Origin of the sequence: Dyella sp. A6, from assembly GCF_036320485.1 — a bacterium.
Taxonomy (GTDB): domain Bacteria; phylum Pseudomonadota; class Gammaproteobacteria; order Xanthomonadales; family Rhodanobacteraceae; genus Rhodanobacter_A; species Rhodanobacter_A aluminiiresistens.
Window position 1 is genome coordinate 1486101 of the sequence record NZ_CP132911.1, and the last position, 230686, is coordinate 1716786.

Consider the following 230686-nt stretch of genomic DNA (forward strand, 5'->3'; position numbering starts at 1 on the left):
ACGGTACCGGCCGAGCCGGTGAAGCCCGACACCCACGCGCGTCCCTGCCAGTGTTCGGGCAGGTATTCGGACAGGTGCGGGTCGGCGCTGGGGATGATGCAGGCGCTGACGCCATGCTGGCGCATGGCCTGGCGCAGTGCGGCGAGACGGGTGGGGATCGGTGTGTTCATCCCTGAATGGTAGAGCTCCGGGCACCGGTTCGACTAGGGAGCTCAGCCAATGGGGACGAGCCCACAAGTGTGCTCGGGGGCGCTGGGGAGAGCGTTGATCTGGCTCAATTCGGGGGAGGAAAGCCCTGCAACTGCGACATAGTGTCCCGTGCAGTGTCATTTTTTGCAGTGCAACGTTAAACTTCGCGGGCCGCTCCCCACGGCGATCCCTTCCGATTGTCTTTTCAAGGGCTGTACGTGAACAAGCGAACTCTCGTTTCCGGCTTGCGCTGGATGTGCGCAAGTGCCGCCGTTTTGCTCGGTGGTTGCAATATGGACGTCCTCTCGCCTAAGGGCGCTGTCGGGATGCACGAACGCACTCTGATCCTGGTCGCACTGGGACTGATGTGCGTGGTGGTGGTCCCCACGATCGTCCTGACCCTGGTGTTTGCCTGGCGTTACCGGGCCTCCAACACCAAGGCGACCTACGCGCCGAAATGGTCGCACTCCACCGCCATTGAGGTGGTGATGTGGGCCATTCCCTGCGTGATCATCGTGATTCTGGGTGCCATCACCTGGACATCGACTCATGAGCTCGACCCTTACCGGCCGCTCGAGTCGAGTGTGAAGCCGGTGACCATCGAAGCGGTCGCGCTCGACTGGAAGTGGCTGTTCATCTACCCGGATTACGGCGTCGCCAGCGTCAACCAGATCGCCTTCCCCGAGGGTACCCCGGTGGATTTCAAGATCACCTCGGGCACGGTGATGAACGCATTCTTCATCCCGCAGCTGGGTAGCCAGGTCTATGCGATGTCGGGCATGCAGACCCAGGTTCACCTGATCGCCAATGAGAAGGGCAGTTACGACGGTTTCTCGTCGAACTTCAGTGGTCCTGGCTTCGCCGACATGCACTTTACTGCGCTGGCCACATCGCAGAAGGGCTTCGAGGCCTGGATCGCGAAGGCCAAGGCATCGGCCGGCACGCTCGACGTGAATGCCTACCAGTCGCTGCTGATGCCCAGCCGCAAGGTGCCCGTGTCGTTCTACGGCACCGTGTCGCCGAACATGTTCGGCTACATCATCAAGCATCCGGCAACGAACGGCGCCCCGGCGGCCAGTGCGGCCCCGAGCGTTGCAGCCGTTCCCTCGCATTCCACTCACGCCCAGGCTGCGGAGTAAGTCATGTTCGGAAAACTCTCTTTCTCGGCGATTCCTGTCCATGAGCCGATCATCATGGGGACGCTGCTTGTCGTCTCCATTCTCGGTGCGACCCTGCTGGGTGCAGTGACCTACTTCGGCAAGTGGGGCTATCTGTGGAAGGAGTGGTTCACCACGGTGGACCACAAGAAGATCGGCGTCATGTACGTGATCATGGCGCTGGTGATGCTGCTTCGCGGTTTCGCCGACGCGATCATGATGCGTGCGCAGCAGGCGCTTGCTGCCGGTCATGCCGTCGGTTACCTACCGCCGCATCACTTCGACCAGATCTTCACCGCGCACGGCGACATCATGATTTTCTTCATGGCGATGCCGTTCATCACCGGTCTGATGAACCTGGTGGTGCCGCTGCAGATCGGCGCGCGCGACGTGGCCTATCCGTTCCTGAACTCGCTCAGCTTCTGGCTGACCGCCGGCGGTGTGGTTCTGATCATGCTGTCGATGTTCATCGGCGACTTCGCGGCGACCGGTTGGCTGGCGTATCCGCCGCTGTCGGAGCTGAAGTTCAGCCCGACCGTGGGCGTCGACTACTACATCTGGGCCCTACAGCTTTCCGGCCTGGGTACGACCCTGAGCGGCATCAACTTCATCGTGACCATCCTGCGCATGCGCGTGCCGGGCATGAAGCTGATGCAGATGCCGGTGTTCACCTGGACCGCGCTGGTCACCAACATCCTCATCGTGGCCGCGTTCCCGGTGCTGACCGTGACCCTGGCCCTGCTGGGTGCCGACCGCTACCTGGGCATGCACTTCTTCACGAACGGCTTCGGCGGCAACGCCATGATGTACGTGAACCTGATCTGGATCTGGGGCCACCCAGAGGTATACATCCTGATCCTGCCTTGCTTTGGTGCGTACTCCGAAATCATCGCCACTTTCTGCGGCAAGCCGCTGTTCGGCTACAAGTCGATGGTCTATGCAACCGTGGCGATCGGCGTGCTGTCCTTCCTGGTGTGGCTGCACCACTTCTTCACCATGGGTTCGGGCGCCGACGTGAATGCCTTCTTCGGCATCATGACGATGATCATCTCGATTCCCACCGGGGTGAAGGTATTCAACTGGCTGTTCACCATGTACCGCGGCCGCATCCGCTTCACCGTGCCGGTGCTGTGGACGATCGGCTTCATGGTCACCTTCGTGATTGGCGGTATGACCGGCGTGCTGCTGGCGGTGCCGGGTGCCGACTTCGTGCTGCACAACAGCCTGTTCCTGATTGCCCACTTCCACAACATGATCATCGGTGGCGTGGTGTTCGGCTGCCTGGCGGCCATGAACTACTGGTTCCCGAAAGCGCTGGGCTTCAAGCTTGAGGAGCGCTGGGGCAAGTGGTCGTTCTGGTGCTGGCTGGTCGGCTTCTACGTGGCCTTCATGCCGCTGTACATCCTGGGCTTCATGGGCGCTACCCGCCGCATGCAGCACTACGACAACGTTGCCTGGCAGCCGTACTTCGTGGTGGCCTTCATCGGCGCGGCGATCATCTTCGCGGGTATCGGCTTCACCCTGCTGCAGGTGTTCGTGAGCGTGCGCAACCGTGAGGCGAACCGCGATCTCACCGGTGATCCGTGGGGTGGTCGCACCCTGGAGTGGTCGACCAGCTCGCCGCCGCCGTTCTACAACTTCGCGGTGCTGCCGAAGATCGATTCGCTGGACCAGTTCTGGCACGACAAGGAAGCGGGTACGGCCTACCGTCAGCCGGCCAAGTACGCCGATATCCACATGCCGCGCAACACCGGCGTAGGCGTGATCATGGGTGGTTTCGGCGTGGTGCTTGGCTTTGCCCTGATCTGGCACATCTGGTGGATGGCCATCCTGGGCCTGGTCGGCATGGTCGGCACCTTCCTGACCCGCGCCTATGACCGCGATACCGATTACTACGTGCCGGCCGCCGAGGTCGAGAAGATCGAGCGTGCCCGCATGGTGCCGCTGCAGGGCCTGATCGACCGTGTCGACCCGGCCTCGTCCGAACAGAGGGTTGCCTAAGCCATGACCAGTTCCGTTCTCACTGCCGACAACGGCATCGTCGCCCACGACGACCACGCGCATCACGACGATGGATCCAAGACCCTGCTGGGGTTCTGGATCTACCTGATGAGCGACTGCCTGATCTTCTCGGCACTGTTCGCCACCTTCGCCGTGATGTCGCACGCCTATGCGGGCGGCCCCACCGGCAAGGACATCTTCGACCTCAAGTACGTGCTGGGCGAGACGATGCTGCTGCTGGTCAGCAGCTTCACCTTCGGCATGGCGATGCTGAACATGCATGCCGGCCAGCGCAACAAGGTGCTGGTCTGGATGGCCATCACCTTCCTGTTCGGCGCCGCCTTCGTGGGCATGGAAATCCACGAGTTCGTGCATCTGATCCATGAAGGCACCGGTCCGGATCGCAGCGCGTTCCTGTCGGCCTACTTCACCCTGGTCGGTACCCACGGCCTGCACGTGACCTGCGGCCTGATCTGGATCCTGGTGATGCTGGACATGGTCCGTCGCAACGGCCTGGACGATACGGTCAAGCGTCGCCTGTCCTGCCTCAGCCTGTTCTGGCACTTCCTGGACGTGATCTGGATCTGCGTGTTCACTTTTGTCTATCTGCACGGGGTGCTCTGATGTCCCACGCCAACGAACATGCCGCCCACGGCGGCCACCACGGTTCGCTCAAGACCTACCTGGTCGGTTTCGCGCTGTCGATCCTGCTGACGCTGCTGTCGTTCGGCTGCGTGATGACCGGGATGGTGCCGCACCACCTGATCGTGCCGGCCCTGATGGTGTTCTGCGTGGCGCAGGTGCTGGTCCAGCTGGGTTTCTTCCTGCACATGGGCATTGCGCCCGAGCAGCGCGAGAACCTGATGGTGATGGTATGCGCGCTGATCTTCATCGGCATCGTCATCGTCGGCTCGCTGTGGGTGCTGCACAACATGAACGCCTACATGATGCCATGGATGTCGCATCACTAAGCCTGTCGCGCTTCGGCGTGCACATGACCGGCGGCTCCCGCAAGGGGCCGCCGGTCTGCTTTTGGGGCGGACCTCCCGCCGGGCCAGGCCACTGTTCCGGCCTGGCGGGGGTGACAAGACTGAATTCGAAGCGCGAAGGATCTCGCGGAGAAGGCCGTCTGCCGCTAAAATACAAATTTCCAGCACGGCTGCCTCCCATGACCCCCCTGATTTTCGTCACCGGCGGTGTGGTGTCCTCGCTCGGCAAGGGCATCGCCGCGGCGTCGCTGGCTTCCATCCTGGAAGCGCGTGGCCTCTCGGTCACCATGATGAAGCTCGACCCCTATATCAACGTCGACCCGGGCACCATGAGCCCGTTCCAGCACGGCGAGGTGTACGTTACCGATGACGGTGCGGAAACCGACCTGGATCTGGGACATTACGAGCGTTTCGTCCATACCCGGCTGACCGGCAAAAACTCGATCACCACGGGCAAGATCTACGAATCGGTGATCCGCAAGGAGCGCCGTGGCGACTATCTCGGCGCCACCGTGCAGGTGATTCCGCACATCACCGACGAGATCAAGCACTGCATCCACGAGGCTACCCGCGGTTTCGACGTGGCGCTGGTGGAGATCGGCGGCACCGTCGGCGACATCGAGTCGCTGCCGTTCCTGGAGGCGATCCGCCAGCTGCGCATCGAGCACGGCCCGGAGAAGTGCCTGTTCATGCATCTCACCCTGGTGCCGTACATCAAGGCCGCCGGCGAGATCAAGACCAAGCCGACCCAGCATTCGGTCAAGGAACTGCGTTCGATCGGTATCCAGCCCGATGTGCTGCTGTGCCGCTGCGAGGAGCCGCTGCCGGAGGGCGAGCGCCGCAAGATCGCCCTGTTCACCAATGTGCCGGAAAACGCGGTGATCAGCGCCGCCGACGTGGACATCATCTACAAGCAGCCGCTGTGGCTGCACAAGCAGGGCCTCGACGACATCGTGGTCCGGCGGCTCGGCCTGGATGCCGGCCCGGCAGACCTGTCCGGTTGGCAGCGGACGGTCGAGGCGGTGGAGCACCCGAAGGACGAAATCACCGTCGCCATCGTCGGCAAGTACGTCGAGCACAAGGACGCCTACAAGTCGCTGGGCGAGGCGCTGCGCCACGGCGGCATCAAGCAGCAGACCCGGGTCAACCTGGACTGGATCGATTCTGAGCGGATCGAGGCCGAAGGCGCCGCCAAGGTGCTGGGTGGCGTCGACGCGATCCTGGTGCCGGGTGGCTTCGGCAAGCGTGGCTTCGAGGGCAAGGTGCTGGCGGCCCGTTACGCACGCGAACACGGCGTGCCGTATTTCGGCATCTGCTACGGCATGCATGCGGCGGTTGTCGATTTCGCACGCAGCGTGGCAGGTCTGGCGAACGCCGACTCCAGCGAAAATGACCGCAACACGCCTGATCCGGTGATCGCCTTGATCACCGAGTGGACCACTTCCAGCGGCGAGGTCGAGACGCGCACCGAGCGTTCGGACCTGGGCGGCACCATGCGTCTTGGCGCACAGGAATGCCGCCTCAAGGCGGGCACGCTGGCGCGTGAGCTGTACGGCCAGGACGTGGTGCGCGAGCGTCACCGTCACCGCTACGAGTTCAACAACCGCTATCGGCAGTCGTTCGAGGACCTTGGGCTGGTGATCTCCGGTAAGTCGATGGACGACCTGCTGGTCGAAATCGTCGAGCTGTCGCAGCAGAAGCATCCGTGGTTCCTGGGTTGCCAGGCCCACCCGGAATTCACCTCCACGCCGCGTGACGGCCACCCGCTGTTCATCGGTTTCGTGCGTGCCGCGCGCGAGTACAAGGCAGTGCATGCTGGCGAGAAGCTGGCGCGGGAGGCGACGGCATGAAGCTCTGCGGTTTCGAGGTCGGGCTGGATCGTCCGCTGTTCCTGATCGCCGGCCCCTGCGTGGTCGAGTCGGAGCAGTTGCAGGTGGACACGGCCGGCACACTCAAGGAGATCACCGGCCGACTGGGCGTGAACTTCATCTTCAAGTCCAGCTTTGACAAGGCCAATCGCTCGTCCGGACAGAGCTTCCGCGGGCTGGGCATGGAAGAGGGGCTGCGCATTCTCAGCGAGGTGAAACGCCAGGTCGGCGTGCCGGTGCTCACGGATGTGCACGAATACACCCCGTTTTCCGAGGTGGCTTCGGTGGTCGATGTGTTGCAGACCCCAGCTTTCCTCTGCCGCCAGACCGACTTCATCCAGGCGGTGGCCCGCGCCGGCAAGCCGGTGAACATCAAGAAGGGCCAGTTCCTGGCGCCGTGGGACATGAAGAACGTGGTGGCCAAGGCCAAGGCCGTGGGCAACGACGACATCATGGTCTGCGAGCGCGGCGTCAGCTTCGGCTACAACAACCTGGTGTCGGACATGCGCTCGCTTGGCGTGATGCGCGATACCGGTTGCCCGGTGGTGTTCGATGCCACCCATTCGGTGCAGCTGCCGGGCGGGCAGGGCACCAGTTCGGGTGGTCAGCGCGAGTTCGTGCCGGTACTGGCGCGTGCCGCGGTGGCGGCGGGTATCGCGGGGCTTTTCGCCGAGACCCATCCCGATCCCTCGAAGGCGCTCAGCGACGGCCCCAATGCCTGGCCGCTCGGCAAGATGGAGGCGCTGCTGGAAACCCTGATGGAACTCGATGCCGTCACCAAGCGGCACGGATTCCTGGAGCAATCGATCTGACCGACGCGCAGGCTCGCATTTCGCGCCGCTTTTTGCGTATCTTCAACGTTTAGCCAACCCAACGAACAGGAACGTCATGAGCACAGCCATCACCCGCATCCACGCACGTGAAATCCTCGACTCACGCGGTAATCCCACGCTGGAAGCCGAAGTGACGCTGGCGGGTGGCGGCTTTGGCCGCGCGGCCGTGCCCAGTGGCGCATCCACCGGCACGCGCGAAGCGGTCGAATTGCGTGACGGCGACAAGTCGCGTTACGGCGGCAAGGGCGTGAAGCATGCGGTGGGCAACGTCAACGGTGCGATTGCCAGCGCGCTCAAGGGCTTCGACGCGGCCAACCAGGGCGGCCTGGACGCCACGATGATCAAGCTCGACGGCACGCCGAACAAGGGCACGCTGGGCGCCAATGCCATCCTGGCCGTGTCGATGGCTGCCGCGCATGCTGTCGCCGCGCAGAACAAGCAGCCGCTGTGGCAGTACCTTGCGACCATCAACGGCACCACCGGCGAACCGGGTGCGCTGCCGGTGCCGATGATGAACATCATCAACGGCGGCGCGCATGCCGACAACAACGTCGATGTGCAGGAGTTCATGATCCTGCCCGTCGGTGCTTCCAACTTCGCCGAGGCGCTGCGCACGGGCGCCGAGATCTTCCACGCGCTGAAGGGCGTGCTCAAGGGCAAGGGCCTGAATACCGCGGTGGGCGACGAGGGCGGCTTCGCGCCGAACCTGCGTTCGAACGAGGAAGCCATCGAGACCATCCTCGAAGCCATCGGCAAGGCCGGCTACAAGGCGGGTAGCGAGGTGTTCCTGGGCCTCGATGCCGCCGCTTCGGAGTTCTATCACGACGGCATGTACGACCTGGCCGGCGAAGGCCACAAGTACGATTCGGCGGGCTTCATCGACGTGCTGGCGAGCTGGTGCGACAAGTACCCGATCATCACCATCGAGGACGGCATGGCCGAGCAGGACAATGCCGGCTGGAAGCTGCTGACCGAGCGCCTGGGCAGCAAGGTGCAGCTGGTCGGTGACGACAACTTCGTCACCAACCCGACGATCTTCCGCAAGGGCATCGACGACGGCATCGCCAATGCCATCCTGATCAAGGTGAACCAGATCGGCACGTTGTCCGAGACGTTGGAGACCATCGCGATGGCCAATGCCGCCAAGTATGCGGCGGTGGTTTCGCACCGTTCCGGCGAGACCGAGGACAACACCATCGCCGATATCGCGGTGGCCACCACGGCGACCCAGATCAAGACCGGTTCGCTGTGCCGCAGCGACCGTATCGCCAAGTACAACCAGCTGTTGCGCATCGAAGAGGCGCTGGGCTCGGCTGCACGCTACGCCGGACGCAGCGCTTTCCCGCGTCTGCCCGGCTGAGCCGCGCGACAACCGCGTCCATGCTGCGCTGGGTCGCCGTGCTGTTGCTGCTGTTGCTGATCGGCCTGCAGGTCATGCTGTGGTCGCATCACGGCGGCATGCCCGAGGTGAACAGCCTGCACCAGGCCGTGAAGAAGCAGGCCGACGAGGATGCACGTCTGCTCCAGCGCAACCAGTCGCTGGAAGCCGACGTGCACGACCTCAAGCACGGCAACGAAGCGATCGAGGCGCGCGCCCGTGCCGAGCTGGGCCTGATCAAGCCTGGCGAGACTTTCTACCAGGTGATACCGAAATCGGCGGCCAGCGCTGCCGTGCCGCCAGTCGACGACGGTACGGGGGGGCATTGAGCGGCGCCGGGCTATGGTGCGTCGTCCCCGCCGCGGGACGGGGCACGCGCGTCGGCGGTGACTGCCCCAAGCAGTACCTTCCGCTGGCCGGCAGGCCGATGATCCTGCATACGCTGGAACGGCTTGCCGCCTGCCGGCGCATTGCCGGCCTGCTGGTGGTGCTGGGTGCACACGACGGATTGTGGCCGGGCATCGAATCCCTGCACGGCAAGCCGGTGCGTACCACCACCGGTGGTGCGGAGCGCTGCGACTCGGTGCTGGCCGGCCTCGACGCCTTGCCTGCCAACGTCAGCGCCGATGCCTTCGTGCTGGTGCACGATGCGGCCCGCCCATGCGTGCGTCTTGCCGATATCGAACGGTTGATCGAGCGGGCCGGTGCTGCCGACGGCGGTCTGCTGGGCGCGCCGCTGCGCGACACCTTGAAGTACGCCGATGCACACGGGCAAAGTGAACGCACCGAACCACGCGACCGGCGCTGGCGTGCCTTCACACCACAGATGTTCCGACGCGCCGCACTTGCGGCTGCGCTGCGCGTATCGGCCGCGTCGGGTACTGCTGTCAGTGACGAGGCCATGGCAATGGAGCTTGCCGGTACGGCGCCGCTGCTGGTCGAAGGTGCGGAGGACAACATCAAGGTGACTACGGCGGCGGATTTCGCGCTGGCCGAGTTCCTGCTTTCGAGGACGTCATGATGCGCATAGGCCAGGGGTTCGATGTACATGCGTTCGGCGACGGCGACCATGTCGTGCTGGGCGGAGTGCGGGTGCCGCACCGACGCGGCGTGGTGGCGCATTCCGATGGCGATGTGGTGATCCACGCGCTGTGCGACGCGATTTTTGGTGCGCTGGCACTGGGCGATATCGGCAAGCATTTCCCGCCCTCCGACCCGCGCTGGCGCGATGCAGACAGCCGGCAGTTCCTGCGTCACGCCGCGTCGTTGATGACGCAGCAGGGGTATCGACTGGGCAATGCCGACGTCACCGTGATCGCGGAGGCGCCGAAGGTTGGGCCGCATGCGCAGGCCATGCGCGAAAACCTGGCAGCTGACCTGGGTTGCGGGCCCGATCGCATCAGCATCAAGGCAACCACCACCGAAAAACTGGGCTTCACCGGCCGCGGCGAGGGCATTGCCGCCCAGGCTTGCGTGTTGCTGGAGCGGGTATGAGCGAACCAGACTCGTCCAGCGCGACCCAGCGGGCGCATGCCCAGCTCGAAGCCACGATCCGGCTGCTGCAACGACAGAAGCTGATCGAACGGGTCGCGCATGACCAGCATGGTCCGCGCCAGGAGCGTCTCGAGACCCTGGTGCACCGGCAGAACCGTGCCGAGCTTCAGCACCATCTCGAGCGCCTGCATCCGGCCGATCTTGCCTACATTCTGGAGGCGCTGCCGCTCAACGACCGTCTGGCTGTCTGGCAGCTGGTAAGAGCCGATCGCGACGGCGAGATCCTGCTGGAGGTTTCCGACGCGGTCCGCGAATCGCTGATCGCCGACATGGACGATCACGAGATCCTCGCCGCCGTCGAACCGCTGGATGCGGACGAGCTGGCCGACCTGGTCGAGGATCTGCCGAGCGCCGTGCTGCCCGAGCTGATGGCCAGTCTCGACGTGGAGCAGCGCGAGCGCGTGCAGTCGGCACTGTCCTATCCGGACGATCAGGTCGGCGCGCTGATGGATTTCGAGATGGTCACCATCCGCGAGGACGTGACGCTGGAAGTCGTACTGCGTTACCTGCGTCGTTTCGACGAACTGCCCGAGCAGACCGACAAGTTGTTCGTGATCAACCAGGACAACCTGCTGACCGGGGTGCTGCCCCTGAAGTGGCTGTTGCTCAATGCGCCCGACAAGCGCGTCGGCGAGGTGATGGCGCGTGACGTCAACACCTTTCATCCCGACGACGATGCCTACGAGGCCGCCCAGGCATTCGAACGCTACGACCTGATTTCCGCACCGGTGGTCGACGCTGGCGGCCTGCTGGTCGGTCGCCTCACCATCGATGTCATGGTCGACCTGATTCGCGAGGAGGGCGAGTCGGAGATGTTCGGCCGTGCCGGCCTGCGTGAAGAAGAAGACATCTTCGCCCCGGTGTGGGCGTCGCTGCGCAACCGCTGGAGCTGGCTGGCGATCAACCTGGTGACCGCATTCCTGGCGTCCCGCGTGATCGGGCTGTTCCAGGGATCGATCGAAAAGCTGGTGGTGCTGGCCTCGCTGATGCCCATCGTGGCCAGCATCGGCGGCAGCTCGGGCAACCAGACCATCATCAAGATCGTGCGCGCGGTGGCGATGGAGCAGGTCGGCATGAGCTCCATTCTGGGGCTGTGGCGCAAAGAGCTGGCGGTGGCGTTCTTCAATGGCCTGATCTGGGGCGGGGTGATCGGCATCGTGGTGGCGCTGATGTATCACGATCCGGCACTCGGCGCGGTAATGACCGTGGCGATGGTGCTGGAGCAACTGCTCGCCGCCTTCATGGGTGTGGGCATTCCGATGATGATGGTGCGGCTGGGGCGTGATCCGGCCATGGGTTCCAACATCTTCCTGGTCTTCATGACCGACAGTGGCGGCTTTTTCATCTTCCTCGGACTGGCGACGATGTTCCTCATGCATTGACGGTCCGGCCCAACCGGGCGGACCGAGGCCAGGCCGGTGTCATGCCGTGGGTTGATTGTTCCGCAAGGTGCGCGGCCCGGCTGGCAACCACCATTTCTCATTCCTGACGCAGTATTCCCAATGGACAACCCGCACGACCAACTACCTTTCGCCCACGGCGGCCCTCCGCTGCACGCCGTGCTGCGTGCCACGCCTGACGACTTCCGGGTCGACGAACAACTGGGTTATGTCGCCGACGGCGAGGGCGAGCATGTCCTGTTGACGGTGCGAAAGCGCGGCGCGAACACCGACTGGGTGGCTGGGCAACTGGCGCGCTTTGCCGGCGTCAGCCCGGTGGCGGTGGGTTATGCCGGGCTCAAGGACCGCCACGCGGTCACCACACAGACATTTTCCGTGCAGCTGGCCGGCAAGCCCGAGCCGGACTGGGCCGCGTTCCCGCATGACGAGGTGCAGGTACTGGCCTCGGCCCGGCATCGGCGCAAACTGAAACGCGGCGCGCTGGTCGGCAACCGCTTCGTGCTGGTGCTGCGCGAGGTCAGTGGCGACCGCGAAGCGGCCGAAACGGTGCTTGCGGCGATCGCCGCGCGCGGCGTGCCGAACTATTTCGGTGAGCAGCGCTTTGGCCACGGTGGCGCCAATGTCGAGCGTGCCGAGGCGATGTTCGGCGGGCGTCGGGTCGACCGCAAAACCCGCTCGATGCTGTTGTCGGCGGCGCGCTCGCAGCTGTTCAACGCGGTGCTGGCCGAGCGCGTGCTGGACGGCAGCTGGGATCGTGGACTGCCGGGCGAGATCTGGTCGCTGGCCGGCTCGCGCTCCTGGTTCGGTCCGGAGCCTTTCGATGATGTGCTGGCTGACCGCCTGGTCCGTGGCGACATTCATCCGTCGGGTCCGCTGTGGGGTATCGGCGACACCCCAGCAACCGATGCGGCCGGCCGGTGCGAGCGCCGGGTGGCTGAAGGCGAGCCCGAGCTGGTGGCTGGACTGCAGGCTGCCGACATGGAACAGGAACGTCGCCCGCTGCGGCTGCTGTCACGCGAGCTGACCTGGCACTGGATCGATGCGGCGACGCTGGAAGTCAGCTTCGAGCTGCCTGCCGGCAGCTATGCCACGGTAGTGATGCGGGAGCTGGCGAGAAGTGAGAAGTGAGCGCGCCGGCACGGCTTCACGTACTTCCGCTTTTTGCCACTGACGCTGTCACTGACGTTTGAGCAGTACCACGACCGCGCCGGTACCGCCCTGCGCGGGCCGGGCTGATGCGAAAGCCACTACATCGTCGCGTCGGCGCAGCAGTCTGTCGGTCAGGGCCTTCAGTACCGGGCCCGCTGCCTTCGAACGCAATCCCTTGCCATGCACGATGCGCACACAGCGCAGTTCGTGATCGTGGGCCTCGGCCAGGAACTCGACAATGCTGATCTGGGCGGCTGCGGCATTCATGTGGTGCAGGTCGAGTTCGTCCTGCACACTGAACTGGCCCCGCTTGAGCTGCCGCAACAGACGGGGCGGATAACCGTCGCGCAGGAAGCTCAACTCTTCGCCAACCTCGATCTGGGCCGGATCGAACGCCATGTCCAGTAGCTCCCCGGCAACGGCAGCCTCGTCGGCGGCGAGCATGTGCGCGCGCGGCGCTGGCTTGGGACCGGTCGGCGGTGCAGGAACGGGAGCCAACCGCCGGACCTCGCCGATGGCGTCATGGAAAAGACGGATATCGTCTTCGCTGACCGGGTTGGCAGGGCGGCGCTTCATGTCCCCATGCTATCCAAACCGGCCCGTCTGCACAGCGATTTCCGCACGCTGTGGACGTGAAGTGCCACATGCGGTGAAACCACCTGCTCGCTCCGGTAGACTCCAGTTCATCGAAGATGTGTGCGAGCCGTGGCGGTCGCACGCGGTAACGTTCTTACGGATCATCATGCGAGTTCTTGTCAGCAACGACGATGGCGTGGATGCAGTGGGCATTCGTGTACTCGCCGAACGTCTTGGTGCGGTCGGCGAGGTGACGGTAGTGGCCCCCGACCGGGACCGCTCCGGTGCCAGCAATTCCCTCACGCTCGATGCGCCCATCCGTGCTTCGCGCATGGACAATGGTTACTACCGGGTGGCCGGTACGCCGACCGACTGCGTGCACCTGGCACTATCCGGTCTGCTCGACAACGAGCCGGATATCGTCGTCTCGGGCATCAACAACAGCTCCAACCTCGGCGACGACGTGATCTATTCCGGCACGGTATCGGCCGCGATGGAAGGGCGTTTCCTGGGACTCCCGGCGATCGCGGTGTCGCTGGTCAGCGAGGATCACAAGGGCGTGCATTACGCATCGGCGGCGCAGGCCGTGCTGATGTTGATGCGCCGCCTGCTGGTCGACCCACTACCGGCGGATACCATTCTCAACGTCAATGTGCCGGACCGCCCCTGGGCAGATATCCACGGCTTCGAAGTAACGCGACTGGGACGGCGTCACCGCGCCGAGCCCTGCATCCGCCAGGTCGATCCGCGCGGCCGGCAGATATGGTGGATCGGACCGGCTGGCGATGTGGACGACGCGGGTCCGGGCACGGACTTCAACGCGGTGCAGCGCGGCTATGTCTCGGTAACGCCGATCCACGTCGACCTGACCCGCTTCCAGGCACTGGAGAAGGTCAGTAGCTGGATGGAGTCGCTGGTTGACGACGCGGCCGCGCCCGGTCACAAGGTGGCCTGAGCGATGAACGTGCATCCATTACCCGCATCGGCACTGAAGGGCGAGGGGGTCACGTCGCAGCGCGCCCGTGACCGGCTTGCCGAGCAGCTCAAGGAAAGCGGTATCCGCAATCCGCACGTGATCGATGTCATTCGCAATACGCCCCGCCATCACTTCATCGACCAGGCGCTGCATACGCGGGCCTACGAAAACACCGCGCTGCCGATCGGGCACGGCCAGACGATCTCGCAGCCATGGGTCGTGGCCCGCATGACAGAGGTGCTGCTGGAGCACTTCGAACAGCGCGGTGAAGCTGCGCCACAGAAGGTGCTGGAGATCGGCACCGGTTCGGGTTATCAGGCGGTGGTGCTGGCGGCGCTGGTGGGGCAGGTCTACACGGTGGAGCGGATCGAGGAACTGCTGCGCCAGGCGCGACGTCGTTTCCGCCAGCTGGGCCTGGCCGACATCCGCTCGCGCTATGACGACGGCAAGCTTGGCTGGAGCGACGAGGCCCCGTTCGACGCGATCATCCTGACCGCGGCCGGGGACGCGATTCCAAGCGCACTGCTGGATCAGCTCAGCCCCACCGGCGTACTGGTGGCACCGGTCGGTTCGCCCAGCAGCCAGGTGCTGCTGCGCATGCGTGGCGATGGCAGTGGCGATTTCGAACAGGAGGAACTCGGGCCTGTCAGCTTCGTGCCGCTGCTCGGCGGCATTGGCTGATGCGGCTGTTCGGGCGTCTTTACGCGCGAGTCCTGACCTGGGCGCGTCATCCACGCGCCGTGCATTACCTGTGTGGTCTGAGTTTCGTCGAGGCGTTCATTTTCCCAGTGATGCCGGAAGTGATGCTCGCGCCGATGATGCTGGGCAAGCGGCATCGCGCTTTTTTCTACGCCAACATCAGCCTGCTGTTTTCGCTGGGCGGCTCGCTGGTCGGTTATGCGCTGGGGCACTGGGCGTTCCAGGCACTGACTCCCGCACTGGATGCATTGCACTTGCTGGCGCCCATCGAGCATGGCGTGGAGTATCTGCGCGGACAGATGCACTTGCACTGGGTTGGCCTGATGCTGGTGCTGTTCCTGGCCGCGCTGCAGCCGGTCGTGCCGATGAAGTTCGTGACCTGGGCCGCGGGCATCGTTGGTGTGCCGGTCCTGCCGTTCCTGTTGTGCATCCTGCTCGGACGCGGCAAGCGTGTCTGGTTGCTGGCGCTGCTGGTCCGGCTGTTCGGCGAGCGTGCGGAACTGCTGCTGCACAAACACGTCGAAACAATCGGCTGGGCCGTGTTGGCGCTTCTGCTGGCGCTGGTTCTGTGGTGGTTTGGCTTACGATAGTGCACGAATGAAAACACGGACATCCCCCGGTATGCTGGCGCCCATGAATGGAGCGATTCGATGGTTGGCAGGGGTCGGCACGCTGTGCGTGCTGGCGGCCTGCAGCTCGGTAGTGGTGCAGCCCGCCGCGGGTGCACGCCGTACGTCGCAGGTGTCGCGCGACACTTCCCGACAGCACTCGGGCAGTTACCGCGTGGTCAGGGGCGACACGCTGTATTCGATCGCTTTCCGCAACGGGCTCGATTTTCGCGATCTCGCCCGTTGGAACGGTATCAGCGCGCCTTACACGATCTGGCCGGGGCAGGTGCTGCAGCTATCGCCCGGACACGGCACGGCGACTGCACGGCGCCCACCGGTACGGCATGCTGCTGCCTCCACTGCATCGCATGTTTCGTCCGGAGTCGGTTTCGAGACGGTGAAGCCTGCCGGACATTCCATAGCCGTAGCGGGTGAGGCCGCCAGTGGAGCGCGCATGCCGGCGCATGCCACTTCATCGGCCGTGCCGGCATCCAGCGGGTCTGCAGTGTCGCCGCCCGCGGCACCGGTGTCGGTGGCCTCGACGGGTGGCAGCCGCTCGGTCGGCGGGATCGTCTGGCACTGGCCGACCAGCGGTTCGGTGATCAAGGGATTCCAGAACAGCGATGCGATTCCGGGCATCGAGATCGCCGGCACGGCCGGTGAGCCGGTGCGTGCTGCGGCCGATGGTGTCGTGGTCTACAGCGGTAACGGCCTGGTGGGTTACGGCGAACTGATCATCATCAAGCACAACGACAGTTTCCTGTCCGCGTATGGCCACAACCGCGAGCGGCTGGTGACCGAGGGACAGCACGTGAAGGCTGGGCAGGTGATCGCCAGGATGGGGTCCAGCGGTACCTCGCGCGACGAGCTGGAGTTCCAGATCCGTCGGGACGGCAATCCGGTGGACCCGCTGGACTATCTGCCCAAGCGCTGATCAGGCTTCGGGCAGGATGAAGGCGGCAACGACATGTCGCCCTTCGCCGGCCAGCAGGTCATAGGTGCGCGCGGCTGCCGCGTTGTCCATCACCTCGATGCCGACACCCTTGCGCAGGAACCCGGCCATGAACGCCGCGGCCGGAAAGACCTGGCGGGAACCGGTGCCCAGGACGACCAGTTCCGGCTCCAGCGCCAGCAGTGCATCGACATGGCTGGCATCCAGCATGCCGGCATCGGTCACTGGCCAGTTCTCGACGGCCTGGCGCGGGGTCAGCAGGAAGCTGCCGGTAAGATCGCGGTCGACCACGGTAATAGCGTGCTCGCTCACGCGGCGCACGAACAGGATGTCGTCGGGACGTTCCAGCGAAAGATCCACGTGCGGATCCTCGTCAGCGCGGCAGGGCGAGTTTGGGCTCGTCCTCGTTGCGGCGGAACAGCACCAGGGTGTGGCCGATCTGCTGGACGTTCTCGGCGTGGGTGCCTTCGGCCAGGTAGGCAATTTGTGCTTCGCGTTCTTCCTTGTCGCCGCCGGACAGCTTCACCTTGACCAGCTCGTGATGACTCAAGGCGCCGTCGAGTTCCTTCAGCACGGCCTCCGTTGCGCCCTTGGCGCCCAGCAGGACCACCGGGCTGAGATCGTGCGCGAGGCTGCGAAGGTAGCGCCGCTGGGAAGGGGATAGGGCCATGCGTTCAGTCTCGGATTCGCGGTCGGTGGACTGCAAAGGGTATCATGGGCCCTTGTCCCCCGTATCTGTGGCCGTTGCCGACCCATGTCCCGCAGCAAAAGCAGTTCCCGCTGGCTGCGGGAGCATTTCGACGATGTCTATGTGAAGAAGGCGCAGGCCGAAGGCCTGCGTTCGCGTGCGGTATTCAAGCTGGAGGAGCTGCTCGAGCGCGACCGCCTGCTGAAACCCGGCATGCGGGTGGTGGATCTTGGCGCGGCCCCCGGGGGCTGGTCGCAGCTGGTGCGGCAGCAACTCGGCGACAGCGGTACGGTCGTGGCGCTGGACATCCTGCCGATGCAGGGTATTGCCGGGGTGGACTTCCTGCAGGGCGATTTCCGCGAGGAGAGCGTGCTGCGGGAGCTGGAAGCCCGGCTGGACGGACAGAAACTGGATCTTGTGCTGTCGGACATGGCCCCCAATATGAGTGGTGTGGCGCTGGCGGACCAGATCCGGGCAATGGATCTGGCCGAGCTGGCACTGGATTTTTCCCGGCAGTGGCTGAAGCCGGGCGGCGCTTTCCTGATCAAGTTGTTCCAGGGGGCGGGCTTCGACGATTACCTGCGCACCTTGCGCGCGGACTTCGCGCGCGTGACTATGCGTAAACCCAAGGCCTCCCGCGCGCGTTCGCGTGAGGTGTACGCGCTTGCTACGGGCCGAAAGGCTCCCGGCGGGCACAATGGCGAGAACCGCGCATGAACGAAACAGTCAAAACCTTGCTGCTCTGGGTGGTCATCGCGATCGTCCTGGTCATGGTGTTCCAGAGCTTCAACCCGCATGGCGCCGGCTCATCGGACCTGCCTTACAGCAGCTTTGTGCAGAGCGTGGACAACGGCAATGTGGCTACCGCCACGATCAGTGCCGAAAACCCCGCCACGATCAGCGGCAAGCTGAAGGACGGCAGCAGTTACCGTACCGTCGCTCCCGTGCTGGGCTTTTCCACCAACGGCGTGGTCAAGGACATGCAGAACAAGGGGGTCACGGTAAGCCAGGACTCCTCCAGCGGTTTCTCGCTGATCAACCTGCTGGTGAGCTGGCTGCCGATCATCCTGTTCGTCGGCATCATGATCTGGTTCATGCGCCAGATGCAGCAAGGCGGCGGTGGCCGTGGCGCGATGAGCTTCGGCCGTTCGCGTGCCAAGCTGCAGGGCGAAGACCAGATCAAGGTCAATTTCAGCGATGTGGCCGGTTGCGACGAGGCCAAGGAAGAAGTCGGCGAGCTGGTCGAGTTCCTGCGCGACCCGGGCAAGTTCCAGAAGCTCGGCGGCAAGATTCCGCGTGGCGTGCTGATGGTCGGCCCGCCCGGTACCGGCAAGACCCTGCTGGCCAAGGCCATTGCGGGTGAGGCGAAAGTGCCGTTCTTCTCCATTTCCGGTTCGGACTTCGTGGAAATGTTCGTGGGCGTGGGCGCCAGCCGCGTGCGCGACATGTTCGAACAGGCCAAGAAGCACGCCCCATGCATCATCTTCATCGACGAGATCGATGCCGTCGGCCGCCACCGTGGCGCCGGACTGGGCGGTGGTCATGACGAGCGCGAGCAGACCCTGAACCAGTTGCTGGTGGAGATGGACGGTTTCGAAGGCAGCGAGGGCATCATCGTCATTGCCGCGACCAACCGTCCGGACGTACTCGATCCCGCGCTGCTGCGCCCGGGTCGCTTCGACCGCCAGGTGACGGTCGGCCTGCCCGACGTGAAGGGCCGTGAACAGATCCTCAAGGTCCACCTGCGCAAGGTGCCGGTGTCCAGCGACGTCAATGCGATGAACATCGCGCGCGGTACGCCGGGCTTTTCGGGTGCCGACCTTGCCAACCTGGTCAACGAGGCGGCGCTGTTCGCCGCGCGCGAGAACGCGCGCGAAGTGCGCATGAGCCACCTGGAAAAGGCCAAGGACAAGATCCTGATGGGCAGCGAGCGTCGCTCGATGGCGATGAGCGAGGACGAGAAGAAGCTCACGGCCTATCACGAGGCGGGGCATGCGATCGTTGGTCGCCTAGTTCCCGAGCATGACCCGGTCTACAAGGTCACCATCATTCCGCGTGGCCGCGCACTCGGCGTGACCATGTACCTGCCCGAGGGCGACAAGTACAGCATGAACAAGGTGGCGATCGAGTCGCAGCTTTGCTCGCTGTATGGCGGGCGCGTGGCCGAGGAGCTGATCTTCGGTGCCGAAAAGGTAACCACGGGCGCTTCCAACGACATCGAGCGGGCCACCAAGATGGCGCGCAACATGGCGACCAAGTGGGGGCTTTCCGACAAACTTGGCCCAGTCACCTACGGCGAGGACGAGGACGAGGTATTCCTTGGACGTTCCGTGACCCAGCACAAGAATGTGTCCAACGAAACCGCGCGCAAGATCGACGAGGTGGTGCGCGAGATTCTCGACACGGCTTACGGCCGCACCCGCAAACTGCTGACGGACAACATCGACAAGCTGCATGTGATGGCGGACGCGTTGCTGCAGTACGAGACCATCGACGCGCGCCAGATCGACGAGATCATGGCCGGCAGCATGCCAGGGCCGCCGGACGACTGGAGCAAGTCGCCCACGACTGGCGGCAGCACGCCGCCGCCACCGCCGCCGCGTGGTGATGCGGGCGCCAAGGTCGGTGACCCGGCGACGCAGAGTCATCTCTGATCCGGCAGCACGGTCGATCAGCACAGAAAGCAAAAGGGCCACCTCGCGGTGGCCCTTTTGCTTGATACCCGATACAGATACGCGGGGCGATGGATGCCTCGCGCATTGCGCCGGCAGTCAGAGGATGGCGAGGATCGCCTCGGGCGGTCGTCCAATGACGGCACGTCCGTTCGCACAGACGATCGGGCGCTGGATCAGCTTCGGATGCGTCACCATGGCCGCGATCAGTGCATCGTCGTCGACAGCCGGATCACCGAGTCCCAGCGTCTTGTAGGCCTCTTCGCCGGTACGCAGCAACGATCGCGCGTCGATGTTCAGCAGATCGAGCAGTTTGCGGATCTGCCCGGCATCAAGCGGTGTGTCGAGGTAGTGGATCACCTCGAACGATGCGCCATGCTGCTCGAGCAGGGACAAGGCTGCCCGGGACTTGGAGCAGCGGTTGTTGTGGTAGATGCGGATCATCGCGTCAGGCACCGCTGTATCAGCGGTTACCCGAACGGTTGCCGCCACGCCCGCCGCCGCCGCCGTGCGGCCGTCCGCTGCCCTGTTTCTGCGGGCGCTTGCCGGCGGGGCGGCCGGCCGTATTCTGGCCGGGACGCTTGTTGTTGCTGTTGGCACGGTTGCCGCCAAAGCCGCCGCCGGCGCCGGCGCCGCGCTTGCCGAACGGCTTGTCGCCGCTGCCGCCACGATTGCCCTCACGGCTGTCGCCGGCGAACCAGGTGCGCACGGAAGGCAGTTCCTGGCCCGGTGCCACGCCACGCTTGTTCTTGCGCTTGCCGTTGCCCGGCGCGCGCTCGGGGCGGGCGATGTTGCCGTTGACTTCCTTGCCCGGGCGGCGCTGCTTCTGGCGGCCGCGTGCGGGTTCTTCCCGAATCCGGTCGAATGCACGCAGTTCACGCGCTTCGTCGTGATAGGCGCCGCTCCATGCCGCTGGTGCCTGGTCGCCCGGACGGTATTCGGTGACATTGCGGTTCGCGCGGCGCTGGTGCAGCACCGGGCTCAGCGTGAGCACGGGCTGCGCCGGGCCAAGGCCGCTGACCTGGCGCAACTGCTTCACGGCATCTTCGCCCAGCGATTCGCAGTCGCCCCGGCGCAGCATGCGCGGCAGTTCGATGTTGCCGTAACGGATGCGCTTGAGCCGGCTGACCAGATAGCCCTGCGAGTCCCACAGGCGACGGACTTCGCGGTTGCGACCTTCGCGGATCACGACACGGAACCAGCTGTGGCTGCCGCCGCGGCTGATCACGGCGATCTCGTCGAAACGGGCCGGACCATCTTCCAGCTCTACGCCGGCCTTGAGCTTCTCGATCACCTCGTCGGGCACTTCGCCGTGCACACGGCACAGGTATTCGCGCTCCAGACCGCTCTTGGGATGCATCAGGGCGTTGGCCAGTTCACCGTCGGTGGTCAGCAGAAGCAGGCCGGTCGTGTTGATGTCCAGTCGGCCCACGGCGACCCAGCGCGCGCCCTTGAGGCGCGGCAGCTGTTCGAACACGGTGGGACGGCCTTCCGGATCGTCACGGGTGGTCATCACGCCTTCGGGCTTATGGTAGATCAGCACCTCGGCGCTGTCCCGGCTGTCGGTGGCGACCACGAACTGCTTGCCGTCCACGACCACGCGGTCGCCGGCATGGACGCTTGCGCCGATGCCGGCGGGCGTACCGTTGAGTTCGACCTCGCCAGCCTGGATACGCTGTTCGAGCATACGGCGGGAGCCCAGTCCGGCATTGGCCAGCACCTTGTGCAGACGTTCTTCCAGGGGGGCGGTTTCTTCGTTGCGCACGGAGCGCTTGAGTGTCAGGACGGATTTCTGCGGCGCAGTCATGCGCGTTGCTCCTCGGTATCTTGCTCGGCGGTGCCGTTTCCGGCTTCCGCGCGATCCGCTGCCTCGGCGGCAGTGGGGGGGACGGATGGATGGACGTCGGCTGGGGCCAGTTCGCTGGCGGCTTCGGCGTCGTTGCTTGTTTCAATCGGCCCGGTGTCGACCTGGCTGGCGGTGACGGGGGCGTTGGTCGGTTGGTTATCGGTGTCGGCTTGCAGCAGAGCCTGCAGGTCGTCTGCACTGGCCTGGTCAGCATGGGGGGCCGATGGGCTGGTCGCGTCCGGTGCCGTTTCGCTATCGGCAGTATCGGTGGTGTCTGATTCGTCCGCATCGGGATCGATGGGCAGGTCCTTGATGACACGCGCAGGCAGGGGCGGCTGTTCCAGGCTGAGCTGGGGGTCTTCCATGTCGCGGATTTCCGACAGGGGCGGCAGCTCGTCCAGCGATTTCAAATTGAAGTAGTCCAGGAAAATGCGCGTAGTGCCGAACAGTGCCGGTCTGCCGGGTACGTCGCGGTGGCCGACCACGCGTATCCATTCGCGCTCTTCCAGCGTCTTGATGATGTTGGACGACACGACCACGCCGCGGATCTGCTCGATTTCCGGGCGGGTGATCGGCTGGCGGTAGGCGATCAGCGCCAGGGTTTCCAGCAGGGCACGCGAGTAGCGACTCGGGCGCTCGGTCCACATGCGCGATATCCACGGCTGCAGGTCTTGCCTGACCTGGTAGCGGAAACCGGAAGCGACCTCCCTGAGTTCGACGCCGCGGCCTTCGCATGCCTGGGCCAACTGCTCGAGCGCTCGTGCGATGTCATCGCGCGCCACGGCGTCCTCTTCGTTGAAAAGGTCGCCGAGCTGGGCCAGCGTCAGCGGCTGGCTGGCCGCCAGCAACGCCGCTTCGATAATCGGTTTGAGTTGCTCGATCTGCATGGCCTGTCGTGGATGCGGATACTCGGTGTGAATGGGCTATTCGCCGGCCGCTGCCGGCATGTCGTCTGCGCCTTCAAGCGCGTCTTCGCGGGTTTCGGCCCTTGCCCGGACGTAGATCGGTGCCAATGGCTCTTCCTGCACGATCTCCACCAGCATTTCCTTGGCCAGCTCCAGCATGGCGAGAAAGGTGACCACTACGCCGAGGCGTCCTTCGGTCACGTCGAACAATGTCTCGAAGCGACTGAAATGGCTGTTGTCCAGCCGGCTCAGCAGTTCGCCCATGCGCTGGCGCACGCTGAGTGCTTCGCGCTTGATCGCATGGTGGCCGAACAGTTCCGCGCGGCGCATCACGTCCTTCAGCGCCAGCAGCATTTCTTTCAGGTCCAGTGGTGGCGGCAGCTTGACCACGTTGCGCTCGCCGGTGTCCGCCTGCACGGCGACCGTGTCGCGTTCCAGCCGGGGCAGGGCATCGATGTCCTCGGCGGCCTTCTTGAAACGCTCATATTCCTGCAGCCGTCGTACCAGTTCGGCGCGGGGGTCATCCTCTTGGCCATCTTCCACCGGCGGCCTGGGCAGGAGCAGGCGCGACTTGATCTCGCCCAGAATCGCGGCCATCAGCAGGTATTCCGCCGCAAGCTCCAGCCGCATCACGTCCCGCATCATGTCGATATATTCCATGTATTGCCGGGTTATTTCGGCAATCGGAATATCCAGAATGTCCAGATTCTGTCGGCGGATCAGATAAAGCAGCAGATCCAGCGGTCCCTCGAATGCCTCCAGGATGACTTCCAGCGCATCCGGCGGAATGTACAGATCCTGCGGCATCTGCAAGACGGGTTCGCCACGCACGACCGCCAGCGGCATTTCCTGCTGCTGAGGGACAGGTGCGAAAACACCTTGCGGTTTTTCTACCAGCTGAGACTCTGGCTCAGTGCTCATCGATGCATGTCGTCGGGCCGCACGGTGCGGCAGGCAGTGCGTTCAACACACCCGGAACCTTCCCCCTGGTCGGTCGGGACTTTCAAAGGTCTTCGATTCCGCCTGCAAGGCCGTGCCTGATTGCGTTCCATGCGCAAAGACGGAGTTACGGCGGAGCAGCAGGATGAAGGCGTTGATTACGGCTTCGATCGGGCGGTCTGCCGCAATTTGCCTTTGTCCGGTCCGGGTTGGCAGTCCACGGTACGAGCACAAGGCTTCGCCACGCCTACACGTCGCGAGCGGTTCAAGCGGTCGGTACGGAATCGGTGGGTGCGGCGACTGCCGGCGTTTGTCGGGCAGGAGCGGCTCGCAAGTCCACCTGAAAACGAAGGGTAACGGCTGTTTGTCGGCAAGTCCAGCAGGACGCATCGCAAATTGGGGTGAGCTTCAGCTGCGCCGCTATCCAAACAGGGCGGATGCACCAAGATTGGTGGATGATGCCAGGTCGATCGATCGGACTGCGGCAGCATGTGCCCAGAAAGGTCGGTTACAGGCGAATGACGGCCGCAGGTGCCTGAAAGTCTGTCGGATACGGCTTTCTGTGACGTGGCACACCCTTTGCATATCGGTGCTTGCAAGCGCTGATATATATATACGAAGCGCTCAGGGTGTCGGTGACGCGCGTGGTCGGCCTGAGTTGCATTGACTCTTGCCAAGGCCCGCCGAGCCGGGAAAATACCAGGAGTGCCGCATCGGACTGCGGTACGGGTGGAATTGAGGGTACGAGCATGATCGATGACGATGCCAAGGGTCGTTCCAGTACGGAGCAGCTGCGGCCTGCGCGCATGCGCATTCAGACAACAGTTTTGATGAGTCACGGCAACGAGTCGCATCCGACCGAGCTGGTGGATATATCGGCGACGGGTGTGCTCCTGCGTCGCCCGTTGGGCTGGAACGGCAAGCCGGGGCAGAGCTGGGTGCTCGACATGATTTTCGGCAACGATCTGCATATCCATCTGGAAGCCGAGGTCGCGCGGGTTTCCACGCATCACATCGGCTTTGCCTATACACGGATTCCCGAGGACAAGCAGGTGCCGCTTTGGAATCTGCTGGGCGGCTATGCCGACATTCTGGAGATGTGGCAGGACGAGTGATTTCCCCGGGTTCGCCCATAAGCAAACGCCCGCATCCGCGGGCGTTTGCTTATGGGCTGTGCGGCATGGTTCAGGCGCTGGCCGAAACCTTCGTTTCGTCGCGCAATTCGCGGCGGAGAATCTTGCCGACATTGCTCTTGGGCAGGGTGTCGCGGAACTCGATGATCCTGGGGCGCTTGTAGCCGGTCAGGTTGTCGTGGCAGTACTGCTTGAGCGCCTCTGCTGTGAGGCTGGCGTCCTTGCGCACCACGAACAGTTTCACGACTTCGCCGGAATGCTCGTCAGGCGCGCCGACAGCGGCGACTTCCAGTACCCCGGGGTGCTGCATCACCACGTCTTCGACCTCATTCGGGTAGACGTTGAAGCCGGACACCAGAATCATGTCCTTCTTGCGGTCGACGATATAGAAGTAGCCGTTGGCGTCCATCCTGGCCACGTCGCCGGTATGTAGCCAGCCGCTGTCGTCGAGCACCTTGGCGGTTTCCTCGGGGCGCTGCCAGTAACCCTTCATGACCTGCGGGCCGTGGATCATCAACTCGCCGACCTCGCCCATCGGCAGCGGCTTGTTGTCCTCGGACCAGATCGCGGCATCGGTCGACGGGATGGGCAGGCCGATCGAACCGCTGTAGGCCTTGAGGTCCAGCGGGTTGATGCAGGCGGCGGGCGAGGTTTCCGTGAGGCCGTAGGCTTCCACCAGGGTGCATCCGGTGACCTGCTTCCAGCGCTCGGCCACGGCACGCTGCACGGCCATGCCGCCGCCCAGGGTCAAGTGCAGGCGCGAGAAGTCCAGTTCGGCGAATCCGGGCGTGTTCAGCAGGCCGTTGAACAGGGTATTGACACCGGTCAGCGCAGTGAAGTGGGACTTCTTCAGTTCCTCGACAAAGGCCGGCATGTCGCGGGGGTTGGTGATCAGCCAGTTCAGTCCGCCCAGGCGCATGAAGACCAGGCCGTTCGCGGTCAGCGAGAAGATGTGGTACAGCGGCAAGGCGGTGATGATGACTTCCTCGCCTTCCTTTGCGTTCGTGCCGATCCAGGAGCCGGCCTGCAGCATGTTGGCGACCATGTTGCCGTGGCTGAGCATCGCGCCCTTGGCCACGCCGGTGGTGCCGCCGGTGTACTGCAGGAAGGCCAGGTCGTCGTGGCCCAGCTCGACTTTGGGCATGGAGTGTGCGGAGCCCTGTGCCAGCGCATCGCGGAAGCGCACCGCCTGCGGGAGGTCGTAGGCGGGCACCATCTTCTTGACGTGCTTGAGCGCGAAGTTGATCAGCGCACCCTTGGCGAAGCCGAGCAGGTCGCCGATGCCGGTCGTGACCACATGGGCCACGTCTGTTTCCGCGATGACCTGCTGAAGCGTGTGCGCGAAGTTGTCCAGCACCACGATGGCCTTGGCGCCTGCATCCCGCAGTTGGTGGCGCAGCTCGCGGGCGGTGTACATCGGGTTGGTGTTGACCACGACCAGGCCCGCGCGCAGGGCGCCGAACAGGGCGATCGGGTACTGCAGGACGTTGGGCATCATGATCGCGATGCGATCGCCCTTGGTGAGCTTGAGCTCGCCAGTCAGGTAGCCGGCGAACTGGCGGCTCATCGCATCGACTTCGGCGTAGCTGAGCTCTTTGCCGAAGCTGTGGAATGCGGGCCGTTCACCGAAACGTCCGAAGGCTTCATCGAGGACCGCGACGACCGAGGCGTAGGCATTGATGTCGATCTCTGCGGGTACGCCATCCGGATAGTGATCCAGCCACGGACGTTCGTTGCTCATTGTGTTCCCTGTGTGCGAAGAATGAAGCGTCTTGTCGATGCATCGCCGCATTGGAGCATACGCCGGCGTATAGCGGCAAGCCGCAGTGCGGCGTACGAATGGCGGGATATGGGGCTGACGAAAGGCACAAAAAAAGCCGCCCCGGCATGCGGGGCGGCTTGGTTGCGAGCTAGGCTCGCCGTCGCTCCGGTCAGGCGGCCTTCTTGCTGGCCAGCTGACGCAGCACGTACTGCAGGATACCGCCGTGACGGAAGAACTCGCGTTCCTTCGGCGTCAGCAGCATCACGTTGACCTTGAAGGTCTTGCTGCTGCCGTCGGCAGCGGTGGCGACCACCGTCGCCTCCTTCGCATTGCCGTCTTCCAGACCGGTGATGTCGAAGGTTTCCTTGCCGGTGAGGCCCAGCGACTGTGCGTTCTCGCCGTTCTGGAAGGTGCACGGCAGCACGCCCATGCCGACCAGGTTGGAACGGTGGATGCGCTCGAAGCTCTCCGCGATCACCGCCTTCACGCCCAGCAGCAGGGTGCCCTTGGCTGCCCAGTCGCGCGACGAGCCGGTGCCGTATTCCTTGCCGGCCAGCACGATCAGCGGCGTCTTCTCTTCCTTGTACTTCATCGCGGCGTCATAGATGGCCATCTGCTCGCCCGACGGCACGTGCAGGGTGTAGCCGCCCTCGACACCGTCCAGCATCAGGTTCTTGATGCGGATGTTGGCGAAGGTGCCGCGCACCATCACGTCGTCGTTGCCGCGGCGCGAACCATAGGAGTTGAAGTCCTTCGGGTCGACGCCCTTGGCGATCAGGAAGCGGCCCGCCGGGCTGTCCTTCTTGATCGAGCCGGCCGGCGAGATGTGGTCGGTGGTGATCGAGTCGCCGAACAGGCCCAGGGCGCGGGCGCCGTGGACGTCCTCGACGCGACCCAGTTCCATCGTCATGCCGTCGAAGTAGGGCGGGTTCTTGATGTAGGTCGAGTCGTCCCACTGGTAGACCGCGCCATCGGGCGAGGCGATCTGGTTCCAGCGGCTGTCGCCCTTGAACACGTCCGCGTAGCTCTGCTCGAACATGGCCGGGTTGATCGCGCCGGCGATGGTGTCGGAAATTTCCTTGTTGGTCGGCCAGATGTCCTTGAGGAACACGTCCTTGCCGTCTGCATCCTGGCCGATCGGCTCCTTGGTCAGGTCGATGTCGAGCGTGCCGGCCAGCGCGTAGGCGACCACCAGCGGCGGCGAGGCCAGGTAGTTCATCTTCACTTCCGGATGCACGCGGCCTTCGAAGTTGCGGTTGCCGGACAGCACCGAGGCCACGGCCAGATCGCCTTCGCCGATGCCCTTGCTGATCTCGGCGGGCAGCGGGCCGGAATTGCCGATGCAGGTGGTGCAGCCGTAGCCGACGATGTAGAAGCCGACCTTCTCGAGTTCCTTCAGCAGGCCGGTCTGCTCGAGGTAGTCGGTGACCACCTTGGAGCCCGGCCCGATCGAGGTCTTCACCCAGGGCTTGGCCTTCAGGCCCTTAGCGGCGGCCTTCTTCGCGACCAGGCCGGCACCCAGCATTACCGCCGGATTGGAGGTGTTGGTGCAGGAGGTGATTGCGGCGATCACCACGGAGCCGTCCTTCAGGTCGAAGTCCTGGCCGTCCCGGCTGACCGGGGCCGAACCGTTGCCGCTGGCCTTGCGGTTGGCGGTCAGGCCGCCAACCACGTCATGGAAGCTCTTCTGCACGCCTTCGAGCAGCACGCGGTCCTGCGGGCGCTTCGGGCCGGCCAGCGAGGGCTTCACGTCGGCCAGGTCGAGTTCCAGTGTGGTGGTGAAGGTCGGCTCGACGGCGTTTTCGTCGTGCCACATGCCCTGTGCCCTGGCATAGGCCTCGACCAGCGCGATCTGCTCGTCGCTGCGGCCCGACAGGTGCAGGTAGTTCAACGCTTCCTGGTCGACCGGGAAGATGCCGCAGGTGGCGCCGTACTCGGGGGCCATGTTGGCGATGGTGGCACGGTCGGCCAGCGCGAGGTGCTTCAGGCCGGGGCCGAAGAATTCGACGAACTTGCCTACCACGCCCAGCTTGCGCAGCATCTGGGTGACGGTCAGCACCAGGTCGGTGGCGGTGACGCCCTCGGGCAGCTTGCCGGTGAGCTTGAAGCCGACCACCTGCGGAATCAGCATCGACGAAGGCTGGCCCAGCATGGCGGCCTCGGCCTCGATACCGCCCACACCCCAGCCCAGCACGCCGATGCCGTTGATCATGGTGGTGTGCGAGTCGGTGCCGAACACGGTGTCCGGGTAGGCCCAGCGCGTGCCGTCCTCATCCTTGGTGAACACTACGCGCGCCAGGTGCTCCAGGTTCACCTGGTGCACGATGCCGGTACGCGGCGGCACGACCTTGAAGTTGTTGAACGCCTTCTGGCCCCAGCGCAGGAAGCTGTAACGCTCCTGGTTGCGGTGGAATTCGATTTCGACGTTCTTTTCCAGCGCGTTTTCCGAGCCGAACACGTCGACCTGCACCGAGTGGTCGATGACCAGTTCGGCGGGCGCCAGCGGGTTGATCTGGGTGGCTTCGCCGCCGAGCTTGACCACGGCGTCGCGCATCGCGGCCAGGTCGACCACGCAGGGCACGCCGGTGAAGTCCTGCAGCACGACGCGGGCCGGCATGAAGGCGATCTCGGTGTCCGGCTCCTTCTTCGCGTCCCACTGGGCCACCGCCTCGATTTCCTTCGAGGTGACGTTCACGCCGTCCTCGTGGCGGAGCAGGTTCTCCAGCAGGATCTTCATCGAGTAGGGCAGGCGCTTGATGTCGAAACGCTCGCCCAGCTTGGCCAGGCTGGCGAAGGTGTACTTCGTGCCATTGGCCTCGAACGAGTCGCGTACCGAGAATGAATCTTTCATGGAAAACTCCTGGCTGGATCCTGCGGCTGGGAATGGGGGGCGGTGGCGACACGTTGCCGCCGTGTCGGACCTGAAAAGACCGCAATTATCGCGCAAACGCAGCGCCGCCGTTAAGTATCGGGCCACGATCCGGCCCGGCCATGCTTCGGCGACGTGGACGTCCGGGGCAGCTAGACTGCGTCATCGCGGTGACGTGCGGTGGGTCGCCGCCTAGGATGAAACCCCTGGCCCTCGCGCACAAACGCTTTTGATGACATGCAGCATTCGATGATTTCGTTGAACCTGGCGGCCGTCTCGCTGCGCGACCTCGCGTTGGTGCAGGCGGTGCACCGTCACGGCAGCTTCAACAGTGCGGCGCGGGCCATGCATATCAGTCCGTCGGGGCTGTCGCACCAGGTGCAGAAAGTGGAGCAGGCGCTGGGTGCGCCGCTGTTCGAACGAGGCGGCCGCAGGGTCGTGCCCACGGCTGGCGGCCGGCATCTGCTGCAGCGGATCGACGCGGTGCTGGAGGCGGCCGAGCACCTGCAGCAGGCCGCACGCGCAGGTGCCGTGGCGTTCGGTGGCGAGCTGCGGCTGGGCGTGCCGGCTTCGCTGGGGCCTTACCTGCTGCCGCACCTGATCGCCCCGTTCCCACAGCATTTTCCGGGGGCGCGGCTGAGCCTGTCCGAAGGCAAGCCGAAGGGTCTGTTGCGGCGGTTGCACGAAGGCGAGCTGGATGCCGTGCTGGCGCCGCCGTCGCCGACGCCCAGCGGGATCGTGGTGCGGCCGCTGTTCTTCGAGCCGTGGGAGGTCATGCTGCGCGCCGATCACCCGCTGTCCGGGCGGCGCACGGTGGCGCCGGAGCAGCTCGACAGTGGTGACGCCACCCTGATGTCCGAAAGCCATGCCGAAGGGCTGCCCGGTGAGGGTGCCGAACACGGCCACGTGCAGGACGTCAGCCTGGAAAGTCTGGCCGCGCTGGTGGTTCTGAGGGGCGGATATGCCCTGGTGCCGGCGCTTGCTCATGACCGGCTGGCTTCGATCCCGGATGTAGTCCTGTCCCGCCTGAAAGGACAGATGCAGGGGCGCGAGATCGATCTCTACTGGCGCGAGGCGATGCCATGGCGGCGCGATCTGTCGGCCTTCGGCGACCTGCTGGTGACCCTCGCAGGGCGTCTGACCGGCTTGCGCAAGCTGCCTGGCTGAAAGACAACGTCAGCGATTGTCGAGGGTGGCGCCGGTCAGCAGGCCGCGTGCCAGCATGCTGCAGCGCTTGCGATGCAACAGCAGCTGCCACTGGCGGCCTCCGATCTGCTGCCAGAGCACGGCCGAGCGGACGCCGGCCAGCAGGCTGGCGCGCACCCGCTCGACGATGGCGCTTTGCTGCAGCAACTGCGGGTTGCCCGTCACCATCACCCGTGGCCGTAGCGTGGACAGGGTCGAGGCATAAAGCTCGGCGAGTCGACCGATGACCTGGGGCGAGCCCAGCCCGAAATGGTCGACCTGGCGTTGTGCCGTGACGATGCCCTGCTGCAGTTGGTCCAGCAGGCCGTGGCGCGACGACAGGCTGCGTTCCAGTCTGAGCACGGTGACGGCCATGCGTGTCACGGCCATGTCGCGGCTGTTCTCGTCGAGCTGCGCGATCAGGGTGCGCAGGCCCAGTCGGACATTGCCGACATTGCCGTAGACCCCGACCACGGATGGTGCGTCGATGCGGAACACACTCTGCAAGCTGGCTTCCAGCGCCTGTTCATCGCAGCGGCCCTCGTTGGCCAGCTGCTGGGCCAGGGCGGTGGCCTGGAACAGGCCGGCGAGAGCGAGTACCCGCTCCTCGGTCATGGCAAAGGCATCAAACACCGTCGTTTCGCTCTTGTTTCAAGGGGGAGTGTTTCAAGGGAGGTGGCAGGCCGCCGAAGGCCGCATCGGTGGCAGCGATCACGGCGCCGCCGAGACAGGTCTCGCCGTCGTAAAGCACGACCGACTGCCCGGGCGTCACCGCGCGTTGCGCCGTGTCGAAATGGATCTCCAGGCGATCGGCATGCACCGTGACTTCGCAGTCCTGGTCGGCCTGGCGGTAACGGGTCTTGGCCGTGCAGCGGAATGATGCGGCCGGCGGCTTGCCGGCAACCCAGGTCGGTGTCTCGCTGCGCAGGTGGTGCGAGTCCAGCCAGTGATTCGCGTTGCCCTGGGCCACGTACAGCACGTTGCTGGCGACATCCTTGCCTACCACGTACCAGGGCTCGCCGCTGGCATCCTGACGTCCGCCGATGCCCAGGCCGTTGCGTTGGCCCAGGGTGTAATACATGGCGCCCTGATGCTCGCCGACCAGGACGCCGTCCGGCCTGCGCATCTCGCCGGGGCGAGCCGGAATGTACTGGCTCAGAAACCCGCGGAAGTCCCGCTCGCCGATGAAGCAGATGCCGGTGGAGTCCTTCTTGGCATGCGTCGGCAAACCGGCCTCGCGCGCCATGCCGCGCACCTGCGATTTCTCGATCTCGCCGACCGGGAACAGGGTGGCCGCCAACTGCGACTGGCCCAGTGCATGCAGGAAATAGGTCTGGTCCTTCGAGACGTCCACCGCGCGCAGCAGACGATACATGCCATCACGACAGTCGACGCGGGCGTAGTGACCGGTGGCGATCTTTTCGGCGCCGAGCGAGCGGGCCTCGTCGAGAAAGGTCTTGAACTTGATCTCGCGATTGCAGAGCACGTCCGGGTTGGGCGTGCGACCTGCACGGTATTCGTCGAGGAAATGTGCGAACACGCCATCCCAGTAGGCCGCAGCGAAGTTGCGCGCATGGAACGGGATGCCGAGTTGTCCGCATACGGCCAGGGCATCCTTGCGATCGGCATCGGCAGTACAGGGGCCGTAGCGGTCGTCCTCTTCCCAGTTCTGCATGAACAGGCCTTCGACCTGGTAGCCACGCTGCTGCAACAGCAGGGCGGCGACCGAGGAGTCGACGCCGCCGGAAATGCCCAGCATCACTTTCATGGTGTATCCGGGCCAGGGATCCATCGGAGCGTGTCCAGCGGCAGCCGCGAACCGGCCAGCCAGGCATCGATGCTGAGCAGCACCAGCGGGCTGCGCAGACGGTCGCCCAGTGCCTCGATCTCGTCCCGGGTGAGCCAGAGCGCTTGCCGGATGCCGTCGTCGAGCGGGCGCGCCGGCTCGTGGCTCAGTGCGCGCGCCGCGAAACTGAAACGCATGACAGCCTCGCCGTGCTCGGTGCTGCGCCACTGATGCACGCCCACCAGGGTCGTTATCTCGACGGTCCAGCCGGTTTCTTCCAGTGTTTCCCGGGCGGCGGCGGCGACCAGGCTTTCGCCATCGTCCAGGTGACCGGCAGGCTGGTTGTAGGCAAGGCGGCCGTTCACCTCTTCTTCCACCATCAGATAACGCGCGCCGTCGGTGACGATCGTCGCCACGGTGACATGCGGGCGCCAGCGCTCGTTGGGGGGTGGGGATGGCACGATGCGGAGCAGACGGGACTGGAAAAGTGTGTATTGTGCCATTACCTAGGGGCGCGTGCCTCGGCTGGAATGGTGTTGCCGCGGCGTATAATCGGCATCGAAACCTTCCCCAGAGACGATATGGCGCACGAACCCGAACACGAGCATGGCAACGGTCACGGTCTGGCCGTGGAAACCTCGCGCCCCGAGGTGATGCGGCCGCCGTTGTTCCAAGTGGTGCTGCTGAACGATGATTTCACCCCGATGGACTTCGTGGTCGAAGTACTGCGCAGTTTTTTCGGGCTTGACCAGGAACGTGCGGTGCAGGTGATGCTTCATGTGCATACTCGTGGTAAGGGTGTGTGCGGCGTCTTCACCCGCGAGGTGGCGGAGACCAAAGTGACCCAGGTGAACGAATATTCACGCGCTCATCAGCACCCTTTGTTGTGCACTATGGAAAAGCTCTGAGCGCCCCCATTTCGTAGCAATCGCGGCAGTACCGCACAGCTACCCAAGCGGAGAAGGTCCGGATGTTCAGCAAGGATCTCGAAGTCACCATCGGCCATTGCTACAAGCAGGCCCGTGAGCAACGCCATGAATTCATGACGGTGGAGCACCTGCTGCTGGCGCTCACCGAAAATCAGTCGGCGCTCAGTGCCCTGCGGGCCTGCGGTGTCGATCTGTCGCGCCTGTCGGCCGACCTGGAAAAGATCATTGCCGAGACGGTGCCGGTGCTGCCCCACGGCGACGAGCGCGACACCCAGCCCACGTTGGGTTTCCAGCGCGTGCTGCAGCGGGCGGTCTACCACGTGCAGTCCTCGGGGCGGAAGGAGGTCACCGGCGCCAACGTGCTGGTGGCGATCTTCGGCGAAAAGGATTCGCATGCGGTGTACTTCCTGCACCAGCAGGAGATCACCCGGCTGGACGTGGTCAACTACATTTCCCACGGCATCGCCAAGATCGGCGACGAGCCGGCAGTCGGTGCACCGGGTGCCGCCGAACGCGAAGGCGAAGAGGGCGGCGAAGGCAAGGGCAACCCGCTCAGCGAATACGCCAACAACCTCAACGAGTTGGCGCTGGAAGGCCGGATCGACCCGCTGATCGGTCGCCAGGACGAGATCGAGCGCACCATCCAGGTGCTGTGCCGCCGGCGCAAGAACAACCCGCTGTACGTGGGCGAGGCCGGCGTGGGCAAGACGGCCCTGGCCGAAGGTCTGGCCAAGCGCATCGTGGACGGTGAAGTGCCGGAAGTGCTGGAGAATGCCACGATCTGGGCGCTGGACCTGGGCGCACTGGTGGCCGGGACCAAGTACCGCGGCGACTTCGAAAAGCGCCTGAAGGCGGTGATCGGCCAGCTCAAGAAGCAGCCGGGGTCGATCCTTTTCATCGACGAGATCCACACCATCATCGGTGCCGGTTCGGCGTCGGGCGGAACCATGGATGCCTCGAACCTGATCAAGCCGATGCTGGCCTCGGGCGAGTTGCGCTGCATCGGTTCCACCACCTTCCAGGAGTTCCGCGGCATCTTCGAGAAGGACCGCGCGCTGGCCCGTCGCTTCCAGAAGATCGATGTGGTCGAGCCCTCCGTGGCCGAAAGCATCGAGATACTCAAGGGGCTGCGCAGCCGCTTCGAGGAACACCACAACGTCACCTATACCAACGAGGCGCTGAAGGCCGCGGTCGATCTGTCGGTCAAGCACATCCCGGATCGCCTGCTGCCGGACAAGGCCATCGACGTGATCGACGAGGCGGGCGCACGCCAGCGTCTGCTGCCGGAGGACCAGCGCACCGGCACGGTCGACGTGGCCGAGGTGGAATACATCGTCGCGAAGATGGCGCGGATTCCGGCCAAGCAGGTCTCGGCCTCCGACCGCGATGTCCTGAAGAATCTCGAGCGCAACCTGAAGATGGTGGTGTTTGGCCAGGACGCGGCGATCGAGGCGCTTGCCGCGTCGATCAAGATGGCCCGTTCGGGTCTGGCCGATCCGTCCAAGCCGATCGGCAGTTTCCTGCTGGCCGGTCCCACCGGTGTGGGCAAGACCGAGGTCACCAAGCAGCTGGCGATGCAGCTCGGTATCGAGATGATCCGCTTCGACATGTCCGAGTACATGGAAGCGCACTCGGTATCGCGCCTGGTAGGTGCGCCTCCCGGCTACGTCGGCTTCGACCAGGGTGGCCTGCTTACCGAGGCGGTGACCAAGCATCCGCACGCCGTGCTGCTGCTCGACGAGATCGAGAAGGCGCATCCGGACGTGTTCAACATCCTGCTGCAGGTGATGGACCATGGTGTGCTGACGGACACCAACGGCCGCGAGGCGAATTTCAAGAACGTGGTGCTGGTGATGACCACCAATGCCGGTGCGGCGCATGCGTCGCGGCGCAGTATCGGCTTTGTCGCCCAGAGCCACGTGACCGATGCGATGGAAGTGATCCGTCGCACGTTTACGCCGGAATTCCGCAACCGGCTGGATGCGGTCATCCAGTTCAATGCGCTGGATTTCGAGCACATCCTGCGTGTGGTGGACAAGTTCCTGATCGAGCTGGAAGCCCAGCTGGCCGAGAAGCATGTCGCTCTCGATGTCGACGCCGATGCGCGCCGCTGGCTGGCCGAGCACGGTTTCGACCCGCAGATGGGTGCGCGGCCGATGGCTCGTGTCATTCAGGAAAAGGTGAAGCGCGCGCTGGCCGACGAGCTGCTGTTCGGCAAGCTTGCCGACGGCGGCAAGGTGGCGCTGGGCGTAAAGGATGGCGAACTGCAGGTGGTCACCGAAGCCGCCGAAAAGGTGCCGGCGGTCGTCGAGTAAGCGAGAGGGTGCCGGCTGGCAGTGCCCAGCTGGCACCTGCATCGGGCAAAGCAAAAGGGCCGCGCACAGCGCGGCCCTTTTGCTTGAATCGAGTCCCGCGATTACTTCATGCGGTAGGTGATGCGGCCCTTGGTCAGGTCGTACGGCGTCATCTCGATCTTGACCTTGTCGCCAGTCAGGATGCGGATGTAATGCTTGCGCATGCGGCCGGAAATATGGGCGATCACCACGTGACCGTTTTCCAGTTGCACGCGGAACATGGTGTTGGGCAAGGTCTCGAGGACCGTGCCTTCCATTTCGATGACGTCGTCTTTGGCCATGTGTTCCCAGGGGCTGCGGGCAGCCGTCGTGGCTGCGTAAGCGGGCAATTATGCCACGACCCGACGAATGGTTAAAGATTCATCAGTCCGCTCGTTTCAGCGGAAGTGTTCGTCCAGCTTGCGCTGGATTTCCTGCTCGACCATGCCTTTCAGCGGCGCCAGCATCAGGCCCAGCTCAGCGCTTACCCTGACCTGGTCGGGCGATACGCTGATGCCTCCCTTCACGCCAGGGCGGGAGAACGCGAGGGTGTCGCCCTCCCAGTGGCTTTGCATGCCGAATTTCTCGCGCATGCGTTCGGCCACTTTTTCTACGACCGCACGCGCGTCGGCCAGCGGAAGGGTGTGGGGGCGGCGGATGTCGATGCTGGGCATGTGGGAGTCCTGAAGGCGGGGGCCACATGATACGGGAGACCCGGCTGCAAGATGCCGGGCGTCTGCTAGAGTGCCGGGATCAGAAAGCGGCCCATCCATGCGCATCGAGTTCACCCATTCCGCCCGAGAGAGCTTTTCGTGGACGCAGGCGCGGTTGCGCATCGGCAGCGCCCCGGACAACGACCTGATACTGGCTGCGGATCAGGCCAGCCCGCATCACCTGTGCATCGAGCAGGATTCTCGCGGTCTCGTGCTGCGTGTCCTGCCGCCGGCCGGTCGCATCTACGTGAACGCACGCCCGGTCCGTGAGCGGGCACTGCTCCGTGTCGGCGACATCCTGAGCATTGGCACCTGCCGCATGCAGCTGTGCGCCGATGAGGATCCCGCCGTACGCAAATTGCCGGCAATCGCCCAGCGCCAGCGCTGCACCGTGGCATTGCGTGCCGTGGCCGGCCCGCTGTCGGGCCGTGTCTGGCCGTTGCGCGAACGACTCGAGCTCGGACCCGACGGGACAGTGCCGCTGGAGCTGCCGCAGGGCGAGACCGGTTCCATGCGCATCAGCTGGCGTGACGATGGGCAACTGGTGCTGGATACCGGCAGTCAGGTGTCCTCGCGCTATCCGTTGTACCTCAACGGGTGTTCGCTGAAGCGTCCGCTGCCATTGGCGCCCGGCGACCAGCTTGGCCTGGGCATGCACCGTTTTGTCATCGATGCGCCCGGCATGCAGCCGGAACCGGAGATCGTGCTTGCCGAACCGGTTGCCCGGAAAGCCCTGCCGGAAGATGCGGCCGGCCCGCGGGGCGAAGTCTGGTGGCTGATCGTCACGGCGGCGCTGATCGCATTGATCATCGCATTGCTGCTGGTCGTGCGCTTCTGAAGCAGACGTTGCCGGATGTGCCGAATCGCCATTGACGGCCGAGCGTTGCGGCACGCCATAATGCGGCCAGTGCAATCACGGGAAGCTCAGCGGTGAGTCAGGTCTGGAATTTCAGCGCGGGTCCGGCAGCCTTGCCGCGGCCGGTACTCGAACGTGCGCAGCGCGAGCTGCTGGACTGGGAAAGTAGCGGTGCTTCGGTGATGGAACAGTCGCACCGGGGCAAGCGCTTCATCGCTATGGCCGAGCGGGTCGAGGCCGACCTGCGCAGCCTGCTGGCGATTCCTGACGATTATGCCGTGCTGTTCCTGCAGGGCGGCGCCACCCAGCATTTCGCGCAGATCCCGATGAACCTGGCCGGCGAGGGCGGCTGTGCCGACTATGTGGTCAATGGCCACTGGGGCGCCAAGGCCGCCAGCGAAGCCGCACCCTACGTGCGAGTGAATGTCGCCGCCAGCAGCCAGTCCGATCACTATCTGCGCCTGCCGCCGCGTTCCACCTGGACCCTGGATCCGAACGCGGCCTATGTGCATTACACGCCGAACGAGACGATCCATGGCGTGGAGTATCACGACGTTCCCGATGTCGGAAATGCGCCGCTGGTGGCCGACATGTCCTCCAGCATCCTTTCCGGCCCGCTGGACGTGTCGCGCTTTGGCCTGATCTACGCCGGTGCGCAGAAGAACATCGGGCCGTCGGGGCTGGTGCTGATGATCATCCGCCGTGATCTGCTGCAGCGGGCATCCCGGCCGATGGCCAAGATTTTCCGTTATGCCGAGCATGCGGCTGCCGACTCCATGCTCAACACGCCCAATACCTGGGGGTGGTACCTGGCCGGACTTACCTTCCAGTGGCTGAAGGACCTGGGCGGGCTGGCGGCGATGGGCGAACGCAACCGCATCAAGGCGGAACGCCTGTACGCGGCGATCGACGGCTCGGGCGGCTTTTACCGCAACCCGGTGGATGTGGCCGCACGCTCGCGCATGAATGTGCCGTTCACGCTGCACGACAGTACGCTGGACACAGACTTCCTGCGCGAATCCGAAGCGGCCGGTCTGCTGGCGCTGAAAGGTCACAAGGCGCTGGGCGGCATGCGTGCATCGCTGTACAACGCGGTTCCGCTCGAGGCGGTCGATGCGCTGATCGGCTTCATGCGCGACTTCGCAGCCAGACACGGTTGAAACGGGAGACATCGGGCCTGCTCTCAGGCATCATGACGACTCACTATTTGGACGGCTTTACCGCCAGATAAACGATATGAGCGAAACCAAGACTTCGTTGTCCGATGTGCGCCAGCGCATCGACAGCATCGACCGGCAGATCCAGGAGCTGATCTCCGAACGTGCCAACTGGGCACGCGAGGTGGCCAAGGTGAAGGGCGAGGGCCTGTCGGCCATCGACTATTACCGCCCCGAGCGCGAGGCCCATGTGCTGCGCATGGTGGTGGACCGCAACCAGGGTCCGCTGTCCGATACCGAGATGGTCCGGCTGTTTCGCGAAATCATGTCGTCCTGCCTGGCGCAGGAAGATCCGCTGAAGATCGGCTACCTCGGTCCCGAGGGCACCTTCAGCGAGCAGGCCGTGCGCAAGCATTTCGGCCACGCGGCCTATGGGCTGCCACTGGGCAGCATCGAAGAGGTGTTCCAGGAAGTGGCCGCCGGCCACGCCGACTTCGGCATCGTGCCGGTGGAGAACTCGGGGCAGGGCATGATCCAGATGACCCTGGACATGTTCCTTACCTCGGATGCACGCATTTGCGGAGAGGTGGAACTGCGGGTGCACCAGTGCCTGCACTCCATGGCCGGCCGGCTGGAGGACATCCGGCGTATCTATGCGCACGCGCAGTCGCTGCAGCAATGCAAGACCTGGCTGCGCATGAATTTGCCCGATGTGGCGTGCGAGGCGGTCAGCAGCAATGCCGAGGCCGCCCGGGTGGCGCGTCATGCCGACGACGTGGGCGCCATCGCAGGCGAAACGGCCGGCAAGGTCTACGGGCTGAAGACCCTGGCCACGGGCATCGAGGACCGTGCCGACAATACGACCCGTTTTCTGGTCATCGGGCGCTCGCTGTTCCCGCCTTCGGGCAACGACCGCACATCGCTGCTGGTCACCGTGAACGACAAACCAGGCGCGCTCTATGACGTGCTCAGTCCGTTTGCCAAACATTGCGTCAGCCTCAATCGCATCGAGTCGCGTCCGGCGCACTCGGGCAAGTGGCAATACGCTTTCTTCATCGATATATCCGGTCACATCCAGGACGAGACATTGCAGGCAGCCGTGAAGGAAATCGAGCAATCCGTGGCGCAGCTTCGCGTACTCGGTTCCTACCCTGTGGCGCTGCCGTGAGCGGGCGGCTGGATTGGCGTAGCGGCCCGGCCGGGCCGCTGCAGGGCAGCGTGCGGGTACCGGGCGACAAGTCGGTATCGCATCGCTCGCTGATGCTGTCGGCTCTGGCTGACGGCACCTCACGCATTCATGGCTTCCTGGAGGGCGAGGACACCCGCGCCACCGCAGCCGTGCTGGCCCAGCTTGGCGTGCGCATCGAGACGCCGGCGGAGGGGGAGCGGGTGGTGCATGGGGTGGGCCTGCATGGCCTGCGGGGCAGCAGCGAGGCGCTGGACTGCGGCAATGCCGGCACCGGCATGCGCCTGCTGGCTGGCCTGCTGGCCGGCCAAGCCTTCGACAGTACCCTGATCGGCGATGCCTCGCTTTCGAAGCGGCCGATGCGCCGGGTGACCGATCCGCTGGCCTCGATGGGTGCCAGGATCGACACGCAGGATGGCCTGCCGCCGTTGCATGTACGCGGCGGCCAACCCCTGCATGGCATCCGCTACGAGCTTCCGGTGGCCAGCGCCCAGGTCAAATCCGCGTTGTTGCTGGCGGGTCTGTATGCGCAGGGTGAGACCGAGGTGGTCGAGCCGCATCCGACCCGCGACTACACCGAGCGCATGCTGGCCGCCTTCGGCTGGCCGATCGCATTCGAGCCGGGCCGGGCACGTTTGTCGGGTGGGCATACACTGAAGGCCACCGACGTCGAGGTGCCCGCCGATTTCTCCTCGGCGGCGTTCTTCCTGGTTGCCGCCAGCATCGTGCCGGGGTCCGACCTGAGTCTGCCGGCGGTGGGGCTCAACCCGCGTCGTACCGGCCTGCTCGAAGCGTTGCGATTGATGGGGGCCGACATCCGCATCGAGAACGAACGCAGCAGCGGCGGCGAGCCGGTGGGTGATCTGCGGGTGCGCTACGCGCCACTGCATGGCGTCGAACTCCCGGAGGCGCTGGTGCCCGACATGATCGACGAATTCCCGGCGCTGTTCGTCGCTGCGGCGGTGGCCGAGGGGCGCAGCGTGATCCGCGGCGCGGCCGAGCTGCGGGTCAAGGAATCCGACCGCCTGGCGACCATGGCCACCGGCCTGCGTGCACTCGGTGCCCGTATTGATGAAACACCCGATGGCGCCGTCATCGAGGGTGGGCGATTGAACGGCGGTACGGTGGAAAGCCTGACCGACCATCGCATCGCCATGAGTTTCGCGGTGGCTGGCCTGGTGGCTGCTGGCCCGGTGCGGATCAACGACTGTCGCCATGTCGCGACTTCGTTCCCGGGTTTCATGGCGCTGGCCAACGGATGCGGGTTCGCGCTGCACGAAGCGGGCTGACCGATCTCCCCGGGCGGGTCCCGCTTGCGGGGCGCCCCGGTAACGGTGCGATGCGCTAGGCTGGGCGACCTTGCCACGAGGTCGCCATGTCCAGCATTCCTCCCTTCATTGTTGCCATTCCCGCGCGCTACGGTTCGACGCGCCTGCCGGGTAAGCCATTGCGCGAGATCGACGGCGTGCCGATGGTGGTCCGGGTGGCGCAGCGCGCGTTGCAGGCAGGCGCCTTGCAGGTGGTGGTGGCGGTGGACGACGTCCGCGTAGCCGACGCGCTGCAGGGGCAGGGCGTGGATGTACGAATGACGCGAGCCGACCATGCCTCCGGCAGCGATCGTTTGGCCGAATGTGCAGCATCGTGTGGCTGGGCCGACGACGCCATCGTGGTGAACCTGCAGGGCGACGAGCCGTTCGCGCCCGCCGCGGGCATCCAAGAGGTGGCACGCGCACTGGCCGCGGACGATGCGCCGATGGCCACCCTGGCAGCGCCGATCACGGACGCACATGAACTGTTCGACCCTAATGCAGTGAAGCTGGTACGTGATGCCCGCGGACGTGCGCTGTATTTCAGTCGTGCGCCGCTGCCGTGGGCGCGTGATGCCTTTGCGTCGAACCGCGACGTGCTTCCGGCCGGTATGCCATTTCTGCGCCACATTGGCGTCTATGCCTATCGCGCGGGTTTTCTCGCCCAGTATGCGCAACTGTCGCGTACCGCGCTGGAACAAGCCGAGTCGCTTGAACAGTTGCGTGTGCTCGAGCACGGCTACCCCATCGCGGTAAGGCTGACGCCAGAGCCGTTTCCTGCCGGCATCGATACCGAGTCTGACCTGCAGCGCGCGGAGCGCTGGCTGCGCGAGGGTCGTTGAACGAGCGAGGTCAGCGGCGCCTGCGCAGCAACGCGATGAAGGTGCCGCCCAGGGCCAGGCCCAGCAGCAGTCCGATACCAGCGCCCCACAGCGCGCCGTTGTCGCCGTCCAGTGCGGAGCCGATCAGCACGCCCAGCACGAACAACACCGGTATTGGCAGGCAACCCATGCATTCATCTCCGCAAGCCGTTATCGACGGGCCATGATACGGCTCGCGAGCCATGAACCGGCTAGAATCCGCGCATGCAGCCCACATCGTCGCCGGCCTTCGACGGCAAGGCCTTTGTCCGCACGCTGACCACTTCACCCGGCGTCTACCGCTATTTCGATGCGGAAGGCGAGTTGTTGTATGTCGGCAAGGCAGGCAACCTGAAGAAGCGCGTCAGCAGTTACTTTCTCAAGCCCAACATGCAGCCACGCATCGCCGCGATGGTGGCGCAGATAGCGCGCGCCGAAATCACGGTGACGCGCACCGAAGGCGAGGCGCTGCTGCTGGAATCGCAGCTGATCAAGTCGCTCAAGCCGCGCTACAACATCCTGTTGCGCGACGACAAAAGCTACCCGTACATCTATCTGTCCGGGGGCGAGGATTATCCGCGCCTGGCTTTCCACCGTGGTGCGCGGAATCTGCCGGGGCGTTTCTTCGGGCCCTATCCGAGCACGTTCGCGGTGCGCGAAAGTCTCGGCCTGATGCAGAAGCTGTTCAAGGTGCGCCAGTGCGAGGACAGCTATTTCCGCAACCGTTCGCGCCCTTGCCTGCAGTATCAGATCGGCCGTTGTACCGCGCCATGCGTGGCATTGATCTCGGTGCCGGACTACCGCGACGACGTGCGCCACGCCGAGATGTTCCTGGAGGGCCGCAGCAGCGCGGTGATCGACGAGCTGGCGGCCGCGATGGAGCAGGCCAGTGCCCGACTCGAATTCGAGCGGGCGGCGTCGCTTCGCGATCAGGTGGCGGCATTGCGCAAGCTGCAGGCACAGCATCACGTCCAGGGTGCCAGCGCCGACATGGATGTGATTGCCTGCCGTATCGAGTCGGGAATGGCCTGCGTGAGCGTGCTGTTTTTCCGTGACGGGATCAGCCTGGGAACACGCGATTTCTTTCCCCGCCTGCCACTCGATGCGGAGCCGGCTGATGTACTGGCCCAGTTCGTGGCGCAGTACTACCTGGATCGGCCGGTGCCGCGTGAACTGGTGCTGGGCGAAGCGCTGGCGGAGGAGGGCATGCTGGCCGAGATGCTGGCCCAGCAGAGCGGTCATGGGGTCGAGCTCAAGCACCGAGTCCGCGGCGAGCGCGCACGTTTCCTGCAGATGGCCGAGCGCAACGCGCAGGCTTCGCTGACCCAGCGCCTGGCCAGTCGGCAGACCCTGGGTACCCGTTTCGAGGACCTGCAGAAGCTGCTGGACTTGCCCGAGTCGCCGCGTCGTCTCGAATGTTTCGACATAAGCCACACCCGCGGCGAGTTGACCGTGGCTTCCTGTGTCGTGTTTGGTCCCGAAGGGCCCGAGAAGTCGCACTACCGGCGTTTCAACATCAGCGGCATTACTCCGGGTGACGATTACGCGGCGATGCATCAGGCGCTGACCCGGCGTTTCCGCAAGGTGGCCGAAGGCGAGGGTGCAAAGCCCGACGTGCTGCTGATCGACGGCGGCGACGGGCAGGTGGCGCAGGCGCTCGATGTTCTGGATGAACTGGAGGTCACCGGCATCCATGTCGTGGGCGTGGCCAAGGGGCCGGCCCGGCGCGCAGGCGAGGAGACCCTTATCCTGGCCGACCGGCCACCGGGACATCCTGGACGCGAGCTCCATCCCGGGTCCGCTTCGCCGGCGCTGCATCTGGTGGCCGCTGTGCGCGACGAGTCGCACCGCTTCGCGATCAGCGGTCATCGCAAGCGACGCGAGAAGGCACGCGAACGCAGTGTGCTGGAGGACGTCCCTGGCGTCGGTGCACGTCGTCGCACGGCGCTGCTGCGCACCTTCGGCGGCCTGGCCGGGGTGGAGGCCGCCGGCGTCGAGGAGTTGATGACGGTGAAAGGCATCGATCGCGGCCTGGCCGAACGGATTTACGCTGCATTGCACGGTTGAGATGGACAGTGGTCAGCCAGCCGATGACCAAACCGTGCGACACTGGACGGCGTAACTCGGACGAGAACCATGCGCATCAATCTTCCAACCTGGCTGACCTTGTTCCGCGTGGCCCTGCTGCCGGTGATGGTGGTCGTGTTCTATCTGCCGTTCCATGGACACAACATCACGGCGGCGATCGTGTTCATCCTGGCGGCGGTGACCGACTGGCTCGACGGTTATCTGGCCCGCCGGCTCAAGATGACGTCCGCATTCGGTGCCTTCCTCGATCCGGTGGCCGACAAGCTGATGGTCGCGGTCACACTTTTCCTGCTGGTGGAGGCGCATCGTGGCGGCTGGTCGAGCATCCTGATGGCCGTGACTGCGGCGATCATCGTCGGACGCGAAATCAGCGTTTCGGCTCTGCGCGAGTGGATGGCGGAGATCGGCATGCGGGCAACGGTGAAGGTTGCCTTCATCGGCAAGCTGAAGACCGTGATGCAGATGGTGGCCCTGGTGGTGCTGATCGTGCAGCACGAGAAGGAGGCCAAACTGCTCAGCCTCTACAACATCGGCGAATGGCTGCTGGTGATCGCGGGCATCCTGACGATCTGGTCCGGTCTTTACTATCTGCGTGCGGCCTGGCCGAGCCTGCAGGGCGAAGGGCGCGACGGTGGCGCAAAGTAAAAAGGCGTCATGGGCTTGACGATATGATTTCACGTATTAGAATGCGCGCCTCCGATGCGGGAATAGCTCAGTTGGTAGAGCACGACCTTGCCAAGGTCGGGGTCGCGAGTTCGAGTCTCGTTTCCCGCTCCAGATTCATGTCGAAGCCCTGGCCGATGGCCGGGGCTTCGTCGTTTCCGATGGTCATGATCATCGAACGCCGCGTCGCGACACGGTATGCACGCACCCGCGTTGCCGTTGCGTCGGGGTCGACGAAAAAGCCTTCATCGGGGGCTTCCCATCCGGCATTCTTCTGCTAAGATTACGAGCTCCGATGCGGGAATAGCTCAGTTGGTAGAGCACGACCTTGCCAAGGTCGGGGTCGCGAGTTCGAGTCTCGTTTCCCGCTCCAGTTTTCCGCAAAACCTCGGGCATCCGGGGTTTTGTTTTTTGAGGCAGCGATCATCGGTTGGTTAGTCGACCGGCGACCGCCGCGCGCAATGGCCAGGTGGCAGAGTGGTCATGCAGCGGACTGCAAATCCGCGTACGCCGGTTCGATTCCGACCTTGGCCTCCATTGCAATCAACGACTTAGGCGCCTTCCGGGCGCCTTTTTCGTTTCTGGAATACGTCGAAAAAAGGGCAAAATCGGGCGTTTGCCACCCGTTTTCAGGTGGCAAACTCGCGTAAGCTTGCATGGTTTCCGTGTATGCGAGTTTTCCATGGCGACGAAGCGACGGCGCGGGCAGTCGTGGCATTACACTGCACGATGCACAGGCTTGCTGCCGCGTCTGATCTATCGGAGCTTCGATGATGAAGCCCAAGGCGACGAGTATGTCACGGGCCTTGAGGCGTTGCTCGATCGTGGCGTGGTGCTCGATGGGCGGTATCCATCGAAGCGTGAGGCCGCCGCGTCTCAGCGCCATGGGGTGCGCTGCTATCTTGGCGCCAAGCATGTGTCGGTGGCGATGCATGTTCAAGCCCGGACGGTTTTTATCGGGAATTGGTAATGGGGGATCAGATGGCCGGAATTGGTTTAATTGCGCTTCTCGCGATGTTTATTGCGGGGGCAGCGATTTATTTTCTACCCGCGATTGTCGCCACTTCACGAAAGCACCCAAACGCCACAGCGATATGCGTGCTGGATCTTCTGTTGGGCTGGACACTATTGGGGTGGGTGATTGCACTTGTGTGGGCATTTATGACGCCAGCGCAGGTGGTCGTGAAACGTCAGCTCCCCCCGGTTCCACCGTTAGTTTCTCGAGTGAAAAACTGCCCATTCTGTGCCGAGCCCATACAGGCTGCGGCTGTGAAATGCAAGCACTGTGGGTCAGATCTTGCGGGAACTACCGCCGCGCCGCGTGCCTAGCTTGGCTTGTACTTTCCAATGGCGTCCAGCAACGCAACTAGGCTGCTATCTCGGGCAAGGGTTAAAGCATCCGGCGTGTCGGCCGATAACTGTTACGCACGACCGTGCTTTCTTGTCACTATCCGGAGAATTCCCATGCAGGTTGCTTCTGTCAGCAGTAGCGTTGCAGCTCGCGTTCCGAGCAAGGCGCCCGAGATCAACGCAGGACATGACGGGGATGGTGACGATGGTGCCAGCAAGGCTGCGGCTGCAGCTGCATCGAGTTCTGCATCTGCTCCTGCGGCGACGGTGAATTCGTCCGGGCAGAAGGTCGGCCAGGTGGTCAACGTCAAGGCGTGAGCCTCTCGGGCGAAGCTGACGGGCGGCGAGCCCGGCACGTCGGTCCGTCACACGATGGGTCGTGACGAACCGGTTGATGGGTGCGGATGGTTGGCGCTTTTCATCATCCACAGGCACCGTGCAGCCGGGCTGGCTGATATCGCCCCTGTCAGTTGGCAGCACCTCCGCCGCCGACTGTCTGGTAGAGCTGTTCGGCAGCTGGCTTTTCCGGAAAATCGGTCTTTGTCGCCAGCAGCGACTGAAGAGTTGCGCGTGCGGCTGCCTTGTCGCCCGTGCGTACCTGGGCCACGGCCAGGTGATACTGGATGGTCGCAACTCTGGGGGCAGCCGCGGCGGCTTTCGTGAGGATCGGCAGCGCGCGCGCAGGCTGGTTCGCCGAGATCATGGCCCAGCCGTAGGTATCCGCCACACCGGGAGACTGGGGCGCGAGTTTGTAGGCCTTTTCTGCCAGCTTCATGCCCTCGGGGTTGTGTTGCTGGACGTAGATCCAGGCGAGGTTGTTCAGCGCTGCAAGGTTGGTCGGGAAGCTCTCAAGGACCTTCTTGTACTGGTCTGCAGCTTCCGTGTTCTGGCCTTGGCCAAGGTAATGCTGCCCCAGCAATAGACGGGCGGCGCCATCGTCCGGATGCTTGTTCAGCCAGTCGCGCAATCCGCTTGCGGAATGCCTGGCGCCGCTCTTTTCGAGCGCGATAAAGTTCTTGAGCACGAATTCGCGGCTGTAGTGTGCCTTCAGGCCCTCTTGGTAGGCCTGGGCGGCTTTGCTCCACGCCTTGTGCGCCATGTACAGGTCGCCCTCCAGGCCGAAACCCGCGGCCTGGGTGGCGGGCTGCTTCTGCAGTCCTCGAGCCAGGGCTATTGCGCCGGGCAGATCGTTGTCCTGCGATTTGATGAAGGCGAGCAGGGAGACGGCAGTGAGCTGGCTGGGGTTGGTCTTGAGCACCTCGAGCAGGTTGTCCTTGGCCTGCTTCGTGTCCTTGTTGAGAACCTGCGCGCGCGCAAGGTTGGTCCGGAACAGGGCGACACTGGGCGCAAGACTGACCGCCTGCTTCAGCGGGCCGAGTGCCTGGTTGTAGTTGCCATCGCTGAGTTCCGTTGCACCGAGAACATTGAGTGCCTCCGGGTTGTCCGGGGCGGCCTTTACCAACTGCTTGGCCGTGTTTCCGGCCTCGTCAAGCTGACCGTTGTTGCGGTAGAGAAGCATCAGGCCGAGATATGCGGAGGGCGATTTTGGGGCGGCAGCGATGGCCTGCTTGAAGCGCTTGATGGCGCTGGATTTGTCACCGTTGAGCATGTCGATGCGCCCAAGTGCCGTCAGGGCTTCGGCATTGCCCGGGCTGAGTTTCAACGCCGATTCGTAACGCGTGGTTGCGTCCTTGTAATGGCCCTCCAGTGCGTCAAGGCTGCCCAGGCTCAGCAGGGCGGTGACGTTCGTCGAGTCCAGGTCGTGTGCGTTGGTGAACTGGGTACGGGCCTCCGTGCGTTTGCCGGCTGCGACCAGGGCGGTGCCATATAACAGGTCGGCGGCACTGTCCTTCGGATGCCTGGCAGCAAAGTCGGCGGCTGTCTGGACTGCCAGCTCGGTCTGTTTGCTGCTCAGGTAGGCCATGACCAGCAACGAGATGCGGCTCGCCTCCGTCGGTGCATCGCTCGTATGCATCGACTTGAGCAGGCGGATTGCCTTGGCGCTGTCCCCGCTGATGATGTCCTCACGGGCCTGGGCAAGCTGCGGGTTTTCCGCTGTGCTGCTGTTTCCTGCAGGTCCGTGGGTTTCGTTGCCCCGGATGCCTGTGGTGGCGGCCTTTTGCAGCAGGGCCAGGAGTTGCGTGTCGGACCATTGCTCGGGTGCAACCGTGCGCAGCGTATCGAGCGCCTGATGCGAGCGGCCCTCGCGATAGAACGTGAGGGCCAGCAACTTGCGGGCCTGGACGTTCTTCTGATCCATCCCCATGACGTTGCTCAGGTACATCTCGGCTTGGGCGTAATTTCCCTGTGCATAGTTGACTGCGCCCGAGAGCAGCTGCGCCTGGATGCTGTCGGGCTGAACCTTGAGCACCTGTTGAAGCTGCGAAGTCGCCTGGTCCAGATGCCCCTGGTTGTACAGCACCAAGGCATGCAGATAGTGCGGGTAGGGTTGGCCCGGCCAGCCTTTTTCCAATGTCGATACGGTACTCAGTGTTTTATCAAACTGGCTGAGCTGTGCCTGTGTATCGGCCAGTCGCGTCAAGGCATAGAAGTGTTCCTCCGGTGACCAGCCCGGATGCTTGAAGCTCAGTGCTTTCTGAAAGGCAGTCTCTGCTGTGGCAAGGTCCTTTCGGCCGACAGCGAGGTCGCCCTTGGCCAGCCAGACACGAGGATCCTCGGGCGCCGCTGCCAGAGCCTGTTGCAGGTACTGGTCGGCCGAAGCCATATCGCCCTTGGCGGCCGATACCCGGGCAAGGCCCGACAGTGCGCCGGGCATCCTCGGTTCTTGCTTCAATGCAGTCTGGAACGATTGCGCGGCATGGTCGTATTGATCGAGGCCGAGATAAGCGTCACCGCGCAGCACGTTCACCTGGCTGCTGGTCGTGGGGTCTGTGATTCCAGTGTCGGACACATCCTGCAGCAGGGTGTCGTATTGTCGTGTCGCACGCAGCAGTTGCCCCATGGGGACGACCCATTGGGCTTTCGGTACGCCGTACGTACGGGCACTCTGCAGATCGCTGAGGGCATCCTTCGGATTTCCCAGCATCAGTGATGCCTTACCCAGCAGCAGCCATGCCGCAGCGTTTTTGTCGTCGCGCTGAAGGACCTTCTTGGCCTCGATGTACGCGGCGCGATACTCACCCTGGTCCTGATAGCGGTTACCGGTCGCTACGCTGCCGCGCCCACTGCCTGCACCGCAGCCACCGAGCAGCAGTCCCATGCACAGCAGCGTCAGGACTTGCAGTTTCGTGCACATCTTCAGCCTGATCGAGCACATATCCTTACCCTCGGGTTCATGCGGCAACACGCGCGGTGTCGCCCGACGTCACTCGGCTTTCTTCAAGCCGTATTTATCCAGAAGATCGTAGAGCGTGGGGCGACTGACGCCGAGCAGCGTGGCCGCTTGCGACACATTGCCGTGCGCCTTGGTCAGTGCCCTTTGGATGGCACGCTTCTCGGCATCGGCACGCACCTCGTGCAGAGTCATCACATCCTCGTTGCCGACGGATCCCATGCGCAGGGCTTCCGGCCCGATCTGCTTGCCATCGGACATGATGACCGCGCTGTTGATCGCATTCTCCAGTTGCCGCACGTTGCCCCGCCAGGGATGCGCTTCGATCATCTTCAGCGCCTTGGCCGTGAAGCCCCGCACCGGGCGACCATGGCGACTGGCGGCTTGATCCAGGAAGTGCTGCGCCAACGGGATGACATCGCCGAAGCGTTCACGCAGCGGAGGAAGTTCAATGGTCACCTCGCTGACCCGATAGAAAAGGTCTTCGCGGAAGCGTCCGTCCTGGATCATTTCGGGCAGGTTCTGGTGGGTTGCACAGACGATACGCACGTCCACCGGAATCAATTGCCGTCCGCCGATGCGCTCCACCACGCGTTCCTCGAAGAAGCGCAACAGCTTGCCCTGCAACGGAAGCGCCATGTCGCCGATTTCGTCGAGCATCAGGGTGCCGTTGGCGGCCATCTCGATCTTGCCCTTGGTCTGCTTGTGCGCGCCCGTATACGCACCTTTTTCGTAGCCGAACAGTTCGGCTTCGAGAAGGTTCTCCGGAATGGCGGCGCAATTGATGGCGACGAAAGGTTTGTCCCTGCGCGGGCTGAGGCGGTGGATGGCTCGTGCGAACAACTCCTTGCCGGTGCCCGTTTCCCCGAGCAACAGCACGGTGGCATTGGACGGACTGACTTTCTCGACCAGTCGGCAGGCGTCGAGGATGGCGTCGCTGCTGCCCACGATGCCTTCCAGTGATGCGGTGGACTGGCTTCGCAGCCTGCGGTTTTCGGCCTCCAGCTCATGTACCCGGAATGCGCGGCCCACGATCAGCCGAAGCACGTCCAGGTCCAGTGGTTTGGAGCAGAAGTCGTAGGCGCCGTTTCCGATCGACTTCACCGCGTTGTCGCGATCACCATTGCCGGTGACCACGATGATCTTCGTGTGCGGCGCTTCGCGGAGGATCTCCGTGATGGTGGCGAATCCTTCTTCGGTACCACTGGCATCCGGGGGCAGGCCAAGGTCCTGCAGCACTACCGCGGGCTGGTGCTGGCGCAACCTGTCCAGCGCCTCGGCACGGTTGCCGGCCACGACCACTTCGTAGTCCTCGAAGCTCCAGCGTAACTGACGCTGCAGACCAACGTCGTCCTCGACGATCAAAAGGCAGCGCGGTGTATCACTCATGATGACGTCGTCCTTCGTGCATCAGGCGGGGTTCCGACGCTCGCGGCCTCGGTCAGCGGAAGCTGGACGAAGAACACGGTGCCCTGACCCGGTGTACTGTTCACGCGTATGGTCCCACCCAGTGATTGCACGTATTCGCGCGCCTGGTAGGCGCCGATGCCCATGCCTCTGCTGGCCTTGGTGGTGAAAAAGGGCTGGAACAGTCGGTTGTGCACGAAGTCTTCGTCCATTCCGGGGCCATCGTCTTCGATCATGATTGTCGCATGTCCTGGAGTGCGCTGGACCCTGACCGCCACGTGCCCGTGTGCCGTCGCCGCGTCCTGCGCATTGCGGATCACGTGCGCCAGTATCGTCGCGAGCTGGTCGGGATCCGCCTTGATCCAGGCATCGTCTTCGGGTGCCACATAGTCCGGCGTGGGTGCGTGCACATGGCACGCATCGATGGCTTGCGACAGCGCCGTCGCCAACTGCACCCGGGTCGGGACGACGGGCGCCGCATCTCCACGTAGTTGCTGCAGCAGTCTCGAGATTCGACCGACCGCATTGGCTACCGTCGCGAGCATGTCGTCCACGAAGGCTGGATTGTGTTTGTGACGTTCGGCGTTCTGTAGCAGCAAGGATTGCTGGGCTGCGATGTTCTTGAGGTCGTGCATCAGGAAAGCGGTGAGTCGGTTGAAGCCCTCGAACTGGCGAGCCTCGGCCAGTTGTCGCGCATCGGCGGCCTGTGCCAGTGCACTGGCTACCTGGGTGCCGGCGGCCCGAAGCAGGTCGATGTCTTCCCAATCGAGTGCTCGTCGTGCCCGTGCCTGGGCGAGCACCACGAATCCGACGAGCCGGTCTTCCATGACCAGCGGTGCCACGAGCCATGCATGCGGCAGGCCGGTCAATTCGGCTGGGGCGCGCAGTCGTTCATCGCCCAGGGGCGGTGGCTGGTCCAGGTCGTAGATCCAGCGGCGTTCGCACATGAACTCAAGCGAGGCCGCGTCTGCCGGAATGGCGATTCCTGACGGAGCAGGCATGTTCCATTGCACATTCAACACGAAATCGCCGCTCTCGCCTGGGCCGAACAGTGCGCCCGCCGGGCTGTCCATGGTCTGTGCCATGCCGCGTACCGCGCGCATGGGAAGTTCCATGTCCTTGGCCGACAACGTAGCGGTCAGGCGCAGCCACTGGTCGCGGTAGTCGTGACGAAAGCTGAAAAAGTTCTTGTGCAGGAACACCCGCAGACGCGAGCGTGCCTGGCCGGAGCTTGCGACCAGTATGACGCTCAGCAGCGCAAAACAGACCAGCGTGATTTCTGCGACCCGTCCCCAGTCACCGCCATAGATGCGGACGTAATAGCCCCCGATCGCCGTGGCGATGATGTAGATCGCGACGACCAGCAGGCTGGTCGAATAGAAGACAACGCGACGCGATACGCCGACAGGCAGGGACCAGCTGGGATTTCGCGTTGCCGCGATCAGGAAAAGTGGTACCAGTGATGCATCGATGAAACCGCGCGCTGCCCAGGCACTGATGTTGAATTGGCGGTACAGCACCGCGAACGAATACAGAAAGATGTCGTACGCGAACAGCACACCGAGTGCGATCAAGAGGAACTTGAGAGCCCAGCGCTGTTCCGGAGCCACGTTGCGGTAGATCTGTTCGAGGAACATCACCCCGGTGAGCGCCAGCACCAGGACGCCGACGATCGGTACGTTGACGCTGAAAGACAGTGATGTTCCCAGCAACCCGGTGGCAGGCCAGATGCAATAAATCGCCAACAGAATCCAGAGCGTATGGGCGACGATACGCAGCCCTCGCAGTAGCCCGGACACCGGCCATGCACTGAACAAGGCACTGACGAACATGAGCCAGGCGCCGTAGCGGAGCACCTCGGCCAATAGCAGCCAGTTCACAGCTACCGCGTGTCGATAGGAGGTCCAGGCCAGGAACGCGCCCCATAAGACCATGCCCGATGTCGCCAGCAGCAACAATGCACCCGTGCGCTGACCACGCCATGCGACACCAAGCAGTGCTGTGCCGACCAGAAACGCAGCCGCAGCAATCAGGTAGCTGGCGATGATGATGGTGTGCATATCTGAACGATGCCAGGTGCCTGGTTACATGCCATCCCCTTTTTCAGGCGTTGCCCATGGCCTGTTGCCGGGGTTGCGCCGCACATCCGGTTTCGTCGTGCAAAGGCGGTAGCAGGCGTTGACGAATGTCGGCGGCCACTCGCGCAGCGGCGTGCCCATCCCAGAGGTCGGGCTTGCGCCCGCGTGCCCATTGACCCGCGAGGATGCAGTCAACCGTTTCGCCGAGTTCGGCGGTACCTACCAGCCGGTTGGTGCCCTCGGTGACCGTGATGGGGCGTTCGGTGGTGGTGCGCAGGGTCAGGCAGGGGATGCCCAGATAAGTGGTCTCTTCCTGGACGCCGCCCGAATCCGTGATGATCAGGCGTGCTCCGCAGACGAGGTTCATGAAATCCACGTAGCCCAGTGGCTCGATGACCTGCAGCCCCGGTGCGTCGACCAGTTCGGTCCACAGGTGGAAGGTTTCGAGATTCTTGCGGGTGCGCGGATGAACCGGGAATACCAAAGGCACTCGCGTTGCGATGCTCTTCAATTGGGCGACCAGTTCCGTCAGTTTCGCGGGCTCGTCGACATTGGACGGGCGATGTAGCGTCACCACGCCGTATTCGGTGTCTGCCAACCCGAGTTCCTGTCGGGTTGAGCGCGCCTCGATGCGGTCGCGCATCAGCTCATAGGAGTCGATCATGATGTTGCCGACACGTGTGATCTTCTCCGCGGGCACCCCTTCGGCAGCGAGGTTTTCGTCGCCGTCCGGCGAGGGGGTCCACAGGATATCGGCGATCGCATCCGTCACCAGCCGGTTGATCTCCTCAGGCATGCAGCGGTCGCGGCTGCGCAGACCGGCTTCCAGGTGCGCCACCGTGATATGCAGCTTCGAGCCGACGAGACTGCAGGCCACAGTCGAGTTGACATCGCCCACCACCACGATCAGGTCGGGCCGGTCGGCGACGCATGCGGCCTCGTAGGCAAGCATGACGTTGGCCGTCTGTTCGGCATGACTGCCGCTGCCTACGCCCAGATGCAGGTCAGGTTTGGGCAGGCCGAGGTCATGAAAAAAGGCATCGGACATGTTCTTGTCGTAATGCTGGCCGGTATGGACCAGTCGCAGCTTGCACCACGGTTGTTTATTCAATTCGTGGAACAGTGGCGCGATTTTCATGAAGTTCGGTCGTGCGGCTGCGATCAAATCGATCTTGAGCTGCTGCATGATGGATATTCCCGGTTCCCTGAGGTACCGAGTGTACCAGTGGCATCATTGGGCGTGTCCTGAAGGCGTGCAGCTGTTAATTGATAGCTCACGATGGCCGTGTCATCGGGTATATGCCATCGAACCCGATGGATACGAATGATTGCGATGGTGATGGCAAGGCCATCTCATTCGTTGCACCGTGAAGCCTATTTCCAATCCGATGGCAATCGGAGAATGAGAGTAATCGAACGCGACAATATGACCGCGACAATCCGACACGGATGCCGAGTCCCACCGACAAGGCATTGAGCTGACGTTTGTCGGGATTTTTCCCTGCGATTGTGCCGTTATCGGCGCATGAACCGGCGGCGTGCCACGGACAGGATCAGCCGTTGAAGCGGGTTGTTATTGCCCCCCGGGCGCCAGGTGCGAGCCAGCTTGTTGCGGTAGGCGTCAAAGTGGAGGCCGTGTGGCGCCGCGATGACCTTGCCTCTGCCAAGCAGGATCTTCAATGCCTGGACTCCGGCGATACCTGCACAGATTTCGCAGGCCATGGGGGTTGAAGGTCCCTTGTGATTGGCCAGGTCCACGGCGGACGGATCGACCAGATAGGGCTGATGCAGTACGGCGGGCGCCAGGCCCACCATGAAGCGCAGTTGCTGCTCATCGGTCGAGCGGCCGTCCATTCCAAAATACTGCTCGAATGTCATTCGCCAGGGCAGGAAGGCCAGCACGGCGGCGCCCATGCCCAGCGGCGCGGCGGTAATGGCAGGAATGCCCCGCTCGGCGCACATGGCAAATACCTTGGCGCGGATATCGAGGACGAAAAAATCCAGCCCGTCGATATACAGGTCGACTCCCGACAGGAACTGTTCCATGTTCTCGAAGGTCACGCCGTTTGGAAATACATTGATATCCAGTTCGGGGTTGATGTCCCTGGCCATCCGGGCAACAACGTCGACCTTGGGTTGGCCGATCGTTGACTGGAACGCACCAGCCTGGCGATTCATGTTTTCCATGCCAAACCGATCGAGGTCGGCCAGGTTGAACGCCCCGATCCCGAGTCGCGTCAGCGTCAGCAGGTGGCTGCCACCGACACCCCCCAGCCCGGCGATGGCGACACGCTTGCCGCGAAGGGTGGCCTGTTCGCCACGCGTAATCCAACCGATGGTTCGGCTGAATGCAGTTGCATAGTCGAATGGATCATGGCTGGACGGTGCGTCAGACATGGGGGCGGGCCTATAACTTTAATCTGCGGCGCAAAGCACCAAAGAAACGGCGCCGCTCCGGGAAGCGGCGCCATTTACTCGTCACAGCTCGTCCCCGAGGCGAGAGTGGTATTAAGCCTGCGTGCTGGATTCTTTCCTGCGACGGCGCATGGCGAATGCCAGAAAGCCCAGGCCGAGCCCCAGCATGCCGGCACCGGCCGGCTCCGGCACACTGCTTTTGCCTACCAGCGAACCATTGCCTTCGATCGGGTAGTAGCAGAGGCTGTTCGGGTCGGTCGACACTGACGTACAGCCGCCGGCCGGGAAGTACTGGAACGACGAGTTCAAGCTGAAGTCTGCAAATCCGCCGTGGCCATCCGAAATGCTGTTGGTGTTGAGGTAGGGCGATGCGGCGCCGCCCGACGCGTCCAGCAGGCCGTAGCCGTTGGAGCCACTCAGCGGGTCAGCTACCGTGCCGGTGACCGTGGCGAACAGATCGCCGGTGCTTCCAAACGAAGGATTGTAGAAGCTGTGGCCGGAGAGGGTGAGCCACTCGGTACCATTCATGGCGGTGCTCGGATCCAGCACGTTGTAGCCGCCCGGTGAGGACACGTAGAACTGGAAGCTGCCTCCATCGAAGACGATCGCGTTACCGCTGATGCTGTGTACCGTGTATGAGAACGTAAAGGTCAGATCGCAGTTGCTGCAGAAGTTGTTGTTGCCATTGATCGAACCGATCTGACCATAGCCGGTGAGGGTATCGCCGACTTTTGAGACCGACGATTCACGAAGGTTAATCGACTGGATGGTCAGGTCGAGCGGATTGCTCGTGTTCCAGGTAACCCCATCCACAGTAACCGGGCTTGCGAAGGACGATCCGCTCCAAGCGAAAAGTGCCAGCGCACACGCGGTGAGCCATCCTTTGTATTTCTTGAACATGTTCTTCCCCGCAAGAGTTGGGAGTGAATCGATGTTGGCGCGAAGACAGGGAAGTGAAATGCCCACACTTCGCTCGCCATGGTTAAAGCACACGGCGTGCCATCATTTCAACCAATTGATATTAAAGAAAAGATTTCCATTTTTTGCTCGCGCGAATGTGCTCTTTTGTAAGAAATATCGACACTTGTCCATCGCACGCTGCTGAGCTCATGTGCATGCGCTGATCGGAAATAGGCTGCCGGAGACTTGTAACCCTGGATGCGTCCTCGAGGGCTGTGGCATCAAGCAAGCGAGAGGTTGCGCAGTGTCGCCCGCGCACGTCGCACCAAGTCATCGCCGAGGCGCATGACAGGCAACACAGGGATTCCGTCGGTGTAAGGAGCCTCGACACTCATCGATGGCCGCACGCGTCTTGCCATGTCTTGCCGGCGACAAGGGCGCCCGAGCCAGCCCTGCATGTGGCCTTGATGCTACGGCGCAGTGTCGAAACTTGCGGGCGCCCGTCGACCGCTCCGGTGCTGCGGGGCCGAGCGCGCATAGCCCAGTCGCAGGAATACGAGTCCATGTCCGGGGCCGCAGAGCTTGTCCAGGTCGACTCGCAGTTGCGAGCATGTCTGAAGAAAGGCTGGTTCGACCGGAACGAATCCCAAGCTGAGTACGCCGGGTGCGGCGTACGGCTGAACTGACAAGCCGGCCACAGTGGCTTCGAGCCAGACGCGTTGCAGGGCGCGGCCGCATGCCAGCACATCCTGCCGCTCATCGGATGGCATCACACACACGCACAGGCCTGGCGACAACCTGATGGGCAGGTAGGCCGAACGCCAACCGAGCAGGGTGGCGGTGCCCAGATGATTGAACGCGCGCATTACGGCGGGGTGGCGTAGTGCCTGGAATATCGGTCGCATTGGCGGCTCCACCGCCAGCGTTGCAGGGGCCAGGCCTTCTTCGCAGGTGTTACGCCAGCCTGTCGAGAAGCGGACACTCGAGAACAGTTCGGCGTGCAGCTTCGGACTTTTGAAACGCAGCGTTTCAGCTGTCCGGATGATCCGTAATGCGAGTTTTCGCTCGTATGGTGAAGTCGGCCAGTAGAGTCGTTGCCCCGGAATTTGCCGGGCCTGTGCTGCAAGGCGTTCTCGTGTGTTCGCATCGATCGGACCCCGCCACGGGAATCTCCGGTCGGTGTGACGTTGCTCGATGGCGGTGGCCAATGGCTCGGACCGAGCTGGCACGAGAGCCGGGTGCCAATGGATGTGGGCAACCCATTGTGGGTCGTCCTGGTGCGGAAAGGTCGCCACGTCTGCGTCGAATCCGAGTGATCGGGCATGGATGATCATGTTTTCCATGCACGCGCCAGCGGCCAGGTCGCTCAATACATGACGTGTGTCGGATACGCTTCCGCTGCGGTCTGCATCGATGTGAATGTCCAGATCATCGCCGGACCATGCAAATCGCCATGGCTGGGAATTGTCAGCCGATGGTGCGGCAATACCGGCTCGAAGAATGCTTGCTCTGGCTTCCAGGTCCATGGTCGGCGATTACCCGTGTGTTGAGCCTGACGGGGCTCAAGCTACCGAAGATCGGTTGCTAAGACCAACACATTCTCTGCTGGTCGGATTCACGCAATCTTCGGAGGAGGGCGACAGCCAGTCCCAGGAGTCGGTTCTACTGGCAGCCCGACTCGACAGGATGGAAGACTGTACTGATGGGCGCATGCGATGATGCAGCGCAGCCGATGCTTACGCTGGACATGCTTCAGTGCCGGATGTCCGGTGTGGTTGATGAGTGCCCAGCCAGTCTGATTCGACCTTGATCGACCGGGCTGCCGTGTACGGCCATACCTGATCTGCAGTCATTTCCATCGGAAAGGGAGTTTGTTCATGCGAGTTCTGGTGACAGGTGGCGCCGGCTATATCGGGTCACATACTTGCGTGGCTCTGTGCGAGCACGATTTCGAGCCGATTGTGTTCGATAATTTCTGCAACAGCTCTCCTGAGGCAGTGCGACGGGTCGAGTCCATCGTTGGGCGTCGTATACCGGTCATCGAAGGCGACATGCGTGACCGCGAGGCGCTTCTGGACGTCTTGGAACGCCATGCCATCGAGGCAGTGGTGCACTTCGCGGCGCTGAAAGCGGTCGGCGAGAGCCTCTCCTGCCCGCTGGAGTATTTCGACAACAACATCACCGGCACGATTACGCTACTCCAGGCGATGCAGGCCAAGGCGGTACATCGCCTCGTGTTCAGTTCATCGGCGACGGTTTACGGCGGGGCCGAGACGATTCCCGCCACCGAGGATTCCCCGTTGTCGGTGACCAATCCCTACGGCCGCACGAAGCTGGTCATGGAGCAACTGATCGCCGACGTGTGCGCTGCGGATGCAGGTTTCGCCGCCATGATCCTGCGCTATTTCAACCCGGTCGGTGCGCATCCCAGTGGCCAGATGGGCGAAGACCCCAAGGGCATACCGAACAACCTGATGCCGTACATCGCCCAGGTGGCGGTGGGGCGACGGGACAAGCTCAGAATCTTTGGCAACGATTGGCCGACACCTGACGGCACCGGTATCCGGGACTTCATCCACGTGATGGATCTTGCCCATGCGCATGTGGCGGCATTGCGCGGTCTGCCAAGGCAGGCGGGAGCAACCATGCTCAATATCGGCACGGGCAAAGGTACCTCGGTGCTGGAGCTGGTCCGCGCCTTCGAGATGGCGTCCGGCCGGAACGTTCCATTTGAATTTGTCGGTCGCCGGCCGGGGGATATTGCGGAGCTCTGGGCGGACCCGTCGCTGGCGCAAGAGGTACTCGGCTGGCGCGCCGAATACGACATCGAGCGCATGTGCGAAGACACCTGGCGCTGGCAGTCCGCGTACCCCGATGGCTACGCCTGATCGCTCCAGCGCGACCGTCTTGCGCTATGTCCCGTTGTCAGTGGTGCTGGTGCCGATCACGAACCGATGATGATCAGCGGCCAGGACGAGTGAATTCATGCTTTCGCATTCCGATTACGTCGAGGCGCCATGGAACGGTCGTGTCATGAAACCGACGATTGTGTGAGAATCCACGAGCCCCGGCCTGGCGCCTGGTGGCGAAGGGGGAACCCGAGGGCGGACTGCGTCGACCACTCCAGGCCGACCACGTCAGGCTAAGAAGGATGTGCATGGATTTGCGGTGCCAAGCGTCTCCTTGACTGCCGGATCGTTGCCGCGCATCCCGTTCCATCCACGTATCGACCCAACCAGGATGTCTGTATGCGGAATGTGGAAAGCAGCAAGATCGCCATCGTCGGGCTTGGCTATGTCGGTTTGCCGTTGGCGGTGGAATATGGCAAGCGCTATCCCACCATGGGATACGACATCAACGCCCAGCGAATCGCACGACTCAAGGATGGCCACGACGACACGCTCGAGGTTTCCAGCGAGGAACTGGCTTCATCGGGGAGCTTGGGGTTTACCGCACGCCTTGAGGACATTGCCGACTGCAATGTCTACATCGTGACAGTCCCGACACCGATCGATCGGGCCAAGCGTCCGGACCTTTCTCCCTTGGTCGGTGCCGCGGAGATGATCGGCAAAGTGTTGAGTCCGGGTGATGTCGTGGTCTTCGAGTCGACGGTTTACCCGGGGTGCACGGAAGAAGTCTGCGTGCCCATCCTGGAACGTGGCTCGGGGCTGGTGTTCAACCAGGATTTCTATGTTGGCTACAGTCCCGAGCGGATCAATCCCGGCGACAAGCAGCACCGGGTCACCAACATTCTCAAGGTCACCTCCGGATCCACGCCCGAGGCGGCGGCTTTCGTCGATCGCCTGTACGGATCGATCATCACCGCCGGCACCCATCCTGCAAGCTCGTTGAAAGTGGCGGAGGCGGCCAAGGTCATTGAAAACACGCAGCGCGACCTGAACATCGCCCTGATCAACGATCTGGCCATCCTGTTCAACAAGCTCGGTGTCGACACGCTGGAGGTTTTGGAAGCCGCTGGCACCAAATGGAACTTCCTGCCGTTCCGTCCTGGTCTGGTCGGCGGCCACTGCATCAGTGTCGACCCGTACTATCTGACCTACAAGGCTCAGCAGGTGGGTCATCATCCGGACGTGATCCTTGCCGGTCGTCGGACCAACGACAACATGGGGCCCTACATCGCCAGTGAAGTCATCCGGCTGATGGTGTGCAAGGGCATCAATCCTGTCCATGCGCGTGTACTGATGATGGGGCTGACTTTCAAGGAGAACTGCCCGGACCTGCGCAATACGCGTGTCGTTGATATCGTGCAGGCGCTGAAGTCCTATGGCATCCAGGTCGATGTCCACGATCCCTGGGTGGATACGGCCGAGGCAAAGCATGAATACGGCATGGACCTGATCGCCGAGCCTGGCGAGAGTACCTACGATGCAGTTGTCCTGGCCGTGGGGCATCGCCAGTTTGCCGACCTGGGTGGTGAGGGTATCCGGCGCCTGGGCAAGCCGGTGTCGGTGCTCTACGACGTCAAGTACGTGTTGCCCAGGGATGCGGTCGACGGCCGTCTGTGAAGCAGGAATAGTCGGATATGAAAGTTCTGGTTACCGGAAGCGCGGGTTTCATCGGGTCGGGTGTCGTGCATGCGCTGCTTGAGCGCGGCGATGAAGTGATCGGCCTCGACAATCTCAACGATTACTACGACGTCGAGCTGAAGAAAGCGCGCCTGGCACGATTCGCCGATGATCCGCGGTACGTGCACGTTCATGCGAACTTGGAAGATCGTCGTGCCATGGAGGCCTTGTTTGCGGAGCACGTGCCGCAGCGTGTTGTCCACCTGGCAGCGCAGGCCGGGGTCCGCTATGCCGCCGAAAACCCGCACGCGTACGTGGACAGCAATGTCACGGGATTCCTTCATGTGCTGGAGGGCTGCCGGCATCACGCAGTGGAACATCTGGTCTTCGCGTCCACCAGTTCCGTCTACGGTGCCGATACGGCGATGCCATTTTCCGAGCATCAATCCACCGAGCACCCGTTGACGCTCTACGCCGCGACCAAGAAAGCCAATGAGCAGATGGCGCATTGCTATGCCCACCTCTACGGCATCCCGAGCACGGGCTTGCGCTTCTTTACGGTGTACGGCCCCTGGGGGCGTCCGGACATGGCCTTGTTCCTGTTCACCCGGGCGATCCTTGCCGGAGAGCCGATCAAGGTCTTCAATCACGGCAAGCACAAACGCAGCTTTACCTATGTCGACGACATTGTCGAAGGTGTGTTGCGCAGTCTCGACAGGCCGCCGGTCAAGGATCCGCAGTGGAGCGGCAGGGAGCCCGACCCGGCCAGCAGTGGCGTTGCGCCCTACCGGATCTACAACATCGGCAACGAACATCCGGTCGAGCTGTTGCGCTATATCGAGGTGCTCGAGGAGTGTCTGGGTCGAAAGGCCGAGATGCAGATGCTGCCGCTGCAGCCGGGGGATGTGCCAGACACGGAAGCGGATGTCTCCGATCTGGTTGCGGATGTGGGCTACCGCCCACGGGTTTCAGTGGAAGAGGGTGTGGCAGCGTTCGTGAACTGGTATCGCGAGTATTACGCTGTCTGAAATTCTGCTACGTGGCCCATACGGGATCGCGAGAACATGGTCGAGCAGAACGTGCGCCGGTGGCGCGCGTCCTTGCGCACCGTTTCGGACTCGGGATGGTGGCTGATTACGCCTCGACCAATATGGCCACGTCGTTGCTGCTCTCTGCGTTCACGGTGTCCGGATTCTTCAGCACGGGCATCAGGCTGGGCAAAAGAAGACCGTTTGTCTCGATGCGTTGCTCGATACCGTGACGATCCTTCAGAAAAGCAGCGATCCTGGAACCGTAAAGCTGCTCGGGCAGGAACCCGAAACGGCTGGAGAATGCGCTGCGCGGAACTGGATTGTCACGTGCATCTGCAAGGCCTCGCGGCAAAACGTCCTTCGCCAATCCTTCATGCAGGCGCAGGCGCAATAGAACGACGGGATTGTCGCGAACCAGCGCATAGGTGGTCGGTGGTGCGAATTCCTCGAAACCGTAGCATCGCGTGTAGAACGCGGCGTGCCGCGGGTGCACGCCGATCATGATGTCGGTAACCCCGGTGTGCAGACCGAAGTAAATGGCCCATCGCATCATGTTGAAGAGGGCTTTCATTCCGCGGGCCGCAACTTCGCGGCGGTCTGCAAGCATGCCCACTTCGAGAAGCTGACGGCCTTGGTCGCGCAGCTGATCCAGGTAGGGGCGGTAGACACTGTCCAGTGCCAGTCCCAGAGGGTTGTCACGGAAAAGCGTCATGGTGTAGCCGACATTCGCCCCGTCCGGACCCCAGATCACGCAGGCATGCGGCCCAACGGCGGTGGGGCTGGCATGCAGTCCGTACGGGTTGTCCGCGATCAATCCCGTTTGCGTGTAGCGTCGATAAACCAGGCTCCACGCGGACTCGACTTCCGCAAGGCTGCTCGCGCACATGCATGTGGGCAGGCCCCGACGTTGATCAGAGCTCACTGACCGCGTTGTGACGCCGGCGACGGTCTTGGTCGATGTCATTGAATATGTTGAGTTCATGGTTCCGTTACCGATCCATGTTCCCTGATGTCGGCGTGGGAACTGCTTGCTTGAGCCAATTGAAGATGGGTCTTGTCCCTTTACTGTCTGATAGCAGCGAAACCGGCTATTCGGGGACGACACCAGTCGTTGGTCGCCATTGCCGCCCTGGTCCGGCCTGTCGGTGCTTGCTGCGGGTGGCAGCGAAGTAACCGGGCCCCCGGCGAAGATCCGGGATGCATGTTGGGGGACAGACTCATGGCGGTAACGAAACCTGAAGTAGTCGGGATGCTTGATCAAAATGCCAGGGCGTTGATGTAGTGAAGGCAAAGTCCTGTTTTTTTTGTTGCTTTTGTTATTGCATCCCTTCATGAGGGAATGTAGGGGAAATCTTCCTAGCATAACGTGAACCACGTATCAAGCCAAATATCGGGGGTGTTCGCCTGCTGCAGGCTGACAGCCTACCGGCGACGCAGTCTTGACTTGGTTAGGAGGAGTCTGAATTTTCGATAGTCGAATGGCCGCGATCGGGGAGAAGGTGTGCGGCCTTGTTGTTGTGCTTATTCGAAAGCATGACCGAAAGGGTGTGTTAATTAATATATTAATTTCAGTATCTTATATGTCTTTGCTGGCCCGTTGGCGATGCTTGTGGCGACGGATTCATCGCTCGCCAGACACGATGCGACTCGCTCTTGCGTCTTGTGTCCTTCTCATTGCACCGGCTTATCCAAGGCTTCAGTTGCCGCTCTTGCTTTCTTGTTCAGTCTTTGAAATGAGAACTGTGTCACACTAAATGTCCGTTGGTTGCGTGTAGAGGGGGTGCTCTTACGTAGGCAGGCGACAAAAGTCGCTGAATACCAGGCGTGAGAGCAGGCAGGGATGGCAGATCACCGTTAGGTACAAACAGGGGGCTGTCATGTACCGGGCACTAAGGATCAAGGCCGTGCGCTGGCAATTGTTGCTGGTGCTGGTCGACACAGGGCTCCTCATCGGGAGCGTTTATGCGGCCGAAACCCTCCGCTTCTGGGGGCGTGGCGCAATGAATGGCGAGTTCACCAGCGGCCAGTTCTGGCGTGCGGTGCTGGCGGCATGTGTTCTGAGCCTGGGTATGGCCGCGCTTGGCCTCTATCAGGTGCACATGCGCGCGGGATGGTTGGGGCAGCTCAGTCGCCTCTGCGTCGGTTTCATGCTCGGCGGTGTTTTCCTGGCTGTGCTGTATTACGCCATCCCGGTTGTCTATCTCGGGCGCGGCGTGCTCGGAATCACGCTTGTGATCGGTGCTTTCGCCATCGCCTTCTGGCGAATCATTTTCCTTGGGTTTCTCGATGCCAGTGTGTTGAAGCGACGCATCATCGTATTCGGTGCGGGTGAGCGCGCTGCACAAGTCGCGCGCAAGATGCGCCGCAAGACCGACCAGCGAGGGTTCAAGATTCTGGGGTACGTACCCATAGGCTCGGATACTGTCCACGTTCCGGAAATGCTGATACTGCATCCCGAAGAACCGCTTGCCGATTGGGTGGCGCAACAGGATGTGGATGAGATCGTTGTCGGCCCTGACGAACGTCGCGATACCCTGCCGGTGGATGCACTGATGCAGTGCAAGCTCCAGGGTGTCGAAGTGACCGAAATCTCGGATTTCTTCGAGCGCGAAGCGGGCTCGATCAAGATGGACCTCACCAATCTCTCGTGGCTGGTCTACTCCGGTGGTTTCAAGGTTTCGCCGCTACGGTGCGCGTCCAAACGTGCCTTCGATGTAACGGTAGCCACCCTGGTCGCGTTGTTGGCATGGCCATTCATTCTATTGACTGCATTGGCCATACGGCTGGAGTCGGGGCCCGGTGCGCCTATCCTGTATCGGCAGGAGAGGGTTGGCGCAAATGGTCGGTCCTTCACACTGATCAAGTTCAGGAGCATGCGCGTCGATGCCGAGCGGGACGGGATCGCGCAATGGGCGTCTACGCACGATAAGCGTGTGACGCGTATCGGCCATCTGATCCGTAAGACCCGCCTGGACGAGCTGCCACAGCTTTGGAATGTGCTGTGCGGCAATATGAGCATCATAGGGCCTCGGCCTGAGCGGCCGCAGTTCGTGAAGGACTTCAATGTCCAGATTCCCTACTACCCGTTGCGGCACTCCGTGAAACCGGGGCTGACCGGTTGGGCGCAGCTGCGCTATCCGTATGGCTCGTCTGTCCAAGATGCCGAGGAAAAGCTCAAGTTCGATCTGTTCTACGTGAAGAACCACAATCTGGTTTTCGATCTGGCGATCCTGATCCAGACGGTGGAAGTGGTGCTTTTCGGCCGCGGTGCGCGCTGAAACCAGGGAGATCAAGCCAGTGAAACTATCCACGCGAAATTTCGTATTTCTGTTGATCGTGATGAGCAGTTTGTGGTTGCTGAGTGCTTGCAGCAGCACGCCGGTCGTTCAGGATTCGGTCGCAGCACAGCCGCACACCGAGCGTTACATTATTGGTCCGGGTGATTCGCTGGACATCTTCGTCCGCGATAACCCGAACCTCACCACGACGGTTCCTGTACGGCCGGATGGGCGCATTTCAATACCTTTGGTCCAGTCCATCATGGCCGCGGGCAAGACGCCGGACCAGTTGGCGGGTAATCTCGAGAAGGATCTGGGCCGTTACATCCGGTCGCCCATGGTCACCGTGATCGTGAAGAAGTTCGTGGGTGCCTACAGCCAGCAGGTGCGTGTGGTCGGTCAGGCGACAACGCCCAAGGCTGTTCCCTACCGCAGCGGGATGACCTTGCTGGACGTGATGATCGACGTCGGCGGACTGACCAAATTTGCGGCCGGCAACAACGCCAAGATCATCCGCAAGCTACCTGACGGCCGGGAGCAGACCATCCCGGTCCGCCTTGGCGACCTGATGAACGGCTCAATCAAGAACAACGTCGTCATGCGCCCGGGGGATATCCTGATCATCCCCGAGTCGCTGTTCTGACGTCATGGTGGTGGATAAACGACAATCTTGGCGACATCGGTAAATGGCGATGCAGAATCAACACTTCGATTTGCATGAAATCCTGCAGAACGTGTTGCTGGAGTTTCGTGCCGCCTGGCGCTATCGCTGGCATGCTCTGATCGTCGCATGGTGTCTGATGATTCTGGGAGCGGCGCTTGTATTCAGCCTGCCCAACAAGTATCGGGCCAATGCCCAGGTCTACGCAGATACCGAGGCGTTGACGAATCCATTGCTCAGAGGCGTTGCTGTTCAGCCCAATGTGCAAGAGCGGTTGAAAATCATTACCCATACGCTGCTGACGCGTCCCAACATCCAGGCTGTGGCGGACAACACAGGCCTTTCATCGCGTGCCACGACACCCGAAGCCAGAGAGCAGTTGCTGAGCAGCCTCGGTGACGCAGTACAGGTCAATGAGGCCGGCACCAAGTATCTCTACAACATCAGCTATACCGATCCAGACCGCAAAATGGCGGAAAAGGTGGTCCAGGCGTTCCTGCAGATATTGATGAACGATACGCTGGGAGCGAATACGGCTGCCACGGATACGGCACAAAACTTCCTGCGGCAGCAGGTCGCCGATTACAACCACAAGCTCAACGATGCTGAGAGCAAGCTTGCGGCGTTCCAGGCGGCAAATGTCGGCTATATCCCCAGCCAGGGCGGCAGCGATTATTTCTCGCGGCTGCAGACGGCCGAGACCCAACTGCAGAGCCTGCAGGATCAATACGAAACGGCCGTTGCCAGCCGCGACACGGCCCAACAGCAGATGAAGGCCATGGAAAGCGGCCCGACGTCCGCTGGTGTCGACCCGCGCACCCAGCAGATTGACCAGCAAATCGCCGCCTATCAGCAACAGCTCAGCAAGCTCCTTCTGAGCTACACCGAGCAGTATCCGGACGTGATCTCCACGCGGCGCATGATCGCGGAGCTGAAGAAGCGTCGCGCAGCACTACGTCAGAGCGCCTCGGGGGCTTCCTCGATGGGTGTCGTCTCCGATAATCCGGTCTACCAGGACATGCAGAAGTCCCTCTATGCCACACGACTGCAGATCCAGACGCTGGCGATGAAAATCACTCTGCAGAAGAAGCGGATTGCCGATCTGAAAAGCCAGGCTGACCGGATCACCGGTGTTCAGGCAACGATGCAGAAGCTCACGCGCAATTACCAGACCATCAAGAAGCAGTACGACCAGCTGCTGGCCAGGCTCAATACGGCACAGCTTTCGCAGGATGCGACGCAAAGCGGCATGAACCTCAAGTTCAAGGTGGTCAATCCCCCGGATGCGCCATTGCGTCCGGTGAGTCCCAAGCGCGGCCTGCTGCTCATGCTTGTTTTCGTGCTGTCCTTGGCTGTCGGAGGCGGGTTCGCGTATTTCCTGCACAAGATCAAGCCCGTGTTCGTCAGCCTGCGGGGGTTGAAGCAGATCAGTGGCTATCCGGTGCTGGGCTCGATCAGTCTGGTGGTTTCGCGGGCGCGGCAGGCCGCTCGGCGTCGTGAGGTCATCGGTTTCTGTGCCGGTGGTGGTTTGCTCGCTGCGGTGTTGGTGCTGGTGGTTGTCTTTGACGACCCGCTCACCCGCCTTGTGCAACATTTCTTCATCATGGGTTTCGTATGAGCAGCGTCGAGAAAGCCGCCGATAAACTCAGGGCGCTGCGTTCCGAGCCACAAGTGTCGCCACCAGTCGACGCGGCTTCGATCGCAGTGCCTCATGCCCCTGCGCCAGACGTGGAGCGTTTGCAGGAGCGGCATCGCGTGGCAGAACCTCGGACCGAGGCGTCAGAACCCTGGCATGTGGATCTCATGTTGCTGGAGCGGATGGGCTATCTTCCCGCCAATGATGGCGGAGTAGGACGGCTGAGGGACGAGTTGCGCCGGATCAAGCGGCCGTTGCTGGCCAATGTGATGGGACGAGGCACGAATATCCCGGATCATGCCAACCGCATCGTGGTCACCAGCGCGTCCAGCGGTGAAGGGAAGACCTTCACCACCCTGAATCTGGCCATGAGCATGGCGCGCGAACCTGATTTCGAAGTGCTCCTGGTTGACGGGGACATTCCCCGGTGCAGCATCACCCATGCCCTTGGTCTGAAGGGCCGACCGGGCTTGATGGAGGCTCTAGCCGACGAGCGGCGCGATCCTTCCGAGGTCATCGTGCACACGGATATTCCCAATCTGATGGTGGTGCCCGCCGGCGAGGCTCATCCGTTGACTGCGGAGTTGTTCGGCAGCCGTCGCATGGAAGACGTGCTCAAGGCTTTTTCCGCGCGTAACCGGCGGCGTCTGATTCTTTTCGACTCCTCGCCATTGCTGGCTACGTCCGAATCCCAGGTGCTGGCCTCATATATGGGGCAGGTGGTCGTGGTGGTGGCATCGCGACGTACCCGGCAACAGGCACTCAATGCGGCATTGCAGCTTCTGCACGACTCGCAGTACGTCGCGCTGGTACTCAACATGAGCCAGTTGCCGTCGAGCGAGGACCATTACGACGACGGATATGGCTACTAGTCTCCATGCCCGGAAGGGCCAGCTGGCAACACTGCGTGGACCCAGGTTCTCGCTGCCGTTGCTGCTGCTGTCCTCTGCCACGCTGGTTTGTGCCTCTACGTCGGCATCGGCCCAGGATGTCCCCGAGATGGGTCCGACGACTCCAGTGAGCTCGGTGACCGGGCAGGGGGCCGATACGCCCGTGCCTGTTGGTACCGTCCGGCAGCCCACGGTGGCCGACCCCGGCGTGGTAACGGGTGTCACGCTGGGCGAGCTCTACACCGACAACCTGCAACTTGCAGCTCCCGACAAGCCGCAACAGTCCAGCTGGATCACCGAGGTGGCACCATTCATCAAGGCCGCCACCAACGGACCGCGGTTCTCGGGACTTCTCGACTACAAACTGACCGGATACCTGTACGCGGGGCAGTCCGGCTACAACCAGTTGAGTCAGGACTTCAAGGGACAAGGAACGTTGACGCTCCTCCCGGACCATCTGTTTGTCGACGGTACGGCCTTGTACGGCAGCGAGGTCATCAACAATCAGTCCGTGACCTCTCCCGGCACCTATTTTCTGAGTAACAACCGCGCCAACGTCGCGAGAGGGACCATCAGCCCGTACTGGATCCAGGATCTTGGCCGGGTCGGCATGATGAGCCTGCGCTACAGCTACGGGCGAGTCATATACAACACACGTGGCATTTCCGGGAGTAACACCAATACGTTGTCGGGTATCCCCGATGTCAGCAGCAACGGGGTGCAGTTCGATCTCGTGAGCCCCAAATACGAGACCTGGGGATGGAACCTCCATTATTCGGATCAGCGCATCGAGCCGGATTACGGACAAGGGATCGACTTTGCCGCTGCGCGGGCTGGAACGTCGCTGCAGATCAATCCGTCGACCCGCTTGCTGGCCGACGGCGGAAAGGAGAGCAAGTTCCTTCCAGACGGTACGGTGGACAAGTTCGGCGCAAGTTTCTGGGATGCCGGATTCTCCTGGGCGAATAGCCTGAATCAAGTCAAGTTGCTCGTTGGACATCGCTTCTTCGGGCGCAGCTACCGGTTTTCATGGATTCGCACGGCGGCCTTGCTGACTACGGTCGTCAGCTACACGGAGCGGCCCACCGATATCAACCAGCAGTTGCTGGGGCAGAACCCTGGCGAGCTTATTGGTTCGCCCCTCAATACGCCGAGTCTTCCCTCGCTTGCGGAGCGGCAGCCCTATCTGATGAAGCGCGGCACGCTGTCGGCAACTTACCAGATGCCGACGGGAAGTCTGCGCCTGACGCTGTATGACGAGCGACGCAGCTATTTCACGTTGAGTGACAGCCGGGAGAAGGTCGACGGGGCGCACGCCGACTGGCTGCTCAATATCGGCCCCTTCACCACGTTGACGTCGATGGTGGGCTGGCAGCGTTATCGATTCCGCGACGGCCAGGTTCAACGCAGGACCTTTGAACAAGTTGCACTGGCGCACCAGTTCGACCCCTCCAATTTCGCCACGCTGAAGTTGCGTCATGACTCCGCCAACGTGTCTTCCGTGTTGCCGAGTGCACATGGGTATGGCGTGAATGTCGTCTTTCTCGAATGGACTCACCTGTTCTGAGGCCCGTATGTATCAGGCGTTCTACAACCTGCACGGCAAGCCCTTCCAGTTGACGCCGGATGCGTCGATGCTGTTTCCAAGCAAGAGCCACAAGCGTGGCATGGCCTACCTGCTGTACGGCCTCGAGCAGGGCGAGGGCTTCGTGATGATCACCGGGCCAGTGGGCACCGGCAAGACCCTGCTCATCCAGCGGCTGCTCGGCGACATCGCCGACAGCAACGTCGCCATGGCCAGCATTGCCTCGGCCAATCTCGGCAGCGAGGACATCTTACCGGCGGTGGCATCGGCGTTCGGCTTGCCTTACGAAGGGCATAGCAAGGAAGGTTTGTTGCAGGAGCTGACAAAGCATTTCAAGCGACTTCACGACCGCCAGTCCCATGCGCTGCTGGTGGTGGACGAAGCGCAGACGCTGAGCCCGGCGGCACTGGAAATGCTGCGGATACTGTCCAACCTCGAACACGAGGGACGGGCGCTCATGCAGGTATTCCTGGTCGGCCAGAGCGAGCTGCGGCGGCTGATCATCGACAACCGCATGGAGCAACTGCGTCAGCGTGTGCTCGTGTCTCACAAGCTCGAACCCCTGGGGGACGAGGAAAGCCGTGACTACATCCTGCATCGCCTGCATGCCGTCGGCTGGAACCATGATCCCGCGATCGCGCCGGAAGTATTCACGGCCGTCTATCACGCCAGTCGCGGCATACCGCGCAGGATCAACCTCATCATGGATCGGTTGCTACTGCACGGATATCTGGAAGAGCTTCACGAACTCGACGGCACGGCAGCCAGCACGGTGCTCGACGAAATCCACGACGAAATGCCAGAAATGCCGTCGACGCTGGAGGCCCCCGCGGTACCGGACCATTCCGCACATGCCCACAAGCTGGCATCGCCGCTTGCCGAAGACGATTCGCTAGAGAACCTGGACGGCAATGCCAGCAAGATCCTCCTGCATCTGATGCGGGAGACGATCCGGTTACGGGAGACGCTCCGCGATCACCGCTTCGTGACGTCGGTGTCCGAGGCCGGGGAGACGGTGGATGCCTGGCATCCGGACTCCGCGAAGTCCGACGACGGTGTGAAATGAATGCGGTCATGTCGTCACCCGGGACGGTGACGAATGCCATGACCGTGGATGTCGAAGACTACTTCCAGGTTGCCGCGTTCGAGAAAAGCATTCGTCGCGAGGACTGGCAGCGCTGGCCTCTGCGCGTCGAGGACAATACGCGTCGCGTGCTGGAGTTGTTCGAGCGTCGCCGGGTGAAGGCGACCTTTTTCGTGCTGGGGTGGGTCGCCGAGCGCTGTCCCTCGCTGGTGCGCGATATCGGCGCTGCCGGCCACGAGATCGCAAGCCACGGATTTGGCCATGAGCGCCTGACCACCATCAGCCCGGCCGAATTTCGTGACGGGATCATCCGCACCAAGCACCTGCTGGAGGATCTCGGCGGCGTGCCGGTGACGGGCTATCGTGCGCCCAGTTATTCGATAGGCCCCGGGACACTCTGGGCCTACGATCAATTGCAGGAAGCTGGATACCGTTACAGCTCCAGCATCGTGCCGATCCGGCACGACCTGTACGGCATGCCCTCGGCACCGCGGTTTCCGTTCCGTGTCGCCCGTTCGGGGGTGCTCGAGGTACCGGTGACAACAGCACGGATGTGGGGGCGCAACTGGCCTTGTGGCGGCGGTGGTTATTTCCGCCTGCTGCCCTATGAGCTTTTCAAGCGCGGTCTGCGCCGCGTCAACCATCAGGAGCGGCGCCCGGGCGTGTTCTATTTCCATCCATGGGAGGTGGATCCGGGGCAGCCCCGGGTACCCGGTGTGACGCGCAAGAACCAGGTGCGTCACTACCTCAACCTGGATCGCATGGCGGCCCGGGTCGAGCGGCTGGTGCAGGATTTCCAATTCGACCGCATGGACCGGGTGTTTCCCGCCCCGGAACATGCCGACTACCCCGTAGTGGAGTTGCAGGCGGATGACTTTAGGGAGCGACAACGGAGTGGTGTGCATGCCTGATATCGAGGAAGACAAGCACACCGCGCGCCCCTGTGTCGTCAGGCGTCTCGAATCCGGTGACGAGCCCGGCTGGAATGATTTCGTGGCCGCTGCGCCCGAAGCCACCTTTTTCCATCATGCCGCCTGGCGCGATGTTGTCGAGCAGGGGCTTGGTCACCGTTGTCATTACCTGTACGCCGAGCGGGACGGGCGCGTCACGGGCATCCTTCCGCTTGCCGAGATCCGCAGCCGGCTGTTCGGGCATGCGCTGATCTCGACGCCGTTCTGCGTATATGGCGGTGTGGTGGCAAGCGATGTCGGTAGCGAAGCTGCGCTCGTGCAGTCGGCCGCGGCGCTGGCGGATCAGCTCGGGGTCGATTTCCTCGAACTGCGCAACCGTGAGGCACGCTCGACCGACTGGCCGGTCAAGGATCTCTACGTCAGTTTCCGCAAGGCGATCCATGCCGACGACGAGCAGAACCTGAAGGCCATTCCGCGCAAGCAGCGTGCCATGGTCCGAAAGGGCATGCGCTCCGACCTGCAGGCGCAGCATGGCGGCAGCGTCGACGATTTCTACCGGGTCTATGCCGAGAGCGTGCGAAACCTGGGTACGCCGGTGCTGGCACGCAGCTACTACCAGCGACTGAAGGACACGTTTGGCGACCAGTGCGAAGTCACGGTGATCAGCCACGAAGGCCGTCCCGTCGCTGCCGTGATGAGCTTTTATTTCCGCGATGAAGTCCATCCCTATTACGGCGGAAGCGTGGCGCTGGGCCGTGACCTGGCGGCCAATGACTTCATGTACTGGTCACTGATGCAGCGAGCGGCGGATCGTGGCGCACGCATCTTCGATTTCGGCCGCAGCAAGCAGGGCACGGGTTCCCACGATTTCAAGAAGCACTGGGGCTTCGAACCCGAACCGCTGCACTACGCGTACTACCTGGTGCGGGCATCGCAGATGCCGAACATCAGTCCTACCAACAGCAAGTACGCCCTGTTCATCAAGGCCTGGCAGAAGCTGCCCTTGCCGGTGACCTGTGCGGTCGGCCCGTGGCTCGCCCGGAACCTGGGGTAGGACACGCGTCATGGGTTCTGTTCTTTTTCTCTGCCACCGCATGCCCTGGCCGCCCGACAAGGGCGACAAGATTCGTTCGTACCATGTTTTGCGCCGGCTCGCGGAGCACCACCGCGTGTATCTGGGCACCTTTGTCGATGACCCTGCCGACTGGGCATACCTTGATCAGGTGAAAGCGATCTGTGCTGACGTCTGCGTGTGCCCGTTGACGACGTGGGCGGCGCGGTGGCGGGCGCTCGGTGCGCTGGTGCGCCGCGAACCGTTGACGGTTGGCGTCTACCGCAACCGAGTCATGCGCGGCTGGATCGAACAGCTGATGGTCGAGCACAGGCCAGACGCGGTGCTGTGCTATTCGTCCGGTGTCGCGCCCCTGGCCATGCCGTATGCCGGGCTGCGGCGCGTGATGGATTTCGTCGATGCCGATTCCGACAAGTGGCGGCAGTACGCGCAGGCACGTCGTGGACCGATGGGGGTGATCTACCGGCGCGAGGCGCGGCAGCTGGCCGCGCTGGAACGCACCGTTGCCGAATGCTTCGATGCCAGTGTGTTCGCCTCGGAGGCCGAGGCCGCCTTATTCCGCAAGCAGGCGCCAGCATCGGCAGACAAGGTGCACGGAATTCTCAACGGCGTGGATGCCGACTATTGGGATCCCGGACTCGCTGGGCCCAGTCCGTACGGACCGGGCGAGCGCCCGATCGTGTTTGTCGGTGCGATGGACTACCAGGCCAATGTGGATGCGGCGCAATGGTTCGCGCGCGAGGTGTGGCCGCGCATCCACGCAAGCCGGCAGGACGCACGCTTCTATATCGTCGGCAGCAAACCCGCACCGGCGGTATGGGCGCTTGGCCAGCTCGAGGGCATCAAGGTCACGGGGCGCGTGGACGATGTTCGGCCGTGGCTGGCCCATGCGTATGCCGCTGTCGCCCCGTTGCGTATCGCACGTGGAATCCAGAACAAGGTGCTGGAGGCCATGGCCATGGAAAAGGTCGTTCTGGCGACACCGAGTGCATGGGAAGGCATCGATGATTTCGATGGACGGCAGGGTTGCATCAGCGACCAACCCGGGACGATGGCGGACGAGGCACTGCGCTGGCTGGAACTGCCCCGGCCCGCACGTGCGGCGGCGGCGCGCATCCGGGTTCTGTCCCACTATCAATGGGCGCGCAACCTGGACGTGTACCAACGTGTATTGGTGCCGTCGGCGATGAGTCATGCGGCTGGGTATGCCGGGCATGCCCCGAGTGTTGGAGCCTGTTCGTGAGTCGGGTGATGCCCGTCAAGGGCGGCATCGGCGCGCGTGCGTCCGGCTGGGCGCTCCCGGCGGCAGCGTTAGGACTGGCGGTTATCGTGCTTCTCGCGTGCTATTGGCAGACCGCGCTTTCGCTGGTTCTGGCGTGGGCGCATGACGGTACGTATCAATACGCGTTCCTGATCTTTCCCCTGAGCTTCTGGACTGCGTTCGGCCTGCGTCATCAGGTCATGGCGGGGGTGGCGAAACCCAGTGTGTGGGGCCTCGTGGCGGTCGGCATGCTGGTGCTGGTCTGGTATGCCGGCAACCTGCTCGACATCAACCTTGCCAGGCATGTTGCGCTGGTCGGGCTGTTCCCGGCGCTGGTGCTGGCCTGCTGGGGCTGGCGTGCGACCCGGGTGCTGGCATTTCCGCTGGGCTACCTGTCGGTATTCGCAGTGCCGTGGGGAGACGGGCTGGTCGGGCCGCTGCAGGACTTCACCGCGCGCTTCGCGGTGAATGCGCTGGGGCTGACGGGCACCCCGGCCTTGCTCAATGGCCGGGAGATCCTCACGCCTGCAGCGACCTGGATGGTGGCCGATGCGTGCAGCGGCGTGAAGTTCTTCATTGCTTGCAGCGCGCTCGGCTGTCTGTATGCCTACCTGATGTACCAGCGCTGGTGGAAGCGTGTGAGCTTCGTGGTGTTGTCCGCGGTGGTGCCCGTCATCGCCAATGGCTTCCGGGTCTTTTTCACCGTGCTGATCGGCGACACCTGGGGCCTGCATTACGCCGAAGGTACCGATCACATGATCTTCGGCTGGCAGTTCTTCGGAACGGTGCTAGTGCTTCTGCTGCTGGTGGGGTGGTGGTTTCGCGATCCGCTGCCGGTACAGCAGCAACCGGCAGCACATGCCACGGTGCCGGTGGGGCCACGTGCCGTCATCTGGCTGGGTGTCGTCGTGGTGCTGATTGCCGGTCCGGTGATGGCTTCCGGCAGTAACTTGTCCATGGGGTCGTCTGGTGTCGTGCAGCTGGGTGCCCCCGCGGTTGCCGGCTGGAAGACCCAGCCTGTGGCCGACGGAGACTGGCGGCCGGTGTTCAAGGGTGCGGCGGGCCAGGTCCAGGCGTTGTATGCACCGATCGGGGGAGGCGAGGGCGTTGGGTTGTTCCATGCCCTGTACACCGGCAAGCCGCGTCGCGGACACACCCTGATCACCTATGGAAACGATGTCTATGATCCCGCGCATGCGCGTATTCTGAGCAGCGACAGCCGCATGCTCGATCTGGCAGGTGGCCGGCGCATCCAGGTCGGGGAGCTGCGATTGAGCAGGGCGCGTGGCTCGCGTCTTGTCTGGTACTGGTATTGCGTGGATGGCCGCTGCACGCGATCGCAGGTGCTGGTCAAACTGCTGCAGGCGTGGGACGTGCTTCGCGGGCGGGTGTCGCAATCCTCGGTGTGGGCGCTGTCAGCGCCGACCCGAAATGAAAACCTGGACGAGGTAAGGAACCATCTGCATGCTTTTGCACGAGCATTGCCTCAGTCAGGGCAGCCGGGCATGGCGGCCGATAGCGCCGATGCAGGAGGCACACCGTGAGCGACAAGCCGCTGATCGTGCATGTGCTGTACCGCTTCGATACCGGCGGTATGGAGCAGATCATGCTCTCCATGATCGACCGAACCCGTGAGCGTTACCGTCACGCGGTGATCTGCGTGGCCGGTTACGGGCCGTTGCGCGATCGCCTCGAAGCCGCTTCGGTCCCGTGCCTCTCGCTGGACAAGAAGCCCGGCAAGGATTTCCTGCATTACCTGCGGTTCTGGCGCGCATTGCGCAGCCTGAAGCCGGACCTGGTGCATACCTACAACATCGGGACACTGGATCTGACACCGTTCGCCCGGCTGGCCGGCGTGCGCCGTGTGATCCATGCCGAGCATGGGCGCGACTCGTCGGACCCGCTTGGCGAGATACGAAAATACCGTCGGCTGCGGCGCTGGATGGCGCCGTTCATCAACCGCTACGTACCGGTGTCGGTCGAACTGCGGGACTGGCTCACGCAGCGCGTCGGCATTCGGCCGTCCAAGGTTCTGCACATACCGAACGGGATCGATGTGGACAGGTATGGCATCGCATCGAGTCAGCGTGCGTCGCGCCGGCTGACCGGCAATCTGGCGCCGCCAGGCACGCTGCTGGTAGGCAATGTGGCACGGCTGGACAAGGTCAAGGACCACGCCGCCCTGATTTCGGCCTTCGGGCTGCTGCGTGAACAGGCCGCAAGCCACGATGTCGACTGCCGCCTGGTCATTGCCGGCGACGGGCCGCAGCGTGCGGTGCTGGAACAACAGATCGTGGAGCTTGGCCTGACCGAATCCGTCCATCTGCTCGGCAATCGCGATGATGTGCCGGAACTGCTGGCCGAATGCGACCTGTTTGTCCTTTCCTCCATGGCCGAAGGCATGCCGCTGACCTTGCTGGAAGCCATGGCTGCCGGATTGCCGGTCGTCACGACCCGGGTCGGGGATACGGCATCGATGGTTGAGGCGGACAGGACCGGTGTACTCGTGCCCCCCGGCGATCCGCAGGCGCTGGCCGAGGCCATGCGCATGTATGCCATCGACGAACCGCTGCGTCGGCAACACGGTGAAGCGGGCCGTGCGAGAGTCGTGGCGCGATTCAGTCTCGGTACGATGGTGGCGGCCTACGAAGCGCTTTTCGCGGAATCCTTGGCGCCGGTCGACGGTGCACTGGTATCTCCGGCGTCCGGATTCAGCAAAAGCAGGGGGCACTGACATGTGTGGTCTGGCCGGCATCGTGTTAGGGCGCGGTGGCAACCGCGTGAACGAGCGCATTCTGCTTGCCATGCGGGAGGTGCAGCGGCATCGCGGTCCCGATCAGGGTGGCATGCATCTCGCCGACGGCATCGGCCTGGCGCATCGACGACTGTCCATCATCGACCTCGGGCACGGTCAGCAACCCATGGTCGACGAAGCGGCGGGCCTGGCGCTGATCTACAACGGCGAGCTCTACAACTTCCGCTCGCTCAAGGCCGAGCTGGAAACACTGGGTGCGACCTTCACCAGTCACAGCGATACCGAGGTGCTGTTGCGCGCATGGCAGCATTGGGGCACGGACTGCCTGTCGCGGCTGCGGGGCATGTTCGCGTTCGCCGTGTGGGATGCGCGCGCGGGGCGGATTTTCCTTGTGCGTGACCACATCGGCATCAAGCCGCTGTATTACGGCTTCACGCGCGCTGGTGACCTGGTCTTCGCGTCCGAGCTGAAGGGGCTGATGGTGCATCCCGAAGTGGACCGCACTGTCGATCCCCAGGCGGTCGAGGATTACATGGCACTCGGCTATGTGCCGGACCCGAAAAGCATTTACAAAGGCATCTTCAAGCTGCCTGCGGGCCATTGGCTGAGCTGGCGGGCGGGCGAGCCCGAACCTGCGCCACGCCAGTACTGGGACCTGCCTTTCGCCATCGATCGCGGCATCAGCATGGGGGATGCCACGTCGGAGTTGCGGCGTCTGCTGGACGACGCGGTGAGCAGCCAGATGGTTTCCGACGTTCCGCTGGGCGCCTTCCTGTCAGGCGGTGTGGACTCCAGTGCCGTCGTTTCCAGCATGAGCCGCGTGGCGCAGGGGCCGGTCAACACCTGCTCGATCGGTTTCGACGAGACCGGCTATGACGAGACGGTCTACGCACGACAGGTGGCCGAGCTTCTGCATACGCGGCATTTCGAGGAGCATGTCAGCGCGCGGGACTTCGACCTGGTCGACACGCTCGCCGCCATGTACGACGAACCGTTTGCGGACAGCTCGGCGCTGCCGACCTGGCGGGTGTGCCAATTGGCGCGCAAGCATGTCACGGTAGCGTTGTCGGGCGATGGTGGCGACGAGAACTTTGCCGGTTACCGGCGCTATCGCATGCATGCGTGGGAAAGCGATCTGCGCGCACGCATGCCCGCCGGGTTGCGCAAGCCCCTGTTCGGTCTGCTTGGCAGCGTCTATCCCAAGGCGGACTGGGCGCCGCGCCCGCTGCGTGCCAAGACCACCTTCCAGGGACTCGCCCGCGACGACGTGGAGGCGTACTTCCATGGTGTCAGCATCACGTCGGCAGCCATGCGCCAGCGCCTCTACAGCGCCTCGTTCAAGCGCGAGCTGCAGGGCTATGGTGCGCTCAACGTGTTCCGCGACATAGCCGGGCGTGCGCCCACCGACCATCCGCTGCTGCTGGCCCAGTATCTGGACTTCAAGACCTGGCTGCCCGGCGACATCCTGACCAAGGTGGACCGCGCCAGCATGGCCCACAGTCTGGAAGTGCGCGTGCCCGTGCTCGACCACGTCCTGGTCGAATGGGCCTCCAGTCTGCCGCCAGAGCTGAAACTCCAGCATGGGGAAGGCAAGTACGTGTTCAAGAAAATGCTCGAGCCGCAGCTGCCGCACGACGTTCTGTACCGGAGCAAGATGGGCTTCCGCGTGCCGCTGGCGACATGGTTCCGCGGGACCTTGGGAACCCAGCTTCAACACGCGTTTCGACAGGGAGCGCTGGCCGAGTCCGGTTGTTTCGACGCCGCCGAGGTCGATCGGCTGGTCCGTCAGCATATGGCGGGGCGGCGCGATCACAGCGCGACCCTGTGGAGCATGTTGATGCTGGATTCATTCCTGCGCCGCACGCAGACGGGCATGGCCGATGACGTCTGCGGCACGCAGACGCGCGAAGGGGCTGCCCGCGGGAGGCGTGCGTGACGTCCTGTGTCCTGGTTTTCGGCATGCCTCGCTCCGGCACCACCTGGATCGGCAAGCTGTTCGACAGTCACCCGGATACCCTGTACCGCCACGAGCCGGACAGCATGCGCCGGTTGAGCCTGCCGCTGTATCCGAACATGGACGATGCGCCGGGCTACCAAGACGAGCTTGAGCGATTCGTCGCCATGCTGCCGGCCATGCGTTCGACCGAGGTGGTGGGCAAGCAACCCTTGTTCCCCAAGCACTACCAGTCGGCTGCCGGACTGGCTGCCTACCGGGCAGGCGTGCTTGCCGCGAAAGCCGCAAGCCGCATGCGCCGGCACTTTCCCACGCCGTTTCGTCCCACCGCCTCACGCCATGCGCAACGTTGTCTGGTCTGGAAGTCGATCGAGTCGCCGGGGCGTCTGGGCGTCTGCATGGAGGCACTGCCCGCAGCACGCGGCATCCATCTGATGCGGCATCCGTGCGGTTACGTGGCGTCGGTGCTTCGCGGTGAGGCAGGGCACCAGTTCAGCGGCGAGACTCCGATGGCGGATGATCGCTGGCTGTTCAAGCTGCTGCTGGATACGCCAGCCGCGAAGACGTACGACCTGCACCTGGAAGACATCGAGGCGCTGAGTCCGGAAGAACGGCTCGCATGGCGCTGGGTGCTGATCCAGGAAAAGGTCCTTGCCGATGTTGCCGACTGCGGGCGCGTGCTTACCGTCCGTTACGAGGACGTCTGCGACGACCCGCTTGTCATGACGCAGCGCATGTTCCAGTTCGCGGGCCTGGCCTGGCATCCGCAAACGGAGGCGTTCGTGCGGGCAAGCACGCAGGAAACGCACAGCAATTACTACAGCGTGTTCAAGCATCCGCAGAAATCGGCACAGCGTTGGCGCTCGGACCTGCCGGCTCCGGTCATCGAGCGCATCCTGACGGTCCTGCGCCAGAGTTCGCTCGCCCGGTTCTACCCGGATGAAAGCCAGGCAGCGTCGGTGCCGCAAGAGGCCACCTCATGAATGCCTCGCCCGTCGCCGGCGTGGTCGCGGGAGGAGTTGCTGCGCCGGCGGATACGTCGCCGCATGCGCCATCTGCGGGTGGTGCCCCGGCACCCGCGCGTCCGATCCGCCTGCTGGTCTTCACCACGCTCTATCCGGATGCCGAGCGTCCGCGTCACGGCATTTTCGTGGAGGAGCGTTTGCGCCATCTGGTGGCGTCGGGCCGGATCGAGGCGACCGTGGTGGCGCCGGTGCCATGGTTTCCGCTTCGGCATCGACACTTCGGTGCCTATGCGACGTTTGCCAGGGTGCCCGCGCAGGAGCTACGACATGGCATACGGGTCCTGCATCCGCGTTATCCGGTGATACCGAAAGTGGGCATGAACATCGCGCCGGGCCTGATGTACCGGTCGCTGCTTCCGCTGCTCAGGAGACTGGCCACCGAAGGCTCAGGATTCGATCTGATCGACGCACATTATTTCTACCCGGACGGAGTCGCAGCGGCGCGACTCGGCGAGGTGCTCGGCAAACCGGTGGTGATCACGGCGCGCGGCAGTGACGTGAATGTGATCGCGCATTACCCGCTGCCCGCGCGGCAAATCCGGTGGGCGGCGGAGCGGGCCGGTGCCATCGTGACAGTGTCCGAGGCGTTGAAAAGCAAGGTCGGTGCGATGGGCGTACAGGCCGGCAAGGTCGTCACGCTTCGCAACGGCGTCGACACCGATCGCTTCAGGCCACTGGAGCGTGCGGATATCCGCGCCAGGCTCGATCTTGCCGGTCCGGTCTGGCTGGCGGTGGGCAATCTTGTAGAGCTGAAAGGGGTGCACATCACACTGGCAGCGCTGGCCAGGGCGAACGATGCGACCTTGCTGATCGTGGGTGACGGCCCGGAACGGGCGCGCCTGCAGGGTCAGGTCAGGCAACTGGGCCTGGACGCGCGGGTACGGTTCCTCGGCACCATCGCGCAGGCCCAGCTGGTCGACTTCTACAACGCGGCCGATGTGCTGGTGCTCGCGTCCAGCCGGGAAGGCATGCCCAATGTGGTACTGGAATCGCTTGCCTGCGGCACACCTGTCGTGGCAGCTCCCTTCGACGGCGTCAGCGAATTGCTGACGGCACCAGAAGCCGGCGAAATAGCCGCAGAACGCAGTGCCGAGGCGATCGCGGCAGCATGCTGCCGCCTGCAGGAGCGCGCGCCTGCGCGTGCGGCCACGCGAGCCTTTGCCCAGCAGCTGGGCTGGCGGCCCGTGGTGAAGGCACAGTGCGCGCTGTATGCGAAAGTATTGGCGGAAGATGGCCGCAAAGGCCTGGGGGGATGATGCACGACATCGCGAACCGTCCACGGCAAGGCGCCATGCCCACGGGGCCGGGCGGCCGTCCGCTTCGGGTACTTCATGTACTCGATCATTCGCTGCCGCTGCATAGTGGTTATACCTTCCGCACGCTGTCCATCCTTGGCCAGCAGCGCGCACTGGGCTGGGAAACCCTCCATCTGACCGGCCCCAAGCAGGGCGGGGGCGCGGAGCGCGAGGAGCAGATCGATGAATGGATGTTTCATCGCACTCCTCCCGCGGCTGGCATGCTGGCCAGCCTGCCGGTGCTCCGGCACCGTGCGCTGATGCGTGCGATGCGTACACGTCTTGCCGAGGTCGTGGCGCGTGTGAGGCCGGACATCATCCACGCGCATTCGCCGGTGCTCAACGCGATGCCGGCACTTGCGGTCGGCAAGGAATTCAATGTGCCGGTGGTGTACGAAGTCCGGGCATTCTGGGAAGACGCCGCCGCGGATCACGGCACGGCACGCGAATGGGGCATCCGCTATCGCATGACGCGCGCGATGGAAACGCGGGCGTTGCGCAAGGCACATGCCGTGACCACGATCTGCGAGGGGTTGCGCACGGACATGCTCGGGCGCGGCATTCCCGCGGACAAGATCACCGTGATCCCCAATGCCGTGGACGTGGAGCGGTTTCCCTTCCGCGAGGCGGCCGACCCGGTGCTGATGCAGCAGTACGGACTCACGCCGGGCAAGACGCTGGGGTTCGCCGGGTCCTTCTACGCCTATGAAGGGCTGGACTTGCTGTTGCGGGCCATGCCAGGCGTACTTCAGGCCGAGCCGCTGGCCCGGCTGATGCTGGTGGGTGGCGGTCCCCAGGAAGCGAACCTGAAAGCGCTGGCGAAAGAGCTGGACGTGGAGAGCGCCGTGCACTTCACCGGGCGCGTGCCGCATGCCGAGGTCGAGCGGTATTACAGCGTCATGGATGTGATGGTGTATCCGCGTGTCTCGCGCCGGCTGACCGAACTGGTGACGCCACTCAAGCCGCTCGAGGCGATGGCCATGGGCAAGCTGGTGGCGGCATCGGATGTCGGCGGGCATCGCGAACTGATCGATGACGGTTGCAACGGGCATCTGTTTGCTGCCGATTCGGTCGAGGCCCTTGCGGGTTGCCTGACTCGTCTGCTGGGTGCACCGCAGACGTGGAACGGCGTGATCGACAACGGCCGTGCCTTCGTGGAGCGTGAACGCACCTGGGAGGCCAGCGTGTCCCGCTATCGCGACGTCTACGCCAGGGCGCTCCTGCAGAATCGGTCACGCAACGGAGAAACGCATGGCCGTTGATACGCCTGCCGTGGTCGTCGGTGCCGGGCTCAACGGGCTGGGTGTGGCGCGAAGCCTCGCGCATGCCGGCGTACCGGTCTGGCTGCTGGACAGCGACGGGCAGCGCGCGGAGATGCGCACGCGCGCGGCTACGCCGTTGCAGATCACTTCGCTGCATGGCGACGGGCTGGTCGAAGATCTGCTGCGTCTGGCTACCGGGCGCCTGTCCGGCCTGCGTCCCGTACTGTTCCTTACCCAGGAAGAGAGTGTCAGGACCGTCTCGCATCATCGCGATCGCCTGTTGCCGTTTTACCGTTTCAGCCTGCCGTCGGTGGCACTGGTGGACGCGCTGCAGCACAAGCAGGGATTCCAGCATCTTGCCGAGCAGCTCGGTAGCCCGATCCCGCCACTGGTCCACGTCCGCTCATCCGCGGATCTGGCCGCGCTCGATACGCTGCATTTTCCGGTGGTGGTCAAGCCGGGCGAGCGTCACGCCGAGTACGGCAAGCGTTTCAAGAAGGCGTACCGGGTGGAAGCGCCTGCCGACGCCGTCGAATTGATCCAGCGCATCCTGCCGGTGATGGCGGATATCGTGGTCCAGGAATGGACCGAGGGGCCGGACTCCCATATCTATTTCTGCCTGCAGTATCTGAACGGGCAGGGGCAGTTGGCGGCGTCATTCACCGGGCGCAAGATACGTTCCTGGCCGCCGCAGGTGGGCGGCACGGCGAGCTGCATGCCGGCAGTGCATGCCCATGAGGAGCTGTCTGCATTGACAGCACGCTTCTTTCAGCAGGCTGGCGTCATTGGCATGGCGGGCATGGAGTTCAAGCGCGACATACGCAATGGCGTGTTCCGTATGGTGGAACCGACCATCGGCCGCACCGACTACCAGGCCGAAGTGGCCACGCTCAACGGCGTCAACCTGCCGTACGCGGCCTACTGTTCCGAGCTGGAACGTCCGTACCCCCAACTCGGGCAGTCGAGCCAGGCGCTGGCCTGGCGTGTGCGTTCCGAGGACGAGCAGTCGGCGGCGGCCCAGCATCAGGCTCGCCATGAGGGTTTCGAGGGCCTGGATGGTGTACGCGATGCACTGTGGCGCTGGACGGATCCCGTCCCGTTTCTGGTCGATCAGATGCGGCGTGTCCGGCGTGCACTGTCCAGCCGGACGTCAAGGTTGATACACGGATCTCGTGCGGTGAGGAGCCGCTGATGAATATGTTTGCCAGATGGTTTTCTGCACGCCCGACGGATGTGGACGTCGACCCGCATCGTGGACTGCGCGCTGCCGCCGAATGGCTGGCGCGGGCGCAGGACGCTACCGCCAGTGGTGGCGTCAGTGCCTACTACGACATGGACAAGGGAACCTGGGCGGGTGCCTATCCGGAAACCACCGGCTACATCATCCCGACGTTTTTCCGCTATGCGACGTTCTCCGGTCAGGACGAATACCGCGAACGGGCCATACGCATGGCGGCATGGGAGTCGGACATCCAGCTTGCCGATGGCGGCGTGCGTGCGGGCACGATGGATGCAACCAAGATTGCGCCGACGATCTTCAACACCGGACAGGTGCTGTTCGGATGGCTGGCCGCGTGGCAGGCAACGCAGGACCCGCGGTTCCATGACTCGCTGGTGCGTGCCGCCGACTGGCTGGTCGATGCGCAGGACCCGGATGGCGCCTGGCGGCGTTTCGCATCGCCCTTCGCCAAGCACGGTCTGAATACCTACAACACCCGCGTGGCCTTTGGCCTGGCGCTGGCGGGGCGCGAGCTGCAGAAGCCGGAATACATCGAAGCCGCCGTGCGCAATGTGCAGTGGGCATTGGGCCAGATGCATCCGAACGGCTGGCTGGAGAACAACGACCTGCAGGACAACGAACATCCGCTGACGCATACCATTGCCTACGCGACGCGCGGGATGCTTGAAGTCGGCCTGATCGCGGGTAACGCCGGCTTTGTGGATGCCGCCATCCGGATAGCGCGTTCCGTCGCCCGGACCCAGCGCCCCGACGGTGGGCTTCCGGGACGCCTGGATGCCGACTGGCGTCCGGCGGCGCGCTGGACCTGTGTGACCGGCAACGCACAAATGGCCATTGTCTGGCAGCGCCTTGCGCGAGAGACCGGCGACGCCACCTGGACGCCGGCCGCGGAGCGGGCCAACCGTTTCAATCTGTCGATCCAGGATCTCAAGGCCAAGGACGACGGCGCGCGCGACGGTATACCCGGTTCGTACCCGTTGAAGGGCGGATACATGAAGAACCGCTATCCGAACTGGGCGGCCAAGTTCTTCATGGACGCGCTCATGCTGCAGCTGGAGACGGACCCCCAGCATGCGTGACATTGCCCTCGCCATGTTCATATTCGGGATGATTCCCTTCATCCTCATGCGCCCGTTCATCGGGCTGCTGGTCTGGTCATGGCTGGGCTACATGAACCCGAACCGGTTGTGCTTCGGGTTCGCCGTGAATTTTCCCTGGGTGCAGCTCGTCGCGATCGTGACCCTGGTGTCGCTGTTCATCAGCCGGGAGAAGAAGAAGGTTCCCGTGTCTTCGACCAGCGTACTGTTGCTGCTGTTCCTGGCGTGGACAGGCATCACCACCTACTTTGCAGTCGTGCCCGCGGCAGCGCTGAGCAAGTGGGAAGAATTTGCCAAGATCCTGGTGATGGTGTTCGTCACCTTCATGCTGGTGAACACGCGCGAGCGGATGCGCTGGCTGGTCTGGATGATCGTGGTGTCGATCGGGTTCTACGGACTCAAGGGTGGGGTCTTCACCATCGCGCACGGCGGCAGCTACCACGTGGTCGGACCGGCGAAGAGCTTCATTGCCGACAACAACGCGCTGGCCCTGGCGCTCTGCATCAGCGTTCCGCTGATGCGGTTCCTGCAACTCCACTCGCCGAGCAAATACATTCGCTGGGGGTTGAGCGCGAGCATCCTGCTCACCTGCATTTCCGTGCTCGGTACCTATTCGCGAGGCGGCCTGATCAGCCTGACGATCGTCGCGGGTGCACTGTTTCTCAAGAGCCGGCGCCGGTTGGCCATGGTCGTGGCCGCGATTGTCGTGGGCATGGTCGGCTATCACTTCATGCCGCAGAAGTGGACCGAGCGGATGGATACGCTGCACCATGCCTCTCACACGGACTCCGGCGAGACGCGCATACAGTCCTACGAATTTGCCGCGAACGTGGCCTTGCATCACCCGGTGCTGGGAGGAGGCTTCTTCGTCTACGAAAGCAATGCCATGTGGCAGCGTTACGGACCGGAAGGCGCGATTCCGCGCGCGGTCCACAGCATCTACTTCAGGGTCCTTGGCGAACAGGGTTTCGTTGGCCTGTCCCTGTTCCTCTCGCTGCTTTACGTGAGCTGGAAGAATTGCCGAGTGACACGAAAGCGAACGCGAGACGTTCCCGAGCTGAAGTGGGCCTATGACCTGTCCTCCATGTTGCAGGTCAGCCTGCTAGCTTTCATGACCGCCGGAGCGTTCCTGCCGATGAGCTACTTCGATCTGGCCTACCAGCTGATGGCGCTGTGCGCATTGCTGCTGTTCCATGTGCAGCAGCTGCTTGATCAGCACCCGGATGGCCTTGATCCCGGCCAGTCGCGCGAAGGCTTCGGCTTGCCGACCACGCGCCGCATCCTGGCGGGTTGACCGCGTGAACCGGGTCTTGATGATCGCCTTTCACTTCCCGCCTGTTGCTATGGGCAGCGGGCATCTACGAACTCTCGGTTTCGCGCGCTACTTGCCGGAACATGGCTGGGAACCCACCGTGCTGACTGCGAACGCTACGGCGTACCCCAGGGTGGACGCAGGCAACCTCGCGCTGATTCCGGATGCCTGTCGCGTGCAGCGCTCCTTTGCGCTGGACGTGCGGCGACACCTGTCGATCCGCGGAAGGTACCCGGGGTTCCTGGCCCAGCCCGACCGCTGGTCGACCTGGTGGCCGGCCGCCGTGTGGCAGGGCCTGCGGCTGATCCGGCGTCATCGGATCGATGCGATCTGGTCGACCTATCCCATCATGACCGCGCATGCCATTGCCGGTACCTTGAGCCGCTTGACGGGGCTGCCGTGGATCGCCGATTTCCGGGACCCTGTCGCCAGTTCGGTAGAGGCGGGGAATCCGTACTCCGTCGCTGCGCAGCAGCGTGTCGAACAGCGGGTGCTGAACCGCGCAAGCCGGGTCGTGTTCACCACGCCGGGTGCCATGCGCCGCTATGCCGAACAGTTTCCCGAAGCCGCGCACACCGGCCGCCTCGACGTGATAGCCAACGGCTACGACGAGGCGGCGTTCGCCGGGTTGCCGGCGAGGGCAGACCGTTCGCCACAACGTCCATTGCGCTTGCTGCATAGCGGGATCCTTTACCGTGACGGACGCAATCCGCTGCCCTTCCTCGATGCGCTGGCGAATCTCAGGATGTCCGGGGCATTGACGGAGGCGGACGCCAGCATCGTTCTCCGTGCCAGTGGTTCCGAGGCGATGTATGCGGACGAAATCCGCCGTCGTGGCCTGGACGGCATGGTTACACTGGCGCCGTCGGTGACCAATCGCGAGGCCCTGGTGGAACAAGCTGAAGCCGACGGCCTGTTGCTTTTCCAGGGCGACAAGTTCGACAGTCAGATACCCGCCAAGGTCTACGAATATCTGCGCATCGGTCGCCCGATCTTCGCGCTTGTTGGCGAACAGGGGGACACCGCCGGGATACTGCGCGAGACGGGTGGCGCAACCTGTGTCCCGCTCGATGACGTGTCCGCGATCCAGTCGCGGCTGATGGACTTCGTTTCGGTCCTGCGGGAGGGACATGCGCCTCGGGCGAGTCAGGACGCGATAAGCCGGTATGCCCGAAGCGAGAGTGCCGCGAAGCTGGCCAGGATGCTGGACCGGATCACATCGGAGAAAACAGGGTGAGCGATACGTTCCTCGGTTCATGCGATGCACACGGGCCCATGCAGACAGACGCTGCGCTGCAGGCGCCGTTGTTCCTGACCGGGTTCGCCCGCTCCGGGACCACCTGGATCAACCGGCTGCTGCGCGACTACTTCGATACGGGGCTCGTCAACGAGGGCCAGTTCATCGTGTCGTTCGGCCTGCGGCTGACGCGCTATGGCGACCTGGACCAAAAGGCGCATCGTGAACGCCTGCTGCGGGATCTTCGCGCGGATCCCTTCTTCTCGATCGTTCGCCGCAACTACGGCGTCGAGATCGACTGGCAACAGGTTGCGTCCGCGCAGCCTTCGTTCAGGGCGATCACGCTGGACATCCTTGGCCAGATCGCGGCGCAGACCCACAAGCAGAGGATCGGTTCCAAATACCCCGTGTTCGGTCGTCACCTCGACCTGTTGAATCGTCTTTTCCCGGACTGCCGCGTCGTTCACGTGGTCCGTGATGGTCGCGATTGCGCCCTGTCCCACAAAGGCGTGACCTGGGGTTACCAGAATACGTATTCGGCAGCCGTCCATTGGCAGCAGTACATCGAGGCGGCCCGGCGAAGTTCCGCGGCAATGCCGGGCCGCTACGTCGAGATCCGCTACGAGGACCTGCTGCTCCATCCGGAGCAGAGCATGCGCGCGCTGGAGCACTTCATTACCGGCGACGATTCGTTTCCCGTCACGCAGCGTTTTGTCCAGAATGGCATGGCACTGAAGACCGAAAAGGTCGAGGGCTGGCGTGCCGACATGTCCGCGGCGTCGCAGGCGATCTTCGAGGGCGTTGCGGGTGACGTGCTGGCGCATTGCGGCTATCCGCTGACCGGGGTTGCCCACGTGCCTTCCTTGCTGGAACGTACCGGATACCGTATTCACAACAGGGTGACCCGCGAAGGCTGGCATCTTGCACGCAAAGTGTTCAAGCGTCTTCCCGAGCGCAAATGATGCCGTCAGACCGGAACCCGGGTGGAGCCCCAACACCTTGAAGACCACATTCGTCGTCACCGTGGATGTAGAAAGCAGGTCCAAGGGCGATCCTGCCCAGGACGTGCTGGGCGTCATTCCCGGCTATCAGGGGAACTTCGGTATCGGGCGGATCATGGACTTGATGGAAGCGCACCAGGCGCGTGCGACCTTCTTCGTGAACGTGTACGAGAGCGCGAAGCATGGGGACGAGGCGATGTCCCGCGCTGCCAGAATGATCCATGAGCGGGGGCACGACCTCGAGCTGCATACCCATCCCCGTCCGATGTTCCCTCACTACGGCATGAGCCAGGCGCCGCTCGACGAGCAGGTGGCGATACTCGAAAAAGGTATCTCGCTGCTCGAGGCATGGACGTCCAAGCGCGTGGTTGCGCATCGTTCCGGTGCATTCGCGGCGAACACCGATACCCTGCGCGCGGCGGAGTCCGTTGGCCTGCGGGCTGATTGTTCGTTGTCGCCCGGCAGCCGCGTCGAGGTGCCGCTTGTCGAGGAACTGGGAGCCACGAATGCGGCGCAGCGCGTGGACGGGGTGTGGGAAATACCGATGACCTGTTTCGACCAGATCCGTGTAGGAGCCTGGCATTCCCGGCGCATTCTGGATATCGAGGGCTGTTCGCTCGCTGAAATCAAGCGTGTGACCCGCGATGCCATCCGACAGGGGCTGCCCACCGTGTGCATCCTGATGCACAGCTTCAGTTTCTCGCGGCAGGGCACGCCCAACCGGCGCGCTATTCGGCGGCTGTCGGCCCTGCTTGGCTGGCTTCGCCGGCAGGACGATATCGAGATCGGGACGATCGAGCAGGTCTGTCGCGGGCTGGATGCGATGCCGCCGCCGGTGGGTGCTGCGCGGATACCTCGCACGGGCTTCTGGCTGACCTGGTGCAGGGCGGTGGGCGCGTGGAATGAAGGTGGAAAGAACTTCGTGGTTGCCGCGGCAGGCCTGGGCGGTATTGCGCTGGTGGCGCTTGCTGTTGCCACTGCCGGGTACCGGTTGATCCATCCATGACGAGTGACTGATGACATGAACGTCGATGATCGCATACGACACCTTTATGAAAGTCGGGTCAACGCGGCCATGGAAGAGGCCGAGGCCGTTGCACAGACCGATGCATTCGCCGAGTTCGTGGACGTGGTCCGAAAGGAGACGCCCTGGCGGTTCAAGGGCGTCAACGAGATGGACCGCTACCTGCGCAACATCGATCACCATCTGCGACATTTCGTGCCGAGTCTGCTGAGCTGCCTGGACAGCGATATCCGAACGGTCTTTGATTTCGGTTGCGGGTCGGGGAGCGGGTCGATCGCATTGGCGATGATATTTCCCGAGCTTCGATGCCATGGCGTGGATATAAGCCAGGCCGAAGTGAACATTGCGAGGGCGCGTGCCAGGCTTTACGGCGTGGAGGATCGCTGCCGTTTCGAAGTCATCGGCGAGGGCCGGGAACTGCCTGCTGCCAGCGATGCGTTCGATCTTTGCATCTGCTGTTCGGTGCTGGAATATGTAACCGCTCCTGATGTCAGGCGGCGATGCATCCAGGAAATGGCGCGGGTACTTTTGCCACAGGGCCTGCTGTTCATGAGTGTGCCGAATCGCCTGTATCCGGTCGAGATTCACAGCCGCAAGTTCGGCTGGAACTATTTCCCGCGCCTGCTCAAGGCCACGATCGTGGGAAGCAGCATGTGGGAAGTCAGACGGTTGGCACGGCCCCATGCATTGCGACGGCATCGCACGCCGTTGCGCCGGCTGCTTACTCCCTGGACCAATTTCGGGCTGCAGAAGGTGTCGGGCTAGTGTGGACATTCGCTGCCTGTCCTGATCGGGGCCTGGCGAAAACCTTATCGGTGGCGAAAGCGGAGGATGCGCTGCCGTCGGCAGCATGTTTCCATGTGAGGCGGGTTGCACCGCGCGGCTCTGGATACACGGCATGTTGAATGCACTGACGGTTGTTCTCGCGGAAGGCGACCCAGTCGGCCTGCATCGTGCGAACGATTCCATGCAGCGTCAGGGCTTCGTCGCTGCAGGTCGTCGCCAGTGGAATCGGGGCGAGCTCCGTACATGGAGCCAGCCCGGGCAGGAGCGCGTCGAGCACTTCGAAACAACCACGTCCGAGGGATTTGCCTGCTGTGCCGGACCCGTGTGGTATCGGGGCAGTTTCGGCAACGATGCGTTGCGCCTGATCCTCCGCGATCTTGACGCAACGGGGCGTATCGACGAGCCGGAAATGCGCGGGAACTTCGCGTTGTTCGTACAGACGCCCGTGCATTGCCTGCTGCTGAACGACGTGCTGGGACTGGTGCGGCTTTACGTCAGCCCGGACCGCTTGTTCTACAGCACCAGCTGGCTTGCGACCTGTGCCTATGCGGGGCAGGTGAGGCTGGACGAAACGGCAGCTGCCGAATACGTGTTGCTCGGGGCTTCGCATTCGGAGCGAACGGTTGCCCAAGGCATTTCGACGTTGCGAATTGCACATGCGTTCGACCTTGCGAGCGGTCACGAGCAGGCGCGGCTAAGCGTCGGAGGCTGGCGCGCAGGCAGTGACGCGCCGACATTCGACGCGGCCATAGAACGGCTCAGTGAGCACCTGCGGATCGTTTTCGCCGAGGTCGCTACGGCCTTTCCCGGGCGAATCCGCGCAGCGCTCTCGGGAGGGTTCGACTCGCGCCTGATCTTGGCCGGGCTGCTGGCTGCAGGCCACCGTCCCGAGCTGTTCGTCTACGGGGATGCCGGGGCCGACGACATACGCATCGCGAGCATCGTCGCCGAACAGGCCGGCATCGATCTCGATGTCATCGACAAATCCGCACTGAACAGGCCGGCCGCACGTCCCGGTTTGCAGCAGCTGGTTGAAAGCGCGCTGTTCTTCGATGGACTGCCTAACGACGGTATCGACGATCCGGGCGCAGACCGACAGACCCGCCTGCAACAGACGGCGGGCGGTTACGTCGCGCTGAATGGCGGGGGCGGCGAAATCTTCCGGAATTTCTTCCACCTGCCTGATCGGCGCCGCTATCCGTTGGACGTCGTTCGGACCTTCTATCGAGGGTTCGATACGGGCGTGTTTCGTCGCCCGGGTGGCCTGGCATCCTACGAGGACCATCTGGTGTCTTCGATGGAAGATGCACTGGGTATCGTCAATAAAGCGGGGCGGACGGCATTACGGCGAGAACAGGTGGAACTGCTTTATCCGCTGTTTCGTTGCCATCACTGGATGAGCGTGAACAACAGCGTCGGTATCCGGCATGGCTGCTACGTCACGCCGCTGGTCGATCTGGACATGGTTCGGCTGGCAGCGTCGTTGCCGCTGGACTGGAAAAATGCCGGTCGGCTTGAGGCACGCCTGATTCGCGAACTCGACGCGGGCGTAGCCGGACAGCCCTCGAGCTATGGCTTCCGTTTCAGCGACGGCCCCGACCGTCGCGCACGTCTTGCCGAATGGGCGACCTGCATGCGCCCGGTCGTCGCACGTCCGTTCATCAACGCGGCCCGTCGCCGCCTGCAGAAACTGGGAGCTGCGCGGGAGCTGATCGGCTATTACCGCACACTGCTGCCTGGCGAGTGGCAGCTGGATCCGGTGCTGGATCTCGAGCGCTTGCCCGACAACACGGCCTTTGCCCGGGCGCTCGCAGTCGAGGTAGTGTGGCGCGAGTTGCTGGCCTAGCCGGGCGAGCAGGCGTTCAGGATCGCACATCAGCGCGACACGCCAAGGGCGTGAGCTACCGCCTGTTTGCCGACCTTCAGCGGTAGCCGGCGACCAGCGCCGCGATGCCGAGTACCCAGACAACGCCAACGATCGCCAGAAGCCTCCTGGACGATGTCCGCATCACGCGCCAGGCGATATCGGTGACCAGCAGGCAGACCACCGAAAACACGATGGCGCCGAAGAAAAACCAGCCCAGATGTCCGGCCGACCAGAAGAATGTCGTCATGCCGGTGCTCCTGCGGTGACCAGTGTCTCTCCGGCCCACACGCGCTGACCGGGTTTGACACAGAGCGGGATGGCTTCGGGCAATTCCAGCACCACCGTGCTTCCGAGCAGGATGCGCCCAAGTCGCTGACCACGTTCGACCGTATCACCGTCCGCGTGCCATACCTCGATGCGCCGCGCCGCCAGGCTGGTGATCAAGCGGACTGCGAGTTGTCCGTAACCCGGGCTTTCCAGCACGATGCGGGTTTGCACGGGGCAGTGCTTTTCGCGCAGGAAGGAAAACTCGCGACCCTCGCCGTCCATGAAGGTATCGCCGCCTGGCTCGACGGACGTGATGCGCCCCCCGGCGGGGCTGCGCTGCACGTGCATGTCCCAGAAGCTCAGCGCAATCACCAGGTAACGCGTGTCGCCCTGTACGTCGGCGCTGGTGACCAGTCCATCCGCCGGGGCCACCAGCCCGGGTTCTGCGGGCGCCGTCCTTTCCGGATCGCGGTTGAAGAAGCTCAGGAACTGGCGGTGGAAGCGGCCGTTCCGGAGCCAGTCCCGGATCTGCTGCTCGGGCCAGCGTCGCCGGGGCGGCAGTAACGGACGCAGCCAGGCGGACGGGTAGGGGAACCGGATAGCCCACATCGCAACCAGCACGACGAGGATGACCAGCACGGATATCTGAACGATGAGTGTCGTCATGCCTCAATCTTGCCCAAGGTAGACGTGGAAAGATATGTTCACCCAGGCTCATCCTTGCCCACAACGTTGGTCTTGCCGAAGCGACGGTACGCTGATGGGCCAATGGTCAGTCTTGTCGGTATGTGCAATCCGGCTAGCCGTCAGCGCGTCCACGCGCCAGGGCATAGCGGATGATGGCCCTGAAAAAGCAGGCGTACGTGATGCGGTGTTCGGCGAGCAGGCGACGGCCGAGGGCAAATGTGCTGGCCGCGCGTATACGGGATGCGGCATACATCCAGCCTCTGGCCAGGCGCTTGCGCTCGCTATCGAGTTCGGCGCATTCCTGGGGCGAAAGCTTGAGTCGGCGTTGATCGTCCAGGATTTTCCGCAGGATCAGGTCGGACGCCTCGATGCTCCGGAGGGCGTTGGATGAACCCGACTTGTTCGCTTCGTGTCGTTGCCATGTTCCGAGTGATTCGGCCGCATAGCCGAGCTTTCCCCCGCGCTTGATGAGTTCGAGGAAGAGCAGCCTGTCTTCGTTGAAGATCAGGCTTTCGTCGAAACCGTGCACGGCCTCGAGCTCGGCGCGACGACAGACCATGGTCATGGGAATGAGGCTGCCCGAAAGCATGGTCGAGAACAGCGCATCGTCGGCCAGTTCCATGTAGCCCATGCCTGCGTCTTTCTTCGAGAGTCCCAGGAACTTCGGGTGGTCGAGGTCCTTCGCGATCAGGCGGCCGTCCGGGTCCACGATGTCCCGGTCGCTGAAACACGCGACCCAGTCCGGGTGACGGTCGAGGCCAGTCTCCATGCGCTCCAGAAACCGCGGATACATGATGTCGTCCGCATCCATGAAGGCGATGAAGTTTCCGGTAGCCACGCGAACCGCGTGATTACGCGCTGAAGACGAGCCCTGGTTCACCTGTTGCCGGACAACGAGATTGAGGCCGGAAGACTGCCGGAAGCGCTCGATGCACTGGCCGGTGTCGTCGCTGGAGCCATCGTCCACCACGACCACTTCATCCGGCAGACGCGTCTGGTTTTCAATGCTGGCCAGCGCGCGTGCGATGAATTGCCCAGCGTTGTAGGCAGGCACGATGACGGAGATTCGGGCTTTCAAGTCACACCTCGGTTATGTCCTGCGGAGCGTGGCGGTCAGCGGCGTACCTGAGCTTGCCCATTGGCTACATCGTGTCGGTGGTGCGTGTTCGATGCAAGTCGGCCCGTCGGTGATGGCACGTGCCAGCGATCACCGTGTCCCCCGCAAACTCAGCCCAACCTGGGTGAAGATTTGAATCGCGAACGTAGCTTCGACAGTGCGTTCCGGATCTCGTGCGCTAGCGGGTGCCTGAAGAGATGAATGCCGGCGAGCCACAACAAGCCCGAGCCACTTGCCGCCACGAAGAACGCGGGCACGTAGTGAGCCGAGATGGGGCCAGCCCAGAATGCGAGAACCGCCGCCGGCGCGAGGCTGGTGATCGCGGTCAACGCAGCGCTGGGCGCCAGCGCCGTGACCAGCACACGCAGGCGAAGCGCATGGTAGCCGACGAGTTTGCGGTAATAGAGCGTCACTGCGACCACGTAAACGATGATCTGCGAGGCCGCGACGGCTTCCAGGCTGTGCAGCGCAGCCAGCACTGCCAGCACGATCCGGACGACCTGGTAGCGCAATTCGATACCGGTGACCTCACGATAACGGCCCACCGCGGTCAGCAGTCCATTGACCTGATAGGTAAGTGTGCCGATCATCGCCGCCGCACATAGCCATCGCATCAGTGGTATTGCCGGATCCCACTGATGGCCGAATGCCAGGTGGATGATGGGGTAGGCCATCAATACGGCGAACGCGAAGAATGGCCAGCTCACGCCCGTCAGCAGCACCATCGAGCGTCGGAACAGTGCCGGTGCAGCATCGTTCTCGCGATGCTCCCTGGCGTAAGCGGGAAATGCGACCGAGCCGACTGCGGCGACGAAGCTGGTCCGGAAGATGTTCACGATGCCGTAGCCGCGTGAATAGAAACCGGCCGCCGGCATGCCGAGCATGCGGCCGACCACGATGTTCGCCGATTGCTCCCCGACCTGTTTCGCGACATCGGCGACAGTGCGGTACGAGCCGAAATGGAGCACTCGTCGCCAATCCGTCAGGCCAAGTCCACGAACCCGGTAGCGACCGCCGAACAGTGCGCTGCCGACGACGGCTACGGCGGCCGCTGCGACCGAAGCCCACGCCATGCTCATGTAGGAAAAGCCCAGCCATGCCAGCGCAATGGTGGTGATGCTTCGTACGGCAGTCTCCGTGATCTGGATCTTGATCAGCAGCCCGAAACGCATGTCGCGTTTCATGCATGCCAGGGTCGTCGTTCCGAAAGGCATCAGCACGAATACCAGACTGAGCACCCGCATGACTCTGGCCACGCCGTGATCGCCGTAGAACTTTCCCACCAGATCGCTGAAACCGAACACGAGCATTGCGAGAAACCAGGCGATCGCGACCGTGACGGTGAATACGGTGCGAACCAGCTCGTCGCTCAGGTTCTTCTCCTGAATGATCAGCTCGGTAACGCCGAAGTCCCTCAGCATGTGTACGAGGGAGACGAGTGCAACGGCGACGGAAAACACGCCGACTTCGGCCGGAGTCAGCAGACGGCTGACGATCGTGACCGTCGCGATATTGAACGCGAGGCTGAACAGGGTCCGTGTGAAAGATAGCGAGAGCGCCTTGCGGACGCTCGTTCTTCCTGGCGTCATGGGGCCTGCCCGATTACATGGCCAGAATTGGCTTCCATGCTCCGCCTCGACGATTTCTGTACGGACACGGTTACAGGGTCATGCCATGCAGCCGATCGCATCAGCATGGCGGGGCCCATGCCCGGCGAGGTTTGCCCGGCACCAAAACAGAAGAGCATGTATGGCTGTGCAAGCAACAGATGAGGTCGCGACATCGGCTTCGAAAATGGTGCCCTTCGGTGGCAGCCAGCATGCGAAGACGGACTGCTCCAGTACATGTCACCGTGTATCCTGTGCGCTTCGGCGGGTGGCTGCTGCGTGTATCCGGCGAGTTGTTTTTGGCCATTTTCGTAATGGCCGGTGACTCGCCTGTTGCATTGCGCGGCAAGTATTACATCAGGGGTGCCATGGCGTGAAGCTCTACTATTACAAGGACAGGCACGGCAATTTTGGCGATGACCTGAATCCATGGCTATGGTCGAAACTGCTTCCGGAAATGTTCGATGATGACGATTCCGAGCTCTTCGTGGGCATCGGCACGTTGTTGAACAACAATATTCCGAAACAGCCGCGAAAAGTGGTTTTCGGGTCTGGTGCCGGCTACGGCTCGGCGCTGCCCGATATCGACGACAAATGGACTTTCTATTGCGTCCGTGGCCCGGTTACCGCTGCCAGACTGGGTCTTGCCGAGTCATGTGCCATCACGGATGCGGCCGCCCTGGTATCCACGGTGTACAACGCACACGCCCAGAAGCGGGACGGGGTTGCATTCATTCCTCACCACGTCAGTGCGCGGCACATGGACTGGCAAGCGGTCTGCCGACAGGTCGGTGTCCGTTACATCGACCCAAGGCGGGATGTCGAAACCGTGCTGAGTGAAATTGCCGGTGCTTCGGCCGTGATCACAGAAGCCATGCATGGTGCGATTCTGGCGGACACCTTCAGAATTCCGTGGATGCCGGTTGTTCTGTACGGGCATGTCCTCAAATCCAAATGGGAAGACTGGAGCCAGTCACTGTCTCTTGAATATGAGCCGAGGCAATTGGAAGGCGTATGGGACCCCGACTACAACTTCGGAACCATGGACAGGCTGAAAATCCGTACAAAGCGCAGCTTCGGTCGCATGGGAATATCGCCGGCATCGTGGACGCCGCCGCCGCCCAAAAGCACGAAGAAAGAGATTGACCGGTTCCTGACGGCATTCGAAGGGCTGACCAGAAATCCCTCCTTCCAGCTCAGTCGCGACTCGGTCTTTGACAGTGCGTTGGCACGCCTTGTCGAGAAGCTCGACCAGTTGCGGCGGGACCGCCGTATCGTCGTCTGAATTGCTCGTGTTCGCGGAGGGACGTCAGCGCGCTTTGCCTGCCGCTGCCTTTGGTGACATGGGGAACAACAAGGCGTTCGCCGGCAGGCTTCGCGGTATGACCGCAAAGTTGGGATAGTTGTTGTAGGCCATGCGTCCCGATGGCTTCACGCTGCGCGACTCGAACAGGTTCCATGCAACCTGTGCGTTCGGCAGACCGCTCTCGGCGGCGGATGCGACTCCGATCTGGAAATTGGCCGGGAATCCGGTGGCGGAATAGGGGTACCCCGACATTTTTCCCTTCTGCCATGGTCTCTTGCGCAGCTTTCCCATGGCTTCGACCATCGCGGACGAATTGCAGGCTAGGCCGACCAGGGTTGGGAAGGTTGCCTTGTAGACTGCGGTAAAGGACGGCAGCCATTGACTCGCCGCATCCTTCGTTTCGATGTCGTATGCCGACGCCTGCAGCCAGCAGTAACCTTGCCTCGGCTTGCTTTGCCAGTCGGTCATCAGGCCTATCTCGAACGCGGCAAGCCAGTTGCGGAACCTGGCGGCGCCGGAAAAGCCGAGATCCGCTGCGTGAGCGGCTGACCAGGTCAGGAAATTGTGCTGCCACGGTGCCACGCCATTCCGTTTGCCGCCGTGCAGACTGTAGACGTTGCTGTCGTCGGGTACATGCAGGGGATTGGCGGATGGGTTGTCGCTGTACTCCTTGTTCCACTCGGCCAGTGAATCAGTCACGGCAGCAGTGAACTCGGCCTTCAGCGGATAGTTGTCGGGAAGCAGCCAGGCGGCTTCGGCCATGTCACGCAGGGTCCAGGCCTTGGCGCGTATCGAGTGGTACGCGTCATCTATCAGCAAATGCGAAAACCCCCGGTATTTCTCGTTAGGATTCAGCTCGTTCATCGAGGCGCCGAAGGCCAGTTCCGACATGTAGTAGTAGTCGCCGGTCACCATATAGGGCACGTACGATTCCGCGGGTTGATGTTCGGCGCTCCAGTGAAAGGGATTGCCCGTGCCGTACCAGGATTTGGTGCAGCCCTTGACCACTGCGTTGTTGGTGCACCCCTGGATCAGATCGGCCTTGTACTGTGTGCCTGTCGTGGTGTTTCTCTCGGCTACACGGTTGGCGTATGCCCAGTCCTTGAGGGTGACATGGGGGTGTCGCCGGATGCTTACCGGCCATCCCGTCTGCGGGTCGCGATAGTGGATGCTGTAGGCGCCGAGTGCATCGGTGTTGGCCAGCATCCAGCGATAGGCGCGGATATCCGGATCGACGATGTATAGGCTGCTCCAGCGGGGCAGCGGACCGATACCCGCCTGGGCGCCGGTGTTGTTCATGTTTTTTGTCTGGTCGCAATGATCCAGCGGTGCACAGAACTGGCGTACCCGGTTGAGAAATACCTCATCCGGTTTCAACGCCATGTAGCGGGAGACAGCTTTGCTTGCCTGGATGTATCGGGTGTCCTGTTGTACGTAGAGTTCTGGACGATGGCCGTTCCACCACAGCACGTGGTGCCAGCGCGTATAGGCATATTGGGTCAGCGCCGGGCTGAGGTAGGTGGCGCTTCCCGATGTCATCTCGGCTTTGTATTGCGGCTGGGTCTGCGGCAGAAACGCTGACGTGTTCTCGACGATGATGTCGGTGCGCACGTCGCCGATCCGGCCTGGCGCGGCCCCGGCGTAGGCACGCACCGCGAAATAGATATTCAGACTCGGATTGGAGGTGCCGTCTGCCGCGGTCACTGGTCCGTGGACCACCCATGCGCCGACAAGCGGGCCGTCCAGCCACACGTTGCACTCGGTTCCCCATGCCTTGCAGGTGTGCTTGGCGCTGGCTGACTGCAGCAAGGAACGCGCACTGGCCGTGTAACTTTTGCCGTCGATGCTAACGGATATCCGGGCGTCGTAGGTGGTATCGAGAAGTTGTGCCAGGGTAGGGCTGGCCCCGGTCGCTGCCGAGCCCGGGCCGGTGGCGAGTGTCAGCGCGCCTTTCGCGTCGCCGGGCAGCGATGGAAGCATCGCCGTCAGCACGGCATGACGCAGACTACCGTCGGGGTTGGTTGCTTTGATATCCACCTGCAGGGGTACAAGCCGGCCATCAAAGCGGGCAGCGAGCGCGGTTCCCCTTGGCACGTCGCCGTTCTTGAATACCTGGCCGAACGTAGCCGGGACGTGACTCTGTCCGCGTCCGGAGAGACTGATCAGGTGATCGGTAACCACGATGCCGGCACTTGCCTGAAACGACGCCAGTAGCGCGGTAAGGCCGATACCGGCCAGCATCGTTCGAAGCAGAGCTTGGCCGCATCGATCCGTCTGAGCACTCACCATGATTCTCCACGCGCGTTCGCGACAGCGTTGAATTCGGTTGCCTGAAAGTGTGTTTGTAGATCTGCTGAATCAAACGCCCGCAGCCGAAGTGCAGTGATCCCATTCGGGCGGCTGGCAGCCGGCGTTTCCCTGACGCCGGACGTCAAGCGTACTCCAGGCGCGTATGGTGCGCCGTGCACAGCCGCTGCCGGGTTTATCTGGAGCTTAAAGTGATTGAATATGCCTTGCGCGTCGCGGTGGCACCCGAGTCACGCCGCAGCCGTTTCGTCAGATTCGGTGCCAGGATGAGCATAATGGCCCAAGCGGGTTGTGCCTTCCGGGCTGACCAGATCCACACTGGCGGTCATGCCGGTTCGCTCGTGGTGATCCCGGGCCAGCCTGCGTGCCTCGGTGATGGCTTGTGCCAAGGTGAGGTGGTTCGTCAAACAGAGTTGCCCCTGGCAGATGCACCACATACCGATGGCATCCTCCTGAATTGCGAACAGGACTCTCATCAGGCAACCCTCCATAGAGAAAGGCTCCCTTTCGGGAGCCAGTGAGCCGTGCAACGGGGGGTTACCACGGCTCGGGGCGCCCGGTGCATCGGAGAGGAACCGCCTGACTTCCCGGGCATGCTCAAGTTGCTCCCCATCGAACACGGGCGCCATAGGCGATCGGCAGCAAGTTGTGTAGGAATAATCCGAGTCCACAGAGCACACCCTTGGTGTACTAGAAAACGACAGCCCCGGCGGTAGCCTACAAGTTCGCTAATGACACTGCGTTGACCAAAGGTTGACCAGATCGAGGCTGGCGCAGATCCGTGAACGAAAAAAACTCAAATATTCAATAGCTTAAGTTGTTTGATTGGGGTGGCGGGAGTCATCCCAGGCCACGATCTAACCCCTTGTTCCTGATCGAAAGTGGCACATGCCCAGCCCTTACATGGCACGTAGCCAGCACTACTGCGGCATAGCCTCAACACGCCGCTTCAACGCCAAATTCATCGCGTTCATCTGATTCAGCGTGTCATCCAGAATCGAGCCGGTGAGGTGACCTACCAGCAGCCCCGAAAACCGTTCGCTTTGAACGAAGCGGGTTCCCGTCCCGCTCGCTACAAGCTGAAATCGGTGCTCACCATCGAAGATGCCAGGCATGCCCACATGTCCGAGCCAACGAAGCTCATGGTTGGGCTGCACAACCTGCACGGTGGGGTGAAACACCGCTGCGTTCAACCGGCTTGAGCCAAGATCTATCTCGATGACATTGCCGACGTGGAGGTCTCCCTTGATCCGGAAGATCATCGGGTTCCACGCGGGGTAGGCATTCGTATCAACGAGTACTCGCCAGACGTCAGCCGGTGGGCGATCGATCCATATCGAGGTCGTGACCTCGCGATTTCGGTGCGCCAGAACGACGATCGCTAGCGCCGCAACCAGCAGGAAGGCCAACGACACCGCAGTGAACTTCAAATATCGCATCGCACCTCATTCCTTTGATACCGACACCGGGCGTTGCCAGCGGATCAATCAAGCTGCATCAGTTGAAAGACATTCCCTTCGGGGTCCAGCCCATCGCACATCGAATAGGGAAAGCCGTCGTAGCGCTTGATCGGACGCATCGTCACGCCCACCGAAATCATTCGCTCCCGTGCCGCCATCAGTCCAGAGGCAAGCGAGAAGACGATTTTGCTGTTCGATTGCCCGTGCTCGTCCGCGGGGTGCTCGCGAAAGGCCTTGCCTACCCGATGAAGGGCAAGCTCCATAGCGCCAGCCTTCAACACGGCCCACTCGCCGGCAATCTCCTCAGTCACCTCCAGACCCAGGTGAATCTGGTAGAACTGCTTGAGTCCGTCGACGTCACGGACGTAGAGAATCACTCGGGATATAACAGCTTGCATCGCTTTTCCTTTTCAATGCGCAGAAGAATGACTCGAGGCATCCCATAAGGACATCACGATGAAACGACTCGCCATGCTTCCCCTCGTGGCTGCCGCCGGGCTTCTCGCCCCTTCGGCACGAGCCGGCACGTACTGCTGGGTAGATCATGCCATCCCGCAAGCTAACTCGGTGAAGTTGGAATTTGCCGTGCAACCTCGATACGTGGGCATCACTCACCGCGATGGCAGCCACACCCGGTTCTATGCCGAAACGTCGAAGCCGATGACCGTAAATCTCCACATTGGCGAGGCTATGGAAGTTTCCCAAGGCCTGCACAGCGACTGCCAGATCAAAGCTACGCGTGTCGATGGTCGACTCAGGATCGTCTTCACTTTGGGGGTGGGAATGCCAGGCCTGCCGCCAACCAAGTCCATCGAGGTGTTGGAAGCTGGCGCAGACGGCCGCTTTCATCGGGTGGCCGTGGAGGGCGTCAAATAGGCACCCGAGTCTCCTGCGTCGAGCACCAACTAGGCGCTCGGCAGATGGACTGCGTTGCCGCCGTCAGGCGCTGAGTGCATGGGCGCCTGGCATGGAGGATGCAGGCGTCAGACCTATGCTTCGAGAGCACCACTATCATTCCGATATCGGCGCGCGCATCAGTTTCAAGCACGCAAATAGCGCCCCTCCACTGGAGTCTGCTGCATGACGAAACCAGCTGAACACCAGGATCTCAGACGGGCTGTACTGTTGGTCGCCCTCCTGAACCAGGCTTATTTCGGTGTCGAGTTTGCCGTCGCCTTGCACATCGGCTCCGTCTCGCTGTTCGCCGACAGCGTTGATTTTCTGGAAGACACCGCGGTCAATCTGCTGATCCTGATCGCCCTGGGCTGGAGCATGCGGGCGCGGGCTCGTGTTGGCATGGCCATGGCGAGCGTCCTACTCGTACCGACCGTTGCCATGCTCTGGTCGGTATGGATGAAGATCGGCCACTTCATCCCTCCGGCGCCCATGCCGCTGTCCCTAACGGGTGCTGGTGCACTGGCCGTCAATCTGACCTGTGCGTTCCTGCTGGCCAGATACCGCAAGCATCGCGGCAGCCTTACCAAGGCCGCCTTTCTGTCGGCCCGGAACGACGCCTACGCCAACATTGCGATCATCGCTGCAGGTGTGATCACAACGTTCACCCATTCGGCATGGCCGGACATGGTGGTCGGCCTGGGGATCATGCTGATGAACGCTGATGCAGCCCGGGAGGTCTGGAAGGCTGCGCGCGAGGAGCACCGTCTATCGTCGGCGACCGTCTAGAACCTATCGGCAGTCAGCTGGCCTAGATAGCGCCGGCACTAGCCGGGCGAACGAGGCAAGGATCTACGGGCGGCCATATCGTCCGCCGCAGCGGTGCGGGATTGGCGGGCACAGTGAGGTATCAGCGCTTCCTGCCAGTGACGTACGGATCTAACGCCGTTATCGCATCGGAGAGGTCGTTGGATAGCGCATCGAGGTACGGTCGAATATCCGCCGCTATCTGGACGTTGTCTCTGGATATGCCCCTGACTCGCTCCGCTTCGCGGCTTACGAGTTCTGCCACGCGCAAACACTCTGCATACGCGTGCACGACCTTGGTCGATGTAGGCCGCCCCAGGTCAGGAAGGATGCGAGCAAATCTCTCATGCGTCGGCATCGTCGGCTTTGATAGCCCACGAACCCAGTCAACGAAATGCTGCTCGTGAGTGAGCTTCTTCTGGTCGAAGTCAGACCGACATTGCTCCACCACCTGCCGCCAGGTCGCTAGGTCTGTCTGAAGGGCTTTCGATAGCGCCGCCCTGACGTCGCGCTGGCGACTGCGGTCTTTGCGCCATTGGTAGAGACCTAGCCACAGCGCGACTACTGTGGCACCCATGGTTCCGATCGCGCTCGCGATTTCCCAGCCAGACGTGGTGGCGGCAGGACACATGCAGGCATCTCCTCTTCGATGGTGCGCACGCCGTGCCGTGCTAGTGTCGCGCGAATCCGTTGGCAGGAGCAGCGCCATGTTCCCCTTGACGGAAGAGCACCGCGATATCGAGATTCGATACGGCTACGACATCACGACGGACAGCTGGAGGGCCAACTTCGTGCTACCGGCAAAGCAGACGATGCGTGTTGACTTCCATCGCACTGGCTTCCGCAAACCAATGTCAACACTCGATCCAGGCAAAAACAGCGTCTCCGGCGCCACTGAGGGCGAAGCGCTTGAGCGGGCACGAGCGGAGATCGACAGCTACCTTGTCGACGCGTAGCCCAGAAAGCAGAAGCTCCGCGCTTGGCGAGACGCTGCGGGTGATGCGCGCAGGATTGGCCGCTGTCGAGGGGAGGCCAATGGACGCTACTGGACGACATGAGACAAGAAAAAGGCCGTAACCCTTGCTATTGCTTAGGTTTCCGGCCTTTATTAGACGCCGTTGGACGGCTTTATTGGTGGAGGTGGCGGGAGTCGAACCCGCGTCCGAAGGCGCTTGACGCCCGGTACTACATGCTTAGCTCACCGTTGGATCTCACCCCGGAACAGCACGGTGCGCAAAGCGCATCCCAGGGCCAGCCTGCTTGATTTGGCCAGTTGCCGACAGGCGGCGGCAGTCCAGCGATCCCGTGATGATGACCCTACATCCACGAGCACGAGCACAAGTGGGTTCGGGGCTAGGCCTTAAGCGGCCAGAGCGTAATTGCTGTCGTTGGCAATTATGAGTTTTGCTGCTGGATTAACGAGGAAAGCTGCCCCCTCGGCATGCACCAAGCCATCTCACTACCCCCGTCGAAGCCAGAACACCCCCGGGGAAAAGAAGCTGGATCAGTCGGCCAAGTATATGAGGGCCGTCACCGGCTTATCAATTGTCGGGACGCGCGATTCTTGTGGTGCGATTCCAGCGATGCGGTTCAGGCGGATCGGTTGTGCGCGCGCATGGTGCGCTGCTTCTCGCGTTGCCAGTCGCGTTCCTTGGCGGTGTCGCGCTTGTCGTGCTCCTGCTTGCCGCGGGCGACGCCGATCTCGACCTTGACCTTGTTGCCTTTCCAGTACATCGCAACGGGCACCAGCGTGTAGCCCTTGCGTTCGACGGCGCCGATCAGCTGGTCGATCTCCTGCCGGTGCAGCAGCAGCTTGCGGGTGCGGCGGTCATTGGCGATCACGTGGGTGGAGGCACTGATCAGCGGGGGAATGGATGCGCCCACCAGAAAGATCTCGCCGTCCTGCACGTAGGCATAGCCATCGCCGAAATTGATGCGTCCGGCACGCAGCGACTTCAGCTCCCAGCCCTGCAGGGCGATGCCTGCCTCGTAGCGCTGGTCGATGTGGTATTCGTGTCGGGCACGCTTGTTCAGCGCGATGGTGCTGCTGCCCTTGTTGTCTTTGTCCTTGCTCTTGGCCATGTCCGCTAAACTTCGGGTCTTGTCGCCCTGTGGCCCGTACGGCATCCATGGGGCTTACCGTTCGAGATGGAAATGAGGCTGTCGTGATCGAAATCCGACGAACCGCCCTGGTGAAACATTCGCCGGCTCAGATGTTCGATCTGGTCAATGATGTGGAAGCATACCCAAAGCGCTTCCCCTGGTGTTCCGGTGCCGAGGTACTGGAGCGTGGCGAGAACATGCTGGTGGCGAGACTCGATCTCAAGTTTGCCGGGTTCCATCATAGTTTCACCACGCGCAACACGATGGATCAGCCGCGCCGGTTGCAGGTCAGTCTGGTCAACGGTCCACTTCGTGCGCTCGAGGGTGTCTGGGACTTCACTGCGCTGGGAGATGACGGCTGCAAGATCGCACTGGCGCTGGATTTCGACTATGCCGGCCGGCTTGGTGGTGCGGCGCTCCGGCTGGGTTTCCAGGGGCTGGCAAGCCGCATGGTCGATGACTTCTGTCGCGAGGCCGATCGGGCGTATGGCTGATCGCATGATCGTGGAAGTAGCCTGCGCGTGGCCGGATCGCCAGCTTGTCTACCGTGTCGAGCTGGCGCCGGGGAGCACGGTGATGCAGGCGATCGAAGCGTCGGGGCTGCTGCGTGATGAGCCGTGCCTGGAACTTGACCCGGCCCGGCTGGGCGTCTTCGCCCGGCGCGTGGCGCCGGGCGACATCCTTCGCGATGGTGACCGCGTGGAGATCTACCGCCCGCTGACTGTCGATCCGAAAGAGGCGAGGCGGCGACGGGCTGGACGCTGACCGGAAGCTCAGTTCTGACCGCCGGCAGGCTTGGTGTTGCTGGCGCCAACACTGATGGCCGGCTCGTCCTTCTTGGTCGAGCTCTTGTCGCCCTTGGTCTCGTTGACCGGGTAGCTCACGTGATACTTCTTGTTCTGTTCCAGCAGTTCCTTGGTGTTCTGCGCGAACGGGGTGCCCTCGACGCGCACCAGTGTGCCGTTCTCGAAGTACAGGCTCATGGAATGCAACTGCATTTTTTCGCCGCGATGCGAATACGTCGACACGTAATCCCAGCGGTCGTGGTCGAACGGGGAGGCCACCGAGGGCGTGCCCAGCAGCGCAAGCACCTGTTCCTTGGTCAACCCGGGCTTGAGCTGGTTCACCGCCTTCTGGTCGATCGACTTGGCGAAAAGATTGCCTTGCTGCACGTCGGGGGTATACACGAGATGGCAGCCCGCCAGCGGCAAGGCCAGCATGGCGAAACCCAGCGTGCGAATCAGTTTTTGCATGCGTGTTGCGTCCGGATCGTGAAGGTATCGGATGATACACTAATGCCTTGATCGCACCGTGTATCGGGGGGAATTGGCGATGGAACAGGAATCTCAGGAACTGCGTCGTGCCGGCCTCAAGGTCACGCATCCGCGCATGCGCATCCTGCAGATCTTCGAGGAAGACGGTGCACGCCATCTGTCCGCCGAAGATGTCTACAAGAGGCTGCTTGCCCATGAAGAGGACATCGGACTGGCAACGGTGTATCGCGTGCTGACCCAGTTCGAAGCCGCCGGCATCCTCGTCAAGCACAATTTCGAGGGGGGGCAGGCCGTCTACGAACTCGATCGCGGGCAGCATCACGATCACATGATCGATGTTGACAGCGGAAAGGTCATCGAGTTCGTCAGCGAGGAGATCGAGAAGCTGCAGCACGCGATCGCCGCCAGTCACGGTTACGTCATCGAGGACCACAGCCTGGTCCTGTACGTGCGCCCCAAAAACCGGCACAAGTAGTATCTGGCGGTGGGCCGGCAGGTTTCTGGCTGAGCCGGCAAGCCCGGAGACGGGGCATAAAAAAAACCGCGGGAGGACTCCTGTCCACCCAGCGGTTTATCCGTTGCCGTATGGCGAAGCGTCATACCCGAGTTGCTCGAAGTAAACGCATGTCGCCCTAGACATCGGCGGAACAGCATCCTGCCGTTCTTCGGGTCAACCGTCCCCACGGCCGACCCGGCACACCATCTTGCGATGGCGGCTCCCCCACATCGATGAAAGGATCGTAACGAAGACTTCACGCGGGAGATATTGGAAAATTTCCTATTCCGGGTGGCTGAGGCGAACTGCCGCACGGTTTGGCGTGCTGCTGTGCAGCAGTACTCGCAGGTGTACGCCGGTCGGTCCGCTACGCAGGCGGAAGACGCCGCCAAGCGAAGTCACACGGTCACGCATGCCTTGCAGACCGCGCCCCTCGCTCTCGACGCGTTCGGGCAATCCGCTGCCGTTGTCGCGAATGTCCAGCAGCGCCAGTACCCTGCCTTGGCGCGTGCCGATACGCAGGCGCAGGCGGAACTCGCTGGCGTGCGCGTGTTTCACGGCATTGGTCGCACTTTCCTGTACCAAACGATAGAGCGCGGTGCGGATATCTTCCTCCAGCAGGCGCGGGTCGCCGTGCAGATCGGTGTAATAGCGCATGCAGGCCGTGCTCAACAGCTGCCGGATCGGTCCTTCGTCCAGGGCCCGCAACAGGCCGAATTCGTCCAGCACAGCCGGGCGCAGGTCGTCCAGCAGGCGATGAAGGGTGCGCCGCATGTGCCCGAGTATGTCGTTGATGGCCGAGGCGGTGTCGGTCAGGCCGGCCTGCTGCAGGCGGGTCTGCGCCAGTTTCACGTGGGTCTGGATCGCGGTCAGGTTCTGGCCCAGTTCGTCATGAAGTTCCGCGGCCATGTGCCGGCGGAGGTCTTCCTCAGCCTGCAGGTTGCCGCGTGCGGCGTCGCGCAGCTGGCGGGCCAACTGGTCCAGACGCCGATTCACGGCTGCAAGGTAGGTGTTCTGCTCGGCGACCCGCGCGCTGCTCTGGCGAAGGGCGTCCGTGGCCGAGCCAAGCATCAGGGCGCCGGTGCCGGCTACGGCTAGGAACAGGTGCGCTGAGGCGGCTGGCGCGGCGTGGGTGGTGAAGTGGTCGACGATCGCCATGCCCAGGCTGGAGATCAGCATCGACAGGCTGGCTCCGCGCCAACCGTGCCTGAAAGCAAAGAACAGCACCGGCGCCAGCGACAGGATGCGGGCAAATTCACGCTGGGGGTCGGACTGCTCGGACAGCGCCAGCAGGATCACCAGGGCCGGCAGCATGACCAGCAAGCCATCCATCAGAAGACCACGCAACGCCCGTGGCGATGGCGGTGCCAGCACCAGCATGATCAGCGGCGGAGTCAGCAACAGGGTGCCGACATAGTTGCCCAGCAGGTCCTGACCCATGACCTGCAGCAGCAGGTCGGTGGTCGGCGGTGCGTGGAGGACGGCCAGCATGGCCGTATCCATGGCTGTTGCGGCCAGGACGGTGAACGCCGCCGACAACAGCAGGCGGGAGACGTCCTCCGGGTTCTGCAGACTCGGCTTCAGGTGGGCTCGTCGCAGCAACCACAGGCAGATGGCCACGACCAGGGGTTGCGGCAGGTCGCCAAAGGCGAAAATGGCCCAGCCCATCGGGCTGCCATGGTGCAGGTCGTTCAGGCCGGCAGCGAGCAGTTCGCCGCCAAGCAGCCATGGCCAGTAGCGGAACGGCGCCAGCAGCAACACGCCGAAGCGCAGGCCGAACGGAAGCATCCAGTAGGGATCGGCGATCGACCAGAGGAATGACCAGCACAGGGCATAGCCCAGGCCGAGCAAGGGGCCGCGAAGAAGCGAGGGCAGGTAGGACGAGCGCATCAGCGGATGGTACACGGGGCGTCTCTGCGGAGCGCCAAGGCTGATACAGTGGCACCCATGTACAGCATTGTTCTGGTTGACGACCACGCGATCGTCCGTGAAGGCTTCAAACGGCTCATCGATCTGGAGCCGGACCTCGAGGTCATTGCCGAGTGCCGCAACGCGGACGACGCCGTCGAGGCGATTGCCCAGCATCGCCCGGACCTGGTGGCGCTCGACCTGTCGTTGCCGGACGGCAGCGGTCTGCCGTTGATCGAACATCTGCGCAGTGTGGCGCCGGATACCCGGATCGTGGTGCTGAGCATGCATGACGGCGAGCCTTATGTGTCAGAGGCTCTGCGTCGCGGGGCCAGCGGCTATGTGACCAAGGGGGTGGCGCCGGAGGAACTGGTGGCCGGACTGCGTGCCGTGATGCAGGGCGAGCAGTTCCTGAGCTCCGACCTCCAGCAGCGACGTGCGGATCGGTCGGGTCAGGAGCTTGATCCGTTCGAGCGCCTGACGGCCCGCGAGCGCGAAGTGTTCCTGCTGCTGGCTGCGGGCCTCGCTCCCAAGCAGGTCGCGGCCGAGCTTGGCATCGGCCAGAAGACGGTCTACATCCACCGGGCCAGCCTGATGGGCAAGCTGGGCGCGGGCTCCGAACTCGATCTGTACCGGATCGCCAGCGAACGCGGCCTGCTCGGTGCGACGAGGAGCAGCTCAGGCTGACTGCGCCTGCTCCAGCATCTTCTTGGCGTGGGCCCGGGTTTCGCGGGTGATCTCCACCCCGCCAAGCATGCGGGCCAGTTCGTCACGACGTCCGTCCGCGCCGAGCAGCTCGATCCGGGTGTGGGTGTCGTTTCCGTCGCTGTGCTTGCTGACGCGCAGGTGGGCATGTCCCTGTGCCGCCACCTGGGGCAGGTGGGTCACGCACAGCACCTGCCGCTTCGAACCGAGCGCGCGCAGCTTCTGGCCGACGACTTCGGCCACGGCGCCGCCGATGCCGCTGTCCACCTCGTCGAACACCATGGTGCCGACACTGTCCTTGCCCAGCGTGGCGACCTCGATGGCCAGGCTGATGCGGGCCAGCTCGCCGCCGGACGCGACCTTGCGCAACGGGCGTGGAGGCTGGCCCGGGTTCGCGCTGACCAGCAGCTCGCAACGTTCGTTGCCCTGGCTGTCCGGTGTGTTGGCAGAACTGGCTTCCAGGGCGACTTCGAGCACGCCGCCGGCCATGCCCAGTTCGCCCATCAGCGCGCTGACTTCGCCACCGAGCTGCTGGGCGGCGTCCCTGCGTGCCTGGCTCAGCGCCTCGGCGGCCTGTGTATAGCGGGCATGGACCCGTGCCTGTTCGCTGGTGAGGCGGTCGAGTATGTCGCCGGCGCCCTCCAGTTCGTCGAACTCGGTGCGCAATGCAGCGAGCTTGTCGTGCAGTTCACCAGCCGGCAGGCGGTATCGACGGCCGAGCTCGTGCAGGTGGGCGAGATGGGCGTCGACTTCGGCGAAGCGTTCGGGGTCCAGATCGACGTCCTGTGCGTAACGGTTGAGTCTGTCCGTGGCTTCGCCAAGCTGGATGGATGCGTTGTCGAGCAGTTCCAGCAAGGGGTTCAGCCGGTCGTCGAGGCCGGCCAGCTTTCCGAGTTCGGCATGGGCGCGGCCCAGCGCGCGCTGCAGTGCGAACTCACTGTCGCCATCCAGCAGTTCGACCACGCCCGAGGCGCCTTCGGCCAGGCGCCCGGCATTGGCCAGGCGTTTGTGGCTGGTTTCCAGTTCGGCCAGTTCGCCGGCCGGGAGGGCCCAGCGTTCCAGTTCAGCCAGTTCGTGGCGCAGCAGGTCCAGCCGCTGTTCGCGGTCATCGCCGCCGCTGAGGCGACGGATCTTCTGCCCCAGCTCGCGCCACTCGGTGGCCAGCGTGCGTACCGACTCGACCTGCGCCTCGTTGCCTGCGTAGGCATCGAGCAGCGTCATCTGGTGGCTGCGGGAGAGCAGTGCCTGGTGTTCGTGCTGGCCATGGATTTCCACCAGCAGGGTCGCGAGTTCGCCCAGTTGTCCGGCGTTGACCGGTCGGCCGTTGATCCACGCGCGCGAGCTGCCTTCGGCACGTATCACGCGCCGCAATTGGCAGCTGCCGTCCTCGTCCAGTTCCTCCCGTTCCAGCCAGGTGCGGGCTTCGGGCAGGTTGCTCAGGTCGAACTCCGCAGCCATCTCGGCGCGATCGCTGCCCGTCCGCACCATGCCGCTGTCGGCACGGGCACCGGCGAGCAGCAGCAGGGCATCGACCAGCAGCGATTTGCCGGCGCCGGTCTCCCCGCTGACGACGGTCAATCCGGGGCCGAAACCGATCTCGGCGGCTTCGACGACGGCAAAATGGCGGACGTAGAGCGAGATGAGCATAGATGGGCTGGGTTCAGTCCGGAGGGTTGTCGGGCGATTGTAGCGGCATGCATGTCGCTACAATCGCCAGTGCGATCGGCCGGCGCTTGCATGCTGGCCGCGTAGACCTTATTTCTTTTGTGTCTCACGGATTGCCACAGCGCATGCCATTTCCCACCCATCACGACCTCGATGCCCGTGCCCGCCGCCTGCTGCGTACGCTGATCGCACAGTATCTGGTCGATGGCGAGCCGGTCGGGTCGCGCACGCTGTCGCGTTCGTCCGGGCTCGAGGTCAGTCCGGCGACGATCCGCAACATCATGTCCGACCTCGAGGATGCCGGGCTGGTGGCCTCGCCGCACACCTCGGCCGGCCGGGTGCCGACACCGCGCGGCCTGCGCCTGTTCGTCGACAGCCTGATCGAGCTGCAACCGCTGCCGCACGAGGAAATGGCCCGCCTGCGCCGCGAACTGCCGCCGCAGCCGGCCACCACGCGGGACCTGCTGGGCAATGCGTCGGCACTGTTGTCGGCGATGACCCACTTCGCGGGGGTGGTGACGGTGCCGCGGCAGGCCGACTTCCCCTTGCGACATATCGATTTCGTGCCGCTGCCCGACGCACGGGTGCTGGTCATCCTGGTGTTCTCGGACAACCAGGTGCAGAACCGTATCGTGCAGCTGGCCAAGCCACTGGATGGCCGCGAACTGGAACAGGCGGCCAATTACATCAACGCTCATTTCGTCGGCCTGCGCGTGGACGATATCCGCGCCCACCTGTTGCGCGAACTGCGCGAGGCGGGCAGCGAACTGAACCGGTTGCTGTCCAGCGCGATGGAACTGGCCGCAGCATCGTTCGCACCCGATGCACAGAATGACGACGTGCTGGTCAGCGGACAGACCAACCTGATGGGGTATGCCGAACTGGCCGACCTCGAGCGCCTGCGCGACCTGTTCGAGGCGTTCCAGAAAAAGAACGAACTGCTGCAATTGATGGAAGTCTGCGCGCGGGCGCCGGGCGTACGCCTGTTCATCGGCGAGGAATCGGGGTTTTCCGCGCTGGACGGCTGCAGTGTCGTCACGGCCAGCTATGGCGCCCAGGGCAAGGTGCTGGGCGCCGTGGGTGTGATCGGTCCCACCCGGATGGCCTACGAGCGGGTGATTCCGGTGGTGCAGGCGACGGCCGGCTTGCTCAGCGACGCCTTGAATCGCGCCGCGACGGCCTCATAAGAGGCTCGGGAGGCGGGGTTCCCCGCAGTTTTTGGACGGTCGGCACGTGGTGCCGGCCACGGATGAGGTTTGGAGTCATTCATGCACAACACTGACCCGCAGGCGTCGAACGCGACGCCCGAAGGAAACGCGGCGGACGAGGCCATGAACGCTGATCTGGAAGCACTGAAGGCACGCGTGGCCGAGCTTGAAGCCAGCAACGCGGAATTGCGCGAAACCGTGCTGCGCGAGAAGGCCGAGCTGGAGAACCAGCGCCGCCGCCTGCATCGCGACCTGGAGCAGGCGCGCCGCTTCGCCAACGAGAAGCTGCTGAACGAACTGCTGCCGGTATTCGATGGGCTGGAAAGCGGCCTGGCCGTGGAAGGCGGCGATGTGACCTCGATGCGTGAGGGCCTCAGCCTAACCCTGAAGTCGCTGCTCAAGGTGGGCGAGAACAACGGTCTGACCCAGGTCGACCCTAGGGGCCAGATGCTCGATCCGGAGCGCCATCATGCGGTAAGCATGGTCGATGCGCAGGACGCTGCACCCGGCACCGTGGTCAACGTGCTGCAGAAGGGCTACGTGTTGAACGAGCGCCTGCTGCGCCCGGCGCTGGTCGCCGTGGCGAAGGACTGACCGCGAGGGAGCGGTCGCGCGCGCAGCGACATGGTTGCGCGGCATTGAATCGGGGGGCACGACCCCCATCTGGAAAACATCGCGGCCGCGGGGGCCGCACCAAGCATCTGGAGCACATCACATGGGCAAGATCATCGGTATCGATCTGGGTACGACCAACTCCTGCGTCGCGGTCATGGACGGCAGCACCACCAAGGTCATCGAGAACGCGGAAGGTGATCGCACCACGCCGTCGATCGTGGCCTTCAGCAAGGATGGCGAAGTGCTGGTGGGCGCGCCGGCCAAGCGTCAGGGCGTGACCAATCCGAAGAACACCTTCTACGCGGTGAAGCGCCTGATCGGCCGCAAGTTCACCGACGCCGAAGTGCAGAAAGACCTCGACATCGTGCCTTACGGCATCGTGGCCCACGACAATGGCGACGCCTGGGTCGAGACCAGCGACGGCAAGAAGATGGCGCCGCAGGAAATCTCGGCCAAGGTGCTGATGAAGATGAAGAAGACCGCCGAGGACTATCTCGGCGAGCCGGTCACCGAGGCCGTGATCACGGTGCCTGCCTACTTCAACGACAGCCAGCGCCAGGCGACCAAGGACGCCGGCCGCATCGCCGGCCTGGAAGTCAAGCGCATCATCAACGAGCCGACGGCGGCGGCACTGGCCTACGGCCTGGACAAGAAGGGTGGTGATCGCAAGATCGCGGTGTATGACCTGGGCGGCGGCACCTTCGACGTGTCGATCATCGAGATCGCCGAGGTCGACGGCGAGAAGCAGTTCGAAGTGCTGGCCACCAATGGCGACACCTTCCTCGGCGGCGAAGACTTCGACAAGCGCGTGATCGACTACCTGGTCGAAGAGTTCCAGAAGGACCAGGGCATCGACCTGCGCAAGGATCCGCTGGCACTGCAGCGTCTGAAGGACGCCGCCGAGCGCGCCAAGATCGAGCTGTCGTCGAGCCACCAGACCGAAGTGAACCTGCCGTACGTGACGGCCGACGCCTCCGGTCCGAAGCACCTCAACATCAAGCTCACCCGTGCCAAGCTGGAAGCGCTGGTCGAGGACCTGGTCAAGCGCACCATCGAGCCGTGCCGCACCGCACTCAACGACGCCGGCCTGCGCGTTTCCGACATCGACGAGGTGATCCTGGTTGGTGGTCAGACCCGCATGCCCAAGGTGCAGGAATCGGTGAAGGACTTTTTCGGCAAGGAGCCGCGCAAGGACGTCAACCCGGACGAGGCCGTGGCCGTCGGCGCGGCGATCCAGGGCGGCGTGCTGGGTGGTTCGGTCAAGGACGTGCTGCTGCTCGACGTGACCCCGCTGTCGCTGGGCATCGAGACCATGGGCGGCGTGATGACCAAGCTGATCGAGAAGAACACCACGGTGCCGACCAAGGCTTCGCAGATCTTCTCCACCGCCGACGACAACCAGACCGCGGTGACCGTGCACGTGCTGCAGGGTGAGCGCGAACGCGCCAACGCCAACAAGTCGCTGGGCAAGTTCGACCTGCAGGGTATCGAAGCGGCGCCGCGCGGCATGCCGCAGATCGAGGTCACCTTCGATATCGACGCCAACGGCATCCTGCATGTGTCGGCCAAGGACAAGAAGACCGGCAAGGAACAGAAGATCGAGATCAAGGCCGGCTCGGGCCTGTCCGACGAGGAAATCCAGCGCATGGTCGCGGACGCCGAGGCGAACAAGGAAGAGGACAAGAAGTTCCACGAGCTCGTCGGTGCCCGCAACAAGGCCGATCAGCTGGTGCACGCCACCCGCAGTGCGTTGAAGGAACACGGCGGCAAGGTGCCGGCCGACCAGCTCAGCGCCATCGAAGGTGCACTGTCCGACCTGGAGAAGGTGAAGGACGGCGACGACAAGGCCGCGATCGAGTCGAAGGTCGAGAAGCTCGAGCAGGTGGCGCAGGCGTTGTACGCTGCGGCTCAGGGTGGTGCGACGCCGCCGCCGGCTCCGGGTGAAGACCCGTCTGCCGCGGCTGATGACGTGGTGGATGCCGAGTTCACCGAGGTCAAGGACGACAAGAAGTAATCGTCGACCGTCGGCGTAGCCGATATGACGCAGCCCGCGCCGGAGCCGCTAGCCGGCGTGGGCTGTTTGCTGACCGGGCCTGGTCCGGAGCAGGTTAGGGGGAGTGTGTGATGTTGTGGGTGCATGATGAGCAAGCGTGATTACTACGAGGTCCTGGGTGTCGAACGTACCGTCACCGAGGTCGAGCTGAAGAAGTCCTTCCGTCGGCTGGCGATGAAGTACCACCCGGACCGCTGCCCGGACGACCCGCACGCACAGGAGAAATTCAAGGAGGCCAAGGAAGCCTACGAAGTGCTGTCCGACGCGCAGAAGCGCGGCATGTACGACCAGTACGGTCACGCCGCCTTCGAAGGCGGCATGGGCGGTGGTCGCCCTGGTGGTTTCGGTGACATGGGCGACATCTTCGGCGACATCTTCGGCGACATTTTCGGTGGTGGCCGGGGACGTCCGCGGCGTGGCTCCGATCTGCGCTACATCATGGAGTTGGATCTCGAGGAGGCCGTGTTCGGCATCGAAAAGACCATCGAGATTCCCACCCAGGTCAATTGCCATCACTGCAACGGCAGCGGCTCGGCCGACGGCAAGACGACCACCTGCACGACCTGCAAGGGCCACGGTCGCGTGCGCATGCAGAACGGCATCTTTTCGATCCAGCAGGCCTGCCCTCATTGTGGCGGTAGCGGTCAGGTGGTGGAGAACCCCTGCAAGCCGTGCCATGGCGAGGGCCGCCTGGACGAGCGTCGCACCTTGTCGGTACAGATTCCTGCTGGCGTGGACAATGGCGACCGCATCCGCCTGAGCGGGCAGGGTGAGGCCGGCCCGTCCGGGGCACCGTCCGGCGACCTGTACGTGGAAGTCCACGTACGCGAACACGAGATCTTCCAGCGTGACGGCAACGATCTTTACTGCGAGGTGCCGATCCGTTTTTCGCAGGCCGCGCTGGGTGTCGAATTGCCGGTGCCGACCCTGGAGGGCGAGGTGCCGATCAACATTCCGGCGGAAACCCAGACCGGGCAGCAGTTCCGTCTGCGCGGCCGTGGCGTCAAGTCGGTGCGCAGTGGCCGTACCGGCGACCTGATCTGCCGGGTGGTGGTGGAAACGCCAGTGCACCTGACCAAGCAGCAGCGCGAATTGTTCGAGCAACTGGAAGCCACCTTCGCCGACGGCAAGGCCGAGAAGCACATGCCGCGCGCCAAGACCTGGGTCGATGGCGTGAAGGAATTCTGGTCGCGGGTCACCGCCTGAGTGCACAGACAAGGGCGTCCGGATTCGGGCCCGTCTGCGGCATGCTTCGTCGCGTTAACCTGCCACTTTCGACTTAGGGACATGCCATGACCGCCCCGCTGCGCATTGCCATCAACGGTGCCTCCGGGCGCATGGGAAAAGAACTGCTGGCCTGCCTGCAGGCTGATGCCCGCTTCGAACTGGTCCACGCCGTGGTTTCTGCGGGTTCAGTGCATGATGGTCAGGCATTGTCCGGCACATCGTTGCGCTATGCGCATGACTGGCAGGATGTACCGGCGCCGGATGTCGTAGTGGACTTCAGCGGCCCGGCCGGTCTTTCCGCCGTGCTCGATTACTGTCTGCCGCGTGGCGTGGCGCTGGTCACCGGCACGACCGGGTTCGATGCCGCGCTCGAGGCTCGCCTGGTCGATGCCGCAACGCGTATGCCGCTGCTCCGTGCCGCGAATTTCAGCCTTGGCATCGCCGTACTGACCCGCCTGCTGCGCGAGGCGGCGGCCGCGCTGCGCGACTGGGACCTCGAAATCATCGAGGCACACCATGGCCGCAAGGAAGATGCGCCGTCAGGCACGGCGCTGGCATTGGGCCATGCGGCGGCGGCGGCACGCGGTTCCGGGCTGGCTCGTGACGCGGTATACAGCCGCGAAGGGCGTACCGGGCCACGTCGCGAAGGATCCATCGGTTTTGCCGTGGTGCGCGGCGGCGACATTGTGGGCGAGCATCAGGCACTGCTTATCGGTCACGGCGAGCGGGTGGAACTGGGGCACCGAGCCACTGATCGCTCGATTTTCGCCCGCGGGGCGCTTGAGGCGGCACACTGGGTGGCTGGCAAGGCAGCGGGCCACTACGACCTGGACGCGATGCTGGCCGAGCGTTCCGGCCGCTGAGTCGCGTCGTCGCCGGCATGGTCCGCGCTGCACGAATGCGGTGATCCACCGGGATAGTTGCTTGTCCCTGCCCGGACCGGTCGATACCATCCGGATACTTGTCATTGGGGAGTAGCCATCCTCGCTGCCGGCAGTCGAATGTGCCTGTCGGTATCGGGGAATCCGCGTCAACAGACTTGGAGTGTTCACTCCATGGTGCGGATGGTCGTCGGCAGGACTTTCGGTCCGGCGACGTACCCGGCGAGACCTTTGGCCGCGATGTGCTCACCCCATGGCCGGGCGAGCCGCATCGTCGCGCCATGGGTAATTCGCTCGCCCGGCCTGGATTGGACGCATGCTCACTGCCTTTTATTTCCTGCTTTCGGCCGGGGCGATCTATGTCGCCTGCGAGTATTTCGTCAATGCCGTGGAGTGGCTGGGCCACAAGCTCGGTCTCGGTGCCACCGCCACGGGCACGGTACTGGCTGCGTTCGGTACCGCACTGCCTGAAAGTGCGGTCACGTTTGTCGCCGTGGTATTTGGCGGCACGGCGAAGGCACGTGACATCGGTGTGGGTGCGGCACTGGGTGGTCCGTTGGTGCTGGCCACGCTGGCTTACGCCGTGGTTGGGGGGGCGCTGTGGTTGAATCGACGCCGTCTCGGGCGCAACGACCGCCGGGTACGGGTGGATCATGCGCGGCTGGCCCGCGACCAGGCCTGGTTCCTGGGCATTTTCATCGTCAAGTGCGGGCTGGGCCTTGTCGTGTTTGCCTTCAAGCCGTGGCTGGGCGTGTTGTTCCTGGCGGCTTATGCCGGTTACGTATGGGGTGAAATCCGGGCCGGTGATACGGCGCCGGAAGATGAGCTGCTGGAGCCACTGAAGTTCCAGCCGCATGCACACGACCCCGGCATGGCTCGGGTAATGCTGCAGGCTTCGCTGGCGCTTGCCGTGATCGCGCTGGCCTCGCGGGTGTTCGTGGCGCAGCTCGATGCGATCGGCCTGGCCCTGCATCTGGCGCCGCATGTGGTCGCTCTGCTACTCAGCCCGGTCGCGACCGAGTTGCCCGAGACGGTGAATGCGCTGATCTGGGTACGCCAGGGCAAGGAGCGCTTGGCTCTGGCGAACATTTCGGGGGCGATGATGATCCAGGCAACCGTGCCCAGTGCACTGGCCATCTTTGCCACACCGTGGCACTTCGATACGACACTGCTGGTGGCCGGGGCGCTGACCGCGCTGGCGATCGTCTACCTGTGGCGGCTGTTCCGGCGCGGCAGCGTGGATGCGCTGCAACTGATGCCGGTCAGCCTGCTTTATGGCGTGTTCGCCGGCTGGATGATCTGGCGTTTCGGCGCCTGAGTGGTGCCGGGGCGGATCAGTCCCGGTGCGAGGCACTCCGGTCACGGCCGGCGCCATGCCGGGTGTCCAGCTTGCCGAGAAGTTTCTTGAATGCCCTGGAGAAGTTGCCGCGCTTGGTCTTGCGGCGCTTTTCGTCCTCACTGGTCAGCCAGGCGACCTGGATGACCCGGCGCTCGCCTTCGTAGGGAAGATGGCCGTGGAAGGAGTTTTCACCACGCCTGAATACGGCGAACTCGCCATACAGCGGGGTCAGCTCCGGTGCGGCGATGTCGTCGATGTCGTCGATGCGGTGGAGGAAGCGAAGGCAGCCTTCGCTGGTGTCCGGCCACTGGCTGTTCAGGTAGAGCAGCGCCGTGGCCACCTTCGATTTGCTGTCTGTATGGATGGTTCCATGCCGCCGGTTGAGCATGCGGCAGATCGTGACCAGCGTCGGGTAGTTGCCCAGGTCGTCGATGCCGAGCCGGCGTCCGACGGCATCGGCGAATGGCCGCGATGTCAGGCCGTTCACCAGCGCATTCACGGAGGGTCCGCAGTCGTCCGGATCGTAGGGAAAGAATCCCGCGCTGGTGTAACGCGGAAAGTCCTTGTCGAGCGCGTGCCGCGCATCGTCCGGCAACTGGCCGTGGGCGATCATGAACGGGAACGGGCTTGTGGCAACCAGCGTGTCCGGACGGTCCAGTCGTGCGGGGTCGAGCAAGGTGGCTGCGTTCATGTGGCTCGCGGAGGTGACAGGATATGGAAGTCTAACGCCCTGGCGTCTTGACCGGATGACACGCGTGTATTTTTAGCGTTCCGGCGCGCCGCACCGGTGGACAGGGCGACTCTTCGCGCCTATCATTGCCACCCGCCCGAGACTTCTCATGACCCGATATCCACAAGCCTGCTTCAAGCGGCTTGCGGATATCGCTGTACCCGAAAAAAAGGCGGCCATACCCATGCCCATTCCCGCTCTGCTTGCCCTCGAAGATGGCAGCGTGTTCCACGGTCACGCCGTGGGCGCAAACGGCGAAACCACCGGTGAGGTGGTATTCAACACGGCGATGACGGGCTATCAGGAGATCCTTACCGATCCCTCATATTCCCGGCAGCTCGTCACCCTGACCTACCCGCATATCGGCAATACCGGTTGCAACCCCGAGGACGAAGAGTCCACGGCGGTGCATGCCGCGGGCCTGATCGTGCGCGATGTGCCGCGCCTGGCGAGCAACTGGCGCAATCGCGAGAGCCTGCCTGATTACCTGAAGCGCAATGGCATCGTGGCGATTGCCGGCATCGATACCCGTCGGCTGACCCGCATTCTGCGCGACAAAGGTGCACAGAATGGTTGCATCGTGGCGGGCGACCATATCGACGCCGACGAGGCACTGGCCAAGGCGCGGGCTTTCCCGGGCCTCAATGGCATGGATCTGGCCAAGGTGGTCAGCACGCAGAAGCGCTATGACTGGTGCGAAGGCACCTACGACCTGGATCGCACGGCATTCGGCGAGCCGACCAAGCGCTTCAAGGTGGTGGCCTACGATTTCGGCGTGAAGCGGAACATCCTGCGCCTGCTCGCCGAGCAGGGCTGCGAGATCACCGTGGTGCCGGCGCAGACTCCGGCTGCCGATGTGCTGGCGATGAAGCCGGACGGCATCTTCCTGTCCAACGGCCCTGGCGATCCGGCGGCCTGCGACTACGCCATCGCCGCGACTCGTGCCTTCCTCGATGCCCGGATTCCGCTGTTCGGTATCTGCCTCGGCCACCAGATCATGGGGCTGGCGATCGGTGCCGAGACGCTGAAGATGAAGTTCGGTCACCACGGTGCGAACCACCCGGTGAAGGACCTGGACGACGGCCGCGTGCTGATCACCAGCCAGAACCACGGCTTTGCGGTGGACCCGGCCACGCTGCCGGCCAACGCGCGCGTGACGCATGCGTCGCTGTTCGACGACTCGCTGCAAGGTTTCGCACTGACCGATCGCCCTGCGTTCTGCTTCCAGGGACACCCGGAGGCGAGCCCGGGTCCGCACGACATCGGTTATCTCTTCGACCGTTTTGCCAAGCTTATGCAGGAGGCCCGTTGAGATGGCCAAGCGTACCGACATCAAGAGCATCCTGATCATCGGCGCTGGCCCGATCGTGATCGGTCAGGCCTGCGAGTTCGACTACTCCGGCGCGCAGGCATGCAAGGCGCTGAAGGAAGAGGGTTACCGGGTCATCCTGGTGAACTCGAATCCGGCCACGATCATGACCGACCCGGAGACGGCTGACGCCGTCTACATCGAGCCGATCAACTGGCAGACGGTCGAGCGCATCATCGCCAAGGAGCGCCCGGACGCGGTGCTGCCCACGATGGGCGGCCAGACCGGCCTGAACTGCGCGCTCGATCTCGCCGATCATGGCGTGCTGGACAAGTACGGCGTCGAACTGATCGGTGCTTCGCGCGAGGCCATCCGCATGGCGGAGGACCGCGAGCTGTTCCGCGTGGCGATGGGCGAGATCGGCCTGGAATGCCCCAAGGCCGAAGTGGCCAGGAGCTACGAGCAGGCGGTGGAGATCCAGGCGAAAGTCGGCTTTCCGACCATCATCCGCCCCAGCTTCACCCTGGGTGGCTCGGGTGGCGGCATCGCCTACAACGTCGAGGAATTCGAGGCCATCGTGAAGCGTGGTCTGGATCTCTCACCGGTGCACGAGGTACTGGTGGAAGAGTCCGTGCTGGGCTGGAAGGAATTCGAGATGGAGGTGGTTCGCGACAAGGCGGACAACTGCATCATCGTCTGCTCCATCGAGAACCTCGATCCGATGGGCGTGCACACCGGCGACTCGATCACCGTGGCACCGGCACAGACGCTCACCGACAAGGAATACCAGCGCCTGCGCGATGCTTCCCTGGCGGTGCTGCGCAAGATCGGCGTGGACACCGGCGGCTCCAACGTGCAGTTCGGCATCAATGCCGAAAACGGCCGCGTGGTGGTGATCGAGATGAACCCGCGCGTGTCGCGTTCGTCGGCGCTGGCCTCCAAGGCCACCGGTTTCCCGATTGCCAAGGTCGCGGCCAAGCTGGCCGTCGGCTATACGCTGGACGAGCTTAAGAACGACATCACCGGCGGCCTGACCCCGGCCTCGTTCGAGCCGGCCATCGACTATGTGGTCACCAAGATTCCGCGCTTCGCCTTCGAGAAGTTCCCCTCGGCGGATTCGCGCCTCACCACCCAGATGAAGTCGGTGGGCGAGGTGATGGCGATCGGTCGCAGCTTCCATGAGTCCCTGCAGAAGGCGCTGCGCGGGCTGGAAATCGGCAAGACGGGGCTGAACCCGACCGGGCTGGATCTGGGCAGTGACAACGGCCTGGCCACGCTCAAGCGCGAACTGCGCGAACCGCGTCCCGACCGCGTATTCCATGTGGGCGATGCATTCCGGGCCGGCCTTTCGCTGGAAGAGGTGCACAGCCTCAGCCATATCGACGAGTGGTTCCTGGCGGCGTTCGAAGACATCGTGCTGACCGAAAACGCGGTGCGCGAACAGGGTCTGACTGCGCTGGACATGCCGCGTATGCGCGAACTGAAGCGCATGGGTTTCGCCGACGCGCGCCTGGCCGAGCTGGTCGGCACCGACGAGGCGGCTGTTCGCCATCTGCGCCACACGCTGGGCGTGCGGCCGGTGTACAAGCGGGTGGACTCCTGCGCGGCCGAATTCGCCACCACCACGGCCTACATGTATTCCACCTACGAGGAGGAATGCGAGGCCGAGCCGAGCAGCCGCGACAAGATCGTGGTGCTTGGCGGCGGTCCCAACCGCATCGGCCAAGGCATCGAGTTCGACTATTGCTGCGTGCACGCGGCACTGGCGCTGCGTGAAGACGGGTACGAGACCATCATGGTCAACTGCAACCCGGAAACCGTTTCCACCGACTACGACACCTCCGACCGTCTGTACTTCGAGCCGCTGACGCTGGAGGACGTGCTGGAGATCGTGGCGCTGGAGAAGCCCAAGGGCGTGATCGTGCAATACGGTGGCCAGACGCCGCTGAAGCTTGCGCGCGCACTGGAGGCGGCGGGTGTGCCGATCATCGGAACCTCGCCCGATTCGATCGACCTGGCCGAGGATCGCGAGCGTTTCCAGCAGATGATCAACAAGCTCGGCCTGCGCCAGCCGCCGAACCGCACCGCCCGCAATGCCGACGAGGCCTTGGCGCTGGCGCGTGAAATCGGCTATCCGCTGGTGGTTCGTCCCAGCTACGTGCTGGGTGGCCGTGCCATGGAAGTGGTGTACGACGACGCCGATCTGACGCGTTACATCCGCGAGGCCGTGCAGGTTTCCAACGATTCGCCGGTGCTGCTGGACCGCTTCCTCGACCACGCGGTCGAAGTGGACGTCGACGTCATCGCCGATGCCGAGGGCAACGTGCTGATCGGCGGCATCATGGAGCACATCGAGGAGGCCGGCGTGCATTCGGGCGATTCGTCCTGCTCGCTGCCGCCGTACTCGCTGTCCGCGGACCTGCAGGACGAGATGCGCCGCCAGGTCGCCGCGATGGCGAAGGAGCTCAAGGTCGTCGGCCTGATGAACACCCAGTTCGCGATCCAGGGCGGTACCGTCTTCATCCTCGAGGTGAACCCGCGTGCTTCGCGCACGGTGCCGTTCGTTTCCAAGGCGACCGGTGTGCCGCTGGCCAAGATCGCGGCACGCTGCATGGCCGGGAAGTCGCTGGCCGTGCAGGGCGCCACGCGCGAGGTGATCCCTTCGTATTTCTCGGTGAAGGAAGCGATCTTCCCGTTCCTGAAATTCCAGAACGTGGACCCGATCCTCGGGCCCGAGATGCGCTCGACCGGCGAGGTGATGGGGGTGGGGCGCAGCTTCGGTGCAGCGTTCGCCCGCGGCCACGATGCGGCCGGTATTCGTGCACCCAAGCTCGGCAAGGTTTTCGTGTCGGTGCGCGATGCCGACAAGGACCGCCTGCTTCCGGTGGCCAAGGAAGTGCAGGCCCGCGGTTTCAGCCTGGTGGCGACCGCCGGTACGGCGACCTATCTCAATTCCCATGGTGTGAGCTGCGAGCGCGTGAACAAGGTGCTCGAAGGGCGGCCGCATATCGTCGATCTGATCAAGAACGACGAGATCGTCTACATCGTGAATACGACCGAGGGCAAGCAGGCGATCGCCGATTCGTTCTCGATCCGGCGAGAAGCACTGCAGCGTCGGGTGACCTACTCGACCACGGTCGCAGGAGCACGGGCACTGGTCCATTCGCTGGATTACCATGACAACGAGGACGTCCACAGCCTGCAGCAGTTGCACAAGGAGTTGAGCGCATGAGTCGTGCTCCCATTACCAAGGCCGGCTCGGAACGCTTGCGTTCCGAGCTCGATCGGCTGAAATCGACGGAGCGTCCGCGCATCATTGCGGCGATCGCCGAAGCGCGGGCCCACGGCGACCTCAAGGAGAATGCCGAATACCACGCCGCACGCGAGCAGCAGAGCTTCGTCGAGGGACGTATCGCCGAGCTCGAGGCGGCCTTGTCCACGGCCGAGGTGATCGACGTCAGTCGTCTCAATCCGGGCAACAAGGTGGTCTTTGGTGCCATTGTGGACCTGGCCGACGAGGAGAGCGGTGCCGAGGTGACGTATCAGATCGTGGGCGACCTGGAAGCCGACATCAAGATGCGCCTGATCGCCGTCTCCTCACCGATCGCGCGTGCGTTGATCGGCAAGTGCGAAGGGGACAGCTTCGAGTTCACCGCACCCAATGGCGTGAAGCGCTACGAGATCGTCTGCGTGCGTTACGAGTAAACCGCAGCACGGACGCCATCGGGGTGACCGAAGGCGTCCGGTTCGTGCCGGGTTGACTACGGGGTGCCTAAAAGCAGTGCCTTATCCTGATCCGGAAAAACAAAAAGGGCCGCATGTGCGGCCCTTTTGCGTGGCGTCGCAGCAGCCATGATCAGCGCTGACGAGCCTTGAAACGCGGGTTGCTCTTGCAGATCACGAAAACCTTGCCGCGACGGCGCACAACCTTGCAGTCGCGATGCCGCTGCTTGGCGGACTTCAAAGAGGAAAGCACCTTCACGGCCAGCTCCTGATACCAATTAGGGAAAAATCAAGCCCTAAATTGTAGCGACTCCACGTGGCTGCCGCAAGTCCGTGTCGTGCCTCGCGAAACCGTGTCCAGTCATGCCATGCGCGACCTCGAACCGGGTGTCCGGTCAGGCGACTATGGGCGACTGGTTGGCGGCCTTCAGCTCGTCGATGGTCGCCAGGAACTGAGCCAGCACCGGCGACGTGTCGTCAACCCGGCTGGCCACCGCGAGCAGCAGATAGGCATCCGGATCCATCAGTGGCACGTAACTGACCCCGGCGAGTCGCACCACCCGCATGGTGGCCGGGACGAGGGCCAGCCCGATACCCGCGGCGACCAGCGCCAGCAGGCCGTTGAGCTGCTGCGCGTGCTGGCGGATCTGCGGGTGGAAATCCGATTTGGCCGCCAGTTGCACCAGCCGGTCGTACAGCGTGGCGGCAAGTTCGCGTGGCTGGGCGACGAAGGGCTGGTCGGCCACCTCGCCGAGCCGCAGCCGGCGCCGGGTCGCAAGCGGATGTCCGGAGGGCAGGGCAAGCAACAGTGGCTCACGGTCGATGGTGTCCAGTCGCAGCGCCCGGGCATCCGCCTGGTGTACCGGTTCGCTGCGGACGAAGCCGATATCGATCGCGCCGTTACGCAGTGCAGCGAACTGGGGCTCGCTGTACATCTCGCTGAGTTGCAGGTGGACATTCGGTGCCTTGCGGCCGAAGCGCAACAGCGTCTGCGGCAGCGACGGATGGAAGGAGACCGATACGGTGTAGGCCAGTCGCAGCAGGCCACTGAAGCCCGCGGCGGCGTCAGCAACCTGGCGGCGTGCTTCTTCCGCCTGATTGATGATCTGCCGGGCCTGTTCCAGGAACAGGCGTCCCGGCTCGGTCAGCGACACCTTGCGCTTGTTGCGTTCCAGCAGGCGGACACCAAGATCGGCTTCCAGTGACTGGATCTGCTGGGATAGCGGTGGCTGCGAAATGTGCAGCTGCTGCGCGGCCCGGGTAAAGCTCAGCTCCTCGGCCACGGCTATGAAGTAGCGAAGCTGGCGGAAGTCGAACATATACGAATCACATATAAGTGGGAGTCGAAATATATATTTGATTCTGTATCGCGTCGATCATAAAGTGACGCCCGTCACGTCACCAACCCCCTCCCCCCGGGTGGCGTGACCCTCGCCCCGCAGCGACGCTATCCATGCAGCATCGGCCTCATCCCCCAAAGGGCCTTTGCTGACGCGTCGCTCGCGGGGCGCTTCATTTTCTTCTCCGAAACCTTGGCTTGGCGACCCTTTATCAGGCGGATTCCATCCCTTGCGCCGGGTGGCGGGGCGGCGGACCTTCGCCGCCGCCCTTGCTTCAGAGCTTTAGGGCGAGCCGGGTCCCCTGGTCGATGGCCCGTTTCGCATCCAGTTCGGCCGCCAGGTCCGCGCCGCCGATCACATGCGCGGATACACCGAGCGCGATCAACTCGTCCGCCAGTGTCCGGTTCGGTTCCTGCCCTGCGCAGACGATGACATGGTCGACGTCCAGCACCTGCGTCTTGCCCTCGATGCTGATATGCAGTCCTTCGTTGTCGAAGCGCTGGTAGGTAACGCCACCGAGCATGGTCACGTGTTTGTGTTTGAGCGTGGCACGGTGCACCCAGCCGGTGGTCTTGTTGAGCCGGCTGCCCGGCCGGCCGGCGCTTCGCTGCAACAGCCATAGCTGGCGGTCGCTGGCTTCCGGCATGGCGGGAGTCAAGCCGCCGCGTGCGGACATGGTGGTATCCACGCCCCATTCGCGGCTCCAGCGCGCCACGTCGGTGCTGGGCGATGGCGAGTGTTCGGCAAGGAATTCGGCCACGTCGAAACCAATGCCGCCGGCACCGATGATGGCGACACGCGGCCCCACCGTTGCATCGCGGGCCAGCACGTCCAGATAACCCAGGACGCGTGGGTGGTCGCTGCCGGGGAAATTCACATGGCGCGGCGTCACGCCGGTAGCCACGACCACGTCATCGTATCCGTCGGCCTGCAAGGATTCCGCCGAAGCCGTTTGCCCGAGCTGGACGGTGACGCCCAGGTCGTCCAGGCGGTGCCGGAAGTAGCGCAGGGTCTCATGGAATTCTTCCTTGCCCGGAATCCGCTTGGCGTAATTGAACTGACCGCCGATCTCCTCGCTGCGGTCGATCAGGGTGACTGCATGACCACGCTCGGCCAGCGTGGTCGCGCATGCCAGGCCGGCCGGGCCGGCGCCGATCACGGCCATGCGCTTTGGCTGGCTGGTGCGCTCGATCCGCAATTCGGCCTCGTGGCAGGCACGCGGATTGACCAGGCAGCTGGCACGGCGGTTCTGGAATACGTGGTCGAGGCAGGCCTGGTTGCAGGCGATGCAGGTGTTGATGCGGTCGGCGCGGCCGATCCGGGCCTTGTTCGCCCAATCGGGGTCGGCCAGCAGCGGGCGCGCCATCGAGACCATGTCCGCGCAGCCTTCGGCCAGAACCTGTTCGGCCACCGCTGGCATGTTGATACGATTGGTGGCGATCAGCGGTATCGAAACCTCGCCCCTGAGCTTCTGGGTCACCCATGCAAAGCCGGCGCGCGGCACGCTGGTGACAATGGTGGGAACCCGGGCCTCGTGCCAGCCGATACCGGTGTTGATGATGGAGGCGCCCGCTGCTTCGATGGCCTTCGCCAGTGCGACGACTTCATCCCATGACTGCCCGCCCTCGACCAGGTCGAGCATCGAAAGCCGGTAGATGATGATGAAGTCGCGCCCTACAGCGGCGCGCGTGCGGTGCACGATTTCCACAGGGAAGCGCATGCGCCGCTCGGCATCGCCACCCCAGCTGTCGCTGCGATGGTTCGTGCGGGCCGCGATGAACTGGTTGATCAGGTAGCCCTCGGAACCCATGATCTCGATGCCGTCGTAGCCGGCTTCACGGGCGAGGCTGGCGCTGCGTACGAAATCGCGGATGGTGCGCTCCACGCCGCCAGCGGACAGCTCGCGCGGCGTGAACGGGGTGATCGGTGACTTGATGCGCGACGGGGCGACCGACAGCGGGTGATAGCCATAGCGCCCGGCATGCAGGATCTGCATGCAGATGCGTCCACCCTCGGCGTGCACGGCATCGGTGAGCTTGCGGTGGCGCGGCTTGTGCCAGGGCATGCTCATGCGCCCGCCAAAAGGCTTCAGCCAGCCCCGGGCGCTGGGTGCGATGCCTCCGGTGACCATCAGTCCGACGCCGCCGCGCGCACGCTCGGCGAAGTAGGTGGCCAGCGCGTCGAAATCGCTTGCCTTGTCTTCCAGCCCGGTGTGCATGGAGCCCATCAGGATGCGGTTGGGCAGCGTGACATGCCCCAGGTCGAGCGGCTTGAACAGGTGTGGGTAGTTCATGTGGGCGCACATTCAAACGATCGTATGAATGTGCCGGGACTACGCGGCAAAAGCAAGTCAATACCAGACTTGTGGACCGGTGGGCATGACGACTGTGGAGATTGCAGGTTGCCGGCTGGGCGCGTGAAATGGCTCAGGTCAACAGCTGCCGGGCCAGTTCGATATAGCGCCGCATGGCTTCATCTGCCGGCATGCCGCTGAGCTTTGCCCAGGCTTCGTGCTTGGCGGTGCCGACAAAATCGAAGAACCCCGGACGGTCCTGGCGAATATCGCCTTCGGCGCCTTGCTTATAGAGCGCGTAGAGCTTGAGCAGGGTGTCGTTGTCGGGTCGCTGACCCAATTGCTTGATGTCGGCGACGGCCTGCTCGAATTCGCGGCGGATATCGTTCGTTGGCAACGGTGGCGGCCGGTGGGACGGTTGGATGGGGCGCGCAGGGCGCTTGCCGGTTCAGCGACGGGTTAAGATAGCAGACTCTCTGGATATCGCAGGCCCCGTATGAGTCCGAATGTACCCGCTCCGGTAGTGACCATTGATGGCCCGTCGGGATCGGGAAAAGGGACGGTCAGCCGACTGGTGGCCGATCACCTGGGCTGGCATCTGCTGGATTCGGGAGCGTTGTATCGGGCGGTAGGCTATGTTGCCGGCGCAGAGGGTCTGGACCTGTCGGACGCCGATGCCGCGACGCGTTGCGCGCAGACCATGAAGATACGTTTCATGGCCTCGCCGGATGGCGGGGATACCCGGGTGCTGGTGAACGGTCACGACGCGACCGATGAGCTGCGCACCGAAACTGCCGGTGCGGCAGCCTCGGCGATTGCATCGATTCCTTCGGTGCGTCAAGCACTTGTGGAGCTTCAGCTAGGCTTTCGCAAGGCGCCGGGACTGGTTGCGGACGGGCGCGACATGGGTACCGTGATCTTTCCCGATGCACCGTTCAAGGTCTTCCTCACCGCGAGTGCCGCGGAGCGGGCGCAAAGGCGCTATAAGCAGTTGAAGGGAAAGGGGCTGAGCGTTACACTTGACGGCCTTCGGCGTGAAATTGAAGCGCGTGATGCCCGGGATGCGTCCCGGACGGTCGCGCCGCTGAAGCCGGCTGCGGATGCGGTGCTGGTCGATTCGACCGGCATGTCGATCGCGGACGTGGTCGCCAAGGTTCTTGCTGTCGTGCAGCGGTAGTCGTTGCGCGGCGGTTTCGTGCTTCTGCCGCGGCAGAAGATTGTGGTCAACGGTGCCGAGGTGGTCCCCATGCCGGGGGCTTTTCCGAATCACCCACAACCGGTGGACCGTTCCGCCTGTGCGCATTACATCCGACGGCGCGCATTCGGGTAGACGGTTTTTTCTCATCTGGAATCAACATGACTGAAAGTTTTGCCGAACTGTTTGAACAGAGCCAGCAGGCCATCGCCAAGCTGAAGCCCGGCGCCATCGTCACCGGCATCGTGGTGGAAATCCGCAACGACGTCGTCGTGATCAACGCGGGCCTCAAGAGCGAAGGCATCGTCCCCATCGAGCAGTTCAAGGACGAGAAGGGCGAGTTGGAAGTGCAGGTCGGCGACGAGGTGAAGGTTGCCCTCGACGCCCTGGAAGACGGTTTCGGCGAGACCAAGCTCTCGCGCGAGAAGGCCAAGCGCTCCATGGTGTGGGACAACCTGGAAGAGGCCTTCGACAAGGAAGAGACCGTGACCGGCATGATCTCCGGCAAGGTCAAGGGCGGTTTCACCGTCGATATCAAGGACGTCCGCGCGTTCCTGCCCGGTTCGCTGGTGGACGTGCGCCCGGTGCGCGACCCGGTGTACCTCGAGGGCAAGGAGCTCGAGTTCAAGATCATCAAGCTGGACCGCAAGCGCAACAACGTGGTGGTCAGCCGCCGCGCCGTCGTCGAGACCGAGTTCTCCGAGGAGCGCGAGAAGCTGCTTGAGCGCCTGAACGAGGGTGCGGTGGTCAAGGGTGTGGTGAAGAACCTCACCGATTACGGCGCGTTCGTGGACCTGGGCGGCATCGACGGCCTGCTGCACATCACCGACATGGCGTGGAAGCGCGTGCGTCATCCGTCCGAGGTGGTCAACGTCGGCGACGAGCTGGAAGTGCGCGTGCTGAAGTTCGACCGCGAGCGCAACCGCGTTTCGCTGGGCCTGAAGCAGCTGGGCGACGATCCGTGGGTCAACATCTCGCGTCGTTACCCGGTGGGCTCGCGCCTGTTCGGCAAGGTCTCCAACGTCACCGATTACGGCTGCTTCGTCGAGATCGAGCCGGGCGTCGAAGGTCTGGTGCACGTGTCCGAGATGGACTGGACCAACAAGAACGTCAACCCGGCCAAGGTGGTACAGGTCGGCGACGAGACCGAGGTCATGGTGCTGGACGTGGACGAGGAGCGTCGCCGCATCTCGCTGGGTATCAAGCAGACCCGTTCGAATCCGTGGGAAGCCTTCGCCGCCATGCACAAGAAGGGCGATAAGGTTTCGGGCCAGATCAAGTCCATCACCGACTTTGGCATCTTCATCGGCCTGGACGGCGGTATCGATGGCCTGGTCCACCTGTCGGACATCTCCTGGCAGGCGTCGGGTGAGGACCTGGTGCGCAACTTCAAGAAGGGCGACGAGATCGAGGCCGTGGTGCTGGCCGTGGATCCGGAGCGCGAGCGCATCTCCCTCGGCATCAAGCAGATGGAGCAGGATCCGTTCGGCCAGTTCATGGCCAGCAATCCGCGCGGCACGATCGTCAACGGCACGGTGAAGGAAGTCGACGCCAAGGGCGCCGTGATCGACCTGGGCGATGGTGTGGAGGGTTACCTCCGTGCCAACGATATCGCCAAGGAGCGCATCGACGACGCCACCCAGCACCTGAAGGTGGGCGATGCCGTCGAAGCCAAGTTCACTGGCATGGACCGCAAGGGCCGTCAGCTGGCGCTGTCGATCCGCGCGAAGGACGAGGCCGATCTGCAGGATGCGATGGCCGAGTACGGTTCGGCCTCGGGCGGTGCCACCACGAAGCTGGGTGCGCTGCTCAAGGAACAGCTGAACAAGGCTGACTAAGAGCCATTGCAGTACACGGGGCGGTGCATGCGCCGCCCCGTGTTGTTTCACGTCACGGACATTGGGGACCCATGACCAAATCCGAATTGATCGAGGCGCTTGCACGGCGTCAGACCCATCTTGCGTTTAGCGATGTCGAGCTGGCGGTCAAGAGCGTGATCGAGCAGATGAGCCACGCACTCGCCCATGGCGAACGCATCGAGGTGCGGGGGTTTGGAAGCTTCGCCCTGCATTACCGTCCGCCGCGCATGGGACGCAACCCGAAGACGGGTGATGCGGTGGCACTCCCGGGCAAGCATGTGCCGCATTTCAAGCCGGGCAAGGAATTGCGCGAACGCGTGAACATGAAGCTGGAGCAGTCGTCGGTCTGACGCTGCACCCTCGTACCCGGAACAGGCAAGGCAGGCGGCCACGTGCTGCTCTGCCTTTCTTTTTGTCTGGCCGATATGCCGTCTGACGGCCTGTGGCTTGTGTCGTCCAGCGACGGTATCTGTGCCGCATCATGGCAATCGGTTAAAGTCGGCGGATGCGACCGATTGCGATCATCATCCTGCTGCTTTTCATTGCCGTTGGCGTGGTCCTTGGGGCCCTCAACGCCGGTCTGGTGACCTATGACTTCGGCTTTGCGCAAGTCCATTTGCCGAAGGGTGCGGCGTTGCTCGGCGCCGTCGTGCTGGGCTGGCTGCTGGGTGGATTGACTGCATGGCTGGGCGTGTCGTCGGGTCACCGCCGCAAGCAGCGGTCGCAGGCGCGTCAGCGCGACTCCAGGGCTTCGACTGACGCATGACCGCGATCTACCTGCTGGCGCTCTTGATTCCGGTGGCGTTCGTCAGCGGCTGGCTGACCTCGCGTCGAGCCGGCGCGCGACGCTCGGGAGCGCGGGTCAGCGAGCTTTCGTCGGATTATTTCCGGGGCCTGAACTACCTGTTGAACGAAGAACAGGACAAGGCCATCGAGGTGTTCCTGCGGCTGGCCGAATACAACCGGGACACGGTCGAGACCCACCTGGCGCTGGGAAATCTGTTCCGCCGCCGCGGCGAGGTCGACCGTGCGATCCGCTTGCATCAGTACCTAGTGTCGCGTCCGGGCCTGACCGAAGCCATGAAGACCGTCGCGTTGCTGGAACTGGGCGAGGACTACATGCGCGCCGGGCTGCTCGATCGTGCCGAGACGCTGTTTGCCGACCTGGTCGCTATGAATGCCCACGCGCCTTCCGCATTGCGCCACCTGATCGCGATCTATCAGCACGAACGCGATTGGCACAAGGCGATCGAGCATGCACGCCGGCTGGAGGCGATGACCGGTGAGGACGAGTCCACCATCATCGCGCAGTTCTACTGCGAGCTGGCCGACCAGTCACGTCAGCACGGCGCACGCGCCGAAGCCCGCGACTACCTTCGCCAGGCCTTCGATTGCCAGGTCGACTGCGTTCGGGCATTCATGCTCGAAGGTCGGTTGTACGCCGAGGAGGGCCGTCATGCCGAGGCCGTGGATGCATACGAGCAAGCCGTGAACGCGGACATCGCCTTCGTTCCGGAGATCCTGCCGCCGTTGCTGGACGCCTATGCACGTTCGGGCCAGATGGAACGTGCCGAGCATTTTCTCAGCGATATCCTTGCCCGCTACCATGGCATTTCGCCGGTGCTGGCATTGACCCGGCTTTACCAGCAGCGCGATGGCGAGAAGCCGGCCATCGAGTTCCTGACCTCGCAGTTGAGGCAACGTCCGTCGGTGCGCGGACTGATGGCTCTGATCGACGCGACCATGGACAAGATCCAGGGCGAAGCCCGGGAAAACTTCCTGATCCTGCGGGACCTGACCCGGAAGCTGCTGGAAGGACAGGCCATGTACCGCTGCAGCCGCTGCGGTTTCGGGGCGAAGGCACATCACTGGCAGTGTCCGAGCTGCAAGAGCTGGAGCACGATCCGCCCCATCCACGGCGTCGCCAACGAGTGAGGCCCTGATGTCGTTGCCGCTGGCGGTAGGGATGGTGCTGGCTTCGCTACTCGTGTCGGCCGGCCTGGTACGGGTATCGATCGGATATGCGCACCGGCGTGGCATCCTCGATCATCCGGGTTACCGGCGATCGCATAGCTTGCCCACGCCACGTGGCGGCGGTATCGGTATCGTGCTGGCTGTGCTTGTCACGGTGCCGGCAGCATTGCTGCTGCCGCCTACGCCCTGGTCGCTGGCCATGTCCTTGGGGCTGGCCGTGGCATTGCTGCTGGTCGCGCTAGTCGGCTGGCTGGACGATCATCGGTCGCTGCCGGTCCTGCCACGGTTCGGCGTGCAGTTGCTGGCGGCGTCGCTGTTCTCGGCGCTGCTGCTGCGGACGGGGATGTCCTGGTGGTGGTGGCCGTTCCTGGTCATCGCCGGCGGTTGGAGCGTCAACCTGCACAACTTCATGGATGGCATCGACGGCCTGCTGGCGCAGCAGGGCGTATTCGTGACCGCCACGTTGGCGGTGCTGTCGTATTCGGTCGGGCAGGCCCCGTTGGGACTCGCCTGTGCCTGCTCGGCAGCGGCATGCGCAGGGTTCTGGTTCTACAACCGGTCTCCGGCCAGGATTTTCATGGGTGACGTGGGCAGCGGCAGCGTAGGCCTGCTGATTTTCATGCTGATAGCCATGTTGTGGCAGGTCGATCCGAACCTGCTCTGGCCAGGGCTGATTCTCTGTTCAGCCTTTGTCACTGATGCCAGTCTAACCTTGTTGAGCCGGATGCTGCGTGGGCGCCGCTGGTACACTGCCCATCGTGAGCATCTTTATCAGTGGATGGTGCGGCGGGGGCGGTCGCATAAGCAGGTGGTTACGATCTATCTGGGGTGGAATCTCCTGATAGCGTCACCGTTGGCATTGACCTCCCGCATTGACCCAAGGATGGCTTTGCCGTTCTGCGTCGTGGCCTATCTGGCCGCGGCCGCAACATGGCTGGCCCTGAAGCGCCGTCTGCTGCGGCGTCATGTGCAGGAAGTTCGTCATGTCATTCCGTAAGTCGATCGGCATCGTTCATCCCCGAGCGGCCATCGTGCTGCACGACCTGTTGATGACCGCGCTGGCCTGGTGGATCGCCAAGGAACTGCGCTACGCACTGGACCCCGCAGCGCACCTGCAGTTCGCACGGCTGGAGTTTCCGATCGTGCTGGCGGTGCAGGGTGTCATTTTCGGCTGGACCGGGCTGTACCGGGGGGTCTGGCGTTTCGCCAGCCTGCCGGACCTTTGGAATATCCTGCGTGCCGTGGTCATGGGTGCGGTCGCCATCTATGTGGCCCTGTTCGCCTATGACCGCCTGACGGGCGTGCCGCGCTCGGTCCTGCTGCTCTATCCTTTCGTGCTGGCCATGTGCCTGGGCATGCCTAGGCTGCTGTACCGCGTCTGGAAGGACAGCCGCCTGGCACTGTTCCCCAACCACGGCGGCCAGCGTGTCCTGATCGTCGGCGCGGAAAGCGCGGGCGAGGCGCTGCTACGCGATCTGCAGCGCGACAGCCGCTTTACCGTTGTCGGTTTCGTGGACGACCGGCTCAGTCTGCGCGATGCGCGCATCAACGGAGTCCCGGTACTGGGTACGTTGGACCAATTGCCGGATGTGGCACGCGAAGCCGCGGTGCAGATGCTGCTGATCGCCTTGCCGGCGGCCACCACCACGCAAGTGCGTCGGGTGGTGGAACTGTGTGATGGTACGGGCCTGCCGTACCGGACCATCCCCAAGCTGGAGGACGTGGTCGCCGGCAGGGCGCAGATCAATGAGATCAAGGAAGTGGCCATCGAGGACCTGCTTGGGCGCGATGCGGTCGAGCTGGACTGGAGTGCCATCCGCGAAAACCTCACCGGCCATCGGGTGCTGGTGACCGGCGGCGGCGGGTCGATCGGCTCGGAATTGTGCCGGCAGGTAGCGCGTCTCGGGGCGCACTCGCTGACCGTGGTCGAGTCCTGCGAATACAACCTCTACCGGATTACCCGTGAACTGCGGGCGGCCTACCCGGAGATGATCTTTAACGGCGTGCTGGCCGATTGCGGCGACGGTGTGGCGATGCGGCACCTGTTTGCGCAAACCAAGCCGCAGGTCGTTTTCCACGCGGCGGCCTACAAGCATGTGCCGATGCTGCAGGGGCAGCTGCGCGCCGCCTTCCGCAACAATGTGCTGGCCACCCGCACGATGGCCGACCTGTCCGATCGCAGCGGCGTGGACTGCTTCGTGCTGATCTCTACCGACAAGGCGGTCAACCCGACCAGTGTCATGGGTGCATGCAAGCGCATTGCCGAGATCTGGTGCCAGAACCTGAATGCGCATTCGTCGACGCGCTTCATCACGGTGCGCTTCGGCAATGTGCTGGACTCGGCCGGTTCCGTGGTTCCGCTGTTCCGCGACCAGATCCGCAAGGGCGGGCCGGTCACCATCACCCACCCGGAAATCTCGCGCTATTTCATGACCATTCCGGAAGCGAGCCAGCTGATCCTGCAGTCGGCAGCGCTGGGCCAGGGTGGCGAGATCTTCGCCCTGGACATGGGCGAGCCGATCAAGATCCGCGACCTGGCCGAACAGATGATCCGGCTGGCCGGCAAAAAGCCCGGTAGTGAGATTCCCATCGTCTACACCGGCCTGCGCGCTGGCGAGAAACTATTCGAAGAACTGTTCCACCCGCTGGAAAACTACACCGCGACCCGGCACGCCAAGATCTTCCTGGCGCGATACCGGCAGGTTTCGTGGGAGCTTCTGCAGGCGCAGTTCGTCAAAGCCAACGAAGCCGTGGCCGAGTTCAACGAAGATGCCCTGCGGGATTGCGTTTCAGGTCTGCTGCCATCGTTCCGCTGGAGCGAGACCGCGCAGCCCGACAACGTGGTTTCGATACGACGTCTTGAACCAGGAGGAAGTGTGTGAGTAAGCCGTTACGCAAGGTGGTGTTCCCGGTCGCGGGCCTGGGAACCCGGTTCCTGCCCGCCACCAAGGTCGTTGCCAAGGAAATGCTCCCGGTGCTGGATCGGCCGTTGATCCAGTACGCGGTGGACGAGGCCGTGGATGCGGGTGCGGACACGCTGGTGTTCGTCACCAACCGCTACAAACATGCCATTGCCGATTACTTCGACAAGGCCTACGAACTCGAGGCCAAGCTGCAGGAAAAGGGCAAGGACGAACTGCTGGCGCTGGTGCAGGGCACCTTGCCCCGGCATGTGCGCGCGATCTTCGTGACCCAGCCCGAGGCGCTGGGTCTGGGGCATGCAGTGTTGTGCGCCAAGCCGGTGGTCGGCGATGAGCCGTTCGGCGTGATCCTTCCCGACGACCTGATCTGGAACCGCGGCAAGGGCGCCCTGCGCCAGATGGCCGAATTGGCCGAGACGGAGCAGGCGGGCGTGATCGCGGTCGAGGAAGTCCCGCGCGAGCAGACCGACAAATACGGCATCGTCGATGCGGAGCCGGTCGGTGGACGCAGTGCACGTATCCGCTACATGGTGGAAAAGCCCAAGCCTGCGGATGCCCCGTCGAATCTGGCCGTGGTCGGCCGTTACGTGCTGCCCGGCCGCATCTTCCAGTTGCTCGAGCAGACCACGCCCGGTGCCGGCGGCGAAATCCAGCTGACCGATGCGATCGAAGCCTTGCTGACGGAGCAGGGCAAGGTACTGGCCTACCGCTTCGAGGGAACCCGCTTCGACTGTGGCAACAAGGCAGGCCTGGTGCGTGCCACCATGCACATGGCGATGCAGGACCCGGTACTGGCGGCCACCGTGCGCGAATTCGCCGCCGGACTCTGACTTCCAGTCGCGCGCATGCCGGGTACCCTCATAGCGCCCGGCATGTGCAAGTCGACGTACATCCTCCGAAGGTCGTAGTCGCAGCTTTCATGAAGCAGCCACCGGTCCCTTCCTACTATCGCGCCACGGCCACGCCGTACGAGACGTATGTGCCGCTGCAGGGGCGTCAGGAAGTACGTGTGGCGGTGGTGGGCGGCGGTTATGCCGGTCTCAATGTCGTGCTCGGGTTGGCTGAGCGGGGTGTCCGCGATGTCATGCTGCTCGAGCGCGAGCAGATCGGTTTCGGTGCGTCGGGCCGTAACGGCGGCTTCGTGTTTGCCGGCTATTCGCTGGGCGAGCAGGCCTTGCTGGATCAGCTGGGGGCGGCTCGTGCGCGGTCACTGTTCGGACTCACCACAGCAGCGGTGCAGCGTATCCGCGAACGGGTGGAGCAATACGCGATCGCGTGCGATGTGGTCGACGAGGGCGTGATCTGGGCCAACTGGTTCCGTGATCCGGCCGTGCTGCGCGAACGCCAGCAATTGCTGGCGACGCACTACGACACGCAGTGGGACTGGCTGCCGCAGGACAGTTTGCGCGAACGCGTGAACAGCGGTCGTTACGCGGACGGCCTGTACGAGCGCAATGCCTTGCACCTGCATCCGCTCAATTACGCGATCGGCCTGGCTGCCGCAGCGGCCGGGCAGGGCGTATGCATCCACGAGAACAGCGATGTCTGGCGGCTGCGTCGTGAAGGTGCGCATTGGCGTCTGGACACGGCGCATGGCGTGGTGCTGGCCGAGCAGGTGGTGCTGGCGTGTGGCGGTTATCTGGCCGGACTGCAGCGCAGTATCGATCGTTCCGTGCTGCCGATCGCCACCTACGTGATGACGACCGAGCCACTGGGACCCCGGCTGGATACCTGCCTGCGCACCCGTGCAGCGGTCTACGACTCGCGCTTTGCGTTCGACTACTACCGCCCGCTGGCGGATACGCGCCTGTTGTGGGGCGGCCGCATTGCCATCCGCAACCGGTCCCCGCATGCGGTGAAGCGACTGCTGCGCAAGGACCTGTTGCGGGTATTTCCGCAGCTTGAGGGCGTGAACATCGATTACGCCTGGTCGGGCCTGATGAGCTATGCACGCCACCAGATGCCGCAGCTCGGCAGCGACGGCAATGGCCTGTGGTGGGCCCAGGCATTCGGCGGTCACGGGCTTGCGCCGACCTGCGCGGCGGGTGAACTGCTGGCGGCGGCGATTGCCGAGGACGATCCGGCCTGGCGGCAGTTCGCGGATTACGGCCTGGTCAGCGCCGGCAAGCCGCTGGGCTTTCTGGCCGCACAGGCCAGCTACTGGTGGCAGGAAAGCCGTGACTGGCTGAAGACGCGACTGGAAGGATGAGTGCCGGCATGACGACGCAGGCGGAAACGATCGGCTGGGACGATTTCGAGAAAGTGTTGATCGTTGCCGGCACGGTGACCCGGGTAGAGGCGTTTCCCGAGGCACGCAGACCGGCCTGGAAGGTATGGGTCGATTTCGGTCCGTACGGCGTGAAGAAGACCAGTGCGCAGATCGTGTCGCTGTATCGGGCCGAGGATCTGCTCGGGCGGCAGATCGTGGGCGTGATCAACTTTCCCGAGAAGCAGATCGGACCGTTCCTGTCGCAGTTCCTGCTTACCGGATTCCATACCGACGAGGGCGTCGTGCTGACGGCCCTCGAACGTCCGGTGCCGAACGGCGCACGGCTGGCCTGATTTCGGCCCGCGGCGACATTACTGCCGGGTCTGGTCCAGCCAGACTTCCAGACCCTGCGCGTTCAGTTCGATGTCCATCACCAGCAGGGTGTGCAGGGCTTCACGTCCGCCGGTCCAGCCGTGTGCCGCCGCGCGCCCGGCATACAGGTCGGTGAGGGCTTCGAGCAGCGCCGCATGACGGTCCGGCCGGCCATCGGTCGCGCGGGCGATTCCGACCATCGCGTCGATCTGCGTGTGCAGGTCGCCAGCGAGTCGCTCCACGTCCTCCACCCGCCCGTAGTGGGTGGGATACATCGCTTCCGGATGCAAGGCGACCAGTCGCTCGATCGAGGCATGCAGGGCTTCGGGGTCGAACTGCACCGGTGATGTGGTGGGCAGGATGAACGGACCCTTCGTCGTGTCGAACTCGCGATAGGACAGGCCGAACACGTCGCCGGTGAAACAGACATTGGCCTGACGGTCGTGGATGGCGATGTGGTGTCGGGCGTGCCCGGGCGTATCCAGGCATTGCAGGGGGCGACCGGCCAGTTCGACGACATGCCCATCGTCCGCCTGTACGACCCGTTCGGCGGGGATCGGTCGCAGGTGGCCGTAGTTCTTCTCCATCACCGCTTCGCCATAGACCGCGCTGGCACCGGCCCACAGCTTGCTGGGGTCGATCATGTGGCGGGCGCCGCGCGGGTGCACGACCAGTCTGGCATTCGGCAGTCTGGCCATCAGCTCGCCGGCGCCGCCGGCATGGTCCAGGTGCACATGGGTGAGGATCAGCCAGTCGACCTGGGCCGGCTGCAGTCCTGCGGTTTCCAGCGCGCCCAACATGCGCGGGAGCGAGTGGTTGGTGCCGCAGTCGATGAATGCGCCTCGGCCGTTCTCGACCAGCAGGTAGGCGGCGTCGAAGCGTGGACGAACGAAGCCGGTGTCGATCGTGTGAATGCCGTGGTCCGCGGTCATGCCGGGTCTCCTGGGTGGGGTTGTCGAGCATAACAAGCACCAGCCTCCGCTCCCTGGCATTCCGCCGCGGCCAGGCCGTGGCGAGCACCATGTGCGTCGGATCGCAAAAAATTATGTTGCACATGCGCCTGACTTTTCCCACAGAAACGCGGTATGGTTGGGATGAATTTGGATCGATCCAATTTTATTGGCGTGCATCCGCTCCAAGGGCGCCATCGACACGGCATGGGGGAAGACCAGTGGCGGGAATGTCGGCAGGAAATACGCATCGCTTTATCCGGCGAGGCAGCACATGGCACGGCATGCTGGCAGCGGTATGCCTGCTGGGAAGCGTGGCCTGCAGCGTGGCGGATGCGTCGCCGACCGTCGACCAGACACTGTCCGGTCCTTGGCAGTTCCGCATCCAGCCGGACTCGGCCGAGGCCAGGACGCATGCAGCAACCCGGGCATGGCATGCCGCACAGGTACCGGGCGAGGTGCAGACCGACCTGTTGGCCAACAAGCTGATTCCTGATCCGTTCTACCGCGACAACGAGGCGAAACTGCAGTGGATCGGACTGGCGGACTGGGATTACCGGACCACCTTCCAAGTGACGCCCGGCCTGCTGCGCCACGGCCATTTGGACATGGTGTTCGACGGGCTGGATACCTTTGCCGATGTCGACCTCAACGGCCACCACATTCTTGCCGCCGACAACATGTTCCGGCGCTGGCGCGTGCCGGTGCGGGCCTGGCTGCACCCCGGCGACAACACGCTGACGGTGACCCTGCATTCGCCGATCGCCCGTTTGCTGCCGTGGCTGCTGAAGCAGCCCTATGCCTTGCCGGGTGAATTCGACTCGGCCTTCGGTGACGAGCCCAAGGGCAAGCAGACCGCCAATTACGTGCGCAAGGCGGCCTATCAGTACGGCTGGGACTGGGGTCCTCGCTTCGTGACGGAGGGCATCTGGAAACCGGTGCGGCTAGAAGCGTGGAGCACGCTGAGGATCGCCGACTTCCATATCGCCCAGCCGCAGGTGACCGCGCAGGCCGCGCGCCTGCAGGCGCAGTTCGAGATCCAGGCGGACCAGCCAGGCAAGGCCATGCTGCATGTCGAGTGGTCGGCGCCGGACGGCCATCGCAGCGGCGCCAGGCAGGCGGTCGTGCTGCACCGGGGCGACAACCTTGTGATGGTGCCGATCCGCATCGAGCATCCGCAGCGCTGGTGGCCAGCCGGCTATGGCGCGCAGAACATGTATCGCTTCCATGGCGAAGTGGCGGTGGCCGGGCACGTGCTGGCCAGCGCCGAGCGGGAAACCGGCCTGCGCAGCGTGGTACTGCGTCGTCGCAAGGACAAGTGGGGCCGCAGTTTCGAGTTCGTGGTCAATGGGGTACCGATCTTCGCCAAGGGCGCCGACCTGATTCCCTTCGACAGTTTTCCGACGCGCGTCACACCACGGAAGATGGAGCAGATCCTGAAGTCGGCCCGTGCGGCCAACATGAACATGCTGCGCATGTGGGGCGGCGGTTACTACGAAAGCGACGCGTTCTACACCATGGCCGACCGGCTTGGCCTGATGATCTGGCAGGACTTCATGTTCGGCGGCGCGATCCCGCCCTACGACAAGGCGTTCCGGGACAACACACGGGTCGAGGCGGTACAGCAGGTGAAGCGTCTGCGCGACCATCCGAGTATCGTGTTGTGGTGTGGCAACAACGAGGTACAGACGGGCTGGGATTCCTGGTCCGACCGCAAGAAGTTCAAGCAGGCGGTCGGCCCGGTCGAGACCGCGCGCATCGAGAAGGGTATGCGTGCCTTGTTCGACCACACTCTGCGCGACGTGGTGACGACCTACGATCCGACGGTGCCGTACTGGAGCAGCTCGCCCAGCACCGACGACGAAGGCCCGGCCAATGTGCTGGACAATGGTGACTACCACTTCTGGGACGTGTGGTCGGGTTCGGCACCGATCGGCAAGTACCTGGATGTCACACCGCGCTTCCAGTCCGAATACGGCCTGCAGTCGATGCCGGTGATGGCGACGATCGACAGTTTCACCAGGCCGTCCGACCGATCGCCGGAAACCCCGGTGATGCGTGCGCATCAGAAGTTCGCCAATGGCAACGGCAACCAGCGGCTGCTGTTCTACATACGTGGCTACTACGGCGAGCCGAAGGATTTCGCGTCCTTCGTCTACCTGAGCCAGGTGATGCAGGCCGAGGGTATCGAGCTGGCGGCCGAGCACCTGCGTGCCTCGCGCCCCCATGCCATGGGCTCGCTGTACTGGCAGCTCAATGACGTATGGCCGGGTGCTTCGTGGTCGAGCATCGACTACTACGGTCGCTGGAAGGCGCTGCAGTATCACGCACGACGCTTCTATGCGCCGTTACGGGTGGTGCCGATCCGCAAGGACGGTACGACCCGGGTTTCGGTGGTGTCCGACCGCAGGGCACCGTTCCAGGCGCAGCTGCGGGTGCGGGTGATCGGCATGGACGGCACGCCGGTCTGGTCGCACCTGCAGAATGTCCGGGTTGCCGCGCTGGCCAGCACGCCGGCTGGCGATTTCACTGACGCGCAACTGCTGCATGGCGCCGACCCCAGCCGCAGCGTGGCGGTGTTCGACCTGCTCGATCACGGCAAGCTGCTGAGCCGGCACGTGGTCTACTTCCGGCGGGCCAAATCTCTCGATCTGCCCGATCCGGGCCTGAAGGCGACGTTGTCCGCCGATGGGCGCGAGGTCACCGTCAGCGCGCAGCGCTTCGCGCGCGAGGTCTGGATCGGCTTCGGCGACCTGGATGCCCGGCTCTCCGACAATGCCTTCAATCTGCTGCCCGAACAGAGCGTGACCCTGCAGGTGGACTCCACCGCCGCCCCGGACGCACTGCGCAAGGCCATGCATGTGCGTTCCTTGTACGGTGCGACCGTGGCCACGAACAGTGCGGGAATGCAACCGGGGACGAAACCATGAACCCGGCGCGCCGTTCGATGCTCAGACTGATGGCGTTCGCGGCGGCCGGTGGTGCCGTCGGACGCATGCCGAATGCGTTGGCGACCGGCTCCGGACGTTTCGTTAGCCGTCGCCCGCCGCCGTCCAGGCGCGCCTTCAGCAGCCCGGCGGTGGAGCGCGAGATCGCCCGGGTGAAGGCACGCATCGGCGACCCGGAGCTGGCCTGGCTGTTCGAGAACTGCTATCCGAACACGCTGGATACCACCGTGCATCTGGATACGTTGCGCGGCAAGCCGGATACCTTCGTGGTCACCGGCGACATCGACGCGATGTGGCTGCGCGATTCCTCGGCCCAGGTCTGGCCGTACATACCGCTGGCGGCGAAGGATGCCGCGCTGCGCCGTCTGTTCCGTGGACTGATCCGGCGACAGGCGTTGTGCATCGCCATCGATCCCTACGCCAACGCGTTTCTGCCCGACCCGCACGGGCACACGACGCTGAGCTGGGCCAAGCACGATCTGACCGACATGAAGCCGGGCGTGGCCGAACGCAAATGGGAGATCGATTCGCTGTGCTGGTCAATCCGCATGGCGCATGGCTACTGGCGCGCCACCGGCGACCGCGAACCGTTCGACGACGACTGGCGTGCCTCGATGCAGCGGGTGCTGGCCACCTTCCGCGAGCAGCAGCGCAAGCATGGTCCGGGGCCGTACCACTTCCAGCGCAGTTCGCCCACGCCCACCGACACCGTGCCGCTGGGCGGGTATGGCAACCCGGCCCGTCCGGTCGGCCTGATCTACTCGATGTTCCGTCCCTCGGACGATGCCTGCATCTATCCGTTGTTCGTGCCGGGCAATGCGTTTGCCGTGGTGGCGCTGCACCAGCTGGCGGAGATGTCGCGCGCCCTGCATGGCGACCGCGAGTTCGCCGCCGACTGCGTTGCGCTGGCCGACGAAGTGGAAGCAGCGCTCGCCAAATATGCGGTGATGCAGGACGGGTCCGGCAACGAGGTGTGGGCCTACGAGGTGGACGGCTATGGCAACCAGTTGTTCATGGACGATGCCAACCTGCCCAGCCTGTCCGGGTTGGCTTACCTGGGGTTCTGCAAGCGCGACGATGCGCGTTACCAGCACACCCGTGCATTGGCCTGGAGCGCGCGCAACCCGTATTTCTTCAGCGGCAGCGCGGCACAGGGCATCGGCGGCCCGCATGAAGGACTGCGCATGATCTGGCCGATGTCGATCATGGTGCGTGCCTTCACCAGCCAGAGCGATGCCGAGACCGCGCAGTGCCTGCACTGGCTGAAGACCACACAGGCCGGCACCGGCTTCATGCACGAGGCTTTCGACCAGGACGACCCCAGCCATTTCACCCGTGCCTGGTTCGCGTGGGCCAACTCGCTGTTCGGCGAGCTGATCGTCCACCTTGCGGACCACCACCCCCGATTGTTGCGACGCGCCTGAGCACGCCGCGTTTTTCCACCCGATACGAACTGGATACAGGAGAGCAAGCATGGTCACCCGCAGACGATTCCTGCAAGGCGCAGCCGCATTGGCGCTGCTTGGCGGGCAGGCCCTTCCGCGCCGCGCTCTGGCGGCCGCCATCGGCAGCCGCGCCGCCGGCGACATGCCGGGCATCGCACCACCGCAAGGCGTGTCCCGGCATGTCGATGTCTTCATCGGCACGGGCGGTCACGGGCACACCTATCCGGGCGCGACCATGCCATGGGGCATGGTGCAGCTGAGTCCGGATACCAACGATTCCGGCTGGGATGCCTGTTCCGGTTACCACCAGGCCGACGGCTCGATCATGGGCTTCTCGCACACCCATCTCAGCGGCACTGGTGCCAGCGACATGCTGGACGTGCTGGTGATGCCGGCGCAGGGACCGGTCCTGCTGGACCCGGGCGCGCGCGGCCTGCCGGATGAGAACTACCATTCGCGCTACGACGGTGCGGCGCGCGGGCCACAGCTTTCGCCGGATGTGGTGGCGCACCCGGGGCACGGTTATCGCTCGCGCTACGACAAGGCGTCGGAGTATGCGCAGCCCGGCTACTACCGTGTCCACCTAAGCGATCACGACATCCTCGCCGAGCTGACGGCCACCCTGCGTGCCGGCCTGCATCGCTACACCTTCGGCAAGAAGGGCGCGGGACACTTGCTGGTCGACTTCGCGCACGGTTATCACGATTCGCAGACGGTGCCGTGCAAGGTCACCGATGCCGAGCTGCGACTGGTCGGCAACGACACGCTGGTCGGCGGACGCCGGGTACACCAATGGGCCAACGGCCGTTACATCTATTTCGCCATGAAGCTGTCGCGGCCGTTCACGCGTGCCGAGCTGTATTCCGATGACCAGCCGCTGCATGGAGCCACCCAGGCCAAGGGAACGCACCTGAAGGCCGCGTTGCATCTTGCCGATGCGGGCAGTGCGCCGCTGCTGGTGAAGGTCGGCATCTCGGCGGTGGACATCGATGGCGCGCTGCGCAACCTCGACGAGGAAATTCCGGGTTGGGATTTCGAAGGCGTGCAACACGCGGCGGCGGCAGCGTGGGAGCGCGAGCTCAGCCGTATCCGCATCGAGTCGCCTTCCGAGTCGACCCGGCGGACGTTCTATTCGGCGCTCTACCACACCATGGTCGCCCCCACGCTGTTCAGCGACGCTGACGGTCGCTACCGCGGCATGGACCTGGCCGTGCACCAGTTGCCGGAAGGGCAGAACAACTACAGCACCTACTCGCTGTGGGATACTTACCGTGCGCTGCATCCGCTACTCACGCTGTATCAGCCCGAGCGTGTGCCTGACCTGGTCAACGGCCTGGTGCGCATGTCGCTGGAGAGTCCGGCCGGTCCGCCGGTGTGGCCGCTGCAGGGCGTGGAAACCTATTGCATGATCGGCTACCACTCGATCGTGGTGCTGGCCGAGGCGCATGCGAAGGGCTTCAAGGGCATCGACTACGCCAAGGCCTGGCCGGTGTATCGCAAGGTGGCGATGAGCGAGGACTATCGCGGCCTGCCGTATTACCGCAAGCTCGGCTACATCCCCAGCGACAAGGTGGGCGAGGCGGTCAGCAAGACGCTCGAATACGCCTATGACGACTGGGCGATGTCGCACCTGGCCGAAGCCGTGGGCGCGCATGACGACGCCAGAACATTGCGCGAGCGTTCGCGCAACTACCGTAACGTGTTCGACCGCAAGCTCACCTTCATGCGGCCGCGCGCCGAGGACGGCAAGTGGCTGGAACCGTTCAATCCGCGCGGCATGGGTCACTCCGACAAGTGGCGCGACTTCACCGAGTCGAATGCCTGGGAGGCAACCTTCCTCAACCAGCACGACCTGTACGAGTACATGAAGATGTTCGGCAGCCAGCAGGCGTTCGAGGCCAAGCTCGATCACCTGTTCACCACCAGCTCGAAGCTGCCGGCCGATGCGCCGCCGGATATCGCCGGCATGGTCGGTCAGTACGCCCACGGCAACGAGCCCAGCCATCACGTGGCCTATCTCTATGCCTACACCGGCGCGCACTACAAGACGCAATCGCGTGTGCGCATGCTGATGGAAACCATGTATCGCGATGCACCTGACGGCCTGGCCGGCAACGAGGACTGCGGCCAGATGAGCGCGTGGTACGTGATGAGTGCACTGGGCCTGTATGCGGTTGACCCGGTCAGCGCGCACTACGTGTTCGGCAGCCCCTTGCTCGACCGCGCCGAGGTCGAGGTCGGCCAAGAGCGCAAGCTGGTCGTCGAGGCTCGCGGCAACGGGCAGGGCAAGCCGTACATCCAGTCTGTGACCTGGAACGGCAAGCCCTGGCACCGCAGCTGGATCAGCCATGCCGACCTGGCCCAGGGCGGTACGCTGGTGTTCGAGATGGGGTCGAGCCCGAACAAGCGCTTCGGACAGGCGCCCGCAGATCGGCCGCCGTCGTTCGGCATGAAGGCGATCGGCTGAACGCCGATACCCGCGCCTCGCCGCATTGCGGCGGGGAGCGGGCATGTCGCCGGGGATCTCAGTCCGACCAGGCTAGGACGATTTTCCCGATATGCACGCTCGCTTCCATGTCCGCATGCGCGCGGGCCGCCTCGCGCGCGGGCAGGATCTCGTGGATGATCGGCCGCACCTTGCCGGTCTCGAGCAGCGGCCACACGACGCGATGCAGTTCACGGGCCAGCGCGCCCTTGAAGTCGACCGGCCGGTTGCGCAATGTGGAGCCGGTGAGGGTGAGTCGTCGCCGCATCAGCAGGCCGGCGTCGATCGTTGCCTCTCGGCCCCCCATGGTGGCGATGATCACCAGCCGGCCGCCTTCGGCAAGTGCGTTCATTTCGCGAGGGACATAGTCGCCGGCCACATTGTCGAGGATCACGTCGACGCCACGGCCACCGGTGGCCTGCTTCAACTCGGCCACGAAGTCCTGGGTGCGGTAGTTGATCGCCCGTTCCGCCCCAAGTCGTTCGCAGGCTGCGCATTTTTCGGACGAACCGGCGGTGGCGAACACGCGCTGGCCAAGAGCATGCGCAAGCTGGATTGCGGTGACACCGATACCACCGGCGCCGCCCTGCACCAGCAGGCTCTCGCGCGGAGCACCTTCGCCATGGCCGAGCCGGCCGCGTGCGAACACATTGCTCCACACGGTGAAATAGTTTTCCGGCAAGGCCGCCGCCTCGGCCATCGAGAAGCCCGCTGGTACCGGCAGGCATTGCGCAAGGGGCGCCACGGCGTATTCGGCATAGCCGCCGCCTGTGAGCAAGGCGCATACCGCATCGCCAGGTTTCAGCCCGAATGCGTTGTCGCTGCCGAAATCCCCCTCGACCAGCGTGCCGGCCACCTCCAGCCCCGGCAGGTCCGATGCGCCGGGCGGTGGCGCATAGTGGCCCTGCCGCTGCAGCACGTCGGGCCGATTCACCCCGGCCGCGGCGACCTTGATCAGCACTTCGCCGGGTCCGGGTGAAGGAACCGGTCGCTGCACGGGCTTGAGCACGTCGGGCGCGCCGAAATCCGTGATCTCGATAGCCTGCATGCTGCGGGTCATGTTGGTCTCCTTCTGCTGCGGACGTGACGGACAGTCTTGAAGGCGGACTCTGCGATATCAAGCCAGCGCGACGCCGGTGCCGCACATGCGTCGCGCCAGCGCGAGGTTTATGGCCGGACGTCCACCAGCACCAGCTCGGCGTCCTCCAGTGCCGTGACGCGCAATAGGCTCTCGTCGCGGATCGCCGCACCGTCGCGTGCCTCGAGCGTCACTCCGTTGATCTCCAGCTTGCCGCTGGCCGGTACCAGATAGCCGTAACGCCCGCTCGCCATCGGGTATTCGGCGGTCTCGCCGGCTTTCAGCGTGGCGCCAAGTACCCGCGCATCGGTACGCAGGGGCAGGGCATCGGCGTCGTCCTTGAAGCCGCTGGCCAGGGCCACGAAGCGACCCGAACGTGCGCCTTTCGGGAATGGCTTGGTGCCCCAGGAGGGCGCCTGGCCGTGAGCGTCGGGGATGATCCAGATCTGGAAAATGCGCGTGGCTTCGCTTTCCAGGTTGTATTCGGCATGGGTGATGCCGGTGCCGGCACTCATGACCTGCACGTCGCCCGCCACCGTGCGCCCCGCGTTGCCCAGGCTGTCCTTGTGGCTGATCGCACCGTCGCGCACATAGGTGATGATTTCCATGTCGGCATGCGGGTGCGGCGGAAAGCCGGTCTGCGGTTCGATGGTGTCGTCGTTCCACACGCGCAGCGCACCCCAGCCCATGCGGGCCGGGTCGTGGTAGCCGCCGAACGAGAAGTGGTGTTTGGCGTTGAGCCATCCGTGATCGGCGCCGCCGAGGCGGTCGAAGGGTCTGCGTTCGATCATGAGCGATTCCTCTGGCCAGATGGATGCCGGTCGGTGCCGGCGCTGGCCGACAATGTGGTGCGTTCCAGCGTCGGATGGAACCGCCGTGCGGGAAACAATGCGTTCCACGGGCGAGCGAGGCATCGTCAGCACAGCTGCCCGGGCCTGTTTCGTGCTGGAATGGGCGCCTGCCGCCCCCATATCGGAGGTCGGGCATAGATAGATGCAGGTGGAGGTTCCCATGGCTACCGGTTGGGCCGGCGATGGCGCCGTACAGGATCAGATCGATGCCACCGTCAACGATGCGGTGCAGCGCGCGCGTCGCCAGTTGAAGCAGGGTCCGGGCCTGGCTCGCTGCGAGGAATGCGATGCGCCGATACCGGCGGCACGCCGCAAGGCGGTGCCGGGCGTACGTCTGTGCGTGAGCTGCCAGCAGGCCCAGGACGCAGAACGTACCGCCTCGCTCTATAACCGCCGCGGCAGCAAGGACAGCCAGCTGCGTTGATCGTGTCCGGTGGGTTCAGGCCGCCTCGCCGGCCGAGCGCCCGCCGCGATGTCCAGTCAGTTCGCTGCCTGCGTCGCGGGCGAACTTCAGGTGCCAGCGGGTGGCACACAGCGAAACCAGCGTGACCACCAGGAAAGCCATCGAGAAATCGCGCTGGCCGAGATGCAGATGATGGTCGGCCGCCATGCTCAGCTTCAGCAGGCTGGCGGCGCTGCATACGCCGACCGACAGCATCAGCTGCTGAAGCGTGGTGTAGAAGCTGTTGGCCGCACTCATGCGTGACGCCGGCACGGCCTCGTAGGCAACCGTGTTGTACGCGGCGAACTGGAACGACATGAACGCGCCGCAGCAGAACAGCAGGGCGAACATCAGCGCGAACGGCCAGTTCGGCCGGAACAGCGCGCACACCGCATAACCCAGGCTGGCGAGAATGCCGTTGACGATCATGCCGCGACGGAAGCCGGTGATCCGCAGCAGCCATGGCGTGGCACTGCGGGTGAGCAGGGCGCCCAGCGACGTGGCCAGGATCAGCTGTCCACTGCGCACCGCCGACATGCCAAAACCGATCTGGAACATCAGCGGAAGCAGGAACGGCTGCGCGCCCTGGGTCACCCGCATCAAGGCGCCGGAGATCACCGACAGGCGGAACGAGTCGATCCGCAGCAGCGACAGGTCCAGTACCGGATCGCTGCATCGCCGCGCATGCCATACGTAGGCCAGGCAGGCCACCGCACCGATCGCCAGCAGCGAGACTGCGTGCGGCAGGCTGGCGTTCTGTCCGACCATCTCGAAGCCGAACAGCAGGCAGCCCAGGCCGGCACCGCTCAATGCGAAGCCGCGCAGGTCGAAACGGCCGGAACGCGCGCGCGCCGGCATGTGCGGAATGAAACGGCGTACCAGCCACAAGCCGAGCAGCCCCATCGGCACGTTGATATAGAAGATCCAGCGCCAGTCGAGGTAGGTGACGATGAAACCGCCCAGTGGCGGGCCCGTCAGCGGGCCGAGGAAGGCCGGCACCAGCGTCCACGACATCGCCGAGACCAGATGCTTTCGCTCGACGGCATTCAACAGGATCAAGCGTCCGATCGGAGCCATCATCGCGCCGCCGGCACCTTGCAGCAGGCGCGCGGCGACCATGGCCGGCAGGCTGTGGGTGAGCGAGCACAGGATCGAGCCGAGCACGAACACCACGATCGCGGCGCCGAACACCCGCTTGCTGCCGAAGCGGTCGGCCACCTTGCCGCTGACGGGAATCAGTATCGCCAGCGCCAGCAGGTAGCTGGTCATGGCGATGCTCATGGCGGGGGGGCGGACATGAAAATCGCGGGCCATCGTGGGCAACGCCGTGGCGAGCACGGTGGCGTCCATCTGCTCCATGAAGATGGCGCAGGCGACGATCAGCGAGATCACGCGATAGTCGGGCAGCGCGGGCCTGTCCGGCACGGCTGGGGCCTTTTCGTCGGGGGACGAACTCACGGCGGTTTCCTGCAGCAGGCGCAAGCCACCATCGCCGGCGGGGATGGCCGGCCACGGGCTGGTGCGGTACGTCGCGACGCATGGGGTGGTGCGCCGCAACAATCGCTATTGTCCGCTTCTCGTCGACAGGCGGCAAGCATCGGGAGCTGGCCGGCCGGTTTCGATTCAGCCGCATGGCCCCGACACGTGATACTTGCCTGATTGTGGTTCGGGCATGGTGTTCATGCAGTACCAAGGCCGCTTGGGCGACACTGTGTGACTTTGCAGGACATGATGAGGCGCGTGACATTGCCCGATGCATCTTTTTTCCGTCGTGTAGTACAGGCACTGGCTGTATCGGGTCTGCTTGCCAGCCCATGCATGGCGGGGTCGCCGCCAATGGGTTCCGCTGTGAAGTACGTCCAGGCGAGACGCATGAGCATTCATGTCCGCAGTGATCGCCTGACCGTACGCATGGCCGGTGCGCCGCAGGTGTATCTGTCCGGCACGATCGACAGCGATGCCGTGCAGCGGGTCCGCCGGTTGCTGCAGCGGGGCCGTATCCGCCCCGGTTCGGACGTGTACCTGGACTCGTCCACCGGTGACGTCGCTTCCGGCATGGCGCTGGGTCGGTTGTTCCGATCCGCACGGCTCAGCACGCACCTGGGTACCTGGCGCGGCGATGTACGTTACGGCAAGCCCGGCCGGCCGGCGACCTGTCTCGACGCCTGCGCCTATGCCTATCTCGGTGGTCTGTATCGCTGGTCACCCACGGGCGCCGACCGGATCGGACTGCATCCGTCGCTGTTGCCCGGCGCAAACGGGACACAACCGGGCGAACCCACCCGGCAGGTACTGCGCGACTATCTGGAAGCGATGGATGTGCGCCCGCGCTACCTGGCCCAGGTACTGACCCCGGCAGTCGATGGCGTGGTCTGGTGGAACGCCGACAAGATGGCGCCCTGGCTGGTGTCCAACAACGGACGCCTGCGCCTGATGGCCGATTACCGGGCGACGCCGGGCGCCCCCGAACTGGTGATGACCCAGGTGGTCCGCAACGGACAGAACCAGATCGCGCTGCAATGCAGACCGGGGCAAGTGACCTTCACAGCCCGCTATACGGTGGGACGCCTGCGCGCCCGACGGCTGGCCAGGCATGCTGCCTATGCCTACGTGGAAATCGATCACAAGGCCTGGCAGCCGCGACACGGCGAGCGGCCCGAGGCACGCGGTGATGCAGTGACCTTCACGCGCCAGCTGCCATTCACCACCTTGGCACCGATGCTCGATACGGTCTCGCTGGGCGCGTGGGTCAGGCTGGAACGCAACCCGCTGCGATTCGGCTTTCTGATGGCGCCGGTGGCCGTCAGGCAACAGGCCCGACCGTTCTATGCCGCCTGTCAGGCGGTGCAGCCGAAGTAGGTCGCCAACCGGTGTGGGCGTGTCGGTGACGGTTGCGGTTTCAGAGGTACTGCATCTTCACCGTCATGCCGCCGTCCACCACGAAGTGCTGGCCGGTGATGAAGTCGGATTGCGACGACAGCAGGTAAACCGCCAGCGAGCCGATGTCCAGCGGCGTACCCACCCGGCCTGTGGGGTGTTGTGCATGATCGCCGCGGCTGAGCCTTGGGGCGGCGCGTTCGTCGGGCTTGCGCCAGGCCTCGGTGGCGATCCAGCCGGGCAGGATCGCATTCACCCGAACCGCCGGTCCCGCGCTGACCGCCAGCGCGTGGGTCAACGCCAACAGGCCGCCCTTGCTGGCGGCGTAGGCCTCGGTATCCGGTTCGGACTGCAGGGCACGCGTGGACGCGATGTTGATGACCGCGCCACCGCTTTGGGCCAGCGCGGGCAGGGCGTGCTTGCAGCAAAGAAACGCGCCGGTGAGGTTGACGGCGAGATAGCGGTTCCAGGTGACCAGCGACAGTTTGGCCAGCGGCGGCACGTGCGGATCGGCGATGCCGGCGTTGTTGACCAGTCCGTCGATCTGTCCGAATAGTTTCAGCGCAGCCGCCACCCAGCGGCGCACACTGGCCTCACTGGCCACATCCAGGCGCTTGAAGGCGGCCCGGTCGCCGACCTGCCACTCGGCGAGACAGGCCTGGCCGGCTTCTATGTCCAGATCCCCGAGCATGACTCTGCCGCCGGCAGCCAGTACCGCCTGAGCGATACCGCGGCCGATGCCCTGCGCGCCACCGGTGATCAGGACAACGCGGTCACGCAAGGGATGCGCGTCGATCGGGGTGATGGCTGGCGGCTGGTTGCGCGGTGGGGTCATCGGGGCGGATCCGGGTGGGATTTTGACGGTTGGCCGGTCACGGAATCGGGACCCGGAACAACGAAGGCGCCGTATGGCTACGGCGCCTTCGTTGCAGCGTGTGCTGCGCAGGGACCAGAGCCCCTACGTTACAACGGCTTCAGAGCGCTTCGAAAATGCCCGCCGCGCCCATGCCGGTGCCGATGCACATGGTCACCATGCCGTACTTCTGCTTGTGCCGGCGCAGGCCATGGATCAGGGTGGCGGCGCGGATCGCACCGGTGGCGCCCAGCGGATGGCCCAGCGCGATGGCACCGCCCAGCGGGTTGACCTTGGCCGGATCCAGACCGAGGTCTTTGATCACGGCCAGCGACTGTGCGGCGAAAGCCTCGTTCAGTTCGATCCAGTCCAGCTGGTCCTGGCTGAGGCCGCACTGCTTCAGTGCCTTGGGAATCGCCTCCTTCGGACCGATGCCCATGATCTCGGGCTTCACGCCGGCCACCGAGTAACCCACGAAGCGGGCGATCGGGGTGAGGCCGTAGTCCTTGATCGCCTGTTCGCTGGCCAGCAGCAGCGCACCGGCACCGTCGGACATTTGCGAGGAGTTGCCGGCGGTGACCGTGCCGCCGAAGCGGTCGTTGCGGAAGACCGTGCGCAGCTTGCCCAGCACCTCGGCGGTGCTGCCCGGACGCGGACCTTCGTCGGTGTCGATCACGCGGCTGTCGGTCTTGATGCCGCGGGTGGCCAGGTCGGGATAATGGTCGTCGAGCTGGAACGGCGTGATCTCGTCCTTGAACTCGCCGGCAGCGATGGCCTTGATGGCGCGCTCATGGCTCTGCGCGGCGAAGGCGTCCTGTTCCTGCCGGCTGATCTTCCACTGGGTGGCCACGTTCTCGGCGGTGATACCCATGCCGTAGGCAATGCCGATGTTCTCGTCGGTGAAGATGGCCGGATTCATGGCGATCTTGTGACCCATCATCGGCACCATGCTCATGCTCTCGGTACCGCCGGCGAGCATCAGGTCGGCCTCGCCGAGGCGAATGCGGTCGGCGGCCATCGCGATGGCCTGCACGCCGGAAGAGCAGAAGCGGTTGACGGTGACGCCGGGCACGGTGTCGGGCAGGCCGGCCAGCAGCACGCCGATACGCGCCACGTTCATGCCTTGCTCGGCCTCGGGCATGGCGCAGCCGATGATGGCGTCGCCGATGCGGTGCGGGTCGATGCCCGGCGCCTGCGCCATCACGGCCTTGATGACATGGGCGAGCATGTCGTCGGGGCGGGTGTTGCGGAATACGCCGCGCGGCGCCTTGCCGACCGGGGTACGGGTGGCGGCGACGATGTAGGCGTCCTGGATTTGTTTGCTCATGGTGTTGGCTCCGTGGCATCGCGCGTTACGCGGCGATGCCCAAGTGTTTGATCGTCAAGTCGCTGGGTTCCGGCTCGCGCCGGGATGACGCAGGTTCAATTGCGCAGCGGCTTGCCGGTGGTCATGGTGTGGGCAATGCGTGCCTGGGTTTTTTCGGTCTTCGCCAATTCGACGAAGTGCTTGCGCTCCAGGTCGAGAAGCCACGCCTCGTCCACCAGTGCGCCACGTTCGATCGCACCGCCGCAGAGCGTGTCGGCAATGCGTGAGGCGATGGCCACGTCGTGCTCGGAGGCGAAGTAGCCGGCCTGCAGGTTGGCCAGCGAGGCCTTGAACGTTGCGGTTCCGACATCGCCCGCGACCGGTACGTTGCGCTGGTAGAGCGGCGGACGCCAGCCGGACTCGGCCAGCGAGGTTGCCACCTTCTTCGCCACGTACAGCAGTTCGTAGGCGTTGAACACCACCACGTCGCTGTCGCGCATCAGGCCCATGTTCTTCGCCTCGATCGCGCTTGGCGAGACCTTGGCCATGGCCACCGTTTCGAAGACGTTCTTCAGGGCCTCGAACGGGTCGGCCGGATTGGTCGCGGCAGCGCGGACAGCCAGCTCATGCAGGCCGCCGCCAGCGGGCAGCAGGCCAACGCCGGCCTCGACCAGGCCGATATAGCTTTCCAGCGCGGCGACGGTACGCGCGGAATGCATCTGGAACTCGCAGCCGCCGCCCAGGCACAGGCCGCGCACGGCGGATACCACCGGCACCAGCGCGTGCTTGATGCGCATGCTGGTGCGCTGGAAGTTCGCGACCATCTTCTCGAAGTCGTCGAACTTGCCGTCCTTGAGCAGACCCAGTGCGCCCTTGAGGTCGGCACCGGCGGAGAACGGCTCGCTGGTCTGCCAGATCACGACGGCCTTGAGCTTCTCCTCGGCCACGCCTATGGCGTGCTGCACGCCGTCGAGCACGTGGTCGTTCACCGTGTTCATCTTGGTCTTGAACGAGATGATGCCGACACCGTCGTCGCCCAGCGTCCACAGACGCACGCCATCGTTTTCCCATACCGTGGTGCCACGGTCGAAGGTCTCGCCCAGGATCGGGTCGGGGAACAGCTGGCGCTGGTAGACCGGGTGCGACGAGCGCGGCTTGTAGCTGCCGGACGCGGCCGACCACGAGCCGCTCTTGCCGTGCACGCCGTCTCGGCCATCGAGCACCCAGGCCGGCAACGGAGCCTTGCTCATCGCCTTGCCGGCATCGATGTCTTCCTGCACCCACTTGGCCACCTGCTGCCAGCCGGCAGCCTGCCAGGTTTCGAACGGGCCGAGTTTCCAGCCGTAGCCCCAGCGGATGGCGAAGTCGACATCGCGCGCGGTGTCGGCGATATCGCTCAGGTGGTAGGCGGTGTAGTGGAACAGGTCACGGAAGGTGGCCCAGAGGAACTGCGCCTGCGTGTCCTGCGAAGCACGCAGCTTGGCGAACTTCTCGGCGGGGTCCTTGATCGCGAGGATCGCGGCAACCTCGTCCGAAGCCTTCTGTTCGGACGGGCGATAGTCCTGCTTGGCAAGGTCGAGAACCACGATGTCCTTGCCGACTTTCTTGTAGAAGCCGGCGCCGTTCTTCTGGCCCAGCGCCCCGGCATCGATCAGGCCCTGCAGCCAGCTCGGTGCCTTGAAATGGCTGTGCCACGGATCGTCGGGCAAGGTGTCGGCCATGGTCTTGATGACGTGGGCCATGGTGTCCAGACCGACCACGTCGGCGGTGCGGTAGGTGGCGCTCTTCGGGCGCCCCACGGCCGGGCCGGTCAGCGCGTCGACCACGTCGAAGCCCAGACCGAACTGTTCGGTGTGGTGCATGGTGGCCAGCATCGAGAACACGCCGATGCGGTTGCCGATGAAATTGGGCGTGTCCTTGGCGATCACCACGCCCTTGCCTACGGTGGTGGTCAGGAACGCTTCCAGGCCGTCGATCACCTTCGGGTCGGTCAGCCGGGTCGGTACCAGTTCGACCAGGTGCATGTAGCGCGGCGGGTTGAAGAAGTGCACACCGGTGAAGCGGTGACGCATTTCCTCGGGCAGCGCTTCGGCAAGACCGTTGATCGACAGGCCCGACGTGTTAGAAGCCAGCACCGCGGTCGGCGAGACGTGGGGCGCGATCTTACGGTACAGATCGAGCTTCCAGTCCATCCGCTCGGCGATCGCTTCGATGATCAGGTCACAGCCTTCGAGCAGGTTCAGGTGCTCGTCGTAGTTGGCCGGGATGATCGCGGCGGCCAGGTTCTTGTCAGCCAGGGGTGCGGGCGAGAGCTTCTTCAGGTGTTCGATCGCCTTGAGCGCGATCGCGCTCTTGGGACCTTCCTTGGCGGGCAGGTCGAACAGCACGGTCTCGACACCGGCGTTGGTCAGGTGCGCGGCGATCTGCGCGCCCATGACGCCAGCGCCAAGCACGGCAGCCTTGCGGATGCGCAGTGCCGGGGCGGGGGTGGAGGATGCAGCGGTCATTGGCTTCTCCAAAGTGATGCGGACAGGTGGGGCAAATGGATGGTTATGGAACGCAGCCGATGGTTACCGGCCGGTGAAAGAGGGGTCAGGGGGCGCTCAGGCCTGCAGCGGCAAAGCGCACCAGGTGCGCGACGGTCTGCTCGCGGTGGGCGGATTCGCTGACATCGCCCTTGCGCTGGATCATGCCGAAGCCCGACATGGCATGGGTCAGCGCGCCGGTCACCAGGTCGGTCCGCCAGTACAGTTCGGCTTTGCTCAGGTGCGGCAGTCGCAGGGCGAACTCGGCGGTGAACTGGCGGATGACGTGGCCGTAGTTGTCGGACAGGAACTGGCGCAGATGGTTGTCGTGCTCGGCGAAGGCGCGGGCCAGCACGCGCATGAACAGGCTGCCGTTGCCGTTCTGGCTCATCTCCAGCGCGGGCCTTATGTAGGCCTCGAGCACGTCTTCCAGCGTGGCGGATTCATGGCCGGCGAGGCGGCCCAGTGCCGTCAGTCGGTTTTGGTTCAGGGTGTCGAGACGGCGCCGGAACACTTCTTCGACCAGCCGTTCCTTCGAGCCGAAGTGATAGTTCACCGCGGCCAGATTCACGCCGGCGGCCGCGGTCAGCTGACGTAACGACGCACCGTCGAAGCCGCGTTGTGCGAACAGGGTTTCGGCGGCGGCGAGGATGCGGTCCTTGGTCGAAATGGAACTGTTCACGAGTATCCCCGTCGAAGGCATGGCGGCATGCATAAATCAAACGATCGTTTGAGCATACGCGCGGGGCTTTTGGTGAGTCAAACGATCGTTTGTTGCAAACGCCTGGCGACTTGCGTCTGAGCTAGAATCTGTCAGACTTTCGTGAGCTAAATCCGTATTTCGTGTCGAATTTGGCGCACAATCGGTGCGCCTCGACCGAATCTTCACATTTCCCGACGATTTCCCCGGAGCAGATCGACATGGCGCTGGAGCGCACCCTTTCCATCATCAAACCCGACGCCGTTGCCAAGAACGTGATCGGTGAAATCTACGCTCGCTTCGAGAAGGCCGGCCTGAAGGTCGTGGCCGCCAAGCAGAAGCAACTTTCGCGCGCCGAGGCCGAAGGCTTCTATGCGGTGCACAAGGAGCGTCCGTTCTTCAATGCGCTGGTCGAGTTCATGATCTCCGGCCCAGTGATGATCCAGGTGCTGGAAGGCGAGGGTGCGATCGCGAAGAACCGGGAGCTGATGGGCGCGACCAACCCGAAGGAAGCCGCGCCGGGCACGATCCGCGCCGACTTCGCCGATTCCATCGACGCCAATGCAGTGCACGGCTCCGATGCAGCCGAGACGGCCAAGGTGGAGATCGCCTACTTCTTCGCCGAGACGGAAGTCCACTCGCGGTAATTTTCCATGACGCACGTGGCAACCACTTCCGACGCACCGACCGCCAACGCGGAAAAGGTCAACCTGCTCGATTTCGATCGCCAGGGCCTGCGCGAGTTTTTCGTGCAGATCGGCGAGAAGCCGTATCGTGCCGATCAGGTCATGAAGTGGATCTACCACCGTCTGGAGGATGACTTCGGCAGGATGACCGACGTGGGCAAGGCGCTGCGCGCCAAGCTCGAGGCCACGTGCTACGTCGGTCCGCCCAAGACGCTGTTCGACAAGGCGGCCACCGACGGCACGCACAAGTGGCTGCTCGGCATGGACCGTGGCAACGCCGTCGAGGCGGTGTACATTCCCGAGCCGACCCGCGGCACGCTCTGCGTGTCATCGCAGGTCGGCTGCGGCCTGAATTGCCAGTTCTGCTCGACCGCAACCCAAGGTTTCAACCGCAACCTCGCCACGTCCGAGGTGATCGGGCAGATGTGGGTGGCGGCCAAGTACCTGGGCAACATCACGCACCAGAACCGGCGCATCACCAATGTGGTGATGATGGGCATGGGCGAGCCGCTGCTCAACTTCGACAACGTGACCAAGGCGATGAGCCTGATGCGTGACGACCTGGGCTTCGGCCTGGCTTCCAAGCGCGTCACCCTGTCCACGGCAGGGCTGGTGCCGATGATCGACAAGCTGTCGGACACGCTCGACGTTTCGCTCGCAGTGTCCCTGCATGCGGCCAACGACGAACTGCGCACCGAGCTGGTGCCGCTGAACAAGCGTTATCCGATCGCAGAACTGATGGGGGCCTGCCAGCGCTGGATCGCGCGCCGGCCGCGTACCTCGATCACGTTCGAATACACCTTGATGCGTGGCATCAACGATCAGCCCGAGCACGCGAGGCAGCTGATCAAGCTGATGCGCAAGCTGCCGACCGGCAGCGCCAAGGTGAACCTGATTCCGTTCAACCCGTTCCCCGGCACGCGTTTCGAACGTTCGGACGCGGACGTCATTCGAGCATTCCAGACGCAACTGCTCAATGCCGGTGTGTTGACGATGCTGCGCAGGACTCGCGGCGACGACATCGATGCGGCCTGCGGCCAGCTCAAGGGACAGGTGCTGGATCGCACGCGCCGCCAGGCCGAATTCCGTAAACGACTGGAAGAAGGGGCTTCGCATGCGGCTTGAGCGCGTTTTGCTGGGACTGGGTCTTTGCGCATTGCTGGGTGGTTGTGTCACCACCGGCGGAGGGCCGACCTTACCCACCACCAGCAAGGCCCAGGAAGCGCGAAATGCTGCCCGCGTCCACACCGAGCTGGCCCAGCACTACATGCAGCTCGGCGACCTGCAGTCGGCACTGGAAAAGCTGAAGCTGGCGCTGCAGTTCGACGACAACTACGCGCCTGCCCACACCGTGATCGCGGTCGTCTACGAGCGCATCAAGGACATTCCCGACGCCGAAGAGAACTACCGTCGCGCGGTCGAGCTGGAGCCGAAGAAGGGCGCTCCGAACAACAATCTCGGCGCATTCCTGTGCCGTATCGGCAAATCGGCCGAAGGCTTGCCGTATTTCAAACGTGCGTTGGCGGATCCTTTCTATGCCACGCCGGACGTCGCCTGGCTCAACGACGGCATCTGCCGCATGCAACTGCATGACGTCGCAGGCGCCGAGAACAGCTTCAGGCACGCCATCGCGCTCAATCCGAAGAATCCCGAGGCGCTGTACCAGATGGCTCATGCCAAGTATCTGGAAAACGACGCCTTCCATGCCAGTGCATTCCTGCAACGCTACGAGGCCCTGGGCAAGACCAGCCCGGCGGCACTCAAGCTCGGTTACGAAATCGAGCTTCGTCTGGGTGACATGGACGCCGCTCGCAACTACAACAAACGTCTGCAAAGCCGGTTTCCAGATTCGAAACAGGCGCAGGCCCTCAATGCCACTGCAAGCCCATGACTGTTCAGCCGTCCCGCCCGGGGGACATGACGTCTGAAGCCCCCGATTCGCTCGCTGTCTCCGAGGGGGAGATGCAGCAATCCATCCACGTGCCGGAACCGCAGGCCGGTTTTGGCAGCAGGCTCAGGGCCGCGCGGGAAGCGCGAAGTCTGGGCATCGAAGCCTGTGGCCAGGCGCTGCATCTGCCGGTTCGTGTCCTGCGCCAAATCGAGAACGACGATCGCAGCGGTATCGACTATCAGGTCTACCTGGCCGGCTACCTGCGCAAGTACGGCCGTCACCTGGGTATCGACGATGCCGAAATCGATGCCGAGATCGCGCGCAGCAAGCATAGCCCGGCCATCCAGGAAAGCCCGGCGCTGGTGGCGACCGGCGGCATTTCGCATTCGCGCTACCTGCTCGATCGCTATGCCAGGGCCGCTACCTACGTGGTGCTGACCGTGGTCTTTGCGGTGCCGACCATCTACCTGGGCATGCACGGCACGCTGAACAGCGACATGAGTCATCTTGCCTCGCTGGACGCCAAACCGGTGGCCCAGAAGATCGTGGCGACGCCATCGATCGGCGCGAAGGCTGACAAGCTGCCAGCGGCGACATTGTCGGTTCCCGCAGTCAAGCCGCCGCAGGTCGACCAGCCGCTGATGGCCTCGATGATGCCGGTCCCCAATCTTGCCGGTGACGTCGCTGCCGCTGCACATCCCGCGCCTCCGGTGGCAAGCTCCATCGGCAGTGGCGACCACAGTCTGCAGCTGACGCTGGGCAACACCAGCTGGGTCGAGGTGACCGATGCCGATGGCCAGCGATTGGAGTACGGCCTGTTGCCGGCCGGCACGGTACGCACCTATCACAGCAGCCAGCCGCTGGATGTGCGCATCGGCAATGCCAATGGCGCCCAGGCCAGCATCGACGGACAGGCTGTGTCGCTGGACGACTATCGTCACGCCAATGTCGCGCATTTCCGCGTGAACATACAGGACGGCAAGGCCACGCCTGCCGGCGCCTGATCGACCGACCACGCACGAGCCGTCCCGCGAGGACGGCTCAATCGGTTATGCTTGCCCATCCTTCTGCCGACAGACCGGGCAGACGACAGCGGCCAGGCCCTCAGGTGGCCTCCGCATGGTTCCTTTCATTGCCCGCTGATGGGCTCCCTAGACGGTGATTGCATGGCTTTCGACGCATACGACGATTACGAGCAGAGCGAACGCGTACAGCAGTGGCTGAGACAGAACGGCCTCTCCATCGTGGTTGGCATCGTGATCGGGCTGGTGGCCATCTTCGGCTGGCAGCAGTGGCGCAAGCATCAGGCGAACCACCAGGCCGCCGCCGCGCAGCTGTACCAGGATGTGCGCGCGGCGCAGGCCGGCGGCCAGACCGACCAGGCCAATGCGCTGACCAACCAGCTGATGAAGGACTACGCAGACAGCCCGTATGCCCTGTTCGCAGTGACTGACCGTGCCGTGCAGGACGTGCGCGCGAACCACCTGGACAAGGCACTGGTATCACTGGAGTGGGCGCAGGGGCATGCTCCGAATGGCCTGCTGAAGGCGCTCACCGAGCTGCGTATCGCCCGCGTACAGTTGGCCCAAGGCCATGCGGACAAGACCCTGTCCACGCTGGACCAGATGCCTTCCACCGATTACACGGCGGTCGCTCAGGAACTACGTGGCGATGCGCTGGTCAAGCTGAATCGTCCAGACGACGCGCGCAAGGCCTATTTGGCTGCCAAGGCCGCCTTGGGCAAATCCGAAATGCAGGGCGGTGACCTGCAAATGAAAATCGACGATCTGGCCACGGCCGGGAAGCAGGGTGCATGAAAGCAGGATTCACGAAACGCGCATGTGCGGTCACATTGATGGCCTCCGTGGTGGCCCTGGCGGGCTGTCATTCCTGGAAGAAGGAAAACATCCATCCGCCGACACCGCTTGAAAAGCATTTCACCGCCACGGTGCACGTAACCCGCGTCTGGAAGACCCGTGTGGGCAAGGGTGCCGAGGTGAGCGGTATCCGGCTTGGGCCGACCGTGGTGGATGGCGTGCTTTATGCCGCCAGCACCGACGGCACGATCGCCGCTTACAACGCCGCGACCGGCAAGAAGCTGTGGTCCGATCACTCGCGCCAGCACGCCCTGTTCGGCTGGGGCCACAAGAAGTACAAGGACAGCTACTACGCCGGTGGTCCCTCGGTATCCGGCAACCTTTTGGCGATCGGTACGCTGGACGGTCATGTGTACGGCATGGACGCGAAGGACGGCAAGCAGCTGTGGAGTGCCGAGCTGCCTTCGGAAGTGATCTCCGCGCCCGCGATCTCCAACGGTCTGGTGATCGTGCGTACCCAGGACGGACGCCTGTATGCGCTGGACGCGACCAGTGGCGACCGTCGCTGGGTCTACGACCAGGGCAGCGTGCCTTCGCTGAGCCTGCGCGGCAACGGCAAGGTGCTGGCCGCCAACGGCGTGGTTTTCTACGGCAGCGACGACGGCAAGCTGGTCGCACTGCGTGAGGACAATGGCGAGAAGCTGTGGGAACAGCCGCTGGCCAGCGGCGAAGGCCGAACCGACATCGAGCGCCTTGACGACGCTGACGGCAACATCACGATCGACGGCAACACCCTGTATGCCGCCGCTTACCACGGCAACCTGGTGGCCGTGGATGGCCCGAGTGCGCGTCCGCTGTGGTCGCGTCCGTTCTCCACCTACACCTCGCTTGCGGTGAGCGGCAATGCCGTGTTCGGCGTGGACGATACGGCTCAGGTGTGGGCATTCGACAAGAGCAGCGGCAGTGACATCTGGAAGGACAGCAAGCTGCGTTACCGCTGGTTGAGCGCACCGGCGGTCCAGGGTGATTACGTCGTCGTCGGCGACATGTACGGTTACGTGCACTGGCTGCAGACCGGCGACGGTGCGCTGGCCGCGCGCGAGCGCCTGTCCAAGAAGGCGATCCGTGCTCAGCCCGTCGTGGCCGATGGCCTGGTCTATGTCGAGGACGTGGAGGGCCACATCGGCGCTTACCGTCTCGGTGGGCACTGATCGCTCGCCCGCCTGCAAGGAATGATGTCCTGTCATGCTGCCCGTCGTCGCCCTGGTCGGTCGTCCCAATGTCGGTAAGTCGACCCTCTTCAACGCGCTGACGCGCAGCCGTGACGCCCTGGTGGCCGACCTGCCGGGCGTCACCCGTGACCGTCATTACGGCATCTGTCGCACCGGTGCGCGGCCATTCGTGGTGGTCGATACCGGTGGCCTCTCCGGTGTGGACGATGGCCTCGACGGGCTGACCGCGCGCCAGGTGCGGCTGGCTGTCGAGGAAGCCCAGGTGCTGGTGTTCGTGGTCGATGCGCGCGACGGCCTGCTGCCGCAGGACCGCACCATCCTCGACGAGCTGCGCCGCAGCGGCAAGCCGATCATCGCCGCCGTCAACAAGACCGACGGACTCGACGAGCAGGAGTCGCTGGCCGAATTCGCCGCCTTCGGCATCGCGGCCACGCTGCCGCTGTCGGCGGCGCACAATCGCGGTACCGAAGACTTGGTTTCGGCAGCGTTGCCGCTGCTTCCCGAAGACGCGCACGAAGAGCTCGACGGCGACGAGGATGGTAGCGTGCGGGTGGCCATCGTCGGGCGTCCGAACGCCGGCAAATCCACCCTCATCAATCGCCTGCTTGGCGAGGACCGCCTGATCGTTTCCGATGTGGCGGGCACCACCCGCGACCCGATCCGTGTGCCGCTGGAACGCGACGGTCGCCGCTACACCCTGATCGACACGGCTGGCGTACGACGCCGGGCCCGGGTCGAGGAGGCGGTGGAGAAGTTCAGCGTCATCAAGACCCTGCAGTCGATCGCCGCCGCGCAGGTCGTGGTGGTGATGGTCGACGCGCGCGAGAACCTGGCCGACCAGGACCTTACCCTGATCGGTCATGCGGTGGACGAGGGCAGGGCACTGGTGATCGCGGTGAACAAGTGGGACGGCCTGGATGCCTACCAGCGCGAACAGTGCCAGCGGGCACTGGAACGCCGCCTGCAGTTCGTCGACTGGGCCAAGAACGTATTCATCTCGGCGCTGCACGGCTCCGGTTTGCGCGAACTGATGCGCGCCGTGGTGCGCGCGCATGCTTCGGCGACCAAGGAACTGGGTTCGTCCGACCTGACCCGCACGCTGGAAAAGGCCTACGAGAGCTATCAGCCGCCCCTGGTGCGTGGCCATGCGCCCAAGCTGCGTTTCGCCCATCCCGGTGGCAGCAATCCGCCGACCGTGGTGATCCACGGCAGCCGTACCAAGCACATCGCGCCGGCCTACCGCCGTTACCTCGAGAACTTCTTCCGCAAGCGCTACAAGCTGGAAGGCACGCCGGTCCGCATCGAGTTCCGCGATGGCGAGAATCCGTATGCCGGCCGTCGCAACGTGCTGACCGAGGGACAGCAGCGCAAGCGCCAGCGCATGATTCGCGAGATGAAGCGCCGCAAGAAGTAACTGCCCGCGCCCTTCGTCATGGCACGGCTTTGATGCTTATCCGACAGACGCGAGGTCGGACGGAATCAACCCATAGACTGCGGCGTCATGCGGCTTGTCCCAGGACCATACGCGTTGCCGGGCGATGACTTCGAAACGTGCGCCGATGCGTTCTGCCGTTCGCCGGCTGGCGTGGTTGTCCGGCATGGCCACTATTTCGATACGGATCAGTTGCAACCGGTCGAAGCCGAAATACGCGACATGCCGGGCGGCACGTGCGGCCAGGCCCTCGCCCTGGCGGGACCGGCGTATCCAGTAACCGAGATTGGCGCTGCGATGTTTCGTATTGATCAGGCTCAGGCCGGCGGCACCGATCAGCGATCCCGTGGTGGCATCAAGCACGGCGAAGGAAAACTGCATGCCGCATGTCCACTCATCGTGGCGCTGAGCAAGGTATGACTCGGCATCCGGTTGGCCGTACTCGGGGTGGCACCACGGAAGCCAGCGACCCAAGCTGTCGAGTGACGACTGCACGGCATCAAGCAGGGCCGGCATGTCTTCTTTGCGCCACGGACGGAGGCGCACTTTTTCGTCGCCCAGTTCGACGGTTTCCGGCGGCGTGACGAGCTGCATGACGATTCCTGTTTGTGTGGCTCCCGGCGAGTCGCGATAATAAGCGCCTTTCACCGGCAGACATGATCATGAGCGCACGGATTCTCGACGGCAAACGCATTGCGCAGGAGCTGCTGGCGCGGATCGGCCGCCGCGTGTCGGAGCGCAAGGCGCAGGGGTTGGTTGAGCCCGGCCTGGCCGTGGTGCTGGTGGGCGATGATGCCGCTTCGTCGGTATACGTGCGCAAGAAGCGCGAAGCCTGTCACCAGGTCGGCTTCCGTTCGTTCGATTTCGACCTGCCGTCCAGCACCAGCCAGGACGAACTGTTCGCGCTGATCGATCGCCTGAATGCCGATCCGGCAGTGCACGGCATCCTGGTGCAGTCGCCGCTGCCCAGGCATATCGACGAGGACGCACTGGTCGATCGGATTGCCGCGGAGAAGGACGTGGATGGCTTCCAGGCCGTCAATGTCGGACGTCTGGCATTGCGCCGCTTCGGCCTGCGGCCATGCACGCCCAAGGGCGTGATGACCCTGCTCGGCCACACCGACCGGCCGGTGCGCGGCCAGCATGCGGTGGTGGTGGGCGTGTCCAACCATGTCGGTCGTCCGTTGGCGCTGGAACTGCTGATCGCTGGCTGCACCACCACTTGCTGCCACCGTTTCACCAAGGGGCTGGAAGACTTCGTGCGGCAGGCCGACATCCTGATCGTGGCGGTCGGCAAGCCGGGACTGGTGAAGGGCGAGTGGGTCAAGCCCGGTGCGGTGGTGGTCGATGTGGGCATCAACCGTCTGGAAGACGGTCGACTGGTGGGCGATGTGGAATTCAAACCGGCAGCGGAACGCGCCAGCTGGATCACCCCGGTGCCTGGCGGCGTAGGTCCCATGACGGTGGCGACGCTGCTGGAAAACACACTGGAGGCGGCCGAGTCGCGCAAGGACTGAAGCGGCGCGTGCGGTTTAGTCCATAAGGCTCTCGCCAGCACATCTGCGCTCACGTATAATTCCCTCTTTGCAGGGAACTTTTCGATGCGCATCCTCGCCGAGGCCCTGACCTACGACGACGTTTACCTCGTTCCGGGCCACTCCGTCGTGCTGCCGCGCGACGTCGACACTTCCACTCGCTTCACCCGCGGTCTCCGCCTGAACATCCCCATCGTGTCCGCCGCCATGGACACGGTCACCGAAGCCCGCCTCGCCATCACCATGGCCCAGCAGGGCGGCATCGGCATCATCCACAAGAACATGACGCTCGAGCAGCAGGCCGCCGAAGTGCGCCTGGTCAAGAAGTTCGAGGCCGGCGTGATCCGCAATCCGTTCAGCGTGGGTCCGGACACGTCCATCCGTGAAGTGCTCAGGCTGACCCGCGCGCACAACATCTCCGGCGTGCCGGTGGTCGAGGACGAGAAGCTGGTCGGTATCGTCACCAGCCGCGACATGCGTTTCGAGCGCAAGCCCGACGATCCGGTCCGCAACATCATGACCCGCCAGGACAAGCTGGTCACGGTCAAGGAAGGCGCCAGCCAGGACGAAGTGCTGCAGCTGCTGCACAAGCATCGCATCGAGAAGGTGCTGGTGGTCAACGACGACTTCCAGCTGCGCGGTCTGATCACCGTGAAGGACATCCAGAAGGCGCGCGACAATCCCCGTTCGGTCAAGGACCGCAACGAGGCGCTCTTGGTCGGCGCTGCAGTAGGCGTGGGCGGCGATACCGAGCGCCGCGTCGAAGCCCTGGTCGATGCCGGCGTGGACGTGCTGGTGGTGGATACCGCGCACGGCCATTCGCAGGGCGTGGTCGATCGCGTGGCCTGGGTCAAGAAGACCTACCCGCAGGTACAACTGATTGCCGGCAACATCGTCACCGGCGACGCCGCACTGATGCTGCGCGATGCCGGTGCCGACGCGGTGAAGGTCGGCGTGGGCCCTGGCTCCATCTGCACCACCCGCGTCGTGGCGGGTGTCGGTGTGCCGCAGATCACCGCGATCGACCTGGTCGCCACGGCGCTGAAGGACGACATCCCGCTGATCGCAGACGGCGGCATCCGCTTCTCGGGCGACATTCCCAAGGCGCTGGCGGCGGGTGCATCCTCGGTGATGCTGGGCTCGATGTTCGCCGGCACCGAAGAGTCGCCGGGCGAGGTCGAGCTGTTCCAGGGACGCTCGTACAAGAGCTACCGCGGGATGGGCTCGATCGGTGCGATGCAGCTCGGCTCCAAGGACCGCTATTTCCAGGACGAGGCCGACGCCGACAAGCTGGTGCCCGAGGGCATCGAGGGGCGTGTGCCGTACCGTGGTCCGTTGAGCAACATCATCCACCAGCTGATCGGAGGCCTGCGTGCCTCGATGGGCTACGTGGGGGCGGCCACCATCGAGGACGTGCGCCAGAAGGCGCAGTTCGTGAAGGTGACCTCCGCGGGCGTCACCGAGGCGCACCCGCATGACATCCAGATCACCAAGGAAGCGCCGAACTACCGGCTCAATGCCTGAGGGTGGCCACTGGGCCGGAAGCCGGCTCATGCGCAACCGCGGCGATTGCCTGCACAGGCTCCGCCGCGGTCCAGCCCGCGCGGGTCGCGCTCCCCCCGCCGTTCTCCGAATCCCGCAACCGGTTCCCGTATCAAGCCATGTCCGATCTGCATAGCGACAAAATCCTCATCCTCGACTTCGGTGCGCAATACACGCAGCTGATCGCGCGCCGCGTGCGCGAACTCGGCGTGTACTGCGAAATCTGGGCCTGGGACCACGACCCGGCCGAAATCGCCGCGTTCGCGCCCAAGGGCATCATCCTTTCCGGCGGCCCGGAGTCCACCACCGTGGCCGATGCGCCGCGGGCGCCACAGCAGGTCTTCGATGCCGGCTTGCCGATTCTCGGCATCTGCTACGGCATGCAGACCCTGGCCGCACAGCTTGGTGGGGCGACCGAGGCGGCCGACGCCCGCGAGTTCGGTCATGCCGAAGTGGACATCGTGGCGCAGAGCCGCTTGTTCGATGGGCTGAGCGATCATGCCAATGGACATCGCCTGGACGTGTGGATGAGTCACGGCGACCATGTCAGCCGGGCACCGCCGGGTTTCACCGTCACCGGCAGCACCGAACGCATTCCGGTGGCGGTGATGGAGAACGAGCAGAAGCGCTGGTACGGCGTGCAGTTCCACCCTGAAGTTACGCATACGAAGCAGGGCAGTGCCCTGCTTCGACGCTTCATCACCGACATCTGCGATTGCGACACGCTGTGGACGGCGGCCAACATCATCGACGACCAGATCCAGCGCGTGTGCGAGCAGGTCGGCGACGACCACGTGCTGCTGGGCCTGTCCGGTGGCGTGGACTCCTCGGTGGTGGCGGCATTGCTGCATCGGGCGATCGGCGAGCGGCTGACCTGCGTCTTCGTCGATACCGGCCTGCTGCGCTGGAAGGAAGGCGATCAGGTGATGGCCACCATGGCCGCCGCATCCGATGAGAGCGGCATGGGCGTCAAGGTCATCCGTGTCAACGCTGCGGAGCGCTATTTCAAGGCGCTTGAGGGCGTGGCCGACCCGGAGGCGAAGCGCAAGATCATCGGCCGCCTGTTCGTCGAGATCTTCGACGAGGAGTCGGAGAAGCTGATCGCCCAGGGCGGCAAAGTGAAATGGCTGGCCCAGGGCACGATCTACCCCGACGTGATCGAGTCGGCCGGCAGCAAGACCGGCAAGGCCCACGTGATCAAGAGTCACCACAATGTCGGCGGCCTGCCCGAGCATATGAAGCTCAAGCTGGTGGAGCCGCTGCGCGAGCTGTTCAAGGACGAGGTGCGGCGCATCGGCGTCGAGCTGGGTCTGCCGCGAGAGATGGTCTACCGCCATCCGTTCCCCGGCCCGGGCCTGGGTGTGCGCATCCTGGGCGAGGTGAAGCCGGAATACGCCGAGCTGCTGGCCCGGGCCGACGCTATCTTCATCGACGAGCTGCGCAAGGCGGACCTGTACGACAAGACCAGTCAGGCCTTTGCCGTGTTCCTGCCAGTGAAGTCGGTCGGAGTGGTGGGCGATGCTCGCGCCTACGAATGGGTGATCGCGCTGCGTGCGGTGGAGACCATCGACTTCATGACGGCGCACTGGGTACACCTGCCTTACGACTTCCTTGGCAAGGTTTCAAATAGAATTATCAATGAGATACGTGGTGTATCTCGCGTTGTCTATGACATAAGTGGCAAGCCGCCGGCTACGATCGAGTGGGAGTGATTGAAATCAATCACTTGCGATTCGTCGACTTGGACGAATAATTTCCTTGCTTGTTGAGTTATTCGTTCAAGTTATTGAAATAACGGGTTATCGGGTCGTCGTGGCCGCCTGCGCCAGCCCGTGTTGCGTCGCGGTCCATCAATGCTGCCGAGGGGCCAGTTGTCGGCGCACCGTTTCCATGCCGAAGGAGTGCTGACGTGAGTCCGATGGAAATTGCCGCCAACGTGATCACCGGCGCCTCGATCCTGCTGGCGGGTCGCAACAGCGTGCATACGTGGTGGACCGGCATTGTCGGCTGCAGCCTGTTCGCGTTCGTGTTTTTCGAAAGTCGCCTGTATGCGGATGTGCTGCTGCAGAGCTTTTTCGTGGTTACCAGCGTGGTCGGCTGGTGGCAGTGGCTGCACGGGCGCGGTGGCGAGGAGCTGCGGGTGACCGACCTGCCGTCGTCGAAGCTGCTATGGCAGGTAGTGGCCGGCATACTCGGTGCGGTGCTCTACGGCCTGCTGCTGCGCCGCTTCACCAATGCCTATGCACCGTTTCTCGACTCCACGGTGCTGGCTTTCAGTATCGTGGCGCAGTTGTTGATGATGCGCCGCCACGTACAGAACTGGCCGTTCTGGCTGCTAGTGAATTCCATCGCGGTGCCCCTCTACGCCACGCGCGGCCTCTATCTCACCTCGGCGCTCTACAGCGTGTACTGGATCAATGCACTGGTGTCCTGGCGACACTGGCGACGGCTGCGTGACGCCCCGGCTCCGGTCGTATAAGGCGGCGTGCCGGGGCTTTTGGGCAGAAAGTTTCTGCCCGCGATACCGGGGACATCAGTACCTGATCGACCGTGCGTCGGCGCGTCCCCTCTATTGCGGCAATGACCAGCTGCCGTGGATCGAGAACGGGATGGTCTGCGCGGCATCGCCATTCGGCTGGCCACCGCCGACGAAGATCGCGTAGTCGCCCGGCATCACGCTGCGCTGGCCTGCGGCGTTGACCAGGCTCAGTTGTCGCGCGCCCAGCCTGAAGTGGAGATGGCGTGTCTGCCCGGGTTGCAGCGGGGAGCGGTCGACACCTTCCAGTTCGCGCAGCGGGTTGATCCCGTTCTGCGGCGGGACCGTGTAGACCTCGGTCACCGCATCGCCCGCCCGCGTGCCGGTATTGGTCACGTCGGCATCCACCATCAACGGTTCACCGGCCTTGAGCTGTTGCGCCGAAAGGTGCACGTTGGAGTAGCGGAAGGTGGTGTAGCTGAGGCCGTAGCCGAACGGGAACAGTGGCTTGCCGCGGAAGTAGCGGTAGGTGCGGTTTTTCATTGCGTAATCGGTGAACGGCGGTAACTGCCTGACCGACGTGTAGAAGGTGATTGGCAGCTTGCCGCCCGGGTTGTTAGCGCCGCTGAGGGTCTCGCCGATGGCCTCGCCGCCGGCTTCGCCGGGATACCAGGCTTCCAGAATGGCTGCGACATGCCGGTTGGCCCAGTTCACCGCCAGCGCGCTGCCATTCATCAGTACCAGAACGACGGGCTTGCCGGTCGCCACCAGCGCATGCAGCAAGGCCTGCTGGGTATGCGGCAGGGACAGCCGGGTCCGGTCGCCACCGTCGAAGCCGGGAACCTTCATCGGCATCTCCTCGCCGACGAAGTCCGGCGACAGGCCCATCACCGCCACGACGACGTCGGCATGCCGTGCCGCTGCGACCGCCTGTGCACGCAGCGCCTGCTCCGGCGGATACCAGTTCAGGGTGATGCCGGCGCCGAAGCGGCTGGACGCGTGGGTGTACTGCAGCCGGAAGCTATGCGACCGGGTATCGGCGAAATGCACGGTGAAGCCGGGCAGACGGTCGGGATGGAACATCTGGCCTGGATCGGTTGCGCCGGCACCGACCTGCTTGCCATCCACCCACATGGCGTAGTTTTCGAAGTCGCTGCACGGGTAGCAATGCGCCATGCTCACCTGCAGCCGGTAATCGCCGGCGGCGGGCACCTGCACGGTGCCGGTCCACGCAACACTGAAGTGCCTGGCCGGCACGCCGGGTGCCGGGCTGGCGGCATTCCAGTCGAAGTGAATCTGCTTGTCGATGCGCGTCAGCACGGGTTTGCCGCGGAAACTGGCATTGGCGTAATAGCGCGCTTCCAGCCCCGGCGCGGTGGTGTGTGCGTCGGGATGGAAGCTCGTGCGGGGCATCGGAATCGGCAGCCGGGTGTCGTAGGACGAGCCCTGTGCGTACAGCACCGCGGCATGCGGGAAGGCGGCGGCGATGCCGTCCAGCGGGAACACGGGATGCGACGGCACCCCGTTGTAGTTCCCCTCGAGCGCTGACAGTTCGACCGCGTTCGGCCCGACCACGGCGATGGTGGATGCGGCATGGAGGGGAAGTGTGTGTCCCGCGTTCTTCAGCAGGACCATCGATTCGCGCGCGTCCTGCAGCGCTTGCTCGCGGTGGGCGGCGGAGTCCACCGCGGTCAGCGGAATGCGTGCATACGGCACATCGGCAGGCGGGTCGAACATGCCCAGCTGGAAGCGTGCGGTGAACAGGCGCCGCACGGCGCGGTCGATGGTGGCCTCGGGAATCAGCCCCGCATGTACGGCCTGGATCAAGGCGGCATAGGTATTTCCGCAATCGGTATCGGTACCGGCCTTCACGGCGGATGCCGCGGCATGTGGCGCATCCGGCGAATAGCCGTGGGCACCGGTCTGGTAGAAGTCGGCGATGGCGCCGCAGTCGGACGTGATGAAGCCGTCGAAGCCCCATTGGCGACGCACGACATCGGCCAGCAGCGTATTGGCGCACGATGGCGTTCCGTTCACTGCATTGTAGGAACACATCATGGAGTCGGCATGGCCTTCGACGATGGCCGCGCGGAATGCGGGGAGGTAGCTGTCTTCGAGGTCGTGTCGCGTCACGTGGACATCGATCCGGTCGCGCAGGGGCTCGGGGCCGTTATAGACGGCGAAGTGCTTGGGCGTGGCAATCGCCTTGAAATAGCGCGGGTCGTGGCCTTGCAGACCCTGCACGTAGCGCACGGCCATGGTGCCGGTCAGGAAAGGGTCCTCGCCGTAGGTTTCCTGGCCGCGTCCCCAGCGTGGATCGCGTACCAGGTTGATGTTCGGCGACCACAGCGTGAGGCCGTCGAAGATGCCGTGCCGGTGATGCCGGATCGCCCAAGCATATTTTGCGCGCGCTTCGGTCGCGATGGTGTCGGCCATGTCGCCGACGGCGACAGGGTCGAACGTGGCTGCCATGCCGATGGCCTGCGGAAACACGGTGGCGTATCCGGAGCGGGCGATACCATGCAGGCCCTCGCTCCACCAGTTGTAGGCCGGTACGCCAAGCGCCGGGATCGCCGGCGCATCGTTCATCATCTGCGACACCTTCTGCGCCAGTGTCATGCGTGCAACCAGATCGTGCACGCGCTGCGCGACAGGCAGGTTCGGGTTGTTCCACGGCGCATCGCCGGTGACCTGGGCAAACCCGGTGACCGGCAGCAGGGCGGCAAGGCAGAGCACGGTGGCCATCAAGCGAGTGGAGCGTTCCCTGTCCTGTGTTTTGCGTACGCGACGGATCCCCATGCGACTGCCAGCCTTCCTGTTGTGACCGAAGCGCCCAGTCTGACACGAGCGCGGTCCCTGTTACGGTTGGCATGGCTCGGTGCGGTGGGTTCGGCTGACCGGGCGCCGGTTTGTGTCTGCCCGAGGCGAGCTGCGACCGGGGCGTCATGCGCGCTGGGCGTGGACCCGGTCAGGACGCGGCGACAACCGTCTGCGTACGGGCCAGATCCTGCTCGAACTGGTGCAGGGGCATGGGTTTGCCGAACAGGTAGCCCTGGTAGAGATCGCAGGCCTGTTCCTTCAGAAACAGGAACTGCTCACGGCTTTCAACACCTTCGGCCACCACTTCAAGCCCCATGCCGCGGGCCATGCCGATGATGGTCTGCGCTACATGTGCATCGTTCTGTATGGTCGGCAGGTTCTGCACGAATGATTTGTCGATCTTGAGCTGGTCGAGCGGCAGCCGCGTGAGATAGGACAAGGAAGAGTTGCCGGTGCCGAAGTCATCCACCGAAACACGGATGCCCATGCGTTTCAGTGCATCGAGCTTGACCACGGTGGCGCCGATATCCTCCATCGCCATGCTCTCGGTGATCTCGAGCTTCAGCTTCGAGGTGGCGGCACTGCATCCGGTCATGGTCATTTCCACCTCGTCGACGAAATCGATCCGCCGGAACTGGCGCGGGCTGACATTGACCGACAGCGTGAGCCAGCGTGCCTCGGGCATGGCACTCCAGCGATCCAGTGTGCGGCAGGCCTGTTCCAGAACCCAGGCGCCGAGCGGCTCGATCATGCCGGTCTGCTCCGCGACCGGAATGAACTCGACCGGCGATACCCGGCCGCGGCGCGGGTGATTCCAGCGCAGCAGCGCCTCGGCCCCGACCACGCGGCCCCGCACATCGACCTGCGCCTGGTACTCCAGCGTGAACTGGCCTTTGGCCATGCCGGAGCGCAGGTCGTTGGCCATGGCATTGCGCGCCTCGATCTCCTTCTGCATTTCGGCCGCAAACATGCGTACGGTGTTCTTGCCCGCCCGCTTGGCCTTGAACATGGCCAGCTCGGCCTCGCTGAGCAGGGTGTCGATCGAACGATGTGGGCAGCCGAGCAGGGTGGCGCCGATGCTTGCAGTACAAAGCAGCTCGCCGGTCGTATTGTGGAAATAGGGTTCGGCCAGCGCATCGCACAGCGCCTGCGCAAGGGTCTGTGCAAAATCGGTGGCACGTGCAGCGGCCTGCGGCTTGCCGGTCACCAGCAGGGCGAATTCGTCGCCCGTGATACGTGCGAGCAGGCCCCCATCGGGCGCAAGACGCCGTATGCGCTGGGCCGCCTGCTGCAGGATCTGGTCACCCAGCTTGTGGCCGTGAACCGAATTCAGCTGCGAGAAATCATCAAGGCCGATCAGCAGAAGTGCACCGGAACAAAGCTCATCGTCGCTTTTCGCCTGGGTGATCAGCAGCATGCGTTCTTCCAGCATGATGCGGTTGGGCAGATCGGTCAGCGGGTCGATCTTCTCCAGGCGCTCGGCTCGCGCCGTCGCCTCCATTTCCGTCGTTATGTCGTGCACCGAGCAGACTGTGTGTTGCAACACGCCGCCTTCATCGCGAACGGCGGAAATGGCGATGCGCACGTAGAGCAGTTCGCCATTCTTTTTCCGGTACCAGATTTCGCCGTTCCAGTTGCCGCTGCTGGCAACCGCGCTGTCCATGGCGGCGTAGAACTGCCGGTTGTGGATGCCGGATCGCAACAGCTTTTTCAGCGAAAGCCCGACGGCTTCAGCGGCGGTGTGGCCGGAAAGCCTGGCGAAGGCACTGTTGACGCGCTGGATGATGCCACGGGCGTTGCTGATCACAATGCCGTCCTGGCTCTCGAAGGCCACGGCGGCAATGCGCTGTTCGTTGGCCATGCGTTGGCGCTCGGTAACATCGCGCGCGACCGCCAGTACGCCGGTGATTTCGCCGCTGCGCGCGCGAATGGGCACTTTGACCAGTTCGATGTTCCGCCTTGTGCCGTCGGGGGCATTGAAGATGAATTCGCCGCTCTGCATCGAGCCCGTGGCATAGACGCGGCGATCGATTTCACGGACCTGCATGAGCAACTGGGTGTCCAGCGGAAGGTCGCCATCGCCATGGCCGATGATCGCCTCGCGCGGCAGCCCGACAAGCTCCATAGCGCGTGCGTTGCAGTCGACATAGGTACCGTCACTGCTCTTGAGCCACATCGCATCCGGGCTGCTTTCCACCAGGGTGCGCAGTTGCGCGCGTTCCAGCAGCAGCTCATGTGCCTGATGTTCGAGCTGGGTACTCTTTTCAAGTATTTCGGCGGTGCGCATGCGTACCGCGCGACGAAGCACCAGTATCCAAAGAGCCAGCAAGACCATGATGCCGAGCGCGCTCGACAGCACGATCATGGTCCTGCGGGTGGAGTATGGGAATTCCAGCGGATGCTTGAACCATTTTGCCCTCAGCGCGCGCTGTTCAGCCGGTGTGATCAGCTTCATGCCGTGCTCGACCAGCGCGTATGTCGCGCTATCGCCGCGTCGCACCGCCCAGTGGAATCTACCCTGATACAGGGTGAATGCCTTGGCGAATCGCAGATTATCCCGGCTGAGATACAGGTAATAATTGGCCGGTTCGTCGTCCATGCAGAAAATCTTGATCACGCCCGATTTGGCCGCAGCCAGAATCGCTTCGTAGTTCGGGTAGTTCACCACACTGTCGATGCCAAAACTGGCCAGCTTGTCGGTGCAGGCATCGCCGCGTTCGACACCAATCTGGAATCCACTCAGTGCATGCACATTGCTGATGCCCTGAATCGTGTGGTCGACGTAAATGCCGACGGTCTGGGTGGAGTAGGGCGGCGAGAAGGTGTAGAGCTTGTTGCGTGCCGGGGTGTGGAAGATCATGTCGATCACATCCGCGTGACCGTCGGCCATGGCTTTCTGGGCATCCGACCACTGCATCGGCTGCAGGTCGACCGGAACACCGGTCTTGCTCGACCACAGCTTCCATAGATCGACGATGTAGCCCTCGGGCTTACCATCCGGACCGAGGAACAGGTAGGGCGGATAATTGTTGTCGCCGACGACATGCAGGACTTTGGGTGCTGCATGTGCTGACATCGCTGTCATCACAAGCAGCAAAAATACCAGGCAACGCCCTCGACATTCCGGCATGCGGCCCCCTGTTCACTGTCCGTTCCTATGGCTCGAGCATCAGTCGCGACTTCGAAAGAAAGTGCGATATCACGATCAAGTCACTCAGGACAAGCGGTATTGCGTGACGCAGTCCATGATTTCAAGCTTTATTATCTACACCGCAATGCGTGTCGCGTGCAACCGTGAATTCAATTCAACGCTGCCGACATGCATGTTCGTTATTGCATGATTACGCGAGGCTTACGAAATAAGCCTGTCCGCGTTGTCGAAGGGATGGTTTCAAGATGTCGGACATCCGTATCCGCAGCTCCACGATATTCAGCGCAGATGCTGCATCGAGACGTCGCCAGCAAAAAGGCCAGGGACATCCATCCCCGGCCTTCTTCAATCGCATGAGTTTGGTGGAGCGGAGGAGGATCGAACTCCCGACCTTCGCATTGCGAACGCGAAATTTCATCCGTCGCAGCCCTTGATACAGCTAGGTATGATGCTAATTTCCAGTCCGATTGGGACAATTTTGGGACACTGGCATCGATGGCTACCATCATCAAGCGCGGAGACCGCTGGCAAGCCCGAATCCGCCGCAAGGGATTCCCGATTCTTTCTGAGTCATTCACTCGTCGCTTCGACGCCGAGGCATGGGCGCGTAAGGTGGAGGGCGAGCTCGAGCGCGGGATCTGGCGGGATAATCGGGAAGCGGAGTCGACGACGCTACGCGAGCTCCTGGATCGGTACGAAACGGAGAAGACAGCGCAGAAGCGCGGGTGCGTGCAGGAGCTCTCCGTGCTGGCTGCCCTGAAGGACGAAAGGGTCGCCGCGCGTCCTCTGGCTTCGATCCGTTCACAGGACGTCGCGGCTCTTCGGGATACCTGGCAGAAGCAGGGATACCGGCCTGCGACAGTACGCCGGCGGCTCTCGGTGCTGTCCCATGCGTTCGAGGTTGGGCGCAAGGAGTGGGGCATGGAGGGACTGGTCAATCCGGTCCGGTTGATCAGCCAGCCCACCGTCCGAAACGGTCGCGACAGGCGCGTGACGGGAACCGAATTGGATGCCATCTGTGCGGCTTCGCAGTCTCCTGCTTTGGTCGCTTTGATCGGCCTCGCGGTGGAAACGGCGATGCGCCGGAGTGAGCTTGTCGAGCTGAATTGGGCGAATGTTGATCTCGAGCGGCGTGTCGTTCGTCTGGAGCAGACGAAGAACGGAGACGTCCGTGATGTTCCCCTCACGTCTGCCGCCGTGGACATTTTTCGGGGACTTCCGCGGACGGGGGAAGGGCAAGTATTTGGAATGCGGGCGGACTCCGTTACGCAGGCTTTCGATCGCGCTTGCAAGAAGGCCAAGATCGACGATCTGCGCTTTCATGATCTCCGCCACGAGGCCACCTCCCGGCTTGCGGAGAAGCTCCAGTTGCATGAGTTGGCGAAGGTAACGGGGCACCGCGACATGCGCATGGTGGCACGCTACTACCATCCCAGAGCGGAGGATTTGGCGCGGAAACTGGACTGAGATTTCTCGCGTTGAAATGGTCCGAGACGGATCAAAAATGCTTGGAATTAAAATCCATCTAAATCAATGTGTTGAGGATGTCACCCGTTGAAATGCGTTGCGGCGCAACGGTTCCGCGCATAGCTGACGCGTCCTGATATCTGCTCACCCGCTCAAGACCGTTGCAGCGCAAGGGTTGGAGACGGGTCTGACACACTTACTTTTATCTTGCCGTGCTGTCTTTCAGCTCGTCGCCCATGCTCACGCAACGTGCCAGTGACTCGGATAGTGGGTGGTCGGAGGTCTCAGTGCTCGACCTTGTTACACGCGGCCCAATGCCCCTGCGTCAAACGCTCCGAACCTGTAGCGGATGCACCGTAGGTTGCGGACGCTGCATGGCTTGCCACAGCTGATAGTTCGTCTGCATCGCGAGCAGGGCATGGGCGGTACTCACGCCGGCCTTTTCGAGGCGCAAAGCCAAGTCGGGACTCATCGTTGCTTTCCCCTGGATGATCCGCGAAAGCGAGGGGCGCGATACCCCTAGTCGGCGGGCGGCTTCGGCAACAGACAAATTCAACGGATCGAGCACCTCGCACTTGAGGATTACGCCAGGGTGGGGAGGGTTGTGCATCATTGTTCAATGATCCTCACTGGCAATGTCGGCAGTCAACGAAATCGGCGTGGAACACTTTCAGGTGGCTGTCCACAGATCCACAGTCCGTCCGTGGGATGCTTCCGCATATCCCGCGGTCGGGCTGTGGGGCTCGTGGGCAGCTTCCCCGCGACAGGGTAGAGTGCTTTTGCAAATACGCAAACGGCTCGATGTGTATGGCTTCGTTGGGTGCCTGCATCGAGGCGGTTGCTTCATACTGAAGTCGTCGGTGCTGATGGGCTCACGAGCAAGTACGATCGTCAGCCAGGCGGCGAATGATCGGCGGATGTCGAACCGAAGCAGATATTTCGATTGGGGAGGGGCAATGAGGATCGGGGAACTTACCTCATTCGCGCACAACGTTGCAGACTCGCTCGCAAGCGGGATTTGCTTCATGGCAGGCGTATATCCAACGGATATCTATGGCGAGGCGGCTTCCTCGCCCGAAGGGCACATCGTCGTAGATTTTAAGAAGGGATCTACATCTGGAAGCCCAGCTTCCCCTGGCCTCCAGAGAGCCGTCCAACGCTTCTGCGAGTTGCTTCCGGAGCTCGCCAAGGAGCACGGACTGGACGCATCGGAGATCAATGTCTTGATGGCCAGGTTCGGCACCGATCCTGTCGCTGGTCGACATTTCTCGGTTACGGTTGAGGCGATCGACGGGCGGCGTTCCGTTGACCAGTACGTAGGAAGTCCGGGCCGGCGCTTTGGCAAGGCTTGCAGGAGCTCCGCTGCAGACCAGAAAATTGGGAGTGCTTAGAGTCTCCGCCGACCGGCAGAATTTCAGCATCCATAATGTCCGCTGTCGACGGCGGATTCAACCGGTGGATGCAACGCGTGCCTTCACGCCCTGCCTGCGGATTGGGGGGCTGGCTGGAATAAGTCCTAAGGTGAGTACGAATGGTCAGGAAGCTTGGATTGATTACTGGGCTATTGGCTCTGGTATTTGGGCAAGTAAGCGTGGCCGGAGCCGAGGAACGCCCCAAGTTAAGTGCGTCCGGCCTTGAGCGGATTTACACCTGCGCCGAGGTCGCGCATCGTCTTGCGGCGGACGATGCGTCCGCTCAGGATATCGTGATCAAGGCGTTGGAACAGGCCTACCCGGAAGTTCGATCGAAGAGTGGAGAACTTCACTTGCAGGCCAAGCAAAAGGTTGACGCCATGCTGACGGACTCGGAGTTGCGTCAGTTCGATAGAGAACAGTGCACGCGGGCCGTTGTCGAACGGATCATCTGATGTCGGACATTCTTTGTGTCCGCCAAAACAACTCGGCAATGCGCACGACTGAGTGCTTGGCCCTAACAACTCCAGCGGACGCACTACGCGCGCCGCTTAACTCTGCGTTAGGCTTAGGAGTCGCTTGTGAGCTATTACACCTACGCACACTTACAATATTTCGACGGTGGCACGATTGACCCAGCGGAATTCCACGACGACCTTCTGGCGCTTCTTGCCGAGCACAAGTTGCATCGTGACGTTGGCAAGGATCTAGCCAATCTCTTTTCGAAAGGCGAAGCAACATTTACTTTCTACGGCGGGTGTTACACCGTGCAACCCTTGCTGGCATGGGTCTCAAAGCAAAGGCCGGATGTTGCATTTGGCGTTCAAGGACGCGGCGAAGAGCTTCGCGACGTTTGGGTACGCGAATTTCTTAGCGGGCAAGTCGCATTCCAAGAAGGCCCGTTCAACGAGTGAAGGGCAGCCTATGCTCACTGGTAACGGAATAGTGGCGATAATGCGAGCAGCGGGCTGATCGCATCACGCAACCCGTCAGCACTGATCAGGCCGCTGCCCGATATGATCAGCGTGCGACCGGCAGTGACCGACCCGAAGCAGACCCTGGAGCGATGGTCATCATGCGTAGGAGAATGGATGAGAAATCCAAAAATGTTCTACAGCCTTACACTTCTCGTACTGATTGCCGCGACTCTTCTGGTCACTTTTTATGGAGTACCCATGCTCTCCGAAAAAGTTGATGCATGTCACTACGCCAAAACAAGATCGTTTGGTTGCTCGTCGTCGTTCGGCACATTTATGACGTTTCTGACGGTCGGGGTCGCGTTGATTATTGGCGGCATTTGGACAAGATTCGGTCGTTGGTAGCGCGCCCCTGGTGCGGCCGACGTTGCATGGTCGCGGGTTGCCCTTGCAGTCCTGACCGACTTTGACCTGAATTGCTCCAAAGGGCAGTGAGCGACCCATTGCTGCCGATCGCGACTGTCCGCTCTTGGGGTGACTGATTACGCACACTTGAACGCAGCCAATGGCAAGCTGCATAGGGGGTTGGCGGCCTGTTGCAAAGAACTGTTAGCTCGACCGCGTTCGCAAGTCTGCGATCGAGTCCAAGAGGTTGACCGCTTCGTTATGAAATGCGGACGAGGTGTTCTTGAGCGTCTCTGCAATTTCCTCGGCCTCATCTAGACGTGCGAGATGTATAAGTGCCTTGGCTCTGTACACGAGGTGGAACTTGTTGTTAGGAGACAACCGTAATCGAAGATCCACATAAGCAAGGAGCTTCTCGTACCTCCCGGCTTCAGCCATGCGTTTCATTCGGCGGTAGTCATCGTTCTTTCGGAAATTCCGATAGTTACATAGGACGGTGGCCACCGTCAGAACGAAAACGATCCCCGTGAGTATCCAAAGCTGGAGTTGTAGTGCCGCGATCTGAGACGCCATACGTGTGTCCTACTGTGCGTCAAGTTTCGACGCCAAGAGCGCCGGGAAGTCGTGCTCAGGGATTTTTTGTTGCTCAAGCTTGCAGCGTAGATCAGCGATAAAATCAATCAAGTTGACCGCGGTGGTTCGCCATTCCGGCGCAGCTTTCTTGAACTCCCATGCGGCACGCTCGGCTTCTTCTAGGCGACCAAGCCTTAGAAGCACTTGCGTTTTATACATTAAGTACATCGAACTGGCCGGTGCATCCTCAAGCCCTTCATTGACGCGTGAGAGGAGCTTGGTGAGCTGCTTTGATTCGAGCAGACGCTGCAATCGCCTCGCCTCACGATCTGCCGAAGACGGTGCGAACTTGTAAAGAATGTTTCCGATCATGAGCATCCCGATGACCCCGGCTAGGACCCAAATCTGAATCTGTATGGTGGAGAGTTCGGGAGCCATATTTGCCTCACGCTGTATCTATTTCAGTCTACCTGCTGTAGAAGCCGGAAGCTCAGCGTGAGCGCCCGACATCGCTACTTGGCAAATGTGGACGCAGCTTCTCGCGAATGAAGCGGATCTGCACGTGCCCAACGGCTGCTCTCGGGCAACCAGCCGCGGGGCGATGACCGTCCGCTCCTGGCCGCAGGGAGCCCTTGCGCCCATGGCCACCACCTAGGATGCTCCGAGGGGCCGAGTCCGAAGCGGACGGTGACGGCGAGCTAAACTGATACATGGCATCTAGACAAGCTGCCTTTCGAGTGGGGGACTCATGAAGGATGGGTGTTCAAACTGGGGATGAGTAAATGAAATACATGATCTCGTTCGGAAGCTGCGTAATGGCACTAGCGATCGCAAGCGGTGCGCATGCAAGCGCGCCGACCTATAAAGAGCTAGCGAAGGCTCTCGCGAGCAACCCTGGATGCGTCCACTTTACGTGGGAAGGTGGTGATCGAGGCGAGGGGGCGATTATCGTGCCGGCGCAGATCAATGATCATGCGATTCGCATGCAGTTGGATACTGGTTCGGAGACGAGCGAAACCTATGGCCAGATTGCCGTTCAATCAGGGTGGGCCAAGGCCGGGGAGAAATTCTATTTTCCTGCGCGCTTTACCGTAGCCAATGATGTGATCGCGTCACCTCGCGTGATGGCCAACACCGAGATGAAAGCCAATCCGGTTGGCGGCACTATCGGCCTGGATCAGTTACTCGGTTTCACGGTGGTCATAGATTACCCTTCTTCAAGGGTGTGTCTCTTCACGGCTAAAACTGCGCCGGCGATGCTCGACAACGTTGCTGGAGTGCACGGAACGATAAGTCAGGGTCGTTTCTTGTTGCCGCTGATGGCCCAAACGTTTCAGTCGCAACGCATGATGTTCGACACTGGAACGAGTCGCATGGATCTTGTGCTTGGCGAGTCGAGCTGGCAAGCAATTACGGGAAGGTCCAGTACCGAAAATGGAAGATATCAGTTGAAGCTCCCCTCTTGGGGGAAAACAATCACGTTTGTTGGCGCCGATACACGAGGGAGAGTTTCCTTGGGCGAGTTGTCCTTCTCCAAGGCAATTGCCTTCACCATGACTGGCAGCGCAGGCAGATCATATGACCCGAGCTACGACGGTGTGATCGGCAATCAGCTGTTCACGAATGGCGTTGTCGTACTTGATCTGTCAACTCAAGCTTGGTTCGGTTTCTTGGCCAAGTAGCGGTGTTCGCATCCAGCTCCGATGCTGGTACTCATGGCTGAGGTATGGGAATCGTCGATGACGAAGGGGACTCATGACGAGCTATCGAAGGATTGCGACGCAGAGCGTGTAGTAAGGTCCGCTTGCACCCAAAACGGACGCTCGTCCTGACAAGTCAAACACGAGAGCCTTGTTCAAAGCACTCATAGGCGGCACAGCTGGATTAACTCAAACAAGGAGTGGGCATGGAGACCGTATGTCAGGCTTGTGGCTACCAACGAAAATCGACTGATCAAACGCCTGAATGGGAGTGCCCTGCATGTGGCAAGGCGTACTTGAAAACATCACATGGTTCACCTAGATCCCTCTCGGGAAATGCACAAAACTCCCTACCCGAGTCAGGTGAATATCTCCTCGACGAGGGGGATTGCGCGAGTTATCTTGCGGCACACTATGGATTGCCGCAGACGTACCGCGACTCTTTTCTACGGCGCATGGTTATTCCGCTGCTTGCGATGATAGGTATGCTCACCTTGATCGCTCTGCTCGCGGCTATGTGTTTGGGATCAATTAAGCACGCATTACCGTCAGGCTGGTTGATCTTCGCCACGTTCGGTCTCATGTCGATGGCGGTGTACTACGTGGCCAGCTTAACCAAGCGAGGCATGACCATTCGTGCCGATTCGATCGAGATCGTGCAAGCATCTTCGACGCAGGTCATACGCGCCCGAGACATACTCGGCTATGCAACCGATTATGTGCGAGTTTATAGATCTTCTGGCTGGCGATATGCCTTCGTTTATCGTCCGCATGGGCGTCCGGAGGAGCGCGTGTATTTTGCGCTCGGCCCGGAAAATCTGAAGGATCCGCGCCTGCTTGGCTTGTTCAGAGCCATGCGAAACTACGGGAAATCGAGCCTTGACCAGCTCTTGAATGAAGAGAAAAGCGGCAAGCTGCGCATGCTTGATCAATTTAGAGCAGTGATGCTTTGCCTAGTTGACATCTTTATCGCATGGAGCATCTGGCCACTTATCTTAACCATGGTCAAGAAAGCGTGAGATGAAATTTCTTGCATTGCTTGCATCGATGGAAATTCGTTTAACCGTAACGTCCGCTCCTGGCCGATTTCAGCCGGCCAGAAGTGGATGCCTGAATCGAAGTGGCGGCACACTGATCGCGGTCGACTGGTCCGGGTGATCAATCTCGTCCGTGTGCGCAATGATTCTTCGCGTGCGCGAACATACCGATTGGCGGTCGCTTGCTCATGAGCAAATCGTGGCGGCAGGGTGCTGTCCCGGCAGGCTGTAGGCCCGTGGGTACCTGTCAGAGGCAGCGTCCGGCGACTCTGCATGTGCTCGGCCAGCCGGATATCCGGCAACCTTCTTGCTCATGAGCAAGTTGCAAAAATGGTATTGTAAAATGCAATACCAAATTTAATGGCCGGGCCTTTTTGCTCATGAGCAAAAACGTGGCGGCAGGATGCTTTGCCGGCGGACTGTGGGCCCAGGGGGGCACCTGCCGAATGCAGCGTCCAGTGACTTTGCTTATGCGCGGCCACCCGGACCACCGGCAACCGTTTTGCTCATGAGCAAAGCGCAAAAATGGTATTGTAAAGCACAATACCAAATTCAATAGCCGGGCCTTTTTGCTCATGAGCAAAACGTGGCGGCAAGATGCTTTACCGGCGGGCCGTGGGCCTGTGGGCACCTGCCAGACGCAACATCCAGTGACTCTGCGCACGCGCGAACATACCGATTGGCGGACCCTTCACGGCTTTTTTGCTCATGAGCAAGAGGGGGGGCGATAGGGTGCCCTCCCGTCAGGCTGCGAGCTTGTGGGCGGTTACCAGTTGCAGACGCGGATGATTTTGCATCTATGCCCCGGGCCGTGGGCAACATTGACCCGAGACGCCGCGCTTGGCAGACTAAGACCCGAGTGAGGTCGCGTTGAGCTACCGCCAAAGGGCCGGAAGAGATTCCGGCCCTTTCCTTTTGCCCGCTGATTCTTCGAGATTCTTCAGAGTTGCAGCGGACTCAAAGTTCAGCTTGCCGGGCAGTTACTCTTCGTCCGAGTGCAGTGTAATGTTGGTTCCGCCGCTGCCATCGCTCGGTCTTGCATGGTTGATAGCTCGCTGTGCGAGCTGACCAGCAGTCTGCCGGCGAAGCGAATGAAGTTCATCTCGATAGGCATCAGGTGTCCTCCTCGAAAGTCAGCGCTGCCTCGTCTTCCGGCAATACCCCGGGAGGCAATTCCACCGTGGCAAAGTCCTCATCGCTGAAGGTGAGGATCTTTTCGGCTAGACGATCGACAAGCGCCTTTTCGCTGGATAAGGCCTTCGCGGCCTCGCTTGCCATGAAGTTGTAGAAGCTTATTGCTCGCTTCCGGCCCTCGGCTGTAGGTGACGGCAACATGGCGACGATGTTCTTGACGGTCACTGCAAGCACTTCAGCGGTAGCCCGCTGGTTAAACGTCACTTGGGCAAGCTCGCGTTTCACCGTGCGTAGCTCACTGGCGAGCATTCGCTCACGCATGTCGGCATTCGACGGGTCGTATCGTTCGGCCAGGGACGACTCAATGATCGACGTTTGCGTGATGCGTCTCGCTGCGGCTTCCTGCTTGATTGCCCTTGCCAACGATTTGGGCAGGTTGACGTACAGCCGTTCGCCAACGCCGACGGCTCGCTTGTGATGGGTTGATTTCCTCTTGGGATTCATAGCGGCCTCTCAGTGCGCCCACGGCGCATAGCTCTCGGGACTGGGTTGTGGTTTGCCTTGCCATGCAGGCTTGGCGCCGTCCGAGAAACCCATGAGGGCGGCTTTGTTGGCAGCCTCAGCGGCGGCTGACATGGAAGCGGAGGCGCTCATGTGCTGCAGCATGGCCTGCTGGTACGTGGCGGTCTGCGCGTTGAGGCCGGCGAGCTGGCCAGCAATGTTCATACTGAGCTGGTTGCCGGCCTGCATGGCGGACAGGGCGCCCTTGGCACTTGCCGAGTCCTGCCCAAGCCGAGCGATGTCCGCCTGCGTTGCGGGCAGGCTGTTGAGGACACTCGAGCCGGTCTGCAGGGCGTCTTGCATGTTGTTGCGGTCGGCCAGGTTCCATTTCAGCAGGTAGCTGTTGAGGTTCTGCCACGCCGCGTCGCTGGCATAGGTCGACGGGTACATGGCCTGATACCGATCCCGCATGTCGCTCAGGCTGTGCTCGAGCCCGCGGATGCTTCGGACCGAGTCCATGAGGTTCGCCATATTCGATCGATAGCTGCTGACCAGCGATTCAGGCAGTGAGGCGAGGTTGAGCCCTTGGTTCTCAAGCACTCGAACCTGGTTGTCGATCTGGTCGATCTGGTTGGCGATCTGCGTCGCCTGGTTAATGTTTGACTGCAACGTGCGGTAGGCGTTGATGACCGATTGTGTGAAGTTGGCCGGATCGAACACGACCCACTGTGCGGATGCCGGCGTCACGCCGAGCAGCGCGAGTAAGACGGCCAGAAGCGCCGGACGGGCGCGCCGGAGAAAGCGGTTCGTTTGCATTGGATTTCCTTGATCTGGTGACTCCCCGTGCCGCCTTGCTCATGGCACGGGTCTGCAGCCACGCGGTTGCGTGGCGTGGTCTCTGACTTGGTGGCTAAGGCGAGGCGGAAGTCTTGAGTTGCGGCCCTGCATCTCGGGGAGCCCTAGGCGGGATCTTCAAGTTACGGAAGCACTCGTCGATCACTGCCTGGATGCGGCTATTCGCTTCCGGGTCATCGCGCTCTGTCGCGTACTGCCGTTTCTCCTCATCGCGGCGCACCCTGTGCTCCACGTCAAGAGCCTGCTTCTGGCGCTCTCGTGCGATGGGTAAGCCGGCGTCTGGAACAAACTGCCCGGTCTGGGCGCGCTCTAGCAGACGCAGCAGGTAGCTGACCGGCCTCGCTATCGGCGTACCTTGGCGTCCTCGACGGATCGCGCCCTCAAGCTCATCAAGGACGGATTGCGCGAGATCGCCGCGGAGACCGCCGTTGCGCAGGGCTTTTTCCACTTCTGCGACTACTACCCGGGCTTCGTCCGGTGGCAGGGAAGTTGGAGGAACGAGCTCGTGCGAGGAGGAGCGGGTCGTAGTAGTAGTTTTTTTGTTTTTTACTACTTCAGTAGTTACTAAGGGGGTTGAAACACCGGCGCCGGAATTCAAGGCGACGGTGTAATCCGTTGCCTCGGCATCGGGTGCAGGAGCTCTGCTGGGCTTCCGGGAGCTGGTACCCGCCGGTGCCTGGTTTTCAGTCGCTGGTCCATTGCCGGGCTTCCGGGAGCTGGTACTCACCGGCACCTGGTTTTCAGTCGCCGGTCCGCCGCCGGGCTTCCGGGAGCTGGTACTCACCGGCACCTGGTTTTCAGTCGCCGGTCCGCCGCCGGGCTTCCGGGAGCTGGTACTCACCGGCACCCGGCTTTCAGTCGCTGGTCCGTCGCCGGGAATCCGGGCGCTGGTGCTGGCCGGTGCCTCGTTTTCAGTCGCTGGTACGTCACCTAATCTCTCGGCAGCGGCGTGCACTGGCGTCTCATGTGTTGATAGCTTGGAAGGAGGCAAATCGCGACGACCACCGTGATGAAGTACCCAGTGTGGTGGTCCATAGGTTCCGTTTGGCTTCCTAGCGTGTATGCGCTCAAGGCGACCCTTGGCTTCAAGCTCATTCAGAGTCTTTTGAAGCGTTCCCCGACTCATTTTCAGCCGCTTCTGAAGATCCGTGACGTTGAAGGACCAATCCGCCTTTCTCTGGCGGAGCGATACCATGGCCACCCAGACGCCAAGCGTTCTTGGTTTGAGTGTGAGGCGCTTTCCAGTGCTGTCCTCACGATCTTCCCAAATGTCTCGGTTGTCGCAGGTAGTCTTACCGGCTGGATCGCCATCGTCGTACACGATTTCTATTAGTCCCTGGTCGGCGATCGCACTCGTCGAGCTACGCTCGCCGCGGGTGTGCCGCCTTTCAGAGGCAGCAGGGCTCACGGCCGTCTTCTGTTGACGCCTCACGTTTGGTTCCGACGGCGCGCTCATTTGCGCACCCCTGGGCGTGCGCTCTTGGAAAGGCGAGGACGTCCACGTCTCCGTTTGGAAGGTTCAACGAGATCGATGGGCATGGCGGGAACATTGCTCTCGCTCAAACCTAGGGCTACCTGGATATCCCTAATCAGCACGACGTATTTTCGTGCTCCGCCACCAGGGGCTGGAGTCAAAGGGTATGGATACGTGCCACGACAGATTCGTGTGCGTGCTTTGGAAGCTGCCGTACGTGGGTTGGCCAGACCAGCGATCACTAGCGCATCGGCAGGGGTTACTGCGAGGACGGGGACTTGCAACGAACGGGTGATAGACATCGTCTCGATCTCTCAAAGAGGTCGAGGTCGCGTTGTGAAGGGCGGAGTGCGTGAACGCCTAGGCGACGGCGAGCACGGCGCGACCTGAAAGCCGCGTCACGCGTCGCGAAGCGCACGCTCAGGCGCGAGGAGGCCGCTTTTCGCGATCGGTCCGATAGGGTGGATTGCTTGCGACTTCGGGAGCGGCGGTCGAAAGAATGAGACTCTGTTTGACGAATTGAATATTGAATGCAGACCCGAGCAAATACATGCCAACAACGCATGCCAGAAATAGTAGGCGGAGCTGCCAAAACACAACGGTCAGATCGTAGATGGAGCCAAATCCGTGAGGGCCCGGATGATTCCACAGCGCAAGCATGAGAACGAGAAAGGTTAGAGGAGGTACGATCGTGAACATCTTCTCGAAGAACGCGTACTCGCGACAAAGGCCTCGCCAGAGACCTGTTGTCCATTCGTTCCCTTGAAGCTCGTAGCTCATGTAACGCATATCGGCGCCGATCGGACAAACTTGAGCACAATGTAACGGCAGGAGGCGGCTGGTAACGTCGCGCGCGTATCGAGCTGGGCAAGCCACGACGTCCCCCGGTCTCTTGCAGTGCTCCGCGTTCATGGGGCAGCGGCCACTAGGCCTTCCAGGTCCTATTGCCGCAAGGGCCCAGGTTAGCCGGCGATCAAGCGGCAATCTCTGCCTCATAGTACGGATGCCGCTTATCGTCGAAGATGGCGTACAGGGCAGGGAGGTTCTTGGGATCAGGACGAAGCCAGGCATGCACGTGCTCGGGCTTGATGTTGATGATCGTCCGGTCATGGCCGGCTGCGGCAACCTCTGGCTCTGGTTCGTCTGTGATCGCAGCGAAGCTGTCGAGGTCAGGCTCTTTGCCAGTGGGATCGGTCCAGTGCGACCAGAGACAGGCCACGAACATTGGCTGGTGATCTCTCGGCGTGAATGCGATCACGCGGTTCTTGCCGTCCGGTCCCGCGACGTTCGACAAGCAACATTCTTAGCTACCCGCTACCGCCTTCTCAACTTAACCTTCATTCTGGCACACCAGTTTGGACGATAACTCAAGGAGAGTCTCAGCCGGTGATACCGTGATATGCATCATCAGGCCAAAGTGCCGGTGGCATTGTTGGGTAGAATTGATTGAAGGACGTTACCGGGGGGAATATGGATTTCTATGCGCACTCGACAAAACGTACAGACAAGGCCGACTGGCAGCCGCTTCATGAGCACCTAACTACTGTAGGGAATCTGGCCGCTGAGTTCGCCACGACATTCGGCGCTCAAATGTTGGCTCAGCCGACCGGGCAACTGCATGACCTCGGCAAATACACGGAGCGATTCCAGCTGCGTCTGGAAGGAAAATCGTCCAAGGTGGATCACGCGACATGGGGCGCACGAATTGCATTGAATCGATATGGCCCGTCCCTTGGCCACTTGTTGGCCTATGGTATCGCCGGCCATCACGCAGGGCTGGCTAACGGGAAAGGTGGCAAGTCGCGCACTTCATTGCGGGATCGGCTGGATAGTTCTCTTCCAGACCTGCTACCAGCATGGGAACAGGAACTATCTCTGCCGGATGTCTCGGAATTAGGCCTGCCTTCGGGTTTCCGACCGCGTAGGGACCGTGGCGCCTTCCAGCTCACCTTGCTCGCCCGGATGCTGTTCTCCTGCCTGGTGGATGCCGACTTCATCGACACCGATGAGTTTTATCGTCGAATCGAGGGCCGCTCGCCCCGAAAGAAAAAGGATCCGCCTGACCTGAAAGAACTGCGCTCACGCCTCGATGCCCGATTGGCGACGTTTCAGGCAGACACTGACGTCAATTGCCTGCGTGCAGGCATCCTGGCCCATGTACGAAAGCAGTCAGTACTTGAGCCAGGGCTTTTTTCGCTGACGGTACCCACCGGCGGCGGCAAGACCCTCGCCTCACTCGCCTTTGCACTGGACCATGCCATCGCACACGGCTTACGCAGGGTGATCTTCGTCATTCCTTTCACCAGCATTGTCGAGCAGAGCGCACTGGTATTCAGGGAAGCCTTCGGCGATCTTGGTGAGACGGCGGTTCTGGAACACCACAGCGCGTTCTTCGACGACCCGCATTCTTCTCCGGAGTCGAAGGACAAGCGAAAGTTGGCGATGGAAAACTGGGACGCGCCAGTTGTTGTCACCACTGCCGTGCAGTTCTTTGAAAGTCTGTTCGCCGATCGTCCCTCGCGCTGCCGCAAATTGCACAACATTGCGAGCAGCGTGGTGATCATGGATGAAGCCCAGACCTTGCCGCTGAAGTTGTTGCGCCCCTGCGTAACCCTGCTGGACGAACTGGCATTCAACTACCGCACCAGCATCGTGCTGTGCACTGCTACCCAGCCCGCGCTGAATGCAGAAGAAGGCTTTCTCGATGGGTTGAAAGGCGTCCGCGAGCTGGCACCTGATCCGCCTAGGCTTTATCGGCAGTTACGGCGCGTGAATGTACGACACGTGGGCGTGCTGGATGACGAGGAACTTTCCCAACATATGCGTCGGCGTGAGCAAGTGCTGTGCATCGTCAACAATCGTCGCCACGCACGTGCGCTGTTCGACTCCATTGCTGATCAGTCCGGTGCGCGTCACTTGACCACATTGATGTGCGCCAAGCATCGCAGCGCCGTCCTGACGGATATCCGGCGGCGTTTGAAGAATGGTCTGCCGTGCCGACTGGTCAGCACCAGTCTTATCGAGGCCGGGGTTGATATCGACTTGCCGACCGTTCTACGTGCCGAGGCCGGGCTGGATTCCATCGCGCAGGCTGCCGGACGTTGCAACCGCGAAGGGCGTCGCCACCACGAAGACAGCGAAGTGCTGGTGTTTGCCACGGCCAACCCGGACTGGGCACCACCCACGGAACTGAAACAGTTTGCCCAGGCCTTTCGCACAGTCGAGCCAGGTCACCGCGAAGACCTGCTGGCGCCCGAGGCAGTCCAGGCGTACTTCCATGAGCTGTACTGGCAGAAGGGAGCCCAGGAGCTTGATGTCCATGATGTACTTGGCATGCTGAAGGGCTGCCGTGAGGACAGCTTGCCGTTCGAGACCTTGGCCGAAAAGTTTCGGCTGATCGAGACTGCGATGCGACCGGTAATCGTGCCATGGGACGAGTTGGCGCGTGACGCACTCACGAGGCTGGAGTTTGCCGAGGGCTGCGGTGGCATCGCCCGCCAGCTCCAGCCTTACATCGTGCAGTTGCCTCATCCGGCCTACGACGCACTCTGGCGGGCGAGTGCCATCCAGCCGGTTGTGCCGGATCGCTATGGCGAGCAGTTCGTGCAGTTGGTCAATCCGCGTTTGTATGACGAGCGGTTCGGGTTGCACTGGAACGATCCACAGTTCCTAGAAGCGGACAGTCTCGTGGTGTGATTGGATGTCTCACGCTATGAGATTTAGACGCGTAAGGATGAAAAAAACACAGGGGAGTAGATATGGCATACGGTGTCAGACTGCATATCCATGGAGAAAGGGCGCTGTTTACCCGGCCAGAGATGAAGGTCGAGAGAGTGTCCTACGACGTCATCACGCCGTCGGCCGCACGCGGCATTCTGGAAGCCATTCACTGGAAACCGGCGATCCGCTGGGTGGTGGACAGCATCCAGGTGCTCAAGCCGATCCGCTTCGAATCCATCCGGCGCAATGAAGTCGGCGGCAAGTTGTCCGCCGCCAGCGTCGGTAAGGCGATCAAAGCAGGCCGCACCGATGCCTTGGTGAATTATGTTGAGGACGATCGCCAGCAACGCGCCACTACCTTGCTGCGTGACGTGGCCTATGTAATCGGCGCGCACTTCGAACTGACCGACAAGGCCGGCGCCGAGGACAACATCGGCAAGCATCTGGATATCTTCAACCGCCGCGCCCGCAAGGGACAATGCTTCCAGGCGCCCTGTTTGGGCACGCGCGAGTTCCCGGCCAGCTTCGAGCTGCTGGAGTATGGCCGCGAAACTCCCCCCCCCCACGAATCGCTGCACGGCGAACGCGATCTGGGCTGGATGCTGCACGATATCGACTTCGCCAGCGACATGACCCCGTACTTCTTTCGTGCACGCATGGTTGATGGGCTGATCGCCGTTCCGCCAGTGAGCGACGGGGAGGTCAGGTCGTGATCCTGAGCGCGCTCAACGATTATTACCAGCGTTTACTGGAAGACGACAGCACGAAAATCTCTCCTCCTGGCTACAGCCAGGGGAAGATCAGCTACGTCATCATGCTGGAAGAGAACGGCGAGGTCATCGATGTACTCGACATCCGAGACACCAGTGGCAAGAAGCCGATGCCCCGCAATATGGGTGTGCCGCAGGCGCCCAAGCGTTCCGTTAATGTCGCTTCCTGCTTTCTCTGGGACAAAACCAGTTACGTGCTTGGCGTCAGCGCCAGCAGTAAGCGCAGCGAGCAGGAGCATGCCGCGTTCAAGGCACTCCATCATGACGCCTTGGCAAATGAGCAGGATCCCGGGCTGAAAGCATTGTTGCTGTTCCTGGAGCATTGGCATTCCGATCGATTCCAGCAAGAGCCGGCGTTCACCCGTCATGGTGAAGAAATGCTGGATACCAACGTGGTGTTCCGCCTGGGCGATGAGCCGCGCTACTTGCATGAGCGTCCGGCCGCGCAGGCTGCCTGGTCACGCCGCTTAGGAAACGTCACCAACAATCGAGAGGGAATTTGTTTGGTGACTGGTGAGTTGGCCCCGCTTGCACGCCTGCATCCTGCTATCAAAGGTGTCATCGGCGCACAGAGTTCAGGCGCGTCCATTGTCTCGTTCAATCTTGAATCGTTCGCATCGTATGGCAAGCAGCAGGGAGAGAATGCACCTATCTCCGAGCACGCTGCTTTCGCATACACCACCGTACTCAACCATCTCCTGCGGCGAGAGAGTCGGCAGCAGTTGCGCATCGGCGACGCTAGCGTGGTGTTCTGGGCCGAAGCGCCCGACCCGCGAGCGGTAGCAGAAACGGAAAGCCTGCTGGCAGCCTTCTTCGATCCCAGGGATGACGACGAACGTGCCATCAAGCAAGTACGCGATGTGCTTGAACAAGTGCACCAAGGCTTGCCGTTGCAAGATCTGGAGGGCCATTTGGACGACGGCACACGCATCTTCGTGCTGGGCCTCGCACCCAACGCCTCGCGCCTGTCAATTCGTTTCTGGGAAACCCAGACACTGGCGACCTTTGCCCAGCGGCTGCGCTGGCATTTCGATGACCTGAGACTGGAGCCATCGCCGTGGCGCACGCCCCCGGCCGTCTGGAAGCTGCTTCTCGCCACCGTGCCGCACCGTGAAGGCGCCAAGTCCAAGAGCGAAGACGTTCCGCCACAACTAGCCGGCGAACTGACCCGGGCCATCCTGACCGGTCGTCGCTACCCGCGCAGCCTGCTCAGCAACATCATCATACGGTTTCGCGCCGACGGCGACATCAGCGGAACGCGTGTGGCTTTGTGCAAGGGAGTCCTGGCGCGCGAGCAGCGGCTGGGCAACAAGGACATCACCAAGGGGGAACCACCCGTGAGCCTCGATCCGACCAATACCGAGCCCGGCTACCTGCTGGGGCGACTGTTCTCCACGCTGGAAAACGTGCAGCGCGCCGCACTGGGCAAGCAAATCAACGCCACCATCCGCGACCGCTACTACGGCGCGGCATCGGCGACGCCGGCCAGCGTGTTTCCAGTGCTGCTGCGCAGCGCCCAGCACCATCTCAGCCGCTTGCGCAAGGACAAGCCCGGATTCGCCGTGAATCTGGAAAAGGAAGTTTGCGGAATCATCGACCAACTGGGGCCGACCTTTCCAAAAAGCCTGCGCATCGAAGCACAGGGACATTTCGCCATCGGCTACTACCACCAGACCCAGGCACGTTTCAGCCGTGCCGACAACACCGACCTCAATTCCGAAGGAGAGGACGCATGAGCGCCATTGCCAACCGTTATGAATTTGTCTACCTGTTTGACGTTACCAACGGCAATCCCAATGGCGACCCTGATGCAGGCAACCTGCCGCGGCTGGACCCGGAAACCAACCAGGGCCTGGTCACCGACGTCGCCCTTAAACGCAAGATCCGCAACTACACCGCGCTGGAAAAGGAAGGTGAGCCCGGCTACACGATCTACATGCAGGAGAAGTCAGTGCTGAACAACCAGCACAAGCAGGCTTATGCGGCACTTGGTATCGAGCCTGAAGCGAAGAAGCTGCCCAAGGACGAGGCCAAAGCGCGGGAGCTCACCGCCTGGATGTGCAAGAACTTCTTCGACGTGCGCACCTTCGGTGCCGTGATGACCACCGAGGTCAATGCAGGCCAGGTCCGTGGCCCAGTGCAGATTGCCTTCGCCAGCTCCATTGACCCTGTGGTGCCCCTGGAGGTTTCCATCACCCGCGTGGCGGTCACCAACGAAAGGGACCTGGAGAAGGAGCGCACGATGGGACGCAAGCACGTTCTCCCCTACGGCTTGTACCGTGTTCACGGCTTCATTTCGGCCAAACTGGCCGAGCGTACCGGCTTCTCCGAAGACGATCTTGCGCTGCTGTGGCGCGCACTGACCAATATGTTTGAACATGACCGCTCCGCCGCGCGTGGTGAAATGGCCGCGCGCAAACTGATCGTGTTCAAGCACGACCATCCGATGGGTAACGCACCGGCCCACCACTTGTTCGAAAAGATCAAAGTCGAACGCGTGGATGGACAGGTCGACACGCCTGCACGCAACTTCGCCGACTATCGCGTCAGCGTCGACCGGGAGTCGATGCCGGCAGGCGTCACCCTCACCGAGATGTTCTAACCAGCGACCGAGGGCGGAGCAATGGACGACGAGGACCTGATTCCCATTTCCGCCCTCCAGCACTACCTCTACTGCCCGCGCCAATGCGCGCTAATCCATATCGAGCGGCAATGGGCCGAGAATCGGCAGACAGCCGAAGGACACCTTCTGCATAAACGCGCTGACCAACCGCAGTCCGAACGGCGAAATGGAATTCGCACCGTTACTGCAATGCCCTTGCTCGACCTGCAACTTGGAATCACAGGTGTGGCCGATGTCGTGGAGTTCCATCGCGGGGTCGACGCCGAGCAAGCCTTTCCTGTGGAGTACAAGCGAGGACGCCCCAAATCCCACCGCGCGGACGAGGTCCAGCTTTGTGCCCAGGCGCTATGCCTAGAATCCATGCTGGGCCAATCCGTCATGACGGGGGCGCTCTTCTACGGTCAGACACGCCGGCGGAAAGATGTCGCTTTCAACAACGAGCTACGCGCACTCACACGCCAGATCATCACCGCCACGCGCGAGATGATCCTCTCGGGGAGGACGCCTTTGGCACACTACGAGCCAAAGCGTTGTGACGCCTGCTCTCTTATCGACTTATGCCAGCCACGCCTGCTGAACCGAGCTTGCGACGTCGAACACTGGCTGCGAAGCCAGCTGGAGGGTTGAATGCGGCGCCAGCTCAATACCTTGTACATCACCACCGAAGGTGCGTGGCTGCATAAAGACGGGGCCAACATCGTCATGGAGGTGGAGAAGGTGATCCGTGCCCGCCTGCCGGTGCACATGTTGGAAAGCCTGGTGTGCATCGGTCGCGTCGCTGTATCACCGCAGCTGATGGGTTTCTGCTCCGAGCAAGGCATCAGCATTTGCTATTTGACTGGCCACGGAAAATTTCTCGCTCGCGTGGAGGGGCCTGTCTCGGGCAACGTCCTACTGCGGCGCGAGCAGTACCGATGCAGTGACGATCCGATGCGCTGCGCCAAAGTGGTTCGCCATCTGCTGGTCGGCAAGATTCATAACCAACGTGCGGTGCTCGCCCGTGGCTGGAGGGACCACAGTGACAAGTTGACCGACACGGAGGCGTTTCAGCACGCACTCAAGCGGCTCAAGCGTATTCCACAGCGAATGCTGATCGACGTGGATGTCGATGTATTACGCGGACTGGAAGGTGAGGCCGCCCAAGCCTACTTCGGCGTATTCAATCAGCTGATCCGCGCTGACTCACCTATGCTGCACTTCGGTGGTCGCAATCGGCGGCCGCCTCGTGACGCGTTCAATGCGTTGCTTTCGTTCATTTACACGCTGCTGACGCACGATTGCCGATCTGCTCTGGAAACCGTTGGCCTGGATCCTGCCGTCGGCTTTCTGCATCGGGACCGACCAGGCCGCCCCAGCCTCGCTCTTGATCTGGCTGAGGAATTCCGGCCCTTGCTCGGCGAGCGCCTCGCCCTGTCACTGATCAACCGCAAACAACTCAATGAGCACGACTTTCGTCAGATGGAAAACGGTGCGGTGCTGCTGAAAGACGATGCTCGGAAAACTGTGTTAGTTGCCTACCAAGAGCGCAAACGCGAAGAATTGCAACATGCCTTCCTAGGCGAAAAGATTGCCATCGGCCTGTTTCCTTATCTTCAGGCACAACTTCTCGCCCGGCATCTTCGCGGCGATCTTGACGCTTACCCTCCATTCCTTTGGAAGTGAAGCCACACTATGCTGATCCTCGTCACCTACGATGTCAGTATCACTAGCCCCGGAGGCGCGAAGCGCTTGCGGCGAATTGCCAAGATATGCCGAGACTATGGACAGCGCGTTCAGTTCTCAGTGTTTGAGTTGGAAGTGGATACTGCTCGCTGGGTCGAAATCAAGCAGAAGCTTATCGACCTGATGCAGCCGGAAGTCGATAGCCTTCGCTTCTACTATCTCGGGCTCAAATGGCATGGCAAGGTAGAGCACCTTGGCGCAAAACCCGCACTCGACCTCAATGCACCCTTGGTTCTTTAGCCACCGCGGACCCAAAGCGACGGCCAAATCCCCGAGCGGTTCGCGATAAGCACAATCCATTGATTGGTCAGCTACAAGCCCGGAGACTCACAGTGAGCGGTGAAGCATCCACCCTCGCTTCAGGCGGCCTTCGCCGAATTTCAGTTTTTTTGGCAAATCACACAAGTGGTTAGAATGACGCGGTCGCGCCCCACGTGGGCGCGTGGATTGAAACCACCGAATCCGCGCAGGCAATCCGCCTCGTCCAGGTCGCGCCCCACGTGGGCGCGTGGATTGAAACCACATGAATGCGCCTGGAGGCTTGATTTCATGCGGTCGCGCCCCACGTGGGCGCGTGGATTGAAACTCTTTCGTCGCTAATTCCTGTTACTTCAAGCAATGGTCGCGCCCCACGTGGGCGCGTGGATTGAAACCAATCGGTAGCCACTTCACGACTCGAACCCCCAGGTCGCGCCCCACGTGGGCGCGTGGATTGAAACGCCCGCAGTTCGTCGGTCATCCATCACCCCTCCCGTCGCGCCCCACGTGGGCGCGTGGATTGAAACTCACCTCACTGCTGGATGCAGACGTGCGCCGGAAGTCGCGCCCCACGTGGGCGCGTGGATTGAAACTTTCAAGCGGTATTGCCTACCGAGAGAACGCGCGTCGCGCCCCACGTGGGCGCGTGGATTGAAACTCGCTCGGCGGCTTCACGAACTGGCGCATTCCGAGTCGCGCCCCACGTGGGCGCGTGGATTGAAACTCGTCAGCTGCCTGCGGGATGCGGTGGATGACCTGTCGCGCCCCACGTGGGCGCGTGGATTGAAACTCGTCCACCGGGTCGATCCAGCCCCGACCAGGGCGTCGCGCCCCACGTGGGCGCGTGGATTGAAACTCGAGCAGCGCGGTCTTCAGCAGCTGCGTGCTCACGTCGCGCCCCACGTGGGCGCGTGGATTGAAACGCAGATCACAGCAGCGACACGACATAAATCACTGGTCGCGCCCCACGTGGGCGCGTGGATTGAAACGAACTCTCCCCGGATGGCCAGATGGTTACTGACGTCGCGCCCCACGTGGGCGCGTGGATTGAAACCCCAATCGCGTGCCGACGCGATCTCGGTTGGATCGTCGCGCCCCACGTGGGCGCGTGGATTGAAACTAGCCATGGCCTCGTCCTTCACCCTCGCCAAGAGTCGCGCCCCACGTGGGCGCGTGGATTGAAACTTGTCCATCAACTGCTTCGGGCGAACCCCGCGAAGTCGCGCCCCACGTGGGCGCGTGGATTGAAACTGCGCGCAGCACGGGGCAATCCGCTACGACATGCGGTCGCGCCCCACGTGGGCGCGTGGATTGAAACATGCCGTCCAATTATGTTCCAACTTCCACCCAAGGTCGCGCCCCACGTGGGCGCGTGGATTGAAACTTGGAGGGCGCCCCGCCGGAGCCGGAAGGAACGCCGTCGCGCCCCACGTGGGCGCGTGGATTGAAACCTGGCGCGATACCCGGAATTCACCTCGATCAGTGGTCGCGCCCCACGTGGGCGCGTGGATTGAAACTTTTCGTCTGCGCCGATGCTCTTGAGGTACGCGCGTCGCGCCCCACGTGGGCGCGTGGATTGAAACTTCTCGCCGGGCTCCATCAGTGGCGTCTGGAAGTGGTCGCGCCCCACGTGGGCGCGTGGATTGAAACTGCCACAGACCATGCGCCGGTCCGCCATCCTGCTGTCGCGCCCCACGTGGGCGCGTGGATTGAAACCTCGCACACGCGACCGATGGCGGTGCCCAGCATCGTCGCGCCCCACGTGGGCGCGTGGATTGAAACCGGGGTATCCACCTAGGCCCTACGCGGCAAGACGTGTCGCGCCCCACGTGGGCGCGTGGATTGAAACTGTTTCTCGATGGTCATCTTGTTGAGCATGTCCATGTCGCGCCCCACGTGGGCGCGTGGATTGAAACCAGTCGTGCAGCCCGAGGCGGCACAGGATGCGGGCGTCGCGCCCCACGTGGGCGCGTGGATTGAAACGGCCACGTCAGCGCAGCAATCTCGCCGGCTCGGGTCGCGCCCCACGTGGGCGCGTGGATTGAAACCGCCAGCGGCACGTACTCTTGATCGCGATAGGGTAGTCGCGCCCCACGTGGGCGCGTGGATTGAAACCTTACCAGGGCATTCAGGCGCGCTGCCTAATGTCGCGCCCCACGTGGGCGCGTGGATTGAAACATCAATGACGGAACGCAGATTGCGTGTACCTGCCGGTCGCGCCCCACGTGTGCGTGTACCGGATCGAATGCATCACACGACCAATCGCCGATGACCAGTCCACTGCCAGTATGATCAGGTGCAGATCCTCGTCAGCACCGTTCGCTTTGACGCGTTAAGTGTTTTTGATAAAGCGCTTGGTTGTGCTCAGGGGGTAGATTAGTCGATAACTGATGGTTATTGGGAGGAGACGTGTTCGGACATCGAGAAAGGCGCTTGATGGATAGAATGGATGCCTTGGTCGTCGCCGCACAGTTTGTTACGTGCATTGCCATAGGTGAAGCCGAGGGAGCATACGCTGCGACCAGCGAAGAAGAGAAAGACAGACTGATTGCTGTTGCTGCAGCGAAAGCCAATTACCTTTTTGCACGCGAGCCAGACGATTCGCATCTGGCAAAGCTCAATCTTCGCGAGATTGATGGCGAGGCTGAAATGTGGCTATCCAAACAAAAAAAATTGCAGGAGCTCGTCGTACAGAGTCTAAGAGTGCAGAACATGGTCTCGTATGGACGCACCGGGCATGCTCCTGAGCCACCATTGGGTAGCAAGATTCTCGCGAAATACGGTAGTCACTATCCTGATGCCCCCAATCCAGATAGCTACCCTATTTTAGTGAGGCAGTCCCTAGATGAGCTAAGTCAAACGAACAGAGAAGATCTTCTTGAATCATTCGAGCATCGTGGAATTCAAATTTAGCTTTCGCCGTACAACAACTCAATCAGCAAAGGAGTGTAATGGACATAAAGTTTCCAGCCGTCGAGACGCGGTCATCATTCGATGTCATTTTTCCTGCAGAGGTTGATGGCGCGAAAGTAATCTGCAAGGTCTCCATTGAGGCACTCCAAGATTACTTCAGTGCCGGCGCCGACGGCCTTCCCGCGTTCAAAGCTCACCGGGCGGAATTTGAGGAGAAGGCTGAACAAAAAATTCGCAGCAACCAGTTTCAGGAAGATGGCACTATCCTTATCACAACAATGGACTTTTGAACTGACTCGGTTTCGGTGGGTACTTCAACTCTTGAGAGAATGGACTCATGAGCAAGCCTGTGCTCGCTTGTGAATGACGGCTCCTGGCGGCCGATTCCAGCCGGTGGTCTCATGCTGATCATCATGCCGGTGCACTGATCATGATCGATTGGTGCTACTGATCAACTCCATCGGTGTACGCAACGTGGATTGAAACTTGCTCTTGGCCGTGCATTCGATCTGCCAAAGCGGTCGCGCCCCACGTGGGCGCGTGGATTGAAACTTCCAGGTCAACGGCAACAACGGCAACCTGAACAAGTCGTGCCCCACGTGGGCGTGTGGATTGAAACCTCCAATGGGTTTACTACTACGACGCTTATGCGCGTCGCGCCTCACACCTCACGTGGGCGCGTGGATTGAAACTGATGGAGATGAAGAATGGTGTGAATATGATTCAGTCGCGCCCCACGCGGGCGCGTGGATTAAAACATCTCGACAGATGAAGCGACACACAGGCCAAGCCTTCAGGTTGTGCCGGTTGTGCGCTAGGACGCGCCTGATGTTCATGGCCGATCGCGCTCGGCGGTTGCCAGGCGGCAGTTCGCCCATGCGCCTTTCCAGTGCCGGCGTACGGGGTACAGCAGGTTGAGATGCCCGAGCCTAGCGACCGGATTATCAAGCCGAGCCATTCGGTAGCGGGTGGCCAGCAGCGGGGCGTCGTAGCACTTGCCCTTTTAGCTGACGAGCACGGTGTCCGGCGGAAGCCACGTGGCGAAGGTGCGCAGCATGGCCACTTCCGCACCGATCGAGGTGATCGGGTGCCACTTGGGGGACACGTGGCATCTGGGACAATGACGGGACAACCCGAGTGAGACGCCCCGTAACACTGGGTAACACCATGGGACAAATCGGGGACACGGAAAGCAAAAAGGCCGAGGGTTCGCATCCTCGGCCTTTCTGTAAGTGCTTGATTTTGGTGGAGCGGAGGAGGATCGAACTCCCGACCTTCGCATTGCGAACGCGACGCTCTCCCAGCTGAGCTACCGCCCCACGCGAGCTGCGCATGATAGCAGCGGCTCAGGGTTACGCCAATACCCTGGGGAGGTTGACCCGCAAGCAGCGGGGCGCTTCACGATCCGCTTTGCTCGGCCTGTGGCCGCGACATGGTGAAGGCCGTTTACGAGTGTCTGCCAATGGCGTCGCCCGAAGTGTCTAGCCGGGCAGCAGTGCCGCCAATGCGTCCTGCAGCACCTCGCGCCGCCAGCCTTCAAGGAACTCGGGCCATTCCGTCGTAACCACGTATTCCTCCAGCACCTTGCGCGGGCACAGCAGGCCGGGTGGCAGATCGAGTTCGGCGGCGCGTTGGTCGATAAGCTGTTTCATCGCGCCGAGTGCTTTCTTGGTCTCGCCCTGGGGAAAATTCGGAATGGCGGTGGTTTGCGCGATTTCCTCGTCGGTTGCCGGACTGGCCAACAATTCGAATACCTGCGCGCGCTGCGCCGACCGCAGTGCGCGCTGGCCGCGTGTGCGCTGATCGAGTTCGCCGTGTCGCGTTGGGGGCTGTTGCGCCAGACTCATGGCCAGGGTGTCGTCCAGTAGCCAGGGGCGGGGGCAGTCGAGCGTACGGGCCGCGCGGTCGCGCCACAGCAGCAGGCGGCGCAGCAGGGCCTGCTGTTCGCGCGGCCATTCGGCGGCGCCACGGAAGCCGCGTTGGGGCTGCGGGTCGCCGTCACGCTGACTGGCGCGCTGCTTCAGGCGTTCGCAGTCCTCGGCATGCCAGGCGCTGCGGCCGCGCTGGTGCAGGCGTTCGGCCAGTTGTGCGTGCAGCGTATCGAGATACACCACATCCAGGGTCGCGTAGACACGCTGCGATTCGGTCAGCGGGCGCTGCATCCAGTCCGAACGGGTTTCGCCCTTGTCCAGTTCGGCGCCGGCCAGTTCGGCGACCAGCGCGCGATAGCTCACGCCAAGACCCATACCGGCAAAGGCGGCGGCGATCTGGGTGTCGAACAGCGTGCCGGGGCCTTCGGGCAGGAACGGCGCCAGTGTTTCCAGGTCCTCGCCGGCGCTGTGCATCACCACGGTCCGGCCGTCGTTGCCCAGGCGGGGCTGCAGGGCGTCGCCGATGTCGAACGCCAGCGGGTCCACCAGTGCATAACGCCCGTTCCAGCCCAGTTGCAGCAGGGCCAGTTGGGGATGGAAGGTATTCCGTCGCATGAACTCGGTATCGAGCCCGGGTGTGGCATCGGCCGGCAATTCGGCCAGCCAGCTTTCGAGTGCGCTGCGTTGGTCGATCCAGTCAGCGGCGGGGGCGTCGAGGGACATGCGTTTCCTTGGTGCGAATGTAGCGGGACGGCATTGCTACGCCTTCCGCTGTGCCATAAGGTAGGCGCCGCACCATAGCAGGCCGCCCCCGGAACCCCCAACCATGCCGAGCAAGCAATCCGTCAATCGCCAGCGCGCACTCGGTGGCGGTATGGGGATAATGGTGCTGGCCTTTGCGCTGGCTTACCACTTCTTCCCGCGTTTGTTCCACGTCAATCCGGACCAGCAGCGGCCCCGCCAGAACGCCATCGTCATGCCGTCCGGCCCAACGTCCGGGCCGGCCAAGACGGCGCCGGCGATGATGACGGCCGCGCAGCGCGAGTTGACCGCCGGGCCGCCGCTGACCCTGGCCCCCACGGCGGTGATCGCCGCGCGGCTGCGCAAGCAGGAGGCGGCACTGCCCAAGCAGCTCACCGCCGACCCGCCCGCCGTCAAGGCCCTGCTGGCGCGTGCCGACCAGGCCATGAAGGACGGCGACCTTGCCGGTGACGACAACAGTGCCGGCATCCTCTACGCCAAGGCGCTGAAACTGAAGTCCGACAGCCGTGCTGCTGCCGAAGGTCTGGACGATGTCCGCTCCAACCTGATCGCCACCATCGGCCAGGACATCGCCATGGGCGACGCGGACTCCGCGGGCAACCTGCTGGCGGGCCTGAAACAGCTGCCGGGCACCCACGACGACGTACAGGTCCTGGCGGCCAACCTGAAAACGCTGCAGACGGTGCGGCCGATCCTGGCCAAGGCCGCGGGGCTGCTCGCCCAGGGCAAGGCCGACCTGCCCAAAGGCGCCAGCGCGCTGGATCTCTACCGGCAAGTGCAGCAGCTTGATCCCGACAACGCGGTGGCGGCGCAGGGCATCCTGCAGGTCCAGCGAGCCGTGCTCAACCGGGCGCTGGCCGCAGTGGCGCAAAACGACTTCATCGGCGCCGACAAGGCGTTGAACGAAGCGCAGGCGATCCAGCCTGACTCGCCGCAACTGCAAAGCGTGCGTGGACAGGTCGACGGCATCCGCAAGCAGCGCGTCGACGGTGTGCTGGCACAGGCACGTTCCGCACTCGACGCCGGCAACCTGACCCTGGCCAAGCAACTGGCCGACCAGGCCCAAGCCATCGGCACCGACCCGACAGGCGTGCAGGCCATCGAAGAAGGCATCGTCAACGCACGCCTCTACGCCAGCCACAAACCCGGCGAAGTGTTCACCGACCGCTACGTGGACCTGCCCGGACATTCGCCGGCCATGGTGGTCGTGCCCACCGGCAGCTTCACGATGGGGGCTTCGAGCAACAACAACGGCAAAAACGACGCCGAGACACCGCAGCACGAAGTCACCATTACCAAGGGCTTCGCCATGTCGCGCAGTGCGATCACGGTGGCGCAGTTCCGCCAGTTCGTGAAGGCAAGCGGCTACGTTCCCGACTCCGTGCGGCTGGGCGGCGCCAGCGTCTACGACGCCCGCAGCGGCACCATGCGCGACGACTCCAACGCCACCTGGCAGGACAACTACGAAGGCCGCCCGGCCGACGGCAATCTGCCGGTAGTCAACATTTCCTGGAACGACGCCGAAGCCTACGTCGCATGGCTCAGCCGGCGCACCGGCAAAACCTACCGCCTGCCCAGCGAAGCCGAATTCGAATACGCCCTGCGCGCCGGCACCACCACCCGTTACTGGTGGGGCGACGGTACGCCCACCGAAAAAGTGGAAAACATCACCGGCAGCCTGGACCGCTCCAGCAACGGCCGCCGCTGGAGCCACGCCTTCCACGGCTATCGCGACGGTTACTGGGGACCGGCCCCGGTCATGAGCTTCAAGCCCAATCCGTTCGGCCTCTACGACATGGACGGCAACGTCTCGGAATGGGTCGCCGATTGCTGGCACGACAACTACATCCGCGCCCCAAACAACGGCAGCGCCTGGATCAACCCCGGCTGCACGGCCCACGTCATACGTGGCGGCTCGTGGGGTAGTTCCCCGGCTCAGGTGCGCTCGTCGTACCGGCAGGGCGCCGACTCGGATGTTCGCAGCGGGCGGGTAGGGTTCCGCGTCGTACGCGAGCTGTAGTGGTTGGAATGGTGCTGGGCCTGAGCCGTTGAAACGATCATGCCGTCATCCCGGGTACTACTTCGAGTCGGCTTGCGACCGGGCCGGACTGCACGCGGCGTAGATGACCCGACACGGTGGATGCCCGGCATCAGCGCAGGCTTTCATGCCCGATTGCGTGGCGTGCGTACGCGTCACATCAGCACTGGCCAGAAGATGGCCGTCGTTACTTTGAACGAGTGCAGCACAGCCGTCTCCGTAGGCTATCTCGACCTTGCAGGCCTTTCCTGCCTTGGCGTTGCAATCGGCCAGGGCGGCGCGTTTTGCCTGCTGTTTCGTCGATAGCCCGGCGGATGAACCAATATCGACGGGATTGCCGTCGTCAACGGCAATAGCCCCCCAATGGCTTGCTCCGGGCTGAGGAGCAACCCCTTTACCTTGCCGATCATGTGGGGTCGGCGCGCAGTAGGTCACCGGTGCGCCAAGTGGTGTGGCGAGGTATGTGCCTGACGGGCAGTGTTCCAACGCCTTGGCGGTACCAGGCATGGTTAAGAGCCATGCAAAGACGAACATCCATGGTAGGAGATGACGTTGCGAATCGTGGATATCGTCCATGGTTCATATCTCCCTGCTTCGTTGGCGCTGTCCGTCGCGAAACGGTGCCGTATCTCTGGCACCTGGTTCGTTGTCAATGGTCGATGTGGTGTGCTTTCGCAGGCATTTGTTGTGCGGGTACCGATCCAGTCAGGGACGGCTGTACTGATGGAACTGCCGCCGCCATGGAAGCACTCTGTGCCATCGGCGTCTGCACGGCGGTCATGGTGTCGACCGTGGCGACCTTGCGTGTCTCGATCAGTGAGTTCGGATACTGGATGGCAAATGTACGGCTGGCGTCGTTGTTGAGGATCACCTGGTCGATGCGATGCAAGCCCTCGCGCTTTGCCTCGACGGTGAGGGCGGCAGCCAGATTCAAACTGTGCCCATCGGTTGCACGCCCTTGCTCCCCATCAAGCCGGCGTACGCCGGCCAGGGCCTGTTCGAACAAACCGTGATCAGGATGGTGTGCGTCAATCAGGGAGAGGGCTGAGTCGCGCTCCTTCAGTGCCGCGTGCAAGGCCTGTTGCGTTCGGAGGCCGACCTTGCCGTCCACGGTCAGCTGGTGATCGTGTTGGAAGTGTTCCACGGCAAGCCGGGTGGCGGGGCCGAAATCGCCATCGGCTTTGAGGGGATGGCCCTGGTTGTCGGTGTAGCCGAGCGTAGCGAGTTCAACTTGCAGGGCTTTCGCGGCCTTGTTGCGGGCACCTTCATGAAGAAGGGGCTTGTTTGAATTGCGATGTATTGAGTGTGTGCCAGATAGCTGGGCGGGTAGTTCCGGTTGTTGTCCGTGCTTGAGCTGCTCCATGACGTCAGGGGTCAGTGCGCGCTCCCATTCGGAGAACTGTGTCCTTCGTTCCTTGAGACCGTTGTAACCACCGTTGATAGCCAGGGTGGCTTTCGTCACATCGTCCCTGGCGCTTGTTGGTACCTGGCTCTGCCAGATCCATACGGCGATCCTTTCGGCGTTCTCAGGCTTCGCGGCCATGTCGGGATCATGGACCAGGTCCAAGCCCAACGCTTGACCGGCAGCCGTGTAGTTGTCTTTGCCCGTAAGCTGGATATAGCCGCGACCGCGATATTTATAGCCATCCCACGGGAGGTTGTTACCCATGCGGCCTCCATACATCAACTCGGCCAGTTCCTCAGGGTGACCCTTGATTGCTGCGATACGGGCAGCCTCCAATGTAGCGTCCCCATGTCGATGGGCATATTCCGACGGAATCTGAGCGGTGCCATGCGTATAGCAGAAGCTCTCTTCAAGTTTTTCGAGATGCCCAGACTCGACATTGACCTGAGCCATGAAGTTTGCGAGCTCCTTGGGGGAGGTGACGCCTGCCTGATAGGCGGATTGCAGCAACTGAATTTCGCGTTCCATGGGCATGATGGCGCTCCTTGTTGGTTAACAATTGCAGCTATTTCGATCCGGTTATCGGCGCGCGGATAAACTATGGGAGCTCAGCCTTGGGGAGATCCTGGGGGTCAGTCTTGCTGAAATCGATTTGGCCGAACTTTTTGGCGGTCAGGTCGATGGACTTGGACTTTCCAGTGAGTTGATCACGTGCTTTTGAAATGAACTTTTCAAGCAACCATGTATGTTGCTTCTTTGAGTAAATGAACGTGTATTTATTGGACCAGTGGTCGCGCGATCCACCCTCGGTAACAACGGTGAACTTTCCGATGCCTGCCTGCGTGTAACTGTATGGGTCTCCATAGAGGCCGCCACAGTGTGCACACGGGACAAGCATGCTATTCCGTGAAGCTTCATGCAGTCGGCCATCGGTGCCACGCACCAGCAACACGATGGTTCTGGTTGGACCTTGTCCAAGTGCCGTGCTTGCGACGGATGGGCTATCCAGCACAAGCAGGGCGTCCATACTGCCGTTTCCCGTCAGGTCACCTCGCTTGACGTCGAGCAGACAATCTTTGCCCACGAAAGGCTTTAGATCATTTTCGATAACTTTTCGGTGGCAGGCTTGTATTGGCTCGCTCGCACGAGTCGCAGGTTTGTCAGGAGGAGGAACGAGATCATGCTGCTTTGCTGAGCATGTGTTGCCTATTGCCAAGGCACACAACGCTATCAAGACAACAGAATGTCGGGGCGTCAGGAGAATTTTTTTCATGGTATGCGGTACCAGGTGGAAGGATCGAATCTATTCGGCGGCACTAAGCACTTGGCGTAAGCCCTGGACGTCCCTGCGTCGTAAGGGATCGATGCTGGCGTACATGGCTGAGCGGAATGAGTGATGGTGCGGTAAGTCATGGCGCATGCTCAGGACCACACTCATAAATGCATGGGGACAGACACGGGCGTATTGGGCCGCAGAGACGGGGTTGAAGCAGTATTGGCTGATGATGCCGAAACTGCCGGTCGCTGGGTTGATCGGATACCAGCAATCGGATGGCACGCCGAACGTACAGAAGAGGAACGGGTCGTTGCCGTAGTAAGGAATGAATTCGTAATAGCCCTGGGCGACAGATCCAGCGCTGACCGTCAACAGGCCGGCAAACACGAGGGTTTTAAGCAGGTTCCTGGACATGATGATTCCTCCATGAAAAATGAGTATTACTGGACCCGAACGGGGGCGACGCAGGAGGTGTAGTCGACCGTACAGTCGGCATGTCCCGCAGAAGTGCAAATTTTCAACGCATTATTGATTGCCACCTTAAGTGGGTAACCACTGGCTTCTGTATGCGTATGGGCACTAGTAACTAATGCCACGCATTGATCATGGTAGACGAAGTCAGTTTTGCAATCGGGGCCACCGTCATTCGACCGGCAGTTGGCAATGGCAGCTTGCTCGGCAGCGGCCTTGCTGGGTTGGTTGATCGATCCACCCACCGCCCCCCGCGTGTAGTCCCATGCGATGGCGCCCCAGCGGGATGCCCAGATAACAGGGCGTTGTTGCACTTGGGCGCCACATGAGGGAATGCCGTTAGCGCCAGGGTATTCACTCATGCCCGGTGGACAGGGCCCAACCTGCTCTTGTGCATGTACAAGGCGACATAGCACAAGCAAAGCCAGTCCCAGTAGCCATAGTCGATAACGAGTTGGTGATAAGCGAGTGGTGTTCATAACCTGAACTCCAAGCCGTTTTGTCAATCCATAAGCGATGCAGGTGGTTAGCTAAGGCGTTACTGGCCGAGGCTTAATGGCGTCGGCGTTGGATGGTGTAGTGCTAGGAACGCGACTCGGATGGTACATGTGTGGAGTTTTGCCTTCGCTTGCGTTCGGATTTTTGCTTTGCTGCTCGCTGTAGAATGAATACATTCCGGGTGGCTGCCCTTGTGGCCCCGGCCTACCGAAGCCGCCGAAAGCGGAGTAGTGTAGGAAATTCCCCAGTGTCCCCTGGAAGAAATTGGCCGCCATGGGCGGCACGGTGATGATGAGCATGGTGAGGAGAAGGCCGATGCCGCCTTGTTCCAGTGCCTGATGGGACAGTCCCTCGGTGGAGCCGCCGGTGAAATGCTCGATCAGGGTGACGCTCCACATGCCGGCGGCAATACCGATACTGAGTTGCATGACCATGGCGGCAATGACATTGAGCACGGCGAGGGAAAACAAGGTGCCGATGCCGTACATCAGCCAGCGATTGAACAGGCTTTTGGTCTGTTCGAACATCAGGCATAGGATGAATAGTGGCCCGAAGCCTATGAACAAAGCCATGGCGAATCGATACATGAGCAACATGACGGCAGCGGTCATCGGTGGTCCGGCGGTGCCAAAGCCTGCCCAGAAGGACGCATGTTCCTTCTGGTTGGCGAGGTCGGTGTTCCCGGGCACCAACTGGATGGCATCAATGGCGCTCATTGCTATTTCGGTATAGGCGAGGTTTTTGTCGATCGTGGCGTAGAGGCTGTCGCTGTTGCCGCTGACGGCCTGGTTGATTTCGTTGCCAAGGTCAGTGGTGAGGAAGGTGTTGAGGTTGGCGCCAAACACGGACATGGTGGTGGCCGCCGAGAGGATGATGACGACACGAGCCATGTGCGTGACCACGGCCATCAACGGCTCGCGCAGTTGACCGGTCATGACGCGATAGCCGGTGATCATGATCCAGAACGTGACAAGCACCGTGGCGATACCCGCGACCCACAGCATCATGCGCCCCATGAGGGCATCACCGAATGCATCGATCTTGTGACTGAGCCACGCATAGATCAGTGTGAAGAAGACGAAGTTGGTCATTGCCACGTGCTCCAATACATCTGACTTGTCCTTGCTGACACTTCGTTCTGGCGGATTCGATTCGACGCGGTCATGGACCGAATCTGTGCAGTGTTACTGAATATTCGATATGGCCGTCTGGAACGTGACGTTGGGCAAGGCGCTATCGAGCATGGAACCGTTGCCGCCGTTCAAGGCGATATTGGCAAGCATCGACTGCTGGTCTTCCAGCGTGCGGATGATGGCGTCGTCGGCCTGCATCTGGGCTTGCCAGTTGGCCATCTGGGTGTTGAGTGCGCTGCTGTAGACCTGGGCTTGGTTGTTGGCCCTTCCCGAGTCGGCCATGGTGTCGATGGATTGTCCGGTCTGTTGTACCTGCTGGAACGTATTGCTGTACTTGTTCACCTGGTCGAGCATGTCGACGGTCTTGTTGTATTTGTCGATTTTGGTCAAGACGATCTTTGCGCAGATCTGCTGCTGGCTTTGGGTAATCGACTGATTGGCGATGGAGCCGAGACTGTTGAGTACGCTGCCAAGCAACCCGCCCGAGGAGCCTCCTGCGCAGTTGGCCTGGACGAGACTGTTGGGGTCGCTGATGGGCGTCAGCTGGTTCGGGGTGAGTGACATGCCTATGTTCAGCCCCTTGATGCTGGAAAGCATTTGCGAATACTGCTGAAGCTGGGTGGTGTATTGCTGGATCTGCTTCTGGTATTGCTCCACGGTCTTGGCGAGCTGTGTGGCGAAGCCCAATTTGTTGTTGGCGATGTTGCCGGCATCGACGACAGCCCACTGCGCCCACGAGGTCGTGGCATACATGGTCAAGGCAAGCGTCAGGGCTACGTACAGCTTCAGGCGGCGCGGGCGCAGTGTGCCTTGGGTCCTAGTTGGATGGGTGGCGTCATGCATGGTGTATTTCTCCATAGTCGCGGTTGGCCAGGTCAGTGTCCGGCTACGTGCGTGTTTGATGTCGTTGTCCTCACGGGCGCCGGCTTCCCACTCCCTTTGCGGTTTTCGTAGAAATTGGACAGCCATTCTTCGGGCTTGAGCTCGTCCATGGAGACGCTCAATGTCCGGGCGCGTTCGCGCAGAACGCGATGCATGATGTCGATGTTGTCGGTGGATGCCGAAATGACGGAGAGCGCGTCGTCCATGCCGCGCAGGTTGAGCTGGCATACCGACGACGCATGCCCTTGCTTGACGAGAAAACAGCGCGAGCGTTCGTCCAGGCTGACAATGACCTGGTATTCCGCTTCGGTAAGCTTGAGCCCGTCGATGTAATCGTCACGGCTGGCGTTGGGATTGGGCAGAAGGATCATGGTGGCCGTCTGCTCGATGAGGGCCGCGGCGATGTCACTCGCAAGAGCATCCTCCGGACTCTGCGTTGCGAAGATGCCCAGGCCATTCTGCTTGCGGATGGTCTTCTGCTTGTTTTTCGCGAACTCCTTCAGGCCGCCCTTGCCATCGAGAATTTTCCAGAACTCATCCATCACGTAGATGAGCGGCCGTCCGTCGATCAGTGCTTCCAGGCGGTGGATCAGGTAGTTGATGACCGGTGCGCGTACTTCCGAGTTCTCGATTAGTTCGGTGTAGTCGAACCCGATGATGTTTGCCTTCTCCAGGTCGATCGTGTCGACCGGGTTGTCGAAGACCCAGCCCAGCGAATTGCCTGCGGTCCATTTGCGCAGTCGCATGAACAAACCGTCGTCGCCCATGTTGGGAAGGCTTTTCTGGAAGTTGGTCAGTGTCCGCAAGCGCATGGGCGTGTCGAGAATGGCTTCCACGGCCCGGAAGATGTCATCTTCTTCACGTGCGCTGTAGACACTTTTGCCAGCCAGCACCTTGACCAGTTCAGCCAGAAACTGCACGTTGGCCTCTGTGCTCTCGCACTGGAACGGGTTGAAACCCGTGGGCTGGCCGTTTTCCAGGGCCAGGTAGTTGCCGCCACAAGCGCGCACGAAAATCTCGGCACCGCGATCCTTGTCGAAGAAGAAGATGGTGGGCGAGGGCTTGAGCTTCTGCACCTGGCTGAGCAGGAAGTTGATCAGCGCGGTCTTGCCGGTGCCGGATTTGCCGATCACCATGGTGTTGGCGATGGCCTTTTCGCCGAGCGAATTTTCGGCCGGGTGCGTCGCATGGAAATTGAAGTAGTAGGGCTGACCATTGGTGGTCTGTAGTGTCGTGACACAGTCACCCCAGGGATTGTTCTCCTTCTTGCCGGTAGCGAAGTTGTGCAGCGGAGAAAGCCCAAGAAAGTTAAGCGAACTGACATTGGCCAGCCGTGTGCGGAACTTCCAGTTTCCGGGTAGCTGCGAGTAGAAAGATGCGGTGACGGCCAGGTCCTCCTTCACCGAGACGAAGCCTGCATTCGAGAGTTCGGCGCGGGTGGTGGCTATCTGCTGGGCGAGTGCGGCCTGGCTTGCCGCATAGACTGCGATGGTGAAGTGGTATTCGCCCAGTACGAAATTGCCGGAGGCAAGCTCGTCCATGGCCTGATCCAGTTCGGCGATCTGGCTGAAGGCCTTGTCGCCCGAGGAGATCATCATGCCTTTCGTGCGCTCAAGGGCTTTCAGCGCGTCGTGTCGCCCCATCGGGCTGAACGAATGGGTGATGACGTATTCGAGGTCGAGATACTTCAAACCGTTGAGGATGCCGGGATAGGTGCCATCGGTGTATTCCTTGATGTTGAGGATGGCGCCGAAGTGGTTGGTCCCGTCGGGGGAGGTGAGCACGTAGTCGCCACTCTTTTTCGAGAACCGGTGCTTGCTGACTGGGAGATAGCTGTAGACCGGCGCATCGAGAACCGGTACCGATTCGTCGATACGGTTGACCAGATAGCCGAAGAACTCGAGTGTCTCGGAGAACACGATGCCGTTTTCGGCTTCGTACATGCCAAGACGGTAAGGCGCATAATCCTTCAGCACGGCCTCTACATTGCCTGCCAGTTCCTGCACTTTCTCGACTGCCTGGTTCTGCTCGGCCTCGAGGCGTCCGATATCAGCCGATTTTTCGACCAGACGCTTTCCGCCCACGATAGGGCGGTAGATCATGGTCAGATAAAGCTCGTTCTGCATGATCTTCTGCGTGGACAAGGCCTGGAAGTAGGTGTCCGACAACTGCTGGTTGAACGCCTGATCGAAATGGCTGTGCTCCTTGACACGGCGTCTCCTGCGTACGTCATGAACCCAGAACGCGACATTGACGAAATCGGGCGCCCGCAAGGTCTGAAGCATGCGGTTGAAGGTATTGTGGCGATGCTCGATATCCCACTCCTCGCGACCCACGAAAGGCAGCCCGCCGAGACGCCAGACCAGCAGGAAATCGCCACCGGTCGTCTTCAAGACCGTTGGTGAAACGTGCGTCGAGATGGGAATGAATTCGCTGATCGGAGTGTCCGGGTTGAACATGTGCAATACCGGTTGGGTTTATGTCATGACCTGCACATGGCAGGTGCTTTGTTATTTGCCGTTGCGATGCCCTCGATAGCTGTTGGGCGTGAACACCCACATGCCATCGTTTTCCCGCAGGTTCCGAACGCGTGTACGGAACTGCATGCGGAGGCCGAGCAACCTGAAGATCATTTCGTCGCGCTTCGCCATCTGCCGCATGACAAAGATCACGACCGGAAGCAGCAGCAGAAAGAAGAGATTGAAATACAGCGCCAGCAGCATGCACGCGCCCGCTCCCATGAAAAACGGTACGTAAGGCACGCCCATGAACATGGGCGGGCGCGTACAGCCACGGAATAGCGCGTTCTTATGCATAGTGAATCAGCAGGTGTCGAGCCAAATCCGCATAGTTGTTGATGAAGTGGGTCACCATGGTCGTCGGAGCCGAACAGGCGCTGCTGCCCGCGCTGTTGCTTAGGAACATCTTGGCGATCTGGCCGGCTGCCCCGATCAGAATGGCGCCGATCAACACAGGTGCCACCTCGCTGATACGCGCGTGGGCGAAGGCAACTTTGTAGCCGGTGAAGATGATGGCGATGGTTACGACAATGATCGAAACGGCATTCAATACGGTGTCGACATTGTTGAAAAAACCGCAGGTCGTGGTAGCCGTATCGCTGGCTGTCTGGGCCAGTGCCATGCCAGGGATAAGCAGCAGAACAAGCATTGCTCGCCATGCAAATGCGACCGAGGATTGGCTCGACTGATGCTTGGATGTGCTGGAGATAATGTTCGGCGTCATCTTGATGGATTCCTTTCGGTAGGCGGTAGAAGCAAGGGAGTCGCCCTTCGGCGAATACCTTGGAGTTGCATCCTGCTCAGTGGCGTGTGTCGAGTCGTGTGATTTCTGGGGTTTCCTGTGCCCGATGCCGTGCATGGCCGCACTAGACGAGCGAGCCTCAGAAAACAAAGGCGCTGTCCCTCCCCTCGGCTGGATGATCGATATGTTTGGACGGCTTTTCGTGCTTGGGTTGCATGGTCGAGCCGAATGATGTGCCGGATACCGTCACGCGCGGAACGAAGGGTCCCTGCGCGTCAGGCTTTGCGTTGACAGGGGGCGGGGAGAGCGGTTTCGTTTGCGCTTTGCCGGTTGCCGTGACTGATGCCTGCTGCCGAGGTGCTGGGGGCGCCAGGGTGGGAGTGCTTTTCGCGTAACCCTCGACGAGGGTATCGGTCAGGGTGTCGAGTGCCATGCTGCGTATCGCAATACGGTAGGCCGAGCTGCCCGCGTGTGGCATGGGTCGGGCCCTGTTGGCGATGACTGCAGTCTGTCGCAACGGAATAGCCTGAGCCGGCGGGCGAGTATCGGCGGCGGCAAGACCACGGCGAATGGACTCATAGACTTTGCGCACGTAACCGTCATGGAAACCGGTTGCGAAGTTGCCCGAGTAATAGCAACTGAATGCCTTGCCCCAGTCTTGATCGGACCGGGCATAACACTGGTACAGGATGCGCGACCCGACGGCCATGTTCAGACAAGGGTCGAAGACCTGGCTGAGTGAATTCAAGCCATAGCGCGCGAGATTGGCACGATTGATCTGGGTGATTCCAAGGGAATAGTTGTAACCCCTGGACTCCAGCATGCGGACTGTTGCCTCGGCTTCGCCAAGACTCGTTGGTTGATGGGCAAGTCGGGCACCGACGACGCCGATCGCAAAGGGGTTGCCACTCGATTCGACATTGATGAGATGGCTCATTACCTGGGCCGGGACCTCCAGGTTCGGACAGCTTGTCGGTGGTATGGCGGGTAACATCAGTCAGCCTCTTTGGTCTTGCGTCGACACATCAGGACTTGCCGTCTGCATGTTGCCGGGCGGGGTCGAAATCGATTCCTGTGATGTAGCGCTGTCCTTGGTGTGCCTTGATGTGAACGACCACGTCTATGGTCATCATCAGCAGTCGCTTGATGGTGTCGAAATCGAGACCGGCACCTTCGGTCGATGCCTTGACCATCAGGGCTAGCTGATCCCAGGTCTGCCAGGTGCTTCCGGCATGGCAACTGGTGATGGAACCAGGGTGTCCCGAGGCGCAATTGCGGATGAAGTAGAACGACTCGTCGCCGCGAAGTTCGGCAAGAATGATGCGGTCCGGCTTCATGCGAAGACAGGCTTCCATGCAGCTTTTCGCCGTGACATTGCTGGTGCTCTGTCCGCCTTTGGAATACAGCAGGTGAACGACGTTCGGCTGCTCGATGAAAAGCTCCCGGGCATCCTCAATGGTGATTAGACGCTCTTCAGCGGGAATGTGGCGGACCAGCGATTTCATGAACGTGGTCTTTCCACTTCCGGTAGAGCCTGATACGACAATGTTCTTCTTGTGGACGACGGCCATCCTGAAGAAGTCGGCGTATTTGCGGTCGGACTTCAGTGCGACCAGTTCACGGTCATGTACGCTTATTGCGTGTGTGTCCTCGACAATCTGGTCGAAGAATCCGTCTGTCTCGTATTGCGCCAACGTACGGGTATGCCGGGAGGGCAGGCGGATCGTGATCGACACGTTCCCGGCCTCGCAAGCCGGCGGGATCACGAACTGGGCGCGCTGGCCGGTCGGGAAGGTGAGGGACACGACCGGGTCGGCATCAGTGATGCGTTGTCCGGTATTGCTTTCGTTCACGACGGCGGTGCAGAAATGCCGCGCACGTTCGAAGGTCAGGTCGGGAACATCCACACGTGTCCATCCGCTGCGGGTTTCGAGATAAAGCTCACCCGGTCGGTTGATGCAGATTTCGGTGACATCCGGCGATGTCATGAATTCGCGCACGCCCAATACCTCGTACTGGTAGTCGAGGAATTCGTTGGAGATTTCGGTGCTGGCGGTTGCTTCGTCCATGATCCGTGGTTTCTTCGTGAGTTCCTGTCCTGTCAAAGCCGGCCTTTCAAAGTCTCGACGCCACGCTGCTGAAATCGACGTCGCGAGCGACGTAAATATCAACGATGGTTCCCTGGTTGATGGTTATCGTGACTGGACGGTTGGCTGACCGGCGAACCGCTTGTCCGGCGAGGTCCTGAAGCGTCTGCGCGGTTCGACTCTGGAAGGGTGTCTGGACAACCACGCCATTGGATATGCTCGCGGTCGATGGGCCATGCTTTGCAGCCTCATAGGCGAAGCCATCGCTAAGCATGCTGATCAGCAAGGCCGCACTTATCCGGCTCCCCCAGTGCGAATCCACATAGCCCGGGTATCCCGCTCCACCCAGCGGGTCGATACCCGGACTTTGCATGTCTATGTTGATGCCGCCCGGGGTAATGATGCGATCCCACAGTACGGCGACACGCGAGCCGTTCGGCACGTTCTGGTACTTGCCAAGCACCTTCGAGCCCTTCGGCAACAGCAGCGTGTGTCCGTCGAAGGAGTAGATGGGCTCTGTCACCACACACGAGGTGAAGCCGGGTATGTCTGTGATAATGCGGGTTTCCAGCACGCATCGGATATACGTTCCTCGGACCAGCAACGTTTCGGGATCCTTGAGTAGATGTGCCTGCGACGGTTTGTCGACAGCGATGGTTGCATCGCTTCCCGGTAGACCAAGGCCTGCCGTGGCATTCTGGATGGGATTTTCGATCCCGGATTGCCCGTTGCTGTCCATGGCACGACGCTGCAGCAGCGACATGGTCCGGCTGCCGGAACCGTCCCGTCGCGCGGGAAGGGGCGGCACCGTTGGCACGGTGGGAAGAACAGGAATGGCGTTTGCCTGAACCGGATGGATGACGGGGCTCGGAAGCGGTGGTGGGACCGGTGGTGCCGACGGAATGACCAGCGTTTCGGATCGAGGCTTTGGCGGGATGCTGTGATGCGTGGCGCTTTTGATGAGCCAGAAGCCGAGCAGCAGAAGCAGTGCAACCACAACGGCCAGGAAATAGAGTGCGCGTCGATTCATACGCGCAAGTTCGGCTGATTTCAGAACGGGCGCGCCTGCATCCAGGTCTGGTTCCTGCTCCTGTTGATGCCGGTTGGAGTAGGGGTTGTCTGCCAGCGGATCTTGATTTCCCTGGCTGGCTGCATGACCGGCGTCGTGCTCGCTTCCGTTCGGTGGTGTCGTGTTCGTGCTCACGGTGCTGTGTTCCTTCTCAGACCCACGACATCGTCGCCATGGCGTATGACCAGATACGGATATGTCCCGTGGACGATGATCGTGTTGCCCTTCACCGTCGTATTCACGACCTCATCGCTTCCACCCACGTGTTCACGCATGTAGACAGCCGGAAAATTCCCGGTCGGGAACTGCTTCATGTCGCTCATCTTGATGTAGGTGAAGCGACCGTCGTCGTAGACGTTGACTGGTATCAGCCATGCTGCCTTGGTGTCGCGTGTCGCGTAGTCGTAGCTGAAGTTGTAGGAACGACCCTTGACCAGATGGGTATTGAGTTCGGAGGGCTTGGCAACCTTGTTCGAGGCATCCGAAAAGACAGCATTGGCAGGGTAGGTAAAAGTGATCTTGTACTGGACGCCCGCACGCTTGGCCTGCTCCAGCGACTTCCAGTCGGTAGCGACAACCTTCAGTTCGAAGATATAGGCATGGGTTGCCGTGCGGATCATCATGTCGGTATCCACATCGACGTTCCGCGGCTTGATATAGAAGACGTTCGCCCTGCGCGTCAGGTTCCAGCCAGCACTGAAACCGGTGCTGTAATCGAGAACCTTTTCGCTTGGGCTGAGCACGATCTGGGTCGTGATACCGAGCCCTGTGCGTACCTCGTAGATGTGATCCGGTATGTATTGGTATTGCTGAACTGCCTGAGCCGACGCTGCAGGCGGAATGATGGACGATGATGCACCAACCGCACCAAGCAGCAGAAGGAAAGATGCCCGCTTCATTGGCGTTGCTCCGTGCCGCTTACGGTATTCGTTGCATCTCTAGGAGCACCTGTTTCCTGTGTAACCGATGAGTCAACGGATGATGGATGGCTCGTATCGCCGGACGATGGAGAGGCGGGAGGCTCCGCCAATGGCGTAGCCTCATGAGGCGCCGGTGGCGTCGTGTCGTAATCGTTGTCGACCCGGTAGGAGGTCACCTGGAAACCGAGCGGATTTTCTATCCTCGCCTGATCGCTCATCTGCAGGTCGGGCTTGTAGGCAAACATCATGGTGGCGATCTTGTTGTCGATGGGGTGAAGAGCCCCACTGGCCTCATCGTAGAGACTGCGCTGAAACCGCACGGTCGCTCCCTTGGGCGTCCGGTTCGGCCCGGATCCCATCAGAACGATGCTGAGAATCTTGATGCGTATCGCACGCTTTCGGCCGTATTTTTGGTATGGCCCATCGGGGTTCTGCGGAGATACCCAGCGACGATAGGCCATGGCCACACCGGGTGAAGCCATGGTCAGAACGGTCGACCAGTCATGCATGGCGATGGTCGACAGGTCATATGATTCACGCGCGAGAACGAAGTGCGCGACATTGCTTCGGTTGATCGCATCGTTGGTGGTGATGTGACGACTGGCAAAGTCGTTGGTGAGTCGTGCCAGTGAGCTGGTCCCGGTATAGGCGTCGGCCATGACGACATATGGCACCTTCTGCTTCAGTGGCAGCATGTAGAAGTAGCCGCCGATCAGTATCAGGGCGAGCATGATGGCGCTGAATGCCACGATCCATGCGCGCCGCTCGCTTCGCTTGGCGATATCCGCGATGGTCAATTCGAAATTGACGGATTTGGCCAGGGCCCGGTCGGTCTGCGTCGCTTCGATTTTGGGTTTGAGCATGGGTCAGGTTCCAGAGCGATCGTTCGATTGCGGGCCATGCCCATGGCCGACTTGCGGAATGGCGTGGTTTGATGCGGTGGGTGTCGGCTTGTTTGCCGGCTCGACCACGATCTGTCTTTCACCGATGGAGATACGCAGGTCTTCGGGGGCGTAGATGGCATTGAGCTGCGCAGCGGCCACATGGACTCGTGACGTATGGATACCCGAGACTGGTGCGTACAACGTGTAGTCGTACGGCAGGCGATAGGAAAGTGACATGTTCGTGTCTTTGGCCCAGCGGGTCAGCATGTTCTTGAGTGTGCTGTCCATGGGCGTCGCAAAGTAGACGTATGGCCGCCCTAGTGGAATCGCCGTAGGCGATGACGGGTAACGATTTACCGGTCTCCACGTGCCGCCGAAATTCTTGGCTGGTGGGGTGCCGCATCCAGCCAGTGCGAATGCGACCAAAAGCACACAGGTCAGGCGGCAAAAGCGCGAAAAAGATGACCGTTTCAGGGGAGGCTTAAGAGCACGTTCTTTGCGAACACTATGCGTAGTGCGGCATTGGGAATATTCCTGATTCACCAATATGACTCCCTGTCCCCTTGTTACCGGTATTTCTGACCCGTATGCATGAAATTCACCGGGCTTCGCTTGTGCCGGCGAAGACTGGTCATGGCATCACGACGGATGTCTACACGGCGGAGTCAGGTTACTTATTTCAGTGAGTTTGCTCATGTAGGCGTATTCCCTGATTCGGAAGCATGAATACCTACTTTTGATGTACGTCGCTGTCGACGAACACGTCATCGAAAGCGGAGTCTCGGGATCGACAGCTTTCGCGTCCGTTCAATGTCGTTGTCCCGGATGGCCTAGCTCCCGGGAAGGTGCAGACAAGACCGAGGCGCCACCCACACCGCTGGCACGCCCGTCCCCGAACCTTGTTTAATAGGCCCATGGCAACCGCCGGGGTCTTGCAGGCGGTTGCGTCGGTTTCGACAGCAACGCGCTTCGGGGGCGAAGCGCATGGGGAGAACCATGAAGACTCGTCGTGATTTCCTGACCCAGGCGCCGCTTGGCCTGCTGGGTGCGGTGGTGGCCGGTAGTGCGGTGGCACAGACAGCGGGGGAGAATCCACCCCAGGCTGCGCCACCACCGGGTTCACCGGGCACGTTTGATGCCGCGCCGCCGGTTGGTCCGAAGTTGACTACCGCTACGTTTGCCGAGGCCGAGAAGCTGGCGCAGGTGAGCATGACCGAGGCGCAGCGGCAGATGGCGGTGACCAGTTGGCCCACGTCGATGGCTGGCCTGCTGGAACGCCGCACCGGCCCGCGCAAGGTGGCATTGCATGAAGGGCTGGCCCCGGCCACTACCTGGTTTCCCGAGCTTGGGCGTGCGCATGTCGGCCCGTCGCGCGACCGCTTTCTGCCTGCGCCGGTGCCGGTGCGTGCCTTGCCTGCAAAGGACGACGACATCGCCTTTGCCAGTGTGGGCCAGCTTGGCCAGTGGATACGCACGCGCAAGCTCAGCTCGACCCGCCTGACGAAGATCTACCTGGAACGGCTGAAGCGTTTCGATGCGGAACTGCTGTGCGTGATCACGCTGTGCGAGGAACACGCGCTGGCGCAGGCGGCGCAGGCCGACAAGGAAATTGCCGCAGGCCATTACCGCGGTCCGCTGCATGGTATTCCGTGGGGTGCCAAGGACCTGCTGGACACGGCGGGCATCCGCACCACCTACGGCGCCGAGCCATTCCGTCACCGGGTGCCGAAGGACAATGCGGCGGTGGTGCGCAAGCTCGACCAGGCAGGCGCGGTGCTGGTGGCCAAGCTGAGCCTGGGTGCGCTGGCGCTCAACGACATCTGGTTTGGTGGCCAGACCAAAAACCCGTGGTTGCTGCAGGAAGGTTCGTCCGGTTCCAGTGCCGGTCCGGCATCGGCCACGGCGGCGGGCCTGGTGGCCTTTGCGGTGGGTAGCGAAACCCAGGGCAGCATCATCAGCCCGTGCATGCGTTGCGGCACCACCGGCCTGCGTCCGACCTACGGCCGCGTACCGCGCACCGGTGCCATGACACTGTGCTGGACGATGGACAAGCTGGGCCCGATCGCGCGCACGGTGGAAGACACCCTGCTGGTGCTGCATGCAATCAGCGGTGTGGACGCGGGCGACACGGCGAGCGTGCCGGCGCACCTGGATTACGACGCCGCCGCTTCGATCAAGGGCCTGAAGGTGGGTTATTTCCCTGCATGGATGAAGCAGGCCCCGGCAACCGAACTGGACCGCAAGGCGCTGGAGCAGTTGCGTGAACTGGGGTTGGTGCCCACCGAGGTGTCACTGCCGGACTGGCCGTACGACGACCTCAACCTGCTGCTGTTTGCCGAGTCCGCTGCCGCGTTCGAGGAGCTGACGTTGACCGGCGCAGCCGACCACATGCGGGTGCAGACGCCGGACGCCTGGCCGAACACGTTCCGCGAATCGCGCTTCCTGTCGGCGGTGGATTACGTGCAGGCCGACCGCATGCGCCGCCGCGTGGCGATGGAGATGGAGCGCGTGATGGGCGAGGTCGACCTGCTGCTGGTGCCGTCGCTGCGTGACGAGATGATGGTGATTTCCAACATGACCGGCCAGCCCTCGTTGACCCTGCGTACGGGTTTCGTGGAAGTGGACCAGATACGCAGCGACTGGGCACCGAATCCGCAGCATCCGCGACCGAAGCTGGCCAAGCCGCATCGCGTGCCTTACGGCGTCACGCTGATCGGACGGTTGTTCGACGAGGGGACGCTGGGGCGCGTTGGTGCCGCACTGGAAGCGAAGGTGGCTGTTGCCGGCGAACGGCCGCCGCGTTTTGCCTGACGTTTCGCCTGAAGCAAGGCGGCGTTGCCGCCGCCTTGCGTGACTGCCGTAGTGTGTGGGGTCGCTGCCGACCTCACATGCCGCCGGTCTTGTGCTCCAACGCCTCGACGGCCTTCAGCGTGTTCTCGATGTGCTTGTTCGGGCTCAGGTCGGAATAGCTGTAGGTGATCTTGCCGGAGGGTGCGATCACGTACGACGTGCGGTTGGACCAGCCCGGACGGATGAACAGGGTCGCGTCGTAGGTCTTGGCGATCTTGGCACCCTTGTCGGCAGCCACCGGGAATTTGCCGCTGCAGTACGCGGTCTCCTTCGAGAAGATGGCCAGCTGGTCGAGGTTGCCGGCGGTCACGCCGATCACCGTGGCATGCAGCGCCTTGAACTTGTCGATGGCCTGCGAGAACAGGTGCGCCTCGATATCGCAGCCGGCGGTGTGCGGAGCAGGGAAGAAGTACAGCACCACCGGGCCCTGCTTCAGTGCCTTGTCCAGGTTGAAGGTGAACGGGTGGCCGTCGAGGAAGGCCGGCGCGGTGAAATCGGGCGCTTGCGTGCCTGGCTTGAGGGCGGCATGGGCACTGGCCGTAACGCCAAGCAGGCCGACCAGCGCGATCGTGTAGATGGACTTCATGGTGATCCGGGCTCCATGGTCGAAAATTGGATCGTGCCCACCTTCCAGATGATGCTTCGCCTGGAGGCGTGCACGGCGCCGGCTTGGGATGCCCGCGTCGATCGTTGTACGCGACCGGCGTGGTTTCGGATGCGTCGTTCGCCGACTGGGAAGGCTGTGACTGCGGGTCCTGTGGCAGGGCTGTCCGTCGGCATGACGGGCAGTGGCTGCAACGGCGAACTATACACCGGCGACGAATCGTTTTTGGGGTGTTATAAGGTGATGCGTTTACGCATCCAGAGAGATGAGTTGCCGTATGACTCAGGCGTGGCACAACCCGGCATGCATGGTTGCAGCGGGACAGGGGGAAAGTGGTCGGCGGGTGCGTCGCGGCTCGTATCGCATGCGTCTCGCGATGGGCTTGGGGGTGCTGGCGGGTGCCGTCTCGCCGGTTTTTGCCGCAGGCATGCAGGCGTCGCCGCATGCATGGCATGAGCATGCACACCACAAGAAGCACAACCCCAACGTCCTGTGGCACCTGATCAGCAAGTGCAGGGCGTCGGCGCTCCGCGTGGGCTACCCGCCGCACCCCTGTGTCGAAGTGGACGACCCGATGCATCCGGCCGAAGGCTACGGCGTCCTGAAGGACCTGGCCGGCCGCTATCAGTATCTGGTCATGCCGCTGGCGCGCATCACCGGCATCGAGAGCCCGCTGTTGCTGGCGCCTGCAGCGCCGAATTACTTCGCCGATGCATGGCCTGCGCGCCTGTACGTGGAAGCGGCGCTGCATCACCGCGTGCCGCGTGATCAACTGGCGCTGGTGGTGAACTCCATCGATGGCCGTTCGCAGAACCAGCTGCATATCCATGTGGACTGCATCAAGCCCAGCGTGCACCAGGCGCTGCTGGACATGCGCGCCAGCCTGACCACGCAGTGGCAACCCCTGCCCAGGCCATTGCCGCCAAACGGACATCACTATGTGGCGCGCTGGGTCGACGGCGCGACGCTGTCGGTGAATCCGTTCAAGTCGTTGGCCGCGTCCCTGCCTGCGGGCGATCGCATGGCCCTGCACAGCCTGATCGCGGTGGGCGCGTATGCCGCCGACGGCAAGCCGGGCTTCATCCTGTTGAGTGGTCGAGTCAACAAGCGCACCGGCGACGTCGGCAGCGGTGACGAACTGCATGACCTGAGCTGCGCGATCGCTACGTCGCACGGGCATTGATGTCCACGATCAGCGGTCGCCTCGACACGCTCGGCACAAGGCTCGCCCCACGTGACGCCTGTGGTTCCTGATCCGGCGGCCGCGGCGATAAGATGCCCGGCAGGCGGCGGGCTTGTCCGGCCGTCGGATACCAACGCGGAACGGGACCGGTTGGCGGGCTGATGCATGCTGCGGATCATGTCCTCGACCAGACCATCCGACATGCCATCCGGTAGGCGGGAAAGCATGATGACTACCCCCATCGAGGTGTTCGCTGCACATGGCACGGCCGTACGCCGAGCCGTCGCGCGCGCGGCACGAATGGGGGCGACGGGAGACTGACGTGGAATCGTTGCATGTAGCCGTGGTGGAGCGCCGGGTGGCCCGGCTGGATGTGGCCGCCGCGCTGGATTTCGTCTCGGACCGCCGGTTCGGCGGCATCGCCACCTTCATCGGGCATGTGCGCGAGCACAATCTCGGGCGGGTGGTGACCGGTATCAGTTACGACCTGTTCGAGCCGCTGGCATTGCGCACCTTCCGCGCCATCTACGAGCGTGCGCTGGCCGAGGTCGGCGCGCCGCTGAAGCTGTATGTCGCCCATGCGAAGGGCGATCTGGGCATCGGCGACCCCGCGGTGGTCGTGGCCGCCGGCACGCCGCATCGCGACGAGGCATTCCGGGCCTGCCGCATGGCCATCGAGGCGGTGAAGCACGAGGCTCCGATCTGGAAACAGGAGCATTATGTGGACGGCGACAGCGCCTGGAGCGAAGGCTGTTCGCTTTGCGAGGAACAGCGTGAGAGCGAGCGCGCCGGTGCGGCCCATGGCGAGTCGGGTCTTGATCACCATCATTGAGGTTTCGGGTCGGGTGTCTGTCGTGGTTGCCGATCCCGGCGTTTGCGAGGTAAGGATGTGAGCCGGTCCAGTCGCTGGGTACGCTGTTGGATACCGCTTCTGTTGCTGCTGGGCGCGACGTCGCTGGCCCGCGACACGCCGGCCTTGCGGGTGGCCTATGCCGGCTCGATGGGCGTGGTGATGGATCAGGCATTGGGGCCAGCCTTCGCCAAGGCGCATCAGGCCAGCTATCAGGGCATGGGACAGGGTTCGTATGCGTTGGCGCGGCTGCTGGCGGGGCGGCGCCTTCAGGCCGATGTATTCGTGGGCGTCACGCCGGGGCCGATGCAGGTGCTGCGCCGGGCCGGCCTGTCGACCATGGCGGTGCCGGTGGCCAGTACGCGCATGGTGATCATCTACAACCCGGCCAGCCGCTTCGCCGCCGATTTCGCCGCCGCGGCACGGGGGGCCAAACCCTGGTACCAGGTGCTGCGTGAGCCCGGACTGCGGCTCGGACGGACCGACCCGGCGGTGGACCCGCAGGGTGCCAATGCCTTGCTGACACTGCAGTTGGCCGCCCGCTATTACCACCAGCCCGGGTTGCTGCACGAGCTGGCGGGGGCGCTGCAGAACCCGCGCCAGATCTTCACCGAGGCCTCGCTCATGTCGCGGCTGGAGGCCGGCCAGATCGATGCCGCCATCGGCTATGCCAGTGCCGCCCATTCGCACCACCTGCCGACGATCCGGTTGCCGGCCGAGATCGATCTGGCCGACCCCGCGATGCAGGCCGGCTGGTACGCACACGCGCAGCTGACCCTGGCGGACGGGAAGGTGCTCGCTGCGCAGCCGCTGGTGTTCTACGCCACCGTACCGGGCAATGCACGGCATCCGGCCCTGGGACATGACTTCGTGCAGCTGCTGCAGAGCGCTCAGGGCCAGGCGATGCTTCGCCAGCACGGTTACGGCCCTCCGCATGGCGGCGATCTGTGACACCTGCATCCGGCTTGCGGCGATGGCGTCTGCCATGGGTATCGCTGATCGCGGCTTTGGCGCTGGTCGTGCTGGCCACGCCGTTCGCCGGCCTGCTGTTTGCCACCGGCTGGCGTCACTTCGGGTTCGCTGCCGGCGATGGCGATGCGGTCGTGGTGTCGTTCGGCTACAGCCTGCTGGCGATGCTGCCGATCGTGCTGCTGGGAACGCCGCTGGCCTGGTGGCTGGCGCGGCATCGCATGCGCGGGCAATGGCTGATCGACGCGCTGCTGCTGTTGGCATTGCTGACCCCGCCACTGGCGCTGGGCCTGCTGCTGAGCAGTGTGTACGGGCCTTACGGATCGATCGGCGGCCTGCTCGAACATGCGGGCCTGCTGCTGACCAATTCGCCTGCTGCCTTCGTGATGGCGCAGTTCTACGCGGCGCTGCCGTATTACGTGGTGGCGGCGCGGGCCGCGTTCGAGGGCGTGCCGCGCGAGCTTGAACAGATCGCGCAGACGCTGGGGCATTCGCCCTGGCGCAGCTTCGTCCATGTCAGCCTGCCGCTGTCGCGGCTGGGGCTGGCGGCGGCGCTGGCACTGGCCTGGGTTCGTGCGCTGGGCGAGTTCGGCGTGGTGCTGATCGTGGCCTATTACCCGCAGGGCATTCCGGTGAAGCTGTGGGTCAACCTGCAGGACATCGGACTGCAGGCGGTCTATCCGTTGTTGTGGGTGTTCTTTCTGGTGGCGCTGCCGTTGCCGCTGGTGCTTGGCCTGGCCGTGCGCAGGCGGCTGGCCTGATGCGCATCGACTACCGCATCGAACGACCTGTCCGGCTGGAAGCCTGTTTCGACGTGCAGGGTTTCACGGTGCTGCTGGGCACCAGTGGCGAGGGCAAGTCGTTGTTGCTGCGTGCCATCGCCGGCCTTTTGCCGGCCGACGGCGAGCCGTTCGGCGGCCTGCCGGTGCAGCGTCGCGCCGTGGGCTACCTGCCGCAGGGGCATGCCTTGTTTCCGCATCTGCGCGCCTGGCAGAACGTGGCGTTTGCGTTGAGCGGGCCGCAGCGCCGCGCGCAGGCGATGAGCTGGCTGGAACGTGTCGGCATGGCGGACCTGGCCGAACACTGGCCGGCGATGCTGTCCGGTGGTCAGCAGCAGCGTGTGGCACTGGCACGGGCACTTGCCCGACAACCCCGCCTGCTGCTGCTGGATGAGCCGACCTCGGCGCTCGACCCCGCCACCCGCGACGAGGTGATCGCCGAGCTGATCGCCGAGGTGCACCAGCTCGGCATCCCTGCGCTGGCGGTCAGCCACGACCCCGAGCTGGCCAGTGTGGCGGACCGGCTGGTGTTGATGCACCGTCGTCGCATCGTGCAGATCGGCCCTCCGGACGAGGTGTACGCGCAGCCTGCCAGCGCGGCCGTCGCCCGCTTGCTGGGACTGCGCAACATCCAGCGCGGACGCATCATCGACGAGGACGGTGCGCGGTTGTTGCATTGGCCGGAAGCCAACGTGACCCTGCCGGTCGATACGGCATGGCCGGCGGGTACGCTGGTCGACTGGCACGTGGCGCCCACCGCCATCGGTGTGTTCGACGCGCATGCCGCGCCGACGGGGGCAGTGGCCGCCGTACCCGAGCTGCGGCAGATCAGTGCCCACGGCTGCTACTTCGGCCTACGCTGCGGGCAGGCGAGGGCATGGGTCCGGTTGCCGGTGGCGCAGCACATGCCCGCATCGCCCGCACTGGTCTTTCCGCCGTCCGCCATCCGCTGCTGGCCGGTCGAACCCGATCGGGCCGACTGACCCTTCCGCGCACAGACGCCTGGGCGCGCAGTTGGCACGTGGCCGCGTGTTTTCGCGACGCTGGCCGATGCGATTGTCCTACACTGCCGGCATGCCCATGCAGACCGATCGTGAGAGCTGGCTGGCCGCACTGCGCGCGTCCGTCCCGTGTGTCGAACCTTCACAAGCCCTGGCCCTGCAGGCGCAGGGCGCGCTGCTGATCGACGTCCGCGAGGATGGCGAACGTGCCGCCGGGTCGCCCGCGGGCGCGCTGGGACTGTCGCGCGGCTATCTCGAATTGCGCATCGAGGCGCTCGAACCCGATCGTCACCGTCCGCTGCTCGCGCTGTGCGGCAGCGGTACGCGGTCGTTGCTGGCGGCCGAAACACTGCAGCGGCTGGGTTACCGTTCCGTCCACTCGGTCGACGGGGGCTTCGAACGCTGGAAGGCGGAAGGGCTCCCGGTCACGCGGGGCGGGCTCGATGCGGATGCCGCCGAGCGCTACGCACGACAGCTGCGCCTGCCGCAGATCGGCGAAGCCGGCCAGGCCCAACTGGGGCGTGCCCGGGTAGCCTTGCTGGGTGCCGGTGGGCTGGGTTCGCCGGCGGCGCTCTACCTCGCGGCGGCCGGCATCGGCCACATCACCCTGATCGACGACGACCGCGTGGAGCGTTCCAACCTGCATCGTCAGGTCGTGCATGCCGAGGCGCGGGTTGGCATGCTCAAGACCGAATCCGCGCGCATGACGCTGGCGGCACTGAACCCGCGCGTGCATATCGATACGCGGGCCGAACGACTGCAGGCTGCCAATGTGGAAAGCCTGCTGGCAGGCCACGACGTGGTGATCGACGGCGCTGACAACTTCGCCGCGCGCTATCTGCTTGCCGCTGCATCGCGGCAGTTGGGCCTGCCGCTGGTGTATGGCGCGGTGGAACGCTTCAGCGGGCAGATCAGCGTGTTCGATCCGCGTCGTGCGGAGTCGCCGTGCTACCGCTGCCTTTTCCCCGAACTACCGGCGGCAGCCGATGCGCCGAACTGCAGCGAAGCGGGGGTGCTCGGCGTGCTGCCAGGTATCGTCGGGCTGCTGCAGGCCACCGAGACGATCAAGCTGCTGCTTGATGCCGGCACACCGCTGGTGGGGCGGTTGCTGTCCTTCGATGCGCTGGAGATGCGTTTCCGCGAGACGCGATTGTCGCGCGACCCCGAGTGCCCGGGCTGTGGTCCACAGGCGGTGTCTGCGGGCTATGCGGACACGGACGGCGCTTGTGCGACCTGAGCATGCGTCCGGTGGCGAACGATCGGGCGCGATCGTTCGCCGGCATGGCATGGTTCACTTCGAGCAGAATCAATTCGAGCACGATCACGGTGTTGTCTGATGAATGCTTCCGATGAACTCGACGCCTTGTTCGCTGCTTTCCGCGCGCTTCGCGAGGACGGTGGGCGCGCGGCGCTGATCACCCTTACGCGGACACGTGGCGCGACCTTTCGTCGGGTCGGCACGCGCATGCTGGTGCATGCCGACGGACGGGTCGTGTGCGAGCTGTCTGGCGGTTGCCCGCAACGCGACATCATGGGGCATGCCATGGAGGTCATCGACCATGGTGCACCGCGGGTCGTGCGGTACGACGATGCGTCGGGACTGGACGTGCTGATGGAGATGGGGTGCGGCGGCGAGCTGGAAGTGCACATCGAGCCACTGGACGGTTCGGCCGATTTTGCCTGCGTCGATGCGATGGCCCGGGGACTCGGGCAACGGCGAGCCGGCGTGGTGGCCACCGTCTTTGCCCGTGACGGAGAGGCATGCCGGGCCCGGCAAGCCCTGTGGCATGACGACGAACTGGTGCACGACGGGTTCGCCGATGCGGGCTTGCTGGAAGCGGTCGCGCGGCTGGCCAGGACGCCGCCTGCACGCCCCGCAAGCCATCTCGTCGAGACCGCGGCAGGTCGCTTTGATGTGCTGATCGAAACCCTTTCGCCACCGCTCGCACTGGCGGTGATCGGATACAGCACGGTGGCGCAGTCGCTGCTGCAGCAAGCTGAGGTGCTCGGCTGGTCGACGCTGCTGGTGGACTACGATGCCGAACGATTGCAGGGCCTCGCGTTGTCGGATGGTGTGCGCCGTGTCTGCGCGCAACCCGGCGCGCTCGCCGACGCGATGTCGCTGGATGCGGGCACCGCGGTTGTTGTGATGACCCACAACCTGCAGAAGGACATCGATTACGTCGCGGCATTGAACGCACAGCCGTTGGCTTATCTGGGCCTGCTCGGCGCACGCAAGCGGGTCCGCCGCGTGATCGAAGAGGCTGGTGTGCCGGAGCAGGGCATCCGGGGGCCGGCGGGACTCGACATCGGCTCGGAAAGCCCCGCCGAGATCGCGCTGGCGATCGTGGCCGAAATCCTGGCGGTCACGCGGCAACGGCAGGGCTTGCCGTTGCGCGAGCTGTCCGGAAGCATTCACTGATGGAAACCCCAGCGGGCACGCCGGCGATCGTGCTGCTCGCCGCTGGCGAAGGGCGCCGATTTGGCGGAGCCAAGCAATTGGCCGACTTCGATGGCGAACCGATGGTCCGGCGGGTCGCACGCGACTTGCTGGCGCTGGACTGTCCGCTGGTGGCCGTGATCGGTGCGCGGGCCGAACGGGTAGCCCCGGTCTTGCAGGACCTTCCGCTGGTCATCATCCGCAATGACAACTGGCAGAACGGCCTTGGAAGCTCGATTGCCTGCGGCGTACGGCATGTCGGACAGGCCCATGCGCATGCCAGCGGGGTGCTGCTGTGCCTGGCCGATCAGCCGATGGTCGGCGGCGATCACCTGCGACGCATGCTGGCTCGTCATCGTGACGTTCCGGACTGCTTGCTGGTGACCTGCCACGAGGATGTGTCGGGGCCGCCCGTGCTGTTCCCGCGTGACTGCATGCCGGAGCTTGCGGACCTGGACGGCCCGGTCGGTGCGCGCACGCTCATACAGCGGGAAGCGGCCCGGGTGGAGCGGTTCCATCTGGCCGAGCACCCGGATGTCGACACACCGGCCGACCTGGACCGGTTGCGCGCGTTGCTTGCGCCTGGCTCAACGGATCAGTGACCAGTACGCACCAATCGTTCAGACGGCCAGCTGATGCTTTCAAGGCCAGCTCGCTTGGTGCTATAAATTCAGGGCAATGGGCGCGTTTCTGCGTGGTGCCAGTGGCCACCAACGTATTCGAATGGAATGCCGACAGGGCTGCCTTCGATGAAAGCCGAACGAATGCCGAATCCAGTTCAGGCCGACCGTCTGACGCCACGGCCGCGGCTATGGTCGCGCATGGACGTCCACGCCTGTCCGTGCCGTGTCTATCCGTTTAGTGACCGATCCGTTCGCGAGCATCGCGCGGCAGCCTTTGCCGCGGCGCCGGTTCGTGCCCGCGTCGCGGTCGTGCATCGAATCTGATTCAGGGCAACCGGCTGCTGTCGCGGTCCATGATCCGGCAGCAACCATGACGATGGTTGGAGAGTTATGGAACTTCAAATCAACGGCACGACCCGCGAGGTCCAGGCGGAAGCCGATACGCCCCTGCTGTGGGTGATTCGCGACGAACTCGGTCTGACCGGCACGAAGTACGGCTGCGGCATCGCGCAGTGCGGTGCCTGCTCGGTGCTGGTGGACGGTACGGTGATACGTTCCTGCGTGACGCCGGCGTCGAGCATGGTCGGTCACAAGATCACCACGATCGAGGCGATCGAATCCGACCCGGTCGGCGAGCGCGTGGTCGCGGCCTGGGTCAAGCACCAGGTGCCCCAGTGCGGCTATTGCCAGTCGGGCCAGGTGATGGCTGCGACCTCGCTGCTCAAGCAGACGCCACACCCGAACGACACGCAGATCGCCGCGGCCATGATCAACCTGTGCCGCTGCGGTACCTACAACGCGATTCGTGCGGCCGTACACGATCTTGCCGGCAGCGGCGCCGATGACGCGACCGCACTGACCGGGTCGCATGCGCGCCCAGCCACGCTGGCCAGTGCGGGCGCATCGCCCGAGGCGGGAGAACGGTCATGAGTCACAGTGCAGAAGACATCGCCACGCCGCTCGACGAGTTTCCGACCGGCGAGACGCCGACCAATCTTTCGCGGCGTCAGTTCCTGCTGGCTTCGGCGGGCGTGATGGCGGGTGCGTTCGTGCTCGGTGTCGGCTTGCCGCTCGGCATGGCGCGTGGGCAGACACCTGCCGCTGCCGCGCGCAGGATGCGCGTGCCCGCCTTCCTCGAAATCCGGCCCGATAACACGATCCGTCTGCAAAGCCCCTTCATCGAGGGCGGGCAGGGCACATTCACGGCGATGGCCCAGATCGTGGGCGAGGAACTCGACGCCGACCCGGCCACCTTCGTGGTGGAGAATGCCCCACCCGGCAAGGAATACACCGTCATGGCCAACGGCATGCGGATCACCGGCGGCAGCATGTCGGTGCGCTTCGGTTATCCGCCGATGCGCCAGCTCGGTGCGCTGGCCCGCGCAATGCTGCTGGAAGCCGGCTCGAAGCATTTCGGCGTACCGGTCGCACAACTCACCACCGAGCCGGGCAAGGTGGTGCACAAGGCGTCGGGGCGTTCGGCCAGCTACGGCGAACTGGCCCCGCACGCGCTGGACCTGCCCGTGCCCGATCCCGCCAGCGTGAAGCTCAAGGACCCGAGCCAGTTCCGCTGGATCGGCAAGCCGGTGAAGCGCCTGGATGCCTACGACAAGTCGACCGGCAAGGTGATCTACAGCATCGATACGCAGGTCGACGGCATGCTTCAGGCAGCGGTGCAGCATGCGCCGCGCTATGGCATGACCATCGGCAGCATCCGCAACGAAGACCAGCTCAAGGCGATGACCGGGGTGCATTCGGTCCATCGGCTGCCGGGTGCGGTGGCGGTGGTCGCCGATCGCTGGTGGAATGCGAAACGCGCTGCCGAAGCGGCGCAGGTGGACTGGCAGGAAGCGCCGACAGGTTCGTCGCAGCGCACGATGCCGGCCGACTTTTCGACCAAGGCCTATGAGCAGCAGCTGGCCAGCACTCCGGGCGACGGCGTGACGGCGGAGTCGGCGGGCGATGTGGCAGGAGCCTTGAAGAAGGCCCACACGGTGGTAAGCGCCACCTATGCCACGCAGTACGTGCACCACGCCCAGCTCGAACCGCCATCGGCACTGGCGCGCTTCAACCCGGACGGCACGCTCGAGATATGGCTGCCGAACCAGGCGCCGGACTTGTTCCAGGCGGACATCGCCAAGCACGCCGGCATCGACCCGCAGAAGGTCATCCTCCATCAACCCCTGCTGGGCGGTTTCTTCGGCCGCCATTTCCTGTATGGCCCGGGCAACCCTTACCCCCAGGCGATCCAGCTGGCCAAGGCGACCGGGCGTCCGATCAAGCTGATCTGGAGCCGTGAAGAGGAATTCCTGCGCGACCCGATGCGGCCGATGGCGGTGGTCCATTTCAAGGGCGGCCTGGATGCGAACGGCATGCCGGTGGCCATCGAGGCGGTCAGCGCCACCGAGGGGCCGGCCGAAGGCATCGCCAACAAGCGCAGCAAGCCCTTCGACGACAGCGCGGTGGAAGGACTGACTGGCAAGGCCTATGCGATTCCCAACCGGCGGATCGCCCAGCTTTACGTCAAGACGCCGGCGATGCTGGCCTACTGGCGTTCGGTCGGTCACTCGATGAACGACTTCCTGTACGAGAGCTTCCTCGACGAGCTGGCCGACAAGGGTGGGCAGGACCCGTACGAGCTGCGCATGCACCTGCTGAAGGGAAACCAGCGCTTGACCCACCTGCTGCAGGCGGTCGGCGAACTGTCCGGCGGCTGGAAGCGTGGCCCCTTTACCGCCGCGGACGGCAGCCGGCGCGCGCGTGGCGTGGCCATGGCATCGCCGTTTGGATCGGAGGCCGCGGCGATTGCCGAAGTTTCGATCGAACACGGGAAGGTCAAGGTGCACGATGTGTGGGAAGCGATCGACCCGGGCAGCATCGTGAATCCGGCGATCATCGAGGCGCAGGTCCATGGCGCCGTGGCACTGGGCTTGTCCGAGGTTCTGCTGGAAGAGGCCGTCTATGAACATGGTGTGCCGCGGGCACGCAACTACGACATGTACCCGATCCTGCCGCCCG

General features: G+C 62.9%; 205 protein-coding genes, 4 tRNA genes, 1 other RNA gene, 2 pseudogenes, 1 CRISPR repeat array and 1 riboswitch (2 of these 214 only partly in view). Of the genes and pseudogenes, 132 read left to right on the plus strand and 80 right to left on the minus strand.

The genetic code is table 11. The features are described from left to right. Nucleotides 1–170: the 5' portion of an aminopeptidase P family protein gene (locus RA164_RS06440; protein WP_329743133.1), read on the minus strand. Its footprint begins 1636 nt before the window's first position; the window shows 170 of its 1806 coding nt (coding positions 1–170); its start codon is at nucleotides 168–170; its stop codon lies off the left edge, out of view. 273 nt (nucleotides 171–443) lie between these two features. On the opposite strand from RA164_RS06440, the gene cyoA reads away from it, so the two are divergent. From cyoA to truD, 12 genes are all read left to right on the plus strand, one after another. Then, the gene (gene cyoA, locus RA164_RS06445) at nucleotides 444–1328 is read left to right on the plus strand and encodes a ubiquinol oxidase subunit II (protein WP_329743496.1); all 885 of its coding nucleotides are present in this window, start codon (nucleotides 444–446) and stop codon (nucleotides 1326–1328) included. Between the two features lie 3 nt (nucleotides 1329–1331). Beyond that, the gene (cyoB, locus tag RA164_RS06450) at nucleotides 1332–3347 is read left to right on the plus strand and encodes a cytochrome o ubiquinol oxidase subunit I (RefSeq protein ID WP_329743134.1); all 2016 of its coding nucleotides are present in this window, start codon (nucleotides 1332–1334) and stop codon (nucleotides 3345–3347) included. A gap of 3 nt (nucleotides 3348–3350) precedes the next feature. Beyond that, nucleotides 3351–3971, plus strand: a complete 621-nt coding sequence (cyoC, locus tag RA164_RS06455; protein WP_329743135.1) for a cytochrome o ubiquinol oxidase subunit III — start codon at nucleotides 3351–3353, stop codon at nucleotides 3969–3971. Continuing rightward, nucleotides 3971–4318: a cytochrome o ubiquinol oxidase subunit IV gene (gene cyoD, locus RA164_RS06460; protein WP_329743136.1), complete on the plus strand. Its 348-nt coding sequence runs from the start codon at nucleotides 3971–3973 to the stop codon at nucleotides 4316–4318. Before cyoC ends, cyoD begins: the two co-directional genes overlap by 1 nt. 197 nt (nucleotides 4319–4515) lie before the next feature. After that, nucleotides 4516–6186 carry a CTP synthase gene (locus tag RA164_RS06465; RefSeq protein ID WP_329743137.1) on the plus strand — a complete coding sequence of 557 codons (1671 nt, stop codon included), beginning with the start codon at nucleotides 4516–4518 and terminating at the stop codon, nucleotides 6184–6186. Then, on the plus strand, nucleotides 6183–7016 hold the full coding sequence (gene kdsA, locus RA164_RS06470) for a 3-deoxy-8-phosphooctulonate synthase (protein ID WP_329743138.1): 834 nt from the start codon (nucleotides 6183–6185) through the stop codon (nucleotides 7014–7016). Before RA164_RS06465 ends, kdsA begins: the two co-directional genes overlap by 4 nt. Before the next feature lie 76 nt (nucleotides 7017–7092). Further along, nucleotides 7093–8397, plus strand: coding sequence for a phosphopyruvate hydratase (eno, locus tag RA164_RS06475; RefSeq protein ID WP_329743139.1), 1305 nt, complete (start codon nucleotides 7093–7095; stop codon nucleotides 8395–8397). Between the two features lie 20 nt (nucleotides 8398–8417). Then, nucleotides 8418–8744 (plus strand): cell division protein FtsB, encoded by a 327-nt coding sequence (ftsB, locus tag RA164_RS06480; RefSeq protein ID WP_329743140.1) that lies wholly within the window; start codon nucleotides 8418–8420, stop codon nucleotides 8742–8744. Further along, entirely contained in the window at nucleotides 8741–9436 is a 696-nt protein-coding gene (ispD, locus tag RA164_RS06485; protein WP_329743141.1) for a 2-C-methyl-D-erythritol 4-phosphate cytidylyltransferase, read from the plus strand. The genes ftsB and ispD overlap by 4 nt, the downstream gene beginning before the upstream one ends. Further along, the gene (gene ispF / locus RA164_RS06490; protein ID WP_329743497.1) at nucleotides 9436–9909 is read left to right on the plus strand and encodes a 2-C-methyl-D-erythritol 2,4-cyclodiphosphate synthase; all 474 of its coding nucleotides are present in this window, start codon (nucleotides 9436–9438) and stop codon (nucleotides 9907–9909) included. The genes ispD and ispF overlap by 1 nt, the downstream gene beginning before the upstream one ends. Further along, nucleotides 9906–11351 (plus strand): magnesium transporter, encoded by a 1446-nt coding sequence (gene mgtE / locus RA164_RS06495; RefSeq protein ID WP_329743142.1) that lies wholly within the window; start codon nucleotides 9906–9908, stop codon nucleotides 11349–11351. Before ispF ends, mgtE begins: the two co-directional genes overlap by 4 nt. Nucleotides 11352–11471: 120 nt before the next feature. Further along, nucleotides 11472–12497, plus strand: coding sequence for a tRNA pseudouridine(13) synthase TruD (gene truD / locus RA164_RS06500; RefSeq protein WP_329743143.1), 1026 nt, complete (start codon nucleotides 11472–11474; stop codon nucleotides 12495–12497). A 48-nt stretch (nucleotides 12498–12545) separates the two neighbouring features. Here the strand turns inward: truD and RA164_RS06505 are convergent, their stop codons facing one another. After that, nucleotides 12546–13094, minus strand: coding sequence for a Smr/MutS family protein (locus RA164_RS06505; protein ID WP_329743144.1), 549 nt, complete (start codon nucleotides 13092–13094; stop codon nucleotides 12546–12548). 166 nt (nucleotides 13095–13260) lie between these two features. On the opposite strand from RA164_RS06505, the gene surE reads away from it, so the two are divergent. From surE to RA164_RS06525, 4 genes are read left to right on the plus strand one after another with little or no spacing between them, the layout of a single operon-like run. Then, on the plus strand, nucleotides 13261–14049 hold the full coding sequence (gene surE, locus RA164_RS06510; protein ID WP_329743145.1) for a 5'/3'-nucleotidase SurE: 789 nt from the start codon (nucleotides 13261–13263) through the stop codon (nucleotides 14047–14049). 3 nt (nucleotides 14050–14052) lie between these two features. Continuing rightward, entirely contained in the window at nucleotides 14053–14751 is a 699-nt protein-coding gene (locus RA164_RS06515; RefSeq protein ID WP_329743146.1) for a protein-L-isoaspartate(D-aspartate) O-methyltransferase, read from the plus strand. Beyond that, nucleotides 14751–15359 (plus strand): YqaA family protein, encoded by a 609-nt coding sequence (locus tag RA164_RS06520; RefSeq protein WP_329743147.1) that lies wholly within the window; start codon nucleotides 14751–14753, stop codon nucleotides 15357–15359. The genes RA164_RS06515 and RA164_RS06520 overlap by 1 nt, the downstream gene beginning before the upstream one ends. 43 nt (nucleotides 15360–15402) lie before the next feature. Then, complete coding sequence (locus RA164_RS06525) at nucleotides 15403–16311, plus strand: peptidoglycan DD-metalloendopeptidase family protein (RefSeq protein WP_329743148.1); 909 nt, start codon at nucleotides 15403–15405, stop codon at nucleotides 16309–16311. Here the strand turns inward: RA164_RS06525 and RA164_RS06530 are convergent, their stop codons facing one another. Both RA164_RS06530 and yhbY read right to left on the minus strand, forming a co-directional pair. Further along, a complete protein-coding gene (locus RA164_RS06530) occupies nucleotides 16312–16689 on the minus strand; it encodes an Mth938-like domain-containing protein (protein ID WP_329743149.1) in 378 nt (125 codons plus the stop codon). A 13-nt stretch (nucleotides 16690–16702) separates the two neighbouring features. Further along, nucleotides 16703–16999, minus strand: a complete 297-nt coding sequence (yhbY, locus tag RA164_RS06535) for a ribosome assembly RNA-binding protein YhbY (protein ID WP_329743150.1) — start codon at nucleotides 16997–16999, stop codon at nucleotides 16703–16705. A gap of 84 nt (nucleotides 17000–17083) precedes the next feature. Between yhbY and rlmE the strand changes: the two genes are divergently transcribed. Beyond that, on the plus strand, nucleotides 17084–17734 hold the full coding sequence (gene rlmE / locus RA164_RS06540) for a 23S rRNA (uridine(2552)-2'-O)-methyltransferase RlmE (protein WP_329743151.1): 651 nt from the start codon (nucleotides 17084–17086) through the stop codon (nucleotides 17732–17734). Beyond that, nucleotides 17731–19671, plus strand: a complete 1941-nt coding sequence (gene ftsH, locus RA164_RS06545; protein ID WP_329743152.1) for an ATP-dependent zinc metalloprotease FtsH — start codon at nucleotides 17731–17733, stop codon at nucleotides 19669–19671. The genes rlmE and ftsH overlap by 4 nt, the downstream gene beginning before the upstream one ends. A gap of 117 nt (nucleotides 19672–19788) precedes the next feature. Here ftsH and arsC read toward each other — a convergent pair whose 3' ends face one another. Genes arsC through RA164_RS06565 form a run of 4 tightly spaced genes read right to left on the minus strand, consistent with a single transcriptional unit; the run spans nucleotide 19789 to nucleotide 23361 of the window. Beyond that, complete coding sequence (gene arsC, locus RA164_RS06550; protein ID WP_329743153.1) at nucleotides 19789–20133, minus strand: arsenate reductase (glutaredoxin); 345 nt, start codon at nucleotides 20131–20133, stop codon at nucleotides 19789–19791. A gap of 19 nt (nucleotides 20134–20152) precedes the next feature. Continuing rightward, a complete protein-coding gene (locus tag RA164_RS06555; protein ID WP_329743154.1) occupies nucleotides 20153–21496 on the minus strand; it encodes a pseudouridine synthase in 1344 nt (447 codons plus the stop codon). Continuing rightward, nucleotides 21493–22422 (minus strand): SMC-Scp complex subunit ScpB, encoded by a 930-nt coding sequence (gene scpB / locus RA164_RS06560; protein WP_329743155.1) that lies wholly within the window; start codon nucleotides 22420–22422, stop codon nucleotides 21493–21495. Before scpB ends, RA164_RS06555 begins: the two co-directional genes overlap by 4 nt. Nucleotides 22423–22458: 36 nt before the next feature. After that, nucleotides 22459–23361, minus strand: a complete 903-nt coding sequence (locus RA164_RS06565; RefSeq protein ID WP_412731072.1) for a segregation and condensation protein A — start codon at nucleotides 23359–23361, stop codon at nucleotides 22459–22461. 767 nt (nucleotides 23362–24128) lie between these two features. Between RA164_RS06565 and RA164_RS06570 the strand changes: the two genes are divergently transcribed. Beyond that, nucleotides 24129–24494: a PilZ domain-containing protein gene (locus tag RA164_RS06570; protein ID WP_329743157.1), complete on the plus strand. Its 366-nt coding sequence runs from the start codon at nucleotides 24129–24131 to the stop codon at nucleotides 24492–24494. Nucleotides 24495–24564: 70 nt separating this feature from the next. Here the strand turns inward: RA164_RS06570 and RA164_RS06575 are convergent, their stop codons facing one another. Both RA164_RS06575 and acnA read right to left on the minus strand, forming a co-directional pair. Continuing rightward, nucleotides 24565–26253, minus strand: a complete 1689-nt coding sequence (locus RA164_RS06575; protein ID WP_329743158.1) for an AMP-binding protein — start codon at nucleotides 26251–26253, stop codon at nucleotides 24565–24567. 190 nt (nucleotides 26254–26443) lie between these two features. Continuing rightward, the gene (acnA, locus tag RA164_RS06580; protein ID WP_329743159.1) at nucleotides 26444–29125 is read right to left on the minus strand and encodes an aconitate hydratase AcnA; all 2682 of its coding nucleotides are present in this window, start codon (nucleotides 29123–29125) and stop codon (nucleotides 26444–26446) included. Nucleotides 29126–29380: 255 nt separating this feature from the next. Here acnA and RA164_RS06585 point away from each other — a divergent pair, with 255 nt between their 5' ends. Next, on the plus strand, nucleotides 29381–30310 hold the full coding sequence (locus tag RA164_RS06585; RefSeq protein WP_329743160.1) for a LysR family transcriptional regulator: 930 nt from the start codon (nucleotides 29381–29383) through the stop codon (nucleotides 30308–30310). 9 nt (nucleotides 30311–30319) lie between these two features. Here RA164_RS06585 and hflD read toward each other — a convergent pair whose 3' ends face one another. The 3 genes from hflD to RA164_RS06600 are packed head-to-tail and all read right to left on the minus strand — an operon-like array spanning nucleotide 30320 to nucleotide 32494. Then, entirely contained in the window at nucleotides 30320–30943 is a 624-nt protein-coding gene (gene hflD / locus RA164_RS06590) for a high frequency lysogenization protein HflD (protein WP_329743498.1), read from the minus strand. A 10-nt stretch (nucleotides 30944–30953) separates the two neighbouring features. Further along, nucleotides 30954–32096 (minus strand): tRNA 2-thiouridine(34) synthase MnmA, encoded by a 1143-nt coding sequence (mnmA, locus tag RA164_RS06595; RefSeq protein ID WP_329743161.1) that lies wholly within the window; start codon nucleotides 32094–32096, stop codon nucleotides 30954–30956. Next, on the minus strand, nucleotides 32093–32494 hold the full coding sequence (locus RA164_RS06600) for an NUDIX hydrolase (protein ID WP_412731090.1): 402 nt from the start codon (nucleotides 32492–32494) through the stop codon (nucleotides 32093–32095). Before RA164_RS06600 ends, mnmA begins: the two co-directional genes overlap by 4 nt. Before the next feature lie 201 nt (nucleotides 32495–32695). Here RA164_RS06600 and clpS point away from each other — a divergent pair, with 201 nt between their 5' ends. Further along, nucleotides 32696–33022 carry an ATP-dependent Clp protease adapter ClpS gene (clpS, locus tag RA164_RS06605; RefSeq protein ID WP_329743163.1) on the plus strand — a complete coding sequence of 109 codons (327 nt, stop codon included), beginning with the start codon at nucleotides 32696–32698 and terminating at the stop codon, nucleotides 33020–33022. Between the two features lie 62 nt (nucleotides 33023–33084). Then, complete coding sequence (gene clpA, locus RA164_RS06610) at nucleotides 33085–35358, plus strand: ATP-dependent Clp protease ATP-binding subunit ClpA (protein ID WP_329743164.1); 2274 nt, start codon at nucleotides 33085–33087, stop codon at nucleotides 35356–35358. Nucleotides 35359–35459: 101 nt separating this feature from the next. Here the strand turns inward: clpA and infA are convergent, their stop codons facing one another. After that, the gene (gene infA, locus RA164_RS06615; RefSeq protein WP_008209748.1) at nucleotides 35460–35678 is read right to left on the minus strand and encodes a translation initiation factor IF-1; all 219 of its coding nucleotides are present in this window, start codon (nucleotides 35676–35678) and stop codon (nucleotides 35460–35462) included. A gap of 96 nt (nucleotides 35679–35774) precedes the next feature. Further along, complete coding sequence (locus RA164_RS06620) at nucleotides 35775–36050, minus strand: polyhydroxyalkanoic acid system family protein (protein WP_329743165.1); 276 nt, start codon at nucleotides 36048–36050, stop codon at nucleotides 35775–35777. 97 nt (nucleotides 36051–36147) lie between these two features. Between RA164_RS06620 and RA164_RS06625 the strand changes: the two genes are divergently transcribed. The 5 genes from RA164_RS06625 (at nucleotide 36148) to kdsB (ending at nucleotide 41437) form a co-directional block, all read left to right on the plus strand. Then, nucleotides 36148–36927 (plus strand): FHA domain-containing protein, encoded by a 780-nt coding sequence (locus RA164_RS06625; RefSeq protein ID WP_329743166.1) that lies wholly within the window; start codon nucleotides 36148–36150, stop codon nucleotides 36925–36927. A gap of 92 nt (nucleotides 36928–37019) precedes the next feature. Continuing rightward, nucleotides 37020–38105: a 3-phosphoserine/phosphohydroxythreonine transaminase gene (serC, locus tag RA164_RS06630; RefSeq protein ID WP_329743167.1), complete on the plus strand. Its 1086-nt coding sequence runs from the start codon at nucleotides 37020–37022 to the stop codon at nucleotides 38103–38105. Between the two features lie 76 nt (nucleotides 38106–38181). After that, entirely contained in the window at nucleotides 38182–39270 is a 1089-nt protein-coding gene (gene pheA / locus RA164_RS06635) for a prephenate dehydratase (RefSeq protein ID WP_329743168.1), read from the plus strand. Further along, nucleotides 39267–40577: a 3-phosphoshikimate 1-carboxyvinyltransferase gene (gene aroA / locus RA164_RS06640; protein WP_329743169.1), complete on the plus strand. Its 1311-nt coding sequence runs from the start codon at nucleotides 39267–39269 to the stop codon at nucleotides 40575–40577. Before pheA ends, aroA begins: the two co-directional genes overlap by 4 nt. An 86-nt stretch (nucleotides 40578–40663) precedes the next feature. Next, a complete protein-coding gene (gene kdsB, locus RA164_RS06645) occupies nucleotides 40664–41437 on the plus strand; it encodes a 3-deoxy-manno-octulosonate cytidylyltransferase (protein WP_329743170.1) in 774 nt (257 codons plus the stop codon). A gap of 10 nt (nucleotides 41438–41447) precedes the next feature. On the opposite strand, the gene RA164_RS06650 is transcribed toward kdsB, so the two are convergent. After that, nucleotides 41448–41606: a hypothetical protein gene (locus RA164_RS06650; protein ID WP_329743171.1), complete on the minus strand. Its 159-nt coding sequence runs from the start codon at nucleotides 41604–41606 to the stop codon at nucleotides 41448–41450. A gap of 74 nt (nucleotides 41607–41680) precedes the next feature. Between RA164_RS06650 and uvrC the strand changes: the two genes are divergently transcribed. The 8 genes from uvrC (at nucleotide 41681) to RA164_RS06690 (ending at nucleotide 45874) form a co-directional block, all read left to right on the plus strand. Next, entirely contained in the window at nucleotides 41681–43522 is a 1842-nt protein-coding gene (uvrC, locus tag RA164_RS06655) for an excinuclease ABC subunit UvrC (RefSeq protein ID WP_329743172.1), read from the plus strand. 69 nt (nucleotides 43523–43591) lie between these two features. Next, nucleotides 43592–44188: a CDP-diacylglycerol--glycerol-3-phosphate 3-phosphatidyltransferase gene (pgsA, locus tag RA164_RS06660; protein WP_329743173.1), complete on the plus strand. Its 597-nt coding sequence runs from the start codon at nucleotides 43592–43594 to the stop codon at nucleotides 44186–44188. A gap of 56 nt (nucleotides 44189–44244) precedes the next feature. Continuing rightward, a tRNA-Gly gene (locus tag RA164_RS06665) sits at nucleotides 44245–44320 on the plus strand. Between the two features lie 183 nt (nucleotides 44321–44503). Next, a tRNA-Gly gene (locus tag RA164_RS06670) sits at nucleotides 44504–44579 on the plus strand. A 90-nt stretch (nucleotides 44580–44669) separates the two neighbouring features. After that, nucleotides 44670–44743, plus strand: a tRNA-Cys gene (locus tag RA164_RS06675). Between the two features lie 202 nt (nucleotides 44744–44945). After that, nucleotides 44946–45176 (plus strand): hypothetical protein, encoded by a 231-nt coding sequence (locus RA164_RS06680; RefSeq protein WP_329743174.1) that lies wholly within the window; start codon nucleotides 44946–44948, stop codon nucleotides 45174–45176. Between the two features lie 44 nt (nucleotides 45177–45220). Next, complete coding sequence (locus RA164_RS06685; RefSeq protein ID WP_329743499.1) at nucleotides 45221–45535, plus strand: superinfection immunity protein; 315 nt, start codon at nucleotides 45221–45223, stop codon at nucleotides 45533–45535. 135 nt (nucleotides 45536–45670) lie between these two features. Then, on the plus strand, nucleotides 45671–45874 hold the full coding sequence (locus RA164_RS06690) for a hypothetical protein (protein WP_329743175.1): 204 nt from the start codon (nucleotides 45671–45673) through the stop codon (nucleotides 45872–45874). Nucleotides 45875–46022: 148 nt separating this feature from the next. Here the strand turns inward: RA164_RS06690 and prsT are convergent, their stop codons facing one another. The 7 genes from prsT to RA164_RS06725 form a co-directional block, all read right to left on the minus strand. Next, nucleotides 46023–48812, minus strand: coding sequence for an XrtA/PEP-CTERM system TPR-repeat protein PrsT (gene prsT, locus RA164_RS06695; RefSeq protein ID WP_329743176.1), 2790 nt, complete (start codon nucleotides 48810–48812; stop codon nucleotides 46023–46025). A 69-nt stretch (nucleotides 48813–48881) separates the two neighbouring features. Next, entirely contained in the window at nucleotides 48882–50237 is a 1356-nt protein-coding gene (gene prsR, locus RA164_RS06700) for a PEP-CTERM-box response regulator transcription factor (RefSeq protein ID WP_329743177.1), read from the minus strand. Then, nucleotides 50234–52315: an XrtA/PEP-CTERM system histidine kinase PrsK gene (gene prsK, locus RA164_RS06705; RefSeq protein WP_329743178.1), complete on the minus strand. Its 2082-nt coding sequence runs from the start codon at nucleotides 52313–52315 to the stop codon at nucleotides 50234–50236. Before prsK ends, prsR begins: the two co-directional genes overlap by 4 nt. A gap of 43 nt (nucleotides 52316–52358) precedes the next feature. Further along, on the minus strand, nucleotides 52359–53519 hold the full coding sequence (gene wecB, locus RA164_RS06710) for a non-hydrolyzing UDP-N-acetylglucosamine 2-epimerase (RefSeq protein WP_329743179.1): 1161 nt from the start codon (nucleotides 53517–53519) through the stop codon (nucleotides 52359–52361). A gap of 329 nt (nucleotides 53520–53848) precedes the next feature. Beyond that, nucleotides 53849–54730, minus strand: a complete 882-nt coding sequence (locus RA164_RS06715; RefSeq protein ID WP_329743180.1) for a ThiF family adenylyltransferase — start codon at nucleotides 54728–54730, stop codon at nucleotides 53849–53851. A gap of 111 nt (nucleotides 54731–54841) precedes the next feature. Continuing rightward, nucleotides 54842–55648 (minus strand): PEP-CTERM sorting domain-containing protein, encoded by an 807-nt coding sequence (locus RA164_RS06720; protein WP_329743181.1) that lies wholly within the window; start codon nucleotides 55646–55648, stop codon nucleotides 54842–54844. A 470-nt stretch (nucleotides 55649–56118) separates the two neighbouring features. Then, a complete protein-coding gene (locus tag RA164_RS06725) occupies nucleotides 56119–57174 on the minus strand; it encodes a nitroreductase family protein (protein ID WP_329743182.1) in 1056 nt (351 codons plus the stop codon). Between the two features lie 351 nt (nucleotides 57175–57525). Here RA164_RS06725 and galE point away from each other — a divergent pair, with 351 nt between their 5' ends. The 3 genes from galE to RA164_RS06740 all read left to right on the plus strand — a co-directional run bounded on the left by galE (nucleotide 57526) and on the right by RA164_RS06740 (nucleotide 61202). Next, nucleotides 57526–58536 (plus strand): UDP-glucose 4-epimerase GalE, encoded by a 1011-nt coding sequence (gene galE, locus RA164_RS06730; protein ID WP_329743183.1) that lies wholly within the window; start codon nucleotides 57526–57528, stop codon nucleotides 58534–58536. A gap of 360 nt (nucleotides 58537–58896) precedes the next feature. Then, nucleotides 58897–60174, plus strand: coding sequence for a Vi polysaccharide biosynthesis UDP-N-acetylglucosamine C-6 dehydrogenase TviB (tviB, locus tag RA164_RS06735; protein WP_329743184.1), 1278 nt, complete (start codon nucleotides 58897–58899; stop codon nucleotides 60172–60174). 17 nt (nucleotides 60175–60191) lie between these two features. Then, on the plus strand, nucleotides 60192–61202 hold the full coding sequence (locus RA164_RS06740; protein ID WP_329743185.1) for an NAD-dependent epimerase: 1011 nt from the start codon (nucleotides 60192–60194) through the stop codon (nucleotides 61200–61202). A gap of 106 nt (nucleotides 61203–61308) precedes the next feature. Here the strand turns inward: RA164_RS06740 and RA164_RS06745 are convergent, their stop codons facing one another. Next, nucleotides 61309–62091 (minus strand): N-acyl amino acid synthase FeeM domain-containing protein, encoded by a 783-nt coding sequence (locus RA164_RS06745; protein WP_329743186.1) that lies wholly within the window; start codon nucleotides 62089–62091, stop codon nucleotides 61309–61311. 1018 nt (nucleotides 62092–63109) lie between these two features. On the opposite strand from RA164_RS06745, the gene RA164_RS06750 reads away from it, so the two are divergent. The 23 genes from RA164_RS06750 (at nucleotide 63110) to RA164_RS06860 (ending at nucleotide 91417) form a co-directional block, all read left to right on the plus strand. Further along, a complete protein-coding gene (locus tag RA164_RS06750; RefSeq protein ID WP_329743187.1) occupies nucleotides 63110–64483 on the plus strand; it encodes a TIGR03013 family XrtA/PEP-CTERM system glycosyltransferase in 1374 nt (457 codons plus the stop codon). Nucleotides 64484–64502: 19 nt separating this feature from the next. Next, complete coding sequence (locus tag RA164_RS06755; RefSeq protein WP_329743188.1) at nucleotides 64503–65126, plus strand: XrtA/PEP-CTERM system exopolysaccharide export protein; 624 nt, start codon at nucleotides 64503–64505, stop codon at nucleotides 65124–65126. A gap of 49 nt (nucleotides 65127–65175) precedes the next feature. Beyond that, a complete protein-coding gene (locus tag RA164_RS06760) occupies nucleotides 65176–66762 on the plus strand; it encodes an XrtA system polysaccharide chain length determinant (protein WP_329743189.1) in 1587 nt (528 codons plus the stop codon). After that, complete coding sequence (locus RA164_RS06765; protein ID WP_329743190.1) at nucleotides 66759–67652, plus strand: AAA family ATPase; 894 nt, start codon at nucleotides 66759–66761, stop codon at nucleotides 67650–67652. The genes RA164_RS06760 and RA164_RS06765 overlap by 4 nt, the downstream gene beginning before the upstream one ends. 127 nt (nucleotides 67653–67779) lie before the next feature. Beyond that, nucleotides 67780–69237 carry a TIGR03016 family PEP-CTERM system-associated outer membrane protein gene (locus RA164_RS06770; protein WP_329743191.1) on the plus strand — a complete coding sequence of 486 codons (1458 nt, stop codon included), beginning with the start codon at nucleotides 67780–67782 and terminating at the stop codon, nucleotides 69235–69237. Between the two features lie 100 nt (nucleotides 69238–69337). Continuing rightward, the gene (locus RA164_RS06775) at nucleotides 69338–70321 is read left to right on the plus strand and encodes an ExeA family protein (RefSeq protein ID WP_329743192.1); all 984 of its coding nucleotides are present in this window, start codon (nucleotides 69338–69340) and stop codon (nucleotides 70319–70321) included. Nucleotides 70322–70329: 8 nt separating this feature from the next. Continuing rightward, a complete protein-coding gene (locus tag RA164_RS06780; RefSeq protein WP_329743193.1) occupies nucleotides 70330–71250 on the plus strand; it encodes an XrtA system polysaccharide deacetylase in 921 nt (306 codons plus the stop codon). Further along, nucleotides 71243–72304, plus strand: a complete 1062-nt coding sequence (locus tag RA164_RS06785) for a FemAB family XrtA/PEP-CTERM system-associated protein (protein ID WP_329743194.1) — start codon at nucleotides 71243–71245, stop codon at nucleotides 72302–72304. Before RA164_RS06780 ends, RA164_RS06785 begins: the two co-directional genes overlap by 8 nt. Then, complete coding sequence (locus tag RA164_RS06790; RefSeq protein ID WP_329743195.1) at nucleotides 72267–73565, plus strand: TIGR03087 family PEP-CTERM/XrtA system glycosyltransferase; 1299 nt, start codon at nucleotides 72267–72269, stop codon at nucleotides 73563–73565. Before RA164_RS06785 ends, RA164_RS06790 begins: the two co-directional genes overlap by 38 nt. Further along, the gene (gene xrtA / locus RA164_RS06795) at nucleotides 73562–75127 is read left to right on the plus strand and encodes an exosortase A (protein ID WP_329743196.1); all 1566 of its coding nucleotides are present in this window, start codon (nucleotides 73562–73564) and stop codon (nucleotides 75125–75127) included. Before RA164_RS06790 ends, xrtA begins: the two co-directional genes overlap by 4 nt. Continuing rightward, a complete protein-coding gene (locus tag RA164_RS06800; RefSeq protein WP_329743197.1) occupies nucleotides 75124–76317 on the plus strand; it encodes a TIGR03088 family PEP-CTERM/XrtA system glycosyltransferase in 1194 nt (397 codons plus the stop codon). The genes xrtA and RA164_RS06800 overlap by 4 nt, the downstream gene beginning before the upstream one ends. A 1-nt stretch (nucleotide 76318) precedes the next feature. Beyond that, nucleotides 76319–78274 (plus strand): XrtA/PEP-CTERM system amidotransferase, encoded by a 1956-nt coding sequence (locus tag RA164_RS06805; RefSeq protein WP_329743198.1) that lies wholly within the window; start codon nucleotides 76319–76321, stop codon nucleotides 78272–78274. Continuing rightward, nucleotides 78271–79275, plus strand: coding sequence for a sulfotransferase family protein (locus tag RA164_RS06810; RefSeq protein WP_329743199.1), 1005 nt, complete (start codon nucleotides 78271–78273; stop codon nucleotides 79273–79275). The genes RA164_RS06805 and RA164_RS06810 overlap by 4 nt, the downstream gene beginning before the upstream one ends. Next, complete coding sequence (locus RA164_RS06815) at nucleotides 79272–80573, plus strand: glycosyltransferase family 4 protein (RefSeq protein WP_329743200.1); 1302 nt, start codon at nucleotides 79272–79274, stop codon at nucleotides 80571–80573. The genes RA164_RS06810 and RA164_RS06815 overlap by 4 nt, the downstream gene beginning before the upstream one ends. Nucleotides 80574–80608: 35 nt before the next feature. Continuing rightward, nucleotides 80609–81874 (plus strand): TIGR04063 family PEP-CTERM/XrtA system glycosyltransferase, encoded by a 1266-nt coding sequence (locus RA164_RS06820; RefSeq protein ID WP_329743201.1) that lies wholly within the window; start codon nucleotides 80609–80611, stop codon nucleotides 81872–81874. After that, nucleotides 81864–83066 carry a carboxylate--amine ligase gene (locus RA164_RS06825; RefSeq protein WP_329743202.1) on the plus strand — a complete coding sequence of 401 codons (1203 nt, stop codon included), beginning with the start codon at nucleotides 81864–81866 and terminating at the stop codon, nucleotides 83064–83066. Before RA164_RS06820 ends, RA164_RS06825 begins: the two co-directional genes overlap by 11 nt. After that, entirely contained in the window at nucleotides 83066–84193 is a 1128-nt protein-coding gene (locus RA164_RS06830) for a hypothetical protein (RefSeq protein ID WP_329743203.1), read from the plus strand. Before RA164_RS06825 ends, RA164_RS06830 begins: the two co-directional genes overlap by 1 nt. After that, nucleotides 84186–85505, plus strand: a complete 1320-nt coding sequence (locus RA164_RS06835) for a putative O-glycosylation ligase, exosortase A system-associated (protein ID WP_329743204.1) — start codon at nucleotides 84186–84188, stop codon at nucleotides 85503–85505. Before RA164_RS06830 ends, RA164_RS06835 begins: the two co-directional genes overlap by 8 nt. After that, nucleotides 85420–86760, plus strand: coding sequence for a glycosyltransferase (locus tag RA164_RS06840; RefSeq protein ID WP_329743205.1), 1341 nt, complete (start codon nucleotides 85420–85422; stop codon nucleotides 86758–86760). Before RA164_RS06835 ends, RA164_RS06840 begins: the two co-directional genes overlap by 86 nt. Beyond that, nucleotides 86757–87722 carry a sulfotransferase family protein gene (locus tag RA164_RS06845; RefSeq protein WP_329743206.1) on the plus strand — a complete coding sequence of 322 codons (966 nt, stop codon included), beginning with the start codon at nucleotides 86757–86759 and terminating at the stop codon, nucleotides 87720–87722. Before RA164_RS06840 ends, RA164_RS06845 begins: the two co-directional genes overlap by 4 nt. Beyond that, the gene (locus RA164_RS06850; RefSeq protein ID WP_329743207.1) at nucleotides 87682–88767 is read left to right on the plus strand and encodes a polysaccharide deacetylase family protein; all 1086 of its coding nucleotides are present in this window, start codon (nucleotides 87682–87684) and stop codon (nucleotides 88765–88767) included. Before RA164_RS06845 ends, RA164_RS06850 begins: the two co-directional genes overlap by 41 nt. Nucleotides 88768–88782: 15 nt before the next feature. After that, entirely contained in the window at nucleotides 88783–89550 is a 768-nt protein-coding gene (locus RA164_RS06855) for a class I SAM-dependent methyltransferase (protein ID WP_329743208.1), read from the plus strand. 133 nt (nucleotides 89551–89683) lie between these two features. Further along, the gene (locus RA164_RS06860; protein ID WP_329743209.1) at nucleotides 89684–91417 is read left to right on the plus strand and encodes an asparagine synthase C-terminal domain-containing protein; all 1734 of its coding nucleotides are present in this window, start codon (nucleotides 89684–89686) and stop codon (nucleotides 91415–91417) included. Between the two features lie 76 nt (nucleotides 91418–91493). Here the strand turns inward: RA164_RS06860 and RA164_RS06865 are convergent, their stop codons facing one another. The 4 genes from RA164_RS06865 to RA164_RS06880 all read right to left on the minus strand — a co-directional run bounded on the left by RA164_RS06865 (nucleotide 91494) and on the right by RA164_RS06880 (nucleotide 95098). Next, nucleotides 91494–91685 (minus strand): hypothetical protein, encoded by a 192-nt coding sequence (locus RA164_RS06865; RefSeq protein ID WP_329743210.1) that lies wholly within the window; start codon nucleotides 91683–91685, stop codon nucleotides 91494–91496. After that, nucleotides 91682–92371, minus strand: a complete 690-nt coding sequence (locus RA164_RS06870; protein WP_329743211.1) for a phosphatidylserine decarboxylase — start codon at nucleotides 92369–92371, stop codon at nucleotides 91682–91684. The genes RA164_RS06865 and RA164_RS06870 overlap by 4 nt, the downstream gene beginning before the upstream one ends. 133 nt (nucleotides 92372–92504) lie before the next feature. Further along, nucleotides 92505–93446 (minus strand): glycosyltransferase, encoded by a 942-nt coding sequence (locus RA164_RS06875; protein ID WP_412731091.1) that lies wholly within the window; start codon nucleotides 93444–93446, stop codon nucleotides 92505–92507. A 173-nt stretch (nucleotides 93447–93619) separates the two neighbouring features. Then, the gene (locus RA164_RS06880; protein ID WP_329743213.1) at nucleotides 93620–95098 is read right to left on the minus strand and encodes an oligosaccharide flippase family protein; all 1479 of its coding nucleotides are present in this window, start codon (nucleotides 95096–95098) and stop codon (nucleotides 93620–93622) included. Between the two features lie 391 nt (nucleotides 95099–95489). Here RA164_RS06880 and RA164_RS06885 point away from each other — a divergent pair, with 391 nt between their 5' ends. Continuing rightward, nucleotides 95490–96401: a polysaccharide pyruvyl transferase family protein gene (locus RA164_RS06885; RefSeq protein ID WP_329743214.1), complete on the plus strand. Its 912-nt coding sequence runs from the start codon at nucleotides 95490–95492 to the stop codon at nucleotides 96399–96401. A 24-nt stretch (nucleotides 96402–96425) separates the two neighbouring features. On the opposite strand, the gene RA164_RS06890 is transcribed toward RA164_RS06885, so the two are convergent. From RA164_RS06890 to RA164_RS06905, 4 genes are all read right to left on the minus strand, one after another. Then, complete coding sequence (locus RA164_RS06890; protein ID WP_329743215.1) at nucleotides 96426–98663, minus strand: hypothetical protein; 2238 nt, start codon at nucleotides 98661–98663, stop codon at nucleotides 96426–96428. Nucleotides 98664–98959: 296 nt separating this feature from the next. Further along, nucleotides 98960–99205 carry a hypothetical protein gene (locus RA164_RS06895; protein WP_329743216.1) on the minus strand — a complete coding sequence of 82 codons (246 nt, stop codon included), beginning with the start codon at nucleotides 99203–99205 and terminating at the stop codon, nucleotides 98960–98962. Nucleotides 99206–99649: 444 nt separating this feature from the next. Beyond that, entirely contained in the window at nucleotides 99650–100168 is a 519-nt protein-coding gene (locus RA164_RS06900; RefSeq protein WP_329743217.1) for an SRPBCC domain-containing protein, read from the minus strand. A gap of 44 nt (nucleotides 100169–100212) precedes the next feature. Further along, nucleotides 100213–100587 (minus strand): VOC family protein, encoded by a 375-nt coding sequence (locus tag RA164_RS06905; protein WP_329743218.1) that lies wholly within the window; start codon nucleotides 100585–100587, stop codon nucleotides 100213–100215. 58 nt (nucleotides 100588–100645) lie between these two features. Between RA164_RS06905 and RA164_RS06910 the strand changes: the two genes are divergently transcribed. Beyond that, a complete protein-coding gene (locus tag RA164_RS06910; protein ID WP_329743219.1) occupies nucleotides 100646–101065 on the plus strand; it encodes a LamG domain-containing protein in 420 nt (139 codons plus the stop codon). 204 nt (nucleotides 101066–101269) lie between these two features. Beyond that, nucleotides 101270–101872: a cation transporter gene (locus RA164_RS06915; protein WP_329743220.1), complete on the plus strand. Its 603-nt coding sequence runs from the start codon at nucleotides 101270–101272 to the stop codon at nucleotides 101870–101872. A gap of 121 nt (nucleotides 101873–101993) precedes the next feature. Here RA164_RS06915 and RA164_RS06920 read toward each other — a convergent pair whose 3' ends face one another. Next, entirely contained in the window at nucleotides 101994–102521 is a 528-nt protein-coding gene (locus RA164_RS06920) for a hypothetical protein (RefSeq protein ID WP_329743221.1), read from the minus strand. A 76-nt stretch (nucleotides 102522–102597) separates the two neighbouring features. Between RA164_RS06920 and RA164_RS06925 the strand changes: the two genes are divergently transcribed. After that, on the plus strand, nucleotides 102598–102846 hold the full coding sequence (locus RA164_RS06925; RefSeq protein ID WP_329743222.1) for a hypothetical protein: 249 nt from the start codon (nucleotides 102598–102600) through the stop codon (nucleotides 102844–102846). A 176-nt stretch (nucleotides 102847–103022) separates the two neighbouring features. Here RA164_RS06925 and ssrA read toward each other — a convergent pair. Beyond that, nucleotides 103023–103377: a transfer-messenger RNA gene (gene ssrA / locus RA164_RS06930) on the minus strand. 103 nt (nucleotides 103378–103480) lie between these two features. Then, on the minus strand, nucleotides 103481–103972 hold the full coding sequence (gene smpB, locus RA164_RS06935; protein WP_329743223.1) for an SsrA-binding protein SmpB: 492 nt from the start codon (nucleotides 103970–103972) through the stop codon (nucleotides 103481–103483). A gap of 83 nt (nucleotides 103973–104055) precedes the next feature. Between smpB and RA164_RS06940 the strand changes: the two genes are divergently transcribed. Beyond that, on the plus strand, nucleotides 104056–104487 hold the full coding sequence (locus tag RA164_RS06940; RefSeq protein ID WP_329743500.1) for a type II toxin-antitoxin system RatA family toxin: 432 nt from the start codon (nucleotides 104056–104058) through the stop codon (nucleotides 104485–104487). Between the two features lie 4 nt (nucleotides 104488–104491). Continuing rightward, a complete protein-coding gene (locus RA164_RS06945) occupies nucleotides 104492–104758 on the plus strand; it encodes an RnfH family protein (RefSeq protein ID WP_329743224.1) in 267 nt (88 codons plus the stop codon). Between the two features lie 8 nt (nucleotides 104759–104766). On the opposite strand, the gene RA164_RS06950 is transcribed toward RA164_RS06945, so the two are convergent. Next, nucleotides 104767–105246, minus strand: a complete 480-nt coding sequence (locus RA164_RS06950; RefSeq protein WP_329743225.1) for an outer membrane protein assembly factor BamE — start codon at nucleotides 105244–105246, stop codon at nucleotides 104767–104769. A 79-nt stretch (nucleotides 105247–105325) separates the two neighbouring features. Between RA164_RS06950 and fur the strand changes: the two genes are divergently transcribed. Beyond that, complete coding sequence (fur, locus tag RA164_RS06955) at nucleotides 105326–105742, plus strand: ferric iron uptake transcriptional regulator (protein ID WP_329743226.1); 417 nt, start codon at nucleotides 105326–105328, stop codon at nucleotides 105740–105742. A gap of 303 nt (nucleotides 105743–106045) precedes the next feature. Here fur and RA164_RS06960 read toward each other — a convergent pair whose 3' ends face one another. Then, complete coding sequence (locus tag RA164_RS06960; protein WP_412731092.1) at nucleotides 106046–107653, minus strand: MASE1 domain-containing sensor histidine kinase; 1608 nt, start codon at nucleotides 107651–107653, stop codon at nucleotides 106046–106048. A 57-nt stretch (nucleotides 107654–107710) separates the two neighbouring features. On the opposite strand from RA164_RS06960, the gene RA164_RS06965 reads away from it, so the two are divergent. Beyond that, nucleotides 107711–108358, plus strand: a complete 648-nt coding sequence (locus tag RA164_RS06965; RefSeq protein ID WP_329743228.1) for a response regulator transcription factor — start codon at nucleotides 107711–107713, stop codon at nucleotides 108356–108358. Here the strand turns inward: RA164_RS06965 and recN are convergent. Continuing rightward, nucleotides 108350–110023, minus strand: coding sequence for a DNA repair protein RecN (recN, locus tag RA164_RS06970; RefSeq protein ID WP_329743229.1), 1674 nt, complete (start codon nucleotides 110021–110023; stop codon nucleotides 108350–108352). The two genes, RA164_RS06965 and recN, sit on opposite strands and share 9 nt — an antisense overlap. A 143-nt stretch (nucleotides 110024–110166) precedes the next feature. Here recN and hrcA point away from each other — a divergent pair, with 143 nt between their 5' ends. The 6 genes from hrcA to RA164_RS07000 all read left to right on the plus strand — a co-directional run bounded on the left by hrcA (nucleotide 110167) and on the right by RA164_RS07000 (nucleotide 117343). Then, nucleotides 110167–111228: a heat-inducible transcriptional repressor HrcA gene (hrcA, locus tag RA164_RS06975; protein WP_329743230.1), complete on the plus strand. Its 1062-nt coding sequence runs from the start codon at nucleotides 110167–110169 to the stop codon at nucleotides 111226–111228. A gap of 81 nt (nucleotides 111229–111309) precedes the next feature. Further along, nucleotides 111310–111843 (plus strand): nucleotide exchange factor GrpE, encoded by a 534-nt coding sequence (gene grpE / locus RA164_RS06980; protein ID WP_329743231.1) that lies wholly within the window; start codon nucleotides 111310–111312, stop codon nucleotides 111841–111843. Between the two features lie 67 nt (nucleotides 111844–111910). Next, on the plus strand, nucleotides 111911–113878 hold the full coding sequence (gene dnaK / locus RA164_RS06985; protein WP_329743501.1) for a molecular chaperone DnaK: 1968 nt from the start codon (nucleotides 111911–111913) through the stop codon (nucleotides 113876–113878). Nucleotides 113879–114004: 126 nt separating this feature from the next. After that, nucleotides 114005–115123 carry a molecular chaperone DnaJ gene (gene dnaJ, locus RA164_RS06990; RefSeq protein ID WP_329743502.1) on the plus strand — a complete coding sequence of 373 codons (1119 nt, stop codon included), beginning with the start codon at nucleotides 114005–114007 and terminating at the stop codon, nucleotides 115121–115123. An 86-nt stretch (nucleotides 115124–115209) separates the two neighbouring features. Beyond that, nucleotides 115210–116007: a 4-hydroxy-tetrahydrodipicolinate reductase gene (gene dapB / locus RA164_RS06995; RefSeq protein ID WP_329743232.1), complete on the plus strand. Its 798-nt coding sequence runs from the start codon at nucleotides 115210–115212 to the stop codon at nucleotides 116005–116007. Between the two features lie 94 nt (nucleotides 116008–116101). Next, a riboswitch (yybP-ykoY riboswitch) is annotated at nucleotides 116102–116245 on the plus strand. 96 nt (nucleotides 116246–116341) lie between these two features. Beyond that, nucleotides 116342–117343, plus strand: a complete 1002-nt coding sequence (locus RA164_RS07000; RefSeq protein ID WP_329743233.1) for a sodium:calcium antiporter — start codon at nucleotides 116342–116344, stop codon at nucleotides 117341–117343. A 16-nt stretch (nucleotides 117344–117359) separates the two neighbouring features. Here the strand turns inward: RA164_RS07000 and RA164_RS07005 are convergent, their stop codons facing one another. Further along, the gene (locus RA164_RS07005) at nucleotides 117360–118055 is read right to left on the minus strand and encodes a 2OG-Fe(II) oxygenase (RefSeq protein WP_329743234.1); all 696 of its coding nucleotides are present in this window, start codon (nucleotides 118053–118055) and stop codon (nucleotides 117360–117362) included. A 223-nt stretch (nucleotides 118056–118278) separates the two neighbouring features. On the opposite strand from RA164_RS07005, the gene carA reads away from it, so the two are divergent. Genes carA through greA form a run of 3 tightly spaced genes read left to right on the plus strand, consistent with a single transcriptional unit; the run spans nucleotide 118279 to nucleotide 123108 of the window. Continuing rightward, nucleotides 118279–119406, plus strand: coding sequence for a glutamine-hydrolyzing carbamoyl-phosphate synthase small subunit (gene carA / locus RA164_RS07010; RefSeq protein ID WP_329743235.1), 1128 nt, complete (start codon nucleotides 118279–118281; stop codon nucleotides 119404–119406). Between the two features lies 1 nt (nucleotide 119407). Next, the gene (carB, locus tag RA164_RS07015; RefSeq protein ID WP_329743236.1) at nucleotides 119408–122635 is read left to right on the plus strand and encodes a carbamoyl-phosphate synthase large subunit; all 3228 of its coding nucleotides are present in this window, start codon (nucleotides 119408–119410) and stop codon (nucleotides 122633–122635) included. Then, complete coding sequence (greA, locus tag RA164_RS07020) at nucleotides 122632–123108, plus strand: transcription elongation factor GreA (protein ID WP_329743237.1); 477 nt, start codon at nucleotides 122632–122634, stop codon at nucleotides 123106–123108. Before carB ends, greA begins: the two co-directional genes overlap by 4 nt. 151 nt (nucleotides 123109–123259) lie before the next feature. Here greA and ykgO read toward each other — a convergent pair whose 3' ends face one another. The 4 genes from ykgO to RA164_RS07040 all read right to left on the minus strand — a co-directional run bounded on the left by ykgO (nucleotide 123260) and on the right by RA164_RS07040 (nucleotide 127156). After that, nucleotides 123260–123385 (minus strand): type B 50S ribosomal protein L36, encoded by a 126-nt coding sequence (gene ykgO, locus RA164_RS07025; protein ID WP_008215056.1) that lies wholly within the window; start codon nucleotides 123383–123385, stop codon nucleotides 123260–123262. A gap of 136 nt (nucleotides 123386–123521) precedes the next feature. Continuing rightward, nucleotides 123522–124445 (minus strand): LysR family transcriptional regulator, encoded by a 924-nt coding sequence (locus RA164_RS07030; RefSeq protein ID WP_329743238.1) that lies wholly within the window; start codon nucleotides 124443–124445, stop codon nucleotides 123522–123524. A 295-nt stretch (nucleotides 124446–124740) separates the two neighbouring features. After that, nucleotides 124741–126759, minus strand: a complete 2019-nt coding sequence (locus RA164_RS07035) for an NADPH-dependent 2,4-dienoyl-CoA reductase (RefSeq protein ID WP_329743239.1) — start codon at nucleotides 126757–126759, stop codon at nucleotides 124741–124743. Nucleotides 126760–126892: 133 nt separating this feature from the next. Next, nucleotides 126893–127156: an acyl-CoA-binding protein gene (locus tag RA164_RS07040; RefSeq protein ID WP_329743240.1), complete on the minus strand. Its 264-nt coding sequence runs from the start codon at nucleotides 127154–127156 to the stop codon at nucleotides 126893–126895. Nucleotides 127157–127255: 99 nt separating this feature from the next. Between RA164_RS07040 and cmk the strand changes: the two genes are divergently transcribed. The 10 genes from cmk to RA164_RS07090 all read left to right on the plus strand — a co-directional run bounded on the left by cmk (nucleotide 127256) and on the right by RA164_RS07090 (nucleotide 137270). Beyond that, complete coding sequence (gene cmk, locus RA164_RS07045) at nucleotides 127256–127936, plus strand: (d)CMP kinase (RefSeq protein ID WP_329743241.1); 681 nt, start codon at nucleotides 127256–127258, stop codon at nucleotides 127934–127936. Nucleotides 127937–128115: 179 nt separating this feature from the next. Further along, nucleotides 128116–129792: a 30S ribosomal protein S1 gene (gene rpsA, locus RA164_RS07050; RefSeq protein WP_329743242.1), complete on the plus strand. Its 1677-nt coding sequence runs from the start codon at nucleotides 128116–128118 to the stop codon at nucleotides 129790–129792. A gap of 71 nt (nucleotides 129793–129863) precedes the next feature. Then, entirely contained in the window at nucleotides 129864–130163 is a 300-nt protein-coding gene (locus tag RA164_RS07055; protein ID WP_412731073.1) for an integration host factor subunit beta, read from the plus strand. Between the two features lie 155 nt (nucleotides 130164–130318). Next, the gene (locus RA164_RS07060; protein ID WP_329743244.1) at nucleotides 130319–130579 is read left to right on the plus strand and encodes a LapA family protein; all 261 of its coding nucleotides are present in this window, start codon (nucleotides 130319–130321) and stop codon (nucleotides 130577–130579) included. Continuing rightward, nucleotides 130576–131748, plus strand: coding sequence for a lipopolysaccharide assembly protein LapB (gene lapB / locus RA164_RS07065; protein ID WP_329743245.1), 1173 nt, complete (start codon nucleotides 130576–130578; stop codon nucleotides 131746–131748). Before RA164_RS07060 ends, lapB begins: the two co-directional genes overlap by 4 nt. A 238-nt stretch (nucleotides 131749–131986) precedes the next feature. Continuing rightward, nucleotides 131987–132784 carry an MraY family glycosyltransferase gene (locus RA164_RS07070; RefSeq protein WP_329743246.1) on the plus strand — a complete coding sequence of 266 codons (798 nt, stop codon included), beginning with the start codon at nucleotides 131987–131989 and terminating at the stop codon, nucleotides 132782–132784. Beyond that, a complete protein-coding gene (locus RA164_RS07075) occupies nucleotides 132771–134669 on the plus strand; it encodes a polysaccharide biosynthesis protein (protein WP_329743247.1) in 1899 nt (632 codons plus the stop codon). The genes RA164_RS07070 and RA164_RS07075 overlap by 14 nt, the downstream gene beginning before the upstream one ends. Further along, nucleotides 134666–135538 (plus strand): UTP--glucose-1-phosphate uridylyltransferase GalU, encoded by an 873-nt coding sequence (gene galU, locus RA164_RS07080; RefSeq protein ID WP_329743248.1) that lies wholly within the window; start codon nucleotides 134666–134668, stop codon nucleotides 135536–135538. Before RA164_RS07075 ends, galU begins: the two co-directional genes overlap by 4 nt. Before the next feature lie 89 nt (nucleotides 135539–135627). Continuing rightward, nucleotides 135628–136917, plus strand: a complete 1290-nt coding sequence (locus RA164_RS07085) for an NAD(P)/FAD-dependent oxidoreductase (protein ID WP_329743249.1) — start codon at nucleotides 135628–135630, stop codon at nucleotides 136915–136917. A gap of 8 nt (nucleotides 136918–136925) precedes the next feature. Then, nucleotides 136926–137270: a tRNA-binding protein gene (locus RA164_RS07090; protein ID WP_329743250.1), complete on the plus strand. Its 345-nt coding sequence runs from the start codon at nucleotides 136926–136928 to the stop codon at nucleotides 137268–137270. A gap of 18 nt (nucleotides 137271–137288) precedes the next feature. On the opposite strand, the gene RA164_RS07095 is transcribed toward RA164_RS07090, so the two are convergent. Continuing rightward, a complete protein-coding gene (locus RA164_RS07095; RefSeq protein ID WP_329743251.1) occupies nucleotides 137289–138221 on the minus strand; it encodes an MBL fold metallo-hydrolase in 933 nt (310 codons plus the stop codon). Between the two features lie 302 nt (nucleotides 138222–138523). On the opposite strand from RA164_RS07095, the gene RA164_RS07100 reads away from it, so the two are divergent. From RA164_RS07100 to RA164_RS07110, 3 genes are read left to right on the plus strand one after another with little or no spacing between them, the layout of a single operon-like run. Beyond that, nucleotides 138524–141169 carry a beta-mannosidase gene (locus RA164_RS07100; protein WP_329743252.1) on the plus strand — a complete coding sequence of 882 codons (2646 nt, stop codon included), beginning with the start codon at nucleotides 138524–138526 and terminating at the stop codon, nucleotides 141167–141169. Next, nucleotides 141166–142611: a glycoside hydrolase family 125 protein gene (locus tag RA164_RS07105; protein WP_329743253.1), complete on the plus strand. Its 1446-nt coding sequence runs from the start codon at nucleotides 141166–141168 to the stop codon at nucleotides 142609–142611. Before RA164_RS07100 ends, RA164_RS07105 begins: the two co-directional genes overlap by 4 nt. Before the next feature lie 49 nt (nucleotides 142612–142660). Continuing rightward, the gene (locus tag RA164_RS07110; protein ID WP_329743254.1) at nucleotides 142661–145099 is read left to right on the plus strand and encodes a GH92 family glycosyl hydrolase; all 2439 of its coding nucleotides are present in this window, start codon (nucleotides 142661–142663) and stop codon (nucleotides 145097–145099) included. Nucleotides 145100–145157: 58 nt separating this feature from the next. On the opposite strand, the gene RA164_RS07115 is transcribed toward RA164_RS07110, so the two are convergent. Next, on the minus strand, nucleotides 145158–146177 hold the full coding sequence (locus RA164_RS07115) for an NAD(P)H-quinone oxidoreductase (RefSeq protein WP_329743255.1): 1020 nt from the start codon (nucleotides 146175–146177) through the stop codon (nucleotides 145158–145160). Between the two features lie 107 nt (nucleotides 146178–146284). Then, the gene (locus RA164_RS07120; RefSeq protein ID WP_329743256.1) at nucleotides 146285–146986 is read right to left on the minus strand and encodes a pirin family protein; all 702 of its coding nucleotides are present in this window, start codon (nucleotides 146984–146986) and stop codon (nucleotides 146285–146287) included. Nucleotides 146987–147206: 220 nt separating this feature from the next. Between RA164_RS07120 and RA164_RS07125 the strand changes: the two genes are divergently transcribed. Then, nucleotides 147207–147470, plus strand: a complete 264-nt coding sequence (locus RA164_RS07125; protein WP_329743257.1) for a DksA/TraR family C4-type zinc finger protein — start codon at nucleotides 147207–147209, stop codon at nucleotides 147468–147470. A 15-nt stretch (nucleotides 147471–147485) separates the two neighbouring features. On the opposite strand, the gene RA164_RS07130 is transcribed toward RA164_RS07125, so the two are convergent. Continuing rightward, nucleotides 147486–148946, minus strand: a complete 1461-nt coding sequence (locus RA164_RS07130) for an MFS transporter (protein ID WP_329743258.1) — start codon at nucleotides 148944–148946, stop codon at nucleotides 147486–147488. Between the two features lie 414 nt (nucleotides 148947–149360). On the opposite strand from RA164_RS07130, the gene RA164_RS07135 reads away from it, so the two are divergent. Continuing rightward, nucleotides 149361–150347: a hypothetical protein gene (locus RA164_RS07135; RefSeq protein ID WP_329743259.1), complete on the plus strand. Its 987-nt coding sequence runs from the start codon at nucleotides 149361–149363 to the stop codon at nucleotides 150345–150347. Between the two features lie 40 nt (nucleotides 150348–150387). Here the strand turns inward: RA164_RS07135 and RA164_RS07140 are convergent, their stop codons facing one another. From RA164_RS07140 to RA164_RS07155, 4 genes are all read right to left on the minus strand, one after another. Next, complete coding sequence (locus RA164_RS07140; protein ID WP_329743260.1) at nucleotides 150388–151200, minus strand: glucose 1-dehydrogenase; 813 nt, start codon at nucleotides 151198–151200, stop codon at nucleotides 150388–150390. A gap of 139 nt (nucleotides 151201–151339) precedes the next feature. Further along, nucleotides 151340–152545 carry an acetyl-CoA C-acyltransferase gene (locus RA164_RS07145; protein WP_329743261.1) on the minus strand — a complete coding sequence of 402 codons (1206 nt, stop codon included), beginning with the start codon at nucleotides 152543–152545 and terminating at the stop codon, nucleotides 151340–151342. Between the two features lie 95 nt (nucleotides 152546–152640). Continuing rightward, nucleotides 152641–155031 (minus strand): 3-hydroxyacyl-CoA dehydrogenase/enoyl-CoA hydratase family protein, encoded by a 2391-nt coding sequence (locus RA164_RS07150; protein WP_329743262.1) that lies wholly within the window; start codon nucleotides 155029–155031, stop codon nucleotides 152641–152643. Between the two features lie 85 nt (nucleotides 155032–155116). After that, complete coding sequence (locus RA164_RS07155) at nucleotides 155117–155731, minus strand: TetR/AcrR family transcriptional regulator (RefSeq protein ID WP_329743263.1); 615 nt, start codon at nucleotides 155729–155731, stop codon at nucleotides 155117–155119. Nucleotides 155732–155970: 239 nt separating this feature from the next. On the opposite strand from RA164_RS07155, the gene ndk reads away from it, so the two are divergent. The 7 genes from ndk to der all read left to right on the plus strand — a co-directional run bounded on the left by ndk (nucleotide 155971) and on the right by der (nucleotide 162789). Further along, a complete protein-coding gene (gene ndk, locus RA164_RS07160; RefSeq protein ID WP_329743264.1) occupies nucleotides 155971–156396 on the plus strand; it encodes a nucleoside-diphosphate kinase in 426 nt (141 codons plus the stop codon). 6 nt (nucleotides 156397–156402) lie between these two features. Continuing rightward, entirely contained in the window at nucleotides 156403–157560 is a 1158-nt protein-coding gene (gene rlmN, locus RA164_RS07165) for a dual-specificity RNA methyltransferase RlmN (protein ID WP_329743265.1), read from the plus strand. Beyond that, nucleotides 157550–158326 (plus strand): type IV pilus biogenesis/stability protein PilW, encoded by a 777-nt coding sequence (pilW, locus tag RA164_RS07170; protein WP_329743266.1) that lies wholly within the window; start codon nucleotides 157550–157552, stop codon nucleotides 158324–158326. The genes rlmN and pilW overlap by 11 nt, the downstream gene beginning before the upstream one ends. A 71-nt stretch (nucleotides 158327–158397) precedes the next feature. Further along, the gene (locus RA164_RS07175) at nucleotides 158398–159330 is read left to right on the plus strand and encodes a helix-turn-helix domain-containing protein (protein WP_329743267.1); all 933 of its coding nucleotides are present in this window, start codon (nucleotides 158398–158400) and stop codon (nucleotides 159328–159330) included. 162 nt (nucleotides 159331–159492) lie between these two features. Further along, nucleotides 159493–160143 carry a YfgM family protein gene (locus RA164_RS07180; RefSeq protein ID WP_329743268.1) on the plus strand — a complete coding sequence of 217 codons (651 nt, stop codon included), beginning with the start codon at nucleotides 159493–159495 and terminating at the stop codon, nucleotides 160141–160143. Next, a complete protein-coding gene (bamB, locus tag RA164_RS07185) occupies nucleotides 160140–161354 on the plus strand; it encodes an outer membrane protein assembly factor BamB (RefSeq protein ID WP_329743269.1) in 1215 nt (404 codons plus the stop codon). The genes RA164_RS07180 and bamB overlap by 4 nt, the downstream gene beginning before the upstream one ends. Before the next feature lie 34 nt (nucleotides 161355–161388). Continuing rightward, nucleotides 161389–162789: a ribosome biogenesis GTPase Der gene (der, locus tag RA164_RS07190; protein WP_329743270.1), complete on the plus strand. Its 1401-nt coding sequence runs from the start codon at nucleotides 161389–161391 to the stop codon at nucleotides 162787–162789. 36 nt (nucleotides 162790–162825) lie between these two features. Here the strand turns inward: der and RA164_RS07195 are convergent, their stop codons facing one another. Next, entirely contained in the window at nucleotides 162826–163401 is a 576-nt protein-coding gene (locus RA164_RS07195) for a GNAT family N-acetyltransferase (protein WP_329743271.1), read from the minus strand. Between the two features lie 68 nt (nucleotides 163402–163469). Here RA164_RS07195 and folD point away from each other — a divergent pair, with 68 nt between their 5' ends. The 4 genes from folD to pnuC all read left to right on the plus strand — a co-directional run bounded on the left by folD (nucleotide 163470) and on the right by pnuC (nucleotide 168363). Continuing rightward, nucleotides 163470–164324, plus strand: coding sequence for a bifunctional methylenetetrahydrofolate dehydrogenase/methenyltetrahydrofolate cyclohydrolase FolD (gene folD, locus RA164_RS07200; RefSeq protein WP_329743272.1), 855 nt, complete (start codon nucleotides 163470–163472; stop codon nucleotides 164322–164324). Between the two features lie 84 nt (nucleotides 164325–164408). After that, the gene (gene guaB / locus RA164_RS07205; RefSeq protein ID WP_329743273.1) at nucleotides 164409–165866 is read left to right on the plus strand and encodes an IMP dehydrogenase; all 1458 of its coding nucleotides are present in this window, start codon (nucleotides 164409–164411) and stop codon (nucleotides 165864–165866) included. Nucleotides 165867–166003: 137 nt separating this feature from the next. Next, the gene (gene guaA / locus RA164_RS07210; protein WP_329743274.1) at nucleotides 166004–167596 is read left to right on the plus strand and encodes a glutamine-hydrolyzing GMP synthase; all 1593 of its coding nucleotides are present in this window, start codon (nucleotides 166004–166006) and stop codon (nucleotides 167594–167596) included. Between the two features lie 206 nt (nucleotides 167597–167802). Then, nucleotides 167803–168363, plus strand: a complete 561-nt coding sequence (gene pnuC / locus RA164_RS07215; protein WP_329743503.1) for a nicotinamide riboside transporter PnuC — start codon at nucleotides 167803–167805, stop codon at nucleotides 168361–168363. A gap of 90 nt (nucleotides 168364–168453) precedes the next feature. On the opposite strand, the gene RA164_RS07220 is transcribed toward pnuC, so the two are convergent. Both RA164_RS07220 and RA164_RS07225 read right to left on the minus strand, forming a co-directional pair. Beyond that, nucleotides 168454–171105 carry a glycoside hydrolase family 3 C-terminal domain-containing protein gene (locus RA164_RS07220; protein WP_329743275.1) on the minus strand — a complete coding sequence of 884 codons (2652 nt, stop codon included), beginning with the start codon at nucleotides 171103–171105 and terminating at the stop codon, nucleotides 168454–168456. 223 nt (nucleotides 171106–171328) lie between these two features. Continuing rightward, nucleotides 171329–174256 (minus strand): EAL domain-containing protein, encoded by a 2928-nt coding sequence (locus RA164_RS07225; RefSeq protein ID WP_329743276.1) that lies wholly within the window; start codon nucleotides 174254–174256, stop codon nucleotides 171329–171331. Nucleotides 174257–174826: 570 nt separating this feature from the next. On the opposite strand from RA164_RS07225, the gene RA164_RS07230 reads away from it, so the two are divergent. Further along, complete coding sequence (locus RA164_RS07230) at nucleotides 174827–175798, plus strand: integrase (RefSeq protein WP_329743277.1); 972 nt, start codon at nucleotides 174827–174829, stop codon at nucleotides 175796–175798. A gap of 325 nt (nucleotides 175799–176123) precedes the next feature. Here the strand turns inward: RA164_RS07230 and RA164_RS07235 are convergent, their stop codons facing one another. Next, nucleotides 176124–176411 (minus strand): HigA family addiction module antitoxin, encoded by a 288-nt coding sequence (locus RA164_RS07235; RefSeq protein WP_329743278.1) that lies wholly within the window; start codon nucleotides 176409–176411, stop codon nucleotides 176124–176126. A gap of 918 nt (nucleotides 176412–177329) precedes the next feature. On the opposite strand from RA164_RS07235, the gene RA164_RS07240 reads away from it, so the two are divergent. Together RA164_RS07240 and RA164_RS07245 are read left to right on the plus strand one after the other, a co-directional pair. Then, nucleotides 177330–177665: a hypothetical protein gene (locus RA164_RS07240; RefSeq protein ID WP_329743279.1), complete on the plus strand. Its 336-nt coding sequence runs from the start codon at nucleotides 177330–177332 to the stop codon at nucleotides 177663–177665. Nucleotides 177666–177791: 126 nt separating this feature from the next. Then, nucleotides 177792–178124, plus strand: a complete 333-nt coding sequence (locus RA164_RS07245; protein ID WP_329743280.1) for a hypothetical protein — start codon at nucleotides 177792–177794, stop codon at nucleotides 178122–178124. Between the two features lie 990 nt (nucleotides 178125–179114). On the opposite strand, the gene RA164_RS07250 is transcribed toward RA164_RS07245, so the two are convergent. Beyond that, nucleotides 179115–179543 (minus strand): hypothetical protein, encoded by a 429-nt coding sequence (locus RA164_RS07250; protein ID WP_329743281.1) that lies wholly within the window; start codon nucleotides 179541–179543, stop codon nucleotides 179115–179117. Between the two features lie 344 nt (nucleotides 179544–179887). On the opposite strand from RA164_RS07250, the gene RA164_RS07255 reads away from it, so the two are divergent. Both RA164_RS07255 and RA164_RS07260 read left to right on the plus strand, forming a co-directional pair. After that, nucleotides 179888–180787 carry a hypothetical protein gene (locus RA164_RS07255; RefSeq protein ID WP_329743282.1) on the plus strand — a complete coding sequence of 300 codons (900 nt, stop codon included), beginning with the start codon at nucleotides 179888–179890 and terminating at the stop codon, nucleotides 180785–180787. 224 nt (nucleotides 180788–181011) lie between these two features. Then, nucleotides 181012–181824, plus strand: a complete 813-nt coding sequence (locus RA164_RS07260) for a hypothetical protein (RefSeq protein ID WP_329743283.1) — start codon at nucleotides 181012–181014, stop codon at nucleotides 181822–181824. Nucleotides 181825–182955: 1131 nt separating this feature from the next. On the opposite strand, the gene RA164_RS07265 is transcribed toward RA164_RS07260, so the two are convergent. The 3 genes from RA164_RS07265 to RA164_RS07275 form a co-directional block, all read right to left on the minus strand. Then, nucleotides 182956–183480 carry a hypothetical protein gene (locus RA164_RS07265; protein WP_329743284.1) on the minus strand — a complete coding sequence of 175 codons (525 nt, stop codon included), beginning with the start codon at nucleotides 183478–183480 and terminating at the stop codon, nucleotides 182956–182958. Between the two features lie 9 nt (nucleotides 183481–183489). Further along, on the minus strand, nucleotides 183490–184293 hold the full coding sequence (gene trbJ, locus RA164_RS07270; RefSeq protein ID WP_329743285.1) for a P-type conjugative transfer protein TrbJ: 804 nt from the start codon (nucleotides 184291–184293) through the stop codon (nucleotides 183490–183492). Nucleotides 184294–184387: 94 nt separating this feature from the next. After that, nucleotides 184388–184780: a hypothetical protein gene (locus RA164_RS07275; protein WP_329743286.1), complete on the minus strand. Its 393-nt coding sequence runs from the start codon at nucleotides 184778–184780 to the stop codon at nucleotides 184388–184390. 609 nt (nucleotides 184781–185389) lie between these two features. Here RA164_RS07275 and RA164_RS07280 point away from each other — a divergent pair. Next, nucleotides 185390–185665 carry a hypothetical protein gene (locus RA164_RS07280; protein ID WP_329743287.1) on the plus strand — a complete coding sequence of 92 codons (276 nt, stop codon included), beginning with the start codon at nucleotides 185390–185392 and terminating at the stop codon, nucleotides 185663–185665. Between the two features lie 561 nt (nucleotides 185666–186226). Here the strand turns inward: RA164_RS07280 and RA164_RS07285 are convergent. Together RA164_RS07285 and RA164_RS07290 are read right to left on the minus strand one after the other, a co-directional pair. Next, complete coding sequence (locus tag RA164_RS07285) at nucleotides 186227–186586, minus strand: hypothetical protein (RefSeq protein ID WP_329743288.1); 360 nt, start codon at nucleotides 186584–186586, stop codon at nucleotides 186227–186229. Between the two features lie 193 nt (nucleotides 186587–186779). Beyond that, nucleotides 186780–187094 (minus strand): annotated as a pseudogene (locus RA164_RS07290) (SOS response-associated peptidase family protein); the annotation flags it as partial. A 182-nt stretch (nucleotides 187095–187276) separates the two neighbouring features. Between RA164_RS07290 and RA164_RS07295 the strand changes: the two are divergent. The 9 genes from RA164_RS07295 (at nucleotide 187277) to RA164_RS07335 (ending at nucleotide 198102) form a co-directional block, all read left to right on the plus strand. Then, nucleotides 187277–189502: a CRISPR-associated endonuclease Cas3'' gene (locus RA164_RS07295; protein WP_329743289.1), complete on the plus strand. Its 2226-nt coding sequence runs from the start codon at nucleotides 187277–187279 to the stop codon at nucleotides 189500–189502. Nucleotides 189503–189564: 62 nt separating this feature from the next. Then, nucleotides 189565–190239, plus strand: a complete 675-nt coding sequence (gene cas5c / locus RA164_RS07300) for a type I-C CRISPR-associated protein Cas5c (protein WP_329743290.1) — start codon at nucleotides 189565–189567, stop codon at nucleotides 190237–190239. Then, nucleotides 190236–192032, plus strand: coding sequence for a type I-C CRISPR-associated protein Cas8c/Csd1 (gene cas8c / locus RA164_RS07305; RefSeq protein ID WP_329743291.1), 1797 nt, complete (start codon nucleotides 190236–190238; stop codon nucleotides 192030–192032). The genes cas5c and cas8c overlap by 4 nt, the downstream gene beginning before the upstream one ends. Continuing rightward, the gene (cas7c, locus tag RA164_RS07310; RefSeq protein ID WP_329743292.1) at nucleotides 192029–192898 is read left to right on the plus strand and encodes a type I-C CRISPR-associated protein Cas7/Csd2; all 870 of its coding nucleotides are present in this window, start codon (nucleotides 192029–192031) and stop codon (nucleotides 192896–192898) included. The genes cas8c and cas7c overlap by 4 nt, the downstream gene beginning before the upstream one ends. 21 nt (nucleotides 192899–192919) lie before the next feature. Continuing rightward, a complete protein-coding gene (gene cas4 / locus RA164_RS07315) occupies nucleotides 192920–193546 on the plus strand; it encodes a CRISPR-associated protein Cas4 (RefSeq protein WP_329743293.1) in 627 nt (208 codons plus the stop codon). Next, the gene (cas1c, locus tag RA164_RS07320; RefSeq protein WP_329743294.1) at nucleotides 193547–194581 is read left to right on the plus strand and encodes a type I-C CRISPR-associated endonuclease Cas1c; all 1035 of its coding nucleotides are present in this window, start codon (nucleotides 193547–193549) and stop codon (nucleotides 194579–194581) included. It begins immediately after the preceding gene. A gap of 9 nt (nucleotides 194582–194590) precedes the next feature. Beyond that, nucleotides 194591–194881: a CRISPR-associated endonuclease Cas2 gene (gene cas2 / locus RA164_RS07325; RefSeq protein ID WP_329743295.1), complete on the plus strand. Its 291-nt coding sequence runs from the start codon at nucleotides 194591–194593 to the stop codon at nucleotides 194879–194881. 182 nt (nucleotides 194882–195063) lie between these two features. Then, a CRISPR array of direct repeats spans nucleotides 195064–197077; the repeat unit is 32 nt; unit sequence GTCGCGCCCCACGTGGGCGCGTGGATTGAAAC. Between the two features lie 267 nt (nucleotides 197078–197344). Next, nucleotides 197345–197812 (plus strand): hypothetical protein, encoded by a 468-nt coding sequence (locus RA164_RS07330; protein ID WP_329743296.1) that lies wholly within the window; start codon nucleotides 197345–197347, stop codon nucleotides 197810–197812. Between the two features lie 38 nt (nucleotides 197813–197850). Further along, nucleotides 197851–198102 carry a DUF1488 family protein gene (locus RA164_RS07335; protein ID WP_329743297.1) on the plus strand — a complete coding sequence of 84 codons (252 nt, stop codon included), beginning with the start codon at nucleotides 197851–197853 and terminating at the stop codon, nucleotides 198100–198102. A gap of 953 nt (nucleotides 198103–199055) precedes the next feature. Here the strand turns inward: RA164_RS07335 and RA164_RS07340 are convergent. Together RA164_RS07340 and RA164_RS07345 are read right to left on the minus strand one after the other, a co-directional pair. Beyond that, nucleotides 199056–199131 (minus strand) — tRNA-Ala (locus RA164_RS07340). A gap of 162 nt (nucleotides 199132–199293) precedes the next feature. Further along, a complete protein-coding gene (locus tag RA164_RS07345) occupies nucleotides 199294–200406 on the minus strand; it encodes a ribonuclease D (RefSeq protein ID WP_329743298.1) in 1113 nt (370 codons plus the stop codon). A 103-nt stretch (nucleotides 200407–200509) separates the two neighbouring features. Between RA164_RS07345 and RA164_RS07350 the strand changes: the two genes are divergently transcribed. Continuing rightward, nucleotides 200510–202465 (plus strand): SUMF1/EgtB/PvdO family nonheme iron enzyme, encoded by a 1956-nt coding sequence (locus RA164_RS07350; protein ID WP_329743299.1) that lies wholly within the window; start codon nucleotides 200510–200512, stop codon nucleotides 202463–202465. Nucleotides 202466–202522: 57 nt separating this feature from the next. Here RA164_RS07350 and RA164_RS07355 read toward each other — a convergent pair whose 3' ends face one another. From RA164_RS07355 to RA164_RS07425, 16 genes are all read right to left on the minus strand, one after another. Next, nucleotides 202523–203059, minus strand: coding sequence for a DUF4189 domain-containing protein (locus RA164_RS07355; protein WP_329743300.1), 537 nt, complete (start codon nucleotides 203057–203059; stop codon nucleotides 202523–202525). 73 nt (nucleotides 203060–203132) lie between these two features. Beyond that, nucleotides 203133–204422 (minus strand): XVIPCD domain-containing protein, encoded by a 1290-nt coding sequence (locus RA164_RS07360; protein ID WP_329743301.1) that lies wholly within the window; start codon nucleotides 204420–204422, stop codon nucleotides 203133–203135. 64 nt (nucleotides 204423–204486) lie between these two features. After that, nucleotides 204487–205161 (minus strand): hypothetical protein, encoded by a 675-nt coding sequence (locus RA164_RS07365; protein ID WP_329743302.1) that lies wholly within the window; start codon nucleotides 205159–205161, stop codon nucleotides 204487–204489. Nucleotides 205162–205191: 30 nt separating this feature from the next. Beyond that, nucleotides 205192–205578, minus strand: coding sequence for a hypothetical protein (locus RA164_RS07370; RefSeq protein WP_329743303.1), 387 nt, complete (start codon nucleotides 205576–205578; stop codon nucleotides 205192–205194). A 26-nt stretch (nucleotides 205579–205604) separates the two neighbouring features. Continuing rightward, a complete protein-coding gene (locus RA164_RS16575; protein WP_412731074.1) occupies nucleotides 205605–206114 on the minus strand; it encodes a DUF4189 domain-containing protein in 510 nt (169 codons plus the stop codon). Between the two features lie 51 nt (nucleotides 206115–206165). Continuing rightward, nucleotides 206166–207224, minus strand: coding sequence for a TrbL/VirB6 family protein (locus RA164_RS07375; protein WP_329743304.1), 1059 nt, complete (start codon nucleotides 207222–207224; stop codon nucleotides 206166–206168). Between the two features lie 93 nt (nucleotides 207225–207317). Continuing rightward, nucleotides 207318–208109: a hypothetical protein gene (locus RA164_RS07380; protein WP_329743305.1), complete on the minus strand. Its 792-nt coding sequence runs from the start codon at nucleotides 208107–208109 to the stop codon at nucleotides 207318–207320. A gap of 32 nt (nucleotides 208110–208141) precedes the next feature. Then, nucleotides 208142–210607 carry a VirB4 family type IV secretion/conjugal transfer ATPase gene (locus RA164_RS07385; RefSeq protein WP_329743306.1) on the minus strand — a complete coding sequence of 822 codons (2466 nt, stop codon included), beginning with the start codon at nucleotides 210605–210607 and terminating at the stop codon, nucleotides 208142–208144. Between the two features lie 51 nt (nucleotides 210608–210658). Further along, the gene (locus RA164_RS07390; RefSeq protein WP_329743307.1) at nucleotides 210659–210964 is read right to left on the minus strand and encodes a VirB3 family type IV secretion system protein; all 306 of its coding nucleotides are present in this window, start codon (nucleotides 210962–210964) and stop codon (nucleotides 210659–210661) included. Further along, nucleotides 210957–211391, minus strand: coding sequence for a TrbC/VirB2 family protein (locus RA164_RS07395; RefSeq protein WP_329743308.1), 435 nt, complete (start codon nucleotides 211389–211391; stop codon nucleotides 210957–210959). The genes RA164_RS07390 and RA164_RS07395 overlap by 8 nt, the downstream gene beginning before the upstream one ends. A gap of 157 nt (nucleotides 211392–211548) precedes the next feature. Further along, a complete protein-coding gene (locus tag RA164_RS07400) occupies nucleotides 211549–212346 on the minus strand; it encodes a lytic transglycosylase domain-containing protein (RefSeq protein WP_412731075.1) in 798 nt (265 codons plus the stop codon). An 88-nt stretch (nucleotides 212347–212434) separates the two neighbouring features. Next, nucleotides 212435–213478 carry a P-type DNA transfer ATPase VirB11 gene (gene virB11, locus RA164_RS07405; protein ID WP_329743310.1) on the minus strand — a complete coding sequence of 348 codons (1044 nt, stop codon included), beginning with the start codon at nucleotides 213476–213478 and terminating at the stop codon, nucleotides 212435–212437. A 46-nt stretch (nucleotides 213479–213524) separates the two neighbouring features. Continuing rightward, a complete protein-coding gene (locus RA164_RS07410; RefSeq protein WP_329743311.1) occupies nucleotides 213525–214700 on the minus strand; it encodes a TrbI/VirB10 family protein in 1176 nt (391 codons plus the stop codon). Continuing rightward, a complete protein-coding gene (locus tag RA164_RS07415; RefSeq protein ID WP_329743312.1) occupies nucleotides 214697–215464 on the minus strand; it encodes a TrbG/VirB9 family P-type conjugative transfer protein in 768 nt (255 codons plus the stop codon). The genes RA164_RS07410 and RA164_RS07415 overlap by 4 nt, the downstream gene beginning before the upstream one ends. Next, complete coding sequence (locus RA164_RS07420) at nucleotides 215461–216348, minus strand: VirB8 family type IV secretion system protein (RefSeq protein ID WP_329743313.1); 888 nt, start codon at nucleotides 216346–216348, stop codon at nucleotides 215461–215463. The genes RA164_RS07415 and RA164_RS07420 overlap by 4 nt, the downstream gene beginning before the upstream one ends. A 3-nt stretch (nucleotides 216349–216351) precedes the next feature. Continuing rightward, nucleotides 216352–216657, minus strand: a complete 306-nt coding sequence (locus tag RA164_RS07425; protein ID WP_329743314.1) for a hypothetical protein — start codon at nucleotides 216655–216657, stop codon at nucleotides 216352–216354. A 708-nt stretch (nucleotides 216658–217365) separates the two neighbouring features. Here RA164_RS07425 and RA164_RS07430 point away from each other — a divergent pair. Beyond that, nucleotides 217366–219180, plus strand: coding sequence for an amidase (locus tag RA164_RS07430; protein WP_329743315.1), 1815 nt, complete (start codon nucleotides 217366–217368; stop codon nucleotides 219178–219180). Between the two features lie 73 nt (nucleotides 219181–219253). Here the strand turns inward: RA164_RS07430 and RA164_RS07435 are convergent, their stop codons facing one another. Continuing rightward, nucleotides 219254–219805, minus strand: a complete 552-nt coding sequence (locus tag RA164_RS07435) for a peroxiredoxin (protein ID WP_329743316.1) — start codon at nucleotides 219803–219805, stop codon at nucleotides 219254–219256. A gap of 382 nt (nucleotides 219806–220187) precedes the next feature. On the opposite strand from RA164_RS07435, the gene RA164_RS07440 reads away from it, so the two are divergent. From RA164_RS07440 to RA164_RS07485, 11 genes and pseudogenes are all read left to right on the plus strand, one after another. Beyond that, nucleotides 220188–221006 (plus strand): CDP-diacylglycerol diphosphatase, encoded by an 819-nt coding sequence (locus RA164_RS07440; RefSeq protein WP_329743317.1) that lies wholly within the window; start codon nucleotides 220188–220190, stop codon nucleotides 221004–221006. Between the two features lie 322 nt (nucleotides 221007–221328). Beyond that, nucleotides 221329–221838, plus strand: a complete 510-nt coding sequence (locus tag RA164_RS07445; RefSeq protein WP_329743318.1) for a molybdopterin synthase catalytic subunit — start codon at nucleotides 221329–221331, stop codon at nucleotides 221836–221838. 102 nt (nucleotides 221839–221940) lie between these two features. Next, a complete protein-coding gene (locus tag RA164_RS07450; protein ID WP_329743319.1) occupies nucleotides 221941–222807 on the plus strand; it encodes an extracellular solute-binding protein in 867 nt (288 codons plus the stop codon). A 14-nt stretch (nucleotides 222808–222821) separates the two neighbouring features. After that, a complete protein-coding gene (locus RA164_RS07455) occupies nucleotides 222822–223586 on the plus strand; it encodes an ABC transporter permease subunit (protein ID WP_329743320.1) in 765 nt (254 codons plus the stop codon). Beyond that, a complete protein-coding gene (locus tag RA164_RS07460) occupies nucleotides 223586–224587 on the plus strand; it encodes an ABC transporter ATP-binding protein (protein WP_329743321.1) in 1002 nt (333 codons plus the stop codon). Before RA164_RS07455 ends, RA164_RS07460 begins: the two co-directional genes overlap by 1 nt. Nucleotides 224588–224678: 91 nt before the next feature. Then, nucleotides 224679–225842, plus strand: coding sequence for a molybdopterin-synthase adenylyltransferase MoeB (gene moeB / locus RA164_RS07465; RefSeq protein ID WP_329743504.1), 1164 nt, complete (start codon nucleotides 224679–224681; stop codon nucleotides 225840–225842). A gap of 99 nt (nucleotides 225843–225941) precedes the next feature. Continuing rightward, a pseudogene (locus RA164_RS16580) lies at nucleotides 225942–226133 on the plus strand (XdhC family protein); the annotation flags it as partial. A gap of 15 nt (nucleotides 226134–226148) precedes the next feature. Next, nucleotides 226149–227027 (plus strand): XdhC family protein, encoded by an 879-nt coding sequence (locus tag RA164_RS07470; RefSeq protein WP_412731093.1) that lies wholly within the window; start codon nucleotides 226149–226151, stop codon nucleotides 227025–227027. Then, nucleotides 227027–227647, plus strand: a complete 621-nt coding sequence (locus RA164_RS07475; protein ID WP_329743323.1) for a nucleotidyltransferase family protein — start codon at nucleotides 227027–227029, stop codon at nucleotides 227645–227647. Before RA164_RS07470 ends, RA164_RS07475 begins: the two co-directional genes overlap by 1 nt. Nucleotides 227648–228058: 411 nt before the next feature. Next, a complete protein-coding gene (locus tag RA164_RS07480; RefSeq protein ID WP_329743324.1) occupies nucleotides 228059–228598 on the plus strand; it encodes a (2Fe-2S)-binding protein in 540 nt (179 codons plus the stop codon). Further along, nucleotides 228595–230686: the 5' portion of a xanthine dehydrogenase family protein molybdopterin-binding subunit gene (locus RA164_RS07485; protein ID WP_329743325.1), read on the plus strand. The gene runs 170 nt beyond the window's last position; 2092 of the gene's 2262 nt are visible here — the first part of the coding sequence; its start codon is at nucleotides 228595–228597; the stop codon falls past the right edge of the window. Before RA164_RS07480 ends, RA164_RS07485 begins: the two co-directional genes overlap by 4 nt.

Bases quoted from the DNA above. Each gene is read 5' to 3' on its own strand.
- ftsH (WP_329743152.1), top strand. From the start codon at position 17,731: ATGAACGAAACAGTCAAAACCTTGCTGCTCTGGGTGGTCATCGCGATC.
- kdsA (WP_329743138.1), top strand. From the start codon at position 6,183: ATGAAGCTCTGCGGTTTCGAGGTCGGGCTGGATCGTCCGCTGTTCCTG.
- RA164_RS07420 (WP_329743313.1), bottom strand. From the start codon at position 216,348: ATGCTCAAACCCAAAATCGAAGCGACGCAGACCGACCGGGCCCTGGCC.
- RA164_RS06870 (WP_329743211.1), bottom strand. From the start codon at position 92,371: ATGACGACACTCATCGTTCAGATATCCGTGCTGGTCATCCTCGTCGTG.
- fur (WP_329743226.1), top strand. From the start codon at position 105,326: ATGGAACAGGAATCTCAGGAACTGCGTCGTGCCGGCCTCAAGGTCACG.
- pilW (WP_329743266.1), top strand. From the start codon at position 157,550: ATGCGGCTTGAGCGCGTTTTGCTGGGACTGGGTCTTTGCGCATTGCTG.
- rlmN (WP_329743265.1), top strand. From the start codon at position 156,403: ATGACGCACGTGGCAACCACTTCCGACGCACCGACCGCCAACGCGGAA.
- RA164_RS06720 (WP_329743181.1), bottom strand. From the start codon at position 55,648: ATGTTCAAGAAATACAAAGGATGGCTCACCGCGTGTGCGCTGGCACTT.
- RA164_RS06855 (WP_329743208.1), top strand. From the start codon at position 88,783: ATGAACGTCGATGATCGCATACGACACCTTTATGAAAGTCGGGTCAAC.
- RA164_RS06505 (WP_329743144.1), bottom strand. From the start codon at position 13,094: ATGAAGCGCCGCCCTGCCAACCCGGTCAGCGAAGACGATATCCGTCTT.
- RA164_RS07345 (WP_329743298.1), bottom strand. From the start codon at position 200,406: ATGTCCCTCGACGCCCCCGCCGCTGACTGGATCGACCAACGCAGCGCA.
- RA164_RS06715 (WP_329743180.1), bottom strand. From the start codon at position 54,730: ATGTCTGACGCACCGTCCAGCCATGATCCATTCGACTATGCAACTGCA.
- RA164_RS06880 (WP_329743213.1), bottom strand. From the start codon at position 95,098: ATGACGCCAGGAAGAACGAGCGTCCGCAAGGCGCTCTCGCTATCTTTC.
- smpB (WP_329743223.1), bottom strand. From the start codon at position 103,972: ATGGCCAAGAGCAAGGACAAAGACAACAAGGGCAGCAGCACCATCGCG.
- RA164_RS06815 (WP_329743200.1), top strand. From the start codon at position 79,272: ATGAATGCCTCGCCCGTCGCCGGCGTGGTCGCGGGAGGAGTTGCTGCG.
- RA164_RS07470 (WP_412731093.1), top strand. From the start codon at position 226,149: ATGGAGGTCATCGACCATGGTGCACCGCGGGTCGTGCGGTACGACGAT.
- RA164_RS07360 (WP_329743301.1), bottom strand. From the start codon at position 204,422: ATGCCCATGGAACGCGAAATTCAGTTGCTGCAATCCGCCTATCAGGCA.
- RA164_RS07195 (WP_329743271.1), bottom strand. From the start codon at position 163,401: ATGCAGCTCGTCACGCCGCCGGAAACCGTCGAACTGGGCGACGAAAAA.
- RA164_RS07030 (WP_329743238.1), bottom strand. From the start codon at position 124,445: ATGTTCGACTTCCGCCAGCTTCGCTACTTCATAGCCGTGGCCGAGGAG.
- RA164_RS07145 (WP_329743261.1), bottom strand. From the start codon at position 152,545: ATGAGCAAACAAATCCAGGACGCCTACATCGTCGCCGCCACCCGTACC.
- RA164_RS06780 (WP_329743193.1), top strand. From the start codon at position 70,330: ATGTCGTCACCCGGGACGGTGACGAATGCCATGACCGTGGATGTCGAA.
- pgsA (WP_329743173.1), top strand. From the start codon at position 43,592: ATGCGCATCAATCTTCCAACCTGGCTGACCTTGTTCCGCGTGGCCCTG.
- RA164_RS07120 (WP_329743256.1), bottom strand. From the start codon at position 146,986: ATGATCGAACGCAGACCCTTCGACCGCCTCGGCGGCGCCGATCACGGA.
- cas7c (WP_329743292.1), top strand. From the start codon at position 192,029: ATGAGCGCCATTGCCAACCGTTATGAATTTGTCTACCTGTTTGACGTT.
- trbJ (WP_329743285.1), bottom strand. From the start codon at position 184,293: ATGCAAACGAACCGCTTTCTCCGGCGCGCCCGTCCGGCGCTTCTGGCC.
- RA164_RS06740 (WP_329743185.1), top strand. From the start codon at position 60,192: ATGAAAGTTCTGGTTACCGGAAGCGCGGGTTTCATCGGGTCGGGTGTC.
- carA (WP_329743235.1), top strand. From the start codon at position 118,279: ATGCCCATTCCCGCTCTGCTTGCCCTCGAAGATGGCAGCGTGTTCCAC.
- RA164_RS06685 (WP_329743499.1), top strand. From the start codon at position 45,221: ATGTTTATTGCGGGGGCAGCGATTTATTTTCTACCCGCGATTGTCGCC.
- RA164_RS07395 (WP_329743308.1), bottom strand. From the start codon at position 211,391: ATGACGCCGAACATTATCTCCAGCACATCCAAGCATCAGTCGAGCCAA.
- moeB (WP_329743504.1), top strand. From the start codon at position 224,679: ATGCCCATGCAGACCGATCGTGAGAGCTGGCTGGCCGCACTGCGCGCG.
- RA164_RS06525 (WP_329743148.1), top strand. From the start codon at position 15,403: ATGAATGGAGCGATTCGATGGTTGGCAGGGGTCGGCACGCTGTGCGTG.
- acnA (WP_329743159.1), bottom strand. From the start codon at position 29,125: ATGAAAGATTCATTCTCGGTACGCGACTCGTTCGAGGCCAATGGCACG.
- RA164_RS06565 (WP_412731072.1), bottom strand. From the start codon at position 23,361: ATGAGCACTGAGCCAGAGTCTCAGCTGGTAGAAAAACCGCAAGGTGTT.
- RA164_RS07285 (WP_329743288.1), bottom strand. From the start codon at position 186,586: ATGAGCTACGAGCTTCAAGGGAACGAATGGACAACAGGTCTCTGGCGA.
- RA164_RS07355 (WP_329743300.1), bottom strand. From the start codon at position 203,059: ATGGACGATATCCACGATTCGCAACGTCATCTCCTACCATGGATGTTC.
- RA164_RS07390 (WP_329743307.1), bottom strand. From the start codon at position 210,964: ATGCATAAGAACGCGCTATTCCGTGGCTGTACGCGCCCGCCCATGTTC.
- surE (WP_329743145.1), top strand. From the start codon at position 13,261: ATGCGAGTTCTTGTCAGCAACGACGATGGCGTGGATGCAGTGGGCATT.
- cyoB (WP_329743134.1), top strand. From the start codon at position 1,332: ATGTTCGGAAAACTCTCTTTCTCGGCGATTCCTGTCCATGAGCCGATC.
- RA164_RS06765 (WP_329743190.1), top strand. From the start codon at position 66,759: ATGAGCAGCGTCGAGAAAGCCGCCGATAAACTCAGGGCGCTGCGTTCC.
- ispF (WP_329743497.1), top strand. From the start codon at position 9,436: ATGCGCATAGGCCAGGGGTTCGATGTACATGCGTTCGGCGACGGCGAC.
- dnaJ (WP_329743502.1), top strand. From the start codon at position 114,005: ATGAGCAAGCGTGATTACTACGAGGTCCTGGGTGTCGAACGTACCGTC.
- clpA (WP_329743164.1), top strand. From the start codon at position 33,085: ATGTTCAGCAAGGATCTCGAAGTCACCATCGGCCATTGCTACAAGCAG.
- pnuC (WP_329743503.1), top strand. From the start codon at position 167,803: ATGGAAATTGCCGCCAACGTGATCACCGGCGCCTCGATCCTGCTGGCG.
- RA164_RS06895 (WP_329743216.1), bottom strand. From the start codon at position 99,205: ATGAGAGTCCTGTTCGCAATTCAGGAGGATGCCATCGGTATGTGGTGC.
- RA164_RS06960 (WP_412731092.1), bottom strand. From the start codon at position 107,653: ATGCGCTCGTCCTACCTGCCCTCGCTTCTTCGCGGCCCCTTGCTCGGC.
- RA164_RS07365 (WP_329743302.1), bottom strand. From the start codon at position 205,161: ATGAAAAAAATTCTCCTGACGCCCCGACATTCTGTTGTCTTGATAGCG.
- RA164_RS07475 (WP_329743323.1), top strand. From the start codon at position 227,027: ATGGAAACCCCAGCGGGCACGCCGGCGATCGTGCTGCTCGCCGCTGGC.
- hflD (WP_329743498.1), bottom strand. From the start codon at position 30,943: ATGACCGAGGAGCGGGTACTCGCTCTCGCCGGCCTGTTCCAGGCCACC.
- lapB (WP_329743245.1), top strand. From the start codon at position 130,576: ATGACCGCGATCTACCTGCTGGCGCTCTTGATTCCGGTGGCGTTCGTC.
- virB11 (WP_329743310.1), bottom strand. From the start codon at position 213,478: ATGGACGAAGCAACCGCCAGCACCGAAATCTCCAACGAATTCCTCGAC.
- RA164_RS06920 (WP_329743221.1), bottom strand. From the start codon at position 102,521: ATGTGTCCTGCCGCCACCACGTCTGGCTGGGAAATCGCGAGCGCGATC.
- RA164_RS07370 (WP_329743303.1), bottom strand. From the start codon at position 205,578: ATGTCCAGGAACCTGCTTAAAACCCTCGTGTTTGCCGGCCTGTTGACG.
- RA164_RS07095 (WP_329743251.1), bottom strand. From the start codon at position 138,221: ATGACCGCGGACCACGGCATTCACACGATCGACACCGGCTTCGTTCGT.
- RA164_RS07005 (WP_329743234.1), bottom strand. From the start codon at position 118,055: ATGAACGCAGCCACCTTGCTCGACCCCGCACGACTGGACCGTCCGGAC.
- RA164_RS07480 (WP_329743324.1), top strand. From the start codon at position 228,059: ATGGAACTTCAAATCAACGGCACGACCCGCGAGGTCCAGGCGGAAGCC.
- RA164_RS07400 (WP_412731075.1), bottom strand. From the start codon at position 212,346: ATGAGCCATCTCATCAATGTCGAATCGAGTGGCAACCCCTTTGCGATC.
- prsT (WP_329743176.1), bottom strand. From the start codon at position 48,812: ATGTGCACGAAACTGCAAGTCCTGACGCTGCTGTGCATGGGACTGCTG.
- folD (WP_329743272.1), top strand. From the start codon at position 163,470: ATGAGCGCACGGATTCTCGACGGCAAACGCATTGCGCAGGAGCTGCTG.
- grpE (WP_329743231.1), top strand. From the start codon at position 111,310: ATGCACAACACTGACCCGCAGGCGTCGAACGCGACGCCCGAAGGAAAC.
- RA164_RS06745 (WP_329743186.1), bottom strand. From the start codon at position 62,091: ATGTGCGCGAGCAGCCTTGCGGAAGTCGAGTCCGCGTGGAGCCTGGTT.
- guaB (WP_329743273.1), top strand. From the start codon at position 164,409: ATGCGCATCCTCGCCGAGGCCCTGACCTACGACGACGTTTACCTCGTT.
- RA164_RS07460 (WP_329743321.1), top strand. From the start codon at position 223,586: ATGCGCATCGACTACCGCATCGAACGACCTGTCCGGCTGGAAGCCTGT.
- RA164_RS06760 (WP_329743189.1), top strand. From the start codon at position 65,176: ATGCAGAATCAACACTTCGATTTGCATGAAATCCTGCAGAACGTGTTG.
- RA164_RS06465 (WP_329743137.1), top strand. From the start codon at position 4,516: ATGACCCCCCTGATTTTCGTCACCGGCGGTGTGGTGTCCTCGCTCGGC.
- rlmE (WP_329743151.1), top strand. From the start codon at position 17,084: ATGTCCCGCAGCAAAAGCAGTTCCCGCTGGCTGCGGGAGCATTTCGAC.
- RA164_RS06830 (WP_329743203.1), top strand. From the start codon at position 83,066: ATGAATATGTTTGCCAGATGGTTTTCTGCACGCCCGACGGATGTGGAC.
- RA164_RS07255 (WP_329743282.1), top strand. From the start codon at position 179,888: ATGAAATACATGATCTCGTTCGGAAGCTGCGTAATGGCACTAGCGATC.
- clpS (WP_329743163.1), top strand. From the start codon at position 32,696: ATGGCGCACGAACCCGAACACGAGCATGGCAACGGTCACGGTCTGGCC.
- RA164_RS07100 (WP_329743252.1), top strand. From the start codon at position 138,524: ATGCTGGCAGCGGTATGCCTGCTGGGAAGCGTGGCCTGCAGCGTGGCG.
- RA164_RS06945 (WP_329743224.1), top strand. From the start codon at position 104,492: ATGATCGTGGAAGTAGCCTGCGCGTGGCCGGATCGCCAGCTTGTCTAC.
- der (WP_329743270.1), top strand. From the start codon at position 161,389: ATGCTGCCCGTCGTCGCCCTGGTCGGTCGTCCCAATGTCGGTAAGTCG.
- RA164_RS06965 (WP_329743228.1), top strand. From the start codon at position 107,711: ATGTACAGCATTGTTCTGGTTGACGACCACGCGATCGTCCGTGAAGGC.
- yhbY (WP_329743150.1), bottom strand. From the start codon at position 16,999: ATGGCCCTATCCCCTTCCCAGCGGCGCTACCTTCGCAGCCTCGCGCAC.
- RA164_RS06785 (WP_329743194.1), top strand. From the start codon at position 71,243: ATGCCTGATATCGAGGAAGACAAGCACACCGCGCGCCCCTGTGTCGTC.
- RA164_RS06625 (WP_329743166.1), top strand. From the start codon at position 36,148: ATGCGCATCGAGTTCACCCATTCCGCCCGAGAGAGCTTTTCGTGGACG.
- cyoA (WP_329743496.1), top strand. From the start codon at position 444: ATGTGCGCAAGTGCCGCCGTTTTGCTCGGTGGTTGCAATATGGACGTC.
- RA164_RS06725 (WP_329743182.1), bottom strand. From the start codon at position 57,174: ATGGACCTGGAAGCCAGAGCAAGCATTCTTCGAGCCGGTATTGCCGCA.
- RA164_RS07295 (WP_329743289.1), top strand. From the start codon at position 187,277: ATGGATTTCTATGCGCACTCGACAAAACGTACAGACAAGGCCGACTGG.
- carB (WP_329743236.1), top strand. From the start codon at position 119,408: ATGGCCAAGCGTACCGACATCAAGAGCATCCTGATCATCGGCGCTGGC.
- RA164_RS07150 (WP_329743262.1), bottom strand. From the start codon at position 155,031: ATGACCGCTGCATCCTCCACCCCCGCCCCGGCACTGCGCATCCGCAAG.
- RA164_RS07440 (WP_329743317.1), top strand. From the start codon at position 220,188: ATGCGTCTCGCGATGGGCTTGGGGGTGCTGGCGGGTGCCGTCTCGCCG.
- RA164_RS07415 (WP_329743312.1), bottom strand. From the start codon at position 215,464: ATGAAGCGGGCATCTTTCCTTCTGCTGCTTGGTGCGGTTGGTGCATCA.
- RA164_RS07385 (WP_329743306.1), bottom strand. From the start codon at position 210,607: ATGTTCAACCCGGACACTCCGATCAGCGAATTCATTCCCATCTCGACG.
- RA164_RS06770 (WP_329743191.1), top strand. From the start codon at position 67,780: ATGGGTCCGACGACTCCAGTGAGCTCGGTGACCGGGCAGGGGGCCGAT.
- RA164_RS07235 (WP_329743278.1), bottom strand. From the start codon at position 176,411: ATGATGCACAACCCTCCCCACCCTGGCGTAATCCTCAAGTGCGAGGTG.
- cas5c (WP_329743290.1), top strand. From the start codon at position 189,565: ATGGCATACGGTGTCAGACTGCATATCCATGGAGAAAGGGCGCTGTTT.
- cmk (WP_329743241.1), top strand. From the start codon at position 127,256: ATGAGTCCGAATGTACCCGCTCCGGTAGTGACCATTGATGGCCCGTCG.
- RA164_RS06835 (WP_329743204.1), top strand. From the start codon at position 84,186: ATGCGTGACATTGCCCTCGCCATGTTCATATTCGGGATGATTCCCTTC.
- RA164_RS06950 (WP_329743225.1), bottom strand. From the start codon at position 105,246: ATGCAAAAACTGATTCGCACGCTGGGTTTCGCCATGCTGGCCTTGCCG.
- mgtE (WP_329743142.1), top strand. From the start codon at position 9,906: ATGAGCGAACCAGACTCGTCCAGCGCGACCCAGCGGGCGCATGCCCAG.
- RA164_RS06690 (WP_329743175.1), top strand. From the start codon at position 45,671: ATGCAGGTTGCTTCTGTCAGCAGTAGCGTTGCAGCTCGCGTTCCGAGC.
- RA164_RS07430 (WP_329743315.1), top strand. From the start codon at position 217,366: ATGAAGACTCGTCGTGATTTCCTGACCCAGGCGCCGCTTGGCCTGCTG.
- RA164_RS06825 (WP_329743202.1), top strand. From the start codon at position 81,864: ATGGCCGTTGATACGCCTGCCGTGGTCGTCGGTGCCGGGCTCAACGGG.
- RA164_RS07260 (WP_329743283.1), top strand. From the start codon at position 181,012: ATGGAGACCGTATGTCAGGCTTGTGGCTACCAACGAAAATCGACTGAT.
- RA164_RS06600 (WP_412731090.1), bottom strand. From the start codon at position 32,494: ATGGTGGAAGAAGAGGTGAACGGCCGCCTTGCCTACAACCAGCCTGCC.
- RA164_RS07075 (WP_329743247.1), top strand. From the start codon at position 132,771: ATGTCATTCCGTAAGTCGATCGGCATCGTTCATCCCCGAGCGGCCATC.
- RA164_RS06620 (WP_329743165.1), bottom strand. From the start codon at position 36,050: ATGCCCAGCATCGACATCCGCCGCCCCCACACCCTTCCGCTGGCCGAC.
- RA164_RS07425 (WP_329743314.1), bottom strand. From the start codon at position 216,657: ATGGACAGCACACTCAAGAACATGCTGACCCGCTGGGCCAAAGACACG.
- RA164_RS07090 (WP_329743250.1), top strand. From the start codon at position 136,926: ATGACGACGCAGGCGGAAACGATCGGCTGGGACGATTTCGAGAAAGTG.
- kdsB (WP_329743170.1), top strand. From the start codon at position 40,664: ATGTCCAGCATTCCTCCCTTCATTGTTGCCATTCCCGCGCGCTACGGT.
- RA164_RS07055 (WP_412731073.1), top strand. From the start codon at position 129,864: ATGACCAAATCCGAATTGATCGAGGCGCTTGCACGGCGTCAGACCCAT.
- RA164_RS07000 (WP_329743233.1), top strand. From the start codon at position 116,342: ATGCTCACTGCCTTTTATTTCCTGCTTTCGGCCGGGGCGATCTATGTC.
- RA164_RS07085 (WP_329743249.1), top strand. From the start codon at position 135,628: ATGAAGCAGCCACCGGTCCCTTCCTACTATCGCGCCACGGCCACGCCG.
- RA164_RS07230 (WP_329743277.1), top strand. From the start codon at position 174,827: ATGGCTACCATCATCAAGCGCGGAGACCGCTGGCAAGCCCGAATCCGC.
- RA164_RS06650 (WP_329743171.1), bottom strand. From the start codon at position 41,606: ATGGGTTGCCTGCCAATACCGGTGTTGTTCGTGCTGGGCGTGCTGATC.
- cas4 (WP_329743293.1), top strand. From the start codon at position 192,920: ATGGACGACGAGGACCTGATTCCCATTTCCGCCCTCCAGCACTACCTC.
- RA164_RS06820 (WP_329743201.1), top strand. From the start codon at position 80,609: ATGCCCACGGGGCCGGGCGGCCGTCCGCTTCGGGTACTTCATGTACTC.
- RA164_RS06520 (WP_329743147.1), top strand. From the start codon at position 14,751: ATGCGGCTGTTCGGGCGTCTTTACGCGCGAGTCCTGACCTGGGCGCGT.
- truD (WP_329743143.1), top strand. From the start codon at position 11,472: ATGGACAACCCGCACGACCAACTACCTTTCGCCCACGGCGGCCCTCCG.
- infA (WP_008209748.1), bottom strand. From the start codon at position 35,678: ATGGCCAAAGACGACGTCATCGAAATGGAAGGCACGGTCCTCGAGACC.
- cyoC (WP_329743135.1), top strand. From the start codon at position 3,351: ATGACCAGTTCCGTTCTCACTGCCGACAACGGCATCGTCGCCCACGAC.
- ndk (WP_329743264.1), top strand. From the start codon at position 155,971: ATGGCGCTGGAGCGCACCCTTTCCATCATCAAACCCGACGCCGTTGCC.
- dapB (WP_329743232.1), top strand. From the start codon at position 115,210: ATGACCGCCCCGCTGCGCATTGCCATCAACGGTGCCTCCGGGCGCATG.
- RA164_RS06575 (WP_329743158.1), bottom strand. From the start codon at position 26,253: ATGAGCAACGAACGTCCGTGGCTGGATCACTATCCGGATGGCGTACCC.
- galE (WP_329743183.1), top strand. From the start codon at position 57,526: ATGCGAGTTCTGGTGACAGGTGGCGCCGGCTATATCGGGTCACATACT.
- RA164_RS07240 (WP_329743279.1), top strand. From the start codon at position 177,330: ATGGTCAGGAAGCTTGGATTGATTACTGGGCTATTGGCTCTGGTATTT.
- RA164_RS06775 (WP_329743192.1), top strand. From the start codon at position 69,338: ATGGCCTACCTGCTGTACGGCCTCGAGCAGGGCGAGGGCTTCGTGATG.
- RA164_RS06860 (WP_329743209.1), top strand. From the start codon at position 89,684: ATGTTGAATGCACTGACGGTTGTTCTCGCGGAAGGCGACCCAGTCGGC.
- RA164_RS07335 (WP_329743297.1), top strand. From the start codon at position 197,851: ATGGACATAAAGTTTCCAGCCGTCGAGACGCGGTCATCATTCGATGTC.
- RA164_RS06805 (WP_329743198.1), top strand. From the start codon at position 76,319: ATGTGTGGTCTGGCCGGCATCGTGTTAGGGCGCGGTGGCAACCGCGTG.
- recN (WP_329743229.1), bottom strand. From the start codon at position 110,023: ATGCTCATCTCGCTCTACGTCCGCCATTTTGCCGTCGTCGAAGCCGCC.
- RA164_RS07265 (WP_329743284.1), bottom strand. From the start codon at position 183,480: ATGAATCCCAAGAGGAAATCAACCCATCACAAGCGAGCCGTCGGCGTT.
- bamB (WP_329743269.1), top strand. From the start codon at position 160,140: ATGAAAGCAGGATTCACGAAACGCGCATGTGCGGTCACATTGATGGCC.
- RA164_RS06905 (WP_329743218.1), bottom strand. From the start codon at position 100,587: ATGCAAGCTGTTATATCCCGAGTGATTCTCTACGTCCGTGACGTCGAC.
- RA164_RS07350 (WP_329743299.1), top strand. From the start codon at position 200,510: ATGCCGAGCAAGCAATCCGTCAATCGCCAGCGCGCACTCGGTGGCGGT.
- RA164_RS07140 (WP_329743260.1), bottom strand. From the start codon at position 151,200: ATGACCCCACCGCGCAACCAGCCGCCAGCCATCACCCCGATCGACGCG.
- RA164_RS07110 (WP_329743254.1), top strand. From the start codon at position 142,661: ATGGTCACCCGCAGACGATTCCTGCAAGGCGCAGCCGCATTGGCGCTG.
- prsK (WP_329743178.1), bottom strand. From the start codon at position 52,315: ATGCACACCATCATCATCGCCAGCTACCTGATTGCTGCGGCTGCGTTT.
- RA164_RS07070 (WP_329743246.1), top strand. From the start codon at position 131,987: ATGTCCTTGGGGCTGGCCGTGGCATTGCTGCTGGTCGCGCTAGTCGGC.
- ftsB (WP_329743140.1), top strand. From the start codon at position 8,418: ATGCTGCGCTGGGTCGCCGTGCTGTTGCTGCTGTTGCTGATCGGCCTG.
- RA164_RS07380 (WP_329743305.1), bottom strand. From the start codon at position 208,109: ATGCATGACGCCACCCATCCAACTAGGACCCAAGGCACACTGCGCCCG.
- RA164_RS07105 (WP_329743253.1), top strand. From the start codon at position 141,166: ATGAACCCGGCGCGCCGTTCGATGCTCAGACTGATGGCGTTCGCGGCG.
- greA (WP_329743237.1), top strand. From the start codon at position 122,632: ATGAGTCGTGCTCCCATTACCAAGGCCGGCTCGGAACGCTTGCGTTCC.
- RA164_RS06570 (WP_329743157.1), top strand. From the start codon at position 24,129: ATGATCGATGACGATGCCAAGGGTCGTTCCAGTACGGAGCAGCTGCGG.
- guaA (WP_329743274.1), top strand. From the start codon at position 166,004: ATGTCCGATCTGCATAGCGACAAAATCCTCATCCTCGACTTCGGTGCG.
- tviB (WP_329743184.1), top strand. From the start codon at position 58,897: ATGCGGAATGTGGAAAGCAGCAAGATCGCCATCGTCGGGCTTGGCTAT.
- RA164_RS16575 (WP_412731074.1), bottom strand. From the start codon at position 206,114: ATGAACACCACTCGCTTATCACCAACTCGTTATCGACTATGGCTACTG.
- cyoD (WP_329743136.1), top strand. From the start codon at position 3,971: ATGTCCCACGCCAACGAACATGCCGCCCACGGCGGCCACCACGGTTCG.
- RA164_RS07175 (WP_329743267.1), top strand. From the start codon at position 158,398: ATGCAGCAATCCATCCACGTGCCGGAACCGCAGGCCGGTTTTGGCAGC.
- RA164_RS06915 (WP_329743220.1), top strand. From the start codon at position 101,270: ATGACGAAACCAGCTGAACACCAGGATCTCAGACGGGCTGTACTGTTG.
- RA164_RS06900 (WP_329743217.1), bottom strand. From the start codon at position 100,168: ATGCGATATTTGAAGTTCACTGCGGTGTCGTTGGCCTTCCTGCTGGTT.
- RA164_RS07125 (WP_329743257.1), top strand. From the start codon at position 147,207: ATGGCTACCGGTTGGGCCGGCGATGGCGCCGTACAGGATCAGATCGAT.
- RA164_RS07250 (WP_329743281.1), bottom strand. From the start codon at position 179,543: ATGGCTCCCGAACTCTCCACCATACAGATTCAGATTTGGGTCCTAGCC.
- pheA (WP_329743168.1), top strand. From the start codon at position 38,182: ATGAGCGAAACCAAGACTTCGTTGTCCGATGTGCGCCAGCGCATCGAC.
- RA164_RS06925 (WP_329743222.1), top strand. From the start codon at position 102,598: ATGTTCCCCTTGACGGAAGAGCACCGCGATATCGAGATTCGATACGGC.
- RA164_RS07035 (WP_329743239.1), bottom strand. From the start codon at position 126,759: ATGAACTACCCACACCTGTTCAAGCCGCTCGACCTGGGGCATGTCACG.
- RA164_RS07115 (WP_329743255.1), bottom strand. From the start codon at position 146,177: ATGACCCGCAGCATGCAGGCTATCGAGATCACGGATTTCGGCGCGCCC.
- RA164_RS07375 (WP_329743304.1), bottom strand. From the start codon at position 207,224: ATGACCAACTTCGTCTTCTTCACACTGATCTATGCGTGGCTCAGTCAC.
- mnmA (WP_329743161.1), bottom strand. From the start codon at position 32,096: ATGAAAGTGATGCTGGGCATTTCCGGCGGCGTCGACTCCTCGGTCGCC.
- cas2 (WP_329743295.1), top strand. From the start codon at position 194,591: ATGCTGATCCTCGTCACCTACGATGTCAGTATCACTAGCCCCGGAGGC.
- RA164_RS06585 (WP_329743160.1), top strand. From the start codon at position 29,381: ATGCAGCATTCGATGATTTCGTTGAACCTGGCGGCCGTCTCGCTGCGC.
- scpB (WP_329743155.1), bottom strand. From the start codon at position 22,422: ATGCAGATCGAGCAACTCAAACCGATTATCGAAGCGGCGTTGCTGGCG.
- uvrC (WP_329743172.1), top strand. From the start codon at position 41,681: ATGCAGCCCACATCGTCGCCGGCCTTCGACGGCAAGGCCTTTGTCCGC.
- RA164_RS06555 (WP_329743154.1), bottom strand. From the start codon at position 21,496: ATGACTGCGCCGCAGAAATCCGTCCTGACACTCAAGCGCTCCGTGCGC.
- RA164_RS07060 (WP_329743244.1), top strand. From the start codon at position 130,319: ATGCGACCGATTGCGATCATCATCCTGCTGCTTTTCATTGCCGTTGGC.
- rpsA (WP_329743242.1), top strand. From the start codon at position 128,116: ATGACTGAAAGTTTTGCCGAACTGTTTGAACAGAGCCAGCAGGCCATC.
- RA164_RS07180 (WP_329743268.1), top strand. From the start codon at position 159,493: ATGGCTTTCGACGCATACGACGATTACGAGCAGAGCGAACGCGTACAG.
- RA164_RS06515 (WP_329743146.1), top strand. From the start codon at position 14,053: ATGAACGTGCATCCATTACCCGCATCGGCACTGAAGGGCGAGGGGGTC.
- RA164_RS06910 (WP_329743219.1), top strand. From the start codon at position 100,646: ATGAAACGACTCGCCATGCTTCCCCTCGTGGCTGCCGCCGGGCTTCTC.
- RA164_RS07225 (WP_329743276.1), bottom strand. From the start codon at position 174,256: ATGTCAGCACATGCAGCACCCAAAGTCCTGCATGTCGTCGGCGACAAC.
- wecB (WP_329743179.1), bottom strand. From the start codon at position 53,519: ATGCAGCAGCTCAAGATCGATTTGATCGCAGCCGCACGACCGAACTTC.
- prsR (WP_329743177.1), bottom strand. From the start codon at position 50,237: ATGAGTGATACACCGCGCTGCCTTTTGATCGTCGAGGACGACGTTGGT.
- eno (WP_329743139.1), top strand. From the start codon at position 7,093: ATGAGCACAGCCATCACCCGCATCCACGCACGTGAAATCCTCGACTCA.
- cas1c (WP_329743294.1), top strand. From the start codon at position 193,547: ATGCGGCGCCAGCTCAATACCTTGTACATCACCACCGAAGGTGCGTGG.
- RA164_RS06890 (WP_329743215.1), bottom strand. From the start codon at position 98,663: ATGCTGGCCGGTATCGGCCTTACCGCGCTACTGGCGTCGTTTCAGGCA.
- RA164_RS07435 (WP_329743316.1), bottom strand. From the start codon at position 219,805: ATGAAGTCCATCTACACGATCGCGCTGGTCGGCCTGCTTGGCGTTACG.
- arsC (WP_329743153.1), bottom strand. From the start codon at position 20,133: ATGATCCGCATCTACCACAACAACCGCTGCTCCAAGTCCCGGGCAGCC.
- RA164_RS07330 (WP_329743296.1), top strand. From the start codon at position 197,345: ATGGATGCCTTGGTCGTCGCCGCACAGTTTGTTACGTGCATTGCCATA.
- RA164_RS07135 (WP_329743259.1), top strand. From the start codon at position 149,361: ATGAGCATTCATGTCCGCAGTGATCGCCTGACCGTACGCATGGCCGGT.
- RA164_RS07220 (WP_329743275.1), bottom strand. From the start codon at position 171,105: ATGGCCACCGTGCTCTGCCTTGCCGCCCTGCTGCCGGTCACCGGGTTT.
- RA164_RS06865 (WP_329743210.1), bottom strand. From the start codon at position 91,685: ATGACGACATTCTTCTGGTCGGCCGGACATCTGGGCTGGTTTTTCTTC.
- hrcA (WP_329743230.1), top strand. From the start codon at position 110,167: ATGCCATTTCCCACCCATCACGACCTCGATGCCCGTGCCCGCCGCCTG.